The sequence below is a fragment of the Pseudomonas sp. GW821-FHT09C08 genome (assembly GCF_059418125.1).
In genome coordinates this window covers 576,461-807,146 of sequence record NZ_JBWKPG010000001.1, presented here as the reverse complement: position 1 = coordinate 807,146, position 230,686 = coordinate 576,461, and the positions used below count along the sequence as shown (strand labels likewise).

Sequence of the window (230,686 nt, the reverse complement as noted above, 5' to 3'; positions counted from 1 at the left end):
GGCGAAACCGCCATTTGCGTGCATGGTAGCAACGAAGCCTTCAACCTCCCGACCGGGCAGCCCTCCCACGAGAGCGACTGCAACCAAGATGATGAATGCCATGATTGCGACCACTTTCGACAACGCAAACCAGAACTCAAACTCGCCGTACTTAGCGACGCTGAAGAGATTTGAAATGGTCAGAAGTGCAGTGATCGCCAACGCGAACAACCAGGTATCAATAACCGGGAACCACGTGTTCAAAATGGCAGCTGCTGCAATTGCCTCCAAGGGGATAACGAGAACCCAGAACCACCAATACAACCAACCGATTGAAAATCCGGCCCATTGACCGATGGCCCTGTTCGCATAGGTGGAGAATGATCCGGTATCGGGAGAGGCTACTGCCATTTCGCCGAGCATTCGCATCACCAGCACAACAAGCGTACCGGCTGCGATATATGAAAGAAGCACCGCCGGGCCAGCAGCAGCAATTGCATGACCCGAGCCAACAAACAAACCCGCCCCGATGACACCCGCAATCGAGAGCATCGTGACGTGGCGCTGTTTTAAACCAGTGGAAAGGTTTGATCCTTCAGCAGTAGCTGAATGGACTGAATGAGAGGGTTGGGACATCTTGAAAAGCCTCGAGTTATTATTAGGCAGGCGTACATATCTGGATCTAACTACTCGGTTCGCACGACCGGCAGGCCCTTTCCCTGGGACTTACAGGGAATCATTGAACAGGAGGGGGACGAAAGAGACTACCTACTCGACAAACGAATTCGCGATCGTTTTTTGGGTCGGCTGATAGCACACAGCCGTAATAGAGAAGAAAAAGATAAGTAATATTAAACAGCTACTTTTTGCCCGATCCCTTTCTTGTGATTATCCAGTAAAGTCAGCAGGAACGAATCCAACAATGTAGTGCAGGCTCCACGACCACCGGCACTCAGTCCCACGATAGGAACAACCCCCCTATCGGTCAGCTCACACAAGACGCCTGCCAACTGCTGGCCTCTGAGCGCGTTGTGAAAAACTACTGCGTCTACTAGAACTTGAGCCGCCACCTCACCACCGTTGTTAAAACACTTCTCCCACTCAGCCATGAGCCTGGTCTGAGATACAACCATCGCAGCATAGCCCGCACGGTAGACTTGACCACCTGAGCATCCAGCCCCGGCAGACGGAGGTTCACCCACGGCGACGACAACGCGGTTGCCAGCAGCCTTTAAATCAATAGCCGTTCTGGCCAGCGCAACTAACTCAGACTGCACTACCCCGCCGTCGAGATCAAAGAGAGTATTTTCAGACTGCGATACCAAACGCAGCCCGCATGAAGTTTTCGTCACACGCCTAGACACATAGCCTCCCACGCTTTGGGACAGGCAATTAATAGCCGCGCCCCAACACGCAATATTTTCTAAGAGTTCTCGTCAGCGGCCAAAAGATACATTTGAGCGGCTACTTGAAGCTTGAATTTGTCATCAGGGTTATCGAGCGAAATATCCAACATCATCTCAATACGCTCTACCCTGTAGCGCAACGTACTAATATGGATATCCAGTGCCTTGGAGGTATTCAATAACTGGAAGCCTTCCTTGGCCAAGGTAAGAGCCGTTTCGATGAGCGTGTTGCCACGCTTGGGATTGCCCAGCGGTTCAATCATTTTCTCTACCAGCAAGCGTCGAGCATCCGCATCGCCCATCAGCGCCCTGGGAAATAGAACCTCATCAAAATCATGCAACTTACCTGGCTTGAGCAAAGGCAGAAGCGCAGATACATCCACTGCGCCATGAGCCATACCGGTCACTCCTTGGTGAGTCCGACTGACCGCCATTGCGCAGCCCTCGGTGCGCACCGCCCGCCATACCGCGTCCGGCGCAATTTCCGACGGCAACAAGAAGCTCACCTGGTTCAGAGACACGGACATGAGCGGCGCCACACCCAGGCTCTGCATTGCTTGCGAGATTCGATCCGCAGTTCTTGAACGCCGAGTGAAACCCTCGATAGAAAGCGGAATCGGCTCATTCAAGAGCACCAGGCAAACCCTGTAGTTTCTATTTTCACTCCAACCCGAAGCTTGAGCTCGCTCGATAGCGCTAGGCGTGGCCGAAAATTTTCCCTCCAACAAACCCGCTACAAATGCGTAACCCAAGCGAGTTTCTTGATCAGACAGCTCTCGCTGATAGGTCAGGTGCAGAGCTGCAATAACCGCAGCATGCTCCAAGGCGCGGGAGTCTAGTTCTTCAAACTCGCGCTCATCACTTCCCAGCCATACGATTCCAATGACCTCGTTCCTTAAACGGATGGCTCCACCCAACCTGGGCTTGGTCACCCACTCCGAAACCACTTTAGGGACATTGGACTCGAAAAAAGCAGTGAGAGGCTCCAGCTCGGTGAGTTTTTTAACCAGCAGTCGTTCGCAGGCTTCATCTGCGCTGGGGTCGGACGCCCCCAATATCGTCCCGTCCACGGAAACGACGGTAGCTGATTTGTCGAGTGCCGCTTTCAAAGCCTTAGCCAGCCCCTCCAGGTTTTTCCCCTCCAGCGCAGCTTCGGTCAATGTGCGATGGATGTGGTCAGAGCGGCGAATCGTCTCGGCCTGGATATTGATGATCCGTGCCAACACATCGTGCATGATGTCGCTGAACGGAATTTCCCAAGGCAATTCAAGCAGAGGCAGATTGCAGAGGTTGGCTTCTTCGATTGCCGCTTCAGTGAAGTGCTCCCGAAAATGCGGGACTGCCAGAACGACTCCTGCCAAGCCGATCTCACTGAGGCGACGCACCATGCTTCGGCTTTCATCGTCATCCACCGGCCAGTTGTAACCGGTGGTCAACAGCAGCTCGCCTGGTTTCAACCAATTGGTGATCTCAGGGTGATCGACGATATGAACCCACGTTATTTCGCGATCCATGGCATTTGTCCCTGCAACAACAGAGGCTTCGCGCAACACAGTGTTTTCAATCGCAGTATCGAGCTTCATGACCAACCTACTCCACTCCATAAGTACCTACACGCTGGCATCCACTGACTGCCAGGACACCATGAGAATGCCGTGCCTGGCGCGACTAGCCCAGAATTTTCGCGAGATACTCAGCCAAGTGCATGGCCTCTCGACCACTCACGTTTCGGATCTGACCCCGGCAGCTGAATCCATCGGCGACCACCGGAGTTTCCTGTGGGATCTTGTCGATATGGGGCTTGAATTCTTTTTCACCGATGATCTTGGCTATCGGAGCCGTTTTGCTGTGGTAGGCGTACGCTCCAGCAACACCACAGCAACCGGAATTGATCACCTGGCCTTTACCACCGAGCTTCTCCAGGACGCCTTGCTCGCCTTCCATGCCGCCACAAGACTTCTGATGGCAATGACCATGAATGCGGACATCTTCATCAATCAGGGGCAATTGCAAGCCACGACTCTTGATGAACTCACTAAGGGTCATGATCGACTCCTCGAGTTGCTTGGCACGCGGGTCTGCTGGGAACAAACTGGGCATTTCGTCTCGGAATACCGAAAGACAGCTTGGCTCCAGAACAATGACAGGCATGCGCTCCTCCAACACCGGCTCCAACTGAGTGAGGATCTGCTCCAGATTAGCCTTCGCCTGATCAATCATCCCCACGTCGTAGTAAGGCCGGCCACAGCACACATGACGCTTCATCAGCTTCACATTGAAGCCGAGCGTTTCCAGGACAGTCACACCCGCCTCCAACACCTTGGGCGTGAACCCATTGTTGAAGCTATCTACCCACAACAGCACTTCAGTGCCTGTGCGCTGGCCCTGGTTTTTCAGGATACGCTTGGCTGTGACACCACTGCGAAAGCTCTTCGCCGCGATCTTGGGAAATTTGGCGTGGCGCGCCAGGCCGAAATATGAACCTGCTGTGCGCACCAGCGGGTTACCCATCGCGTAATTGAGTACAGGTGAAAACTTGGTGGCATGGGGCAGCCATTCACCAATTCGGCCAATCATCGCATCCATGACCGGGCGACGCTTCTCGCTGTAGTAACGATTGAGGAATTCGGTTTTATATCGCGCGATGTTCACATTGGTAGGGCAGTCGGTCTTGCAGCCTTTACAGCTCAAGCACAAATCAAGCGAGTCTTTGACCTCTTCGTTCTGCCAGCCATCCTCAATCACTTCGCCCTTGAGTAACTCGAAGAACAGGCGCGCACGACCCCGCGTGGAGTATTTTTCGTCGCGTGTAGCCCTGAAACTCGGGCACATGGTTCCACCTTCCAGGGAGCGGCACTTACCCATTCCAATGCAGCGCTCGGATTCGCGAGCCAGGCCTTTGTCGCCGAGACGAGGGTCATATGTGAACTGGCTGGGGATTTCTCGACGCTTGTAATCTGGGCCCAAGCGAAGGTTGGCATCGACAGGCATTGCATGGATCAGCTTGCCTGGGTTCATTTTGTTGAGCGGATCCCAGATAGCCTTGAACTCGGCAAAGGCATTCATTATCTCGGCGGAGTACATGATGCGCAGGTACTCACCCTTTGCCTGGCCGTCGCCGTGCTCGCCGGACAAAGAGCCGCCGTAACGGACAACCAAGTGTGCAGCCTCGTCGAGGAACGCCCGCCAGTTGTCCAGGCCATCTTGAGACTTCAAATCGAAGGTGATCCGAGAGTGGATGCAACCATCGCCGAAGTGGCCATAGAGATTCGTTTTGTAGCCATAGTTGCTGACTAGGCTCTTGAACTCGCGCAGGTACTTCCCCAGGTGCTCTGGCTCGACCGCCGCATCTTCCCAACCCACGACAGGATCAGGTTCGTTGGGGTCCAACCCCAGGGAAGTGGCCGAAGCCCCGGTCTCACGAATTGTCCAAATCCGATTCATCAAGCCGGCATCCGTAACCAGCCGGACGCTTGGACGCCCTGGCAGCTCTGGCGCTATATCGACGGCTTTCTGAGCGAAAGCGATCGCATCTTCGGTTGAGAGCGCGCCGAACTCAATCATCAACCAGGCATTGCCGGCAGGCAGCTCCGCAATGTCAGCGAGCTTCATACCGCGCTCTTTGAGTCCCTCGATAATGCCGTCGTCCAGCCCCTCCATGGCGATAGGGTTGAGCGGTAGCAACTGAGGGACCGAATCGGCGGCGTAGTAGATCTCCTCGTAACCCAATACCAAAAGGACACGATGAGTTGGATTCTTCACCAGGAGGGTCTCGGCCTGGAGCACTGTCACGCAGGTACCCTCCACACCTACCAGTGCTCGAGCAATGTTGAAGCCATTCTCCGGTAACAACTGATCCAGGTTATAACCCGAGACTCGACGCTTCAGCTTGGGGAATCCTTGACGAATTTGCTCTTCGTTCTTATCTACCAACGCTTTCAAGGAACGAACGATTTCGGCGCGACGACCACCGGCGTTGATATGCTCCTGATACGCGGCCTCATCGGTCGGCCCGACCCAAAAACGCTCGCCGTCGTAGGTGAGAATTTCCAGCCGCTCCACGTTCTCTACCGTCTTGCCGGCCATTACCGAGTGAGCGCCGCAGGAGTTGTTCCCAATCATGCCGCCAAGGGTGCAACGGCTATGAGTCGCGGGATCAGGGCCGAAGGTCAAGCCCACCTTTGCAGCTTCGCCTTTGAGCTGATCGCAAATAACGCCTGGCTCAACCCTGGCCAGGCGTCGGCCCGGATCGATCTCGTGAATTGCATTGAGATATTTAGACGCATCAATGACCACCGCAGCGTTAACGGCTTGGCCACACATCGAAGTACCAGCACCACGCGGAAGAATCGGAATCCCGGAATCCCTGCACACTCGCACCGTGGCGATGATGTCGTCGATGCTTCTAGGAATCACGATACCGATTGGCAGTTGACGGTAGTTCGATGCCTCAGAGGCGTAGATCGCACGAGTCGCTGCGTCGAACCTCACCTCCGCCGAGGTCTCAGCCTCCAGTTTGGAGCGCAGACTCATGAGGACATTGAGGTCGAACGGGATAGGATTATTTTTTGTCATTTGGAAAAGCCTGGTCTCGATCAGCAGCACGGGAACACAACGTGAAGCCCTACGCGGAAGACCGGAGGTAGAGCGACGGAGGTTAGGTACTGTAAGCCGAGAAAGCGCGCAGCTCTACCGACTCAAAGAAGGATAAAAGCATTCTTTTATCCTGCTCAAAATAGGAATTAAGCAAAGACAAAAATTGAGATGAGATCGCCCAATACACCGCGAGAACGTCGGGTATCGCATAAGCGACCCCGGCGCTTCATCGATCAGCGACGACCAGGCTGCCAATAACCGAGCATTACACCGAGAAAACTGAACGCTGCCGCGATCATCACATAGAAAGCTGGAGCGGTAACCGAGCCGGTAACACTGATAAGCCAAGTGAGGATCAGCGAGGCAAACCCACCAAAAGTCATCACTGCAAGGTTGTAGGCCAAGGACAGGCCCGTCGACAGCACCTTGGTAGGAAAGGTCTCTGAAAGCGCAGCGAGTATCGGGCCAGTGTAAACCGCGATCAGGACACCAAACACCGCCTGGAAGATGCAGAGTGTGTAAAGCGAGGGCGAACTGGCGATCATATTGAACATCGGCCAAGCCACAAGAAGTATCACCGCCGAGGCTCCAGCCAGCAGGTACTTGCGACCAACCTTGTCAGAAATGTAACCCGTGATTGGAGAGCAGAACGCAATTACGCCACCGCCCACCATAGCGGCAATGAAGGATGCAGACTGAGGAAGCTTCAGCACCTTCACAGAGTAGGTTGGCATATAAAAAAGAATGACATAGATGCACACCGTCCAAAGTACGATCATGGCGAAGCTGGCGACCGCCTGCCGTGGATACTCGCGGAGGACGTCTCGCAGCGGCGTCTCGGTCAGCTCGCAAGACTCTTCAAACACCGGTGACTCATGCAGGTTGCGGCGAATGAAGAATCCGATAGGGCCAATCAGGATGCCGAACAGGAATGGAATTCGCCAACCCCAGCTCTCGACCTCCTCCGGGCTCAAGCCGAGTGTAATGCCGGTACCGAAACAAGCACCGAGCAGAACTGCAAAGCCAATACTCGTCTGGATCCAGCTTGAGTAATAAGCCTTCTTCCCTTCAGGTGCTTGTTCAGTCAGATAAGCCGTGGCGGCACCCATCTCCCCCCCCGCAGAGATACCCTGGAGCAGTCGCGCAAATACGATGATACATGGAGCGAGCATACCTGCCTGCTCATAGGTCGGCGCCAAACCAATCAGGGCCGTACCAGCCCCCATCAAGATGATGGTCAGAGACAGCGCCCCCTTTCGGCCATAGCGATCAGAGTAGATGCCGATCAGCACACCGCCCACTGGCCGCACCAAAAACCCGACACCAAAAGTTGCCGCCGAAAGCATCAGCGACGTCAAGTCATCTCCGGTGGGGAAAAATAACTTACCGATGATAATGGCAAAGAAGCCATACACCATGAAGTCAAACCACTCGAATCCATTCCCTAGAACAGTGGCGATGATAGCTTTGCGCCGCATTGCGCTCGTATCCACCGCACGACCAACATCCAAACTAATTGCACTCATTTTCAGATTCCCTCGAGCCTTCTGTGAAAGCCGCGCCTTTTGTCGTTGTTGTAGGGTTCGTCAATTGAGCGCCTGGGAACGTCGCGCTTCTACCACACAAAAATAGGAATTTGAGGCAAATAAATCCTATTTCGAGCACTTCAACCTATTCCGAGTCGGAATTTAACCGTCTCGCTTCGACTCCAGACACTAAGAAATGCAGGGGATTCATGGATAGGATGGGTGTAAGGGCAACCATCCAGCCATACATCCAAGCCGCGCCATCAGATGGCTGAGATAGGCCCTGTAGAGCCTGAGCAAAGGTCACAAAGACCACCCGATTCAGGCCGACTTTCTTACTGCCCATCTGCCTAGGGTGCTGTGGTAACCCCGCACCCCTGAGTGGCTCGACATCAGCGTCTAAAATGCTGTGAGCCCCTGCTCAACTCCAACAGGCCCGCCACACAGTCGTCGCTGGTCGGTAAATAAAACAATAGGAGGCTATGTGAAGACGAGCCCTGCTACGTCAATTGAGGTAGGCGAAGAAATGGTCGCCGGCTTCGCCAAGAAAGGCCTTGGCCAAGTCAAACCCGCCACCAGCAACGAGCGAGGCAATGGACCATACTCCCGCCTGGTGCTTCGAGGCATCACGGTCATTGATGGTACCGGTGCCCCACCTTGGGGGCCTGCCGATATCGTTATCGAAAATGGCCTCATCACTGAAATCGCAGCGGTTGGCGTCCCCGGGCTGCCGATAAACCCCGCCCGTCGCCCCGCAGAAGGCGTTCGCGAGATCGACTGCCATGGCAAGTTCGCTACGCCAGGTTTCATTGATTGTCACGCTCACGTCGGCACACCCTTTCACGCAGAAAGCGGTGAGATGCTTTCAGCCGATTACGTATACAAGCTCTGGCTGGCCCATGGCGTCACCTCGGTGCGAGAGGCCGGCTGCATGAACGGGCTCGCCTGGACATGTGAGCAGCAACGTGCGTCAGCTGATCACACCATCGGGGCGCCCAATCTCTACCCGTACGTCTACTTCCCTGCTGTGAACGATTACCTGAAGGTGATCTACAGCCCAGAGCAAGGACGTGAGTGGTTGCGCCAGGTGCGCGAGAAAGGCGCCTGTGGTGTGAAGTTCTTTGGCTCTCCACCCGCCATTATGGAAGCCGCTTTGGACGAGTGCCAAAACCTCGGTCTCAAAACCTGCTGTCACCATGCCCAGCTTTCAGTCGGCCGCATGAACGCGCTCAAGACAGCGAAGTGGGGACTGACCAGCACAGAGCATTCCTACGGCCTCCCCGAAGCGCTGATGGAAGGAAGTACCCTTCAGTTCATTGATGACGACTACAACTACAACGACGAGTACATCCGCTTCGCCGCCGCCGGCAGAACATTCCTGCAGGCAACAAAACCAGGTAGCCAGAAGTGGAATGAGGTGCTCGAAGCATTCCTTGAGGTAGGCCACACCTTTGTTCCGACGATGAATGTCTACGACAGTAACCGTGACGTAATGCGAGCTCGTCGCGCTGACTGGCATCAGGAGTACACCGACAGCACCTCCTGGAACTACTTCCAGCCTCAACGAGGTGGGCACGGCGCCTACTTCTTTCGCTGGTCAACCAAGAATGAACTGGAGTGGAAGGAAAGCTTCAGGATCTGGATGCAGTTCTTGAATGAGTACAAAAACCGAGGGGGTCGGGTGTGCCCAGGCAGCGATTCCGGATTCATGTTCCAGGTCTATGGCTTCGGCTTTGTACGTGAGCTTGAGCTTCTACAAGAGGCGGGATTCACGCCACAGGAGGTGCTGCGTGCTGCCACCCTGCAAGGGGCCGAACTATTGGGTATTGAGCACAAGACTGGCACCCTGGAGGTCGGAAAAGAGGCCGACATCCTCATTCATAACCAGAACCCCTTGTCGGACTTCAAGCTGCTTTACGGGACTGGCGCTGTACGACTCAACGATGACACCAACGTAGCCGAACGTAAGCGCTGCCTTGATTACACCCTCAAGGGCGGCGTCATTTTTGATACCGGGGAACTGCTCGCCGATGTCCGCGAGATGGTTGACGAAACCTGGAACGGCGAACATAAGCCAACCCTGTAGGAGGCGGATATGATTTCTCCTGCAAAGGGTATCGATTTCTTCATCTTGACCGGCCCGCTGGGCAGCGGCAAAACCACCCTGCTGGAACAGCTTCTCTACACCGTAGAAGACAGCAACGGCACAGCGGTAATCGTCAACGAAGCCGGTGCCGTCAACATCGACGGCGCGGTACTCGTCGATTCGACCAATGGGCTGGTCATCGAAACACTCAGCAATGGGTGCGTTTGCTGCAGCCTTAACAATGACTTGGTCACCACGGTGCAACATCTAATTGAATCCAGGGCACGGATGGATTTACCGCCATTTGAACGAATCATCCTGGAGTGCAGCGGGCTGTCCATGCCCGGAGAAGTGGTGCGCTCCCTGGCTGGCTTAGCCCACCTGCAGATGGCCGTTTCGATCATCTGCACCTACGACTGCACGAGACCGTCCTTACTAAGCACCCAGTTCGATGCAGCAGCCGCTCAACTTAGTGCAGCCCAAACTGTAGTGCTCACCAAGATCGATTCAGCGTCACAGCAGGAACTGTGCACTGCAATGGCAACAGCGGAGCGAATCAACCCGTTCGCAACCATTGTCGAAGAGATATCGCAAGCCAAGAGGAGCCATCGCGCTTTTCTGAACGCGACCCTACGCCCCCTTGATCACGCCCTCCCCCAACGCAAGCTCGTTCAAGCCACCGCTCACCCACGCATACACGTATACCAGGCTCAGCTAAATGAGCCAGACCCGGGCGATGCCATCGACTGGCTTGAAAACGTCACCGGCTGTCTCGGCGAAAAACTGCTCAGAAGCAAAGCACTGATCTGTACACCAGAGAGGGATTTTCTGATGCAGACAGTCGGCACAGCGTTTTCCGCGCCACGGCTACTTCGTACAAAGTCTGGAGGTCGATCCGTGGCCATCTTCATTACCCAGGACTGCGAGTTACATGAGCTGACAAGGATTGCGTCGAGCCTTTCTATAGAGTGGGAGCAGGAAGCCAACTGAGTGATGAAGATCAGGCCAATTCAACGCCCCTCCTACGCTTTGCCTGACTTCATTCCACTTGTCGCAAACGCTCGCTACCTCTAACTGCAATTGAATCACTGCGAGATTAAAGGGTCATCTGCTAGCAAGGCTGATTTCGCCGTGACTTTAGAGAGTCTAAGTCCGAGTTCAAGGCGGCTGGAATGGGCCATATAACGCTCTAAGTCAGCCATGCTTTAGCCGAGAATGGCCCCAGAACGAAAATGGCGTTAGCATTCCGCCTCACTCGGCTTAAACAGCCTGTTTTTTCAGATCAGGGTCGCAACGTGGAAAAGCTAAAACGCCTCCAAAGTGGAATCGAAGGGCTCGATGCTCTGCTCAAGGGAGGGCTGGTCGCAGGCGCTTCATACATAATCCAAGGGCGCCCGGGATCTGGAAAAACGATCCTCGCCAACCAACTTGGATTCCATCATGCGAGCAATGGAGGCCGGGTTCTGGTCGCCACGCTACTGGCCGAGTCACATGACCGCCTGTTTCAGTTTCTTTCTACACTGAGCTTTTTCGACTCGTCCAAAGTTGGCGCCGAAATTCAATTTGTCAGTGCTTTTGACACCCTGGAAAACGAAGGCCTGGATGAAGTAGTAAAGCTGCTTCGGCGCGAGATAAGTCGCCAAAAGGCCACCGTGATGGTAGTTGACGGCTTGCTCAATGCGCGCTCAAAAGCCGATTCGCACATCGACACCAAGAAATTCATTTCAGAGTTGCAAGGGCATGCGGCTTTCGCCGGTTGCACCGTCCTGTTTCTTACCAGTTCGCGACTCGATGACGGCAGCCCTGAGCACACGATGGTAGACGGCGTGATTGAGATGGGTGAAGAGCTATATGGCACTCGCTCGGTGCGCCGTATTCAACTGCGTAAAACTCGCGGCAGCGGGGCAATGACAGGCCTTCATGAATGTGAGATCACCGACAACGGATTGGTGGTTTACCCTCGACTCGAAAGTCTTTACAGCCACCCGTCCGCCCCAGACAGCGCCGACATGACGCGCATTGCCAGTGGCATTGACTCACTGGACGACATATTGGGCGGAGGCCTTTACAGTTCCAGTGTGACTCTGGTCATTGGCCCATCAGGAATTGGCAAAACCACGCTGGGCCTCAAATTCCTGGCCGAATCGACGGTGGAGGCTCCGGGGCTGCATTTTGGTTTCTACGAGAGCCCACAGCGGTTGCGGCTTAAAGGCCAATCACTGGGTATCGATATCAAAGGTATGGAAGACAGTGGCGCCCTGAGTATTGCCTGGCAGCCGACTACCGAAGGCCTGCTGGATGGCCTGGGGGCACGATTGCTGAGTATCGTTGAAGATAAGGGCATCAAGCGTCTGTTCATCGATAGCCTCAGCGGTATGACACGGGTCTCGACAAATCCCGCGCGCATTACTGACTTCTTCAGTGCGCTGATGAACGAGTTGCGATCCAGGGGCGTTACGGTATTTGCGTCCTGGGAAATGCGCGATCTTTTTGGCTCAGAGGTCAGTGCACCGAACTCTGACCTGTCCAGCATCGTCGACAATCTGATGCTGATGCGGTTCTCTGAGAATCACTCTGAACTAAGCAGGACGCTATCCATTCTTAAAGTAAGAGACAGCTCTTACGATCCCTCTCGATTTGAGGTCGTCATCCGTGATCATGATGTTTTCCTGAAAAAGGCTTTAAGACATGAACCCTCAGTCCCCACTGATTCATGCCCCGGTTCAACTTTTTAAGCTTTTGAGCAGGTTGTATTAACATGACCACCATCCTGGTCGTCGACGACGAGTATTTGATCGCTGATATTCTCTGCTTCGCGCTGGAGGATGAGGGGTTCATGGTGGTGACCGCCAGCAATGGTCAAAAAGGCCTCGAGGTGCTCAATAGAGAACAGCCAGCCTTGATCATTACCGACTTTATGATGCCGGTCATGGATGGCCTGGAATTCGCCACAGCTGTCCGAGCCCTCCCGTCCGCTGGCCATTTGCCGATTATCTTGATGAGCGGTGCTCAGGCACATATCGGCATGCAGAGATCAGATTTGTTTGATGCTGTATTGGCCAAGCCATTCAATATCGACTTGATCATCGCCGAGGTTCGAAAGCTCTTGGCGAACAGGCTGTGATGTTCTGGATGATCAATCACAGCTGACGAACCCAGCGCAGCCGTTAGAGGCCTCTACGACGCGGCTGCCGACGCGGCGAGCCAGCGAGATCAGCAGCGTGGATGCCTGCCTGAATCACCTCCCTCCCCCTCTCCTGCGGGGAAACCCTGGAGAGTCAGAGGGAAGGTTTCTGGAAAGCTATTGACGGCCTACTCCTGGCTTAGCGCCGCAGGAGACGGTCAAGCACCAGCAGTGCTACTGCACCGATTGCCAGTGCGGCAACAGGCTTCTCTTTAACGAACGTCGATACGCTGTCGAGTGCGTCGCCGTAAGTCTGGGTCAGCTGACCCGCCGCTTGGCGTCCGGCGCCTTCGGCTTCCAGCTTCGAATCACCGAACAGTTTTCCCACGGCGCTTTGTGCCTTGCCAGTCAGCTTTTCTGCAACACCTTCTACCTGTTCACTTTTCATGATTCATAAACCTTCGTGTCAGTGGAAACTCAAATTAAGCCAACTGCTCTGGCGACCAGAGGAATAGGCGTCTTATCGGGACAGAAAAGTTGACCGGTGGGGATGAGCGGGAGTTCCACTTTTTATGATGACCGCTGGTCGTTGATGCCTCAAAAAAAGAGGCGCTGCGAAAAGCACCTCTCTCTTTGGGCTTAGTCGTTAGACGCTGAATCAGACAACGCGAGGGTTTTGCCGAGGAAACTCCAAGCGAAAGCTCGTTCCTGATGAGCGGCTGTCTACGGTCACCCGGCCGCCATGTAACTGCATGATTGAATGCACGATGGCCAACCCCAGGCCCCCGGAATCATCCGGCTGATTGCGTGATGGGTCGCACCGGTAGAAGCGCTCAAAAAGTCGCGGTAGGTGCTCTGCTCCAATGGGCGGGCCCTGGTTGTGCACAGAGACTTCGACCCCACCCTCGCGCACCACGCTGCGGATAATCACCTCCGCCGCGGGAGAACCGTAGCGCAGGGCATTGGCCACCAGGTTAGCCAATGCTCGACGGATCAAGGCCGGATCGGCACGCAGCTCGCCATGGGCCTGATTAATCAGGGTGACGTCGCGTTCTTGCGCCACGCCTTCGAAATACTCACACAGTTGCTCGACCAGTTCATGCAGGTTGATGAGTTCGTCCTGCACGGATGCTTGCGGCTGCTCGGTCCGTGCGAGGAACAGCATACTGTCGATCATCCGCGCCAGACGCTCATATTCTTCCTGGTTCGACACCAGCAGGTTCTGATAGTCCTCGATGGAGCGGCTGTGCCTCAAGCTTTGCTGGGTATGCCCCATCAGGTTGCTCAGTGGCGTACGCATCTCGTGGGCGAGGTCTTCCGAGAACCGTGATAGCTGGGCGAACCCGTCTTCAAGACGTGCAAGCATTTGATTAAGCGCATGGCTGAGCACTTGCAGCTCACTCAGCTCGTTGAACTCGTCCAGCCGCAGATGCAGATGTTGCACATCAATCGCGGCGGCGCGCTGAGCCAGCCTGCGCACAGGCTGCAAGCCTCGCCGACTGACCCACCCGCCGAGCACAAAAGCCAGCAGCGCGCCGACTGACAGGGCGAGCCAGAGCTTGAGACGGTAAGCCGCCAGCATCTGCTCGCGCTCACTCAACAACTTGCCGGCAATCAGCGTCAAGCCGCGACCACCCTGCATGACATGCTGCCAGGCAAGCCGCACTGGCACCGAAGAGTCGCCGTCACCGAGCTGAGCCTGGGCCGCAGCCGGTAACGTGGGCAAGCGCATGCTGACGGGGTTGATTTCGATCAGTACCTGGCCGGTGTCATCGACAATCCACAGCAGGTTGTCGCGATTGCCCAGCATGTTTTCGTAGAGCTTGGGCCGATTTCTGAGTTGCTCGACGCTGACACTGTCGTTGATCAGTGCTTGCATGCGCTCCAGGCGCCCGAGCAGCGCCTGGTCATCGCGCCACGCGATCTCTCGCTGTAACGACTGATAAAGATAAAACCCGATGGAGCCCAGCAGCAACGCGCTGACCAACGCGAACATGATCGCCAAGCGCAAGCTCAGGGTACGCGGAAACAGTTTCAGGATTGCACCTCAAGCATGTAGCCGATGCCCCGCACGGTGTGTATCAACTTGAGCGGGTAAGGATCGTCAACCTTGGCGCGCAGTCGCCGAATGGCGACATCGACCACATTGGTATCGCTTTCAAAGTTCATCTGCCAGATCTGCGAAGCAATCGAGGAGCGAGATAGCACCTCGCCTTCCCGACTGACCAGCAGGTGCAACAAGGCAAACTCCTTGTTGGTCAGGGTCAGCCGTTCACCCTGGCGCGTGACCTTGCGGCGCAACAGGTCCAGGCTCAGGTCTGCAACCAGGAACTGCTCGACTTCACGGGGCGGTCCCCTGCGCAGCAGCGTACGTACGCGCGCCAACAACTCGGCATACGAAAAGGGTTTGACCAGGTAATCATCGGCGCCTGACTCGAGCCCTTTGACCCGATCCTCCACAGAATCCCTGGCGGTCAGGAAAAGCACCGGGGTTTGCCACTTGCGCCGAATGATCTGGAGCAGTTGCCAGCCGTCCAGGCGCGGCAGCATGACGTCCAGAATGATCAAGTCGAACTCACTTTCCTGCGCCAGATACTGGCCCTCCAGGCCATCCAGGGCGACTTCTACCACGTAGCCCGATTCAGTCAGGGCTTTGTGCAGGTAATCCGCGGTTTTCGCTTCATCTTCAACAACCAGGATACGCATCTTTTCCTCCAGAACTGGAGCATAGGCTAGCGCGCCTGAGCGTTTTGGCACATTACATCTTGGTAATCATCAGGCAATCATTCTGACGGCCCGCACGCGTCATCCTGCCTGACCACGACTCAGCCAGACCAAACAAAGGAAAAAGCATGCGGACAAGCCTATCGAACTTATTGCTGATGCCACTCGCAATGAGCTCTGCGCTCGCGGTTGCATCTGCGGATCAAGTTGTGCAGCGCAACGACGTATCACTGGCAATGGCCAATGATTTGCTGAATGCCGCGCTGGCAGCGTGTCATGCCGATGGTCGTACAGGTGTAGCGGCAATTGTCGACCGAGGAGGCAATTTGGTCGCCCTGCAGCGTGACGATAACGTTGGCCCACACAATACATTGGCGGCCCAACGCAAGGCCTATACCGCCCTATCGACCAAGACCCCGACACGGCTATTGGCAGAGCGTGCCCGCAGCACCCCCGATGCGGAAAACCTCAACACCCTGCATGAGCTATTGCTGCTAGGCGGCGGAGTGCCATTGCTGTTTGAAGGACAAGTCATTGGCGCCATAGGCGTGGCCGGCGCCGGTGGTGCAGCAACCGATGAAGGTTGCGCATTAGCCGCGATCAACAAAATTCTACCTACCGTCAAAAACTAAGGACATCCTCATGACTGGATTAAAATCGTTGTTCGCTGGCGTTGTATTGAGTGTCGCCTCTTCGCTGGCATTCGCGGCAGGGAACCCGCTCAGCGTGCATGTACTCAACCTGCAAGATGGTCTGCCGTCCCCTGGCGTCAATGTCACGCTGGAAAAACAGGATGGCAACAACTGGAGCCTGCTCAACAGCGCTGCAACCAACGATCAAGGACGTATTCCCGGCCTGTACCCGGAAGGTAAGGCCCTGGAGAAAGGCACCTACCGTGTCACCTTCAAAACCGGTGAGTGGTTCAAGGCTCACAAAGTCTCGAGTTTCTTCCCCGAAGTACCGGTCATTTTTGAAGTGGACGGTACCCTTGCGCACTACCACATCCCGCTACTGCTCAGTCCCTACGGTTTCTCGACCTACAGAGGCAATTGAGCGTCGACCCAGCGCAGAGACAAGGCCGCCCTCACCAGACGGGCGGCATTTGTGCCTGACACCGATTCGATCAAAAGAGTCGTTGGGAAAATGCAGCGGCATCTAAATGCCCGCGTACATCAGATGTTGAACGCTCTAGGGATATCAATAGGTGTAATAGAACTGGAAAGGACAGCAACGCCACTAAGCTGCACGCTGAATAAGTTTGGAGCCATGGTATGAGTTGTGTTCCTCCCGGCAATAGCGCTTCGATAGCGCCGCTGATGATTTGCAACACTAACGACCCGATTCATGCTGCTGTGGCCCGCGGCGATAGCAAGCAGGTGTTGCAAGCGCGCATCGAAGGCAGGCGCGCCGACGTGCTGGATAGCGAACGTCGCTCGCCTATCGATGTGCTGGAGAGCATGCGTGACCTGGACAAGCGCAGCCTCTCCCGCATGCGCATTGCCTTGTTGCAATCCTTAAACCCTACTGCACCTCTGGGCTACATCAAGCCCGAAGCCCTGCATGGTTCCCCCTGGGGCCTGGAAATACTGACCTCTGGCTCGCTCAAGGGCGGTGTCAATGATGCCAAGGGGGGCTCACAGTCGTTGAATGGTCGGGTATTTTTCTCTGATCGAACGCCTGAAAGTGCCACGGATGCCACGACCCGTAAAAATCTGCGCACCAAGGCCCGTACCTACTCACGAGGCCTCGGGATTGTGCCCTCTAACGCGTCATCCCGCGCCCAGCAACACCGTTTGACCCAGATCCTCACACACTCAACGGATCGAGGTTCGCCACTTTCGCTGACTTACAAGCCGGTGACGCTCGCTATAAAAGATCCCCAGGCTATTGATGCTGAGGGTAGCGCGTGGCTGCAGAACTTTCTGCATGATGCCTATATCGTTTCCGGTGCTGCCAGCAAGCTGCTCACCGCGCCCCCTGAGCAAAGCGTCAACGCGGTGAAACTTCCTCGCAGCATAACGTTTAAGTTCGAGAACGCCCCCGACTGTGTGCTCGAAGGTAAAGCGCTGGAGGTCCTTTATACGCAGTGGGCTTGCAAACTACGCGAGGCGTTGGAGCAGGGTAAAGCGCCTTATTTGAGCCTGCTCAATAAAGGCACGGTAATACCGGTAGTGTTTGGTTTTGAAAAACTCAGGAATCTTTCCTCCCACCCTATTCATGACCACTCGGGCAACGCCACCAAGCTCTATTCATACCAAAATCAGAATCACCCACTGTCGGGTGGTGCAAACGGCGGCAAACTTAAGGAAATAGAAGTGCGCAGCCTGGCAGATCTGGCCACTTTACTGCTCGGATGCGAAGTTAAAAGTACTCAACTACCAGAAGAGGTGCTGGTCCGAATCAAGGGTAAGAGGGAAGACAAAGCCGAGTACCTGACGCCTGCCCAGCTCAGCCAGTTTCGGCAGAGAGTCTTGGCTCAGGCTGCCCTCCATGCCCCCCAAGGCTCAAGCCTGGCTCTGGCGTCCATGAGTCACTTGCAGCAGATCAATGCGATCGTGCGTAGCGGAAATCTCCAAAATCATTGGGTATGAGAGCTAAAGGAGACATCCAGGGTGAAGACACGCGCCTTATGCCAGGCGGCTGGGTGACAACCACCCTCCTCCCTTGCCAATTCCCGGCTTTTTAACCATCCGTAGAACGCGTCAGTGCCTCCCAGTGACTTATATCGCGCAGGGATTGCTCAAGTTTTTCGCGCACGTATCCCAGCGCGTCACTGCCCAGCAGCAGGTGGGCCGGTGGATTGTCGCTGGCGATCAACTGCAGCATGGCGTGCGCAGCCTTCTGCGGGTCGCCCAGTTGGTGGCCGCTCTTGGCTTCGCGCGCCTGGCGCACCGGATCAAAGCTGGCGTCGTAGTCGGCAATGCTGCGTGGCGTACGCTGCATGGAGCGGCCGGCCCAATCGGTGCGAAACGAGCCCGGCGCGACGGCGGTCACGAAGATATTGAACGGCTTGAGCTCCTTGCTCAGCGTGTCGGAGATGCCTTCGAGCGCGAATTTGCTGCCGCAGTAGTAGGCGATCCCAGGCATGGTGATGGTGCCGCCCATGGACGTGATGTTGATGATGTGTCCGCGGCGACGCTGGCGGAAATACGGCACAAAGGCCTTGGTCACGGCAACTGCGCCGAACACGTTGACGTCGAACTGGCGGCGCATGTCTTCCAGCGACGACTCTTCGAAAATCCCCTCGTGGCCGTACCCTGCGTTGTTCACCAGGACGTCCACCGGGCCGTAGCGGGTCTCCATGTCGGCGACGACGCTGTCGATCCGCGCAAAGTCGGTGACATCCAGAATCACCCCGTGGGCACGTTCGGCAGACAACGCCTCGAATGCTTCAAGGGCTGCCTCATTACGCACGGTACCGATCACACGGTGACCGGCCGCTAATGCCTCGGTCGCGAGGGCCTTGCCAAAGCCGCTGCTGATACCGGTGATGAACAGGGTTTTGTGAGTGCTCATGGACATGCCTCTCGGTTGATGAGTACTGATGTTAGTCAAGTCACCGCTGCCGACCTATGCCGGATCATCTGTGAGGCTTGCCTATTCCTATCAGCCCTTCGAGGAATGGATTGGCATTGCTGGCGGGCTGCGGAGATGCGCTGCACGTCCCCGCTGGAATGACGGCGCCTGACCTGTAGCGCCCCGCGGCTTGGCTGAACAATCATTTGTTGCAGGCCTACCCCTTTCTGCCGGCAAAATAGGGTAGAAATATCCGGCCAACGATGGCCGGGACATGCCGCGCCGCCGGCCCCTTTCTCACAGCCAACAGGTACCTTATGCACACCTGCGTCACAATCATCGGGGCTGGCCTGGGCGGCCTCATCCTGGCGCGTGTCCTGCACGTCCACGGCATTGCCGCCACGGTCTATGAAGCCGAGCCGTCGGCAACCGCACGCGCGCAAGGCGGGATGCTCGACATCCACGACTACAACGGCCAACTGGCTTTGCAGGCGGCGGGCCTGACGGATGAATTCCGCGCCCTTGTCCTGGAAGGTCGCGAGGCGACTCGAGTGCTTGATTGGGACGGCACCGTTCTGTTGGACCAACCCGACGACGGCACTGGCGGGCGTCCCGAGGTCATGCGTGGCGAGCTACGCAAGATGCTTCTCGATTCACTGCCTGCCGGTACCGTGCGCTGGGGCCACAAGGTCAATAGCGTGCGTGCCCTGGGCGCGGGTCGCCATGAGGTGACCTTCGCCGACGGCACTCACGTTGTCACCGACCTGCTGGTGGGGGCCGACGGTGCCTGGTCTAAAGTCCGCCCGCTGCTCAGCACCGCCGTCCCCGAGTACATGGGCCGCTCGTTCATTGAAACCTACCTGTATGACAGCGACACCCGCCACCCCGCCACCGCCCAGGCGGTAGGGGGCGGTGCGATGTTCGCCCTGCAACCCGCAAAAGGCATCCAGGCGCACCGTGAGGCGGGCTCCACGCTGCACACCTATGTTGCCATCACCGCACCCCAGGAATGGTTTGCTGCCATCGATTTCACTCACACGCCAACAGCGGCAGCACGGATCGCGCAGGTATTCACAGGCTGGTCCCCTGCCCTCACGGCACTGATTACCCACAGTGACACCGAACTGGTATGGCGCCCGCTCTACACGCTGCCGGTTGAACACCACTGGAACCGAGTGCCGGGCGTGACGCTGGTGGGGGATGCCGCACACCTTGCAGCCCCGAATGGCGAAGGTGCCAACCTGGCCATGTACGATGGCGCCGAACTCGGCAAAGCCATCGCCTCACACCCCGATGACGTCGAAGCCGCGCTGCATGCGTACGAACAGGCGATGTTCCCGCGCAGCGCGCAAACGGCTGCAGAGTGCAATGAACTGCATGAGTTGCTGTTTGGTGACGACGCACCGCACAGCCTGGTGAGCATGTTCAACGGTGCAGGTACTTGAACACGGGACGCTTCAGTCCTATCAAACGCCTGCTGCTGGGCTCACGCTTGCACCGGTGAGTTCTTCAATCAACAGAACCATCGGCGCCGTGTACTCCACATCGGCCCGCGTCACGATTTCATAGGGCTCGCTGGTCGACTGAATGGTCAACGCCAGCTTGACCAACATGCCGTGGTCGAGTGCCATTTGCGCCACATCGTTCGGCATGACGGCGACCAGGTTCGGGTCCTTGAGCAACAGCGACAAGGTCGTGAATGTCGATGAGGTCTCGATGGCGTACAGCGGGAAGCTCAACCCCACTTGGCGAAACTCGCGTTCCAATGTCAGGCGCATGGGCATATTGACCGGGAAGACTACCCAGTGGCTGTCCATGAGGTCGGCGAGTTGCAGCGTCTGCGCGCTGGCCAGTCGATGCCCCGGGTTGGCCACCACGACCAGCGGTTCCTGTGCGCGGAAACGGGTTTGATAAGCCGTCGGGCGTGGGCTGACGCTGGTTCGACAGATCGCCACATCCAACCGCCCCTGATCCAGCAAGCTCAATAGCCGCGAGCTGGTGTCCTCGACAATCGCAATCGACAGCTCCGGCTGTTTATCGCGAAGGCGCGCCAGGCTCTCCACCAATGCCGGCACGGCTCCCATGATCGTGCCCACCGCCAGGCGTCCGCCGTGTCCCTTGAGAATGCCGACCATTTCCTCGCGAAGGTGCTCGAGGTCGGTGTGAATCAAACGCGCATAACGAATCACGCAGCGCCCAAGGTCGTTGGCTTCCAAACCTTTGCTCGTGCGTTCGAAGAGGCTTGAGCCGAAGATGGTTTCGATTTCCTGCAATGCCTTGGTGGCACCGGGTTGAGACAGCGCCATGATCTCCGACGCCTTGCGCACCGAGCCGTGCTCGTCGAGGGCAATCAAGAGGCGCAATTGCTTGAGCCTCAGGCGCGATACGATGGATGAGAAGGACGGAAGCATGGGTATACCTGAAAGTTATCGCTCGGGTCGTAACTCTCATTAGGCAGCAACAGCCTGGAAATTTAAAGTGGCCCCAACGATAACAACAAGCTGAGGCTCCTCCATGCGATTAATCCAATTTGAAGACTCCACCGGCCAGCGTGGAGTCGGCGTCGTCGAAGGCGACGCGATTCAAGTCGTCAACGGTGCATCCAGCACCCGCACGCTTGCCCTCGCCGCGATTGCCAATGGTCGCAGCCTGCTCAAGGAAGTCGAGGCCAGGGGCACCACCCTCGGTCCTGAAGGTTATACCCACGTGCTGGAAGCCCGCCGAGTCCTGCCGCCCCTCGACCATGAAGACCCCGCGCACTGCCTGATCAGCGGCACTGGCCTGACCCACCTGGGAAGCGCCTCCACCCGCGACCAGATGCACCAGCAAAAGGTCGATGACAAAGCCGCACTTACCGACACCGCCAGAATGTTCCAATGGGGCCTCGACGGCGGCCGTCCGGCGGCAGGTACGGTGGGCGCCCAGCCGGAGTGGTTCTACAAGGGCGACGGTTCCATTGTGGTACGCCCGAACCAGGCCTTCCAGTCGCCGGACTTCGCCGAAGATGCGGGTGAAGAACCAGAGCTGACCGGCCTCTACGTGATCGGCGAAGACGGCAAGCCCTACCGCCTGGGCTTCGCCTTGGGCAACGAGTTCTCCGACCATGTCATGGAGCGTCGCAATTACCTCTACCTGGCACACTCCAAGCTGCGTAACTGCTCCTATGGGCCAGAGCTGCGCGTGGGCGAGTTGCCCCGGCACCTGGCGGGGACCAGCCGGATCTGGCGCGACGGCACCGTGTTATGGGAGAAAGAGTTCCTGAGTGGCGAGGACAACATGTGCCACAGCCTGGAGAACCTTGAGTACCACCACTTCAAGTACGCCCAGTTCCTGCGTCCAGGTGACGTGCATGTGCACTTCTTCGGCACCGCCACCCTGTCGGTAGCCGATAACATCAAGACCCAGCCGGGCGACCGTTTCGAAGTCAGCATGCGTGAGTTCGGTGAACCGCTGTGCAACACCATCGAAGTGGTTGCATCCGCCTTCAGCACTGGAGAAGTACAGACGCTGTGACCGATGCGGCCCTTGATCGGGCCTCAAGCAAGGCTGCATTTCATAATAAACATAAGAGTGAGATGAAAATGACCACTGGCAATGCACAGGTCGTTACCGCTACGACAGCGAGTCCCGCCATCACCGCCCGCCCGACCACCGTACGTTGGAGGATTTTCCTGCTCCTGCTGCTGCTCTCGGCTATCAACTACATCGACCGGGCGTCACTGTCGGTTGCACTGCCGCTGATTTCAGCTGATTTCAACATGACGCCGGCGCTTGAAGGGTTGATGCTGAGTGCATTCTTCTGGTCGTACGCGCTGATGCAGATCCCCGGCGGCATGCTGCTCGACCGTTTCCAGACGCGCAATATCGTCGGCATTGCCACGGTCGGCTGGGGCCTGTTCCAGGCCTTGGCGGGCGGCGCGCACAACTGGATCACGTTGCTCATCACCCGTATCGGCCTGGGTGTCGCGGAGTCGCCGATCATGCCGGCCGGCGCCAAGCTCAACGGTGCCTGGCTGACGCCCAATGAACGCGGGCGCGGCGCCACCCTGGTTGATGGCGGCGCGCCGCTGGGCACTGCACTGGGCGCAATCCTGATCGCAGGGCTGATCACCTGGTTTGATTCCTGGCGGATCGCATTCGTCATCGCGGGCGTCGGCACCATGGTCGTGGGCATATGGGCGTGGTGGTACATCAGGAACCATCCCAGTGAGCACCCGAAAGTCAACGCTGCAGAGCTGGCCTACATCACCGATGCCAACGAAGCCGCGAAAAAAGCCACCGGTGGGCGCAAGGCGATCCTCAAGGACCTGCTCAAGAGTCGTTCGGTACTGGCCATGTTCGCGGGGTACGCGTGCTACAACAGTGTGTTCTACGGCCTGCTGACCTGGATGCCAAGCTACTTGCACAAAGCCCATAACCTCGACATCAAGGCCATGGGCGGCGCCACCTTCCTGATCTTCATCTGCGGCTTCATCGGCGAACTGTTTGGTGGCTGGGTGTCGGATAAATGGAAGGCTGCCGGCGGCCAACCCAACACGGTCATGCGCAGCATGTTCGCAGGCTCCGCCGCGATTGCCGCGATCTGTATCCTCGCCGTGGCCTACAGCAGTGATGCCGTCGTGGTTATCTCGCTGCTCTGTGTCGCGCTGTTTTTCATTCGCTGGTGCGGCATGTACTGGTGCCTGCCCGCCATTCTCGGCGGCCAGTCCAAAGCCGGCGTGTTGGGCGGCAGCATGAACTTCTGCGGCAATATGGTCGGGGTGATCGTGCCTATCCTGATCGGCCTGATCGTGCAATTCACCGGCTCGTACTTCCTGGCGCTGATCTTCTTCGTCGTCATGGCTTCAGGATTGATGCTGTTCTCCAGCCTGATTGATTATCGCGAGCGTGGGTTGGCCTGACCTGCCCGACTCCATAGCGCTCCCTGAAAAACCGAGGCAACCGTCATGCAACTCATAACTACAACAGGCAGCGAGACCGCTGCCAATGCCGTGATCAGACTCAATGTGCTCGACGATGTATTGATCGCGCGGCAACCGCTGATCAAGGGCCTGGAGCTCAAGGCCGAAGGCATCCAGGTACTTGAGCCGGTGCCCTCCGGCCACAAAGTCGCTGCGCGCCATATCGACGTGGGCCAACCCGTGCGCCGCTACGGGCAGATCATCGGCTTCGCGAGCCAGCCAATCGAAGCGGGACAGCATGTGCACGTTCACAACGTCGCAATGGGCGATTTCTCTCGGGACTATGCCTTCGGCGTCGATGCCAAAGGCAGTCCTGCGCCCACCGCAGAGACGTTCATGGGCATCGTGCGCGCCGATGGCCGTGTCGCGACCCGCAACTACATCGGCATTCTGACCTCGGTCAATTGCTCGGCGACGGTGGCGCGTGCGATTGCCGATTACTTCCGCCGCGACATTCATCCTGAAGCGCTGGTCGAGTACCCCAACGTCGATGGTGTCGTTGCACTCACCCACGGCGTTGGCTGCGCAGTCGACCCCGGTGGCGAGGCACTGGCCATGCTGCGCAGGACACTGGGCGGTTATGCCGTCCACCCCAACTTTGCCTCGGTGCTGCTGATTGGGCTGGGGTGCGAGACCAACCAGATCCCTGAGTTGCTCGCGGCCCAGGGCCTTGAAAGCAGCGATTCGTTGCGCACATTTACCATCCAGGGCACCGGTGGCACCTCCAAGACCATTGCCAGTGGCATTGCTCAAGTGAAGTCGCTGCTGGCCGAAGCCAACCAGGTCAAGCGTGAGCCGGTCAGCGCCAAACACCTGATTATCGGCCTGCAATGCGGTGGTTCGGACGGTTACTCGGGCATCACCGCCAACCCGGCACTGGGCAATGCCGTGGACCGCCTGGTGGCCGCCGGCGGCACCGCGATCCTGTCGGAAACCCCGGAGGTCTACGGCGCCGAGCACTTGCTGACCCGTCGCGCCGTCAGCCAGCAAGTGGGTGAAAAACTCATCGCGCGCATTCATTGGTGGGAAGCCTACTGCAAGCGCATGGATGCCGAGCTGAACAACAACCCGTCGGCGGGCAACAAGGCCGGTGGCCTGACCACCATCCTGGAAAAATCCCTCGGCGCCGTGGCCAAGGCCGGCTCGACCGATCTGGTCGACGTCTACGAATACGCTGAAACCGTCAGGGCCCACGGCCTGGTGTTCATGGACACCCCCGGCTATGACCCGATCTCCGCCACCGGCCAGGTCGCCGGCGGCGCCAATCTGATTGCCTTCACCACGGGGCGCGGATCTGCTTATGGGTGTGCACCCTCGCCGTCGATCAAGCTCGCCACCAACAGCCGTCTGTGGGAAACCCAGGAAGAAGACATGGACGTCAACTGCGGCGGGATTGCCGACGGCACCATGACCATTGAGGAGCGCGGCGAATACATCTTTCGCATGATGCTGCGCATCGCCTCAGGCGACAAAAGCAAAAGTGAACAGCATGGCTACGGCCAGAACGAATTCGTGCCCTGGCAGATCGGTGCGATCACTTAAGGCCCTGCATTCACTTCGACACACCGGCTCCCGTCGTCCCGCACGATGCGGGGCCGCTTTAGTTTGCCGGTGTCGAGCCTGGCATTTCTCTTCATCCTCCAATCAGGAACCCTGACATGACTCATATTCTCGGTCAGAACTACATCGGTGGTCAGCGACTTGGCGCGGGCAACGTGCAGCTGCACAGTTTGGATGCGACAACCGGCGAAGCCCTCCCGGGCCACTTCATCCAGGCCACACAAGACGAGGTCGACGCGGCGGCCAAGGCGGCCGGCGCCGCTTACCCGATTTACCGCAACCTGCCAGCCGCGCGCCGCGCCGAGTTCCTGGAGGCCATCGCTGACGAGCTGGATGCCCTCGGCGACGATTTCGTCAGCACCGTCTGCCGTGAGACCGCCTTGCCTGCCGGGCGTATCCAGGGTGAGCGTGGCCGCACCAGCGGGCAAATGCGCCTGTTCGCCAAGGTACTGCGGCGAGGCGACTTCTACGGTGCGCGCATTGACCGTGCCCTGCCGGACCGGGCGCCCCTGCCCCGCCCTGACTTGCGCCAGTTCCGGATCGCGGTGGGACCCGTCGCCGTGTTCGGCGCGAGCAACTTCCCCCTGGCGTTTTCCACTGCCGGTGGCGACACCGCTTCTGCCCTGGCAGCGGGCTGCCCGGTGGTGTTCAAGGCTCACAGCGGCCACATGGCGACCGCTGAATGGGTCGCGGACGCGATCATGCGGGCCGCGCAGCGCACCGGTATGCCCGCCGGCGTGTTCAACATGATCTATGGCGGGGGCGTCGGCGAGTGGCTGGTGAAACATCCCGCCATTCAAGCCGTGGGGTTCACCGGCTCGCTGAAGGGCGGCAATGCGCTGTGCAAGATGGCCGCGCAACGTCCGCAGCCGATTCCGGTGTTTGCCGAGATGTCGAGCATCAACCCGGTGATCATTCTGCCCCAGGCGCTGCAAGTGCGCGGCGAGACCATCGCCAAGGAGCTGGCTGGTTCGGTGACCTTGGGTTGCGGGCAATTCTGTACCAATCCCGGGCTGATCATTGGCCTGCGATCAGCGGATTTCAGCGCCTTCCTGCAACGCTTCACCGCGCAGATGCATGACCAGCCGGCCCAGACGATGCTCAACGCAGGCGCCTTGGCCAGCTATGCCAGCGGTCTGCAACACCTGCACGCGCATCCGGGCGTGGAGCACCTGGCGGGCAATCCTCAGCAAGGGAAACAGGCCCAGCCACAATTGTTTAAAGCCGATGTCAGCCTGCTGCTCACCGGTGACGAATTGCTCCAGGAAGAAGTGTTCGGCCCTGCCACCATCGTTATTGAAGTCGCCGACCAGGCGCAACTGGTCGCCGCACTCAATGGACTGCGCGGGCAACTGACCGCCACCGTGCTGGGCGAAGCCGATGAGTTGCTCGAATACAGCTGGTTGACCGGCTTGCTGCAGGAGAAAGTCGGACGGATCCTGTTGAACGGCTATCCAACCGGTGTTGAAGTCACCGACACCATGGTGCATGGCGGGCCTTACCCGGCGACATCCGACGCGCGCGGCACGTCGGTGGGAACCTTGGCGATTGATCGTTTCCTGCGCCCGGTCTGCTTCCAGAACTACCCCGACGCCCTCTTGCCCGAAGCGCTTCAAGATGCCAACCCGCTTGGCATTGCGCGCTTGGTCGACGGCGAACACACGCGTGCGGCCCTGGGCAACTAAAGCGAGCGGTGAATAAAAACGCTTCAACAGAGAACCCGACCGTTGTGTCGGGTTTTCTGTTTATGGCGGATTGTCAGTCCATCCCTTTAAGCCTATCGTGTTAAAAACTTATACAAGGGCGTAGGCTATGTACAACAAATCGCAGTGGTCGGCGATGTTCTGCAATGGATAAGACTCACCGACTGTGCCTGGTCCTGGGCGACCAGTTGTCTTTTGACCTGGCCTCCTTGAAGGCGTTGGATGCCGAACACGACACGGTGTTGCTGGTCGAGGTGATGGAGGAAGCCAGCCACGTGGCCCATCACCCGCAGAAAATCGCACTGATCTTCAGCGCGATGCGCCATTTCGCCCAGGCGCTGCAACAGCGGGGCATCCGCGTGCACTACGTTACCCTCGATGATCCGCACAACAGCGGCTCGGTGCCGGGCGAGTTGCAGCGCTGGCAGTCGCTGCTGCAGCCCGACTCGCTGCATCTGACCGAGTGCGGTGACTGGCGCCTGGAGCAGTCCCTCAAGACATGCGGCTTGGCCATCCAGTGGCATACCGATAGCCGCTTCCTCTGCACCCGGTCCGGATTCTCGTCCTGGGCCGCCGGCAAAAAGCAGCTGCGCATGGAGTTTTTCTACCGTGAGATGCGGCGCAAGAGCGGCCTGCTGGTCAATGGCGACGGCAGTCCGGTGGGCGGCGCCTGGAACTTTGATGCCGACAACCGCAAGGCGCTGCCCAAGCAGGTGAGAGCGCCCTTGCCGATGCGCTTTACCGCAGATGCCATCACCCAGGAGGTGCTGGCGCTGGTGGCGGAAAACTTCACCGAGCATTATGGCGACCTTGGCACCTTTGACTACCCGGTGACCCACGCCGACGCCCAGGCGCTGTGGGAGTATTTCCTCGACTGGGGGCTGGCGGCGTTCGGTGACTACCAGGATGCCATGGCCAGCGATGAACCCTTCCTGTTTCATGCCCGGATCAGCGCCGCGCTGAATATCGGCCTGCTGGATCTGCGCCAGGTGTGCCAGGACGTCGAGTCGGCGTATTGGGCGCAGAGGATTCCCCTCAACGCCGCCGAAGGTTTTATCCGCCAACTCATCGGTTGGCGCGAATATGTCCGCGGTGTCTACTGGCTGAAAATGCCGGACTACGCCAGCGGCAATCTGTTTGGCAACAGCAGGCCGCTTCCGGAGTTCTACTGGACGGGCGAGACCCAAATGAACTGCATGCGCCAGGCGATCGGCCAAAGCCTGAAGCATGCCTATGCCCACCATATCCAACGGCTGATGGTGACCGGCAACTTTGCGCTGCTGGCCGGCATCACGCCGAATCAGATTTGCGACTGGTACCTGGCGATTTACATGGACGCGTTCGACTGGGTCGAGTTGCCCAATACACTGGGCATGGTCATGCACGCAGACGGCGGCTACCTGGGCTCCAAGCCTTATTGCGCGAGTGGGCAATATATAAAACGCATGTCCGACTACTGCGGCAACTGCGCGTACAAGGTCAGTGAAAGCACCACTGACGACGCCTGCCCGTTCAATGCGCTTTACTGGCACTTCCTCATGCGTCACGGCGACCTCCTGCGCAGCAATCCGCGCATGGGCATGGTCTACAAAAATCTCGACCGCATGACTGAGCCCAAACAACAAGCGCTCTGGGACCGCGGCGAGACACTGCTCGCCAGGCTCGATGCTGGGGAGTCGTTGTGAAGAAGAGCGAACTCCCGGTGAAAAAATGCGTGGTCTGCGGATTGGATTTCGCCTGGCGCAAGAAATGGGCGCGCTGTTGGGATGAAGTGCGCTACTGCTCGCAGCGTTGCCGACGACACAAGCCGTCAGCACCGGGCAGCCCACCCGCCTGAACACCTGTTGGACCGCTAGCCGTCGCGTCCAAACCGAGGAATATCCAGCCCCAGGTTTTCACGCAATGTCGTGCCTTCGTACGCCGTGCGGTACACCCCTCGTTCCTGCAACAACGGAATGACGTCCTGGGTGAACCGATTGAATTGCCCTGGGTGCCCGATATAGAGGTTGAAACCATCCACGGCGCGCGCCTCGAACCACTCGGCCATTTTCCGCGCGACGGTGTCGGCGGTGCCCACGAAGGCACCCGGACGCAGTTGTCGACCAAACTCAACGGCCTGGCGCAAGGTAAAACCCTTATCGCGCGCCTGGTCGGCAATGCGTTTGGCTGCGGTAAAGAAGCTGCTGCGCGCAGCCTCCAGGCTTTCTTGCGGAAACGGCGCATCCAGGTCGTACTGGCTGAAATCATGCCAACCGAAGTTGCGCCCGAACTCCTTCAGGGCGAGTTCAAAACTATGGTCGACGTGATGGTAATGCTGCTCGATTTCACGTGCATGCGCGTCGGTGTCGCCGACATACACTTCTGCGCCGGGCATCACCAGCAGGTGCTGCGGGTCGCGGCCCAGCCGCGCCGCCCTGCCCTTTACATCCTGGTAAAACGCCTGGCCCTGCTCGATGCTGGCGGCGTGGGTGAAGATCACGTCGGCGGTAGCGGCACCGAGGGCGCGACCTTGCTCCGAATCACCGGCCTGGAAGATCACCGGCTGGCCCTGGGGTGAACGCTGTATGTTCAAGGGGCCGACCACGGAAAAATGCTCGCCCTTGTGGTTCAGGCTGTGCAGTTTGCTCGGGTCGAGGAACTGGCCGGTGGAGCGGTCGCGCACGAAGGCATCGTCTTCATAGGAGTTCCACAACCCCTGCACCACCTGCACGTGTTCAGCGGCGCGGCCGTAGCGGGTGTCGTAATCATAATGCTCGTCGCGGCTGTAATTGCCGGCCGTGCCGGCGTCGCCGCTGGTGACCACGTTCCAGCCGGCGCGGCCTTTGCTGATCAGGTCCAGCGATGCCAGGCGCCGCGCGACGTTATACGGCGAGTTGTAGGAGGTCGTCAGCGTGCCGACCAGGCCTAGATGCCGCGTGCTCACGGCCAGCGCCGATAACAGGGTCAACGGCTCCAGGCGATTGAGGTAATGGGAGGGCGACCCCGGTGTGATGAACTGGCTGTCGACGATAAACATCAAGTCGAACAGCGCCGCCTCTGCCTGGCGCGCGATGTCGATATACCAGTCGACGTTGACACTGGCATCGGCCGGCAGGTGTGGGTCAAGCCACAGGTTGTGGCGCCCGGGCCCACCGCAGCCCATGGTCAGGGCGCCCAGTTTCAGCTGTCTTTTGCTCATGTCCACGTATTCCAGCCCAAGTGACTAAGGGCGCATACAGTGAGCGACTCGCCCCGTCGTGTAAAATAACCACAATGCATAACCTAATTCATTAACAATGCCGAAAGCGCATTTAATGCGCCTGCCGTGCCTGTGCGGCCCCAATGCACTCACATTGCGCACCGCCCGGCACCACCTACACTCATCTGAATCCTGCGACGCCGTGCCCTTGATACCCGGCCGGTCCGTTGCACCTGCACGCAATGCTCGACAAAAAAAGCAGTTAACCAACTGATTAATAGAGTAACTATGAAAGAGCACCCGCGGCAGCGTGTATTCAGACCGCAACAGGTGGCACACCTTCTGGCGCCCTTGAGCCTGCTATGCCTCGCCCTCGCCGGCTGTACGGTCGGGCCGGATTTCGTGCGCCCGGATGCGCCGGCGAATGCCGACTACTCTCGCGAAAAGCTCAGCACCACTGCCCAGGCCGATATCGACACCGGGGGCGCGGCGCAGCGGTTGATCGCCGGGATGGATATTCCCGGTCAATGGTGGGCGCTCTTCCGTTCGCCAGCCCTCAATGCCCTGGTTGAAGAGGCCTTGCGTGCCAACCCGGACGTGAGCGCCGCGCAAGCCGCGCTGCGCCAGGCCAACGAGTTGGTGTATGCCGACCAGGCGTCTCTGTTTCCCTCGGTCAGTGGCAATGTGCAAAAAGCCCGCGAGAAAGTCTCCGGCGTCACTTCGGGGTTGCCGGAGTCGCCGATTCTCACCGTCAGTTCGGCCTCGTTGAGCGTGTCCTATGCGCCGGATGTGTTTGGCGGTACGCGCCGGCAAATCGAAGCCACCTCGGCGCAGGCCGAGTACCAGCGCTTCCAGCTGGAGGCGACGTACCTGACCTTGACCGCCAATGTGGTCAATACCGCGATCAGCCTGGCGTCGGTGCGAGACCAGATCGCCGTCACCGAGGAAATCATCCGCCTGCAGGGCGGCCAGCTCGACTTGCTGCAAGCCCAGCGGCGCCTGGGCGCCATCAGTGATGCCGACGTGCTCACGCAACAGACCGCGCTGGCACAGTCGCGCGCGACCTTGCCGCCGTTGCAAAAGCAATTGGCGCAGACGCGCAACCAGCTGATGGCCTACCTCGGTCGCTTCCCCAATCAGGATCAGGGTGAGCGTTTCAACCTGGCCTCCCTGCAACTGCCGCAGGCACTGCCGGTCAGCCTGCCTTCCGACATGGTCGCGCAGCGGCCGGATGTGCGCTCTGCACAGGCGCAATTGCACCAGGCCAGCGCTGACATTGGTGTGGCCGTGGCCAACCAACTGCCGCAGTTCAGCATCACCGGGTCATTGGGCTCCACGGTGGCGGGCGGCACCAAGCTGTTTTCGTCCGGCTCCGGCGTGTGGAGCCTGGCCGGCGCGATCACTCAGCCGCTGTTTGATGCCGGCGCGCTCGAACACCGCAAACGCGCGGCCGTGGCGGCCTATGACGAATCGGCGGCGCGCTATCGCGGCACCGTGCTGACCGCGTTCCAGGACGTGGCCAACGCGCTCCGGGCGCTGGAAGCCGACGCTGACGCACTCAACCAGCAGGTCGTGGCGGAACGCTCCGCGCAAGCCAGCCTGGATCTGGTGCAAGCCCAGTTCCGTCTCGGCGCCGTGGCGTACATCAACCTGCTCAACGCCCAGCAAACCTACCAGAACACTGCGTTGGCACGTGTCAGGGCACAGGCTGCGCGCTACAGCGACACCACGGCGCTGTTCCAGGCACTGGGTGGCGGCTGGTGGAACCGCACGGATGTGGACCCCGCGACAAAGGGCCGTCCGGATCGCTTCGGCCTGCCGTCGTGGCAGGAAATCATGCCGGCCACGAAAAAGCCTGCGCCCAGCGACTCGGCGCGGTTCGACTGAACTGAATCATTGAAACAGTGAGATTTTCCATGGCTGACGTCCAGACTGCCTCTCCCCTGCCTCCCGAGCCCAGCGCACCGGGCAGCCCACGCAAGCGCCGGTTATGGCGACCGATGCTGATCATGGTCGCGGTGGTGCTGGTGATCGTGGCGATCATTGCCGGGGTGAAATTCGTGCAGATTTCGGCACTGATCGCCCAGTCCAAGGCGCCGTTGCCCGCCGCCGTAGTGACGGCCATGCACGTGCCGTTCAGCGAGTGGCAACCGAGCGTCTCGGCCGTGGGGTCGATGAAGGCGGTTCGCGGCGTGGATGTGACCACCGAGGTCGGCGGTATCGTGCGCACCCTCGGTTTCAAACCTGGCCAAGAGGTGCCGGCCCAGGCCCTGTTGGTGCAACTGAATGCCGATTCCGACATCGCGCAACTGCATTCGCTTGAGGCTACGGCCGACCTGGCGGTGATCGTACTCAAGCGCGACAAAGCCCAACTGGCGGTCAACGCCGTGTCCCAGGCCCAGGTCGACACCGACACCGCCGACCTGAAGGCCAAGCAAGCGGCAGCCGAGCAACAGCGCGCGCTGGTGGCGAAGAAAACCATTCGCGCGCCGTTTGCCGGGCGGATCGGCATTACCAGCGTCAACCCGGGGCAATACCTCAACCCCGGCGACAAAATCGCCACGCTGCAGACGTTCGACCCGATCTACATCGACTTCACCGTGCCGCAAACCCAGCTCGAAGCCATCGCCATCGGCCAACCCGTCGCAGTGACCGCCGACGGCCTGTCCAACCAGACCTTCACCGGGCGCGTCAGCACCATCGATACCCAGTTCGACTCGACCACGCGCAACGTCACCGTCGAAGCGACCGTCGAGAACCCCAGGCAAAGCCTGGTGCCCGGCATGTTCGCCCGCGCCGTCGTGACCTCCGGGACGCCGCAGCGCTACCTCACCGTGCCGCAGACCGCGGTCACCTACAACCCTTACGGCACCACCGTATTCATCGCGACGTCGGCGAAGAACGACAAGGGCGAGGGCGTGCTGACGGCGCAGCAGACCTTTATCCAGACCGGGCCGACCCGTGGCGACCAGGTAGCGATCCTGTCCGGCGTGAAGGAAGGCGACCTGTTGATCACCAGCGGCCAGATGAAACTCAAGAATGGCTCGCCGGTGAAGGTCGATAACAGCGCGGCACCGCTCAATGACCCGGCCCCGACTCCCCAAGAACATTAAAGGTGTCCCATGAAGCTTACCGATACCTTTATCCAGCGACCGGTGTGGGCCGTGGTCGTGTCGCTGTTCATCCTGATCCTAGGGCTGCGCTCGATCTTCGAATTGCCGGTCAACCAATGGCCGCGCACCGAAAATACCGTGGTGACCATTACCACCTCCTACTACGGGGCGGACGCGTCCACGGTCGCAGGCTTTATTACCCAGCCGCTGGAGTCGGCGATTGCCCAGGCCCAGGGCATCGACTACCTGGCCTCTTCAAGCATCACCGGGATCTCGACCATCACCGCCACGCTGCGGCTGAACTACGACGCGAGCAAGGCGCTGACCGAGATCAACACCCAGGTCAACTCGGTCAAGAACCAACTGCCGGCCCAGGCCCAGGAGCCGGTGCTGACCATTGCCGTCGGGCAGACCACCGATGCGATGTACCTGGGCTTCTACAGTGACACCCTGCCGACCAACAACATCACTGACTACCTGGTGCGCGTGGTCAAGCCCAAGCTGGATTCGATCCAGGGCGTGCAGACCGCCGAAATCCTCGGCGGACGCCAGTTCGCCCTGCGCGCCTGGCTCGACCCGGACAAATTGGCGGCGCATAACGTCACCGCGCAGGACGTGTCGACGGCCCTGGCCAACAACAACTACCTGTCGGCCGTCGGCTCCACGCGCGGGCAGACCGTGACCGTGGACCTCACCGCCGGCACCGATCTGCACACGGTAGATGAGTTCAAACAGCTGGTGATCAAGCAGAAAGGCGATGCACTGGTGTACCTGGCGGACGTGGCGACGGTCACCCTCGGCGCCGAGAGCTATGACAGCAGCGTGGCATTTTCCGGCAAGCGCTCGGTGTTCATCGGCATCAAGGTGGCCCCTACCGCGAACATCCTTACGGTCGCCGACAGCGTGCGCCAGGCGTTCCCTGAGCTGCAATCGCAACTGCCCACCGGCGTGCGCGGCGACATCGTGTATGACTCCACCGCGTTCATCAACACCTCGATCTACGAGGTGGTGAAGACCCTGGTGGAGGCGATGATCATTGTCTCGGTGGTCATCTACCTGTTCCTCGGCTCTTTCCGGGCGGTGATTGTGCCCCTGGTGGCGATCCCGCTGTCGCTGGTCGGCACCTTCTTCGTCATGTACCTGCTCGGTTACTCGATCAACCTGCTGACCCTGCTCGCGCTGGTGTTGGCGATCGGGCTGGTGGTCGACGACGCAATCATCGTGGTGGAAAACGTCGACCGACATATCAAGGAAGAAGGCAAAGGTGTGCTGGAGGCCGCGTTGGTGGCGGCGCGCGAACTGGGCGGGCCGATCATTGCGATGACGGTGGTGCTGATTGCTGCGTACGTCCCCATCGGCTTGCGCAGCGGCCTGACGGGCGCGCTGTTCAAGGAGTTCTGTTTTTCGCTGGCGGGCGCGGTCACGGTGTCGGCCGTGGTGGCGTTGACGCTGTCGCCGATGATGACCTCCAAGCTGTTCAAGACCGGCCAGGAGGAAGGTCGCTTCGCGCGCCGCCTCGATCAGTATTTTGACTGGCTGCGCGGGCGTTATCATCGCGTGCTGTCCGGCGGGCTGGACATCTGGCCGGTGCTGGTGACGTTTGGCTTTGTGCTGTTCCTGCTGGTCGCCGCCAGTGGCATGACCGCCAAGAGCGAGCTGTCGCCGACCGAAGACCAGGGCCTGGTGTTCATGCAGATCAAAGGCCCGCCGACCGCCTCGCCGCAGCAGATGGAGCGGATTGCCGACCAGGCGTTCCAGATCGCCAGCAAGGAGTCCGAGTACGCGCAAATGTTCCAGCTCACCGGCCTGCCGGCGCTCAATCAAGGCCTAGGCGGCGTGCTGCTCAAGACCTGGGATGATCGGACCCGCTCCCAGGCCCAGCTGATTCTGGACCTGCAGCAAAAGTGGAACCAGGTGCCCGGCGCAACCATCGCCGCCTTTCCGTTGCCGTCGCTGCCGGGTGCCCAAGGGTTGCCGGTACAGTTCGTGATCACCACCACTGATTCGGTGGAAAACCTCAATGAGGTCGCGCAAGCGGTGATGGCCGAGGCGCAGAAGCAGCAGCTGTTCTGGTTCTCCGACATGGACCTGAAACTCGACAAGCCCCAGGCGCGACTGGTAGTCGACCGGGAAAAAATCGCTGCATTGGGCATGACCCAGGCCGATGTCGGCGCGGCGTTGTCGGCGGCCCTGGGCGGCAACTACGTCAACTACTTCTCCACTGCCGGGCGCTCGTACAAAGTCATTCCCCAGGTGCTGCAGGTCAACCGCCTCAACCCGGAGCAGATTCTCGACTACTACATTCGCACGCCCGCCGGTGCCATGATCCCCGCGCGCACTGTGGCGCACATCGAGACGTCGACACAGCCGGAGTCGATCAACCACTTTCAGCAACTCAATTCGGCCACGCTTTCCGGCGTGAGTGGCGTGGCCCAGGGCGAGCTGCTGGCCAAACTCAATACGATCCTCAACAACGTGGCGCCGTCCGGCTATACCTCCGATTTTTCCGGCGAGTCGCGGCAGTTCATGCAGGAGTCCGGTGGGTTCGTCGGGCTGCTGATGTTCTCGATCCTGATCGTCTACCTGGCGCTGGCCTTCCAGTTCGAAAGCTTTCGCGATCCGGTGGTGATCCTGTTCTCGGTGCCACCGGCACTGTTTGGGGCATTGGCGTTTATCACCATGGGTTACGCCTCGATCAATGTGTACACCCAGGTGGGCCTGGTGACGCTATTGGGGCTGATCACCAAGCACGGGATTCTGATTGTGCAGTTCGCCAACGAACTGCAGCGCGCAGGCCACAGCAAACGTGAGGCCATTGAAGAGGCGGCCGCCGTGCGCCTGCGGCCGATCCTGATGACCACGGCGGCCATGGTCCTGGGCGTGGTGCCGCTGGTCTGGGCCTCCGGCGCCGGGGCTGCGGGTCGACATGACATGGGGCTGGTGATCTTTGCCGGGCTGTCGATCGGCACGCTGTTGACGCTGTTCATGGTGCCGGCGATGTACCTGTTTATCGGTGCCACGCACCATCGAGAGGTCGAACAACCGGTGTATGAGAGTTGAGCCAGTGCACAGCCCGCTGTGCACTGGCGTGCTTACAGGATCGAGATCGGGTACTGAACGATCAGGCGGTTCTCGTTGAAGCTGTTGGTGTTACCAAAGCTTCGACGCTGCGTCGCATTGCGCCAGCGCAGGTTCAATGAGCGCAACGGCCCGCTCTGCAGCGTATAGCCCACTTCGGTTTCGCGCCCGCGTTCGCGACCATCACTCACGGCGCCGGCGTGCACATTGCTGCCCTTGATGAACCTGTTCATCAGCGTCAGCCCCGGCACCCCGACGGCCGCGAAGTTGTAGTCATGCCGTACCTGCCAGGAACGCTCGTTGGCCAGGTCGTAACTGGAGCCGTAGCTGTCGTTCGCCAGGGTCGCCCCACTGGTGCCGGCGACCCGCTGCAGGCCGGTTTCACCGGTGAGACGTTGCAGACCGACGTAGAACGTGTGGCCGCCGGTCTTCAGGGAAAACAGGCCCGACAGCGTGCGGTTGTCCTCGCTGCCGGCCAGCGCGGCGCCATCTTGAGTACCGATGAAATAGCCGATATTGGCACCAAGGCTGATGCTCTCGGTGATCGGCTGGGTGTGCAGCAGCTGGAAGTATTGCTGCTGGTAGACGTCTTCGAGTTGGCCGTACCAGGCCGCAACCACTGTGTGTTCATGGTTGAACGTATAGTCGCCGCCGATGAAATTGAACGCATCCGATTCGATGCTGTTCCTGCCGTGCAACACCGTGCCGACACTGTTCTGCGACAGCTTCTGCATGCTGGCGTCGTTACGCTGGCTGTTGCCGCGAAATTGACCGCCGTACAGGTTCACGTTGGGGATTTCCCGCGAGGTGATTTGCGCGCCTTCGAGGGTCTGCGGCAGCGAACGGCCATCGTCGGCACGCAGTATCGGCAGGACCGGCATCCACTCGCCGATTTTCAGCTCGGTCTTGGAAAACCGCGCCTTGCCGGCGACAGCCAAGCGGCCAAAGTCATCAGCCGGCCGGTTGCCGTCGTGGGTCGGCAACAACTGCGTGCCGTAAGTGCCCCGGCCGCCGTCGAGCTTGATCGCCAACATGCCCAGCGCATCCAGGCCAAAGCCGACGGTGCCCGAGGTAAAACCCGACTTCGCATCGAGGATAAAACTTTGTGTCCACTCCGCGGCCTGGCCATGCCCGGTAGACCCCGGCAGGGCTTTGGAGGCGCCGTTATCGACAAAGTCACGGCTCATGTAGAAGTTGCGCAGCACCAGGTTGGCCTTCGCATCCTCGATAAACCCATCGGCCTGCACCAGGCCCGAGAAGCCCAGTGCAATGACCACGACGTTGCTTTTCACACGCTGAAAATTGAGGCTCATTATTATGCTTCCCGTTGTTTTTTGAGCGCAGCGATCCCGTCCCCGACCACCGTCGCCGGGGCGGTTTACACAGAAAAGGTCAGGTGTTGGCAGTCAGCGCCGCCAGTGACGAGGGGCGTCGTGGACGCCGTGCCACCCAGGACAACAGGCAGGTCAGCAGCACCGAGCCGATGGCCGCGCCGACCCACAGTTGCGAGAGGGTGTTGAAGTCGTAGAGTTTGAGGCCGGTGGCCGACAGCGTGGTGCCACGCTGGATGATGACGCCGGTGAGCATCTCGCCGGCTGCCGCGCCGATGTAGCTGACAATCCCGATCATGCCCAATGCCGCGCCAGCCGCCGCCTTGCCGGCGATATCAACGGCCATCAGGCCGCCGAGGAAGCACAGCAATGCCCCCAGCGAACTGCCGAATATCACCATCGACAGCACGTCCATCCAGTAATGCCCGGCCGGGCCATACAGAAACAACGCCAGGCCCCCTGCGTTCATGACGCCGAAGACAACCGCTAGGCCATGGCGGCGGCCGGCGAAAAAGCGATCGGAGATCAGCCCGCTCAAGCCCGTACCGGCAATCCCGCAGATGCTCGCCACGGAAATCAGCGTGGACGCGGTCAGGGTGTCGTAGTGCTTGGCGTTTTCCAGGAAGAACACGCCCCAGGAGTTGACCGCATAGCGACCGACATACATCAGGCACGAAGCGAGTGCCAGCAGCCAGAGCGCCGGGCTCTTGAGCAATAACCATTGAATCGCCGCAACGCTGGTGACGGTGCCTTTGATTTCCAGTGCGGGCTTGGAATTGACCGGTGCAAAGCCTTCGCTTTCCGGCGAGTCGGCCATGAACGCAAACACCAGCACGATGCCGAGCAAGCCCATGGCGGTCGCCAGCCAGTAGCCATACTGCCAGCCCCACGTGACCACGACCGCCGCGACGGCGACATAGGTCAGCGCTTCGCCGAGGTTGTGCGCAATCGACCAGAAGCCGTAGTAGGTACCGCGCTCGCGGTCGCCGTACCACCGCGCCAGGGACACCACGCATGGCCCGACACCCATCGACTGCGCCCAGCCATTGATGCCCCAGGCCAGGGTCAGGATCACCGCGTTGGTGGTCAAGCCCATGCAGGCGTTCACCAGCGCACTCAGGGCCAGGCCAAGCATCATGAAGCGGCGCACATTGGCATGGTCGGCGAGAAAGCCGTTGACCAATTTACCGATGGCATAGGTGAAGAAGAGCGCCGAGCCGATCATCCCTAATTCGCTGGGGCTGAGGATGTCCTGGGACACCAGCGCGGGCTTGACCACGTTGAACGACAACCTGCAGACATAAAACAATGCATAACTGAGTGACATCGACAGCAAGGTTTGCAGGCGGATGCGCCTGAAGAGTTTGGGGTCGATTTCGGGCTCCAGCGCGCGCGCTGGTGCAGCCTTGAGCAAGCTCAATAGAGATTTCATAGCCGACAGTTCCTGTTTTTATTGTGCTGTACGTGCTTTAAAAGGTGCTGCTGCGATCAGGCATCCAGGGCATTCCCAAGCATCAAGGCGACTTGGGCGTAGACCTGCGGGTTGGCCACCAGCAACGGATTGCCCTCGGTCAGGCCGTGGTTGCGCAGAAAGTCATTGCTCACGCCGCCCGCCTCCTTCACCAGTACCAGCCCGGCGAGGCAGTCCCAGCTGTTGATATGGGTTTCGTAGTAACCGATCAGCCGGCCTGCGGCGACGTAGGCCACCATCAGCGCGCCCGAACCATTGCGAATGAAGGTACCGCCCTCCTCCAGCAACTGCGCGATAAAGGGAATGAAATGTTGCTTGCCGCGCCGATGGGAGGTGCCTACGCCCATCACGCCGTGAGCAATATCGGGCGCCGTGTGCACGCTCAGCCGCTGCTGATTGAGCCAGGCACCTTGGCCTGTGCAGGCATGGAACAACTCGTCGTGCACCGCGTCCGCCACTGCGCCCAACCACGGTTCGCCGTCGACCATCAGGCCGATGGACACGCACCAACTGTGCAGACCGTTGACGAAACAGCTGGTGCCATCGATGGGATCGACCACCCAGATGCACTGTGCATCCAGGGTCGCGCCGCCTGTCTCTTCCCCCAGGAACCCATCCTGCGGAAACCGCTCGGCCAAGCGCTGCTTGATGTAGGCCTCGGTGTCCTGGTCGACGATGCTGACCAAGTCCTGGAGCTGGTCGCCCTTGTGGCTGACGACCAGGCTGTCGCGCTGCCGGTAAGGCCCGAGTGCGCGCCGCGCGGCTTGCATGGCCAGCTCCTGCGCACAGGCATAACGCTGTTGCAGGTCTTCAGGACTCAGCGGTGTGCAGCGCTGTTGGCTATTTTGCATGGGCTACCCCTTGTTGGATGTGTGAATTTCAGCGCTTTGCACACGTGTGCAAGACAGGTGCAAAAAAATGGCGGACCTGCCGCCATTCACACTGAACCGCTGTATAAGGCACGAAAAAAATATTCGTTTCAACACATTTTTAAACTATTTATTCCAACGTGCTGCGCCGTTGAATCAACTGCACCGGCACCACGAAAGGCTGCTCCACGGCCGCGTTGAGCGTGGCGGCCACTGCGTGCCGGGCCAACGCCTCGGGGTCCTGGCGGACGGTGGTCAGGGCGTAGGCATCGTGGCCCGCCTGGGGAATATCGTCAAAACCGACCACCGCCACATCCCGGGCAACCTGCAGGCCCAGCTTGAATCGCAGGGCATCCATCACCCCCAGGGCCAGCAGATCGGTGGCGCAAAAAATCCCGTCGGGGCGCGTCGGCTGTGCAAACAGAGCCAGCGCGGCGTCCACGCCTGCGGCGTACCCCCCGACGGCCTCGTAATGTTCGGCCAAGGGCGCCAGGCCGGCCTCGGCGACGACTTGGCGAAACCCTTGCAAGCGTTGTCGTGAGCTGTAATTGCCCTCGCTCTGGCCGACGAAGGCCAGGCGGGTCGCGCCGCTGCGCAGCAATTCACGCGCCGCCAACCGGCCCCCTTCGACATGGTCGCTGACCACCAGGTTGGCACCCTGCAGGTGCGCATCGCAATTGATCATGGTCAGCGGCACTTGCCGATTCAGGTAGCGCTCCACCTGCTCGCTCGACGCTGCCGCCGAGGTGAGTATCACCCCGGCCACTTGATAGCTCAGCAACTCCTGCATCGAGCGTTCGAGTTGTTCCGGGTCATTGGCGTTCATCAGCAGCGGCATCAAGCCGTGCAGGCTCAGATGGTGAGTCAAGGGCCCCAGCAGGCTCGCGAGGAAAGGGTTTTCGAACCCGGCGGTGATGATGCCGACAAAATTGCTGCTGCCCTTGTTCATGGTCCTGGCAATCAGGTTGACCTGGTAACCCAGCGCCTCGGCAGACTTCATCACCCGTTCGCGCATGCGTGGCGACACGCTGGCGCCCGGCGTGAACGTACGGGAGACGGCAGAGCGTGAAACCCCGGCATGCAGGGCGACGGCTTCGGCGTTGATAATGTCCGGGCTAGGCATGTAGGCAAAGTCAGCCTGAAGGAGAAGGCAGCATTCTGGCAGCGCAAAAACCTGAAGTCGACGGCAACGGCGCAGTTGCTGGCAGGAAAAAACACAGGCTAACCTATGTGCTAGAGGCATAGCCCATTCTCAAACGTCATAATCCTACGTTTTCCTACATGGTAATCTCACATCCCTACCAATAGGCATTGATCGTTTGTCGACAATGGCCCCAACCAGGAAAGATCATGCCAAGAAAGTCACACTCAGCCCTGCGTCGTAATTTCCGTGAATTGCTTGCAACGCCTACGTGCGTTGAAACCGCGTCTGTGTTCGACCCGATGTCGGCGCGTATCGCCGCCGACCTGGGTTTTGAGGTGGGTATCCTGGGTGGCTCTGTCGCCTCGTTGCAGGTACTCGCCGCACCCGATTTTGCCTTGATCACGCTGAGTGAATTCGTCGAGCAGGCCACCCGCATCGGCCGCGTCGCCCAGTTGCCGTTTATTGCTGACGCCGACCACGGCTACGGCAATGCCCTGAACGTCATGCGTACCGTCGAAGAACTCGAACGTGCCGGTGTCGCCGCGCTCACCATCGAAGACACGTTGCTGCCCGCGCAATTCGGGCGCAAATCCACCGACCTGATCTCCATCGAGGAAGGCATCGGCAAAGTCAGGGCAGCCCTGGAAGCACGCGTCGATCCGGAATTGGCGATCATCGCCCGCACCAACGCCGGCGTCTTGCCCACCGAAGCCGTGATCGAGCGGACCCTGGCCTATCAAAAGGCCGGTGCGGACGGGATCTGCATGGTCGGTGTCAGCGACTTCGAACACCTGGAGAAAATCGCCGAAAACCTCACCGTGCCGTTGATGTTGGTGACTTACGGCAACCCCAAGCTCAATGACAGCCAACGCCTGGCTAGCCTGGGTGTACGCGTGGTCGTGGCGGGTCACGGCGCCTACTTTGCTGCAATCAAGGCCACCTACGACAGCCTGCGCGCGCAGCGCCAGTTGACCCACAGCACCTCCAACCTCAGTGCCACCGAACTGACGCACACCTACACGTTGCCGGAAAACTACGTGGCCTGGGCGCAAGAGTTCATGGACGTCAAAGAGTAATACCCGGGCGGAACGAGGGGGCCACCCCCTCCTCCACACCCCGCTTCAGCTGAAGAACCGGTTGCCCGGCCGTGGCAATCCCAGGTTCTCGCGCAAGGTTGCCCCTTCATACTCGCGCCGAAAAATCCCCCGCGCCTGCAACTCAGGCACGACGTGGTCGACAAAATCATCGAGCCCGCCCGGCAGCCACGGGAACATCACGTTGAAGCCGTCACTGCCCTCCTCCTCCAGCCATTGCTGCATCTCGTCAGCAATACTCTGGGCGGTGCCCACGAACGACAGGCCGGCATACCCGCCAAGGCGCTGGGCCAATTGACGCACGGTCAGTTGCTCGCGATCGGCCAGGGCCAGCACACGTTCGCGGGAGCTCTGGCTGCCGTTGGTTTCGGGAATTGCCGGCAGGTAGCCGTCCGGGTCGAATGTGGACGCGTCCGTACCCAGCGCAACCGACAGCGAGGCAATTGCGCTCTGCTCATGCACCAGGCTGTCGAGGTGCGCACGAATGCGGCGTGCGTCTTCAAGCGTGTCGCCCACCACCACAAAGGCGCCAGGCAGGATCTTGAGGTGGTCGGGGTTGCGCTGGATCAGGCGCATGCGCCGCTTGATATCGGCATAGAAGGCCTTGCCCTCCTCCAGGTTGCCCGGCGCGACGAAGATCACTTCGGCGGTTTCTGCCGCCAGTTGCCGCCCGGGCTCGGAGGAGCCGGCTTGCACGATCACCGGCCAGCCCTGTACCGGGCGGGCAATGTGCAGCGGGCCGCGCACGTTCAGGTAGCGCCCCTTGTGATCGAGGGTGTGCAGCTTGTCGGGGTCGAAGAACACGCCGCTGTCGGCATCGCGGATAAACGCATCGTCGGCCCAACTGTCCCACAGCCCGGTGACCACGTCGTAGAACTCGCGGGCACGGGCGTAACGCTGATCATGCGAATAGGCCTCGTCCAGACCGAAATTCAGCGCGGCATCCGGGTTGGCGGTGGTGACGATATTCCAACCGGCGCGGCCATTGCTCAGGTGGTCCAGGGAGGCAAAACGCCGGGCAATGTGGAAGGGTTCGTCATAGGTGGTGGACGCGGTGGCCACCAGCCCGATGTGCTCGGTCGCCTGGCTCAAGGCCGACAACAGCGTGAACGGCTCGAACGAGGTTGCGGTATGGCTGCGCTTGAGTGCCTCGGTGGGCATGTTCAGCAAGGCCAGGTGGTCGGCCATGAAGAAGGCGTCGAACCGACCGCGCTCAAGGGTTTGCGCAAAGCGCTTGAGGTGCGCGAAATTGAAATTGGCGTCACGAAAAGCGCCGGGATAGCGCCAGGCGCCGGTGTGGATACTGGCCGGACGCATGAACGCGCCCAGCTTGAGTTGGCGTTGTGCAGTCATGAAGCACTCCCAGGAAATAGTCCTCAAGCATCGTCCGGCTGGACTTTTGCTGTCCAATAATCAAACGTGCTGGCTTATTCCTTGAAGTACAACCGTGCCCTGTCGTGAGGTTTAGCCATGCAGACCGTTTTCCACTTTGCCTTCAATGTCACCGACCTGGACCGCGCCAGGGCCTTCTACGGCGGCGTGCTCGGTTGCGAGGAAGGCCGCAGCACCGAGACGTGGGTCGACTACGATTTTTTCGGGCACCAGCTGTCACTGCACTTGGGCACACCGTTCAAGACCGAAAACACCGGGCATGTCGGCAAGCACCTGGTGCCGATGCCGCACTTCGGCCTGGCCATGGCCCTGGAAGACTGGCAAGTCACCGCCGAGCGCCTGACCCACGCCGGCACCGACTTTGTATTGCAACCGCAAGTACGCTTTGCCGGTGAGCCCGGCGAGCAGTGGACGATGTTTTTCCTCGATCCGTTTGGCAACCCAATCGAGTTCAAGGGGTTCAGGTCGATGAGTGCGCTGTATACGCGCTGAATCCCAATTGAGCCACGCGGTGTTTAAATAGCCATTGGTTAAGTGCCGCGTTATATAAGTTATTCGACCGCGCATAAAAAATCCGCCGCAGAGTCTGCGGCGGCAACCAAAGGTTTTTGTCGAAGCAGAGCGGCTAAGACAGGGCCAACGCTACACCCCTGCTTGATTAAATAGTGTGAAGTTTAATTAATCGAGTTTAATCCAGCGCCTGGCTGCAGGCCGCGTGAACTGTGCTTAGAATCAACCTCGGCAAACTCGCCGAACACAATAAGAATCGTAACGCCTCACCTGAAAAACATCTGCCAATACGCTCTTATGCGCCATCCAGTCAGTGCGATGTTTCTGTGCGCGTTAATTATTCCGGGGAAGTCACAACATGATCAAACAGTGCAGCCTGTTAGCGCTGGCGGTGTGCGCCAGTATCAGCCAATTCGCGCAAGCCGACGCCGTCTCCGACCAGGCCGATTCCAAAGGGTTTATCGAGGGCAGCAGTGTCACCGGGCTGTTGCGCAACTATTACTTCGACCGCAACCGCGAAGGCGGCAGGGCCGACAACCGCGACTGGACCCAGGGCGCGATGCTCAACTACGCCTCGGGCTTTACCCAGGGCACCATCGGTTTCGGCGTGGATGCCTACGCCTACGGCGGGCTGAAACTCGACGCTACCCATGCGGACGCCGGCACCGGCAACCTGCCGACCGACCGGCATGGCGATCCCGAAGATGCCTACGGCTCCGTCGGTGCCGCGGTGAAGATCAAAATCTCCAAGACCCAACTCAAGTTCGGTGACATGCAGCCCACTGCACCGGTGTTCGCCACCGGCGGTACGCGCCTGCTGCCCCAGACCGCCACCGGCTTTGACCTGACCAGCAGCGAGATCGCCGGGCTGGACCTGGAAGCCGGGCACTTCACCAGTACCAACAGCGGCATGACCAGCGACCATGACCACGATATCTACGCCACCTACGCCAACGTGCCGGCCAACAGCGCGAGTTTTGTCGGCGGCAAATACGCCTTCACCCCGTCCCTGAGCGCGACGCTGTACGCCAGCGAACTGGAAGATATCTGGCGTCAGTACTACACCAACCTCAACTACGTCATCCCGCTGGGTCATGACCAGTCGCTGGCCCTGGACGGCAACCTGTATCGCACCCTCGACACCGGCAGCGCCAAGGCCGGCGCGATCAACAACACCACGTATTCGGTCGCGGCGGCGTATTCGTTCCTGCAGGCCCATACGCTGACGCTGTCGTTCCAGAAAGTGCACGGCGACACGCCCTTCGACTACATCGGCACCGGCAACAACGGCGCGGGTGAAGGCGGCGACTCGGTATACCTGGCCAACTCGGTGCAATGGGGCGACTTCAACGGCCCGGGCGAGCAGTCCTGGGGGATCCGCTATGACTTGAACATGGCCAGCTATGGTGTGCCGGGCCTGAGCTTCATGGGTCGTTACATCAATGGCTCGGACATCAACGGCACCCATACGCCGGTCAACAGCGCGTATGCCGGCGACTATGGTGCCGATGGCGCTCACCACGAGACTGACCTTGAGGCCAAATACGTGATTCAGAGCGGGCCGGCGAAAAACCTGTCGCTGCGCGTGCGCGATGCGATCGTGGCGTCGAACGCCGATCAGCGCGATGGCGATTTGAACGAGTTGCGACTGATCGTCGACTACCCGTTCACCCTGCTGTAATCACTCCCGGAATGACTCCAGCCGCTCGCGCATCCCCGCGCTGGCGGCTGGACCGGCCTGCAACGTGCAGGCCTCCAAGGGCACCACCTGCCCATCGGCATCAGCCATCATCGGCTGCACCAACCGCCCCGTCCCGCGCTCCACCACCTGCACACTGGCGCCTTCCTCGGCGTAATGCCGGTTGCCCCACGCCACCAGCGACATCAGCACCATACGAAAATCCTCGCCCCTGGCCGTCGGTACGTATTCGTAGCGCGGCGGCCGTTCGCTGTAGGCCTTGCGCTCAAGCATCCCGGCGTCCACCAGGGCGGTGAGGCGGCGCGTGAGCATGTTCGGCGCGATGCCGAGGCTGCGCGAAAACTCATCGAAACGGCGCAGGCCTTGCAGCGCGTCGCGCATGATCAGGATGCTCCACCACTCCCCTACCCGGTCGAGGCTGCGGGCGATAGGGCATTCGTCGCGGGTCAGGGACTTGCGTTGCATAGGGGTTCCTGTGAGTCGCTATAAAGTTGTGTGACGCCATGTTACTTTCATCATGATAGTGACGTCCATAGGGTCTGTACCCTCAACACAACCGGAGTCGATTGATCATGAGTAAACGTATCGTTGTGACGGGCATGGGCGCCCTGACGCCGCTGGGCGCCAGCGTGGAAGCGACCTGGCAGCGCCTGTTGAAAGGCCAGTCGGGCATCCGTCGCCTGCCTGAAGAATTGATTGGCGACCTGGCGGTCAGCATCGGCGGCCAAGTCCAGAGTGCGCAGCAGGATGCCGAGGCGGGTTTTGATCCTGATCGGCTGTTGGCCGCCAAGGAACAGCGCAAGATGGACCGCTTTATCCTGTTCGCCCTGGCGGCGGCCGACGAGGCGTTGAAGCAAGCCGGCTGGGCACCGAAAACCCCGGAAGAACAGGAACGCACCGCGACCATCATTGCTTCGGGCGTAGGCGGTTTCCCGGCGATTGCCGATGCGGTGCGCACCACTGACAGCAAGGGCCCACGGCGTCTGTCACCGTTCACTATTCCGTCGTTCCTGAGCAACATGGCCGCCGGGCATGTGTCGATCAACTACGGTTTGAAAGGCCCGCTGGGTGCACCGGTGACCGCCTGTGCGGCCGGCGTGCAGGCGATTGGCGACGCCGCGCGGATGATCCGTGCCGGTGAAGTCGATGTCGCCGTGTGCGGGGGCGCCGAAGCGGCGATCCACCGGGTCAGCCTCGCCGGGTTTGCAGCGGCGCGGGCGCTGTCCAGCGACTTCAACGACACCCCGGAGCGTGCCTCGCGACCCTTCGACCAGGCGCGCGACGGCTTCGTGATGGGCGAAGGCGCCGGCATCCTGGTCATCGAGGAACTCGAACACGCCCTGGCACGCGGCGCCCAGCCGATTGCCGAGCTGGTGGGCTACGGCACCAGTGCCGATGCCTACCACATGACGGCTGGCCCGGAAGACGGTGACGGCGCACGCCGGGCCATGACCCAGGCCTTGCGCCAGGCTGGAATCGAGGCGTCTGCGGTGCAGTACCTGAACGCCCACGCCACCTCGACGCCCGTGGGCGACAAAGGCGAGTTGGCCGCGATCAAGACGGTGTTCGGCGCCACGGGCAGCCCGGCGATCAGCTCGACCAAATCCGCCACTGGCCACTTGCTGGGCGCTGCGGGCGGCATCGAAGCCATCTTCACCGTCCTCGCCCTGCGCGATCAGATCGCCCCGGTGACACTCAACCTGGACCACCCTGACGCCCTCGCCGAGGGCCTGGACCTGCTGCGCGGTGAGGCACGGCCGATGGCCATTGAATACGCGCTGTCCAACGGCTTCGGCTTTGGCGGCGTGAATGCCAGCGTGCTGTTCCGCCGCTGGCACTGACCCGCCGGTTTGCCCCTGTTGTGATTTTCGGGGACCATGGGCGCCTTTCCTTGACTGCCAACCAGAGGCGCCCATGGCCAACCACGACCTGTCCTACACTCCCGATCCGGATGCCGACTCGATTTCCTCCGACGTCATCGGCTTCAACGGCATCCTGGTCTCCACCCAGATCCCGACCCGCGCCGACGGCAGCCTGGAACTGGGCGATATCACCGCGCAAAGCGAATGCACCCTGCAAGCCTTGAAAGTCGCCCTGGAAAAGGCCGGCAGCTCGATGGACCGGGTGATGCACCTGACCATTTATCTGACCGACATGGCCGACCGCGCCGCCTTCAATGAAGTCTACAAACGCTTTTTCGCCAAGCCCTGGCCCGTGCGCGCGGCTGTTGGCGTCGCCGCCCTGGCGGTCGACGGCATGCGTGTGGAAGTCACCGCGATGGCCGCTCAAGCCTGAAGTGATGCCGGTCAGGCATTTCACGGCTACAATGCGCGCCTCAACCGTGACAAGCCTGACTAAAAAAACTATGTCCTTGCCCAAGCATCACCTGGAATTGCTCAGCCCTGCCCGCGATGTCGCCATCGCGCGCGAGGCTATCCTGCATGGCGCCGACGCCATCTACATTGGTGGCCCGAGCTTCGGCGCCCGCCATAACGCCTGCAACGAGGTGAGCGATATCGCTCAACTGGTGGAGTTCGCCCGCCGTTACCACGCGCGCGTGTTCACCACCATCAACACCATCTTGCATGACAACGAACTCGAACCTGCGCGCAAGCTGATCCATCAGCTCTACGACGCCGGTGTCGACGCGTTGATCGTGCAGGACCTGGGCGTGATGGAGCTGGATATTCCGCCTATCGAGCTGCACGCCAGTACCCAGACTGACATCCGCACCCTGGGCCGCGCCAAGTTTCTCGACCAGGCCGGTTTCTCGCAGCTGGTATTGGCCCGTGAGCTGAACCTGCAGGAAATCCGCGCCATCGCCGACGAAACCGATGCCGCCATCGAGTTCTTCATCCACGGCGCCCTGTGCGTGGCGTTCTCCGGGCAGTGCAATATCTCCCACGCGCAGAATGGCCGCAGCGCCAACCGTGGCGATTGCTCCCAGGCCTGCCGCCTGCCGTACACCTTGAAAGATGACCAGGGCCGCGTCGTGGCCTTTGAAAAGCACCTGCTGTCGATGAAAGACAACAACCAGAGCGCCAACCTGCGCGCCCTGGTCGAGGCCGGCGTGCGCTCGTTCAAGATCGAAGGCCGCTACAAGGACATGGGCTATGTGAAGAACATCACCGCCTACTACCGCCAGCGCCTCGACGAGATTCTTGAAGACCGTCCGGACCTGGCCCGCGCCTCCAGCGGCCGTACCGCACACTTCTTCCTGCCCGATCCGGAAAAAACCTTCCACCGGGGCAGCACCGATTACTTTGTCAGCGACCGCAAGATCGACATCGGCGCCTTCGACACTCCAACCTTCACCGGCCTGCCGGTGGGTGTGGTGGAAAAAGCCGGCAAGCGCGACCTGCAGGTGGTGACCCATGAGCCGCTGTCCAACGGCGACGGCCTCAATGTGCTGGTCAAGCGTGAAGTGGTGGGTTTTCGCGCGAACATCGCCGAGCCCAAGGGCGAGTTCGAGGAAGACGGCGAGAAACGCTATCGCTACCGCGTCGAGCCGAACGAAATGCCGGCCGGCCTGCATCAACTGCGCCCCAACCATCCGCTGAACCGCAACCTGGACCACAACTGGCAGCAGGCCTTGCTCAAGACCTCGGCTGAACGCCGGATCGGCCTGTCATGGGTGGCGTGCCTGCGTGAAGAGCAGTTGCACGTCACCGCGACCAGCGAAGAAGGCATCAGCGCCAGCGTCACCCTGCCCGGCCCGTTCGGTGTGGCCAACAAGCCGGAACAGGCGCTCGACACCCTGCGCGATCTGCTCGGCCAACTCGGGACCACCGAATACCACGCGACCAACATCGCGCTGGATGCGCCGCAGGCGTTCTTCATCCCCAACTCGCAGCTCAAGGCGTTGCGCCGCGAAGTGATCGAGGCCCTGACCGCTGCTCGCGTCGCGGCGCACCCGCGTGGCGGGCGCAAGGCCGAAACCACGCCGCCGCCGGTGTACCCGGAAGCGCACCTGTCGTTCTTGGCCAACGTCTACAACCAGAAGGCCCGCGACTTCTATCATCGCCACGGCGTGAAGCTGATCGATGCCGCCTTCGAAGCCCATGAAGAAACCGGCGAAGTGCCGGTGATGATCACCAAGCACTGCCTGCGTTTCTCGTTCAACCTGTGCCCTAAACAGGCCAAAGGCGTGACGGGGGTGAAAACCAAGGTTGCGCCGATGCAACTGATCCATGGCGATGAAGTGCTGACCCTGAAGTTCGACTGCAAACCCTGCGAGATGCACGTGGTGGGCAAGATCAAGGGGCATATCCTCGGCCTGCCGCAACCGGGCAGTGGCGTGGCGCATTTCGACCCCGAAAACCTCATCTACCAGGGCACGCACTGACGCTGCGGGAGCGGGGCCACCACCAGCCCCGCTGCAACCCTGCCGCCGCCAGCAGAATCGCCGCCACACCCAACCATTGCAGCCAGCCGAGGCGATGCCCGAAGGCGATCCAGTCCACCAGGATCGCCGCAATCGGGTAGATGAACGACAACGCGCCGGTGATGGCCGTGGGCAATTTCTGGATCGCGCCGTACAGCAGCACATACATCAACCCGGTATGTACCACCCCGAGCGTGATCAAGGCCGACCAGGCGTTGGTCGATGCCGGCAGGCTGTTCCAGGGCACCAGCGGCGCCAGGAGTACCGCGCCGGTGGTGACCTGAATCAACGCCATCAAATGCGGCGGCACTTCTTTCAAGCGCTTGATAATCAGTGCGGCAATCGCATACAAAAAGGCCGCGCCCAAGGCCAGGGCGATCCCGGCGAGATAGTCGCCACCGCCCGACTTTTGCTCGCCATGGGCCGTGACAATCGCCAGCATCCCGAGGAACGCCACGCTCAACCAGGCCAGCTTCTGCACGGTGATTTTTTCACCCAGAAACAGCGCTGCCAACAGCACCAACATGAACGGCTGCACGTTGTACACCGCCGTGCTGATGGCGATCGACGCGTGGGAATAGGACTCGAACAACAGCAACCAGTTACCGACGATGGCCACGCCGCTGAGCATCGCCAGGCCGAGTTTCGTCCAGCTGAGCAGGTCGCGCCGCAGGTAGCCCAGCAGCGCGCACACCAACAACAGGGCCAGCCCGCCGATCACGCAGCGCCAGAACACCACTTCGATCACCGACACGCCCGACACCAGTACAAACCAGCCGATAGTGCCGGAGATCAGCATGGCGGCGACCATTTCCCACGAACCGCGACGGATAGATGTGTCCACGATGGAGGCTCCTCAAATGAGGCTCAATTATGGCAATCTGCTTGGCAGCCGCTCCAGCGACTAAAAAAGGCAAAACCTCGTATTCACCTTTACTAATTAGGCGCCCCCCATGATCGACACCATCGACCAGCAACTGATCGCCGCCTTGATGGACGACTCGCGGCTGTCCCTCAAGGCTTTGGCCGGCATCACCGGGTTGTCCTCGCCGAGTGTCGGCGAACGCCTGCGCCGCCTCGAGGAACGCGGCGTGCTCACCCACTACACCGTCGACATCGACCCCAGACACTTCGGCTACCTGCTGCAAGCCATCGTGCGCATCCGCCCGTTGCCGGGCAAATTGCAGGAGGTGGAACGCCAGATCCAGGCGATCCCCGAGTTCACCGAGTGCGACAAGGTCACCGGTGATGACTGCTTTATCGCACGCTTGCACGTGCGCACCATGGACCACCTCGACACCCTCCTCGACCGGCTGAACGCGTATGCCGAAACCAACACCGCGATCGTCAAGAAAACCCCGGTCAAGCGACGGCTGCCGCCGCTTGCGGATTAGTGACCAGGCGTCATCAACGCAGTGACAGGATCGCTATTCTGTCAACATTGGCCGATCTTTATGCTGGGCTCCACACATTGGAACCACAGGTATAAAGCTCATGTACGTCATTACCGGAATCACAGGCAAAGTCGGCGGCGCCCTGGCGCATCACCTCATCGAAGCGGGCCAACCGGTGCGCGCAGTCATGCGTGACGCGGACAAGGCGGCCTATTGGGCGGACCTGGGCTGCGAGATAGCATTGGCGCGAATGGAAGATGCCCAGGCCCTGACCGAGGCCTTCCGGGGCGCGACGGGGGTGTTCATCCTACCGCCTTCGGATTTCGACCCGCTGCCGGACTTCCCCGCTGCGCGCGCGGTGATTGCCGCCGTCAGCCAGGCACTCCAGGCAGCGGCGCCGAAGAAAGTGCTATGCCTGTCCACCATCGGCGCCCAGGCCCGCGAACTCAACCTGCTGACCCAGCGCACCCTGATGGAACAGGCGCTGAGCGCCCTCGATCTGCCGGTGACCTTCCTGCGCCCGGCCTGGTTCATGGAGAACGCGCTTTACGATGTGATCGCCGCCCGGGAAACCGGCGTCATCCATAGCTTCCTGCAACCCCTGGACAAGGCCGTGCCGATGATCGCCACCGCCGACATCGGCGCCCTGGCGGCGCAGTTGCTGCAGCAGGACTGGGCTGGCCGCCGCGTGGTCGAACTGGAAGGCCAATGGGTCAGCCCCAACGACATCGCCCGCAGCCTGACGCAAATCCTCGGCCGTGACGTATGCGCCGAAGTGGTCGAGCGTGACACCTGGGAAGCATTGCTGCGCGCCCAAGGCGCACAAAACCCAACACCGCGCATGCGCATGGTCGATGGGTTCAACGAAGGCTGGATCTGCTTCGAGCACGATCAGGTGCTCAAGGGCAGCACCTCACTGGACAGTGTGCTGCGCAAGTTGGCTGGCTGAATAGGTTTGTTGTGGTTACAACACTTTATGTGGCTAGCAGGTTTGTTGTGGTGAGCAAACGCTATGTGGCAACCAGGCCTTTTGTGGTGAGCAGGCTCTATGTAGCAAACAGGCTTGTTGTGAAGAGTGGGACCTATGTGGTGAGTAGGCCCTTTGTGGTGAGCAGGCTTGCCCTGCGTTGGGCTGCGCAGCAGCCCCAATACAGTCACCACATGTTTCCAGAAAGACTCAATCGTCTGGCCAAGGGGCCGCTTCGCGCCCCAACGCAGGGCAAGCCTGCTCACCACAAAGTTTTTGCTCACCACAGAGGGCGTGCTCACCACAAGGTTCTGCTCACCACAGAGGGCCTGTTCACCACAAGGTTCTGCTGACCACAAAAGGCCTGCTCACCACATGAAGCCGACTCCCCACAAAAGGCCTGCTCATCCCAACAACCCTGTCTGTCACATGAAGCCTGCTCGTCACCTGAAATCAACTTGCTACAACAAGACCATTTGCCACGATGAAACAGGCAGACACGGATCTCCCCAGGGGTAGTCCACCTCCGCTGCTAACGTGAAAGTCTCTCATCCCTGCAAGGAGCAACGGATTGTTTCGTCAGCCGAATTCTCACCTTTTACGCCGGGGCCGATACTCGGAAACCGGGCGTGCTTACCTGGTCACCGCCGTGGTCCATCCACGCTTCCCCTTGTTCAGTGACTTTCACCTGGGCCGATTGCTGGTCGCTGAATTCAAAAGAGCCCACGACAGCGGCATGGTCAACTCGTGGGCGTGGGTGATCATGCCGGATCATTTCCATTGGTTGTTCGACCTCAACGACGCGACGCTGGCGGATGTCATGCGCCAGACCAAGTCACGCAGCACATTGAACGTGAACCGGGCGCGGCGTAGCCGGGAAAGGTTCTGGCAGCGTGGCTACCACGACCGCGCGGTTCGGGTGGAGGAAGACCTTCGCAAGATGGCTCGCTACATCATTGCCAATCCACTGCGGGCGGGTCTGGTCGAGCGTATTGGGGATTACCCGTTGTGGGATGCGGCTTGGCTGTGACCCTGGCCCCTGGGCAAAGAAAGTGTGTTGGGGGTGAACAGCGTTGTTGGGGGGAGCAGGCTTTATGGGGTGAGCAGGCCTGTTGTGTGGTGAGCAGCCCTGTTATGGGGTGAGCAGGCTTTATTTGGTGAACAGCCCTTTTATGTGGTGAGCAGGTTTCCTGTGGTCAGCAGGATCTATGTGGTGAGCAGGCTTGCCCTGCGTTGGGCTGCGCAGCAGCCCCATAGGGTTATCCAGACACCCCGGGGCGCTTGGACCAGGGGCCGCTTCGCGCCCCAACGCAGGGCAAGCCTGCTCACCACAAGAAACCTGCAAGCAACAATGCCAGCTAACCACAAGAAGCCTGCAAGCAACAAAGCCTGCTAACCACATGAAACCTACTTCCCACATAAAGCCTGCTCACCCCATCAATCCCGCCCCCCCCCTCAGTCATGCAACCCCCTCGCCGCCGCAAGCAAGCCCTTAAACTTGGCATAGCGAGCCTGCAGCACCAGTTGCTGCGCCGGATCAGGTTGATACCGGGCCTTGATCGGCAGGCCCACCGCCAACTGGGCGCCCTGCCCGATGGCCATGAACCCCAGCTTCGCCGCACCAATACAGGCGCTCAGCTCGCTGCCGTGCAGGGTGTAGATTTCCCGCTGGAGGATATTTGACAGCAACTGCGCCCAGTACACGCTGCGGGCGCCGCCGCCCACCAGGGCGCAGGACGTCACGTCGGCGCCGGTCGACTGCACCGCGCGCAACGCGTCGAGCAGGCCGAAACCGACGCCTTCCATCACCGCATACCCGAGCATCGCCGGGGTGCAGTCATGGCCCAGGTTCATGAAACCACCGCGCAACAACGGATCGTTATGCGGGGTGCGCTCGCCGGCGAGGTACGGCAGAAACAACGGCGTATCCAGTGCAACCGGTTGGCCGATCGGCAACTGCGCCTGCACCTGGTCCAACAGTGTCTGTTCATCGGCCAGGCCCACCAGCCGCGTGACCCAGCGCAAACAACTGGCACCGGCGAGCATGGCGCCCATGGTGTACCAGCGGTTCGGCAGCGCGTGACAGAAGCTGTGCACCGCACTCGCCGGGTTGCCGGCGGCGTGGTCGGTGATCGCGACAATGGCCGCGCTGGTGCCGAGGGTGATGAAGCCATCCCCCGCATTGATCGCGCCGATACCGACGGCCGCCACCGGGTTGTCACCGCCACCGCCGGCAATCACCACGTCGGGCGCCAAGCCCAAGCCGGCTGCGACCAGACGACCACTCGGCGCGCCGCCTTCGATCAACCGCGGCATCTGCGCGGGCGTCAGGCCCGTGGCGCGCAGCATCGGCTCGAACCACTCACGCTTGGCCACCTCCAGCCACAGGGTGCCGGCGGCGTCTGACATCTCGCTGACGCGCTCGCCAGTCAGGCGCAAACGCAGGTAGTCCTTGGGCGACAGCACACAATCAATCGCCTGGAACACCTCGGGTTCGTGCCGTTGCAGCCACAGCAATTTGGGTGCGGTGAGCCCGGCCATGGGCAAGCTGCCGGTGGCGTCGGCAAACGCCACGCCGAGGTGTTCGGCCTCGGCCACGGCGCGCGAGTCATCCCAGAGGATCGCCGGGTACAACACGCGGTCGTCATCCCCCAGCAACACGGCGCCATGCATCTGCCCCGACAGGCCGATACACACCACGCGGGCATACGCTGGGTGGCGGCGCAATTGCTCCAGCACTTGCAGGCACGCCTGCCACCAGTCTTCAGGGGCTTGTTCGGACCAGCCACTGTGGCGCCGCGACACGCTCAAACGCACCCCGGCATGGGCCAGCACGGCGCCGCTTGCATCCATCAGGATGGCTTTGAGTTCCGAGGTGCCGAGGTCGATGCCGAGGGAAACAGGGGTGTTCATACGCGGGTATTCCAGTCAGAGACAGCCACATGAATTACGCAGTTGCAGGCTCGGCGCCAGGCGCACTGTTTCCGGTGGTGCCTGGGGCGAGGCCATGCGTTGCAGCAGCCGGTGCACCGCGCGCGCCCCGAGTTCCTGGACCGGCTGGGCGATCAGGGTCAGGCGCGGCACAAAAAAATCCGCCCAGTCAAAATCATCGAAGCCCACCAGGGCCATCTGCCCCGGCACCTCGACCTGCGCGTCACGCAGCGCGTGCATGGCGCCGAGGGTCATCAGGTTATTGCCGGCCATGATTGCGGTAGGCGGCACCGGCAAGGCCAGTAGTTGCGCGGTCGCCACGCGGGCCGGTTCACTGTTGGAGCCGCCGTTGACCAGCAGCTGCGGATCGAAATCCACACCCGCCGCCTGCAACGCCGCACGGTAGCCGGCGACGCGTTCATCGGTGGTCCCCAGGCCCGCCCGCCCGGCGATAAAGCCAATGCGCCGGTGCCCATGTTCGATCAAATGCGTGATCAGCGCCTGGGTGGACAACGTGTTCTCGACCCCGACCTGGTCAAACTGCGGGCTCATCATGCGGTCCACCAGCACGGTCGGCACCTCATTGGCCTGCAGGTAGTGGAGCGCCAACGAGCCGGTCGACGGGGCCAGCAAAATCCCGTCGACGCGCCGGTGATGCAGCGCCGTGACCACCCGCAGCTCCTGCTCCGGGTCATCATGGGTGTCGACGAACAGCATCATGTAGCCGTGCCGGGCGCACTCGGTTTCAATCGCGTGCACGGTCTCGCTGAAGTAATGGTTGGACAGCGCCGAAATCGCCACGCCAATCGTGCTGGTACTCGAACGGGCCAGCGAGCGCGCCAGGGTGTTGGGGATATACCCCAGCTCCTGGATCGCGCGCTGCACCGCCTGCACTGTCGCCGGGCTGACTTTGCGTGTGCCGTTCAATACGTGGGACACGGTCGACGACGACACCCCGGCCCTGCTTGCCACGTCATCCATGGTGACCACGACGCTGTTCCTCTCAATGAATCAATGTTTGCTCGACCAGCCGCTGTACGTGCCGACGTTGTCGCGGGTGATCAGTTTTGGCGTGAGCAGGGTAACCGCTTCGGCCGGGGCTTTGTCGTTGAGCAGGTCATTGCCGACATTCACCGCCGTCTGCGCCATGGCCCATGGGTCCTGGCTGGCGGAGGCCTGGATCTGCGAGTCGGTCTTCAGCGAATTCTCGATATCCGGCGCGCCGTCCACCGAGGTAATGATGATACCGCTGCGCTTGAGCTGCTTGGCCGCCAGGTCGCTGCCAATGGCTTGCGGGTCGTTGATCGCGAACAGGCCGTCGATTTTCGGGAAGCGCGTCAGGTAACCCTGCATCGCGTTCAGCCCGCCTTCGCGCGAACCTTTGCCGTCCTGGTCGTCGGACAGCACCTTGATGTCCGGGGCCTTGGCCAGCGCGGCCTTGCAGCCTTTGACGCGGTCGGTCACGGCAGTCACTTGCGGGCCGTTCTGGATAATCACGTTGCCCTTGCCCGCCAGCTTGTCCACCAGGTATTGGCAGGCCAGCTTGCCGGCTTCGACGTTGTCGGTCTGCACCGTGGCGTTGACGCCCTTGGCGTCCACATCCACCGCCACCACGACGATGCCGGCATCCCGCGCTTTCTTGATCGCCGAGGCCATGGCCGACGGGTCGACGGCATTGATCAGGATCAGGTCGACCTTGGACGAGATGAAGTTGTCAATCTGCGAGAACTGCTTGCTCAAGTCATAGTCGGCCGACACCGAAGTGACCTTCACATTCGGGTTCAGCTCCTTGGCCCGGGCGCTGGCGCCATCGGCCAGGGTCACGAAATACGGGTTGCCCAGCGAGCCCATGCTGATGCCCAGGGCCTTGAGTTCGCGGGCTTCGACGGCTTGGGACATCAGCGCAGCCAAGGCCATGACGGGAAAGATGCGTTTAAGGTTCATGCGGGTCTCTCTTGTGATTGTTATGGGGGTGAACTCAGGTCCGTGCACCGGACTGGCGATAGCGATCCAGCGCGACCGCGCCGATGATCACGATGCCCTTGATGATGTATTGCCAGATATCCGACACCCCCAGCAGCACCAGGCCGTTGGTGAGGACCGCAATGATCAGCGCGCCGATCAAGGTGCCGCCGATAGTGCCGACGCCACCGGTAAAGCTGGTGCCACCGAGGATCACCGCGGCAATCGCATCCAGCTCATAGGATTGTCCGAGTTGCAGGCCGTTGGCGGCGAACAGGCGCGAAGCACTCATCACCGCGCCCAGCCCGGCCAGCGCGCCGGACATGGCGTAGACGAACAGCAGCACCTTCCACACCTTGATCCCGGAAAGCCGTGCGGCTTCGGGGTTGCCGCCGACCGAATAGATCTGCACGCCCATCACCGTGCGGCGCAGGATGAACCACGACAGCGCCACCACCGCCACCGCAATGACCACCAGCCAGGGCACGCCGAGGATCGAGTCATTGCCGATAAACGCAAACGGCAGATCGGGGTTGAATACGGTCTTGTCGTCGGCCAACAACCGCGCCAGGCCGCGCATCGCGGTGAGCGCGCCGAGGGTGACGATAAACGGCGGCAGGCGCATGAAGGCGATCAAGCCACCGTTGACCAGGCCCAGCAACAGGCCAAAACCGATGCCCGCGGCGATCCCGAACATGCCGAACTGCGGCGACATCGACGCCTGCAGCGCCACCACGGCCGAGGCCGCGAGGATCGCGCCTACGGACAGGTCGATACCTGCGGTCAGAATCACAAACGTCATGCCCGCCGCCAACACCACGTTGACCGACGCCTGCTGGGTGATGATCGACAGGTTCTGCACGGTCAGGAAGTTCTCGCTGGCCAGGGCAAAGCCCACCAGCAGCAGGATCAGCACCGGCAGCATGCCCACCGTGCGCATCAGTTCGCGGGCGCGCTCGGCCTTGCCGGGTGTTGCAATCATCGAATCAGCCATGGGCAACCACCTGATCGCCACCGGTGGCGAGGTCAATAATACGTTCCTGGGAAATGACGTGGCCGGAGGCCCCGCCGACTTCGGCCACCAACTGGCCTTCGCGCATGATCAGCACACGGTCGCAGGTGCCGATGATTTCCGGCAGCTCGCTGGAAATCACCACGATGCCCACGCCCGCTTGCGCGAGTTGATTGATGATGCGGTAGATCTCGGACTTGGAGCCGATGTCCACGCCCCGGGTGGGCTCATCGAGAATCAGCACGTGCGGCTTGACCTCCAGCAGCCGCGCCAGCAAGACCTTCTGCTGGTTGCCGCCGGACAGCGCGCCGACATTGACCTTGCCCGATGCCACGCGAATCGACAGTGACTGGATCGCAGCCTTCGCGCGTTGCACGGCGTGGCCACGGTCCAGCACGCCACCGGCATGCGCGTCCGGCACGCAGGCGCAGACATTGATGTTGTCGGCCACGCTCATGTCCAGGAACAGCCCCTGGGCCTTGCGGTCTTCGGTGAGGTAGACCACGCCGGCGCGAATCGCGTCCGCCGGGTTGCGCAACTGGGTGACGGTCTTGCCGACTACTTCGAGGGTGCCGGAGGTGCGCGGGTCGGCGGCGAAGATCAGCCGCGCCAGCTCGGTGCGCCCTGCCCCGACCAGCCCGGCGATGCCCAGCACTTCGCCGGCGTGCAGGTCGAAGCTGCAATGGCGCACACGCTTGCCATCGGCCATGTCGCGTACGCGCATCACCACGTTGCCGGGGTTGTACGCCGCGTGCTCCTTCTTGTAGAAACCGGAGAGGTCGCGGCCGACCATCATCTTCACCAGGACCTCGGCCGACAGCGCGTCGCGGGTCAGTTCGCCGATGTATTGGCCGTCCCGCAGTACCGAGACGCGGTCCGACAGCTCGTAGATTTCAGCCATGCGGTGGCTGATATAGATGATTGCCAGGCCCTGGCTGCGCAGTTGCTTGATCAGCGCGAACAACCGGTCGGTCTCGCGGGATGACAGCGGCGTGGTCGGTTCGTCCATCACCAGGATCCTGGCGTGGGCGTGCAGCGCGCGGGCGATTTCCACCAACTGGCGCTCGGCAATCGACAGGCTGCTGACCGCGGTGGCCGGCGTGAACTCCGCGCCCAGGCGTTGCAGTACTTCGCTGCAACCGGCCTGCATGCCCTTGCGGTCGATGGTCCAGCCACGCCGCAATTCGCGGCCCAGGTAGATGTTCTCGGCCACGCTCAGGTTCGGGCACAGGCTCAGTTCCTGATAGATCACGGCGATGCCGAGGGCTTTGGCGGTGGCGGGCGTGAAGGTGGCGACGGGCTGGCCAGCGATGCGGATTTCGCCGCCGGGGTCGGCCTGGTAAGCGCCGGAAAGGATTTTCATCAACGTCGATTTGCCGGCGCCGTTCTCCCCCATCAAGGCGTGGATTTCGCCGGGGTAGACTTTCAGGCCGACATTCTTGAGCACGCGCAGACCGTTGAAGGTCTTGCTGATGCCCTGCATCTCAAGCAAGGGTTCAAGGCTCATGAATGAGCTCCTGCGTTTATTATTTTTGTAGTCGAGTGCTGCCGACTCTATGTCAGATACATTTGCTTACGCAAGCGCTTGCGTCGGCCATTTATCGGCAGGTGAAACGTTTAATCATGGCGATCTGCCAGAAACGCCCTTACTGCGTGCTATTGAGGGTGAAAGTTTCACGCGAGGTGGTCGTCGTGCCAGTCCGGGAAAGCCTGGCCTGATCGGCTCGATGGGAGGCTGGTTGATCGAGAGCGGCTAAGGGAGGGGTTTCGCTGAGGGAAAACGGGCGCTAGCCGGCTGCTGACAGTTGGTCGCGCAGGCAGTCGATCAAGCCTTGATGGGTGGCGCTCAGGCGTTCCACACCACTGACCAGCGCCAGTTCCGAAGGCGGCACTGGCGGTAATTCGGTGCAGATGCGGTGGGTCGTCAGCACCGCGCTCCTGGGCAGGATGCTCAGGCCCAAACCCGAGGTGACGGCGGCTTGGATCCCGGTCAGGCTGTGGCTACCGAACGCCACGCGCCAACTGCGCCGGGCCTTGTCCAGCGTACGAATGGCCCGCTGACGATAGATACAGCCCTGGGGGAACAATGCCAGGGGCAGCGTTTCGACCTGCAGGTCCTGGCCGTGTCCGCAGACCCACACCAAGGGCTCCGGCCAACTGGCGTGACACTCGCCGCTGCCGGCTTCGCGCTTGACCAGGGCGATGTCGATTTCTCCGTTCTCCAACTGGCGGCGCAGATCGGTGCTCATGCCGCTGACTGTTTCCAGCCGCGCTTCCGGGCGCGCGCGCACAAAACCGGAGAGCATCGAGGCCATGCGCGTGGCGTCGAAATCCTCCGGCACGCCCAGGCGCACCGGTACCAGGCGGGCCTCGGTGTTCAACGCATCGCGGGCTTCACGGGACAGGTTCAACAGGCGTCGCGCGTACTGGGTGAGTAATTCGCCGTGCTCGGTGGCACTGACCTGCTGGCCGGAGCGATCACGCACCAGCAAGACCTGGCCGACGCTGTCTTCGAGCTTGCGAATCTGTTGGCTGACCGTGGATTGGGTGCGATGCACACGCTCGGCGGCGCGCGTGAAGCTGCCCTCGTCCACCACGCAGACCAAGGTATGCAGCAATTCTAGATCCAACATGCTGGCGCCCCTCATATCGACAATCCAACTGAGCTGGAGAGGTTAATTTAATTTCCCACTGACCGCCAGGTTTCCTAAGCTGACCCGGTCACTCACTCTTTTCGACAGGTGCCCCATGCCACTTGAACATTCCCCGCGCCCGCTCTGGCTGACCTTTGACTGCTACGGCACGCTGATCCAGTGGGACGAAGGCCTGCGCGCCGCCATTGAGCGCATCCTTGCGGAAAAAGGCGCACATTCAGTCGACCCCGACACGCTGCTCAGCGTGTATGACCGCCACGAACACACCCTGGAACAAACCCCGCCGCATCGCAGCTTCCGCACCCTGGCGGGCTTGAGCCTGCAGCTGGCCTTCAAGGAACTGGGCCTGCCCGCCAATGACAGCGACAGCGCGGTGCTCACCGACAGCATCAGTGCCATGCCACCGTTCCCGGAAGTGCCGGGCACGCTCCAGCAGCTCAAGGCGCTGGGCTACAAGCTGTGTATCGTCTCCAACACGGACGACGATGTGATTGCCGGCAACGTCGCGCAACTGGGCGGCCACATCGACCGCGTCATCACCGCCCAACAGGCCGGCGCCTACAAGCCCAATCGGCGCTTGTTCGACTACGCGCATGAGCAGCTCGGCGTCGGCCTCGACCAAGTTGTGCATATCTGTGCCAGCCCGCACCTGGATCACGCCGCCGCCCGGGACATCGGCTTTCGTTGTGTCTGGATCGACCGTGGCACCGGTCGCCAGTTGCTGGCCGACTACACGCCGGACGCCATCCTGCCGACCCTCGACGGCGTGCCCGGGCTGTTCAAGTCCCTGGGGTGGTGAGCCATGGCACATACCTTTACGCCCTCCTCCCTGGGCCCGCGCGCCGGGCGCTTCAACCTCGACAGCGTGGCTGCCATCGACGCGCGGGTGGAGTTGGCCGCGTGCCTGCAACTGGCGGCGCTGCACGGTATGGAAGAAGGTATCTGCAATCACTTTTCAGCGACGGTTCCGGGGCATGACGAGCTGTTCTTCGTCAACCCGTTCGGCTACGCCTTCGAAGAGATCACCGCGTCCCATCTGCTGGTGTGCGATTTCGCCGGCAATGTGATCGATGGCGAGGGCGCGCCGGAAGCGACGGCCTTCTACATCCATGCGCAATTGCACCAGCAGCAGCCGCGCATCAAGGCCGCGTTCCACACGCACATGCCCAATGCCACTGCATTGTGCCTGTTGCAAGGCCCGCCGCTGTTGTGGCTGGGGCAGACCGCGCTGAAGTTCTATGGACGCACAGCGGTCGACGCGCACTACAACGGCCTGGCCCTGGACCACCGCGAGGGTCAACGCATCGCGGCGGCGCTGGGCGATGCCGATATCCTCTTCCTGAAAAACCACGGGGTGATGGTGGTCGCGCCGACGATCGCCGAAGCCTGGGATGACATCTACTACCTGGAGCGTGCCGCCGAAGTACAGCTCAAGGCCATGGCCAGTGGTCAACCGCTGAAGCCGATTGACCCCCAGGTGGCGCAGATGGCGTATGCGCAGATGCGCGAGGGCGATCCGGCGAGCGCGCGGGCGCACCTGGACAGTGCCATGCGCCGCCTGAAACGGCGCGGCTCGCACTTCGACCTCTGATCGCTTACGGGTCCAGCACGCCGCCGCTGTAGCTGTCGGACAAGCGCGTGCCGGTGAATTTGGCCACCACCGAGCCCTGGGCGACCAGGCGCTCACGGTGGCCGGTGACCATGCGTCCGCGCTGCGCCGCGTGCAGGGGCACTTCGGAGCCAGGGTCGCCGGGACGCCCGATGATCCGTGCGAAGCGCTCGCCCTCTTCGACCCAATCGCCGAGGTATTTTTCAAACACCAGCACACCGGTACGTGGCGCGAGGATCGTCTCCATGCAGCCCATGTCCACCACCTCGCCCCGCCATTCGCCGATGGTCGCGACCGCATCGATCACGCCGCTGATGCACAGCCAGTTCCATAAGGCGTCGGCGTCCTGGCGCGCCAAGGCATCGCTGACATCGGCCTGCCCGCGCAACTCGAGGGTGGCGGCCAACTGCGGCGCGGCGTGGTTGATGATGGTTTCTTCGAAAGAGCCGTCGCCACCGTCATCCCAGACGATCACCACGTCCACTTGCAACGCCGCCGCCAGCGCCAGGCCCTGTTCCGGCCAGAAGCTGCGGTGGATGTAGAGGTACGGCAAGGCTTCATCGTCGGTGTGCAGGTCCAGCACCAGGTCGGCGTCGGCGGCCAGTTGCACCAGGCTTTTCTGCCACTGCGCGAGGTTGCTGGCCGGGCGCTGCATGGCCAGCGAATGGTCGAAGGCGCGGTTGAAGTTCTGCCCGGTGGCCTCATGAAAACGCCCGAGTAATTTGCCTTGGCGAAACTGGCCGATGCCGAACGGGTTGGCCTGCGGCACCACTGTCACGCAGCCCCTGAGAAGGCCTTGGTCCTGACACGCCTGCAAGCGCGGCAACAACTGGTGCAGCACCAGCATCCCGGCGATTTCGTCGGCGTGCACGCCGGCCTGCAGATGCACCCGGGGGCCACTGCCGTCGCCTTCAAAGCGCCAGGCGCCGATGTGCAGCAGGTTGCCGGCATCACCGGGCACCTGCCACGAAAGGTCTTTTGCCATGCCTTGCCCTCCTCTGATCAATTAACCGCTAGAGATTGAACACATGTTCAACTAACCTGAGCCTTCTGGTCTTTCCTCAAGGGCATTGCCGTGACCACACCCCCTGCAAAACTGCGCCGTGCCGACCCTGACGAACGCCGCGACCTGCTGATTGCCGCCACCCTCACCTGCCTTGCCCGCGACGGCCACGCCGGAATTTCGGTGCGCCGGATTGCCGCCGAGGCCGGCGTGTCGGTGGGCTTGCTCAACCACCACTTCGGTAGCATTGACGCGCTGATCGCCGAGACCTACCACAAGCTGGCCAATGAGTTGACCAGCGCGCTGTGGGCACAGGTCGAGCGGGTCGAAGGCGCCGCCGCGCGCCTGGATGCGTTCCTCAGCGCGTCGTTTTCGCCGCGGGTCATGGACCCCGACCTGCTCGGCGTGTGGGTGGTGTTCTGGAGCCTGATCCGTCACTCGCCCCACGTGAACCAGTCCCACGAAAACAGCTACCGCGCCTACCTGGGACTGATCCAGCAACTGCTCGACGACCTGGCCCGCAGCGAGCAGCTGGTGATCCACGACAGCCACCTCGCCGCCATCGGCCTATCGGCGATGCTCGACGGACTCTGGCTCGAGGGGTGCCTCAACCCCGGCACCTTCAGCCCCGCCAACGGGCTGCACATCTGCCGCTGCTGGGTACAGGGGTTGCGTCACGGAGCATTCGGCGCCGACCACGTCCCGTGACACCGGGTGCCGTGCACTGAGCATGGCCAGGGTGCCGCTGACGGCGATCAACACTGCGCCGATGATTAGCGAGATATCCATCGACGTGCCCCAGATCAGGCTCGACAACAGGAACGCCCAGATCAGCCCGGTGTATTCGAACGGTGCGAGCAGCGTCGCGGTGGCGCGGCGGAAGCTGGCAAACAGCAGGAACTGGCCAATACCGCCGACCAGCCCCGCCGCCAACATGCCCAGCCACGACGGCAACGGCGCGGGCGTGTGGGTCCAGGGCAAGGTCACGGCCATGCATACCACAAACACCACATTGGTGATCAGCATCTGCTCCAGCACCGAGGTGGTCGGGTCGACCTGGCGCAGCTGGATATAGGTGAACGCCCAGCACAGCGCGGCCGCCAGGGTCAGCGCGATCGGCACCGGGTCGAGCATGTTGCTCGGACGACAGGCAATCACCACGCCGACAAAGCCGATCAGCAGCGAGATCCACTGGCCACGGCTGGCGCGCTCCTTGAGGATCAACGCCGCGAGCAACGTGACCATGATCGGCGCGGAGAAATACAACGTGGTCATTTCCGCCAGGGTCAGGTCCTTGGCGCCGGTGTAATACAGCAGCCAGGCGAGCAACGACAACAGCCCGCGGATGATCAGCAGCCGGCGGCTCACCGAAGTCCACGCCCGGCGCAACAAGCCCATGCGCCCGGCGACCACGCACGCCGCGACCACCACCAGGCTGCGCCAGAACAGAATGGTGAACACCGAATAATCGGCCACCAGCCATTTGATCACCGCGTCCTGCAGCGCCAGGAACGCATAGGCCAGTGAGCACAGGGCAATCCCCTGCAGCGAGCGATCCGGGCTCATCCGACTGACCTGCGCAGCGGCGTGCCACGGCGTTCGGCGATGGCATAGACGCCTTCGATGAGGAAGGTCAGGCACAGGTAAACCCCGGCCACCAACAGCAACGGCTGATAGATCTGCAAGGTCTGCGCACGCACCACGTTGGCCGCGCCGAGCAGGTCGACCACGGCGATGGTCGAGGCCAGCGCTGTGGACTTGAGCAGCATCACCGTTTCCCCGGCCAGGGTCGGCAGCAACAGGCGCATCGCGCGTGGCAGGCGCACCCGCAACAGGGCCTGGCGCGGGGTCATGCCGAAGGCCGAGGCGGCTTCCATCTCGCCCTTGGGCACCGCCAGCAGGCCGCCGCGAATCACCTCACCCACATAGGCCCCCACTGACAGCACCAGGGCGAACACGATGTACCAATAGCCGTCGCGCAAGAACGGCCAGAGAAAGCTGCCCCGGATCATCGGAAACTGCGCGAACAAGCTGCCCAGCCCGTAGTAGAAAATGTAGATCTGGATCAGCAGCGGCGTGCCGCGCAACACACTGGTGTAGGCCAATGCGGCACGTGCCAGCCATTTGCGCCGCGACAGGCGGGCCAACGCCACCCCCACCGCCAGGGCAAAGCCCAGCAGCGCGGAAATGACCAGCAGCGACAAGGTCGTCTGCAGGCCCTTGGCGATCAGTGCGGCGTAATAACTTATCCATTCAGGCATGGGCGGCTCACTCGACAACCGGCATCCAGCGACGAATACGTCGCTCCAGGCGCCCGGACAGGTAGTTGGAAGCCAGCGTCACCAGGTAATACAAGGCGGCGGCCGCGAGGTAGAACAACAGGTATTGCCGGGTCGAACCGGCTGCCTGCTTGGCGGTGTAGAGCAATTCGTTGGTGCCGACCACGCTGATCAAGGCGCTGTCCTTGATCAGGTTGATCCACAGGTTGGACATGCCGGCCAAGGCGTACGGCGCCATGATCGGCAAGGTCACCCGGCGAAACAGGCCAAACCCGCTCAAGCCAAAGGCCCGCGCCGCTTCGATCTGGCCATGGGGAATCGCCAGGATCGCCGCGCGAAAGATCTCCGACGCGTAGGCGCCCTGCACCAGCCCCAGCACCAGGATCGCCACCAGCGGACCGCTGATGTTCACCTGCGCAAACCCCAGCCACAGCATCAGCGCGTTCAGGCCCATGGACCCGGCGTAATACAGCAACAGGATCAGCAGCAGTTCCGGCACCGCACGAAACAGTGTGGTGTAGCCGCGCATCAGCAAGGCAATCGGCCGGGGTGCACTGAGCTTGGCGCAGGCCACCACCAGGCCGATCAACAGCCCTACCGCAAACGCGCCGGCGGAGATCTGCAGGGTCATCCACAAGCCCTTGAGCAGTGCATTGCCCCAGCCTTGATCGCTGAAGCTCAGGAGATCGAACATCGGCTTACTCCACGATTAACGAGGGTTGTGTGATTGCCCTGGGGTGATGTGTGCTTGTGGCATGGGGGCTTGTCCATTGGCTTTGGTTTTCTTGTGGATTGAGAGCTTATCCAGAGGCCTTGGTTTTTCCTGTGGAGTGAGGGCTTATCCAGTGGCATTGGTTTTTCCTGTGGAGTGAGGGCTTATCCAGTGGCATTGGTTTTCCTGTGGAGGGAGAACTGATCCAGTGGCCTTGGTTTTCCTGTGGTGAGGGGGCTTGTCCCCCGTTGGGCTGCGTAGCGGCCCCAAGAAAAGCGGGAGCGCTGCGCACTCCAACGGGGGGCAAGCCCCCTCACCACAACAGCCCCCTCACCACAAAAACCACAAAAGCCCCCTCACCACAAAAGCCCCCTCAACACCAAAACCACAACAGCCTCCTAGCCTCCCACTTCTCCAAACCTATTGCGCATACGGGCTCTCACACACCTTGCTGACATACGCCGGCGTGTCGGTGCGTTTGCACGGGCTGACCGACAGGCCAAAGTAATGCTGGGACAGGTCGTCATAGTCCTTGCTCACCAGCAGTTCGCCGATGGCCTTGTCCAGGCGCGCCTTGAGCTCGGTGTCTTCCTTGCGCAGCCCCGCGCCGACGCCCCGGCCGATGATCGGGTCGTACGGCACACTGGCGATATGCGCCAGGCCGCTGGCTTCCGGGGTCTTGACCATCATGGCGATGGCAGTGTCGTCGGCCATCATGTAGTCGATGCGCCCGGCGATCAGGTCGGCGTTGGCCGATTCCTGGGTGTCGTAGTACTTGAGGTCAGCGATATTTTCGTAGTACTTCTTCAGGTAATTGGCGCTGACCGTGGAGATCTGCACGCCAATCAACTTGCCCTTGAGGCCCGCCGGGGAAATCTCCACTTCACTGCCCTTGGGCCCCGCCACGCCCAGCAACGAGTCGTAGTAGGCGCGGCTGAAGGCGATCTGTTTTTCGCGCTCGTCAGTGACCGACATCGACGAGAAAATCACGTCGATCTTCTTCGCCAGCAGCGACGGGATAATCCCATCCCACGCCACTTCCTTGATCTGACACTCGGCTTTCATGCCCTCGCACAGCTTGTGGATCAGGTCCACTTCAAAGCCGGACCACTGGCCGTTGCCGCCTTTCACCGTGAACGGCGGATAAGGTTCGGCCGCAACGGCAAACACGATAGGTTTCTCGGCCGCCAGCGTAAAACCTGCGGCCAACATCAATACTGCTCCGCCCAACCAGCTTGCCATGGGTTTGAATGTCATGATTTGCCCCGTCTTTTTATGGAGTTAGCGAGTTTGATGCGCGTTGACGAACTGTCGGCAACGTTCACTGCGTGGATCGATGAACACCGAGTCCGGCGAGCCGGTTTCCTCGATCATGCCTTGGTGCAGAAAAGCCACTTTTGAAGACACATCCCGGGCGAAGGCCATCTCGTGGGTGACCAGGATCATGGTGCGGCCTTCTTCGGCCAGGGAGCGGATCACCCGCAGCACTTCACCCACCAGTTCCGGATCGAGGGCCGAGGTGGGTTCGTCGAACAGCATGACTTTGGGACGCATGGCCAGCGCGCGGGCGATTGCCACCCGCTGTTGCTGGCCACCGGAAAGGAACGCCGGGTACTCGTTGCGCTTGGCGGCCAGGCCGACGCGGTCGAGCAAGGCTTCGGCGCGCTCGATGGCTTCGGCGCGGCTTTCGCGCAGCACCTGGGTGGGCGCCTCGATAAGGTTTTCCAGCACCGTGCGGTGGGGCCACAGGTTGAAGTTCTGGAACACCATGCCCAGGGTCGAGCGGATGCGCACCAGTTGCCTGGCGTCCGCCACCAGCGGCGCGCCGGGGCGGCCGTAGTTCAACTTGATGCTTTCGCCATCCACGTGAATGCTGCCCTGGTCCGGCACCTCGAGCATATTGATGCAGCGCAGCAAGGTGCTTTTGCCCGAACCACTCGCGCCAATCAGCGAAATCACGTCGCCTTCGTGGGCCGTGAGGGAAATGCCCTTGAGCACTTCGATATTGCCGAAGCGCTTATGCAGGTCGATCACTTCGATCATCTTCTTCGCCTGTACCGGCGGCGCCACTTCGACAATGGGCGCCGGCGCGGTACGCGGCTCACCCGCGAGCCGCGTGACAAACGCGGCGATGCGCCGGCAGGCGTCGGCGAGGCGCTCTTCACTCAAGGTAAAGGACAACCGCACGAACCCCTGGGCCGGCTCGCCGAATGCCGCCGCGTCCAGCACCGACACACCCGCTTCACGCAACAGCCGCCAGGCAAAGTCCAGCGAGCCCAGGCCGGTGCCGCGCACATCCACCAGCACAAACATGCCCGCCTGTGGCGCCCGCACCTGGATCCCGGGGCAAGCGCTCAGGCCACTCACCACCAGGTCGCGACGGCGCCGGTAAATCTCGCGCATGCCCGCAGTGACCTCATCGTGGGCGAGCACCGCCGCCGTGGCGGCTTCCATCACAAACCCCGGCAGCCCGTAGAGCATGCTCAGCACCAGGGTTTCGGCGTGCACGATCAACGCGGGCGCGGCCACCAGCCAGCCAATGCGCCAGCCGGTCATGGCGTGGGACTTCGACAGACTGCCGATCACCACGCAGCGCTCGGCCATGCCCGGCAGTGCGGCCAGGCTGTGGTATTCGCCATCGAATACGAGGCTTTCGTAGACTTCATCCACCACCACCCACAGGTCATGGGCGATGGCCAACGCGGCGATGGCCTGCAGCTCCTCGGCATTGAGGACCACGCCGGTGGGGTTGTTCGGGTTGGAGAAGAAGATCGCGCGGGTGCGCGGCGTGATTGCGGCGGCAAGCAGCTGTGCGTCGAGGCGAAAGCCGGAGGCCGGCGAGCACGGCACGCGCACCAGCGTCGCGCCGCTGGCCTTGAGGGTGGCTTCGTAGGTGACATACATCGGGTCGAGCACCAGCACTTCATCGCCGGCCTGCAACAGGCACAGCGAAGCGACGAACAAGGCATTCTGCGCACCGGCCACGGTAATCACGTTTTCCGCGTTCAAGGGTCGCGCCAGGGTCTGGCTGTAGCGCGCGGCAATCGCCTCGCGCAGTGCCGGCCGGCCAGGGATTTCGGTGTAGTGAGTGTCGCCCTCGCGCAGGGCGTCGACGGCGGCGTCAGTGATGAAGGCTGGCGTGGCGAAATCCGGATCGCCCACGCTGAGGATGATGATGTCTTCGCCCTGGCTGGCGGCTTGGAAGGCGGCGTGGTGAATGTCCCAGGCCGCTACACCCTGGCCCGCAATTCGCTCAACAAAAGGGGAAAACCGCATGCCAGAGCCTCTCGTTCAAGAAGAAACAGCGCGAACCCGTCTGCGTGCAAACGGGTGGATGCGGTCAACATAGTTGAAACTGAACAGTCGTTCAATGGATAGATTCAGGGCGATGTCGTTTATCGTGCGAACAGGTCGCGAATGCCAATCCTGCACCGAGCAAGGCTCGGAGTCTGGCCGCCGACATCGCTGGCGCAGGGCTACAACGGCGCGCCGAGCGGGTCTTTTATCGTGCTGGCGAGGATACGGTCGATATTCGTCAGGTCTTCAGGGGTCAGTTGCCAGCCAAACGCTTCTTCGAAGCCGCGCAATTGCTCGGGACGCCGGGCTCCCCACAGCGCGATGGTCGGGCCTTGGTCGAGCACCCAACGCAAGGCCAGGGCCAGCACCGATTTGCCGTGGCGCTCGCGCGCATAGATACCCAGCGCGGCCACCGTTTCCAGGTATTGCTCGAAACGCGGCGCCTTGAATGTCGGGTCGAGCGTGCGCACAGCGTCCCCGGCGAAAGGGGGCTGCGCATGCAGGTTGCCGCTGAGCAAGCCGCGGCACAGCGGCCCGTAGGCCAGCACCACCAGGCCATGCTGCCTGGCATACGGCAGGATAGCGCTGTCGATGCTGCGTTCGAACCGGTTGTACGGCGGTTGCACGGTGGCCGCCGCAGTGTGCTGGCTGAAACTATCCCTGTGCGTGGAGGCATAGTTGCTCACCCCGACGGCAAGGATCTTGCCCTCGCGGCGCAGACGCTCCAACTCATCGGCGGTTTCTTCCTGGGCCACCGGCGAGTCGGGCCAGTGGATCTGGTACAGATCGATGTAGTCGGTGTCCAGGCGCACCAGCGAGTCTTCGAGCGCTTTGCGGATGCGCCGGGCCGTGGCGTTGCGCCTTGGCGGGCCGTCATCCCAATGCAGCCCGGCCTGGGTCGCGATCACGGCGCTGTGGCGCACGCCGCGCAGGGCCCTGCCGATCATCTGTTCGGATAAACCAAAGCCATACACCGGCGCGGTGTCGATCAGGTTGATTCCGAGTGCCAACGCATGCCGAAGGGTTCGGGTCGCCTGTTCGTTGTCGGCGCCGCCCCACAGGTGACCGCCCATCGACCAGGTGCCGAGGGCTATTCGCGAGACCGGTGTATCGATACCGGCGATGCGGATGGTCTCAACGTACATGAAATAAAACCCCTGACCGTCAACATGCTTAGAAAAGCAATTACTCTAGGTCATCCCAGGTTGAATAGGGCTCAACGCCGCATTCAACCAAAGCCCCACTAAAGAGACTTGAAATGGCTGCCTTCAACCGTTCCGAATTGGCCGATCTCAACGTGTTCATGGCAATCATCCGCCGCCGCAGCTTTCGCCATGCCGCGCATGAACTCGGCGTGACCACCTCCGCGCTGAGCCACACCATGCGCAACCTGGAAACCCGCCTGGGCGTGAAGCTGCTGTACCGCACCAGCCGCGCCGTGGAACCCACCGACGCCGGCACCCTGCTGGCGGAAAAACTCAGCGTGGGGTTTGCCACGATCCAGGACGGCCTCGACACCCTGGAGCTGTACCGCGAAGCCCCCATCGGCCGGCTGCGCCTCAACGTGCCACGCGATGCCGCGGTATTGCTGCTGGCGCCGATTCTCGGGGACTTCTGCGCCGCCTACCCGCAGCTGCGCCTGGACCTGATCGTGCAGGACCAGATGATCGACATCGTCGCCGAGGGCTACGACGCCGGCATCCGCTACGGCGCCACCGTGCCCCAGGACATGGTCGCCGTGCCGCTGACGGGCGCGTTGCGCTGGATCACCGTCGCCTCCCCCGCCTACCTCGCCCGGCGTGGCACGCCACAGCAACCCAAGGATCTGCTAGAGCACGCGTGCATCCGCATGTACCTGGGCGACAAGACGCCCTACAAATGGGAGTTGGGTAATGGCCCGCGCCAGCAGCGCATCGACGTGCCAGGCCATTTCAGCGCGGCGGATACCGAAACCATCGTGCATGCCGCCCTGCAAGGCGTCGGCATTGCCTACTGCCTGGCCAACCGCGTGCAACAGGAACTGGCGGACGGCCGCTTGGTGGACGTCATGCCGGACTGGGCCTGCGTGGGCGAGCCGCTGTGCATGTACTATCCGAGCCGCCGGCAATCGCAGCCAGGACTGCGCCAATTGATGGACATGATCCGCCTGAAAACCATCGGTTCGCAGTTGATGGAATCACATTGAACCTGCGCCGGACCGTCACTCTCAAACCTGGATAGACCACGGCCCGGTAACTGCTCGATGACTTTTATTCTATGGATGGCCGTCCTCGGCGCCGTATTGCTCACCCTCGCCCTCACCTCCTCTTACCTGCGCTGGATGCCGGTGACCGCCTCGGCCGTGTGCCTGCTGCTGGGCGTCGGCATCGGCCCGCTGGGGATGGACTTGTTGCACCTGGATATCCAGCACTCTGCACGCTGGATGGAGCACCTCACCGAGGTCGCGGTGCTGTTTTCGCTGTTTGTCAGCGGCCTCAAGCTGCGCCTGCCGCTGCGCCATCGCACCTGGCGGATTGCGTTCGGCATGGCCGGCCCGGTGATGCTGTTGAGCATCCTCGGCATCTGCCTGGCGTTGCACTACCTGTTTGAACTGTCGTGGGGGGTATCGCTGTTGGTGGGGGCCATCCTCGCGCCGACCGACCCGGTGCTGGCGGGCCTGGTGCAGGTCAATAACGCCCAGGACTACGACGCGCTGCGTTTCGGCCTGTCCGGCGAGGCCGGGCTCAACGACGGCACGGCGTTCCCGTTCGTGATTTTCGCCCTGGTGTTCATGCAGCACGGCGGCTTCGACGGTGACTGGCTGGGCGGCTGGGTGCTGAAGAACCTGCTGTGGGCGGTGCCGGCCGGGCTGTTGATCGGCTATTGGATGGGGCGCGGCATTGGCCGCGTGACGCTGTGGCTGCGCATCACCAACAGCGACAGCACGCTGTCGCCGAATGACTACCTGACCCTCGCCCTCATCGCCCTGGCCTATGTGGCGGCCGAGGCCGTTGGCGGTTACGGCTTCCTGTCGGTGTTCGCCGCCGGATTGGGGCTGCGCCAGGCCGAATTCCGCTCAACCGGCCATTCGCAGACGCCGTCGGAACACCTGGCATTGCCGGTAGTGGGGCATCTGGAAGTGGAGCCGGAACGCGCACTGCAAGGCGACACCAGCGGGCTGGAAGATAGCCAGATTGCCGCCGGCGTGATGATGGGCGACATGCTCTCGTTCGGCAGCCTGGTGGAGCGTTCGATGGAGGTGTTCCTGGTGACGGTGCTGGGGATTGTGCTGATCAGCCATTGGGATTGGCGCGCACTGCCGTTGGCGGCGTTGCTGTTCTGTGTGATTCGCCCGCTGAGCGTCTTCGCCATCCCGTGGGGCAGCCTGATCGATCGCCAGCAACGCGGCTTGATGGGCTGGTTTGGGATCCGTGGGATCGGCAGCATTTACTACCTGTTCTACGCGCTCAACCACGGCTTGATCGGGACCAGCAGCGCGGTGGCGGTGAACCTGACGCTGTCAGTGATCGCCTTGAGCATCGTCGTTCATGGCCTCAGTACCCAGCCGATGCTGGCGTGGTATGAACGACGTGCCAAGGGCAAGGCTCAGTCCTGATTTTCGGTGTTGCCGACATCCGCGGCTTCATCCAGGTCATTGAGCGGCACTTCTGCATCATCCATCAACGAACCCGGGTCTTCATTGCCGGGGTCGTTGAGTTCTTCTTCCAGTTCTTTGGACATGACCGTCTCCTCTAACCACCTTGGGTGTCGATATCGGCATCGGTTTCAGGCTTGACCTCGGGCTCAGGCTTGAAGTCTGGACTGTAGTCGTTTTCCTTGGCCTTGGGATCACTGGCAGGCTTCGGATCTTTGGGCGCATCGGCCGCCGTACCTGGCGCCGGCTCGCCGCCGTCGATCGCCGGGTCGTTGCGGTTGCTGGTTTGCGGATCGTTGTCTGTGCTCATGGGTCACCTCGTTTAAAAAACGCAGACTGCGTAAAGATAAGGTCCCGCGCGGGTAGCCGAAGTTCAACTTGCTTAAGAGCCAGGATTGTCCACCTGGATGTAAAACGCGTACGCCCCCAGCAACACCCAGAACACCATGAACAACCACGGGGCGCGCATCGAGAACAGCAGCGACTTGCGATAGCCCTTGTGGGACGACTCCATCTCGGAAAACAGCGGCGACTCGTCATAGGCCATGCCCATCACCGGTTCGCTGCGCAGCAATTCGCTCTGCTTGTAGTGCCAATGGTCGATGATTTCGTAAGCGGCGCGAATGCCTGGCCAGGCGTTGAGGGAACTGAGGATCCCCAGCGCGGCCAGGAATACCGGCACGACCACGGTGAACAACTTGCCCCATTCCGGATTGAGGTTGCCCATACCGGAGACGAACGCAATCACCAGGAACGACTGCGCGGTGAGGTATGCGTCGGTGCGGTTGGCGAGAATGGTGGTTTCGTACTGGATTTCGCGCCGGTAGAAGTCCAGGCGGTCCTTGGGCGAACCGAAGATCTTGGCGTTGTGTTCGCTGTGATCGGTCAGGTTCGATTCCGGGGTGTCGGGTGAGATGATTCTGGGCACGTCCGTGCTCCGTGCTGGTGTGAGACCTGTTAGAAGAATCGGCAGGGGGCGAAGTTCAAGTTTGTTCACGCACCAGCGTGGTGCGCGCCCTGCCCCTTTGTGGCATTCCATCCGAGCCAGGACACGCAAGCTTCCTGCCGTGAGCAGGCTTGCCATCGTCAGCGGCTACCCGCCAACGGATAAATACCCCGCGTACACCCAATCCGGCACAGGCATTGCTTTATCCATTCATCTGCCCGGATACAGGAGCATTCGTTACCCCCCGACCCAGAGCCGACCCCATAAGAAAGTAAGGACCAGGCCCAGTGGCACCGTCAGCCACGGGCTCATAAAAAAATGCGTTTTTTAAAGCGGCAGTGCCACCCCATGCGTCCCTCGGCACTGACAAGGTACTGGAATGGCTCGATCTTTCTTTGATGAAATGAATGACGCAAACGGCGTGTGCCGTGCGCATTATCAGGATTTCTCCCGCTGGCTGGCCAACACGCCACCGGAACTGCTGGCCCAGCGCCGTCGCGAAGCCGATTTGCTGTTCCACCGCGCGGGGATCACCTTCACCCTCTACGGCGACGAACAAGACACCGAGCGCCTGATCCCCTTCGACATCATCCCGCGCAGCATCCCCGCCAGTGAGTGGAGCGTGATCGAGCGCGGCTGTATCCAGCGCGTCAATGCGCTGAACATGTTCCTCGCCGACATTTACCACGACCAGCGCATCATCAAGGCCGGGATCATTCCGGCAGACCAGGTGCTGGGCAACGAGGGGTATCAGAAGGCCATGGTCGGCCTCGACCTGCACCGTGATATCTATTCGCACATCTCCGGCGTCGACCTGGTGCGCGACGGCGACGGCACGTACTACGTGCTCGAAGACAACTTGCGCACGCCCAGTGGCGTGAGCTACATGCTCGAAGACCGCAAGATGATGATGCGGCTGTTTCCCGAGGTGTTCGCCAAACAGCGCATCGCGCCGGTGGACCACTACCCCAACCTGTTGCTCAAGACCCTGAAAAGCTCCAGCCGCCTGGACAACCCCAATGTGGTGGTGCTGACGCCGGGCCGCTTCAACAGCGCGTTTTTCGAACATGCGTTCCTGGCCCGGGAAATGGGCGTGGAGCTGGTGGAAGGCGCCGACCTGTTCGTGCATGACCTCAAGGTGTTCATGCGCACCACTGACGGCCCCAAGGCCGTGGACGTGATCTACCGCCGTATCGACGACGCGTTCCTCGACCCGCAGGCGTTCAACCCCGAATCGATGCTCGGCGTGCCCGGCCTGGTGGCCGCCTATTGCGCCGGCAACGTGGTGCTGGCCAACGCCATCGGCACCGGCGTGGCGGACGACAAGTCGATCTACCCTTACGTGCCGGAAATGATCCGTTTCTACCTGGATGAAGAGCCGGTGCTGCAAAACGTGCCAACCTTCCAGTGCCGCAAGCCCGACGAGTTGTCCCACGTACTCGCGCACCTGCCGGAACTGGTGGTCAAGGAAACCCAAGGCTCCGGCGGCTACGGCATGCTGGTCGGCCCGGCGTCCAGCGCGGCTGAAATCGAGGATTTCCGCCAGCGCATCAAGGCGCGTCCACATGCTTATATCGCCCAACCGACCCTGAGCCTGTCCACCTGCCCGACCTTTGTCGAAAACGGCATCGCGCCGCGGCACATCGACCTGCGGCCCTTCGTGCTGTCCGGCAAGGAAACCCGCCTGGTGCCCGGCGGCCTCACGCGGGTGGCCCTGCGTGAAGGCTCGTTGATCGTCAACTCGTCGCAAGGCGGTGGAACCAAGGACACCTGGGTGGTGGAGGGCTGAGTATGTTGAGTAGAACCGCCGCAGATCTGTACTGGATGTCGCGTTACCTGGAGCGCGCCGAGAACCTCGCGCGCATGCTCGAAGTCAGTTACTCGTTGTCGTTGATGCCCCAGGCCGGGCGCAGCGATGGCCTGGATGAACTGGCGATGTCGTTGCTCAGCAGCGGCACCCTCGACAGTTACCTGGAGCGCCACACGCAGCTGGACGCCGAGCGCATGTTGCACTTCTTCGCGCTCGACGAAGAAAACCCCGCCAGCATCTACAACTGCCTGCGCGCTGCCAGGGGCAATGCCCATGCGGTACGCGGGCGCATCACCGCCGACATGTGGGAAAACCTCAACGCCACCTGGCTGGAAATGCGCAGCATCGCCGCCGGCGGCCTGGCGAGACATGGCATCAGCCACTTCTGTGATTGGGTCAAGCAGCGTTCGCACCTGTTCCGGGGCGCCACGTCCGGGACCATCATGCGCAATGACGCCTACCGGTTCATTCGCCTGGGCACCTTCGTCGAGCGCGCGGACAACACCCTGCGCCTGCTGGATGCGCGTTATGAAATGTTCGGCGAGGAATCAGAGGAAGTCAGCGACCTCTCGGCCCGTGGTTACTACCAGTGGAGCGCCCTGCTCCGCGCGCTGTCATCGTTCGAGGCGTATACCGAGCTGTACCCGAATGCCTTGAATGCGCGCTCGGTGTCGGAGTTGCTGCTGTTGCGCAGTGACGTGCCGCGCTCGCTGCATGCGTGTATCGAGGAATTGAGCCATATCCTCGCCGACCTGCCCGGCAGTTACGGGCGCACAGCGCAGCGCCTGGCGGCGGAGTTCGAAGCGCGGCTGCGGTACACCGGGATCGATGAGATTCTCGAAGATGGGCTGCACAGCCGGTTGACCGAGTTTATCGACACCGTGCGCGAATTGGCGCGGGCGATCCATAGCTCGTATCTGGAAGTGGTGTAGCTACCCAGCAGATCAACAGGTGGGAGCGGGCTTGCCCGCGAAAGCGGTATGCCCGTCACAGCAGTACTGACGGGTCCAGCGCATTCGCGGGCAAGCCCGCTCCCCCAGAGGATTACTGATTTTTGACCAGCACGGGCTCGGCGCGGTACTGCTCGGGGAACAGCTTTTTGAGCTGTGCGACTTTCGGCAGGTCATTGATCACGATGTAGGGATAGGACGGGTTCTCGGTGAGGAAGTCCTGGTGGTAGGACTCTGCGGGGTAAAACGCCTTGCCCATCTCGATTTTAGTCACGATGGGTTTATCGAACGACTTGGCAGCGTCCAACTGGGCGATGTAGGCCTGGGCAACTTTTTGCTGCTCGGCATTCTGCGCAAAGATCGCCGAGCGGTACTGGGTGCCGGAATCCGGGCCCTGGCGGTTGAGTTCGGTGGGGTTGTGGGCCACCGAGAAGTAGATCTGCAGCAGCTTGCCGTAGCTGACTTTGCCAGGGTCGTACGTCACTGATACCGATTCGGCGTGGCCGGTGTCGCCGCCGCTGACCGACTCGTATTGGGCTGTGTTCGCCGCGCCGCCGTCATAACCGGAGACGGCGTTTTTCACCCCTTGCACATGCTGGAACACCCCTTGTACGCCCCAGAAGCAACCACCGGCGAACACAGCGGTTTGCAGGTTGCCGGGTTCGGCGGGCAGGTCCAGCGCCGGTGGCGCGATGGCGACGGCGTCTTCGGTGGCGCCGAAGGAAAAGGCCGAGCTTTGGCCCACGAACGCGGCGAAAGCCAGGGCGGGCAGGATCTTGAGCAGTTTCATCACAGTCACTCCAGTGCAACTGAATCAACGGGGTCAACCGGTGGGAGCGGGCTTGCTCGCGAATACGCTGTGTCAGCTAACGCATTCGGCGACGGTTTCAGCGCCTTCGCGAGCAAGCCCGCTCCCACATTGACGGGGTTATCCAGTCAAAAAATCAGTTAGCCGAAGGTGAAGGCGTAGGCCGACACGTGCGGGTCGAGAAATTCGATGGTGAACGTGCGGTCCTTGACGGCGCCGGGTTGGCGCACCAGTTGGTACAGGCGTTGTTCGGTGACGGTGCCGCTGCCATCCGGGGCGACGTCGGTGCCGTGGGCATCGCCAGGTGCCTGGCCGTCGATGCTGACCTTGAAGCGCACCGGCTTGCCATCGGCGCCCGGGCCGAGCACCAGGTGCAGGTCGCGGGCATGGAAGCGGTAGACAATCCGCCCATTCGCCTGGTCGAGGGTGGCTTGCTGGCCGCCGACATTCCAGTGGCCTTCCAGGGTCCAGTTGTTCAGGGCCAGGTTGCCGGCCGCCGGGTAGTTCGCCACCTGGTTGGTGGCCAGGGTGCCGGTGGTGGCAAAGTTTTCGGCGCGCTGGAAGCCCAGGTAGGTTTCCGGCGACTGCACCTCGTTCATGTCCGGCGCCTGTTGCACGCCCTTGGCGTCGGCCTCGATCAGGCCACTGGCGACGTTCTGTGCGCCGGCCTCACGCAGCAACTGCTGGATCACCCGCTCCGACTCGGCATAGTCGCCTTCGCCGAAATGGTGATAGCGAATCTGGCCCTTGGCATCGGCGAAGTAATGCGCCGGCCAGTACTGGTTGTTGAAGGCGCGCCAGACCTTGTAGTTGTTGTCGATGGCCACCGGGTAGGTGATCCCCAGGTCCTTCATCGCCTGGGTGACATTGTTCACGTCGCGCTCAAAGGCAAACTCCGGCGCATGCACGCCAATCACCACCAGGCCCTGGTCGTGGTACTTCTCGGCCCAGGCTTTGACATACGGCAGGCTGCGCAGGCAGTTGATGCAGGAGTAGGTCCAGAAATCCACCAGCACCACCTTGCCCTTGAGCCCTTCGGCGGTCAGCGGTGGGCTGTTGAGCCACTGCACGGCGCCGTCCAGCGAAGGCAGCGCACCTTCGATCGGCAACGTGTCGCTGTGGTTGGCGGCGGCCATCATTGCGCCCCCAGCCATCATCGCCCCGCCCTTCTGCTCAGGCTTGGCGCTCAGCGTGTTCACCAGGCTTTGCTCCAGGCCACCGGTGGACGCGGTCGACAGCCGCGCCAGCACGCCGGTGTCGAGACCCAGTGCGATGGCCGCGACGCCGGCCAGCATCAAGGCACCCAAGCCACGGCGCAGCCATTCACCGGCACCGAGCGAGCGCTTCATGAAGCCGAAGACTTTACCGCCGACCAGCAGCGCCAAGGCCAGGGAGGTGGCAGCCCCGGCGGCGTAGGCCAGCAATAGCAAGGTAGTACCGATGCTGGCGCCCTGCAGCGCGGCGCCGGTCAGTACCAACCCGAGGATTGGCCCGGCGCAGGGTGCCCAGAGCAGGCCGGTGGCCACGCCGATCAGGAACGAGGCGCCCGGACGCGGCCTGGCATCGGCCCCGGCGGCTTCCGACAGGCGACTGCCGGCCGCCACCAACGGACGCGTCAGGCGCTCGGACAGTTGCGGCAACAGGAGCGTGAGTCCGAACAGGGCCACGCACAGCAACGCGAGCCAGCGCCCGTACTGATTGACTTGCACCACCCAGCCGCCGCCCACCGCCGCCAGCGAGGCGACCAGGGCGAACGTAACCGCCATCCCCGCTAACAGCGGCAAGCCACTGCGCAAAAACGGCTGCCCGGTGCGAGCGAAGACAAAAGGCAGAACAGGCAGGATGCACGGGCTGACGATTGTCAGCACGCCGCCCAGATACGCGAGAACCAGAAGCCACATGGGATCTTCCCTTAGACAGATAAGTAAACATCGGCTTAAGCCGCAGTGAACGTCATGGCGGCACCATTCATGCAATAGCGCAGACCGGTGGGTGGCGGGCCGTCATCGAACACGTGCCCCTGATGGCCACCACACCGGCGGCAGTGAATTTCCTTGCGCACCACGCCGTAGGAGGTGTCGGTGTGGCTGGCCACGGCGTTATCGAGCGGTTGCCAGAAACTCGGCCAGCCGGTGTGGCTGTTGAACTTGGTTGCCGAGGAGAAGAGTGGCAGCGCACACCCGGCACAGGCGAAGGTGCCCGCACGGTGCTCGTCGTTGAGGGCGCTGGTGTAGGGGCGTTCGGTGCCCTCCTCGCGCAGGACGTTGTATTGCTCGGCGGTCAGCAGGCTGCGCCATTCGGCGTCGGTGTGGTTGACCTCGAACGTCTCGGCGGCCTCGGCTGCGGTGACCAGGTTGATCTGTCTCAACAGGCCACCGGCCAGGACGGCGACACCCAGGCCGCCACCGGCCAGCAGAATTTGTCGACGTGAATACATGCTGTTCTCCTCGATCCATACCGTCCATTGGGCGACGATTACCCTGTGGTGCGCGGGCTTCTGTGGTAGCCAGGTTTCTGTGGTGGGCAGGTTTCTCTTGTAGGCAGGTCTCTGTGGTAAGCAGGCTTCTGTGGTGAGCGGGCTTGCCCCGCGTTGGGCTGCGCAGCGGCCCCAAAAAAAGCGGGAGCGCTACGCACTCCAACGCGGGGCAAGCCCGCTCGCCACAACCACAACCACTGCCAGAGTCACTGCCACAACCACAATCCCTTCCACTGCCAGCTCCCCTGCCACAGCCAAAACCAGAACCACCACAACCCACGCTCTTTCGATAGGCGGATGTTGGAGGATTTACGGTCGCGGAATCCTCACGCAGAGTTAAACAATTCGTGATAACTACACTGTTGCAAAAGCCGCACAATGCGCGAACGACAAGCGAAGGTTTCTCTTACATGGATCAGCCCAAACGTGTCCTGGTGGTCGAGGACGATGCGCATATTGCCGACCTGATCTGCCTGCACCTGCGCGATGAGCAGTTCGACGTGGTGCACAGCGCCGACGGCGACGAAGGCCTGCGCCTGCTTGAGCAAGGCGGTTGGGATGCATTGATACTCGACCTGATGCTGCCCGGCGTCGATGGCCTGGAAATCTGCCGGCGCGCTCGCGCCATGACGCGTTACACGCCGATCATCATCACCAGCGCGCGCTCCAGCGAACTGCACCGCATCCTCGGCCTGGAGCTGGGCGCGGATGACTACCTGGCCAAGCCGTTTTCGATGCCGGAGCTGGTCGCGCGGGTCAAGGCACTGTTGCGCCGGGTCGATGCAATGGCACGCAACCTGAAGATGGACGCCGGCAGCCTCGACCTCGGCCAGTTGTTTATCAACCCGCTGACCCGTGACGCGACGCTGCAAGGCCAGCGCCTGGACCTCACCCCACGGGAATTCGACCTGCTGTATTTCTTCGCGCGCCAGCCCGGCAAGGTGTTCTCGCGCATGGACCTGCTCAACGCCGTGTGGGGCTACAGCCACGAAGGTTATGAACACACGGTGAATACCCATATCAACCGCCTGCGCGCCAAGGTCGAGGCCGACCCGGCCAACCCCGCGCGCATCCTCACGGTGTGGGGCCGGGGCTACAAGTTCGCCGAGAGCCCGCCATGAAGCTGACCCTGACCCAGCGCCTGTCGGTGGTGTTCGCCGTGCTGCTGGTGATCTGCAGTGGCACCTCGGCCTGGCTGCAAGTGCGCTCCAACCGCATGCACGAGCTGGAAGTGGTGCAAGGCCTGTCCCGTGACCTGGCCGCACATATCGCCCGTGACACGCAGTTGATGGACGCCGATGGCCTCAAGCCCGACGCCGTGCGCAACCTCTTCAGCCAGTTGATGCTGGTCAACCCGAGTGTCGAGGTGTACCTGCTCGACATCGACGGCCGTGTGGTCGGCAATGCCGCACCCAGCGGCCACCTGCTGCGCGACCAGGTTGACCTGGCACCGATCCGGCGCTTCCTCAGCGGCGCCATGCTGCCGATCCTTGGCGATGACCCGCGCAGCGTCGATGGGCGCAAGGTGTTCAGCGCCGCGCCGCTCAAGGCCAACGGCCAGCAAACCGGCTTCCTGTACGTGGTGCTGCTCGGCGAAGCCCATGATGTGTACGACGCCAAGGACGCCACGGGCATGGCGCTGAAGATCGCGCTGTGGTCCATCGGCCTGGTGGCCCTGTTGTGCCTGCTGGCGGGGCTCATCGCCTTCGCATGGATCACCCGGCCGTTGCGCCAGCTCACCGACAAGGTCGGTCAGTTCGATATCAACGGCGCGCCGAAAACCCAGGCATCGGCCCCCCCGGTACTCGACAGTGGCGACGAAATCGCCGTGCTCGACCACGCTTTCGTGCAGATGGAAAACCGCCTGGGCGAACAGTGGCGGGCCATCACCCATCAGGACCAGGAACGCCGGGAAATGGTCGCCAACATCTCCCATGACCTGCGCACGCCGCTGGCGTCCCTGCATGGCTACCTTGAAACCCTGACCCTCAAGGATGCCAGCCTGAGCCCCGAAGAGCGCCGGCGCTACCTCGGCATTGCCCTGGACCAGAGTCGCAAGGTCGGTGGCCTGGCCCAGTCGCTGCTGGAGTTGGTACGCCTGGAACACGGCTTTGTGCAGCCAGTGATCGAAGGTTTCTCCCTGCCGGACCTGGTGCAGGACATCTTCCAGAAATTCGAACTCACCGCCGAGGCGCGCGCCATCACCCTGACTGCCACCCTGCCCCCGCAGGTGCCTACCGTGCTGGCGGACCTGGGCCTGATCGAACGCGTGCTCACCAACCTGCTGGACAATGCCTTGCGCCATACACCGGTGAATGGCGAAGTCGAGGTGATCCTGTCGCCAGCCGCCGATGGCGTGGCGGTGACCGTCAGCGACAGTGGCCCGGGGATCGACGCCGAACTGCGTGAAGGCTTGTTCCTGCGCGCCTTCACCATCGGTGGCGCGCGGCGCGACGGTGGCCTGGGCCTGCGCATCGTGCACCGCATCCTGCAATTGCACGGGCGCAGCATTCGTCTGGTCGACCGCCCAGGGCACGGCGCGACCTTTACGTTTTCCCTAGAAATCCGAGCATCAACGCGTTGACCCGCTGAGCTTGCTCGTTCTGGATCCAGTGACCGCAATTGGCCAGGACCTGCTGCTCAAGGTTCGGCACCGACGCCGGCATGCGCTTGAGGGTGTGGGCTTCAAACACGCCAACGGGGTCGCGGTCGCCGATCAGGAACAGCGTCGGTTGCAGCACCTGCCGGCCGGCCAGGAACTCGCTGCGTTGCCAGTTGCGCTCAAAGTTGCGATACCAGTTCAGCGGGCCACGAAAGCCATGCTCGGCGAAGGTCTGCACGTAGACGTCCAGGTCTTCTCGTGAACACCACGCCGGTAGCGGACCAGGGGGCTGCGCACCGTCGAACAAGCTTGAGTCGGCGGACCGTTTCTGCAAAAACAAGTCTTCATCCTGCATGAACAAACGCAGCGTACGTTCGATATCCGCGTCCAGTTCCTGCTCGGCGACGCCGGGTTGCTGGAAGTACACGATGTAATTGAAGCGGTCGGCGTACAGCTCACGCAGGATTTCGATCACCGGCCGCCGCGCACGCCCGGCAAACGGCACCGACAACGTGATCAAGTGCGTAATGCGCTCGGGTTCGAGCAGCGCCAGGTGCCAGGCCACCACGGCGCCCCAGTCATGGCCGACCATCACCACCTGTGCATGGCCGAAGTGATCCATGGCCTGCTGGATATCGGCGCACAGCGTCAGCGCGTCATAATCGGCAATCTCGGGCGGCGAACTCGATTGGCCGTAACCGCGCATTTGCGGGACAAACACCCGGAACCCAGCCGCCGCCAGCGCGGGGACTTGTTCGCGCCAGGAATGCCAGCACTCGGGAAAACCGTGGAGCAGCCAGATCGGCCGGCCCTGCTCCGGGCCGGCGATGTACACACTCAACTCAATCCCGTTGACCTGGATCCTGTCCTGCTCGATAGCGTTCATCACTGGCCTCCTTGTGTAGGTTTCGCTCGGCGCTTCAGCGCGACACAGACGCGCGGAGTGGCGCCCAGGCAGAGTGATAGAGCCACTGGATTTGCACCAGCATCATTTGCGCCAAATGCGCGGTCATCAACGCCGCCCCAACGGCGGGCAGGCAAATTCCCAAGCCCTGCGCTCCCGCGTGGCCAGCCGGTCAGGTTACCGTCGCCGGCGCCCACCAGCGCGGCAGCAACTGGCGCACACGCGCTTCGCCGAAGCGGTCATCGATCAGCATTACCACGCCGCGGTCATGCTGGCTGCGAATCACCCGGCCCGCGGCCTGCACGACTTTTTGAATGCCGGGGTACAGATAGGTGTAGTCGTAGCCGGCGCCGAAAATTGCGCCCATGCGCGTTTTCATGTGCTCATTGACCGGGTTCAATTGCGGCAAGCCCAGGGTGGCGATAAACGCGCCGATCAAGCGGGCGCCGGGCAAATCGATGCCCTCGCCGAATGCGCCGCCGAGCACGGCGAAGCCGATGCCCTGGCTGTGCTCGGTGAACTGGTCGAGAAACGCCTGGCGCTCGGCTTCGGCCATGCCGCGTGACTGCTGCCAGAGCGCAATGTGCGGGTGTCGCTCGGCCAGCCGCTGTGCGACCTGCTGCAGGTAATCGAAGCTTGAGAAAAACGCCAGGTAGTTGCCCGGTTGCTCTGCGAACTGCTGGGCGATCAGTTCGACGATGGGTTCCAGCGAGGCGTCGCGGTGCACAAACCGGGTCGAGATGGCATCGACGATGCGCACACGCAGCTGCTCGGCCTTGAACGGTGATTCGACGTCGATCCAGGCGGTGTCCGCCGGCAGGCCCAGCAAGTCGGCGTAGAAGTGGCGCGGGCTCAATGTCGCGGAAAACAGCACGCTGCTGCGCGCCGCCGTCAACCGGGGCCGGATGAATTCGGCGGGTACCACATTGCGCAGGCACAGGGTTGAACTGCTGCGCTTGCCACTGAACTGGCGTTTGCTGATATCGAAAATGAAGTGCTCGTTGAACAGCTCGGCGACCTTGGCAAATTGCAGCGCTTCGAAGTAGAAGGCTTGCAGGTCACCCGCCAGCGCCTCGGGATGGTCATTGAAATAGTCGCCCATGGCACTGGCGCACAGGCTCAGGGCCTGCAGGAGTTTTTCCGGGCGGGCGGCATAGGCCTGGTACGGCGCAAGTTGGTCCTTGTGCAGCGCATTCCATTCACGGTTCAGGCGCTGCAGCGGCTTTTTCAGGGGCTCGGGGGCGATGTCGCGCAGGGTCTTGAGGCTGTATTGGTCGAGGCTCGCGCTGTACATCGAACGGGCACGCTCCACCAGGTTGTGGGCTTCATCCACCAGCACCGCCGCTCGCCATTGGTTGAGTTGGGCGAGGCCGAACAGCATGGCGCCAAAGTCGAAATAGTAGTTGTAGTCGGCGACGACCAGGTCGGCCCAGCGCGCCATCTCCTGGCTCAGGTAGTACGGGCAAACCTCATGGGCCAGGGCCACCTCGCGCAAGTTGCGCTGGTTCAACAGGCGCACCTTGGATGCGGCAGTACGCGCGGCGGGCAGTCGATCATAGAAACCCTTGGCCAACGGGCAGGAATCACCATGGCAGGCTTTGTCCAGGTGTTCGCAGGCCTTGTCCCGCGCCACCAGCTCCAACACGCGCAATTGCAGGTCGGGACTGCTGTCGAACAGCACCTGGGAGGCGTCGAGCGCGAGTTTGCGCCCCGGAGTCTTGGCGGTCAGGAAAAACACCTTGTCCAGCTGCTGCGGCGCCAACGCCTTGAGCAGCGGGAAGACCGTGCCGATGGTCTTGCCGATCCCCGTGGGGGCCTGGGCCATCAGGCAGCGGCCGGTGCTGACCGCCTTGTATACCGATTCGGCAAGGGTGCGCTGGCCGGCGCGGAAGTCGGCATGTGGAAAGGCCAGGCTTTGCGCGGCCAGGTTGCGCGCGTCGCGGTGCTGCATTTCCTGCTCGGCCCAGCCGAGGAATAGTGCGCATTGCCGGTTGAAGAACGGCTCCAGCTCGGCGGCCTGGAAGCGCTGGTTGAGCAGGGTTTCGCCCTCGCCGACGATGTCGAAATACACCAGCGCCAGGTCGATCTCGGTGAGGCCGAGCTTCTGGCACATCAGCCAGCCATACACCTTGACCTGGGCCCAATGCAGTTGCCGATGGTTGGCGGGCTGGGCGTCGAGATCACCGCGATAGGTCTTGACCTCTTCCAGGCGATTGGCATCCGGGTCATAGCCGTCCGCCCTGCCCCGTACCCTGAGTTGCTGGTACTCGCCCTCCAGGGCCACTTCGTTCTGATAGTGCGCGCTGCGCCGCGAGGCCACGGTGCGATGGCCGAGAATGCCTTCCTGGGCGCTCGGCGATGGGGTAAACCGCAGGTCGAGGTCGCCCACCTTGGCGGTGAACTCACACAAGGCGCGCACGGCCACGGTATAGCTCAAGCGGCGTGCTCCGCCCAGCGCACATAGCAGACGGTGACCGGCATCTGGTATTCACCGCAGAACTCCAGCCAACGCAGCTGGTTGTCCTGCAGGCGGTCGCCGGGGCCCTTGACCTCGATCATGCGGTAGGTCTTTTGCGCCGGCCAGAACTGGATGAGGTCCGGCATCCCGGTGCGGTTGGCGCGGATATCCAGCAACAGCCGCTCGAACCAGTAGCGCAGGTGCTCGGCCGGTAAACAGGCCAATGCCTGTTCCAGCAACTCGTCACTGAGCAGGTTCCAGAACACGAAGGGTGACTGGATTCCCCATTTTTGACTAAAGCGCTGGCGGATGGTGGTCTTGTAGCCTTCATCCTGCAGTTGCGCAAAACAGGCAGCGAACAATGCCGCGCGGCGCGGGTGGAAGTCTTCGCTGTGCAGGTCGGCCGGGCCGCGCTGGAACGGGTGGAAAAACGAACCCGGCAGCGGCGCGAAGATCGCGTCCCAGCACAACAGGCCGAACAATGAATTGATCAGCCCGTTCTCGACGTAGTGCACCGGCGCATCGGGCTCGCTCAGGTACGCCTGCACGCAGTACTCCACCGACATCAACGGCTCGGGCAGCGCGAGGGCCAGGTCCAGGCGCGTGACAGGCCGTGGCTTGGCCTTGGGCAACGGCGGCGCGCCGAGCTTGCGCCGCAGGCGTGGCAATACGCGCAACAGGTGCTGCTGCTCGGCGGCGCTTTCCGGCGCCTGTTGCGCGGCACTCGCCAGGGCCATTGCCTGGGCGTAGTCCTCCTGGCGTTCCAATACGCGAATCAGCCGCGCGCGGGCGCCCGGATAGGCACAGCCCCGGTAGATCTGCTGCGCCAGGTCCAGTTCGGCGCTGCGCTCGCAATACTGGCCGATCTGGAACAGCAGCTTGGCCCGGCGTTTTTCCAGCCACGGGTTGTCGGTGTGCAGCGTCGCCACTTGCGCCAGCACCTGCGCCAATGCTTCGCCGGCCTCAAAGGCTTGCTGGCATTGGTGCAGGAACAGGAACCCGTGCACGTCGTCGCGGCTGCGCAAGCCCCGGGACTCGGCGCAGAACTCGACTTTTTCGTAGGTGTAGATGCCCAAGTCAGCCAGCACGAACTCGGACCAGTCCTGGTGCAGGTTGCCGAAGAACATCAGGCGCAGGCGGTCGCACAACTCCATGACGGTGAGGCTGTAGAGGCGGTCGGCAAGGTCGGGGCACCACTCGGCAAAACTGCGTGCCTCGCTGAACTGGGCGGCCAGGCCCTCCAGCCAATCGGCTTTTTTGCCCTTGGGCTGCTCGATCCAGGGTTTGAAGGCGCCCAGCAGTTCGCTTTTTTGCAGCAAGGCGAACAGCTCCTCGAAGGCCAGCAGGCACTGCGCATCCACCCAGCCGAGTTCCAGCAACGGCTCGGCGGCGGCATGCGGACAACCGACCTCCAGGTAATTGAGCTTGCCTGCGCGAAAATGCACACCTTTGCGCATCACCATGCGCACCAGCAACGCCTGGGAGGCTTGCGGCAACCTGTCAAATTGCTGAATGAAATGCTGTTCGTCAGTATCCAGCAGGTCGGCATAGCGTTGCTCCAGCCATTGCAGGACCTGGCGGAAGTTATGCAGGTAATAGAGCGGGTCTTCGAGGGGATTGGCCATGGCGCGCTTTGATCAAATACTGTTTATGCATACAGAGTGCCGTCGCAAAAGCCTGGTGGCAATCGCTAATAGATAAATGGCGCAGGCAACTTTTTGTATAAAAGTGATCAGATGGGTGAGTCGATGGCGTAACATTTGTGGCCCACGCCCCTGGCGTGGTTTTTTCAGGGTTAAAGGTAAGGGTTATGAACATGAAGAATTTGGGTCTGCCACTGGTTGCACTCACTTTTCTGCTAGTGGCCGGTTGCGCGACGCAAACCGTAGTGACGCTGCAAAACGGCACGCAGTATTTGACCAAGGACACCCCCAAGACCAAGACCGCCGACGGTTTCTACGAATTCACCGACATTGCCGGCAAGCACATCCGGGTCAAGGCCGATGATGTCGCCACGGTGCGCAAGGAAGACTGAGATGAAAAAGCCCCGCAATGCGGGGCTTTTTGTTGGGACCGATCAATACCGGTAGTACGGATGGTAGTAATACGGGCGATAGTAAGGATGGTAATAGTAGGAGTGGTAGTAAGGGCGGTAGCAACATGGGCCTGGATAGGCCGGGTACACCGCACACCCACTCAACCCCAACACCACGGCACACAGCAACAATCGAAGTCCGGACATGCTCAAACCCTCGTACGGCAACAGGCGATACACCTCGCAGGTAACCGTTAAACGCATGCACCGCCGATAATCCGTCGCGCCCTCCTCAACTGATCAGCACACCCTCGCTCCACAGGCTGCCCAGCCCGACCCCGACCAGGGTCACCGAGTCGGCGCCAAAACTGAGTACCGTATCGGCCCCCACGGCCTTCGCGTGGTCGCGCAGGTCCGTGCTGCCGTCGGCGCCCTGGAACACCAGCTTGTCGGTCGGCTGGTAGCCGATAATCCGATCCTGGCCAAAATGCCCGCTGAACAAAAAGGTGTTGTGCCCGCTGTTGTCGCGGATCGTGTCATTGCCCTTGCCGCCTTCGATGAAGTCCGCGCCCTTGCCGCCCTGGATCAGGTCATTGCCGTCGCTGCCGATGATGAAGGTATTGCCCTTGTGCGGCTCGGCATTGCGGTTGAGGTCCTGGACCCAGGTGTTGGCGCGCGCCGGGTCGGACAGGTTGGCGACGATAATCGTCGAGTCACGGGTCATCTGCTCGTAGAACCCCGATTCCAGCACACGCGTCATGCCGTCGCCGTAAGCGCTGGGCAAATGCGACACCCAGGTCGACAGGTTGGCGATGGAAAACGGCAGCACATTCCACAACGTCGAGGCGTAGTGGTCGTTGAAGCTGACGATGTTGTCGGTGGTCGACTCGTGGGGCTTGTCATGCACGCCGAGGGACGACAGGTTGAAGGCGGAGCCGTCCAGCGCACGGAACACCGGGTCGTTTTCGTAGCCGATATTCAGGACCTTATCGCCGGCGCTCTGGGTGGGCGAGGCGTAGGCCAGGTAGTTGGCGTCCTTGTAGAAACCCGCCCATTTGCTGGTGCTCAGGTCGGCCATGCTGTTGACCGCCAGGCCGCCCAGGCTGTGGCCGCTGACCAGCACATCCTTGCCACTCAGGCCATGGGCGCCGGCATAGTCGGCCACCGTCTTGAGCAAGCCGCCAAACGCTTCGCCGGCATAGTTTTTCGCATAGTCCTTGGGGCCCAGCGCGGCGAGCAGGTCGCTGACCAGATCGCCGATGGAATCGGTAATCAGGCTTTCCCGAGGGCCCGAGGTGCCACGAAAACCGATGCCGATCTCGAGCAGTTTGCCGGTGTCATCGTACTTGCCCAGCACTTCGGCCTGGGCCGTGGTGTAGCCGGCCTTCTCGCCAAAAAAAGTGCCCCGCGCATCCACCTTGCCGCCGTAGCCCAGGGCGCTGGCGCTGATTGGCGTCCAACCGGCTGTGTGCACCGCGTCCAGGGCGGCCTTTTCCGAGTCGGGGTTCCAGGGAATGCCGGGGATCACTCCCTGGGAGTCTGTGCTGCCGAGCAACGCCCCGACCAGTGTGGCCGGCAGGCCGAGCCCCAGGCCATGTTGCTGATAGCCGACCGCGAAGCCGTTATCCAGGTTGTGATAGGTATACAACGTGATTGCGGTGGCATCGGCGAACAAGGTTTTGCTGGCTTCGGTGCCGAGGTTCTTGTAGTCAAATACACCCATGGTCTTGTCTCTCTTGTTGTTGGAATTGGCCGAAGATTGTGTGGTTTTATTGGGGCTGCTGCGCAGCCCAACGCGGGGCAAGCCCGCTCGCCACAGGGGGTCGGCTTGCCTCAGGCGGTTTGTTTGCAACAGGGGGCTTGTCTGCAGCGGGAGGCTCGATCCTCTTGGGCCCGAAGGCTTCGTCTACCTTGGCCAGGTCGGTGTCGCGCAAGTTGCCGGCGTAGTAATGCAGCTTGGTCCAGGCCATCAAGTAGTCATAGCGCGCCTGGGCCAGGTCTCGGCGTGTGCTGTACAGCTGCTGCTCGGCATTCAACGCATCAAGATTGACCCGCTCACCGCCAAGGATGCTTTGCCGGGTCGACACCACCAACGCTTCGGCCGACGTCAGCGCCTTCTGGTACGCGCGCAACTTGCTCACCCCGGACAAGCACGCGCTGAATTGGCGACGCAGTTCGATCAAGGTCTCGCGCGTCTTGCCTTCCAGCTCGTACTCGGCCTGCTCCATGGCGCGGCTGGCCTGGCGAGTGGACGCCGAGACCCCGCCACCGGCATACAGCGGCAGGCTGACTTCGACGCCGATGGTGTTGGTGTCATAGCGCTGGTTGTAGGTGTTGCCGCTGTCCGACTCCTGCTGGCGCGAACTCGCATAGGCGGTGACTTTCGGCAGGTGCCCGGCGCGGTTGCGCTCCACTTCATAGCGCGCCACTTCCAGGGCCTGGCGCTGGGACGCCAGCGTGGGGTTATTGCTGATCGCCAGCTCGTGCCAGGTGTCGTAGTTGGCCGGGCTCAAGCTGAAGGCGGCGAAGCCAGGACTCAGCGGCGCCAGGTCGTCGATGTTGACGCTCTGTACTCCGATCAACGCCCCCAGCTCGCGCAGCGCGGCGTCCTGTTCGTCCAGCGCCTCGATCTCTTCGGCCGTGGCCAGCTCATAACGCGACTCGGCTTCGAGAATATCGGTGCGGGTGCCCTCGCCCTGCTCGAACAGATGCCGGTTCTGCTGGAACTGCTGTTCGAAGGCCTTCTTCTTGGCGCGGGCGATGTCGATCTGGTCCTGGGCAAACAGCGCCTGGGTGTAATAGGTCAGCACCCGCACCAGCAGCGCCTGGCTCTTGTCGCGAAAGCTTTCATCGGCGAACAACGCCTGGGCCACGCCTTTGCGGTAGTTGGCGTAGGCCTCGTAGTCGAACAGCGGCTGCTGCAGGCTGAAGGTCGAGCCGTAACTGTTGTAGTTGCGGTCGTCGTGATAATTGCCGCCGCGCCCGTCAGGCAAGGTGGCCTGGGAATTGTTGCGGCCCTTGTTGTAGTTGTAGGACAGCTTGGGCAGCAGCCCGGCGCGGCCGATGGTGCGGTTCTCCAGGCCGGCATCGCGCTCCTTGATGGCGCCGAGAAACACCGGATCGTTGCGCAGGGCCTGCTCGTAGACGTCGAACGGGCCCATGGCGGCGTGAGCGCTGGCGCAGCTGAATAACACGGCAATAAGCAGCGATCTCATGCTCATTCCTCGGTCAGCGCGGAGCCGGCGCGGTCCAGCAGCGGCTTGAACAGGTAATTGAGCAGCGAACGCTCGCCGGTGCGCACGAACATCTCGGCCGGCATGCCCGGCTTGATCACCAGGCCCTGCAGTTTTTGCTCGGCCGCGTCGCTGAGCGTAGTGCGCAGCACGTAATACGGCGCACCGGTTTTTTCATCGAGCATCTGGTCGGCAGAGATCAGGCTGACCTCCCCCGGCACGCGCGGTGTACGGCTCTGGTTGAAGGCGGTGAACAGGATGTCGACCGGCAGGTGCGTGCCGACCTTGTCCACCAGGTGTACCGGCAAATGCCCCTCGACTTCCAGGCGCGTGCCCTGGGGCACGATTTCCAACAGGGTTTCACCGGCGCGCACCACGGCGCCTTCGGTGTGCACGCCGAGGTTGACGGCAATACCATCGGCCGGCGCGTTGATTTCACTGTGTTGCAAGTCGAACCCGGCCGAGGTGAGTTGCTGTTCCAGCGTGAGGCTGCGCAGTTGAGCGTCGGCCAATTGGCTGCGCACTTCCTTTTGATATTCCTCGCTGTGCTGCTGCAGTTTCAGGCGCGATTCGAGAATGCCCTGCTCGACGCGGCCGCTTTCACCGGTGTTCTGCGCCAGGTCCTGCTGCACCTGGGACAGCTGGCGCTGGTACTCCATCAGGCGGTTGCGCGGGATGTAGCCGTTGTCGGCCAGCGGCTGCAGGTTGCTCAGTTGATCACGCAGGGATTGGGCCTGGGCGGTCAGGTCGCTGCGGGCCCGGCGCATGCCGCCGAGTTGCGCAGTGGCGCCGTCGATGTTCGCGCGGATCCCCGCCTGCTCACGGGCAAAGGCTTCGCGGCGGCTGCTGAACAGTTGGCGCTGGCCTTCCAGCACCAGGGCCAGGGCCGGATCGGGGTTGCTGCTCAGCTCCGCGGGAAAGTGGATGCTGGAACGGTTGTCGCGCTCGCTCTGCCAACGCGCCACGCTGGCCCAGGCTAGGCGGTACTGGGCTTGCAGCGACTGCACATCAGCCTGGTTCTGGGTCTGGTCGAGGCGAAACAGCGGCTGGCCTTGTTTAACCGTTTCGCCCTCGCGCACCAGAATCCGGCTGACCACGCCCGGGCTGAAGGTTTGCACCGCTTTGCGCTTGCCCGAGACCACGACGGTGCCTTGCACCGGAATGCCCTGGTCCAGCGGCGCCAGGCTGGCCCAGAGGAAAAATCCACCGGCGCCGACCACGGTCAGCAACCAGCCCATGCGCACGAAGAACCGGGCGTCACGTTGTTCAAAAGTGAGACTGCTCATGCGCCTGGGTTCCTTCCCGCTTGATACTGACGACTGAAACTCACACCGGGCCTTTCCTTCGGTGCTTCCGGCTGGCCGGACAATGCGCGCAACACCTCCTGGCTCGGGCCGAAGGCCTGCAGGCGGCCTTCGTTGAGCACCAGCAATTTGTCGGCCTGGGCCAATGCCGAAGAGCGATGGGTGACCAGTACCACGCTGCTGCCTTGGGCTTTCATCTGCACGATGGCGCTGGCCAGGGCCGCTTCGCCGACGGTGTCGAGGTTGGAGTTGGGCTCATCCAGCACGATCAGGCGCGGCCCGCCATACAGGGCGCGGGCCAGGGCCACACGCTGCTTCTGCCCACCAGAGAGGCCGCCGCCGTTGTCGCCGAGCAGCGTGTCGTAGCCGTGCGGCAGGCGCAGAATCAGCTCATGCACGCCGGCCTGTTGCGCAGCCTGCACGACCAAGGCCGGATCGGCCTGGCGAAAACGCGCGATGTTGTCGGCGATGCTGCCGCAGAACAATTCGATGTCCTGGGGCAGATAGCCAATGTGCGGGCCAAGGTCTTCGCGGTCCCAGCGATGGATGTCGGCGCCATCCAGGCGCACGGTGCCGCCCAGGGTTGGCCACACTCCCACCAGCACGCGGGCCAGGGTGGATTTTCCGGAACCGGAAGCGCCGAGCACGCCGAGGACTTCGCCGGCGCCCAGGGTGAAGCTGACCTGATGCAGGGTCGGCGTGCGCCGTCCGGGCGGCCCCGCGCTGACCTGCTCGAAACTCACCTGGCCCTGCGGCGCCGGGAGTTTCATCGGCTCGCTGTCGGGAGGGAATTCACGCAGCAGATCGTCCAGGCGCTGGTAGGCCAACTTGGCCGAACTCCACTGTTTCCACACCGCGATCAACTGGTCGATGGGGCTCAGTACGCGGCCCATCAGGATCGAGCCTGCGATCATCATCCCGGCAGTCATATCGCCCTTGATCACCAGCAATGCGCCCAGGCCCAGCACCAGTGACTGCAGGCACAGGCGCAGGGATTTGCTCAAGGACGTGATCACCGAACCAGTGTCGCTGGCGGTGTTCTGCAACCCCAGAAATTGCGAATGCACGGCAAACCAGCGGTTGCGCAGGGCACCGAGCATGCCCATGGCCTGGATGGTCTCGGCGTTGTGCAAATGGCTGGTGGCCAGTTGGCTCGATTGCTGGGAATAGGCGCCCGCCTCGCCCAAGGGCTTTTTAGTCAGGTATTCGTTGAGGCACGCCAGGCCGATCAGCAGCACCGCACCCGCCGTGGCCAGGACCCCGAGCCACACGTTGAAGAGGAAAATCACCAGCAGGTAGAGGGGAAACCACGGCGCATCGAAAAACGCGAACAGCGCCGGGCCGGTGATGAACTGGCGCAACAGGGTCAAGTCGCCCAGCGCCTGGCCGGCATGCCCCTGGCCGCGTTGCAGGTTGCGTTCAAAGGCGGCCTTGTACACGCGCAAGTTGAAACGGCGTTCCAACTGGCTGCCAATACGGATCACGATAAAACTGCGGATAACTTCCAGTGTGCCAATAAACGCAAAGAACCCCACGACCATCAGCGTCAACATGACCAGGGTGGTTTCATTCTGCGAGGACAGCACGCGGTCATACACTTGCAGCATGTAAATCGACGGCACCAGCATCAACAGGTTAATCAGCGCGGTAAAACAGCCGACACTGATCAGGATGCTCTTGTATTCACCCAGCGCCTTGAATAAAGGCGCCACGGCAATAGGCTTGGCCATAGTGCTTTATCTTCCTTGAACCAAACGACACGCAATAGTTTCCCGCACCCCCGATCAGGAGCGGCCAACTAATAAACTTGGGTTATAGCGTTATAACGGCAACTAAGGCACGCGGTGTAAGACCACCATGGCACCGGACGCCGTACGCCCCTGGTATTCGCCTTCTTTCTGGCGATTCAAATGGGTTATCCCGCTGCCTTCGGCGTTCATCAGCCAGATGCCGTCGGGGGTCGGCGACCAGGTCCGGGGCGTGTCCCCCAGCCATTGCGCCACGCACGCCACGTCGCCGCCCAGGGCGTTGGCCTGTTCCAGCAGATCGAGGGCGCAGACCTGATCCGCCTGGTGCAACTGCCAGTGCCCCGCCAGTTGGGCGCTGCTGGGTAATACAAGACTGCTCGCCATTGCGTGGGCTCCTGCCGACACGACTATCACCTGCACAGCGCAGGCGATCGATTGAAAAAAACCTTTCATCAAGCGGCTCCATCCTCAAAGCGCGGCGCCGAAGCGCCGCGCTCGTGCATCACGCCACGATGTCGCTGACGGCCGCCTGGCCCACGGTGGTTACGAGGAAATCCGCCACGCCGTGACCGGAGAAGTCGACCGCCAGGGTCCCCAGGTTGGTGCCTGCCGCGTAGGTCAGTACAGCATCGCCGGCATGCCCGGTGAAGGCATTGACGAAGGTCAGGCCCGCGCCTTTGGTGATGCCGCTGAGGTCGATCTTGTCCGAACCCGAGGTAAAGTCAAAGATCTTGTCAGCCGCACCCGGCTTGGAGTCGGAGCTGGCGCCGAACACAAAGGTGTCGTTGCCCGCGCCGCCCCACAGTTGGTCGGCACCGCCACCGCCGTAGATGATGTCGTTGCCGGCACCACCCTTGATCACGTTGGCCGCGTTATTGCCGATGATCAGGTCGTTGCCGGCACCGCCGAACGCGTTCTCGATGGTCACGCCCTTGGCGATGGACACGTTGCCCACCAGGCCGCCGACATCGGAAAACGACGCCTCATTGAGGTTGATCTTCTGGTTCTGGGTAAAACCGGAGAAGTCCAGGGTATCGTTGCCGCCCCCGTCCCACACCGAGAACACCAGCTTGTCGGCATTCGAGGTGGCGCTGTAGAAATCACGCCCGGTGTTGGAGTTGAAGCCGTAGGTGGTGTCGCCGGCGCGGGTGTTGTAGTTGGCACCGTAGAGCTTCTGGATCGCCGCAATGTCGTCCAGCAACGGGCCCGACGCATAGGCCTCGACCCCGCCTTTGCTGAAGTTCTGGTTGGTGTTGCTCTCGCTCCAGTAACTCATGACGCTGTAGCCGCGCGTGTCCTGTCCATAGGTCGCGTCGTTGTAGGTCGGGTTGCCATTCCCGGCGTTGTAGTCGCCAGGGTGAGCCAGGCCCAGGGTGTGGCCGATTTCGTGGGTCAGGGTCTGCCGGCCGTAGTTGTTCAGGTCCGGAGTCTTGTTGGGCGTGTAGCTGCTGTTGGTCAGGTACCACGAGGTGCCGTCGTAGCCCGCGCCGGTGCCGGGCAGGTAGGCGAAGGCCGCCGCGCCGTCCTGGCCGCCGCTGTAGTTGCCGAAGGTCATGTGGGTATCGCCGCCGGTGGCCTTCTCAGTGAAGGTCACGTTGGCCACGTCCGACCAGGATTGCATCGCCAGCACGGCCTGGGCTTTCTGCTGGGCGTTGAACTGGCTGAAACCCGAGATCCCGTGTTTGTTCAGGGTGCTCGAGGAGGCCGAGGTCAGGAAGGTGTAGGTCAGGTCGATCTTGCCGTTACCGTTCACGTCCCGGTATGCAGCGCCGTCGCGCAGCAGCTGGGTGGCTGCCTGATCGACGGAATAGGACGGTTTGCCATTGACCGTGAGGTTGCCGCCACGGTCATACAAATGGCTGAAGCTATCGATTTGCGAATACGCCGTGCTGACTTGCGCCGCCGACACAATAGCCTGCTCTTTTACTTTTGACATAAACGTACTTCCTTGTTTGCAAATGCATCAGTTTTGATCGATAGGAACCCCGCGGGCGAGATCGTCCTATCACTCGCCTCTTTTGAAGGCGTAAGAAAACTGACACAACTTGAAATCTTTCGTCCACATGTATTTCTTTGGCAAAACAGTGGCACGCCAGCAACTTTCAGAAGTTCAAGGCCGTATTTATTGGGCCGGCGAGTTTTTGTCGGACAAAAGACAGCGCCGGTTATTTAAATATTAAATAGCAGTAAAGCCGCCCAACTTGGGCGGCCTGCTTAATTAATGGATCCAATATATTGGCAGGGTGTCATTCACAACACTAAATCGCCATTACCTTAACGTATTAATCCTGTGTGTCCCTTATTACCGGGGCAGACGCCAGCCGGTCTTGCTGAGTGCTTCCAACAGTGTGTCGGCGCCCAGTCCAGGCACTTTCACGCCGGCGTCGGTCAGCATGTCCTCCCCGGCCAGGATCGCGTTGATGATGGCTTCCTCCACCGCCTCGGCGGCCGCGCTGAACAGCGGCGAAATATGATCGTTGTTGACCATCTGCAGTGCGCTGCTCAGCGGCAGGTCCTTGCGCGCGTAATCGGCGGGTGGCAAGTCGTGGTTGCCGGTGGCGAACGCCAGGAACAGGTCGCCGCTGGAGTCCTCGGTACCGCCGCCGGTGCGCGCGATGCCGATGGATGCGCGTTGCGCCAGGCGCTGGCACTGATGCGGCAGCAAGGGCGCGTCCGTGGCGATGATCACCACGATCGAGCCCATCCCCGGCGTGCCGCGCTCGGCAAACGGCGAGGGGATATCCAGCAGCTGGCGCCCCACCGGGTAGCCGTCGACACGCAATTCCTGGCGTTTACCATGGTTGGCCTGCACCAGCACGCCGACGGTCCAGCCACCCTGCTCCGCCGGCAAGCAGCGCGAGGCGCTGCCGATGCCGCCCTTGAATTCATGGCAGATCATCCCCGTACCACCGCCGACGGCACCCTCCTGCACCGGGCCACCGGCCGCGTTATCCAGCGCCTCGCGCACATGCGCAGGCTTTACGTGCTGGCCCCAGATGTCATTGAGCAGGCCATCGTAGGTTTCCATCACCACCGGCATGCACCAGTACACCGCCGGGTCAGCCAGGCGCTCGCGCTCCAGGGCGATCAAGGTGTCGCGCACAATGCCGATGCTGTGGGTGTTGGTGATGGCCAGCGGCGTGGTCAACAGGCCCGCCTCGCTGATCCACTCCAGGCCGGTGGCATCGCCATTGCCGTTGAGCACGTGGTAACCGGCGAAGCACGGTTGCTGGCGCGCCTCCCCGGCCCGTGGCTGCACCACGGTCACCCCGGTGCGCACCTGCTTGCCATCAATGCGCGTGTTGAGCGTACTGTGGCCGACCCGCACCCCGGGAACATCGGTGATGGCATTCAATTCGCCGGGGACACCCAGCCCCAAAGTGATGCCTAGTTGACGTGCACGCATAACCACTCCTTACAATTTCTGGAACGCCGGACTCAACCGGCCACTGATGCAATACAGAATCACCGACAAGGCCAGCAAGCCGATGATGATCATGATGTCGCGCACCGAGGCTGCCACCAGCAAGGTCACTAACAGGTATCCGGCGCCCAGCACGGCCACCAGCGCCGGCAGCGGCCAGAGCGGCATGCGATAAGGGTGCTCGCGGTCGCGCAGCAGTACGCGGCTCATCAGCGCGCTCAACGCCACCACCAGGTACACCAGCATGATCAGCAGCACGCTGAACGAGGTGAGATCGGCCAGGTTGGAGCTGAAGCTCAGCAGCGCCGACGGGATCGCCAGGAACAGCGTGGCCAGCCAAGGCGAATCCCAGCGCGGATGGATGCGGGTGAACAGCTTATTGATGGTAGGCGTCCACAGCGCATCCCGCCCGCTGCTGAACACCACGCGACCGATCTGGATCACGATGGCGACGATGGCGTTGAACACCGACAGGAAGATCCCCGCGCTGACCAGTCGCGACAGGGTTTCGTTGCCATGGCTGGTCAGCAGATAGCCGATCGGGTCCGGGCTGCTGATCATCGCGCTCAGCGACGGCGCGCCGATCAACAGCGCGGTAATCGGCACCAGTTCGATCACGACCACCAGCCCCAGGGACCACAACACCGCCTTGTGCACGCCCTTGCCGCCGCACTTCATGTCCTCGGCGAGCAACACCGCCGGGCCATAGCCGTTGTAGGAAAACAGACCAATGCCCACCGCGCCGATCACCAAGGCCCAGGGCGCCAGGTGCAACACGCCGTTTTCGACGATCTGCGGTTGGAACAGCACACTGGCGGGCTGCACCGGATTGCCAAAGCCGATCACCACGATCACCAGCAACGCCGCGACTTCCAACAGCAGGCACGTGCCGGTGATCCAGGCATTGAGCTTGATATTGAGGATGCCCAGCGCGTAACTGCACACCACAATCACCAAGGCGACGGTCTGTGCGTCGAAATGCGTGCCCAGCGCGTTGTTCAGGTAGGTCGCGGCGCCCGTGGCCAATACCGGCGGGATAAACAGCAACATCACCAGCACCGTCAGAAACGTCGCATAGCCGGCCATCCCCCCAAACACCCGCTTGGCATACACATATTCACCCCCCGCACTGTTGTGGGCGCGGCCCAGTTCGGCGTAGCAAAAGGCGAACATCAGCGCCAGCAGCCCGGCCATCACAAACGCCAGGAACACCCCGCTGCCGGCCTGTTGGATGGCAAAAGGCGCAATCACGAAGACGGAACTGGCGGGCGTCACCGCCGACACGGTGATGGCCACCACATCGAAGACACTCAGGGTCGGTTTCAGCACGCCGTCGGGCGTGGTTGAAGTGCTCATATCGTTATCCTCTGTCGTTGTTCTTGGTGTGAGGCAGAAACGAAAAGTCTGAATATCGCGGGATATGTTTCCCACTGGATAATGGCGAAGGTAAACGCTGGGTTTATGTCAGCCAATTCCCCTATTGGCGTACTCCCCTTGACGGCACCCGACAAAAGCCGAACCCTTGGCCGATCTTTTGCTGGCGGGAGCCTGTTACATGAGCCTGTTCCGTGAAGTCGGCATGCACGCAGGGCTGGGCCGCACCGTCGCGCACATCGGCACCGAGCGTTTCTGGAAACAGCTGGTGCTGTTGCTGCACCAGTGTTTGCCGTTCGATAACGCCCTGGCGATTTACTATCCCGTGGAGGGCGCCCCCCAGGCCCTGGAAGAATACGACGCCCAGCCCAGCAGCAAGCCGGCGTCGATGCTGGTGTACCTCAATGGCTTGTACCTGCTCGACCCGTTCTTCCAGGCTTGCCGCGAAGGCTACGCCAGCGGCGTGTACCGCCTGGAAGAAGTGGCGCCGGACCATTTTCGCCAGAGTGAATACTTCCTCAATTACTTCCACGACAACGTGCTGGAAGACGAGGTGCAATTCATCCTGCAACTGCCTGGGGCGGGCACGTTGTCGTTGTCGCTGGGGATGCAAAGGCGCTTCAGCGCCGATGAGACCGGGCTGATGACTACCTTGGCGGCGTGGGTGTTGCCATTGATGCAGCAGCACTGGCAGCAGAGCACCGAGCGCGCGCCGGCCATGGACAGCCAGATCCGCGATGCACTGAGCCAGTTCGGCTGCGGCGTGCTGTCGGACCGCGAACTGGAAATCGCCCGCCTGGTGCTGCGCGGGTTCTCTTCCAAGGCTATGGCGGAAAGGTTGAACATCTCGCCGGACACGGTGAAGGTGCACCGTCGGCATCTGTACGCGAAGCTGGATATTTCGTCACAGCCGGAGCTGTTTTCGTTGTTTATCCAGTCGTTGGGGCATGATCTGGAAAATCCCTGAGCCAGGGGCTCAGGGATGAATGGGCGGGGTGTTGTTTAAGGTGGGGTCGTTGTCGAGAGTGGCCCTATTGCAGAAGGTGGCCTTTCCTTTCTTTTGTGGTGAGCGGGCTTGTCCCGCGTTGGGCTGCGAAGCAGCCCCAAAACCAGCCTCAGAGGAGTACCTGATACACCGCATGCTCACTGAATGGGGCTGCTGCGCAGCCCAACGCGGGGCAAGCCCGCTCGCCACAGTAAAAAACCCGCTCGCCACAACAACCCGGTTCACCACAGCAAATGGGTTCACCACACTAAACAGGCTTGCCGCAGTAGCCACTCCACCCCCAATCTTCAGCGCCCGGTACGAATGGTGTTCCACACCCGCGTCCGAATCCGGTCGATGTTCAGCGGCATGGCTTCCAGCGCGAACAGCTTGCCCATCATCTCGGGGCTCGGGTAGACCTTGGTGTCGGCCTTGATCGCCGGGTCCACCAGGCTGTCGGCGGCCTGGTTGCCGTTGGCGTAGTGCACGTAGTTGGTGATGCTGGCCATCACTTCCGGGCGCAACAGGTAGTTCATGAACGCATAGCCGGCTTTTTCGTCGGGCGCATCGGCGGGCATGGCGACCATGTCGAACCAGATGGCGGCGCCTTCCTTGGGAATGTTGTAGCCGATGTTTACGCCGTTCTTGGCTTCCTTGGCGCGGCTTTCGGCTTGCAGGATGTCGCCGGAGAAACCGACGGCCACGCAGATATCGCCATTGGCCAGGTCAGCGGTGTATTTCGAGGAGTGGAAGTACGCCACGTAAGGCCGCACTTTCATCAGCAGGTCTTCGGCTTTCTTGTAGTCTTCGGCCTTTTTGCTGTGGTGCGGCAAGCCCAGGTAATTCAGCGCGGCGGGCAACAATTCCGGGCCGTTATCGAGGATCGCCACCCCACACTTCTGCAACTTGGCCATGTTCTCGGGCTTGAAGATCAAGTCCCAGGAATCCACTGGTGCGTTATCGCCCAGTACCGCCTTGACCTTGTCGATGTTGTAGCCGATGCCGGTACTGCCCCACAGGTACGGGAAGCCGTGGGCATTGCCCGGGTCGTTGTTTTCCAGGGCCTTGAGCAGCACCGGGTTGAGGTTCTTCCAGTTCGGCAACTGGCTCTTGTCGAGCTTCTTCAGCGCGCCGCCCTGGATCTGGCGGGCCATGAAGTGGTTGGACGGAAACACCACGTCGTAGCCGGATTTACCGGTCATCAACTTGCCATCCAGGGTCTCGTTGCTGTCGTAGACGTCGTAGGTAAAACCGATGCCGGTTTCTTTCTGGAAGTTCTTGGTGGTGTCCGGCGCGATGTAGTCCGACCAGTTGTAGATTTTCACCGTCTCGGCGGCCTGGCTGATAGAGGCCACCAACATCAAGGGCAACAGGGCAATGGCTTTCATGGTTCGATTTCCTGGCGGTTTTAGGGCTGTTTTTATGGCAGGCGATCAAGGATCAAAGCGTTACAGAATCAATACGTAGGTCTTGCGCACGGTTTCCTGGATATCCCAGATACCGGTGCTGTTGGCTGGCAACATCAGTGCGTCGCCGGCTTCTATGTGAATGGTTTCTCCGTCGTCCGGGGTGAAGGTGCAGCGGCCCTGGATAAAGTGGCAAAACTCCTGGGATTTGATCTGCCGACGCCAGCGGCCGGGGGTGCATGCCCAGATGCCGGTTTCGACGCCGTCGTTGCGCTCCACGCTCAGGGTCGAGGCCACGGCGATGGGCTCGCCCAACGGCACGGCCACCGGTGAGGCGTCGGGCAAGTGGGCATTCAGCGTGTCTTTGAATTGAGTGATGCTCATGGGTTTTCCCGTGTGAGTGAAACGACTTAGTGCATGAAACCTTCCATGAACTCGGCCATGCCGGTCGCCAGCTTGCGGCGCCACGGCGCGGTGTTGGGGTTGGCCAACACCTGGTCTTCATGGACAAAGCTGCGAATGATCGCGTTGTACCCCAGCCAGCGGCAGGGTTCCGGTTCCCAGGCCTTGAGCGCGTCCAGGCCGCGCTCGCGGATCACCCAGGGTTGCTGGACCAGCGGTGTGTCGCGGCCCAGGATCAAGTCGGCCAAGGTGCGGCCGCCCAGGTTCGTCGCACCGACGCCCTCCCCGCCATAGCCGCCGGACAGCGCGATGCCGGTCTTGTGATCGCAGAGCATGTGCGGGCGGAACCGACGCGACATGCCAAGGTTGCCGCCCCAGGAGTGTGTGATCCGCACGTTCTTGAGCTGTGGGAAGAGTTCGCCGAACAGGTAGCGACGCAGCTCGACCTCGCTGTCGGTCAAATCGAAGTTGTGCCGCAACTTGCCGGCGAACTGATAACCGCCACGGGCGCCGAACACCAGGCGGTTGTCCGCCGAACGCTGGCCATAAGTGACCTGGCGGCTGCTTTCACCAAATGCCTGGCCATGGTTCAGGCCGATTTGATCCCAGGTGCTGGCAGGCAGCGGCTCGGTGGCAACGATCAGGCTCTGTACCGGCAATTGGTACTGGCCCAGAGGCGGCAACGTCGTGGCATACCCCTCGACAGCCGGCACCACCCAGGCGGCGCGCACACTGGCCTTGGCGGTGCGCAGGCTGCCGGACTGCCAGTGGGTGACCGGGCTGTTTTCGTAGATCGCGACGCCCATGCCCTCCACTACCCGCGCAAGGCCGCGCACCAGCTTGGCCGGGTTGATTGTGGCGACATGCGGTGCATAAATACCGCCATAGGGCTTGGCGATGCGAATCTGCTCGGCCAATTGCTGCGGGCCGAGCCAGCGATAGTCGGCCTCCGTCAGGCCCTGGGCATGCAATTTATCCAGGTAGCGGCGCAGGCTGCCTTCCTGCTCGGGGTAGCGCGCGGCACAGTACAACGCGCCGCCCTTGCGGTAGTCGCAGTCGATGCCTTCATGGGCCAGCACCTGGGCCACTTCTTCGGGAATGGCGTGCAACAGGTCAAACGAGGCGCGCCGTTGTTCGGGCGCCAGGCCCGCCAGCAGGCGGTCTTCACCCAGCAGGTTGCCCATCAGCCAGCCGCCATTGCGGCCGGAGGCACCGAAGCCGGCGGTTTGCGCCTCGATGATCGCGATTTTCAGTTCAGGCGCCTGGCGTTTCAGGTAATAGGCGGTCCACAGGCCGGTGTAACCGGCGCCGATAATGGCGACATTGACGTCCAGGCCATGCTCAAGGGAAGGCCGCGCGGTCAGCGGGTCGTCCAGCTGGTCCATCCATAAACTGATATTGCGCCATGCCGGCATGCCAAGCTCCCCTACCTCGTTTCGATAGGCTGGATCCTAGAGCGCGACGTTATTGGCTGTCTTGCGCGCGTGCACGCAGGGAAATTTGTTTGACGTAGGCCTTGGGCGATTGGCCTGTGTGCTGGCGAAAGGCGCTGTAGAACGCCGACAGCGAATTGAAGCCGGCCGCAAACGCCAGGTCATCGACCTTGATCGGCGGCACCGCGCTGTCCAGGGCTGCGAGCAAATGCTGGAGCCGCGCCTGGTTGACGTAGCGGTAGAAGCTTTGCCCCAGCACTTGGTTCAACAGGTAGGAAATCTGATTGCGGCTGTAGCCACACTCCTTGGCAACCCGCTGCAGGTCCAACTCCGGGTCCAGGTAGGGTTGCTTGCGCTCGAAGTATTGCTGCAGGTCATTGGCCATGTGCCCCAATTGCTGGGGCGACAGGCCCAGGCGGCTGACCGTGGGTCGCGTCGCCTGCATCGGCTGTTCATGCACCAGCGACGCGTATTCATTAACCCGCCAGATCAACCCGTCCCGCACCGTGATGGCCTCGCTGGTACGAAACGACACCAGGCCCTGGCTGCCCCGCAGCGTGATGCGGTACTGGATAAACGCGGTGTCGCCATCGGCGCGAATGCGATCGGAGTGTTCAATCGCCTCGTCCGCTTCGCGGGGCATGCTGGCCTGCAGGTACTCACGCAACTCGGCATAGCCGACCACGCGGTTCTGGAAGAAGTCGTGGTACTGGATATCCGCGTGGTAATAGGACATCACCCCGTCCAGGTCCCGATGCCGCCAGCACAGGTGGTGGCGCAACACCAGTTCACGCGTGGCGTGGGAACACTGGCTGTCATCGTCGGGGCTGAGATCGGGCATGGAGAGCTCTGCGGCGGGTAAACCCTGGAGATTGCCGAATTTTGGCGGCGCGTTCAATGGACGGTGGCAACTTCTGACTAATGGCCTTTTGCCTAATTTCTTGTAAGCCGTGATCCATATCAAACGAATCGAAAACAACCGCCGAACGGGGCTAAAAAAGTCTCCTTGGGCTTGCGAACGAATGCTATTTTGAAGTTCTCCGACGCCACGACCAGTGAAGGTCATGGCTCCCTGCCGCGAGCTAAAGGAAGCGCTCAATGTACAAGGTGGGCAATATGAACAAAGTGACGTTCCCCAACGCCTGCCAGTTGATGCGCTGGCATTTTCACCCGATGGGCTTCGAGGCGAGCATGGACGCGCCCGGCAGTATGATCGCCCGCCTGTTCGACCGTGTCAGCGGCGAAACCTTGATCGCCATTGCGGGCATCCCGTGTGCCACGGTGATGAACGCCGCCGACGTGGAGCGCATCATCGAGGCGGTGGAGGATGAACTCGAGTCATTCGTGCCGCCGCTGTCGTTGCGGGCCTGACAGCTCATCCATCAAACAATGGGTCAACGATCTGGGTAGGCATCGCCGGCAAGCCGGCCCCTACACAAGGATTCGTTGGTCGTCGAAGAATGCTTTCCTGCCATCCACCCGCTCCGAGGCTTTCGGCACATTCACTGCCGGACCTTCCGGTTTCTCCACATACCAATAGCAGTGGCTCACCGCTCGGGTAATGCCGACATAAGCCAGGCGCAGTACTTCGTCCTTTTGCGCGGTGTCATAGGGCTCGCTGTCACCGTCCTTGCCCAGGCCCGCCATGCGATAGACCTGGTTCTTGTAGGGCGAGCTGGTCACGTGCTGGCAATCTCCAAGCAGGAATACCGCATCCGCCTGCAGGCCCTTGGCGCTGTGATAGGTCAGCTGTTTCAACCGGCGCGCCTGGACTGGCAAGCTAGAATCCACATTAACTACTGACTGAATATGCTCTTGAATCAATAGCTTATCGCTACTTTTTCGATACAACATCAATACTGAATCGCCCTGTTGATAGTGCTCCAGCAGCTTGCGACCCAAGGCAGCATCGTCACGTTCGAGTACGGTGACCGGCACCAACGCCTTGGGTGTGCCAGCCGCCTTGGCTTTCTTGCCAGGGATCGCCGGTGCAGCCCGCACAATGTGCTCGGCAGCATCAATGATGTGCTGATGGCTGCGGTAGTTCTCACCTAGCATCACCCGCGTGGTACTCGGCGACGGGAACTCCTGGTTGAATGCCATGAAGTACTTCGGCGAACTGCCGCGCCAGCCATAGATCGACTGCCAGTCATCGCCCACGCACAACAACGACGAGCGTTGCGCCCCACGCCCGACATGCATCGCCGGGCCGCGACTGCGGATCTCGCGCAGGCTGGCGCGGATCCACGAGACGATCTGCGGCGATACATCCTGGAACTCGTCGATCATCAGGTGCGACATCGGGCGCAACAGCGGATCACTGAGCAGCTTGAGGTTTTCCGGGGTATTTTCGCCGAACAGCGAAAACATCCGGTTGTAGGTCATGATCGGCGGCGATTGATCGAGCAGATGGTCTTCCAGGGCTTTCCAGAAAATGCTCAGGGCCTCGAAGAAGAAGCGATCGGGATCGTCCTTGGCAAAGCTCATGTTGCCGACGGCGGTCGGCACGTCGAGCCCCAGGTTCTCGATAAACCCCGCCGCCATGACAAAGCTGTCCAGCAACGGCGCCGAGGCCAGCTCACCCTTGACCTTGTAATCAAAGCCGGGCCCGGCACTGGCGTCACCGGCGAGGCTGCTCAAAAGACGCTTGGATGAGTCGTAACCATCCAACCATATCAATGGCTTATGACAGAAAGCTTGAAACAGGGTGCGCTTTACCGCCCACTCTGCACGCACCGACAGCTTTGCATTCGGCCGGCTGATCTGCGCGTTCTCCCGCGAGTCGAAGCCCAGCACTACCCAGGCATCCAGCTCCGGGATATAGCCATGGCAGTGAAACTGCGCACCATTGATTTCGAAGGTCTGGCGGCTGGGCTCAATGCCCTTGATCGGCCACGCGCCGGCACGGAACCACAGGTCCTCGATCACATCACAGAGCTCTTCATCACGCTTGGCGGCCAGTTCGGTCACCGCCATGCGCTTTTGCACATCCGGATGGTCGCGCTCCAATTCCTTGAGTTGCAGGCCTTGTCGGGCCAGCGGTGTCATCAGCTCGCGAAATCGCGCGTGGCGGCCACGCAACTGGTGATAGCAGGCATTCATCTGCTGGCGCTGGGCATCACCGATACGCAGGTCGAACGGGTTGCTGTCAGCCTCTTCGAAACCCGCGCTGAGGTTCTCGAACGCCTGCAGGCGCTCAAAGCCTGGCAGGCTGCGCACCATCGGCAGGATGCGCGAATGAAAGGTGCGCACCACGGCCTGGGCTTCTTTAAAACCAAGGGGTTGGCCCCAGAGGTTGAGGATTTCCATGAGCTTGTTGATGAAGTCTTTGCGCGACTCGCGGGTGAACGTCACGACGGTCATCGAGCTGAGTTCAAAGCCCAGGTAATGGGTGAGCAGCAGAATTCGCAACACCAGCGAGGTCGATTTGCCCGCACCGGCGCCGGCAATCACCGAGGTTGACGGCGTATCGCTGAAGATCATCTTCCATTGCGCCGTGCTCGGTTGGGCATGGGCCGGCAGGAGTCGGGCAACGTCGGCCTTGATACGCTTCTTGATATCAGCCGTGAGCGGCAGGCGCCAATCGTCGAACAGGCTGTCATCCACGCCCGGCGCACGGTGCTCGTCCGGGCGGAAGTCGCGGATCAGCAGGACTTGGCGGCCTTCTTCAAGGCCGTCCGCCTTGCCCTCGCGATAGCCGTACTCCACCCCTGCTTCATGGCCGCTGCGAAAACCGTCAGCCTGGCCGTGCAACCAGGAAAACCGGTGCTGGGCACGCAACCGGGTCAGGCCATGGCCAAACAGGCGAGCGGCGAGGCGTTTCAACAGGGGCATTTCTGCCAGGGGGCGCAGTTCAGGGGGCAGATCAGGCTTGTGTTGCGGCACGCGGACTCCTGCGATGAGCTGAGTTTCAACAAGGTCGCCATGGTCGCCGGAATTGCCGTTCAGTTCCACCGATTGCTTTGCCGTCATGCAGTTAGGCGATGAACTGAAAGTACAAACGCCGGCTACCAATCTAATCGACTGATAGGAATCAGGCATTTTTTACGCTTTTTATCGATTATGCCCTGCTGGATCATAGGCGCCATCAACAGGAGACGATCATGCTTGAACTTCGACCTTTTACCACCTTGGGCGGCGCCCACCACGGCTGGCTCGATGCCCATCATCATTTTTCATTTGCTGAATACCATGATCCCAAACGCATGCACTGGGGCAACCTGCGGGTGTGGAACGACGACATCATCGCCCCTGGCACCGGCTTCCCGCAGCACCCGCACCGGGACATGGAAATCATCACTTATGTGCGTGAAGGTGCCATCAGCCACGCCGACAACCTGGGCAACAAAGGCCGCACCGAGGCCGGTGACGTACAGGTGATGAGTGCCGGCACCGGGATCGCCCACAGCGAATACAACCTGGAAGCGACACCCACCAAGATCTTCCAGATCTGGATTATCCCGAACGAGGCCGGTTTGCCGCCGTCGTGGGGCGCCAAGCCGTTCCCCAAGGGTGATCGAGAAGGCTTTGTCACACTGGCCAGCGGCAAGGCCGGAGACAGCGAAAGCCTGCGCATTCGCGCCGATGCACGCCTGGTAGCGGCCAATCTGAAGGCTGGGGAAACTGCGCAATACCGCCTGGACCACGGGCGTCGGGCGTATCTGGTGCCGGCGACGGGCGTGATTGAAGTCAATGGCTTGCGTGCGCAAGCGCGAGACGGGGTTGCCGTGGAAGATGAGCAGATGTTGCACGTGACGGCAATTGAAGACAGCGAGATCGTGTTAGTCGACCTCGCTTGAGCCGTGGCTTGCCGGCGATGGCGGTCTTGCGAGCGCTATCACCGGCGAGCCGGCGCCTATAGCGGGTTATTCGCTGATGGCGCCGTCAACCAACACTTGTGCCTCTTCTACCAGCTGCTTGAGGTGATCTTCGCCGATAAAGCTCTCGGCGTAGATCTTGTAGATGTCCTCGGTGCCGGACGGACGCGCGGCGAACCAGCCGTTTTCGGTCATCACTTTCAAGCCGCCAATCGCCTGGTTGTTGCCCGGCGCATGGCTGAGGATCTGCTGGATGCTTTCGCCGGCCAGTTCGGTGGAGGTCACCTGCTCCGGCGACAGCTTGCCCAACAGGGCCTTTTGCGCCGGCGTCGCCTTGGCGTCGACGCGAATGGCGAAGGGTTCGCCCAGGGCATCCGTCAATCCACGGTAGATCTGGCTCGGGTCCTGGCCTTTGCGCGAGGTCATTTCTGCCGCCAGCAGCGCCGGGATCAAACCGTCCTTGTCGGTGCTCCACACTGTGCCGTCCTTGCGCAGGAACGAGGCACCGGCGCTTTCTTCACCGCCAAAGCCCAGCGAACCCTCGAACAGCCCATCGGCGAACCACTTGAAGCCCACCGGCACTTCGTACAGGCGTCGACCGATGCGGGCCGCCACGCGGTCAATCAGGCCGCTGCTGACCACGGTCTTGCCCACGGCCGCGTCGGCACGCCAGTCGGGACGGTTCTGGAACAGGTAGTCGATCGACACCGCGAGGTAGTTGTTGGGCGCCAACAGGCCGCCGGACGGGGTCACGATGCCGTGGCGGTCGTGGTCCGGGTCGCAGGCGAAGGCAACGTCGAAGCGCTCCTTGAGGCCGATCAGGCCTTGCATGGCGTAGCTGGAGGACGGGTCCATGCGGATCTGGCCATCCCAGTCGACGCTCATGAAGCGGAACGTCGAATCGACTTCGGTGTTCACCACGTCCAGGTTCAGGCGGTAATGCTCGGCAATCGCCGACCAGTAGCGCACCCCTGCTCCGCCCAGCGGGTCCACGCCCAGGCGCAGGCCGGCGCTGCGGATGGCGTCCATGTCGATCACATTGACCAGGTCAGCCACGTAGCTATTGAGGTAATCATGGCGATGGGTGGTGTCCGCCTTGAGGGCCTGCGCGTGGGTGATGCGCTTGACGCCAGCCAGCTTGTTCGCCAGCAGTTCGTTGGCCTTGGCTTCGATCCACTTGGTGACGTGGGTATCAGCCGGGCCACCATTGGGCGGGTTGTACTTGTAGCCGCCGCTTTGCGGCGGGTTGTGCGACGGCGTGATCACGATGCCGTCGGCCAGGCCGCTGGTACGGCCGCGGTTGTAGCAGATGATGGCGTGGGAAATCGCCGGCGTTGGTGTGTATTCATCACCTTCGGCCAGCATCACGTGCACGCCGTTGGCGGCCAGCACTTCCAGGGCACTGGCGCCGGCTGGCGTCGACAGTGCGTGAGTATCCAGGCCGACAAACAGCGGGCCGTTAATGCCCTGGGCTTCGCGATACAGGCAGATGGCCTGGCTGATGGCGAGCACGTGCCATTCGTTGAAGCTCAGGTCGAACGAGCAGCCCCGGTGCCCGGAGGTACCAAAGGCCACGCGCTGGGTGGAGATTGCTGCATCAGGCTGGCCGGTGTAATAGGCCGTGACCAGTCGCGGGATATCCACCAGCAACTGGGCTGGCGCCGGCTTGCCCGCAAAAGGACTGATTGTCATGCATGAACCTCGGAAAGAAGGAATCGGAAAAGTCGCAGTTTACTGAGTGTTCGACTGCTGCGCGACGGTATCGATCCTACAGCATCAAGAGAAAATTCACGTATTCACCCCATCTGTGCCTGCCGCAGCGCGTCGCTCAATGCAGCCAGGGCAATATCCAGGTTGGTTTGCCCTTCAAAGGTATGGCTGATGCGCAGGTGCTGGCGATGCAGGCCGCTGACACTGAACAGTTCACCCGGGGCCATCACCACGTGTTCAGTCAGCAGGCGCTGGAACACCTGGCGCATGTCGACCGGCCGGGTGCAGCCCAGCCAGAACGTCGCCCCGGCGGAGGGCGCGCGGTAAGTCACCTGGTCCCCCAGGTGCTGGTCCAGGCGCTGGCCCATTTCGGCGGCCTGCTCGCGCAATTGCTGGCGCAGTGCGCGCAAGTGCTGATCGATCCGGCCGCTCTGGTACAGGCGCGCAATGGCACGCTGGCGGATCGACGACAAGCGAAATGAACGCAGCAGAAACTGACGCTGCAATTCACTGCTCATGCGCCGGGACAGCAGATAGCCAAAGGGGGCCTCCGCGCCCAGGACCTTCTCGAACGAAGAAAACACGATCAACCGTTCGGGGTTCACCAACTCTCGCAGGGGCGCTTGCGACCCCTTGAAACCCAGCTCGCCGAAGGTGTCGTTCTCCAGCAGCCAGCAGCCGTATTGCTCGAGCAACTGCGCGACGCCCAGGCGTTCGCTGATCGACATCGCCACCCCCGAGGGCATGCTGACCGCCGAGGACAGCAACACCAGGTGCACAGGCTCATCACGTAACAGTTGATCGAGGGTCGCCATGTCCAGGTGTCCGTCGGGCGTCCAGGGCAGCTCGATGAGGTGCACCCCGGCATCCTGGAACAGACGCAGGATCAGCCAATCACACGGTGACTCCACAATCACCGTGGTGCCCCGCAGGCCCAGCACCTCGATCAGAATGTCCAACACCCCGCGCAGATCCGCACCGATATACACCTCGTCGGCGTGCCAGCAGCGCGTGGGCGATGTGGTGTAGCGCGCCGCCAACGCCGCGCGCAACTCCCACACGCCGCACGGCTGCGACCACGGCTGCAACGGATGCGGATAGTGACGCACCAACTCGCGCTCCAATCGCAACAAGCTGCTATCCAGGGATGCCAGCAACGCCGGCTCATCGCCGCTGAGCACCAGCATGCCGGGGCGACGGGCCGCCGCGTAGAGCCGATCGAGCAAATCGCCGCCGGCACAGGCCGACGGGCTCACCGACAGCGGCCAGGCGTAATAGCCCGATTTCGCCACCGAATAGACCCTGCCCTCCTTCTCCAACAGCGAATATGCGTATTGGATCGTCGAGATCGATACGTTCAGGCGCCCGGCCAGTTGGCGCAAGGACGGCAGTTTTACCCGGGCATCGGTACTGACCTGGTTGATCAGGCTGATCATGTAGCGATAGACCGCCTGATACGCGAAGTCAGCCTGCCGCTCGCCGCGCAGGCTCATTGACCGGACAATTGCAGGGCCTGCGCAGGGTTGCGGGCCGTTGCGCGGGCGCCGCGCGGTTTACTGCCCGTAATGACCATCGGCCGTTTCTGGTACAGATGCAGCAACAACGGCAGCGGCAAGCCACTGGTATCCACCACCCACTGCTGCAGCATGTCGGCGCAGGGCTTGCCTTGCAGCAGTTTGTGCAGCTCAGGCAGGGCCACCAACATGCCGGGATGGCACTGGCGCAAATAGCATTCGAGCCGTTCGCCATGATGGATAAACGGCGAAAACAACAGGCAATTCAGCTGGGTTTCATCCAGGCCGAAAAACTGGTTGGCCTGGGTGGCCGACAAGGTGCGGCCATCACCGGTGCAAGCCTCGGCGAACATCGCCTCGCTCAGGTGCAGGCGGCGCATGAACGGAGCCACCTGCTGGATAAAGCCTTCGACGCCCATTTCGTAGTCCAGCGCGCGCAGGCACTCGGCCTGCAACCCACGCAGGTGGGCCATCAGCAAGGGATGGGAAAAGGCCGGATGGCTGAAATGAAAGCCCAGGGCGTCAGGGGTGTGGGCCATGAACTCGGTGAGCAAGGACGACGACCGGGGGTCGACGCCATCGAGCAGGTCGGCAATGCCGATGTACGCCAAGTGGCGGTGGCCGGCGAGACTGGGCGTGACGCGCGGCGCATGTTCTTCGCCGTACAGGTCGTCGTAGTAAGCGGTGCTCCATTCTTCCATGCGCGCGAACAAGCCGTTGAGCGACTGCGGCCAGGCTTTGGGGGTGGCGACACCGGTGCCCAGCGCGGTTTTCTTCAGCCAGGCAAGCAAGTGGCTCTGTTTGCGTGGCGAATCGCCACTGACCAGCGCATGCACACCGCCGCGCCAGGTGCTGGCCCGCTGGTAGAAATCCCCCAAGGCCAGGTAGGTGTCATTGCTCAGCGCCGCGCGACAGTCTCCGGCGGTCATGTGCCCCACCATCACCCGATTGCGCTGGCTGATTTCGCGCCCGGCGGCATTGGCCGGGCGAAGGTGGTTGAAGGGGTGAACGTCGTGGTTTTCCACCATCAACAACTCCACGCGCGGGTCGTCGTGGAGAAACAGGCGGCTGTAGCCTCGATTGAGGGTGTCGAGCCTGCTCTCGGTCATGCCGGGGTAGCGCAGGGTCGCGACCCGCAAGTGAAAGGTACGCGGGGCCCGGCCGGCAATACTCAGTTGCGCAGCGCGCAGCAGCGCCAGGGTGTAGCTGCTGACCTCGCCGCCGCCGTGGGCAATCAGCACCTTGTAATCCCCCACCTGTTCCATGCCACCCGCCGCGACCACGATACGCTGGATCAACAATTGAAGTGCAGTACGTTCAGCGCGATTAAAGTGCCCGATCAAGCGTTGCAGAACTTGCTGGTAAACATACGTCATGGCTTGTTCGTGAATAGTGCTCATCATTCTACTACCTGAGTTGAAATATCAGTTTCAAGCAACTGCTGACAGTGTTTGCTTGAGCTATTGCGCAGATAAGAAGTTCGCCCGCCGTCAGGTGCACTGATGAATAGACACTAGCACCGCGCAACAAAACGACACGGATCTCCTCGGGCATGGCTCACGGCTGGAAAACGCACAGCCAGCCTTTATTGCTGGGCCGAAGCGCGCCGAGGCGGCCATCCTAGGACTATTCCGACGCCCTCCTACGCACCTTTATCCAACAACTTGAAGAAACATCCGACAAATTGATTCAAGCAACTTCCGGCTGTCCACACTGTGAACTTCCCCTGCAAGTAAGTGCTCGCCCTGCACCACGTCTCGGCTGCGCGATGAGTTCGAAGCCCTCGCGGATGACGCATCAAATAGTCAATCATTGCTCAGTCCTTGAGATGAAAGTGAAGGGCAATTATCAGCGCTGGAATAATGATTAATAGATACAGAAGCTGGCCGAAAACCAGTGCAGATAGGCAACGCCGCAGGCGTTAATGACGCGCACACAACAACGCCGCGCTGGAATTCAACGCGGCGTCAGGGGGAAAGCCAGGAATCAGGGGCTCAAATGCAGGGAGGTCAACTTGAAGCCTGCGCGGCTTCAGCCCTGTCAAATGGCGCATTTGCCCCATGCGCCAGTGGTCAGGAACACTCGTTTGCGAATATTCCTACGCCTTAAACAGCTTCAACCTGCAGTGCCACACGCTCGCGGCACGGGCATTCGTCCATGTAGCGGTGTGCTTCCACGAACTGATTGAATGGAAACACCGTGGTTTTCAGCGGTACCAGCACGCGGTCAGCAGTCAGCTGGTTGATATCCCGCAAGGCGCGCTGCAAGGCGACCTGGTCCTGGATGATGCCCAGCTCAGGCTTGCCGGTGAAGTTACCGATGCAGTGCACAAAGAACTGAATGTTCTTCTGGAACGCCGCGCAGGCCGGGAATGGCGTCTGGTTGCCACCTTGCAGGCCATAGAGCACCAGGCTGCCACGTGGCGCCAGCACATCACCGAGCAGCGACATCTGCGGGCCGCCCAAGCCATCGAACACCACGTCCACGCCGCGGTTGTCGGTGAACTTGTTGATCTGCATCAGCAGGTCCTGTTCTTCGGTGACGATAACTTTCTCCGCACCGAGGGACAGCAGGTATTCGCGCTCTTCGCTGTCCTTGGTCGCGGCAATCACCCGCACACCCAGGGCTTTACCCAGTTGCACAAAGGAAGGGCCAGCGCAGTGGCTGGCGTCCGTCACCAGGGCAAACTGCCCGGGCTTGACGCGTGCCAGGTCCACATACGCAAAGTAGGCGATCAGCAGCGGCGTGTAGTGCACGCTGGCTTCTATGGGGCTCAAGACATCCGGGTAGCGGGTCAGGGCCGAACGGGGCAGGACGATCTGTTCGCCATACACCGGGTAATCATTGGGGCTCTCGGCCGGAAAACTGGCGACTTTATCGCCGACGGCCAAGTCATCCACGCCATCGCCTACGGCAACCACGACACCGGCCATCTCATGACCAAGGCCGGACGGCAGGCGTGCATGGGAAGACGCCAGGTTCTGGCGCCACAGAATGTCATACCAGCTGATGCCAATCGCTTCGACACGCACCTGCACTTCGCCCGGTGCGGGCTGCGCGGCTGCATGCTCTTCGCATTTGAGCACCTCGGCCGGACCAAACTTGTGAAAACGGATCGTGCGGGACATCGCAAACCTCGTCAAAGTAACCTCTAATGCCATGAACTCTATCTGGGCTTTCCAGGTAAGACCACCGGTCGCCGTTAATAGTCGACATGTCTGTTATTGATTCCGCAACTGAGGAATTGACCTCAAGTATCGTAGGAAAACTCAATTATCCTGTGCAGAGTACCAGCCTTTCCCCGTAAGATTCATGCCGGTCATTGTTCCTATGTGGCCGCTCTCGTCAAGTTTGCTGACTCTTCCAGGACACAAGATGAACCGTAACGACCTGCGTCGTGTCGACCTTAACCTCTTGATCGTATTCGAAACCTTGATGCATGAGCGCAGTGTGACCCGCGCTGCCGAGAAATTGTTCCTTGGCCAGCCGGCGATCAGCGCGGCATTGTCGCGCCTGCGTGGGCTGTTCGATGACCCGCTGTTCGTACGCACCGGCCGCAGCATGGAGCCGTCGGCCCGCGCGGTCGAAATCTTCGCCCTGCTCTCCCCGGCCCTGGACTCGATTTCCACCGCCGTCAGCCGCGCCGCCGAGTTCGACCCGGCGACCAGCACCGCCGTTTTCCGTATCGGCCTGTCCGATGACGTCGAATTCGCCCTGCTGCCCCAACTGCTCAAGCGCCTGCGCGCCGAAGCCCCCGGCATCGTGCTGGTGGTGCGCCGCGTCAACTACATCCTGATGCCCGGCCTGCTCGCTTCCGGCGAAATCTCGATTGGCGTCAGCTACACCGCCGACCTGCCGGCCAACGCCAAGCGCAAAGTCCTGCGCCGCAGCCTGCCGAAACTGCTGCGCGCCGACAGCGTGCCGGGCTCCCTGAGCCTGGACGACTTCTGCGCCCGCCCCCACGCGCTGGTGTCGTTTGCCGGCGACTTGAGCGGGTTCATCGACGAAGAACTGGAAAAGCTCGACCGCAAGCGCCACGTAGTGCTCGCCGTGCCGCAGTTCAACGGCCTGGGCACCTTGCTCTCAGGCACCGACATCGTCGCCATCGTCCCCGACTACGCCGCCGAAGCCCTGACCGCCGCCGGCGGCCTGCGCGCCGAAGAGCCGCCGTTGCCGGTGCGCTCGTTTGAACTGCACATGGCATGGCGAGGGTCGCAGGATAATGATCCGGGGGAGCGGTGGTTGCGGTCGCGGATTCAGATGTTCTTTGGCGACCCTGAGAGTCTTTAGGGGTCGTCTGGCAGGCTGTTCGGCTGATCATTTCTGCCATTCGCCAAACCATGGAGCTCCATCCACTTCCAGTGCATTGCTACATCGGGGGCAAATCTGAGGGCATGCTTTGGATGGTTTGAAAAGGATGCCCCCAGCCTGTGGTCCCACAGCCCCTTCTCGGAAAAGTTATACGCTACCGCTCCCAAACCGCCGTCGAGCGCTATCCGACCACATCAGCTTATCGCCTACTATCTTCTGACCCCCTATGAAATTTTTTGGTGCAAGTCGTCGGAGGTTGCGTAGCTGTTTAAATATCCAATTGTTCGTAGGTCAGTCAGCGTCGATCAGGTGAAGTCGTCAGCCGCCTGGTCGTGGCCTTGCCCCGCCCGTGGGTTCCACTGAAAACCCGACCGGGCCAATACCCCGGGCTTGAGACGCTGATCCTCGTCATAATCTTCGTGCGGATGGAAAAACAGCGGTTTGGCTCTATCGATCGAGCGCAACACCTGCTCGTACCCGACCAGGTAAGCTTTGCGCTGTTGTTCAGACACATTTCCCGGCATCCAGGCAACGTAGGGTGGCAGCACGTCAAACCCCAGGTAGCGGAATATCCCGTTGTGGATCGGCCAGAGAAGGTGGGTCATACAGCCGTCGATCCCGTCGGGCTGATACAGGCTTTCGGCGGTGCCGGTGGTGACGCAGACCATGGCTTTGCGGCCTTTGAACTTGCCGTTGTCGTATTTCTCACCGGACGCGTACGCAAAGCCACGAGTCATGGTGCGGTCAACCCAGCCTTTCAGCACGGCTGGCATTGAGAACCACCAGATCGGAAACTGGAAAATCAACAGATCACACCAGAGCACCTTCGCCTGCTCCTGTTCCACATCAAAGGTCGGTTGGCCTTGGGAGAACATGTGTTCCTGTTCAGCGGGGAGGTTCAGAAATTCTGCGTTTACACGCGGCGTGGTGATATCCGCGCCATCCAGGGGCGCCTTCCATTCCAGCGCGTACAAATCACTCACTTGAACCTTATGCCCCTGGGCCGTCAGGGTTTCACTCGCCAGGTCTTTCAGTGCACCATTGAAAGACCGAGGTTCCGGATGGGCATATACAATCAGGACATTCATCTGCATTTCCTCAGGGCCAATGACGCCTTTGATTCTTATGCCTGACCTGGGGTATGACAAATCATCGTTTATCGCCTCATGAAAGAGAAAAACTGCGCCATGAAACCTGATATCCCCCTCAAGTCCCTCGCCTGCTTCGACGCAGTAATGCGCACCGGCAGTGCCGTCCTGGCTGCCGAGCAGATGTTTGTGACTCCAGGAGCCGTGACGCAGCAGATCCGTAAGCTTGAAGGTTGGCTGGGCGTGTCGTTGTTCACTCGCACCGTGCGCAAGCTGAATCCTACTCAGGAAGCGTTGGCCTACTGGCAACAGGTGCAACCCGCACTTCAGACGTTGGAGAACGCCAGCCTTGCGCTGCGTCATCGACACGCCCAGGAAGTGCGTCTCAGCCTGCCTCCTGCCTTTGCCAATTCATGGTTCGCTCGGCGTATGCCGACACTCACTCGCCAGCACACTCAACTCAAGCTGCACCTGAGTGCGAGCACGGATCTGGTTGACGTCAGCCACGATGGATTTGACCTTGCCGTACGCCATTGCGATGGGCAGGTTCGAGGGTTGGTGGCCGAGTTGTTGCTGGCGGATGAGGTCCGGGTGTATTGCAGCCCGCTGTATCGCGAGCGCCTGCAATTACACTCGCTCGCCGACCTTACGCGCACGACGCCGCTCTACACGACATCGCATGCGCATTGGCCCGCGTGGCTCGCACAGCTCGGCATGGTCGATGCACAAATGGCAACCGGCCTGCGTTTCGACCAGCCCGAACTCGCCATCGATGCGGCGCGGCGTGGTCAGGGGGTGGTGCTGACCAGTCCTTGGCTGGTCGAAGAGGCCCTGGAGCAAGGGCAACTGGAGCAGGTGTTCGAAGCAACCCTGTCCGTCAACAAGGGCTACTACCTGGTTCACAGTGCTAGCGCGCCCTTGCGTACACCCGTCGAGCAACTCCGACAGTGGTTATTGCAATCCGCGCTTATTGGCGCGCCTCACGTGCAGCCCTGACCAATCCATCCAACCAGTCCTGATGGCCATTGATCATTGGGTTTGGCCGAGCCAGGGCCAGTTCTACTGCCGGCTTACCCTTCTGGGTTTCCTGGGTAAGGATGCGCACGCGCCCCAGCGACAGATCCTCTATCAGCCACGCATGGTGCACATCCAGGCGGGTATCGCCCTCGCCCGCCCAACCGTGCCAGGCAATCCGCCCTGGTTGGCCATCAGTCGGCGGGACGAATTCATTGCACTGCGCCTCGACCGGGAATCCGAAGGTCTCAAAGTAGAAGCGCATCCCGTCTTGTAGCTCAGGACCCGGGCCGTCATGCAAGCGCACATTAGCCGAGTTGGCGTAATAGCTCGGCCATTGCGACGCGTGGCTCAACAACGGCCAGATATCGGTGGCGGCGAGGCCGGCGACGATGATTTCATTGGAGACAAAATTCTCGGTGAAGCCCGGCAGGTAGCCTTGCGGCCAGATGATCTCTTTCATGCTCAGCACTCAGTGGTAATGGACTGGTGCCATGGTCGGTGCTAGCGTGAAATAAAACCAATCGTCATCTTTTATGCAGAGCATCATGAATCCTGATATCAGGCACCTCGACCTAAACCTGCTCAAGGCCCTCGATGCCTTGTTGGATGAGCGTAGCGTCACCCGTGCCGCCGCGCGATTGTCACTGACCCAGCCCGCCGTCAGCGGCATGCTCACACGCTTGCGCGAAAGCTTTAACGACCCGTTGTTCGTGCGTGCGCAACGCGGCATGGTGCCGACGCTTCGGGCTGAACAATTGGCCGGGCCGATCAAGCAGATGCTCAGTGCTATTGGGCAGATGCTGCAACCCCATGCGTTTGAACCGCACACGGCAACGATGACGCTTTCACTGGCGTCCACCGACTACGCGTTACGGGCCGTGGTGGTGCCTTTCCTCAGCGCACTGCGTGTGCAAGCGCCGAATATTCGTATCGCCGTGCAACCCGTCGACCCTCAGCAACTGCCTGGCCAACTGGACCGTGGCGATATCGACCTGGCCCTCGTGACACCGGAAAGCACCCCGCCAGGCCTGCATTCTGCAGCGTTGTTCGATGAGCGTTATGTATGCGTGATGCGCGACGATCACCCTGAGTCGCGGCATGAGGCGCTGACCCTGGAGCGCTTTTGTGCGCTGGATCATGCGCTGGTCTCCCCCGCCGGTGGCGCTTTTGAAGGGGTGACCGATCACGCGCTCGCCCGCATCGGCAGGTCACGGCGCGTGACCGTCTCGGTGACCAGCTTCCTGGTGCTGCCGGAGATCTTGCGTGCCAGCAACCTGATCGCCGTGGTGCCCCGCCGTTTGGCATTGCATGCCGATGGGCTGCTCATGCGTGAACCGCCGTTGGACATTCCAGGTTTCGGCAAGACTGTGGCGTGGCATGAGCGCACTCACCATGACCCCGCTCACACATGGCTGCGCGGACTGTTGGTGGACACTTGCCAGGCACTCGGCTGAATGCCTTCAAGCGCCGCGTTGCACCTTGACCTTGCTGACGATATACGCACCGATAGGAATCGCCGATGTAGCTGCCGGCGACGGCGCGTTACACACGTTCACACTGAGCCTTGTGTTCACGAAAAGGAAGTCGTCGATCAACTTGCCGCTGTTGGAGACGGCCTGGGCGCGGACACCTGCCGGATAGGGTTTTAACTCATCCTGCTTGATAGAAGGGCAATATTTTTGCACCTGCTTGAGATAGCCGCGCTTGAAGATCGAGTTTCTCATCTCAATCAAACCAGGCTTAAAGTTGGCCTTGAGCACTTTCAACACACCGGGCGAGGTGAATATCTCGAACATGTCCACTAGGGAGAAATCGGTTTTCTTGTAGCCTTCCCTTTTCAGCGCCAATACGGCATTGGGGCCGACCGTTACCGTGCCATCGATCATGCGGGTCAGGTGCACGCCCAGAAACGGCATGGCAGGATCGGGAATGGGGTAGATCAAGTGATTGACGATTTGATTATGCTCATGGGGTAGCAAGTAGTACTCGCCCCGGAACGGGCAAATCTGGAACTCAGGCTCCAGGCCGAGCATCCGCACCACACGATCAGCCATCAGCCCGGAACAGGAAATCAGAAATCGACCCTGATAAACCCCGGTAGTGGTCGTGATCACCACCTCATTCTCGCGCTCATCGAGCGCGATGACCTCGCTGTTGTAACGGATAACACCGCCCTGGCGGGTGAACTCGTTAGCCATTTGCCGGGTGACTTCGGCGTAATTGACTATACCGCTTGAGGGCACATAAATGCCGCCAAGGCCGATAATGTTCGGCTCCCTTTCACGCAGCGCATCTGCAGTCAGCCATTCACGCTCCAGCCCGTTGGCCGCCGTGCGGTCCCACAGCGCCTGCATTCGCTGCATCTCGACGTCATTGGTGGCCACCAGCAGCTTGCCGCAGGTGTCGTAGCGAATGCCGTGCTCATCACAGAACGCTTTGGTCGCCCGGTTGCCCTCCAGGCAGAACTTCGCCTTGAGGCTGCCAGGGGGGTAGTAAACCCCGGCGTGAATCACACCGCTGTTATGCCCGGTCTGATGACGGGCCGCGCCCGATTCCTTTTCCAGCAGCAGAATCTGCGCATCCGGGTATTCGCCCGCCAACTGCATGGCGGTGGACATGCCGATGATGCCGCCACCGATAATCACAAAGTCGTACACCTGTATTCCCTCTCTTACATCCGTCATGGGCAAACGGGGGCGTCTGCACCCCCGCGCCGTGTCAGTTGGCGCTTTGCCCGTGCTGATGCGCCAGCTTGGGATAGCTGATGTAACCACGTTGCCGCATCAACTCACGACGCAGGCCCGGGTGCGCAGTGAAGCGATCGCGGCCGTGCAGCCAGAACAGGTTGTTGATCAGCAGGAATGAACCCACAGCGACCGGCACGGACAGCTTGGCATCGCTGTTTTCCAGTGACTCGCCGAGCGCGTATAACCAGGTGCCCTCTTCGAAATTCTCAGGCTGCACGAATTGGTCGATATAACGCATGGTCGGCCGGCCGACTTCATCGGTGTCGAAGATGGCATGGAACACATCCTCCTTGACGTTCTTGCTCGGCGGCGCCGTCCAGCGCAGGGGACGACGCGCCAGGGGATGCTTGTAGAACGTGTCCAGATCCGCCCAGTCATCCAGGTGCAGGATCAGCGAGTTACCGCCTTCCATGTTCTGTTCGTCGATCTTCATCATCAGCACGTAGTCGGTAATTTGATTCACGAAGGTGCCGTCGTTGTGCAACTCCATCACACGGTGCGGAGCACGCAAATAGCTGTCTGAGGTGTCGACGTTTTCCACCACAAACCGCGCATAGAACTGACCACTCATGGCATCGAAGTTAGAGCGCCCGAGCAAATGCGCCACGGCGGTGGAAAATTTGACCATGTCGTCGGCCTGGGACACGTTATCCAGGCCTTGGGGGACGATCAGCAGTCCCCCGGTTGCTCGGTCCATCACCGTGTTCACCAGCATTGGGCGCAGGGTACCGCCGCAGAGCTCATCAAGGATCTGGCCAAATTGGAATCGCAGGAAAGACTTGTACTCCAGCGCCTGCACCGGCAGTTGAGCCACAGCGCTCAAAAACGCACTGACCGTCGATTGCGCAAACGTTAATTCAAGCAGGCGTGGAGACTGGGCCGAAGGCTTGATTGAAAAGCCCTGGAAGGTTGCTGGTGGCTGCATGACCGCAACGTCGAGCGGGGCGAAGGCATTCATTGCTACATCCTCTTTTTTGCCGAGTAGAAAGGCGCACGACGACAGCGTCGTGCACCCGATGGAAATTACTGAATCAACACCTCAGAACAGCGCGACGGTGTAGCTCACCGTCATGCGGGTCTGGTCCTGATTGGCATCCGCCTCGGAGTGCAACACGCCCGAGCGCATGGCGAATCCGAGGCCCTTGAAGGTGCCGTCCTGGATCACGTAGTCGAGTGCCAGGTCGCGTTCCCATTCCTGTTGATCACGGCCGGCGGTGGTCTTGATGTTGTCGCCCTTGAGGTAGACTACCGAGGCGCGCAGGCCAGGGAGACCGGCGGCGGCAAAGTCGTAGGCATATTGGGCAAACCAGGTCTGTTCACCGGCGCGGTTGAAGCTGGTGATCATGCGATCGGTGAACAGGTAGAGGGACGTGCCGGTAGCACCTTTGTCCGGCAGCGATGCCTGGTTGAGTTGGACAAAGTTGCTGGCGTCCGAAATGCTTTGGTAGCCGCCCGTCAATGCGTGGCCACCGAGGCTGTAGGTGAAAATGGCGCTCCAGGTACGGTTATCGATCTCACCCGAGGCATCGTCGCTGTAGCCACTGGTGCGATAACCGGCACTACGCCCTGCCGCGCGGCCATTGGCACCACTGGAATCGGTGTCGAAGTAGCGCAGGTCGGTCTTCAACGACTGCCCTTCACCCAATCCCAGCACGTGCTGCAGGCCGTAAAATTGCTGCGTGTAATAGTCCTCAAGGGTGGCCACGTAGTACTGCAGCGTCAGGTCTTTGTTGACCTTGAAATCGCCGCCGGCAAATACGAAGGCAGTGCTCTGGCGTGTACCACCGGCGACGGCCAGTCCGGTGCTGTCTGTGGAGCCGCGCCCGGTTGCATGTTCCAAACGACCCGCCGTCAGGCTGAGGTTGTCGATTTCTGTGCTGGAGATCTGGGCGCCTTCAAAGGTCTGCGGCAGTAGGCGGCCGTCATTGGCTTGCAGGATCGGCAGCTTGGGCATCAGCGTGCCGTAGCGCAGTTCGGTTTGGCTCAGGCGCATCTTGGCGGTCAAGCCAAGGCGGCTCCATTCGTCAGTGGCGTGGTCTCCTCCGGATGGAATCATCGAACTGCCGCGATGCCGCCCTTGCCCGCTGTCCAGCGTCACGCCGAGCAAGCCCATGGCGTCGAGGCCAAATCCTAGAGGGCCATTGGTAAACCCCGAGGTGTAATTGAGCATGAAACCTTGGGCCCACTCCGCGGTTTTACTCTGACTGGCTGGCCCTGCCCGGTCGCGGTAATCGTTGTTGAAATAGTAATTGCGCAGGCCCAGCGTGGCTTTGCTGTCGCCGACAAAGTCCGCCGACGCGGGCTGACCGAAGAACAGCAGGCAAGCGCCGGCGCTCAAGCCCGTGAGGGCCAGGGATGTTTTCATGGGAAGTATGTCCAGTGAGATTATTGTTGTTATGGATGACATTTATCGAGGAACGGCCTGGGGGCCGCCCTTTAATACCCCGTCATGCAAGGGTCAAACGCGCTCGATCACCATCGCGACGCCCTGCCCAACTCCCACACATAGGCTGACCACGGCGTAGCGCTGCTGATTACGCTGCAAAGTGCGACAGGCACTGAGCACCAGCCGGGCGCCCGAGGCCCCTAATGGATGCCCGATAGCAATCGCGCCGCCCAAAGGATTGACGCGGCTGTCATCAAAGCTAAGTTCCAGCGCCTTGAGGCAGGACAACACCTGCGGCGCAAATGCCTCGTTGATCTCGATCAGATCCACCTGTGCCAGGCTGATACCGGCGCGCTGCAACGCCACGTTAATCGCCTGGTACGGGCCGATGCCCATGATGCGCGGCTCTACGCCTACCACTGCCGAAGACAGGATTCGGGCCATGGGCGCAACATCGTGGGCCTGGCCGATGGCTCGATTACCCAACAGCAAGACTGCGGCGCCATCGTTGATGCCCGACGCGTTGCCGGCAGTCACGACGCCGCCGGGGAACAGCGGGTTGAGCCGCGACAACGCAGCAAAATCGGACTGTGGCCGTGGATGTTCGTCAACGCTGATCAGCTGGGTTTGCCCCTTGCGCCCAGTGGGCACCTCCACCGGCAGGATCTCATCGGACAGCCAGCCCGACTTCAACGCGCGGGCATAACGTCCCTGCGACGCGGCAGCAAAGTGATCGGCCTCATAGCGGGTTATGCCATACATCAGGGCGACGTTGTCACCGGTCTGCGGCATGCTGTCGTTGCCATACCGCTGAACCAGTTTCGGATTGGAAAAACGTGCGCCGATGGTGCTGTCCGCCAGCTCCTGGGTGCGGCTGTATGCACCCTCGGCCTTGGAGATCACCAGCGGCGCCCGCGACATGCTTTCGACGCCTCCGGCCAGGTACAGCGTCCCCTCACCGCAGGTGATCGCCCGCGCCGCATCGATGACTGCGGACAATCCGCTGGCACACAAGCGGTTGACAGTCTGGCCTGGAACGGAGCACGGCAGCCCGGCGCTGAGCAATGCGTTGCGCGCCACGTTACGGCTGTCCTCGCCGGCCTGGTTGGTGCAGCCGAGGATCACATCCTCCACGACATGTTCCGGCAGACCTGAGGTCTGCATCAGGTGCGCCAGCAGGTTGCCGACCAGGTCATCCGGCCGCATGCCCGACAGGCTGCCGCCGTGACGGCCAAAGGGGGTGCGTAAACCGCTGTAGATATAGGCATCAAGCATGGCAAATTTCTCGCTCAATCAAAGTGGCTCGGCGGCTGCCGGCATTGAGTTTTCGGCGCTGCACAGGGCGATTCCCAGGCGTGCCCGGCGGCGTAGCCAGTTACTGGGGCGGTAACGCGGGTCGCCGGTGAGGGTATGCATACGCTCCAGAATCAGCAGCAGTCGCCCCGCGCCCAGGGTGTCCCCCCACGCTAGCGGCCCGTGGGGGTAGCCGAGGCCCAAGCGCACCGCCATGTCGATATCCTCGACGCTGGCGATGCCCTGTTGAGCGATGTCGCAACCCAGGTTGACGATTGCTGCCAGCGTGCGCTGCAGCACAAAACCGCAGCTGTCGCGCAGCATCACCACGTGGCCACCGTCGCGACTGAATAGCGCATGGGCGGCCTCCTGCATATCGACGCGGGTTGCCGGGTTGACCATCAGGCAGCGCAGCGCACCCAACTCCAGCACGGTATCGATCGCTACGCTGCGGGTGGGGTCGACACCATGGCGCAAAGCCGATTCGCTGGTGTCGTCACCCAAGGGCGCCAGCAGGCACAAGGCGTCGGGCGACGGACTCGCCCCTGTCTCGACTTGCGCGCCCAATTGCCCAAGCAGTGCCAGCACACGGGTCTTGCCCAGGTCATCGTCCGCAGCCACCCACACGGTGGGCAGTTGCGCGCACGTCGGTACGGGTTGGAGCGCCGAGGGGCTGACGCTGTTGCCATCGTATCGATAAAAGCCCTGGCCAGTCTTTCGCCCCAGGTGCCCACCGGCCTGCATCAAGCGCAGCAATGGATGGGGTCGGTAGCGCGGTTCCTCATAGAACTGGTGATACACCGATTCCATCACCGGTACGCTGACGTCCAGCCCCACCAGGTCCAGCAACTCGAACGGCCCCATTGGAAAACCCGCGCCGTCCCGTAGCAGCGCGTCGATCAGCGCCGGTGTGGCGATCCCTTCGCTGAGCATGCGCAACGCTTCGGTACCGTAGGCACGACCGGCATGGTTGACGATAAACCCCGGGGAGTCCTTGGAATCCGCCGAGTAACGGCCGACCTTGCGGACCAATGCGCGTAGACGCTCAAGCGCATCGGGCTGTGTAGCGATGCCCCCGATCACTTCGACCAGGCGCATCCGCGGCACCGGGTTGAAAAAGTGCAGGCCGGCCACCCGCCCTGGATACCTGCAGACTGAGGCAATCGCGGTAATGGACAACGACGAGGTGTTGCTCGCCAACAGTGTGGTTTCATCGAGCAGTTCGTCCAGTTGCCGGAACAGCTGCTGTTTGACCTCAAGATCTTCGACAATCGCTTCGATCACCAGCTCACAGTCATCCAGCGCTTCCAGGCGATCAACCACCTGCACCAACGCCAGCGCATCACGCGCCGCCTGCTGGCTGATACGGCCCTTGCTCTGCAACATGGCCAGCGTCGTCACCAATGCGCTTTGCGCGGTGCGCGCCGCCCCCGGGCGCACATCGAACAGTGAGATGTTCAAGCCGGCCAGCGCCATGACCTGGGCAATGCCCTGCCCCATGGCACCGACACCGACCACACCGATTCGCTGAATGGGTAATGCGTTCATAGGCCGAGGTACTCCGGTGTGCGCTTTTGCAAAAACGCCTGCATGCCTTCTTTCTGGTCGTAGGAGCCGAACAGCAGTTGAAAGGATTTACGCTCCAGGGTCAGAGCCTGCTCCAGCGGCAGATCCATGCCGGCAAGCACCACTTCTTTGATCTGCGCGACGGCGATGGGCGGCATAGCCGCGATGGCCACCGCCATTGCCAGGGCTGCGGTGAGGGTCTGCGCGTCGGGTACTACTTCGCTGACCATACCCATGCGCAGGCCTTCGCTGGCGGTGAACTGGTCGCCCGTGAACAGCAGGCGCAACGCCTGGAATTTGCCCACTGCACGTAACAAGCGTTGGGTGCCGCCCGCGCCGGGCATGATCCCGACCTTGACTTCGGGCTGGCCGAAACGGGCCGATTCCCCTGCGATAATCACATCGCAGTGCATCGCCAGCTCGCAGCCGCCGCCGAGAGCGAATCCGTTTACGACGGCAATCACCGGTTTGCGACATCCGGAAATCGCCTGCCAATGCCGCTCGGCATGTCGGGCATACAGCTCAAGCGCAGTGGCGTCGACCATTTCACCCAGGTCCGCACCGGCGGCGAACACCGTAGGGCTGCCAGTAAGAATGATGGCGCGTGTATCAGGACAGGCATCGAGACGTCGAAACTGTGCTGCCAGCTCTTCGCGCAATGCCATATTCAATGCATTGCGAGCCTTGGGGCGATTGAGGCGCAACAGTGCAACGCCCGGTGCGGGTTGTTCGTGCAGAACCAAGGGTTCGGGACAATCAGATGCGTGGCTCATAGGGGCTCCGTGGCCAGGTAAGTGGGCAGGCGTTAACCACGAACGATGCCGGTGGCATAGAGGCGCTCAATCTGCTGAGCGTCCAACCCGAGGTTCTCAAGCACTTTGCGTGTGTCTTGCCCCAAGGTCGGTGGCGGGCTGCGATAGGTCGCCGGGGTACGCGAGAGCTTCACCGGCGAGCCGATGCCACGGTAGTCGCCGATGTCCACCAGTAGGCCGCGATGCTGCGTGTGTGGGTGGGCCACCACGGTATCGATGGTTGCAATGGCCCCGCACGGCACGCCCACGCTGATCAACTGCTGAGCCAGCGCCGGACCATCATGGCGAGCCATATGCTGTTCCAGTGCAAGCTTGAGCGCCTCGCGATTGACCGAGCGAGCGCCGTTATTGACGAATCGAGGGTCTTCAAACATTTCGCCCGCGCCCAACTGCTCACATAACTTGGCAAACTGGCGATCATTGCCCACCGCCAGGAAAATCGGCTCGGTACCCGTGGCATAGCTGTCATAGGGCGCAATGTTGGGGTGGGCATTGCCGGTGCGGCGCGGCGTTTTACCGGCGGCAAGGTAGTTGGGCACATGGGGGTGCAACAGCGACACACCGCAGTCGTACAGGGTGATGTCGAGGGATTGCCCGAGGCCGCTGCAATGACGCTCATTAAGTGCCAACAGTACGCCAGCCAGTGCATTGAGCCCCGTCACCATGTCGACAATCGGAAGGCCGATGCGCAACGCGCCGCTGTCGGCTTCGCCATTGACGCTCATAAGGCCGGCCATGGCCTGGATCACGGCGTCGTAGCCTGGGAGGCCGCCGAGCGGGCCATCGCCGCCAAATCCGGAGATGGCACAGTGGATCAAGCTGGGGAAACGCTGGCTCAACACTTCGCTGTAATCGATACCCCAGCGTTTCAGGGTGCCAGGTTTGAAGTTTTCGATCAGCACATCGGCGCCTTCAAGCAGGCCCATCAGCAATTCAATCCCTTCGGGCCGGGAAAGGTCCACGGCGATCCCCTGCTTGTTACGGTTGACGCCACGGTAGTACGAGGCGTCGGCACCTTCAAAGGGTGGCCCCCACCCGCGCGTTTCGTCGCCGCTCAACGGTTCCAGCTTGATGACCTCGGCGCCATGGTCGGCGAGCGCCTGAGAGCAGTAAGGGCCGCCCAGCACACGGCTGAGGTCGATCACTTTCAGGCCGTCGAGGGCCCCTTTGGAATGGTTCATCAGTGCACCTGCGATCAATGGAAAAAGGATTCAAACCGGCAGCAGCTGCATGGCCTCGGCGTGAGAAAGCGGACTCTCGTCGGCCAGGCGTGACAGCAATTGCGCGTCGATCGAGGGTTCAGGGTTGAGCGGGTCGCGGGGCAGCAGCTTGTGTTGCAACAACAAATGGGCCAGGGCCAAACGGCGACTGTTATCCGATTGTTGGCTGGCTTCCCACGCCATGAAAATCGCCGTGGCGATGTGATACAGGGCACTACCGGCCTGGCGCACTTCGTCGTCACGTCGCTCGCCGGCGACGGTCGACATACGCGCCACCGTGCGATCCAACAGGCTTGCAAACAGACAATGGCTCTGCGCGGGCAAGCCAGCATCGGCCAGCAGTGTCGACAGGTGCTGCTGCAGCGGTTCAAGCGCTTGTTCACGGACGACGGCACGGCCGATATCCAGGGCCACGATATTGCTGGTGCCTTCCCAGATGGAGCCCAGGTGAGCATCACGCACCAGCCGCGCATCACTCCACTCTTCGATATAGCCAATCCCGCCACGTACTTCCATGGCGTCACCCGTCACACGGCGGGCATCGCGGCAGGCGCGGAATTTGATCAGTGGCGTGAGGATACGTACACACTTGCGCGCCGCTTCATCGCCCGCATCCGCCTTGGGCAGCAACGTGGCAATCTGCATAAACATCGAGCGCGCCTGCTCGGTAGGCAGCATCATTTTCAGCAATTGCCGTTGCATCAATGGCATCTCGATCAAATGCTTGCCAAACGCGCGACGGTGCCGAGCAATATACAAGGCCTCGTTCACGCCCCGCCGCATCAGGCCGGCGGCGCGCACGCCATTGGACAGACGTGACATATTGACCATGTCGGCCATCTGCTGAAAACCGCGCCCCACTTCACCGATCAGGTAGGCCGTGGCGCCTTCCAGGGTGATTTCACCGCTGGCCATCGAGCGTGTGCCGAGTTTGTCTTTCAGACGCTGAATCCGGTAGGCGTTGCGCGAACCGTCCGGACGCAGCTTTGGCAATAAAAACAGGCTCACACCGGACATCCCGTCCGGGGCGTCATCCGGGCGCGCCAGGACCATTGCCAGGTCGGCATCCGGGTTGGAGCAAAACCACTTTTCGCCGCTCAACAGCCATTCGCCGTCCTTAAGCGTGGCGCGGGTTTGAGTGCGCGACACATCCGAACCGGCAGCCTGCTCGGTCATGAACATGGCACCCTGGAACAGCGTGTCAAAGTCCTGAGAGACCAGGGACGGCAGGTAGCGCGCCACCAGTTCCGGCGCGCCGAATTTTCGCAAGGTACGCGTCAGGGAGTCGGTCATGCTCACGGGGCAGCACAGGCCGAACTCGGCCTGCACAAACAGAAACGTGAGGGCATATTTGACCAGTGGCAGCGTCCCGTCATCGCGGTGACTCATGGCTGCCAGGCCCAGCTCGGCATACGCTACGCGCTCCAGTTCGACAAAATCCGGGTGCTTCTGGATGCTCTGGATGTCTTCACCACGGCGGGTGCGCGGCAACAACTTGGGCGGATTCTTGTCGGCCGACAGAGCCAGTACATCCAGTTCGTTACCGGCCCGAGCCCCCAGCTGTTGCCAGGTCGGCAACCAGTGTTGATAGAGATCGGAGGGCAGGTAAACCTTTAGCAGCGCGGCAAGGCCGGCGTCACATTCGAACAGATTGAGGCCACGACTATCAGGAATATTCAAGGGGTCGTGGAGCGCTTTGGACACGGCATTCATGGTGACTCTCCTGGTTCTTGTGGAATCAGAGTAGGGTCAGCATCGATAAGTATCTAATACAAAATAAATCAACTACGATAATAAAAAATTATCATAAGCCGAGGGCGTGCCATGGATCTCAAACAGCTGCGTTATTTTGTTGCGGTGGCCGAAGAGCTTCACTTTGGACGCGCTGCCACACGGCTGTTCATCTCCCAACCGGCCCTGAGTTTTGACATCAAGAAGCTCGAAGGTCAGTTGGATATCCAGTTGCTGAACCGCAATAACAAGTCGGTGAGCCTGACCAATGCGGGCCAGGTCCTGCTCAATGAAGCGCGCTACCTGTTATTGCGTGCCGAGCAGGCCAAGCGCCTGACCCTGCGCTCCGCCCAAGGGTTTGCCGGTCGCTTGAGTGTGGGGTTCGTCAATTCTGTGTTGTACCGCGGTTTGCCCGAGGCGGTAAAAACCTTCGAACAGGACCACCCCGATACGGAGATCGTGCTGATGGAGATGAACAGCGCGGAACAGGCCCAGGCGTTGCAACGCGGGCAAATCGATATTGGGTTTGTGCACTGGAGCAAATTCCCCGACAGCATCGAGTGCGAACGGCTGTTGCGCGAACCCTTTGTCTGCTGCCTGCCAACGTCACATCGGCTCTCTGACCGCGACAGTATCGACTTGCAGGCGCTGGCAGATGAAGATTTCATTCTGTTCCCGCGCACGGTGTCGCCGCACTACCACGACCTGATCATCGCACGCTGTGTCGACGCAGGTTTCAGCCCGCGCATCCGCCACGAAACACGCCTCTGGCAGACGGTGGTAACCATGGTGGCTTACGGAATGGGCGTGGCGCTTGTACCACAAACCCTGGCCAAGACCCTGCGCGAAGGCGTGCGCTATTGCGCGATCAATGGGGACGGCGCACTTTCCGAAATTCACGCCATCCGCTTGGCCGCAACGCCGTCCGCCGCCGCGCAAAGTTTTCTGGAACGGTTCAAAACGTTGCAGCCTACGCTCCCCTCTACCAATGACCTCAACGATACGAAATCCCGTATCACGCAATAATTTTTAATCATTATTTTTATCACTGTTGGCTGTATAGGCTCTGAGCTATCGGCCTTGCGTGTGCCTTGGCGGGCCGATCCGCTCATAACCCTTCGCGCAGTGAAGAAGGGTTGTTTCCAATAAAAACAACAGGATCTCACTATGAATACCGCCCAGGATATTGCCGCTCACAAAAGAGCTCGCAAGGCAGGTGTTGCCTCGTTTATCGGCACGACAATCGAGTGGTATGACTTCTACGCGTACGGCATCGCGGCTGCACTGGTCTTCGGCAAAGTGTTCTTTCCCTCAGACCTCAACCCTGGCACTGCCACCCTCCTCTCATTCCTGACGCTCTGGGCCGGATTTATCGCTCGCCCGGTAGGCGGCATTATCTTCGGTCATCTGGGTGACAAGATTGGCCGCAAAACCACACTGGTGATCACCCTGGTGATGATGGGCATAGCTACCACCTGCATCGGTTTACTTCCGACCTACCTGCAAATCGGCATCTGGGCGCCGATCGCGCTGGTGGTACTGCGGGTAATTCAGGGGGTCGCCGTCGGCGGCGAATGGGGTGGCGCCATCCTCATCGCCAGTGAAAACGCGCCCAAAGGTAAAGGCATCCTGTACGCCGCCTTCGCCCAGCAAGGTTCGCCCGCCGGCAACCTGCTGGCGACGCTGGTGTTTTTCGGTTTGAGCGCCCTGCCGGTGACAGACTTCATGCTGTGGGGCTGGCGGATCCCATTCCTGCTATCAGCGGCGCTGGTCATCGTAGGCATGGTCATCCGTCTCAAGCTCGAAGAGTCCGACGACATGAAGCGTCTTATGGCGCAAAAGAAGACGGTCAAACTGCCAATCCTGGAGGTGCTGCGCAATCACTGGCAGATCGTGCTGCTGGGCGCCGGCGTGCTGCCGATCATCCATGTGACTTACTTTAAGAGCACCTTTGCGCTGTCCTGGGCCACCAAGGAACTGGGCTATGCACAAAGCACCTTTCTGAGCGTCATCATTATTTCCCTGATCGTCCAGTTCATCGCCCAACCCTTTGGCGCCATCCTGGTGTCGAAGATAGATATGCGCAAAGCCGTCGCCTTTATGGTGATTCCCGAACTGATTCTGATGCCGGCGATGTTCTTTGCCGTCGAAACAAAGATCTATTGGATTGCGGTAGTGGGCATGTGCCTGGCGACCATTCCGCACTCGATGTTCTACGGCGCCGTCGGTGGCATTCTCGCGCGAGCCTTTCCCACAAAAGTGCGCTACAGCGGTTTGTCGATCGCCTACCAGCTCTGTTCATTGTTGGTAGGCGGTGCCACCCCCGTCCTTGCCCAGGGGCTGCTCAACTCCACCGGCAGCATCATTGGGGTGGCCATCGCTTCGGCTTCCTATGCCCTGGTGTCGCTGGCGTGCATGCTGCTGCTGCTCAAACGTATCGGGCATAACGCCTCCGAGCTGTCCTGCGCGGAACAGGCAGACGCCGATGAGTTGGCCGGCGAGGCAGTTACAGCGTCGACGCAACCGTCACACGGGCAGCGGCCGATCCTGGATAACTCGCTTCATGACGAGCGTCGAGGTCAACCGTTGCACATTGGGCAAGGCTGACAGACTCTCATCGTAGAGCCGCTGAAAGGCCGGCAGGTCCTGGGTAATGACGTGAAGCAGGTAATCCGGCTCGCCGAACAATCGTTGGGCATCGATGACCTGAGGAATCTGCATCAGCGCAGCCTCGAACGCATGAACGGCGGCCTTGTCACCCTCACGCAGGGTCGCAAACACCATGGCAGAAAAGTTGAGGCCAAGGGCGCCGGGGTCCAGTTGCGCACGATAGCCCATTAATACCCCGGACTCTTCCAGCGCCCGCACGCGACGATGGCACGGTGAAAGGCTGAGGCCCACGCGCTCAGCCAATTCCGTTACCGATAGGCGACCATTTTTTTGCAGCTCTGAAATAATCTTGCGATCAATCTCATCCATCCGGAAGATTCTCCCAATTCAAAGCGCTTCGATGACTGTATTTGAAAGCACATTCTAACAATATTTCATTATTCTTCCTCGCGTTCATTATTGCGCGAGGCGCCACGATGCAAAGATGTATGAGTCACCAACGAAGGGGGGCAGCGGCATGACCTTGAGTATCTTCGTTGCCTTCTGGGCCGTATCTATTCTGTTCGTGATCACACCTGGTGCGGACTGGGCTTATGCGATTTCGGCAGGGCTGAAAGGCCGCGTGGTCCTGCCTGCCATCGGTGGGTTGCTGTCCGGGCATATCATCGCCACCCTAATCGTTGCTGGCGGTGTCGGCACACTGGTTGCCAGGCATCCACTGGCCTTGTCAGTGCTGACTGTCGCCGGCGCGGGCTACCTGCTGTGGCTGGGCGTGAATATGATTGCTCACCCTTCCACGCCCCACGCTGATCAGGTTCAGGTGTCCGATTCGTGGCAACGCTGGGCGATCAAGGGGCTGTGTGTGAGTGGTTTGAACCCCAAGGTATTCCTGCTGTTCCTGGCCCTGCTGCCGCAATTCACCGATAGCACGGCGACCTGGCCGGTACCTATGCAGATGATTGCGCTGGGGCTCGTTCATACGCTGAGCTGCGCAGTGGTTTATCTGTTGGTCGGCTATGGATCCCAGACAGTGCTGCGGGCACGGCCTGCTGCGGCACGGCGTGTCAGTCGCTTTTCCGGTGCAGCCATGATCCTTATCGCGATCGTATTGTTCATCGAGCAATTACTGGGTTAACCCCTATTTCAGTGAGGCGACAAGAATGACTGATCAGCCTGCACCCTATGGCAATGCCCAACCGGCTTCTCGTATCCGTATTCCGCACTTGAAGCAGATGAAGATGGAAGGCCGGAAGTGGGCGATGCTCACCGCCTACGACATGTACAGCGCAGCCATCTTCGAGGAGGCCGGCATCCCGGTACTATTGGTAGGTGATTCGGCCTCCAACAATGTCTATGGCAACGAATCTACGCTCTCGGTCACTGTGGACGAACTGATCCCGCTGGTGCGCGCAGTCAGTCGTTCAACGAAACGAGCGCTGGTAATTGCCGACCTGCCTTTCGGCTCCTACCAGGCCTCGGCGGAACAATGCTTTCACACTGCCGTGCGCTTTATGAAAGAGGCCGGCGCCCATGCGGTCAAACTGGAGGGCGGCATTGAAATGCTGCCTCAGGTCGAGAAGCTGACGACCTGCGGTATTCCGGTCATGGCGCACATTGGTTTCACGCCTCAGATGGAGCATCAGCTGGGTGGTTACCGGGTGCAGGGGCGCGGTGAAGACGCACAACGTCTGATCCATAGTGCAAAGGCCTTCGAGGCAGCCGGCGCCTTTGCGTTATTGGTCGAGATGGTGCCGGGCGAGGTAGGCCGTGAGATCACTGAAGCGGTATCGATTCCGACCGTTGGCATTGGCGCAGGTAACCAGTGCGATGCACAGGTGCTGGTCTGGCAGGACATGACGGGGCTGCGCAATGGCCGGCTGCCGCGCTTCGTCAAACAATATGCGGACCTCAGGTCTGTGCTCCATACCGCCGCCAGTGATTTTGCGCGAGAGGTGCAGGCCGGCGAGTTTCCGGGGCCTGAACATACGTTCTGACCCTCGGAACCCAGGCGTTTCAACGACTCAGTTTGAACGCCTGGCGCGCATTCTCCGCCAGGAACAGACGCCGGACATTATCGTCCAGACCCAAGGCTGCGAGTCCATCCAGACAATCCGCCGGCGTCAGCATCGGGTAGTTTGTGCCAAACAATACCTTCCCCTTTCCCGCCCCACGCATATACGCCACCAGCTCGTCAGGAAACCGCGACGCCTTGTAGGCCGATGTATCCACGTAGACATTCGGGTGCTTCATCATCAGGGAAATCATTTCGGCCACCCACGGAAAGCCGATATGTCCACCGACGATGCGTAGCTCAGGAAACTCGTGTGCTACGTTATCCAGATAAGGCATCGGGCGCCCGGGCTCAGACGGGCGCATCGGGCCTGCATGGCCCACTTGCAAACAGAAGGTGATATCCAGCTCGATGCACTCAGCGTATAGCGGGTAGTATCGGCGGTCATCAGGCGGCAGGCCCCATAGCCAGGGCAACACGCGCAAGGCCTTGAAGCCATATTGCCTGACGCAACGGCGCAGTTCCCTGACCGCCTCCATCGGCCGGCTCAGGTCCACCGACGCCACGCCAATGACTCGCTCAGGCTGCGCCATGACGGCCGCCGCCACTTCTTCGTTAGTGATCATCGGGCCAGCAGGTCCCCACCAGGCACTGGCGAAGACCTTCGATACTCCGTCCTTTCGGAAGGTCTCAAGCGCCTCGGCCGAGGTGATGTCAGGGGTATTTTCGGCTAAAGCCTTCCATGCTGTTGGCCAGCGCCGCAATGACTCAAACATCGAGTCCTGCAAAAAACGCTTGTTGGGAAACTGCATCCAGGCGTCGATTATTTCCACGGCGTTTTAACTCCTATTCACCCATGATTTCCCGGCGACGCTTATCCTGGGCCCGGCGATTACCCTCATCACTCATGCCGGTGGGCAGTTCCTGGTCGAGCAGCGTGGTACGCAGGTCAATCTGCTGCATGACTGAATCCTGCAAGGCCTTCTTGGACATGGCATACGCCACGTTGCAATCGGGGGTAATGCAGCGCGCATAGGCAAGCGCGGTGGCCAGCAGTTGCGATTCCTCCACCACCTCATGGAAGAACCCGAGCTTCTCGGCCTGCTCCAGAGAATAGAGCTCACCCTTGAGGGTGGTCAGCGCGCCGACCTGATCACCCAACGCGTACTTGATGATTTCCACATACGCGGCGGGCATCGGAATACCGATAGGCACTTCGTTGAGGCCGAACTTGGCCTCTTTGCGCGCAGCGATACGGAAGTCGCAATCCAGAGCCGTGATCAGACCGCCGGCAATGGCATGCCCGTTGATCGCTGCCACCGTGGGGCGCGGGTACTGGAAAATACGCAGGTTGGTCGCGCGGTATTCGGCGTACCACTGGCGGATTCGCTCTTTGTTCTGGCTGCCAAATACATCAAAGCTGTACTTGAAGTCGATACCGGCTGAAAAGGCATTGCCCTGCCCGGTTAGAATCACCGGCAACTCGCTGAACTCGGTTTCGAGCCGATCGAAGGCATCATGCAGGTCCTTGAAGAAGGTGTCGTTCTGCACATTGACCTTGTTAGTATTCATGCGCACAACCGCACACCCCTCCATCACTTCAATCTGCCATGCCATGTTTCACTCCTTATCGGTGGCGCCTCTGAATTGGCGCATCATTGAATGTCAGCAACGCTCTAGCACACAGCCAACGCAAGCTCTTCTTCCATGATTTCGCGCATCCTGAACTTCTGTACCTTGCCGGAGAGCGTCATCGGAAAGCCGTCTACGAAGCGTATGTAGCGTGGGATTTTGTAACGAGCGATCTGGCTGCTGCAGAACTCGCGTATTTCGTCTTCGTTGATCACCTGGCCTGGGCGCACGATGACCCAGACACACAGCTCCTCGCCGTACTTCTCATCCGGCACACCGATCACCTGCGCATCCTGAATGGCCGGGTGTTGATACAGGAACTCCTCGATTTCGCGCGGGGAAATATTTTCGCCGCCGCGTATCACCATATCCTTGATACGCCCGGTGATGCTGACGTAGCCCTCGGCATCCATCGTGGCCAGGTCGCCGCTGTGGATCCAGCCGTCGCTGTCGATGGTTTGAACGGTCTTTTCCGGGTCATTCCAGTAGCCTTGCATCAGCGAATAACCGCGAATACACAACTCCCCCACTACACCGGTCGGCACAGTATCTCCTGACTCAGGGTGGACCACCTTGGCTTCCAGATGGGGATGCACTTTGCCGATGGTCGACACACGTTTTTCCAGCGGTGTCTCACACGTGCTTTGATAGCTGGCGGGGCTGGTCTCGGTCATGCCGTAGGCAATAGTGACATCGCGCATATGCATGTCGCGCTGAACCCGGCGCATTACCTCAATCGGGCACGCCGTGCCGGCCATGATGCCGGTGCGCAAGGTGGACAGGTCGAATTCGTGAAACCGTGGGTGGTCCAGCTCGGTGATGAACATCGTCGGCACCCCATGCAGGGCGGTGCAGCGCTCATTCTGTACTGCCTCAAGGGTGCGCACCGGGTCAAACGTATCGTTTGGGTAGACAATGGTGCTGGCATGGCTCAATGCCGCCAGGTTGCCAACCACCATCCCAAAGCAGTGAAACAACGGCACGGGAATGCACAGACGGTCAGTGGCCGTGAGGCTCATGCCCTCGCCGAGGAAAAATCCATTATTGAGAATGCCGCGATGGGTCAGCGCTGCGCCCTTAGGCGAGCCCGTGGTGCCGCTGGTGAACTGGATGTTGATCGCATCAGTGTTCTTCAGCGTCGCCGCGACACGCGGGACGCGCTCGTCCAAGGCATCCCCCAGGCTCATCAGATCGCGAAAGCGCATAAAACCGGGCACTTGCTCCTCGCCCAGGTGGATCACCGTATGCAACGCGGGCAGCCTCGCAGCACTGAGCTGCCCAGGCGCGCAGGTGTTGATTTCCGGGGCAATCGTTCTGATCACTTGCAGGTAATCGGTGGTCTTGAATGCCGACAGGGTGATCAATGCCTTGCAGCCCGCCTTGTTCAACGCGTACTCAAGTTCCATGGTTTTGTAGGCTGGATTGAAGTTGACCAGGATGATCCCGACCTTGGCCGTCGCCAGTTGGGTTATCAACCATTCGGCGCTGTTGTTTGCCCAGATGGCCACACGATCGCCCGGCGCCAGTGACAACGCAATCAGGGCACTCGCCAGTTGGTTTACTTCAGCTTGAAGTTGAGAATAGCTAAGCCGGATATTCTGATGACACGAAACAAGCGCCTCATTATCGGGAAATCGCGCGACCACGTCGTCAAAGAAATCTCCCAGGGTTTTCTCTATCAACGGAATATGAACCGCGCCACGCGAATAACTTCTTTTTATTGTGTTCATCGTGTCTGTCTCAACATTGAAGTACTGCTGTGCCTGTATGCACAGTACGAGAGTCGACAGCGCTGGCACATTGGCAAAACTGACGTTTTTTATGCCAATCTTGCCAAGCCAGTAATTCCCTGCGGGTGTGCGCCAGGCTGCGACTATTTCGGGCCTACCAGAGTGGCAAGCTGTAGCTGACGATCAGGCGGTTCTCATCCAGATCACTCAGGAAGTTGCTGCGGGTGGTGGCGTTACGCAGCTTCAACGCCAGGTTTTTCAGTGGTCCGCTCTGAATGACATACCCCAGATCCGTGTTGCGCTCCCAGGTTCTGCCTTCGCTCAGCCCCGCCCCGCGGTCCACGTTGTCACCCGAGAGATAGCGGGTCATCAGGGTCAACCCGGGAATGCCCAACGCGGCGAAGTCATAGTCGTAGCGCACCTGCCATGAATGCTCATCGCGGTTGCCAAAGTCGTTGATCTGTACCTGGTTGAGCAAAGCATCGTCCGCGCCATTGACGTAGGCGAAACCGGTGCGACCGCTGAGGTGCTGGTAGCCGGCGCTGAAGCTGTGGCCAAGCATTTTGTAGGTAAACAAGGCGCCCAGAGCATCGTTGTCCACGTTACTTCCGCCATCGGCACCCGAGTGTGCAAATCGGATATCGGACTTAAGGCTTTGCCCACCCCCCAACGGCAATTGGTGCACCAGATTGATCAAGTGTTGTTTGTAGATGCCATCAAGACCACCGTAGTAATAACTAGTGAACAGTGTCGGGGTCCATTGATAACGACCTCCGCCAAACAGAAATTCATCACTGGTTTTGGCACTTCCCAGCACTATATTGCGCTTGCCGCCATTGAAGACCGTCATCACTTCATTGTCCGAAGAGTCGCGCTGATTGACCCGATCAAGACGGCCCAGGTCAAGGTTTAAACCCTCGATCTCGTTACTGGCCAACCAGGCCCCGCGAAAGGTCTGCGGCATAAGGCGTGAGTCATTGCGCATCAGAGGCGGCAACACCGGCTGGACTGTGCCGAGCTTCAAGGTGCTCTTGGAAATACGTACCTTGGCAGTAAAGCCAGACTCGCCATATTCATCCTTGGCACGCTTTGGCCCGACCGCATTGGTCTTGAGCAGGCCAGTGCCAACCCGATCAGGGCTGGAGTCCAGTTTCAGCCCCAGCATCCCGATGGCATCAATACCGAAACCTACCGGGCCCTCGCTGTAGCCGGACTCTAAGCGCAACATAAATCCTTGCGCCCATTCCTCTGCTTTATTTTGCGCCGAGCCGCCCTGTCGGAAGTCGCGATTCATATAGAAGTTACGCAGTTCCAAAGTGGATTTACTGTCCCCCAGAAAGTCTGCGTGAGCCGATCCGACAATACCCAGGACCGCGCCTGCGCAGAGTGCGGGCATAACTGTACCGAAGTTGAAATGCATGGTTAGTCTACCTTTCGCTATTTTTATTGTTATTGCTGTTTTTTATTATTTTCGACTGTGACGCACACTTTAGTGCCGCTGGAATGACTCCCAACGTCACCAAACTTATTCAAACTTCCTGTTCACATTAAGCTGGAGCTTGTGTTACTCCTTATTGGGCGGCCATGCGCAGTGCACCATCGAGGCGAATCACCTCGCCGTTGAGCATGGGGTTCTGCACGATCGACGCTACCAGTTGCGCGTACTCGCTACCGCGTCCAAGACGTGACGGGAACGGCACCGTTTTGCCTAGGGACTCCTGTACTGCTGGCGGTAGACCCAGCAGCATCGGCGTCTCAAAGATGCCGGGGGCGATGGTCACGACTCGAATGCCGACACGTGCCAGCTCGCGGGCAATCGGCAGTGTCATGCCAACCACGCCAGCCTTGGATGCCGCATAGGCCGCCTGACCGATTTGCCCATCAAAGGCGGCCACGGAAGCGGTCGTGATGATTACCCCGCGCTCGCCATCGCCATTGGGCACATTGTTGCTCATGGCGGCGACGGTCAATCGGATGGCGTTAAACGTACCCACCAGATTGATCGTGATTGCCCGTGCAAAGGTCTCCAAGTCATGCGGCCCCACTTTACTCTGCACCTTCTGCCCAGGCGCAACGCCGGCGCAGCAGATCAGTCCATCCACCCGACCGAAGCGGCTCAACGATTTATCAATAGCGACCTGCATGGAGTGTTCGTCGACCGTATCCGCATGCACAAACAACGCGGCCGTTCCGAGTTCATTCGCCAGCGCTTCACCTGCCGCTGTATTGAGATCAGCCAACACTACCTGGGCACCGGCCTCGACCAACCATTTGGCTGTGGCAGCGCCTAACCCTGAAGCACCACCCGTGATGAAAAAAACCGAACCTTCGATGTTCATGAAAGACCTCTTGGTGAATTAACGAGAAGCACCAAATTGAGTTTTGCGTCGCTGGCAGAACGCGGCGACGCCCTCTGCAAAGTCAGCGCTGGCGGAAACCGCCACGAACGTGGCTTTTTCGGCTGCCAAGGCCGTTTCCAGGGTTGCGTCCAGGCCGCTACGCAGCAAGCGTTTGATCCCCGCATGCGCCGCCGCGGGGCCGTCGGCCAAACGCTGGGCGATGGCCAGGCCAGCGGTGTGTAGTTCATCGCGAGGCACCACTTCAGTCACCAGGCCCGCGGCCTTCGCGTCCGCGGCGCTCAGTTTCGGGTTCAACAACGCGATGGCCATGGCCCGATGCAACCCAACCTGCCGTGGCAGATGCCAGGTAGCACCGCCGTCTGGCGTTGCGCCAATTGCGCTGTACGCCATCAGGAAGCTTGCATCGTCGGCCGCGACCAGAATGTCGCATGCCAAGGCCAGCGACAGGCCAAAGCCAGCGGCCGCGCCGTTGATCAAAGCCAGCACCGGACAGGGCAATTGCGTCAGCCCGGTTACCGCTTCGTTGACGGCACTGATCAGGGTTTCCAACTCATCGGCGCACGCCGCGTTGGAGACATTCAACAAAGCCTCGAAGCGGCGCACATCGCCCCCCACCATGAAGTGCGCGCCACTGCTGCGCAGCACCACAACGCTTGGCGGGTTCACCACCAACGAGCGCACCGCATCTCTCAACGCCAGCCCCATGCCCAGATCCACACTGTTGCCCGTCTCAGGACGATTCAACGTGATGAAACCAATGAGCCCTTGGCGTTCGACTTGAACGCCTGCATCTGTGTTTAAAGCAGCTGTCATATCGACCTCGCAGACCTTCACGCGTGAGCCGTCGAAGGTTTTGGGCGCAGGATTTCGTCGTAGTCGTCAAGCGACGGAAACTCGAGCGCGGCACGCTGATCCAGGGTCAACAGATGCTCGCGGTACTTCGCCAGGTAGTCCTCACGCGCCGCCTGGCTGATATAGGGCACATGGAAGGCCACGAATGGCGGCAGCACCGTAAGACCGACATAGCCCAGCACACCGCGCTGGATGGGCTGCAACAGGATTTCCAGCTCACCGTGCACAGCGCCGGGACCAAACATATGGTCCTGCCCGCCCAGGGAGAACGCGAGCATGGCTTTTTTATCCTTCAAGCCTCCGCGGTCATAAATGCGTGCACCGCCATAGCAGTACCCCGAAATGAACACGCGGTCGAACCAGCCCTTCATGATCGCCGGCATGCTGAACCAGTAGATCGGGAAGTTGAAGATGATCAGGTCGGCGCGCTTGATCTTCTCCAGTTCAGCGAGGATGTCCGGCGCGAGGGTGCCAGTGGTGTAACCGTTGCGCTGCTCCAGGGCGTAGACCAGGTGCTCGCTGTTGGCGCGCTGGCCAAAGTCGCTGGCGCTGGCGACAGGATTGAAGTTCATCGCGTATAAATCAGACACGTCCACCTCATGCCCCTGCCCGCTCAACACCTCCACAGCGAGGTTGAACATGGCCGTGTTGAATGACTGCGGTTCGTTGTGCGCGTGGACAATCAGTACGTTCATGAAAGCTCCGTCAATGGCTGATGAGCTCACTGTACGGAAGCGGATCGCGGTGCTAAATTGGCATTAATGACTATTTTTATGCGTAATTTGCCATTATGAAAATCACCCCGGTACGCGTCGCCATTCTTGCCCTCGATGGCTGTTATGCCTCCAGCCTCGCCGGCATCGCCGACGTGTTCCATGTCACCAATGCGCACCTCAGTCGCCAGCAACACAAGACCGGTAATGCCATTGCCCGGCCCTTTTCCTGGCAGTTCGTGTCGAACAAGGGTAAGCCCGTCACGGCATGCAATGGCTTGGCGTTGAACATTGCCACCCCACTGCCGCAAGAGAAGGTCGATATGATCTTTATTCCGGGGCTGTACTACGCCGGGCATGACGCTTTCGAACAGATGCTCGAATCCGCCGCTCCGCAGTTAGAGTGGCTCAAGGCGCAATGGCGCGAGGGCGCGGTGCTGGCCGCTAATTGCACGGGTACCTTCCTGCTTGCCGAAACAGGCTTATTGCAGGGCCGCCAGGCCACTACCACCTGGTGGCTGGAGCGGCTGTTTCGCGAGCGCCACCCCACGGTGAACCTGCAATTGCGCTCGATGGTGACTGAGGAAGACCGCCTGTGGTGTGCCGGCGCCAATGCATCGTATCTGCTGCAAGGGGTCAGGATGGTTGAGCATTTCTGTGGCGCGAATACCGCGACCCTGACCGCCAAAACGATGCTTATCGACACCAGCCAGACCACTCAACTGCCTTATCTGCCCCTGCAGATGGAAACGGTGCACAGCGACACCATGGTCGCCAAGGCACAGCACTGGCTGCTCAAGCACTTTGCCGAGGATATAAGCCTGCCTGAGCTTGCTTCTGCGCTGTCAGTCAGCGTGCGTACGCTGATCCGCCACTTCAACAGCGTGCTGGGGACAACGCCCCTCGCCTACCTGCAAAATCTGCGTATTGAGATCTCCATGACCCTGCTCGAGAGCGGCGATCTGAGCATCGAGGAGATTGCCAATCAAGTCGGTTATCAGAACGCCAGTTCCTTTACGCGATTGTTTCGCCAGCAAGTGGGATCGACGCCAGCCGCTTATCGCAGTCGGTTTGCGACAACGGGCGGCAATCGACAACGATAGTCTAACCACAAACGTGCAAGCCACGGCCCCCAGTGCAGACGTACTCTGCGGGAAATCACTGAGTAGCCGCTCCCGATGCAGACAAAAGACTGGGTCAGACACGCGCCGCAGACCTCCCCCATAGAGAGACTCGAAGCGTTTTTTGGCACCCATGCGTTCAACACGCACCAGCACGATACCTACGCGATCGGCATCACGCTGCACGGCGCGCACCGCTTCAATTACCGAGGTGAGGCCAAAGTTTGCGCCCCTGGTGAAGTGATGGTAGTGCACCCCGACGAACAGCATGATGGCCGCGCCGGTACCGACGGAGGCTTTCGCTATCAGGGCCTGTACTTGCCGCCCGCGCTGGTACAACAAATCCTCCAGGGCAAACCGTTGCCGTTCCTGAAAACCGCGGTATCCCAGGACCCACGTCTGACGACGACGGTATTCGAACTCTTGCACGCGCAAGACCTCGATCCCATGTCTGAAGAAGATGCACTGCTATCCTTCGTGACCACCCTCGCGGCCGTTACCGGCCAACCCCGCACACGCACGGCCCATCATTTCGAGGCCGCACGCAGGGCGCGGGACTATATTCATGACAACCTGGACGGCCCAATCACCCTTGACGAGCTCGCAGAGTGCGCGGGGCGCGACCGCTGGAGCCTGTCAAAGGATTTTCGGGTGTTCTACGGTACCAGCCCCCATCGCTACATCACCGCACGCCGGCTAAGCCGCGTAAAACTATTGGTACAAGCCGGGCAGACCTTGTCCAAAGCCGCGGTCGATGCGGGCTTCTTCGACCAGAGCCATATGTCCCGGCACTTCACGCGCAGTTTTGGGATTGCCCCTTCCCGTTGGCTTTTCCCAGAGCATGGCGCACCTGCAGAAACTGCTCCATACGACTAACCGCTTCTATGAGCCTTTCAATACTGGTCGTGTAGGAGAAGCGGATATAGCGCTCCGGCTGATTGGTCCCAAAATCCAGACCCGGCCCCGTTGCCACCCCAGCCTCTTCCAGCAGCGTCATGGCGAATGCAAAGCTGTCGGTGGTGAATGCTGAACAGTCGGCATAGATGTAAAACGCGCCTTCCGGCTTGGCCACCACACGAAAGCCTAACCTTGCCAACTCGGCAGAAAGGAAGTCGCGACGGCGCTGGAACTCCATGCGACGCGTCTCCAGCAAGTCGAGGGTTTCGGGTTTAAAGGCTGCCAGCGCCGCGTACTGGGCTGGTGCCGACGGCGACAGGAACAGGTTTTGCGCAAGCTTTTCGATGTGCCGTGTATAGCCTTCGGGTACCACCAGCCAGCCCAGGCGCCAGCCGGTCATCTGGAAGTATTTGGAGAAACTTTGAACGATCCAGACGCCCTCGCAGCACTGCAGTGCGGTGGTGGACTCCTGGTCGTAGGTGAGGCCCTGGTAGATCTCATCGAGAATAAAATGCCCGCCCTTGGCGCGGATAAACTCTGCGAACGTGCGGACCTGTTCGAGGCTGAGCATGGTGCCTGTAGGGTTGGCCGGTGAGGCAAACAGCGCGCCGGCGGTCGAATCATTCCAATGGGCTTCAAGGTCAGCCAGGGTGGGCTGGAAGTTATGCGCTTCGCCCACCGGAATCGAGGTAGGCACGCCCTCAAAGATGCGCACGAAATTGCGGTTGCACGGGTATCCAGGATCGGTCAGCAACCATTCCTTGCCCGGCTCGGCGAGGCAGGCCAATGCGAGTAACAGCCCACCCGAAGCACCCGCCGTCACCACGATGCGTGACACCGGGACCGTGACGCCGTAACGCCGCAAGTAGTAATCGGCGATCGCCTGGCGCAGCTCGGGAATCCCCAGCGCAGGGGTGTAGGTGGTCTTGCCGTTGGCCAGGGCCGCTTGGCCGGCAGCAATGATGGCGGGTGGGGTCGGGAAGTCGGGCTCGCCGACCTCCATGTGCACAATGTCGCGCCCTTCCGCCTCCAGCCGCTTGGCGCGGGTCAGGATATCAATCACATGAAACGGCGCCACATCGTCCATACGGGCGGCGATAACGGGCGGTTTGATCAGTGAGTTCATGGTTTTATCCTCCATTGATAATCGGTGCGACCTGGGTGAATCAAGCCACTTTTTTCAGCGCGATCACACGACCGCGCAACACATCCAGCAAAACGCTTTCGCGCTGCCTGGCCAACGCCATGGCTTTGGCGCGAACGTGCCCATAACCGCGGATCTGCTCGGGTAGCGAAACCAGCTCCAGCAGCGTGTCGTAATGCGCGCCACCGTCCTCCAGCAGCGGCAATACCTCAGCAATCACCGCCTCGTAGCGTTGGATCAGCGCGCGCTCCTGACGGCGCTCGACGGAGTAGCCGAACACATCCAGCGCAGTCCCCCGTAGCCCACGCAGCTTGGCGAGCAGGCGGAACACCGGCACGATCCAGGGGCCAAATTCGCTTTTCTTCGGCAGTCCGGTATCAGGCGCGCGTTTGGCAAACAGCGGTGGGGCCAGGTTGAACACCAGTTTGTAGTCGCCTTCAAACTGCTGGGAGATGCGGTCAAGGAAACCGCTTTCTACATGCAGGCGTGCGACTTCGTACTCATCCTTGATCGCCAGCAATTTGAAGTAGTACTTGGCAACGGCCTGGGTCAGTTCGCTACGTCCAGTGCCGAGCCGTTGTTCTGCGTTACGTACCTGTTCGACCAAGGCGCTGTAGCGTTGGGCGTAGGCACTGTTCTGATACTCGGTAAGGAACTGCTGACGGACAGCGATCACCTCATCCAGTGTCTTGACGGGCTCCGGTGAAATACGCACACCCTGGCCGGCAGCCTTGGACTCCAGCAATTGCTCGACGGCTTGTGGGTTGACCGCTGCCTGGCGCCCCCAACGGAAGGCTTCTGTGTTCATCTTTTTGGCTGCGCCATTGAGTTCGATGGCCGATTCGATCGAAGTCGCAGAGATAGGAATCAGCCCGCGCTGGTAAGCAAACCCGAGCATGAACATGTTGGCGGCGATGCTATCGCCCAACAGCGCTGTGGCGATGCGACCGCAATCTACGAACTCGGCATGATCCTGGCCCACCGCCTCGACGATATTGCGCCGCAGCGCTTGGGTGGGGTATTGCATATCGGCATTGCGAGTAAAGGCACCCGGCATGGTTTCCTGGGTGTTGGCCAAGACGTAGGTGCTGCCATGGCGCGTTGCTGCGAGGGTCTTGGTGTTGCCCGCCACAATCAGGTCGCAGCCCAGCACCAGGTCGGCGCCACCGGCGGCGATACGGATGGTCTTGATTGACTGCGGGTCGGGGCCGAAGCGCAGATGGCTCCACACCGATCCCCCCTTCTGGGCCAGGCCAGCCATATCGAGCAAGCCACAGCCGCGCCCTTCAAGGTGCGCAGCCATGCCCAAAATGGCGCCAATGGTGACGACCCCAGTGCCGCCCATGCCCGCGACTAAAATGCTGTAGACCCGATCATCGATACTCGGCCGCATCGGTTCCGGCAGCAACGGTACCGCCTGCCCCTGCACGGCCGCCTCCGGCTTGCTCAGGCTGCCGCCAACAACGGTGACAAAGCTTGGGCAGAAGCCGTTGACGCAGGAATAGTCTTTATTGCAGGAAGACTGATCAATCGCACGCTTGCGACCAAACTCGGTTTCCACCGGCTGCACTGACACGCAGTTGGACTTCACGCCGCAGTCACCACAGCCTTCACACACCAGGTCGTTGATCACGATGCGTTTGGCCGGGTCGGGGAAAGTACCGCGCTTGCGGCGCCGACGCTTTTCCGCTGCGCAGGTCTGGTCGTAGATCAGCACCGACGTGCCTTGCACCTCGCGGATCTCGCGCTGGACGCTGTCGAGTTCGTCACGGTGATGGAAGGTCACGCCGGCGGGCCAGGCGGTCTCCAGCGGGTATTTGTGGGGCTCATCGCTGACCACCACGATGCGCTTTACCCCTTCGGCACTGACTTGATGAGCGATGGCCGGCACGGTCAATGCGCCATCGTGTTTCTGCCCGCCGGTCATGGCCACGGCGTCGTTGAACAGAATCTTGAAGGTGATGTTGGTGCCGGCGGAAACGGCGGCGCGTATGCCCAGATACCCGGAGTGGAAATAGGTGCCATCGCCGATGTTCTGGAACATGTGCTTGCGCTTGGAAAACGGCGCCTCGCCGACCCACACCATGCCTTCGCCGCCCATGTGGGTGTAGCCCAGGGTGGAGCGGTCCATGGACTGCGCCATCCAGTGGCAGCCAATACCGGCGTAGCCTTTGCTGCCTTCCGGCAGCACCGTGGACGAGCTGTGCGGGCAGCCGCTGCAGAAGTAATAACTGCGTGCCAGCAACTCGGTGTCGCCCTTAACCACTTGGTAGGCACGCAGCTCTTCAATGCGCAGACGCAGGCTGGAGTTGCTACCCAGTTCGAGCAGGCGTTCACCCAGGGCGATAGCGATCTGGTTGGAGTCAAGGGCCATTTCCGACTGGAACAGCGTCTGGCCCGCCTCATCCAGTTTGCCGACAATGACCGGGGCGACGGCGCGGCCGTAGAACTGCTCCTTGAGCTGGAATTCGAGCAGGCTGCGCTTCTCCTCCACCACCAGGATTTTGTTCAGACCCTCGGCAAAACGTAGCGCGCCTTTGGGTTCCAGAGGCCAGACCATCCCGACCTTGTAAATGCGCAACCCCATGACAGCGGCGGCCTGTTCGCTGAGGTTCAGGTCGTCAAGTGCTTGCAGTACATCCAGGTAGCTCTTGCCGTGGGTGATCACGCCAAGCGTAGCGCCAGGGGCATCAATGACTACGCGGTCCAGCGCGTTGTCACGGGCAAAGGCGCGCACCGCATTCAGCTTGTAGCGGTGCAGCCGCGCTTCCTGTGCGTGTGGGGTGTCGGGTTGGCGGATATTGAGGCCATCCGGCGGCAGGGCAAAGTCCTGGGGGATATGGATCTTCACGCGGTTTATGTCCACGTCAATGGTCGCCGTGGCTTCGACGGTGTCCTTGACGCATTTGATGCCGACCCAGCAGCCGCTGTAACGCGACAACGCCCAACCGATCAGACCGAAGTCGAGGATTTCCTGGACGCCGGACGGACTGAGCACCGGAATCATGGCGTCGACCATGGCAAATTCGCTCTGGTGGCAAGTACTGGACGATTCGCAAGTATGGTCATCGCCCATCAGCACCAGCACCCCGCCCAACTGCGCGGTGCCCGCGAGGTTCGCATGCCGGAACGCATCACCTGTGCGGTCAACGCCGGGGCCCTTGCCGTACCACATGCCGAACACGCCGTCGTACTTGCCCTCACCGCTCAGATGAGCCTGTTGCGCCCCCCAGATGGTGGTGGCCGCCAGATCTTCGTTGATACCCGGCACAAACAGGGTGTGGTGCTGCTCAAGGTGCTTTTTCGCCTTGCCCAACTGATCATCCAGACCGCCCAACGGCGAGCCCCGATAGCCGGAGATGTAGCCGGCCGTGTGATGGCCCTGCTGCTGATCACGCTGACGCTGGGTCATCGACAATCGAACCAGGGCTTGGGTGCCGGTGATGAAAATACGCCCATGGGAAAGCGTGTATTTATCGTCAAGCTGGACGGTCTTCAGGGTCATCATTCAACTCCACCCCTTGGCTGGGGTATTTATTGTTTTTAGTTAAGAGCAGGCGCGACTTGACCTCACGCGGCTGCATGGGGCGGCCGCGCGTATTACGTCTGTCTTTGGGGCTAAGCGGTAAGAGGGCTGGCTAGCCCGGCGAACGCCACATCGTGTAGAGCACCAGCGTGGAGAACGCACCAATCGCCAGCCCTGCCGCGAGTGAAATCTTGAGCCCCATGACGCCACCGAAGAAGCCCCCCATCAGGAGCGCCAGCAGCAGGTAGACACTGTCGCTGCGTTTGCGATGAGGGCGAATGATCAAACTCAGAAAGGGGGTCATAACCTTGCTCCGTAGCGATGACAGCCTGGATCAGCAGTCATGTGGAGCTGACTTTATCGGCTGGCGCCGCAATTGGATTGTACGTTTGTAGGTCCGCACCTGGGCGTCGATACGCGCCAGGTGTACTGCCGGTCCAGCCGCGAAAAGCACGGTGAAACACCGCCGTGGAATCAAACCCCAAGCCCAGGGCAATCTGCGTGATGGACAGGTCTGTGTGGATCAACTGCTGCACGGCGATGTCTCGGCGTAGTGCGTCCTTGACCATCTGGTAACTGGTGCCCTCCTCCTTGAGCCGGCGCGTCAACGTACGGGTGGACAGCAGCAGCGCGGTCGCCGCGCCCTGGATGGTGTCAGCCTGCTTGAGATGGGCCAGCAGGTATTGCCGCACCTGTTGCGCCACCAGGCGCTCCTTGAGCGTGGTGAACAGCCAGTAGCGCGGGGCTTCGCGCAGGAACGGCAGCAACTCGGCCTTGCTGCGACGAAACTGCAGTGCACCCCACGCGGCGTCGAACGATAACGCCGTGCACGGCTGCTCGAAACGGATGGGGCCAGGGAACATATGCATGTATTCCGACGCATACACCGGCGTCGCGAAAGGAAACGCCACGCTGTGCAGCGGGATCTCCTGGCCGGCCAACCACGACGCTACGCCGTGCACAAGTTTCATCATCAGTTCGTGACCCCAGCGCTGGGCGTTGGCGCCTGGGTTACGTGCCTCCAGCGAGATAACAAGTTGGCCTTCGTGCTCGCTGTAGCTAAAACGATAGTCGTCCAGCAACAGGTTCCAGAACCGTGTGAAGCGGTACATCGCGTTGCCCAGCGAACGTGCATCAAGCAGGCTCGAACACAAATACTTGAGCGTGCCGCTGCGCATGCGCCTGGAAAACTGCCCCATCACTTCATCATCGGTGCCCAACGCAACCTGTTGGTACAAGCGCACAAACTGGTCGTAGGTGACCCGCGCGCCCGGCGCCTCCAGCAAGTGCCCGGCTATGCCTGCGGCGCCGATGAAAGCCCGGATATCGGCCTCGCTGCAGATGTTCAGAGCCCCTTGCAGCAGGCCTTGAACGAAGGTCATGGGTAAGGTGTTATCCACGGAATGGTCCACCTGCTGCACTCCTCTGCTGACGGCTGACATGGCGCGATATGCAAACTATTCGGCGGGTCGGGTTATTTCAAGGCACCGGGTACGCTGGCTAAGCTAGGCCAAAGTCCATATCCAACGCAACCTTACTCGAATGGCCACCTTAAGTAAGCCGCCACGGTCTGGCCGTTAATGCAAACCTACGGAGTCTGAACCATGCCTTTTGAAACCCTGCTGCTGGAAGTCCATGAGCGTGTGGGCCTGATCACGCTGAACCGCCCTAAATCACTCAATGCCATTAACACCCAAGTAATCACCGAGCTGAATCTGGCCCTGGATCAGTTGGAAAAAGACCCGAAAATCGGCTGCATGGTCATCACCGGCTCCCCCAAGGCCTTTGCCGCCGGTGCCGATATAAAGGAAATGGCCGAGTTCACCTACCCCCAGGTGTTTCTCGATGATTTCTTCTCGGCCGCTGACCGCATTGCCAGTCGCCGCAAGCCATTGATCGCCGCAGTGGCCGGCTATGCCCTGGGCGGTGGCTGCGAACTAGCCTTGATGTGTGACTTCATCTACGCGGCCGACAATGTACGCTTCGGCTTGCCGGAGATCACCCTGGGGGTGTTGCCGGGCGTGGGTGGTACACAGCGCCTGACCCGTGCGATTGGCAAAGCCAAGGCCATGGAAATGTGCCTGTCGGGGCGCCATATGGGCGCAGAAGAAGCCGAACGCGCCGGCGTGGTCGCGCGCGTTTTTCCGACTGAAACGCTGCTGGAGGAAACCCTCAAGGTCGCCAGCGCCATCGCCGAAAACTCCCTGCCAGCCACCATGTTGGTCAAGGAAAGTATCAACCGCGCCTTCGAGTCAAGCCTCAGTGAAGGCGTGCGTTTCGAGCGCCGGGTGTTCCATTCGTTGTTTGCCACTGCAGATCAGAAGGAAGGCATGGCCGCCTTCGTCGAAAAACGTGCGCCGCAGTTCAAACACTGCTGATAGGCCGAGGACTCAGCATGAGCAGCACAGAAATTGAACCCTCGATTCTGGCAACCGTACGTAATCGCATAGGCCACCTGACCCTAAACCGCCCGCAGAGCCTCAATGCGCTGACACTCACCATGGTGCGCCTGCTCCAGCAACACTTGCACGCGTGGGAGCAGGATCCGGACGTGGTGGCAGTGGTCTTGCGCGCGGCTGGCGAGAAGGCCTTTTGCGCCGGCGGCGATATCCGCATGTTGTACGAAAGCCAACAAGTAGCTGATGGCGTGCACCAGGTGTTCTTCGCCGAGGAATACGCGCTGGATGAGTACATTCATACCTATCCAAAGCCAGTGCTGGCGCTGATCGACGGCCTGGTACTAGGGGGTGGCATGGGACTGGTCCAAGGCGCGAGCCTGCGCGTGATCACCGAGCGCACCCGAATGGGCATGCCTGAAGTTGCGATCGGTTTTTTCCCCGATGTCGGCGGCAGTTATTTCTTGTCGCGCCTGCCGGGCGCTTTGGGCGACTACCTCGGCGTAACGGGTGTTCAGGTGCGCGCTGCCGACGCCCTGTATGCCGGGCTCGCAGACTGGTGCATCAGCAGCACGCAGATCGCGGAGTTGGATCACTGTCTGAACAACATGAGTTGGCCCCAGCAACCCGGACAAGCGTTGCGGTCGCTGATCGCCACACTGGGTGTCAATAAATTCCCTGGGTCGGAGCTTAAGGCAATGCAGCCCGCCATTGATCAGCACTTCTCGCACCCAGACGTGCAGTCGATTCACGCAGCACTCCAGGCAGAAACGACGCCGGAGTTTCAGGACTGGGCCGAAGAAACGGTCGATGTCCTGAATAGCCGGTCGCCTATGGCGATGGCCATCACCCTTGAGCTGCTGCGCCGTGGCCGCGAACTGTCTCTAAGCGATTGTTTTGCCCAGGAGCTGCAACTCAACCTTCGGTGGTTCGCGGCGGGAGACCTGATGGAAGGCGTTCGCGCACTGCTCATCGATAAGGACAAAACCCCTGTCTGGCGTCCGGCGACCCTGGCCCAGCTTGAGCCTGCACAGGTGCAGGACTTTTTCTGCGACTTCGCCCCCGGCGCTGCTCGCCGCTACCCAGGAGCACTGGCATGCACGATCTCGAACTGAGCGACGAACAACGCATGATCCGCGACATGGCCCGCGATTTCGCTCGTGGCGAGATTGCCCCCCAGGCCGAAGCCATGGAGAAAGCCGGCTGGATCACAGATGACCTGGTAGCCCAAATGGGCGAATTGGGTCTGCTCGGGATGGTCGTGCCCGAGGAATGGGGCGGCACCTACATCGACTACGTGGCCTATGCCCTGGCCGTGGAAGAAATATCCGCAGGCGATGGTGCAGTGGGGGCACTGATGAGCATCCACAACTCGGTGGGCTGCGGCCCGGTCCTGAACTACGGCAGCCAGGTCCAAAAGAATCAGTGGCTGGTGGATCTGGCCAGCGGCAAAACCATCGGCTGCTTTTGCCTGACCGAACCCCAGGCCGGCTCAGAGGCGCATAACCTGCGGACCCGCGCAGAACTGCATGAGGGGCACTGGGTGCTCAATGGCGCGAAGCAGTTTGTCAGTAACGGCAAGCGGGCCAAGCTGGCGATTGTGTTTGCGGTCACGGACCCTGCGCTGGGCAAGAAAGGCCTGTCGGCGTTTCTGGTACCCACTGACACCCCAGGTTTCAGCGTTGAGCGCAGTGAGAAAAAGATGGGCATTCGCGCCTCCGATACCTGCGCCGTCACCCTGAACGATTGCCGTATACCCGAAGCCAACCTGCTCGGCGCACGGGGCAAGGGCTTGTCGATTGCCCTGTCCAACCTGGAAGGCGGGCGCATCGGCATCGCCGCCCAAGCGCTGGGCATCGCCCGCGCGGCGTTTGAGGCGGCACTGGTGTATGCCCGCGACCGCGTGCAGTTTGGCAAGCCGATCAACGAGCACCAGAGCATTGCCAACTTGCTGGCCGACATGCACACACAACTCAATGCCGCACGCTTGTTGATCCAGCACGCTGCACGCCTGAAAAGCGCGGGCCTTCCCTGCCTGTCCGAAGCCTCCCAGGCCAAGCTGTTTGCCTCGGAGATGGCAGAGCGCGTGTGCTCCAAAGCCCTCCAGATTCATGGCGGTTATGGCTACTTGGAGGATTACCCGGTGGAGCGCTATTACCGCGATGCCCGTATTACTCAGATCTACGAAGGTTCCAGCGAAATCCAGCGGTTGCTGATTGCCCGCGAGCTGGCGAACTACTCGATCTGACTACCCCTCGAACCTTTACTTCTCAAAACGGGAGCCTTCCATGGCCCACAAAGATGTGTTCTTCGTTGGCACGGCGCGTACCGCCATCGGCAGTTTTGGCGCCAGCCTGAAAGATGTGCCACTTGTTGACCTGGCCACCGTCGCCGTCAAAGGCGCCTTGATCCATGCCGGGATCGGTGGCGAGCCTATCGGCCACGTTGTCATGGGCAATGTGGTGCCCACCGAGCCCCGGGATGCTTACCTCTCCAGAGTCGCGGCGATGGGTGCCGGGATACCCCAGGAAACCCCGGCCTTTAACGTCAATCGCCTGTGTGGCTCCGGGCTGCAAGCCATCCTGAGTGCAGCGCAGGGCATTCTGCTGGGGGATTATTCAGTGGCCGTAGCCGGTGGCGCGGAGTCCATGAGCCGTGGCCCCTACTTGCTGCCCGGCCTGCGCTGGGGCAGCCGTCTGGGTGATAGCCAGGCCGTGGATTACATGAATGGCATCCTGCATGACCCGTGGAAGCGCACGCACATGGGCGTGACCGCCGAAAATATTGCCGAGCGCTATGGCATTACCCGTGACATGCAGGACTGTCTGGCCCTGCAGAGCCAGGAACGCGCTGCTCGCGCGGTAAGCGAAGGCCGATTCAAGGAGCAGATCGTCCCGGTTGAGGTGCAAGTCAAGCGCCAGACGGTGCTGTTCGATACCGATGAAAACGTGCGCGCCAATCTCGACCTCGCACAACTGGGCCGAATGCATGCGGCGTTCCAGAAAGGCGGAACGGTCACCGCCGGCAATGCCTCAAGCCTCAACGACGGCGCGGCTGCTGTGGTGCTGGCAAACGCCAGCGCGATCCAGCAACACAACCTGCAGCCCCTCGCGCGCCTGGTCGCGTATGCCCATGCCGGTGTCGATCCGGACTACATGGGCATCGGCCCTGTTCCGGCGACCCGCCTGGCCCTCAAGCGCGCCGGCTTGAGCATCCAGGACATCGATGTGATTGAGTCGAATGAAGCCTTTGCGGCCCAGGCCTGTGCCGTGGCACAGCAACTGGAGTTTGACCCGGACAAGGTCAATGTCAATGGTTCGGGCATCTCCCTCGGGCACCCGGTGGGGGCGACCGGTGCAGTGATTGCGATCAAGGCGATCCATGAGCTGCAACGCAGTGGCGGGCGTTATGCCCTGGTCACCATGTGCATTGGCGGTGGTCAAGGAATTGCCGCCGTTCTCGAGCGGATGTAACCCGCCGGTCGGCTTTTGCCCCGCGAAAACCGTCAGGCCAGGTTAAACCCACAAACGTCCAAGCCAAACGGCGTTGCATCTGCTTATGCTCTGCCAGACAACAGCGGTATCGCCTCGGTGCGCCAACATGCAAAACGACCAACCGAAACAAGACTGGGTGAGACACGCAGCGCCGACCTCAAAAGTAGAGCGTTTTGAAGCCTACTTCGGTTCGCACGCGTTTGATCCGCACCGACACGATACCTACGCAATCGGGCGGACCCTGTCGGGCGTACACCGCTTTCACTATCGAGGTGAATCCAAACTGTGCCTGCCCGGCGAAACCATGATCATTCACCCGGATGAATCCCATGATGGTTGCGCCGGCTCCGACGCTGGTTTCCACTATCGCGGCGTGTATGTGCCGCCCTCGCTGGTTCAAGACATCATCAAGGGCAGCGCCCTGCCCTTTTTCGGCGCCGGTATCACTCAGAATCAGCAACTGGCGGTGGCCGCCGACGCACTGCTCAACACACTGGATGCCGACCTGGACTCCATGGCCGAGGATGACGCGCTCTACACATTTGTCATCACCCTCGCCAGCGTCGCCAGCAGTGACCTTGTCAGTACGTCCCATCACTTTGCGGCTGCTGCCATCGCGCGCGAATACATCGACGACAACCTCGACCAGGCAATCACCCTCGATGACCTCGCTCATTGCGCCGGGCGCGACCGCTGGAGCCTGTCGAGTGACTTCCGCGAGTTTTTCGGCACCAGCCCCCATCGCTATCTGACGCTGCGTCGCCTCGATCGCGTAAAGGCTCTCGTCCAAGCCGGGCAAGGCTTGTCGGATGCGTCGATCGAAGCCGGCTTCTTCGACCAGAGTCATATGACCCGGCACTTCAAGAAGGCCTTCGGTCTTTCCCCCACGCGCTGGTGCAGCCCGCGAAGAACCTGAGGCCCAGACGCCGCAATGAACTGGCGGGTTATGCAAGTTAATCGGCGCATCGGGTTATTTAAATGCCTGTGAGGCACTGGATAAGCTAACGCCACCTACACCGGACATGACGTCCTCATCACACCTGCAAGGCTGATTCCGGCACGCACTCCACGCGTTATGGAAACGCGGCGGGGCGTAGTGCAGCACCCGCGGTGCGCAAGCACGGCAACCCCATAACAAAAAACTCCAGCCAATAACAATCAAGGTATCAAGGAGCTCAACATGTCATTGCACCCTGCCTATCAGGCGTTGCGCAGCAGCCCGCGTTATCGCGAACTGGTCCGGCGTCGCACTCGCCTGACCTTCACCCTCAGTGCCATTGTGTTAGCGCTTTATTCGCTGTTTGTCGCGGCGGTGTCCTGGTTCCCCCATGTCCTGTTGCATGTGCCTGTGGGCGGTGGCATCACGGTGGGGATCTGGTCGGCACTCATCCTGATTGTCGGCTCCTGGCTCTTGACCGGGCTGTATGTGTTTCGCGCCAACCACGTGTTCGACAAGCTGAACCGGGCGCTGCTGTCGGAGGTGCAACCATGAAGGCCTCTCGCCTGTTATTCGCCACGGCGGTGCTGTGCCTGTGCAGCTTTGCGGTCCTGGCACAAACAAGCCAAGCCGTGGCGCGCCAGCCCAACATGACTGCCATTGCGATTTTCCTGGCCTTCGTCGTGACTACTGTCGGCATCACCTACTGGGCATCGGGCCGAACGCGCTCAGCGGCGGATTTCTATACCGCCGGCGGCGGCATCAGCGGGGTACAAAACGGTTTTGCGATTGCCGGCGACTACATGTCCGCCGCCGTGCTGCTGGGTGTTTCGAGCATGGTGTTTTCAACCGGTTTCGACGGCATGATTTACTCGGTCAGCGCGATTCTTGGCTGGCCCTTGATTATGTTTCTGATGGCCGAGCGTCTGCGCAACCTGGGGCGCTACACCCTGGCCGACATCATCGCCTATCGCCTCGACCCGGTGACCACTCGCTTGTTTTCGGCGTTCAGCTCGTTCGTCATCGTATGTTTCTACCTGATTGTGCAGATGGTCGGCGCCGGGCAATTGATCAACTTGCTATTCGGCCTCGACTACGAAGTTGCAGTGGTCTGCGTCGGTGTGCTGATGGTGGTGTACGTCACTTTCGGCGGCATGGTGGCGACCACCTGGGTGCAGATCATCAAGGCCGTGCTGTTGCTCAGTGGCGGCATCCTCCTGACCGGGCTGGCATTCCAGCACTTTGGCTTCAGCATGGAGCGCATGATTGACAGCGCCGTCGCGACACACCAGAGCGGACAGCTGATTCTCGGGCCGTTGAAGATCGCCACGGACCCGGTGTCGATGATTTCCCTGTCCCTGGGGCTGGTGTTCGGCATCGCCGGTTTGCCGCATATCATGATGCGTTTTTTCACCGTTCCGGACGCCAAGGCGGCGCGCAAATCGGTGTTGGTAGCCTATGGCTTGATCGGTCTGTTTTTTATCCTGGTGTGCATCCTCGGCACCGCTGCCATCAGCATCGTCGGCACCGACCCCAGCTACTTCGACCAAGGCGTGATCGGCGGGCCACTGGTGGGCGGCGTAAACATGGCAATCATGCATCTGGCGCAAGCCTTGGGCGGTGATTTGATGTTCGGCTTCCTCGCCGCCGTCGCCTTCGCGACGATCCTGGCCGTGGTGTCGGGCCTGGCGCTTGCCGGCGCGTCCGCCATCTCCCATGACCTCTACGCCAACGTGTTGTGCAAGGGCAAAGCCGACAGTGGCAAGGAAATGCGCGTCAGCCGTTGGGCCACCGTGATCCTGGGTGTGCTGGCAGTTGCGTTGGGGATTCTGTTCAAGGGGCAGAACGTGGCGTTCCTGGTGGCGCTGGCCTTTGGTATTGCGGCCTCGTCAAACTTTCCCATTCTGCTGCTGGCCATGTACTGGAAAGGCCTGACCAGCCGTGGCGCACTGTGGGGCGGGCTGAGCGGTTTGGTCAGTTCCCTGGCGCTGGTGCTGCTGTCGCCGGGGGTATGGGTCAAGGTACTGCATCACCCCGAGGCCTTGTTCCCGTACGACTACCCCGCCCTGTTCTCGATGCCGTTGGCCTTCGCCGTCGCGTGGGGCGTTTCCTGCCTGGATCGCAGCCCGAGCACAACTACCGAGCGGGATGCCTACGAGCAGCAAAGCGTGCGCGCCGAAACCGGCTGGGGGGCGGAGAAAGCCGCACAACACTGAAAACTCTTTCCGGGAGCGTGGCGCCATCGCGTCACGCTCCTTTTTTTTGCGTTATCGGGAGGCCCGACGATGCCTGTTTCTGAACGACGCTCGCATTTCACCCAGTACCGTCCTCAGGTGCTGGAACTGCTGGCCAGCAAAGGTTTCAGTCAGGTCGGCATGCGTGAACTTGCCTCCTCCCTGGGCCTGTCACCGGGTGCGCTTTATCACCATTACCCCAGTAAGCAGGAGCTGTTGTTCGACCTGATTGAAGAGTTGTATGAGGAGTTGCTTGCCGGCGTCGCCAGCGTGAGGCGCGCAGCGGTAAAAAAGCCGGAAAAACTCAACCTGTTGATCCAGGTACACCTGCGCCTGCATGCAGAAATGCCGTGGCACTTGCGCCTGGCGGAGCGGGACATTGGGTGCTTGACCGAAGAACAACAGCAGCGCTTGTACAGGCTGCGTGAAGACTACGAAGGCGGTCTTCATATGACCTTGGGCGCACCTGCCCAGATCGTTGATCCTCAAGCAGTACCGATTGCCAAAATGATCGCCAACTTGCTGCAGTGCGCGCCCGCCTGGCTGACGGGTTTAGCGCTGGATCAGCACCAACAGCATGAATTCCTGCAAGATTTCCTCACCACGGCAATAAACAAGTTGCTAACACATAAACGTACAACTCTCAGTCGTTTAGTTTAGAAAACACATAAGTGATTTTTTGAGTTCTGACATTTGTATCACGCCTTGCCCTGCGCATAATCCTCGCTGACATAAACATGTGACTGCATAACCGACACACTTTTCCGCAGTGTCGGAAGCGCTGCCAAAACAATAAAAACAGGTAGAGACAGTGAACATCACAGACACGCGAGTCCGCAGTATCCTGATCGCCGGCGTATTGTCGCTATCGTCTTACTCCGCCCAGGGCAATTCTTTCTATTCCTTTGGCGACAGCCTCACCGACAACGGCATTTCTGTGCGTGAATTTGGCGCAGCCATCGGCAACGCGCCTGGTCGCTACCCGGGCGCGGATGGGAAATTCACCAATGGCAGCACATGGGCCGAGGTCCTACCCGGCCTGTCCGGGCTGGCCTTCAGCGATACCAACGGTTATGCAATCGGCGGCGCAAAGAGCGGATATACCGGTTTTGACGACGCCTTGGTGGGGGCGCCCACCGGTTTTCTGACCCAAATAGAAAAGTTCAGTAGTGACGTGGTCAGTGGAAAAAAATCCTTGAGCAAAAATGACCTGATTGGCATCTGGATTGGCACCAACGATATTTTCGATGATGCGTCCCTCGCCGCATTGGATACCTACGTCAACAATATAGAAACCGGCATCCGAACACTTCAGGCACTGGGCGCACATAACTTTGTGCTGATCGGTTCTGATGACGTCTCGTTATTGACAGACCCTTCGCTCGCGGCAGACCCGGCCCTTGAAGCGCTTTCAATTAGTGCCAAGACCTTCAACCAGCAATTGCTGGCGCTTAATATTTCCAACGTTAACATCTACTATTTTGATGTACTGAATTTACTAAAAAACACGGTAAGTGACCCCGCGAAATATGGTTTCACTCATATCACCAGCCTGGATAATTGCGAGGCCAACCAATGCGACACACTGTCCCTTGCGCAACAGAACACCTATTTAATGAAGGACAGCATTCATTACACCGATCGCTTTGAAAGGCTGATTGCGAGTTATATCGCCAATATCATCAATGCTCGAAACACCCTCAGCGTGCAATCGACCATGGTCGGTTCAGCAGGCAACCACTTTCTTCAGCCGCTGATCAGTCGATATGACCTGCGGGGTATCGATATTGAGGCGCGTAATCAGGCTTCACCCTGGACAGTTTTTATCAACGGTGGCGTTGCTAATGGGGCCGACCATTCGCAGATGCCCGGGCCTGGGCTCGCCCCTGGAAAAGACACCTTCAAGAACAACGCCATCAGTATCGGAGTCGACTACCGACTCTCAAGTGTATGGACGCTCGGCGCGGCTTTTAACTACTCAGATATTGAATCGAGGCAAGCAAGCAAAGGTGGCAGCAACACCGCATTGCAGATGGGCCAGGCCGCGGTCATGGCGAGCTTTGCCGCACAACGGACATTTATCAACATGGGGTTGGCCTATGGCGCCGGCCAGTTCGATATCTCACGGGCCGGCATGTTCGACAACCTGGCTGCCTCACCCAATGCCAATGTGCTGAGTGCCGCAGTACGTGCAGGCCGGTGGTTTCACTTTGAGTCCGTTGAGTTGGCCCCGGTGGTCGGCTTGGATTACTGGCGCAGCAGGATCAGTGGCTACTCCGAGCAAGGTGATTCATTACTGCAAATGGGTGTGCGCGGCCAGCAATACGAACAACTGAATGCCAGCCTGGGTGGGCAGATAGGAAAGCGCATCAATAGCCACGGGGCATCCGTAGAGTCACTGCTGCGCCTGACCACAGAGCAAGTCCTGACCGACAGTGATCGAACGCTTGAAAGCTTTCAACGCAACGCGCCCAATTTCAACATCAAAACCCCCGTCAACGGGACGGACGAAAGACCATTCGGGCGCCTGAGCGCGCAAGTCGATATTCATCTTCCCTCAGGGTGGGGCATGAACTTGAATGCGATGAGTACCTTTGGCAACCGGCAGGATGATCGCTCGATAATGGCTAGCTTTAGCTACGATCTCTAACGCGGTAATGGACCGTGAGACTGGCGATCGCTGTGCATTAGCCCTACATTAGCGGCGATCAATATTGTGTCGAGCATAGCCTATCGGAGTTGCTGCTCTCGACCGAGAGCGGATTTGCTTGTTCTTGATGAGCCCTGCACTCCCCCACCATATCCAATGAGAAGTTACACTGAAAGACACCTTAATCCATCTTGGTCTCTATCAGAAAACGCCGCTCGCGATCGCTCTTTACCTTATGCTACTGGGGGCAAGATTGGGGGCATATTTTAAGATTTCCTGTCTGAAAATACTGTCCTAGAGCCCAATCAAAATGTTTTTTGGGGATCCTGAGAGTCTATAGAAGCCGTCTGGCAGGCCGTTTATCTGATCATTTCTGGCTTTTCATAGGCCATGGAGATCCATCCACTTCCAGAGGATTGCCAGACTTGGGGCATGCTTCGGATGATTTAAAAGGATGCCCCCAGCCTGAAGCCAAGCAGGCTATTGATGAGAATGGGGACACTGAGGGTGATAAGAATCCTCGATCCTACCCGGTATCAACGACCGAGCCGTAGTGAGCGCACCACCCACCACACTCGACAATTGCGTGCGAATGAAAAAAAGATGATGGCATAATGCCTTGGCAACCGGCAAAATCCACATGTTCCCAACGGATTTGAAGGACCGATTCCGATGACATGGCCAGTCACGCTGAAACTCGACAGCGCAGCCTACTCCCTCAGCGTAGTGCAACGCGTAGCTTATTCTCTGGCCGACATTGTCGCGATCCAGGTCGGTATTGAAGCCAATCAGATAAGCCTGACGGCCCACCCAGCTGAAGTAAGGCTAACGCTTTCCCCGGAACAGGCTCATTCGCTGATCCTCCAGCAGCTGAACGACTTCGCTCTACGCGATCATATCAACCGTGAAACTGCTGGGCTGCGCGAAGTACTGGCCCGAGCCGCGCTCGCTGGGTGTGGGATTTTTCAGTGACGCTGATTGCGACAGACGCCAAGCACTACCGCTTGCTGCCTTTTCGATTCATGCGCATGAACACGGGACATGACCGTGACATCCTGCTCACCTCCGATACTGGTGAGTACATGCACGTGAACGACGCGCAATTACGAGCCCTCAGTTACTTCGACGTTCAACCAAGTACGCCTTTTTACAAGGACCTGCTGGCCCGCCACTTCATCTACGAACCAGGCCGCCACGACCCGCTCCCGGAAATGGCCGCGCAGTACCGCAGCCGCAAGGACTTCCTCTTCCAGGGCCCTGCACTGCACTTGTTCGTGGTTACATTGCGCTGCAACCACACCTGCCAGTACTGCCAGGTGTCGCGAGCGCCTCTGGGAGGATCCGGCCACGACCTGTCGGAAGCAGATGCTCAGGCGGCGGTCGATCGCCTGTTCGAATCGAACGCTCCCGCCCTGACTGTGGAGTTTCAGGGTGGCGAACCGCTTCTGGCCTTCGATCGCGTCCGCCAGATTGTCGAATGGGTCGTTGAACGGAACGTGGTCGAACAACGGGATATCCAGTTCGTCATCACGACCACGCTGCACCACCTGACGGAGGAAATACTCGACTTCGCAGAGCAAAACCGCATCCAGTTTTCGACATCGCTCGATGGGCCGGCGCCCTTGCACAATGCCAACCGCCCTACCCCGTCACGAGACTCCTACGAACGCACTGTCAAAGGCATCCAGTGGGTCCGTGAGCGCCTTGGTCATGATGCAGTTTCCGCGCTGACCACGCTGACTTCAAGAAGCCTTGAACAACCTGAAGCGATCATCGATGAGTATGTTAGCCAAGGCTTCTCCAGCATTTCGCTTCGGCCTCTGAGTCCTTATGGGTTTGCCACCAAGAGTGCACATCGACTTGATTATCCTATTGAGCGATACCTGGCCTTCTACAAGAAGGCACTAGCCTATTTGCTGCATATCAACCAACAGGGCGTATACCTCTCAGAGAGTTATACGAGCCTGTTGCTGAAAAATATCCTGACCCCCTTCTCCTCCGGCTATGTAGATCTGCGCTCCCCTGCTGGCGCAGGCACTGCGGCGCTGGTTTACAACTATGACGGTTACGTCTATCCCTCGGACGAAGCCCGAATGTTGCTGGAGATGGGTGAAGACGGCTTGAAGCTCGGCACCGTGCAGCAACCCCTGTCTGAATTACTCGCATCGCCGGTTATGAATGCGTTGCTCGCCAGTGGTGTAGCAGAGGCGCTGCCGGGCTGCACCGACTGCGCACTTGTACCGTACTGTGGTGCAGACCCCATCGAACACTATGCCCGCCAAGCTGACCCGATCGGACACCGAGTGTTCAGCAGCTTCTGCAAGAAGAACATGGGGTTGCTGAAGCATCTTTTCGGCCTGCTTTGCGATGGCGACGACAACGTGCAGAGGGTGCTGCTGTCTTGGTTGAACAGGCGCTCTTACAACGATGTCCGGTTTCCGGGTTACAGGGGCTGATGGCGATGCTGCGCAAAGATACCCACTTCGAAATCCATCACCTGAATGAGCCGAAACTGCTCAAGGTCATCACTCTGGATGAGTTCATCGGACAAGGCCTGGCTGTTTGTGCCGGAAACGCTGAGCTCGGTGACCTGCTGCTTTGGCTGCCAAACGAAGAACGGCTACGGAGCCCGCATCTGCTCTCATTACCAGTGGGTGGATTCCTGATCCCGGAGCCATTGATCGGCGACTTCGACAGCGCGCGGCCACACCTGCACACCCCAAAAGACGCGGATGTCGTGCAGCCCGGCGATGTCATTGCCATCACACCAGGCAACGCGTTGGTGCGAGTGCTCTATAGACGAGGCTCAGACAGCAACCTGCTGTTCATGACCGATCGTTGCAACAGCCTCTGCCTGATGTGCTCGCAGCCGCCCAAAGATATCAATGACCGTTGGCACATCGAGGAGAACCTACGGCTGATCGACCTGATGGACCCGGGCGAGGAAAATCTGGGAATCAGCGGCGGAGAACCAACGCTTTATCGCGACGGTTTGCTCGAAATCCTGGCCAAGTGCAAAGCCGTTTTGCCGCAGAAATCCATTCATGTGCTCAGCAACGGGCGTCTGTTCCAAGACTCAAGCTGGATCGCAGCGCTCTCTACCATCGGCCACCCTCAGTTGAGCTGGGGCATCCCGCTTTATGCAGACAATGCCGAAGACCATGACCATGTGGTGCAGGCTCCAGGCGCTTTCAGCGAAACCCTGCAAGGTCTTTACAATCTGGCCCGCGCCAACCAGATCATCGAGATACGCGTGGTGCTCAATCGCCTGACCACGCCACGCTTGCCCGAACTCGCCCACTACGTATTCAGGAACCTGCCCTTCGTGCGGCATGTTGCGTTGATGGGTATCGAAAGTACCGGCCTGGCAAGGAAGAATTACGAAGAACTGTGGATTGACCCGTTGGACTATCAGGAGTCGTTGAGCCAAGCCGCGTATTTTCTATTCAACCGCGGAGTGCCGGTTTCGATCTACAACTTGCCCCTGTGTCTGATCCCGGCCCACCTCTCGCTTTTCGCCCGCCAGAGCATCTCGGACTGGAAGAACCTGTTCATCGATACCTGCCAGCAATGCGCTGCCGTCAAACATTGCTCTGGTTTCTTCAAATCCCACAACGACCGCTGGCAGAGCCGCGGCGTACAACCACTATCGACCGAGGCTTTTAACGCCTATGCAAGGAGTGCACAGTGAAATTGCTCGACCGCTGGAAAGTTCTGATCAGTGGGATCAGCTTGCTGCCGATGGCAGGTACTACCCTGGCACAGGCGGCCCATATGTCGCTCGCCGATGCGAACTGGCAACCCAACGACAAGCTACAGCCTCCGGTATTTGCCGATACGCTCAATGCGCCAGACACCGTCAACATCTATGCGGCACATCGATCGCACAGTTCTCACCGGTCCCACAGTTCGCACAGTTCTCACTACAGCGGCTCAGGTGGTTATAGCGCACCTCGCTACTACAGCCCACCCGCTACCAGCACCCGAAGCTACAGCGCGCCGAGTGCTTCGAGCAGCACCCCCAGCAGCAATAGCCTTTATCAGTCGCCTGGCACTACCAGCGGGACAAGTTCGAGTACTTCAAAGAGTCGTGCGACCAATGAGCAGAAAAGCAACCTGGTCACCCGTGTGCAGACCGCGCTGATGGTTCGCCAGTATTACCAAGGCTCCATTGATGGGGTAATGGGCAAAGCGACGCGTGGTGCGTTGATGGCCTTTCAGATGGACAGTGGGCTGACCGTCAATGGCCGGATGGATACGCCATCGCTGAATGCGTTGGGTATCAAGATTCCATAAGTCGCTTCAGGTTAAAGCTGGCGTCCGTTCAGCAACGAAGGAGTTATCCCATGCAGCACATCATTCAAGTCGACAACACTTTGTCGCCATGTTTTTAGAATTCGAATATCCCCAAAAGCACCAGAAGGTTCTAGCATGGGATCTGGCGCTTACTCAGCAATACGTACGGATACGGAAATGGCAAGGATTGATCTGAAAGTCCCCTTCTCAGAAAAAGATGAAGCGAAATCACTCGGTGCCAGGTGGGACCCGAGCCTGAAGACTTGGTACATCCCCGAGGGTGTCGAGATCGCCCCCTTGGCTCAATGGCTGCCCGTAACAGAGCACGCAGAGTGGGAGCACGGCCCCGAATTTAGTGTCAGAGCACCTTATTACTACGTCATAGAGTCAGTGTCAGACTGCTGGGGCTGCTCTAATTTGACCCGCGTGTTCGCGTTCAAGCTGCCCGAGCAACACGAAGAGTTCGATTACTACGAGGATGAGGACGAAGATTTCGCGCTCACAAGCAACCTCGGCGAATGGAAGTGCCATGGATATCGCGGAACGGTCTCCAACGTCGCCAGCCTCTCTCCCTTGGTCACGAAGCAGATCCATCACTTCACCAACAAATTCAAGCAGGCCTATAGCAAAACAGTGGGCAGCCGTTATCTGATGAATCACTGCGAAAACTGCGGAGCCAAGCTCGGCGATTTTTTCATGCACAGCGAACCTAGTGGAGCTTTCTTCCCAACCTCACCTCAAGAAGCTCAGCGGATGACTCTCATCAGAATCAACGAGCGGTTCGACGCCAACTGCAGCGTCGGCTTCGCATCCGAAGATTTTTTCGACTGGATGCAGGTTCGCGAACAACCCTAATTACCCTATCCAATACCGTGCTGCTCGAGGACCTCAGCTTTCCACGACATCGGACCGTACTGAGCTTTCCAAGCCTTCAGGCCGGAGTGATTGCCACCTTTTTCGATGACTTCACCGTTTTCAGGGGGAACGTGTCGCTTACCCTCAACCTATGGACTACTGAAAACCATCTGAATCCATCTGGTTTCTGTCGGAAATCTCCACTCAAGAACCTGATACACCTGGGGGCAAAACTGGGGGCATATCTGAAACTTATCTGCCTGAAAACACAGCGCTAGAGCCCAGTTAAAATGTTTTTTTTGGCGATCCCGATAGCTTGTAATGGAGGGTTTAGCGGAGCGCTGAACAACCACATATTGCCTGCCATTGGTAAAAAACCGGTCACCGAGATCAAGCTGGAGCACATCACCACGATGATTACCGAGCTGCGCCGGCAGCGCACAATGGCCATGGCCGGGCGCGTGCGCACCATCATCCGTGCCGTTCTGGGCTTTGCCGAAGGTCGTGGTTGGGTGGAGCGCAACGTGGCGCTCAGTAACATTGAGGAGTTGAAGACTCGCCACACCGTGACTAGCAACCCAGCGATCGAAAGGCCAGCCGACCTAGGCAGGTTTCTCCTGCGTCTGGATGACTGCAACGACGGCAGCGTTGCCGCCGCAATGCGCGTGCTGATTATGTTGCCGGTCCGCCCAGGCGAACTGGTGCAGATGCGCTGGGAAGACGTCGACTTGATGGGCGCCGATTGGCGTTATGTGGTCAGAAAGTCCAAGCATCTGTACAAGAGCAAACGCATCGTGCCGTTGCCTGAGCAAGCCTTGGTCCTGTTACTCGAACTACATAAAGCCCGCGTGGTGGATGAAGAAGGCAAAGGCTGGGTGTTCGTCTCGCCGGTCTATCCGGGACCTCCCATAAACCCGACCTCCATGCTCACGTCCTTTCAGCGTATCTGGCCAGAGTACGACATCACTGCCCACGCCTTTCGCGCCACCTACCGGACCTCTACCTCGACGAGCATTTGCATAGATTCGTCGTTTCACCCAATGCCAGGTGCGATGGAGGCAGTTTATGCGCGCAACTCCTAGTGCAGAGCCAGAAGGCGGCTCGACAATGGGCTGATTAGACCCATTGCGGCAAAATAACGGTGGACGCCCCAACCGCCCCGCGTAACGGCGTAGACCCTCAGTTATAAATATCGATAGAACCCAGCACGACAGCGGCTACAAACATCACCAGGCAGGTACCGATGCACCAGAAAATGGAGGCGCGCTGGTTGTCGCCGTAGTCCACATCCAGGAGGCCGCACAGCAGATAAGTAGAGGCTACCAGTGGGCTGAGAAGGTGCACCGGCTGACCGATCAGGCTCGCAATCGCCATCTCCTGAGCTTCGATGCCGTAATGGCTGGCGGTCTCGGCCAGGATCGGCAGAATGCCGAAGTAGAAGGCGTCGTTGGTCAGGACATAGGTGAATGGCATGCTGATGAAGGCGGTGAACACCGACATGAAATGCCCGGCGGAATCCGGGATGACCATGATCAGGCTTTCGGAGATAGCTTTGACCATGCCGGTACCGGACATGATGCCGACAAAAATACCTGCCGCAAAAATCAGCGAGGTGACGGCCATGACGTTGTCGGCGTGCTTGCCGATCACCGCTTTCTGCGCCTTGAGCGTGGGAAAGTTGACCATCAGGCCCAGGGCAAAGGCGATGGTGAACAGCACCGGCAGTGGCATCAGGTTAAGCATCATCAGCGCGATCAGGGTGATGGTCAGCGCGGCGTTGAACAGAAAGCGCCAGTCACCCAGGCGAAACTCTGTGAACTGATCCATGAGCTCATCGTTGTCGAGCGTCAGGATCCCGAGGCGGCGTCGTTCTTTCAAGCCGAGCCAGAATGCACTGAAGATCACCCAGCCAAGCCCCGCGATCATGATTGGGATCATCTCGATAAACAGGTCGGTAATGTCGACGTGCATAGCACTGGCCGCGCGGGAGAACGGGCCGGCCCACGGCAGGATGTTCATCACACCAATGGTCAGGATCAGCACTGTCGCCATGACTTGCAGACTTATACCCGTACGGCGGTAGAGCGGCAGCATCGCTGCTGTGGTGATGATGTACATCGTTGCACCATCCCCGTCGAGGCCCACGCAAATGCCCAGGATCGCGGTGCCCACCACGATTTTCAGCGGGTCGCCCTTGACCAGCTTCAGGATCAACTTGATCAGCGGGTTGAACAGACCTGCGTCCGTCATCATGCAGAAATACAGGATGGCGAAGGTGAGCATAATCCCCGTCGGGGCGAGCATTTTCATGCCGTCGAGCATCATCGGGCCCAGGGCGGTGGAAAACCCGGCGAGGCAGCCAAACAGGATGGGCACCAGCACGAGTGCAACCAGTGGTGACAGTCGCTTGCTCATGATCAGGTACATGAAGCAGGCGATCATTGTGTAGCTGAGGATCGTAAGCATGTGTCCCTCTTCTTATTGGTTTTGTTTGGGCAAAGCGCAGCCATTAGCGCGGTTCGAGGCGAATCGAATCCACGCGCCTTGGGCTTGCGTACCTGTAGTTACGTAGTGGCGTGCGAGAACATCGGCTTGCCAGGATGCTCCATGGCTATCTTGAGGATGTGGCCGGTTGAAGAGTCGGTGACGAACAGGTGCCGGTTGCCTTCACCGCCAAACGCCAGGTTGGTCAAGGTCCGTCCTTCGGTGCAGGACCGCAGGCGATAGAGAGGCACCGCATGGCGATCGAACACCCATACGCAGCCATTACCCGCATCGCAAACGAACAGGTTGCCCTGGTCATCCAGTGCAATGCCGTCCGCGCCGCTCACCCCGCCTGCCATGGCCGTGAACACTCCGACCTTGGACGTCGTGCCGTCCGATTGAATGGGCAGGCGCCAGATCGAATTGCCCCGGGTCATGGCCACAAGCAATGCTTGCTCGTGCAGGTCCATGACCAGGCCATTGGGGCTCGGTCCGTTATCCAACAGACAATCCAGACGTTGGCTTTCCAGGTCATAGCGAAACACACGGCCACTGGGGTCGTGCATGCCGGTCTGGCCCTGGTCGGTGAAGTAGAGACGCCCTTCAGGATCGAAAAACAGGTCATTGACGCCCTTGAAGCCCTCGCTGCGGCGGTGGGTAAGGAAAGGCTCAATGCGCTTGCTTAGCGGATCCAGGACCAGGATGCCGCGCTTGTAGTCGGCAATGAAAATTCTGCCATCACCATGAATTTTCAGGCCATTGGGCCAGCCGTCGTACTCCACGACCAACTCCCACTCCCCCTGCGGTGAAATGCGAAAGATGCGGCCGTAGGGGATATCGGTCACGTAAAGATTGCCGGCCCGGTCGAAGGAGGGTCCTTCCAGAAAACTGGCAACCTTCTGGCCCAGTTTGTTGGCACGAACCCAATCCGAGTCGCCGTTGCGCCAGAACTTCTCGGGCAGCCGGGTGAAGACCTCGGTGGTCCTCTCCTGAGGTGGGGGATACAGGCTCATGGCAGCACTCCGCGTATCAACTGGCATCGTGACAAGGAAGGCGAACCTAATTGCTTCAGGTAACGCCTTGCCGTCCAGATGCACAGAGGTTTTTGTTTTTATTTGTTCTATCTGACAGAACAACATTCCTTCTGGCGGAATAACTTTCCAAGCATTTTGATTGCCTGTCAAGCGCGAGATTTCGCTGGGGCGTTGCGCGCGCAGAGCAAAAATTATTCCGCGGGATAACCAGAAACCCTTTGAAAGCGCCAGATGCATGGGGGTGTGAGTGCATCAAGACAGCCGTTGACAGCAGGTATTTTTAAGGCCAATACTAGGAATAGAACAATATTCTGCCTGACAGAACACTCTTAACAATACGTGCTTTTCCTAACCGCCGCATTGCGTGAATGTTCAACAGGCTGTCCCGCAGATGAGGAGAACCTACTGTGAAAGACGCCACTGAAATCGACATCCTGGTAAGTGAAGTGGGGCCGCGCGATGGCCTGCAAAGCGTCAACGCCATCATGTCTACCGAGCTCAAACTGGAATGGATAACGGCACTGGCAACAGCAGGCCTACGCGAGATCGAAGTGGGTTCGTTTGTGCCTCCCAAGCTGCTGCCGCAAATGGCGGACTGTGCGCTCGTCGTGGCCCATGCGCTGACACTGCCGAACCTGCACGTGACCGCCCTGGTGCCTAATCTTCGTGGGGCTGAAGCGGCCTTTCACGCCGGTGTACACAAGATCACCCTGCCCATCTCTGTCAGTGAGCAGCACTCGATCTCCAACATCCGCAAGACTCACGCACAGGTGTTCGAAGAGGTGAAGGCCGTGGTTGCGTTGCGCAACGAACGCTTCCCCGGCATCCAGATAGAAGCAGGCGTCTCCACGGCTTTTGGCTGCACGCTTCAAGGCGCGGTCACGGATGACGAGACCCTCGCCATTGCCGTGAAAATGGCCGAACTCGGTGTAGATGAGGTCGGCCTGTCCGACACCGTCGGCTATGCCAACCCCACTCAAGTGCGCCGCCTATTCATCCGGCTACGCAACGAAATAGGCGCACTCAGCGGCAGTGCGCATTTTCACAATACCCGCGGGCAGGGCCTGGCCAATGTCGTGGCGGCACTGGAAGCTGGCGTCACTACGTTCGATGGTTCCCAAGGCGGTATTGGCGGCTGCCCCTACGCGCCTGGCGCCTCGGGAAATATCGTTACCGAAGACCTCGTTTACCTGCTCGAATCGATGGGCCTGCGCACCGGCGTTGACCTTGACCGCCTGGTTCATGCACGGGATTGGCTGGTTAAAGGGCTGCCAGGTGAACCGCTGTATGGCTTCATCCCCGATGCCGGCGTGGGCAAGAACTTCACCTATGCCAAGGAGCGCGTATGAACCAGCCAGAAGAAAAACAGCTGCCACTGGCCGGGATCCGCGTGATCGAGTTCGTCCACATGGTGATGGGCCCAACCTGCGGCCTGCTGCTCGCCGATCTTGGTGCCGAGGTGATCAAGGTTGAGCCCGTGCCAGAGGGCGACAACACCCGCCGCCTGATGGGCTCCGGCGCGGGCTACTGGATGACCTACAACCGCAACAAGAAGAGTTTTGCGGTGGATATCAAATCCGACGAAGGCAAGGAAGCGGTGCGAAAACTCATCGCCACCGCCGATGTGGTCATCGAGAACTTCCGCCTCGGAGCCATGGAAAAACTGGAACTGGGCTATGAACAGGTCAAAGCCATCAAGCCGGACATCATCTACAGCTCGATGAAAGGCTTCTTGCCGGGTCCCTACGAAAACCGTACCGCCCTCGACGAAGTCGTGCAGATGATGACCGGGTTGGCCTACATGACAGGCCCTGTCGGGCGCCCACTGCGTGCCGGTGCGTCGGTCAACGATGTGATGGGCGGCATGTTCAGCGCCGTCTCCATCCTGGCGGCCCTGCTCCAGCGCAAGGAAACCGGACGCGGTCAATTCGTCCAGACCGGGCTCTTCGAGAACTCGGCGTTCTTGGTAGCCCAGCACATGATGCAGAAAGTGGTCACGGGCGCCTCCGCCGCCCCCATGCCCAGCCGCATTTCTGCCTGGGCGATCTATGACGTGTTTGATACGGATCAAGAAAACGAACAGGTCTTTATCGGCGTGGTGAGCGATAGCCAATGGCAAGCGTTCTGCACCGCTTTCGACTTCCAGGAACTGGGCAACGACCCGGCTCTTGCGCGCAATAACCAGCGTGTGATTGCTCGCGAGCAGATTATGCCATCGGTACGTGAACGCGTTGCCGGCATGAGCAAGCAGGCGGTGATGAAGCTGTGTGAACAGGCCGGCCTGCCCTTCTCCCCGATTCAACGCCCGGATGACCTGTTCGACGATCACCACCTCAACGAATCCGGCGGCATGACAGAACTGGCGCTGCCCAACGGCGAGACCGTGAAAGTGCCGATGCTCCCTTTCGAGATGGACGGCCAGCGTTTTGGCGCACGCCTGAATGTTCCGCAAATGGGTAGCCACTCTCGGGAACTGTTGGAACAACTCGGTTATACCGCCGAGGCGATCGACGCCCTGGAGGCCACAGGCACGATCAAGAGCGCCTGACCGGCGCTACGGCGGGCCAACCTGGGCCCGTTGCGGCTGCCGATAAATCTGACGCGCCGAGGGAGGCTCGGCGTGAACCGCAGAACGGAGTGCCGGAACCGCACGAAATCCTGCCAGAACCGTCGGCGTATCCCGCCACGGTATCCATAACAACAATACCGAGGATACAGTCATGGCTAACGTCACGACCACGACTTCCCACTTGCCCCAGTCCCAGCCTGAAGTGCATTCGGGACTTCAACGCCGAGCGATGAAAAAAGCCGCCTGGCGCTTGATTCCACTGCTTGCACTGGCCTATTTCTTCAACTATCTGGACCGCACCAGTGTGGGTTATGCCGCGCTGCAGATGACCGATCAGCTCGGGCTTACTGCGGCCCAGTTCGGACTGGGCGCCGGCATTATGTTTGTCGGCTACTGCCTCTGCGAAGTGCCCAGCAACCTGGCGATGTACCGCTTCGGGGCCCGGGTGTGGATGGCACGCATCATGATTAGCTGGGGCCTGGCAGCAGCGGCCACAGCCTGGGTTATCGGCCCTTATAGTTTCTATGCCGTGCGCTTCATCCTGGGTGTGGCGGAAGCGGGCTTCTTTCCTGGCGTGATTTTCTTCCTGACCCTGTGGTTCCCCGCGCAATACCGTACACGGGTATTGGCGTGGTTCACCGTGGCTACCCCTATTTCCTTTCTGGTCGGCGGCCCGCTGTCAATCTGGTTGCTACAGATGCACGGCATCTGGGGCCTGGCTGGCTGGCAATGGATGTTCCTGATCGAGGGCATTCCGGCGTGTGTGCTGGGGTTGATCACATTGAAGGTCCTGGCAAACCGCCCCAGCGAAGCCAAATGGCTGACGCAGGAAGAACGTGACGCCCTGAACGACATGCTGGAAAAGGAAGCCGGCAAGGATCAGAAACGCCATGACTTCGGTGTTGTACTCAAGGATCCACGCGTGTGGATCCTCAGTTCGATCACCTTCAGCTTCACCATCGGCACGTACGGCATTGGCATCTGGCTTCCACAGATGCTCAAGGCGCATGGCGTGGAAATCAGCATGATCGGCTGGGTCGCGGCTATTCCGTACTTCTTCTCCACCCTAGGCCTGCTGTTCTGGGCCAAGTATGTCGACCGCACAGGCAGAGGCATCCTTAACCTGGTGATTGCGCTGGTGCTGGCGGGCCTGGCGTTGATGTTCGCACTGAACATGAACGCACTGGCCCCGGCGCTGATAGGCATCACCCTGGCCCTGGTCGGGACGATTTCTGCGAAAACCATCTTCTATACCTTGCCGGCCAAGTTCCTTTCGGGCCGGGCCGCCGCGGGAGGGATTGCGCTGATCAATACCTTTGGCGCGTTCGGAGGCTTCGTCGGCCCCTACCTGATGGGCTATCTGAAAGACGCCACGCAGTCGTTCACCGCGGGCCTGATGGTCATGGGTTGCGTGCTGTTGTTTGCCGCGCTGATGGCCGTGTCGCTGCGTTTCTTCATGCGTGACGCTTGAGCAGCGAATGCTAAGGGCCAGAATGATGTGCTGCCAGACAGACTAGTCGGCGAGTAGGCGCTGCGGGTAAGGTATCGTCAAATTGCTCACCCGTCGCAAGGGTGAGCTTACTCACGATGATGGATTTGCAGCCCAATCACTGGCCGAAATGACCATGAACAGTAACGAAAAACCTGAGAAAGATCCCGCTGACGGCGGCGTTGCCGCGGTCGACCGCGCCTTTGCCATACTCGGCGCCTTCGACACGCAGTGCAGCGTGTTGCCACTGGCAGAATTGGCGCGCCGCACCGGTCTCTACAAAAGTACCATCCTGCGCTTAATGATCTCCCTGGAAAGAGCCGGTTACATTCGTCGATTGCCGGACGGACAATTCGCTATCGGCCACGAACCCCTTCGGCTGGCACCGCTTTACCAAAGTTCATTTCGCCTGCGCGACATCATCTACCCAATACTCGAAACGCTCTCGCAAGAGAGCGGGGAAACTTCCTCGTTCTACGTCATCGAAAACGACAGTCGGGTGGTGCTTTTCCGCGTCGAACCCAAGCGTTCCGTGCGGGTTTCCATTCACGAGGGTGATCGTTTTCCACTTAACGCCGGGGCTTCGGGAAAGATTCTGCGGACTTTCGGCCCGTCTGTTGCTGATGCGCTTGCCAATGTTCGCGAGCAACTCTGGGCGAGTTCTTTTGGCGAACGCGATCCCGATACCGCAGCGGTGTCGGTACCTGTGTTCGGCATGAATAACGAACTCAAAGGCGCCCTGACCCTCTCGGGGCCCTCCGAGCGTTTCAACGAAGACGCCATTACGAGTGCGCGCAAGATGCTGTTGAAACTGGCAGCCCAAGCCACCGGTGCGCTGGGGGGGGACGCTCGGGAGTTACAGCAGGCCAGTGCAAAGATCGAGGGGTGAACCGTTCCACCGAGGCTGACGCGACCATTGAGCAGTCAGCGTATCGCAGCACCCTCCACAGGCCCGCCCGAGCGCAGGTTAGGTGCTGCTATCTGCACTGGCAGTTGGGCTCTGGGCAAGGCTGCCGGGCGTCACCCGCTCTGCTATGACTACCTTCCTCCTGCGCTGCAGCGTGAACCATGGCAGCTCAAATCTTGGCGGGGTCCGGTTACATCGTACAGATCTGCCCGGAGTGGCGACCAGCAGCGTATGCCAACCCTCAACGTCATATGACAGCGCCTGCCACACCAGCCACAGGTGACCGAGTTGAAACACCGCCCAGGTCAATCCTGGCGACCACGGCGGTCAGTCAGCGCGATTATCTGCGGCCCGGGACGGCGCAGTGACCAACCGAAGTTCATCCCCGCCGCCGCCAGCAGAATGGCGCTCGCGCCAATCACTTGCAGGCTGCTGAGCGGATGCGCGAAGGCCACCCAGTCGACCAGGATAGCGGCGATCGGGTAGATGAATGACAGAGCCCCGACCAGGGCCGTGGGGATTTTCTGGATGGCGCTGTAGAGCAGCGTCGACATCAGCCCGGTATGGACCACGCCGATAATGATCAGGTAAATCCAGGCATCCCCGACCGTGTCGCCCCTGCCAAAGTCCACGAATGGGGCCAGCACCAGCACGCCGACCACCATCTGGATCAGCACGATCAGGTGCGCGGGCACCTCCTTGAGGCGCTTGGTGATCGCTGCCGCCACCGCGTAGAAGAAGGCGGAAGACAGCGCCAGGCAAACGCCCAGCAGGTAGTCGGCGCCGCTGGCCTGCCCGCCGCCCTTGGCGAACACGATCAGCATCAGGCCGGCGAAGGCCACCAGCAGCCAGCCGAGCTTGGCAACACTGAGGCGTTCGGCGTAAAACAGCGCACCCAGACCGACCAGCATGAACGGCTGGACATGGTAAACCACCGTGGCAATGGCGATTGAGGCGTGTTGGTAGGCACTGAACAGCAGCACCCAATTGAGCATCAGCGCCACCCCGCCCAGGCACACCCAAATGAACTGCCGGGCAGTGATCAGCGGGCGACGCAGCACCCCCAGCATCAGGCACGCGGCCAACATCGCCAACGCGCCGAACACGCAACGCCAGAAGACCACGGCCTGCGGGCTCTGCCCCGACATGATGACGAACCAGCCCACCGTGCCGGAGATCAGCATGGCCGAAATCATTTCGAACGTCCCACGGGTTTGCGCCTTCATCACTCTTGGCTTCCTTGCTGTCGACATTGCCGTGACCCAGGCCGCCGTCCGCGGGAGAGTTCGACAAATAGAACTTTATAATGAACTAACGACCACTATAATGAACACGCTAACCCAGAGCGTCAATTCTCAATCGGATGATTTGAAGAACAAATGACTGACATAACGAACAGCCCCATGAGCCATAATCCCAGCCGAATCGATCTGCTGGCGCTTTCAATCAAGCGCGAACGCCTGGCCGCCGGGCTGTCCTTGACCGAATTGGCGAAGCGCGCCGGGGTGGCGAAATCGACCTTGTCTCAATTGGAGTCGGGAATCGGTAACCCCAGCATCGAAACCTTGTGGTCGTTGGCGATGGCGATGGGCTTGCAAGTCACTCGCTTCTTCGAGCAGCCCCGGCAAACCCTGCGGGTGATCCGCGCCAACGAGGGCATGACGACGTATGCCGAGACGGCCAATTATGCCGCGACACTGCTTGCCGACTGCCCGGCCGGAGTGCGGCGCGACCTCTACCGGTTGAAGGTACAGCCTGGCGAAGTCCGCCTGTCCCAGCCTCACCCGGCAGGCACCGTAGAGCACGTGGTGCTGTGCAGTGGCAGTGCCCGCATCGGCCCGGCGGACGGACCGGTGTTGCTGAACGCGGGCGACTACATAAGCTACCTGGCGAATGCGCCTCACGTGTTCGAAGCACTCGAGGCCGACACGACTGCGGTGATGGTGATCGAGCATCTCTGAGGTGGCGACCATGGACACGGCACGAACAACCGGCAACGCGCCGAAGTCACCGGCAACGTGCCAATGCTCAGTGAACACGCAGAGGCTGCTTTGCCAGACACGGATCCGTCAGCCGTCATAGGCCAGTTCGGCGGATCGGTTGATCTTTCGTTGCACTGATCCCTGCACCTGTGGGCTTTCAAGCGTGATCCCGAACCGGCCAGACAGCGCTTCCCGCCCCTTGGCTGTCAATCCAAGTGCGCGACTGTCGAGGTCTTGAATAACCCACTGGCGGCTCAGGAGCATCTGCAGGAAAGCCGCGCCGAGCGCCCCCGCCAGATGAGGGCGGCGCATGCTCCAGTCCAGGCATGAACACGCGAAACGACGTCGCTGGGCCCTGGCCTTTTCCACCTCGATACCCAACCCCGTCATGGCTGTTTCGCCGCTCGCCGTGAGCTGATACAGGACATCCCCGGCATCCGCCACGGTCAGCCAGCCTGACGCGATGAAGTGGTCGTGCAGCTGCACGGCCAATGATCCTGCCATGTGGTCATAACAGGTACGCGCAAACTGCAATCGGCTCGGGGTCGTGGAAACGTAGCGCGTGTCCGCGTTTTGGCTGATCACCATGAGGGCCTCGATCGCCTGGGCCACCTGCGCGTCCGCCAGGCTGTAGTAGCGATGCCGGCCCTGCGTGTGCAGCCTTACCAAGCCGGCGTCTTTGAGCCGTACCAGATGCGCACTCGCCGTGGATGCACTCACGTCGGCGATCACGGCCATTTCGGTACTGGTACGTGCGTGGCCATCCATCAGCGCACACAGCATTTTGGTCCTCGCAGGCTCGGCAATGGCGCCGGCTACCCGAGAAATCGCGCTGTCATTGCCTTGGGCATCCATATTTCGTTCCTGAGCGAATCGTCGGCATGAAAGGTGTTCAATAGTAGCTGTTCTTTGTGAACAGGACTCCAGGAATGACGCCTTTTGAAGCCGCGACCCATGCCGACCCCTACCCTTATTACGCTTACCTCAGGCGACAAGGTGGGCTGTACTTCGATACCGATCTTCGGTTATGGATTGCAAGCAGTGCCAACGCGGTCGACGCTCTCCTCGGGCACCCCGACTGTCGAGTGCGTCCGCCGGACGAGCCGGTTCCCGCGGCCATTGCGCAAGGCGCCGCGGGGATGATTTTCGCTCGCTTGATGCGCATGAACGAGGGCCCGCAGCACATGTGCCCGAGGATGGCCATCGAACCGGCGTTGGCCGCTGTCGAGACAGAACGCATCGCAGGCCTCGTGGCACGCCTGGTCGAGACCCTCCCCGTCGAGCACCTGGATGAATTGATGTTCACCGTACCGGTGTGCGTCATTGCAGCGCTGATAGGCTTCCCACCCAGCCAGCTACAGGACGTCGCAAGGCTGACGCGGGATTTTGTTGCCTGCCTGTCGCCCCTGAGCGACGACATTCAACTCGACAGCGCCCATGGCGCGGCGACTCGACTCAGGCAATTATTCAGCGCGCTGCTGAGTGACGCCAATGACAGTAGCCGCTTCTTGAACCACGTCCAAAGCGCTTGCGCAGCCACCGCCTGGAGAGACCGCGAGGCATTGATCGCCAACCTGATCGGCCTGTTGTCGCAGACCTGCGAAGCCAGCGCAGGCTTGATCGGCAACAGCCTCGTGGCGCTGCATCGTGAGCCTGGACTGCTTGAAGGCGGGCAGCAGGTTGCAGACCTGGTGGCAGAAGTGGCGCGCTACGACTCACCGGTGCAAAACACCCGGCGATTCGTCACCCAGCAATGCAATATCGAGGGCAACGTACTGGTGCCAGGCGATACCGTTCTCCTATTGCTCGCCTCAGCCAACCGAGATCCCGGCGCGAACCCGGAGCCCGATCGCTGCTTGCTCGAACGAACCCAGCGACGAACCTTCAGCTTTGGCGCGGGAAGACATCAATGTCCAGGCCAGCCGCTTGCCTTGGCGATCGCCGCCGAGGCGGTCTCGGCATGGCTGCGCCGACAGCCAGCCGCGTCCGTGGGTGCTTTTCGCTGGCGGTATCTGCCCTCCCTCAATGGTCGCATTCCCAGGTTCCATGGTGATCGGGACACCCAGCGATGATCGCAGGGTTTGCTCAGCCCGCCACATCAACGCTGTGCCCAATGCCCCGGTTGTTCCACCACCCCGACGTACTCGGCCAACAACGCCGGCAGGCTGGCCTGCAAAAACGTCACCCACGTGCGCACCTTGGCGTCCAGAAAGCGCCGCGAAGGGTACACTGCGAAGATAGTGCGCTCACGCAGCCGATATTCCGGCAGCAGGCGTAGCAGCGAGCCGTCCTGCAAGGCCGGGGCAGCGCTGAAAAACGGCAACAGGCTGATGCCCATGCCCTCTTGCGTCGCCTTGACCATGGCGTCGGCCACGTTGGTCCGGAAGGCGGTGCCGGGGGGAACGCTGAGGTCCCCCGCCTCGCCCTGGAAGCGCCACTCATCTTCCTGAAAATCCTGCAGGTGCAGGCGCCGGTGTTGCAGCAGTTGCTCGGGATGGTCGGGCACGCCATGGTTTGCCAGGTAACGGGGCGCCGCGCACGGCACGCTGAACAGCTGGCCGATGGTCTGGCTGACGAGGGCCGAATCCGGCAGCGCGTGGGCGATGGAGATCACCACATCATGCCCCTCCTCGAGCGGATCAGGGGTGTGCTGGGACAAGCTCAGCTCCATCGACACCTGCGGGTGAAGCTCGCTGTAGCGTGCGATCAGCGGGGTGATCAGCACGCCCAGCCCGCTCATGCAGTGCACGCGCAGGCGTCCGCGCGGGTTGAGGTGGGCGCCGCTGGCTTCGGCGCTGGCGTCCCGGATGTCGTCGAGGATGCCGCGACAGCGCAGCAGGAAACGCTCGCCCGACTCGGTCAGGCTCAGGCGTCGGGTGGTGCGCTGCAGCAGGCGCGTCTGCAGGTGCTGCTCCAGGTCGGCGATCAACCGTGAGACGTGCGCGCCGGAGAGGTTCAACACCTCTGCCGCCGCCGCGAAGCTGCCACTGTCGACCACCTGCACAAACACCCGCATGCCATTGAACACGTCCATCAGCGTCGGGCCTTGATTGCTACGTAATACGTACGGGTCATTTACCGGTTCCTGTGTTTAATACGGCGCTGCAGCCACTACACTGGAGCCTGTTGATAGAGGACGACACCATGAAAATTCGATTGCTCGGCGTGGCTTTGCTGCTCACCGCCACCGGCGCTTTCGCCGCCGGCGGCAATGACAGCCAGGGGCTGGATATCCAGCAGATTGTTTCCGTCACGGCGGTGCCTGGCAGTTGCCAGGTCGAGCCCGCGACCCTGGTGTATCTCGACAGCCAGGGCGTCAGCCACACGCTCAACTACAGCGTGATGGGCACCTGCCAGGGCGGCGTCTAGAGCAGCTTCCAGGTGTAACTGAGGATCAGCCGGTTCTCATCGATGTCGCTGCAGTAGTTGGAGCGCGCCATCACATTGCGGATGCGGATGCCCAGGCCGCTCAGCACGCCACTTTGCACGGCGTACCCGATGTCGAGGTCGCGCTCGCGGTCCTTGCCCTCGTAGCCGGCACCGGTCTTCACGTTGTCGCCGGTGATGTAGCGCACGGTGGTGGTCAGTCCCGGCAGGCCCAGCGCGGCAAAATCGTAGTCATAGCGCACTTGCCACGAGCGCTCGTCGGTGTAGGCGAACTCATAGGTGGGCACCTCGTTGCCCAGCGGGCTGATGTTGGCGAAGACGCGCGGGAAAGCGCTGTCGCCGTACATCGCTTGGTAACCCACATAGACCGTGTGCGCGCCGCGCTTGGCCGACAACAGCGAGAAAAACGCCTGGTTGTCGATCTTGCCGAGCAACCGGTCGCCGTCTTCGCGCGCAGTGTAATAGCCAAGATTGGCGCCCAGTACCCAGGTGCCAACCGGCTGGCTGTGCTTGAGGCCGATGAAATCCTGGGCGTAGATGTCCTTCAACTGCCCGTGCCAATAACTGACGCTGGTGCGCTTGCTGTTGAAGGCATAGTCGCCGCCCACGTAGTTGAAGGCATCACTCTCGGCCCCGCGCTGCGGTACATGGCCGAGCATGGCGATCATCTTTTCGTCACCCGCCTCGTTGCGCAGGCTTGTGGTGCTCAAGTGGCCGGCCTGCAACGCCAGGCCGTTGATCTCGCTGGAGCTGATGCCCACGCCCTGGTAACTCGGGGGCAGCAGGCGGATGTCGCTGAAGGCCAGCACTGGCAGGTTGGGCTGCAGCTCGCCGACCTTCAATTCGGTGTTGGACAGCCGCGCCTTGAAGGTCAGCCCCAGGCGGCTGTACTCGTCGGCGGCGCGGCCATCGTCCTTGACCGGCAGCAAGCCGCTATTGACCCGGTCCGGGCTGCTGTCGAGCTTGAGGCCCAGGGTGCCCAGCGCATCCAGGCCGAAGCCCACGGGGCCTGGGGTGTAGCCGGACTTGTAAGTGAGGATGAAGCCCTGGCCCCACTCCTCGGCCCGCGATTGCCGATTGGCCCCGACGATGTCGGAGAAGTCGCGGCTGAAGTAGTAGTTGCGGGCCTGCAAGGTGGCCGTCGAGTCCTTGAGAAAACCACCCTCGTCAGCCGTCGCCGCAAGGGGCACGCCCAACAGGGCGAGCCAGATACGTTGTGTGTGCATGTCGTTGCTCTTCGTTATTGTTGTTATCGACGGTTCGGCAGGTCACAGCGCCTGGGCGGTCGGCAAGACGACACGGGTGCGCCGCTCATTCAGGGCAAACACGGTCATCGCCAATGCGGCGATGGCACCGGGAATCGCAAAGGCCATGAAGTTCAGCTGCAGCGGCAGTTCAATCGCCATCAGTGCACCGCCCAGCAGCGGGCCGACGATGGCACCATTGCGGCCGATGCCGGACGCCCAGCCCAGGCCAGTCGCGCGGATAGACAAGCCATACAATTGCGCCGCCCCGGCATACAGCAGGATTTGCGTGCCGATGGTGGTCGCGCCCGCGATGAAGATCAGCAGGTAGAGCACCGGCATCGGGCTGTTGATGCCCAGCAGGCTGATCGAGAACACCCCGGCGATAAAGAAGCCGATGGTCACGGTCACCAGGTTAAGACGATCACCCAGGCGCCCGCCGATCAACGCGCCCGCCATGCCGCCCAGGTTCAGCGCCACCAGGAACGACAGGCTCGACCCGAGACTGTAGCCGGCGCCGGCCATCAGTTTGGGCAGCCATGAACTCAACGCATAGACCATCAGCAGGCAGCAGAAAAACGCGGTCCAGATCATTGCCGTGCGCACCGCCAGGCCGTGGCGGAACAACTCCACCACCGAGGCGCCCTTGCCCTTGATGTCCGCGATGACCAACTCGTCGTCGGCATTGATCGGCGTGCCCGGCGACAGCCGCGCGAGCAGTGCCCGTGCCTGGTCCGTGCGGCCTTGTCGAATCAGGAAACCAATCGATTCCGGCAGCCAGTACACCACCAACGGCAGCAACAGCAGCGGGATGACCGCGACAAAAAACATCGACGACCAGCCATAGGCCGGCAGCATGAAAATCCCCACGCTCGCCGCGAGCATTCCGCCCAGGGAGTAGCCGCTGAACATGAAGGCCATCAAGGTACTGCGGACTTTTTTCGGTGCATATTCGTTGATCAGCGCGGCGGCATTGGGCATCAACCCGCCACAACCGAGCCCGGCGATAAACCGGCAGATCCCGAACTCGGTCGGGCTGCTGGCGAAGCCGTTGATCACGGTGGCGATGCTGAACAACGCAAAGCAGAACACGATGCCTTTCTTGCGGCCGAAGCGGTCCGCCAGGGTGCCGAAGATCAACGCGCCGAACATCATGCCGAACAGCGCATAGCTGCCCAGGGCACCGGCCTGCAAGGGGGTGAGCCCCCACTCACGCATGATCGACGGCAGGACCACACCGTAGATAAACAAGTCATAGCCGTCAAAGATCAACAGTACCGCACACAGGCTCACGATCAGCCAGTGAAAGCGGTTGAACGGGGCATTATCAATTATCGAATGGACATCATGGGTACGCATGGCAGTGCTCTCTTTATTGTTGTTGTGAGTCAATGTCTGCAGGTGGAACACGCAGGTGAAAGCGGGCGGTCAGCCGAGGTCGCCACCCCCTACCGGCAGGGTTACGCCGGTGATGTAGGACGCCTCGTCGGAGGCCAGGAACAGAATCGCGCCAGCCTGTTCGTCGATGCTGCCGTAGCGCTTCATCGGGCTGCTGTCGAGGGTCTGGTCGACGATCTGCTGATACCACAGGCGTTCCTGCTCGCTCTGTGGCTGGCTGTTGCGCGGGATACGCCGTGGTGGCGCCTCGGTGCCGCCGGGCGCGGTGGCATTGACGCGGATGCCGCTGCCGGCGGTTTCCAGGGCCAGGCAGGCGGTCAGTGCATTCACCCCGCCCTTGGCCGCGCCGTACGGCACGCGATTGAGCCCACGGGTCGCCACCGAAGACACATTGACGATGGCGCCGCTGCCCTGCGCCAACATGTACGGCAGCACGCAATGGCAGCACCACAGCGTCGGGAACAATGAACGGCGCACTTCGGCTTCGATTTCGCTCTCGGCGTAGTGCTCGAACGGTTTGGCCCAGATGGTCCCGCCGACGTTGTTGACCAGAATGTCGAGGCGCCCGAACCGCGCCTTTGCGGCGGCCATCACCCGCGCGCATTCGGCGTGCTGTTCGAGGTCGGCGGTGAGCAGCAGCGCGCGCTCATGCTGCAACTCATGCACGAGTTCCGAGCGATCCACCGCCACCAGCCAGGCGCCCTCCTCCAGCAACCGCTCGGCAACGCGGCGGCCGATGCCCTGGGCCGCGCCGGTGACCAGCGCGACCTTGTCTATGAAACGTGAAGTCATGCGTATGTCCTCAGGCGGCATCGCAGCTGGCGCTGACGTTGGGGGTGAATTTTTCGTAGTGGAAGCTCGCAGGGTTCACGCCCTGCGTCTTGAAGTGCTGGCGCACGGCATCAACCATCGGCGGCGGCCCGCACAGGTACACGTCGACATCACCGTCGTTGAGTACTTCGCTGGCCATGTGCTGGGTGACATAGCCCTGGCGTGGATGCGCGGTCTGCGGGTCGGCCACGCAGGTGATGAAGTTGAAGCTCGGCAGCCGTGCGGCAAACGCCTGCAGTGCCTCTACCATGACGAGATCCTGGTCGCGTGTGACCCCGTAGATCAGTGTTATCGGGCGGGTTTCCTGGCGCTGCGCAAGCACTTCGAGCATCGACAGGAACGGCGCCAGGCCGGTGCCGCCGGCCAGCAACAACAACGGCCGCGCCACTTCGCGCAAGTAGAAACTGCCCAGCGGGCCGGTCATGGTCACGCTGTCGCCCGGTTGCGCGCGCTGCAGCCAGCCGCTCATCAAGCCGCCCGGCACGTGCTTGATCAGAAAACTCGCGCCGGTCTCACCGGGGCGGCTGCTGAACGAATACGCACGCGTCTGGCCGCTGTCGGGCACGCCGATGTTCACGTACTGGCCGGGCAGGAACACCGGCGCCTGATCCAGTTCGAAACGCACCTCCAGCGCCGCATCGGCGTGGCGGGTAATGCCGGTCAGCGTCGCGACAAATGCGGTGGTGCCGGTCTTGCAGGCGCTGGACGGCAGCGGCACGGCAATCACGCAATCGGACTGCGGCACCATCTGGCAGGTCAGCACCTGGCGCTGCTGCGCCTCGTCTTCGCTCAGGGCGTCGTCGATGTAGTCGTCGCCCAAGTCATAGGCGCCGGTTTCGCAGTGGCATTTACAGGTGCCGCACACGCCGTCCGAGCAGTCCATGGGCAGGTTGATGCGTTGGCGGAAGGCAGCATCCAGCACCTTCTCACCCGCCTTGCAGTCGATGAAACGCGTGACCCCATCTTCGAAGTTCAGGGCAATGGCATACGTCATGGCGGTGTCCTCAGATGTGGTAGATGTCGATGACCTGGTGGATGTAGTCGTTTTTCAACACGACCTTCTTGCGTGTGATCAACGGCTGCTCGGCGCGGGTATCGAGGTGGTAGAACGAGGTGCCGAAGTAACTGTCGGTGGTCTTGTAGCGATGGCTGAGGGTGTGCCAGTTGAAGCGCAGTTCGACCTGCGCGCCGTCGTCGGCCAGCACTTCGAGGTTGCTGAGCAGGTGCACGGTGCGCGGTTCCGGTGTACTGGCGCTGGAACGCTCGGTCTTGATCCGGAAGATGCGGTCTTCGAGGCCGTCACGGCTGGGGTAGTAGATCAGCGAGATCTCGCGTTGCGGGTCTTCGACGAGGGTGTCGTGGTCGTCCCAGGCCGGCATCCAGAACTCCGCCTTGGGTGAATAGCACGCCAGCCATTCATCCCACTGACGGTCATCGAGCAAGCGCGCTTCGCGGTAGAGAAAGTCGAGCAGGCGGTCACGGGACAGGCTCATCACACCGCCTCCCGGTCACTGGCAATCAGGCCTTGCTGCTCACGTTCGATCGCGCGCTGCAGGCTCGCGGCCCAATGCGCGTGCTGGCGCACGAACAGCCCTTCGTCTTCGGTTTTGACCCCGCTGAGTTGCGGGTGCATGCCCATGGCCCTGGCGTTTTCATCGGCGCCTTCGACCCATTGCTTGGCGCCACGGCTGAGGTCGTTCCACAAGGTGCTCGCGCCCTGGTAGCCGGTCTGGCAGGCGCGGAATTCCTCCAGGTCGTCCGGTGTGCCCATGCCGCTGACGTTGAAGAAATCTTCGTACTGGCGGATACGCGTGGCGCGCTCCTGGGCACTTTCGCCGATGGGCGCCATGCAATAAATCGTCACTTCGGTCTTGTCCACCGCGAGCGGCCGCACCACCCGGATCTGCGTCGAGAACTGGTCCATCAGGTACACATTCGGGTAGAGGCACAGGTTGCGGGTCTGGTCGACGATAAAGTCGGCACGCGCCTGGCCGAGGCGTTCGGCCAGCGCCTCGCGATGGGCATGCACCGGGCGCACGTCCGGGTTGAGCAGGCGTGTCCACAGCAGGATATGCCCGTGATCGAAGGCGTAGACGCCGCCGAGGCTTTTCGACCAGCCATTGGCGTCGACGGTGCGCGTGCCCTCGGCCTCGTAGTTGCGCCGGCCCATGGTCGCCGAGTAATTCCAGTGCACCGAGCTGACGTGGTAACCGTCGGCGCCGTTCTCGATCTGCAGCTTCCAGTTGCCGTCATAGACATACGTCGAGCTGCCGCGCAGTACCTCCAGGCCCAAGGGCGCCTGGTCGACCATCTGGTCGATGATCACGCGGGTTTCGCCGAGGTAGTCGCTCAGTTCAGGCACGTCCTCGCCGAGGCTGCCGAACAGAAAGCCGCGGTAGTTTTCAAACCGCGCCAGGCGCTTGAGGTCATGCGAGCCATCACAGTCAAAACTGTCGGGGTAGGCCCCGGTCTTGGCGTCCTTGACCTTGAGCAGCTTGCCCGCATTGCTGAATGTCCAGCCGTGGAACGGGCACGTGAACGAGCCCTTGTTGCCTTGCTTGCGCCGGCACAACATGGCGCCGCGATGCGCACAGGCGTTGACCAGGCCATGCAGGCTGCCGTGCTTGTCACGGGTGATGACCACCGGTTGGCGCCCGATCCAGGTGGTGAAATAGTCGTTGATCTCGGGCACCTGGCTCTCATGGGCCAGGTAGAGCCAACCGCCTTCGAAGATGTGCTTCATCTCCAGGGCGAACAGGTCAGGGTCGGTAAAAATGTCGCGGCGGCAGCGGAACACGCCGTTGGCGGGATCTTCCTGCACGGACTCGCGCAGTTGTCGGGCGAGTCGGTCGAGTGTACTGGTCATGGGGCAAGCCCTCCGTTGTTCTTGTATCAGGCGCCCTCACCGTACGTGTCCGACATGTCGTCCAATATCCCTTTTCTGCAGATCACTATCCGCCGAGTGCACGCGGCTCAGCGGTGGCGCTTCCAGGTCTGCGAGGGCAACTCGCCAAAGCGTTGGCGATAGGCCTCGGAGAACCGTCCCAGGTGCGTAAAACCGTGGTCCAGCGCCACCTCGGTCACGCTGCGCGCGCTGCTCAGCTGCAGGCGGGCATGCACCCGTTCAAGCTTGCGCCGCCGTACGTAGTCACGCGGGGACAGGCCGACCTGGCGCTCGAACAGGCTGTACAGCGAGCGCTCGCTGACCTTGGCCACTGCCATCAGTTGTTCGAGGCTGATGTCGTCGGTGAGGTGCTGTTCGACAAACTCACGCACCGCCTCGAAGCCGCCACCCTGTGCAGGCTGGGGGATCACCCGCAGTACATTGCTGCCCAGCAGGGCCAGCAACTTGGTCGCCACGATGCGCTCGTACAGGCTCTGCATATGCGGTTCGGCAGCGTTTTCCGCCTCGTGGCAGATCAGCCCCAGCAACGGCAGGAACCCGCCCATTTCGCTGAGTGCATGGCGCGCGGTCGCAAAGCGGATACCCGGCTGCGGCAGCGCCCATTGCTGCTCCAGGCAAGCGTTTTCGAGCAGGCGTACGGGTAATTTGATGATGAATTTTTCGCAGTCGGCGGAATACGTCAGGTCCACCGGATCATCCGGGTTGATCAGCAGGATCTCGCCAGGTCCGAACACATGCTCCACGCCTCGCGAATGCGAGCGGCAATGCCCGCTCAGCAGGATCTGCAAGTGGTAGATGGTTTCCAGCGCCACCGACGTGACCCGCACCGGCGCGCCGTAACTGATGCGGCACAGGTCCAGGCTGGAAAAAGTGCGGTGGCTGATGCTCGCCTGCGGCCGGCCCTTGGGGGGCAGGCGAATGCAGTGGCTGCCGACATGCTGGTTGACGTAGTCCGACACCGCATAGGCGTCGGCACCCTGGAAAATCTGGCTGCGCTCACTCAATAGCACGGTCATGGTTGCGCCTCTTTTATAGTTATTGGCCTCAGGCTGACGCCTGGTGTTGCGACCGTCCAATATGGATAAGGTCTGAATGAATACCCTGCAGGTATGGTCGACGGATAATACGCATAAGCCCGCGCACCGGCGCACGGGCGGCGAAACGTCTTGATACCTATTGGCCGACTCATGAGATCAGCTCATGAGACCTCGCGGTTTTGCACGACTAATCATCAGGAGCTGCTGCCTCTAAAGTGGGCACCCCCGCTTTGAGGAAATCCCATGAAGGAAGTCACCGTAGTCATAGGTGCCGGCTCGATCGGCCAGGCCATCGCGCGGCGCGTCAGTGCCGGCCAGCACGTCGTGCTTGCCGACCTGCGCCAGGACACCGCCGAGGCGGCAGCAAAGGTCTTGAGTGATGCCGGTTTCGAGGTGACCACCGCCCAGGTGGATGTCGCGTCGCGAGAGTCGGTCGTAGCGCTCGTCGCACTGGCTGCCGGCCTTGGCGAGATCACCAAGGTGATCCATGCCGCCGGTGTGTCACCGTCCCAGGCATCGCCGGCGACCATCCTGCGGGTCGACCTGTACGGCACGGCGCTGGTGCTGGAGCTGTTTGGCGAAGTGATTGCCAAGGGCGGTTCGGCCATCGTCATCGCCTCGCAGTCCGGGCACCGTCTGCCGGCGCTGAGTGCCGAGCAGAACAAGGCGTTGGCGCTGACCGCGACTGAAGCGTTGCTGGCCCTGCCGATGTTGCAGCCTGCGCAAGTGACCGACTCGCTGCACGCCTACCAGCTGTCCAAGCGTGGCAACGCGCTGCGCGTCGCAGCGCAGGCCGTGCGCTGGGGCAAGCGCGGTGCGCGCGTGAACACGATCAGCCCGGGCATTATCTTCACGCCGCTGGCCCGCGATGAGCTGAGCGGCCCACGCGGGGACGGTTACCGTCGCATGATCGAATCCAGCGCCGCCAAGCGCGGCGGAACACCCGATGAAGTCGCGGCCGTCGCGGCCTTGTTGATGGGCCCGGAAGGCACCTTCATCACGGGCAGCGACTTCCTCATGGACGGCGGGGTCACCGCGCACTACTGGTACGGCGATGACCAGTGATACCGCGCGGTCTAGCTGACCTTGCGCCCTTCCACCGGGTAACCCGGATCAGTAAAACCATGGGTCGAGGCATGGCCGGGCACGACCAGGCTGTCGACCAGCGCTTCGTCCTCCGGCCCCAGTTCCAGGCCCAGCGCCTCCAGGTAGCTGTCCCACTGCGCTTCGGTGCGCGGGCCGGCGATCGCCGCGCTGATCAAGCGGTTCTTCAAGACCCAGGCAATCGCGAACGCCACGGAAGTGGTACCCCGCGCCGCCGCACGCTCGGCAATGGCCTTGGCGATCTTCAACGACTCGGGGCGCCATTCGGTCTGCTGGATCCGTTTGTCACCGCGCCCGGCGCGGGTGTCCGCCGGTGGCGGCGCGTCCACCGCGTATTTGCCGCTGAGCACGCCACGGGCCAGTGGGCTGTAGGGCACGACGCCAATGCCGTAGTGGCCCGCCACCGGCAACTGCTCGACCTCGGCGACACGGTTGACGATGTTGTACAGCGGCTGGCTGACGGTCGGGCGCTGGATGCCCAGCGCGTCGGCAATGCGCACCATCTCGGCGATTTTCCAGCCGTGAAAATTCGACACCCCGTAATAGCGGATCTTGCCTTGGCGAATCAGGTCGTCGATGGCGCGCAGGCCCTCTTCCAGTGGCGCATCGCTCAAGGTGCGGTGGAAATACACGATGTCGATGTAGTCGCTGCCCAGGCGTTGCAGGCTGGCGTCGACCGCCTGCATGATCCACTTGCGCGACTGGCCCTGCTGGTTCGGGCCGGCCTCGGCCGACGCCGGATAACCGAACTTGGTTGCCACCACCCATTGGTCACGCTGGGCGGCAATGGCGCGGCCGACCACGGCTTCGGAGCGCCCGGCGTGATAGGCATCGGCGGAATCGATAAAGTTGACGCCAGCGGCGCCGGCTTTGTCGATGATGCGTTTGGCGCTGGCTTCATCAGCCTCGCCACCGAACATCATGGCCCCCAGGCACAGGGGCGACACTTTCAAGGCACTGCGGCCCAGGTAACGGTAATTCATGGCTCACCCTCAACGGCGTTGGAAACGTAGACGGATCCTAGGCCAATGCGCATTGATGATTAAGGCGCTAAAGAAGGATACGGCCATGAGCCTGCCTCATGAGTGATCAAGTGTTATAGCGCAGCGCCTCCACCACCAGGTTCAACGCCCGCGAAGATTGGCGTCGACTCGGGTAGTAGATGTGCAGGCCGGGAAAAGTCGGAAACCATTCTTCAAGCACCCAGCACAGGCGACCCGCCGCCACGTGCTCTTTGGCCAGGTCTTCGGGCAGGTACGCCACGCCGCAGCCGTCCAGCGCCGCCGCCAGCATCGGGTAGGTGCCGTTGAACGTCAGTTGGCCCTGCACCCGCACCTGCACTTCGCGGTCGCCGTTGGCCAACTCCCATGCATAGCAGCCGCCGTGGGTCGGCAGGCGCAGGTTGATGCAGTTGTGCGCGGCCAGCTCGTCCGGGGCCTGCGGCGCCGGGTGGGCTTGCAGGTAGGCCGGCGACGCGACCATGGCCATGCGCAGGTCGGGGCCGATACGCACGGCGATCATGTCCTGGGCCACCTGGTTGCCCAGGCGCACGCCAATGTCATAGCGCTCGGCGACGATATCGGTCAGGCCATAGTCGGTGATGATTTCGACCTTGATGTCGGGATAGCGCGGCATGAACGCTGACAGGCGCGGCCACAGCAGCGCATTCGCTGCGTAGTCGGTGGCCGAGATACGCACCGTGCCGCGCGGCGAATCGCGCAGTTCGAGGATTTCGGCCAGGTCCGACTCGATCTCGTCAAAGCGTGGCGCCAGCTTGTTGTACAGCTGCTCGCCGGCCTCGGTCGGCGCCACGCTGCGGGTCGTTCGCGTCAGCAGGCGCACGCCCAGTCGGGCTTCGAGCGCCCGCACGGTATGACTCAGGGCTGATTGCGAAACGCCCAGCTGAGCGGCCGCCCGGGTGAAGCTGCGTTCACGCGCGACCGCCACAAAAGCCAACAGGTCGCCGTAGCCTTCGCGTGCCATTGATGAACCTCATTCATAGGGTGATGAAGGTGCAGCGTATCGCAGATCAATCCGACCGCGCGATGAATTGATGAGCCGGACTCATAAACGCATGCCGGTTATGCGGCTTAATCAATGCAAGCCAGCTGCCGACCATGGGGCTCACCTGCTTAAGGAGCGCCCGATGAAACTGTTGACCGCCACCACCTTCGCCACCCTGCTCTACGCGGCTGTCGTAGATGCCGATCAAGCCCAGCCGCGTCCGGACCCAAAGCCCTCCTCTGCGGTGCTGGAAGTCACGCCGCAACTGTATGCCTACACCACCGAGCTGTTATTCGGTGAGGTGTGGAAACGTACCGAGCTGGCACCGCGTGATCGCAGCCTGATCACCGTGTCGGCGCTGATCGCCAACGGACAGGTGTCGGCACTCGCGGACCACCTCAAGCTGGGCCTCGACAATGGCCTCACGCCCAGCGAGATCAGCGCGCTGATCACCCACCTGGCGTTCTATTCAGGCTGGCCGAACGCGATGTCCGCTGCCGCAGTCGCCAAGCAGGTGTTCATTGAACGAAACATCCCGGACGAGCAGATCTCGCCGCCGGCAGGCGCCGCCCTGACGCTGGACCCCGACAGTGAAGCCAAGCGCCGCGCCGCTGTCGACGCCGGTGTCGGCGGTGTGGCCCCGCAGCTCGCGCGCTACACCAATGAAGTGTTGTTCGCGGACCTGTGGCGCCAAAGCACTCTCAGCGCCCGCGACCGCAGCCTGGTCACCGTCGCCGCGTTGATCGCCCAGGGCCAGGCGGCGCAACTGCCCTTCCACCTCAACCGCGCGCTGGACAACGGCCTGAGCCAGGCCCAGGCCGCCGAGGGGGTGACGCACCTGGCGTTCTACGTGGGCTGGCCGAAGGCGATGTCGGCGGTGCCGGTGCTCAAGGAGGTCTTCGCCGCCCGGGGGCAAGGTTGATGCACACGACATAATAAAAATAGATGATCTTATTAATTCATAAGATAACAATGTCTAATAATTAGCTTATTCCAAAAAAGACTTTCACTCAGGTTTTTTATAGGAATATCTTCGTATCACAGACCGACCCCATGCCTGGCGGAGGACGTACCCCGACCACCAGGAGCCTCCCGCAGGCTGAATGGATCCTTCTCGATATGCCAGATATTCAATTCCCTAAACCGCTGAAAAAACTCCATTGGTCATTGGTGACCAGCTCCCTGCTGCTGGCCACCGCGCCCTCCTTCGCCGACACCACCAAGGAGGATGCCAAGCTCGGCACCGTCACGGTGATCTCCACCGGCCTGCGCGGCCAGGAGCGCACCGTGGCCGACAGCCCGGCGCCGATTGATGTGATCAACAGCGACCAATTGCTCAAGACCGGCCGCGCCGAGTTGTCCGAGGCCATTGCCAAGCTGCTGCCGTCGTTCAACTTCGGCACCAATATCGCCGGCTACAACTCGGTGACGCGCCCCCTGAGCAACCGCAGCCTCGGCCCGGCCTACACGCTGGTGCTGGTCAACGGCAAACGCCGGCACAACGGTGCTACCGGCCAGCGCGGTTCGATCGACAACAGCGGTGCGAATGCGGTGGACATCGACCTGATCCCGGTCAGCGCGGTGGACCATATCGAAGTCCTCAAAGACAGCGCTGCCGCGCAATACGGCTCGGACGCGGTAGCTGGCGTGATCAATATCATCCTCAAGTCCACCAACAACGGTGGGCACCTGGAAACCAGTTACGGGCAGCTGTATTCGGGCCAGGGCGAAACTATCAAGGTCGCCGGCGACCAGGGCTTCAAGCTCGGTGATGGCGGGTTTTTCCACTTCTCGGCAGATGCGCGCAAACGCGGTGAAGCCTCATGGAACGACAAGGCCGACAACAGCGTGCGCGCATTTGCCGACCCGGCAAAAGAAGCGGCGTGGGATCGCGTGGCGATCAAGAACGGCGACCCCGATCTCAAGGCCTTCAACCTCGCCTACAACGCCGAGTTGCCACTCGAAGACCTGACCCTGTATTCGTTCTCCACCTACGGCGAGCGCGATGCCGAGGCTGCCAACTATTTCCGTCTGCCAACCGGCACGGCCGCCGTGCCCGAGGTGTTCCCCGACGGTTATTTCCCACTCAACAACATCAAGGACCGTGACTACCAGCTGCTGTTCGGCGGCAAGGGCCAGGTGGCCGACTGGAACTGGGACCTGAGCACCACCTACGGGCGCAACAACGTCCACCATTCCAGCGACCTCAATATCAACCCGTCGCTGGGCACCGCCTCGCCGACCAAATTCGACAACCTTGCCACCTTCCGCTTCGAGCAATGGGTCAACAACCTCGACTTCACGCGCCGCTACGACAGCCTGTTCAACCTGACGTCGCCGGTGCAAGTCTCGGCCGGCCTGGAACACCGCTGGGAGCATTTCAGTACCTTTGCCGGCGACCGCGAAGCCTACATCACCGGGACTTACCCGGCGGCCTCTGGCGCGCAGGCGGCGGTGACGATCCGTCCTGAAGATGAAGTCAGCCTGATCCGCAACAACTACGCCGGCTACCTGGACCTGGGTTTTGACCTGACCGAGCGCTGGTTCCTCGACCTCGCCGGTCGGGTCGAGCACTACGACGATGACTCGGGCAACACCTTCGGCCTGAAGCTCAACTCACGCTACGAACTGACCGACACCGTGGCGGTACGCGGCACGGTTGGCACCGGTTTCCGCGCGCCGTCGCTGACGCAGATCGGCTATACCGTGGCCGACAACCGCGTGGCGACCGATGTGAACGGCAACGTGGTGCCCGCCGTGACGCGCCTGACGCCGTCCGGCAGCAACCTGGCCAAGGCGCTGGGGGGCGATGATCTCAAGCCGGAAAAATCGCGCAACCTCGGCCTCGGCCTGACCTGGCAACCGGCGCCGCGCACCAGCATTACCGCCGACGCCTACCTGATCGACATCGATGACCGCATCGCACTGACCAGCAACATCTACGACCGTGGCAACGGCGCGATCAACGCGATCCTCGCCGCACAAGGTGTGCCCACCGGCACCTGGGTCAACTACTACACCAACGCGTTCGACACCCGCACCAAAGGCCTGGATGTGGTGGCTGACCACACCACGCCGCTGGATGCCTGGGGCGACGTGCGCTGGAGCCTGGGCTTCAACTGGAACAAGACCACCATCGAAGGCACCCCGGACACGCCGGCGGCGCTGGCCAATTCCGGCGTGACCCTGGTCGGCCGTGATCGCCAGGGCGACCTCACCGATGCCACGCCCAAGACCAAGTGGATCCTGGGCGCCAACTGGAAGGTCGATGACCTCGCGGTCAACCTGCAAACCGCCCGCTATGGCGCGGTCAAGACCCTGGCAGTCAACCCCACCGGCGACCGCAGCTTCGGCGCCAAATGGATCACCGACCTCGACGTCAGCTACACCTTCGTCGACAGCATCACCGTCAGCATCGGCGGCACCAATATCTTCGACGTGCGCCCGGACAAGCATGCCGTCTACAGCAACCTGGGCCTGGCGCCCTACGGCAACCCGCCGTTCTACCCCGGCGGCGGCTACTGGTACACCAAGCTCGCCTACGACTTCTGATCCACACCTTGCATGCACACGCATCGCCACATGAGGGCAACCCATTGAATACCTCCAACTTGATGAGCCGTCTGCTGGCCCCGTGCGCCCTGGCGCTGAGCCTCGCCGCCTGCTCGCCCGGGAATGACACCCAGGCGGGCAAAACCCTGAACATCGCGTTCTTCGGCGATAACACCACCCTGGTCAGCGTCGATCCATTCCAGGTCTACTGGCTGGAACACCGCGTGCTGCTGCGCAATGTCGCCGAGTCCCTCACCGACCAGGATCCGGAAACCGGCAAGATCATCCCCTGGCTGGCCAAAAGCTGGGAGATCAGTGACGACGCGCTGACCTACACCTTCCACCTGCGCAATGACGTGACCTTCAGCAACGGCGAGCGCTTCGATGCCAAGGCGGTGAAAACCGCATTCGACAGCGACAAGGCGCTGGCCACCGAGCTGCCGGCCACCTTCGGCGCCACCTACCTCGCCGGGTTCGATCACGCCGAAGTGGTCGATGACTTCACTGTCAAGCTGGTGCTCGCCAAGCCCAACGCAGGGTTCCTGCAAGCGACGTCCACCACTAACCTGGCGATCCTCGCGCCCGCCTCCTACGCGCTGACGGCCAAGGAGCGCTCCCTGGGCAAAATCATCGGCACCGGGCCGTTCGTGCTCGCCAGCTACACGCCGGAAGTCGGCGCGCACCTGACCAAACGCAAGGGCTACGCGTGGCCGTCGGCCAATATGAAAAACCCCGGCGAGGCGCACCTGGAGAGCGTGGACATCAGCTACATCCCCGAAGAGAGCGTGCGCAACGGCCTGTTCCTGCAGGGCAAGGCCGATATCCTGTGGCCGCGCAATCCGTTCTCGGAAGTCGACCTGAAGCTGTTCCAGTCCAAGGGCGCGACCATCCAGAGCCGTTCGCTGCCGGGCCCGGCGCTGAACCTGTACCCCAACACCCGTGGCGAGCGCATTCTGGCGGACCAGCACGTGCGCCTGGCCGTGCAGAAGTCCCTGGACCGCAAGAGCTACGCGAGCACGGTCTACAACGCCGAATTCCCGGTGGTCGACGGCATTTTCGATGTGACCACGCCCTACTTCAAAAGCCAGGGCAACAAGCTGGCGTACGACCCGCAGGGCGCCGAGCAACTGCTGGACCAGGCCGGCTGGGCCAAAGGCGCCGATGGCTACCGGCAGAAAAACGGCAAGCGCCTGACCCTGAGCTACAACATCAGCCCGGCCGAAACCGCCGGTGACGTGCTGATCCAGGATCAACTGCGCAAGGTCGGCATCGAGTTGAAACTCAGCGTGGTCACCCGCGCCGAATGGGTCGCCAACAACTCCGCAGGCAACTATGACCTGACGATCAACTACATGACCCGCGCCGACCCGATCATCCTGCAAACCATCCTCGACCCGCGCAGCGCCAACAGCTCGACCGTGGCCACCAACACCTATGAACCGGCGGTCCTGGAAAAGGCCAAGGGCCTGTTCGATGCCGGCATCACCGCGACCCAAGGCCCACAACGCGCCACGGCCTACGGTGACCTGCAGGACTTGCTGATTGATCAAAGCTCGGCGTTCCCGGTGTATGAGCGCGTGTGGCAAGCGGCGACCTCGGCCAAGGTGAAAAACTTCCGCTGGACCGCCGAGGGCTTCGCGCTGCTGGGTGATATCGAGGTCGGCACGCCATGAGCCGCTACCTGATCGGCCGCGTCGGCCAGGCCCTGCTGGTGCTGTGGGGGGCCTACAGCATCACCTATTTCATTTTGTACCTGCTGCCGGGTGACACCCTGTCGATCATGCTCAGTGCCTCGGGCATGGAAGCCGATTCGCTGTCGGTGGCGGACCTGGCCAAGGCGCGCGCCTACTACGGGCTCGACAAGGGCGTGTTCGAGCAATATTTCGACCTGCTGCTGGGCGCGGTGCGCGGCGATTTCGGCCAATCCCTTTCGCTCAACCGCCCGGTAGCCGAGTTGCTTGCCGAGCGCCTGCCGCAGACGCTGTCCCTGGCCGGCCTGGCGATTGTGCTGTCGCTGATCGGCGGGGTGGGCCTGGCCTACCTGACCGCCTACATCCGGTGGGCGCCGTTGAAAAAAGCCCTGGCGCGCCTGCCGTCCCTGGGTTTCTCGGTGCCGGTGTTCTGGATGGGCCTGCTGCTGATCCAGGTATTCGCGTTCGGCCTGGGCTGGTTCCCCGCCACCGGCAGCCGGGGGGTTGAAAGCCTGGTGCTGCCGGCGATCACCCTGGCGATTCCGAGTGCGGCGGTGTACGCCCAGGTGCTGCAGCGCAGTTTCCAAGGGGTGTGGCAACAGTCGTACATCGTCACCGCCTACGCCAAGGGCCTCACCCGTGGCCAGGTGCAGGCACGGCACGGATTCAAGAACGCCGCGCTGCCGATCCTCACCCTGATCGGCCTGCAGGTGGGCAACACGGTGTCCGGTGCGGTGCTGGTGGAAACCATCTTCGCGCGCTCAGGCATCGGCCGCCTGGCCCAGGAAGCCGTGCTGCGCCAGGACATTCCGGTGGTGCTGGCGATTGTCGCTGTCTCGGCGGCGGCGTTTGTCCTGGTCAACCTGTTGGTCGACCTGCTCTACCCCTGGCTTGACCCGCGAATCTCCCACACGCCAAAGGTGTCGTAGACCATGACCATCCTCGAGCAGAATCTTGGCCGAAAAACCCTCGCGGCCAGCCCCGTATGGCGTCGTCGCAGCCGCCTGCAGCGTGCACAAGCCAGCGTGTTGCCGTTGTTGCGCCGGCCGGGTTTCAGCCTGGCGGTGCTGATCGTGCTGTTCGCCCTGGTCGCGGCCGTCGCGCCGCACTGGCTGACCCACTTCGACCCTTACGCCACCGCGCCGGCGGTCAAGCTCAGCGCGCCGAACCCGACGCACTGGTTCGGCACCGATGAGCTGGGGCGTGACCTGTATACCCGCGTGGTCTACGGCTCCAGCCTGTCGGTGCTGGCGGCCTTCCTCGCGGTAGGGATCGCGTTGCTGGGCGGGCTGGGCCTGGGGATTGTCTCCGGCTTTGCCGGTGGTCGCATCGACGCAGTGATCATGCGCTTTGTCGACGTGCTGCTGGCCCTGCCGGGGCTGTTGCTGGCGTTGGCGATCGTCACCGCGATCGGCTTCGGCACGGTGCCGGTGGCCATCGCGGTAGGCGTGGGGATTATCCCCGGCTTCGCCCGTACGACCCGCGCCGAGGTGCTGCGGGTCAAGACCCTGCCCTACGTCGAAGCCGCACGCCTGGGCGGCGCCAGTTGGCGACGGACCTTGCTGCGGCACATCCTGCCCAACGCCTGGGGCCCGGTGGCAGTGTTGGCCACCCTGGATTTCGGCGCGGCCATCCTGGCCACCGCCGGCTTGAGCTTTCTCGGTTTCGGCGCCGCACCACCTGCGGCGGAATGGGGCACGCTGATCGCCAACGGCCGGCACTTCCTGATCACCGCACCGTGGGTCTCGCTGCTGCCCGGCCTGTTCCTGGTCGCAGTGGTGTTCAGCCTTAACCATATCGCCCGCACCTTCGAGGAGATCCAGCGATGAGCGCCCTTCACCCGTTAGTCGATGTGCGCCAACTGAGTGTCAGCTACCGACACGGCCAGGCGGCGGTCAATCGCCTGTCACTGAGCCTCGCCCAGGGCGAGACACTGGCGATTGTCGGCGAGTCCGGCTCGGGCAAGACCACCCTGGCCAATGCAATCCTCGGCCTGTTGCCGGACAACGCGCAGATCAGCGCCGGCGAACTGTGGATCGACGGCACCGATCTCACCCACGCCAACGAGCGCCAGAAACGCCAGCTGCGCGGGCGTACCATCGGCCTGGTGCCCCAGGATCCGATGGTCAGCCTCAACCCGACCCTGCGCGTCGGCCAGCAGATCGGCGAAGCGCTGGTGTTGGCCAAGGGCAAGCGCTACCCCGGGGTTGACGCCGACATCGTCGAGTTGCTGCAACAGGTCGGTATCGACAAGCCGGTGCTGCGCGCACGCCAGTATCCCCATGAGCTTTCCGGCGGCATGCGCCAGCGCGTGCTGATCGCCATCGCCCTGGCCGGCAACCCGCGGCTGATCATCGCCGACGAGCCGACCAGCGCCCTCGACGTCACCGTGCAGCGCAAAATCCTCGACCACTTGCAGCGCCTGGTCAGTGAGCGCGGGATTTCGCTGCTGATCATCACCCATGACCTGGGCGTGGCGCTTGACCGCGCCGACCGCATCCTGGTGATGCAGCAAGGCGAAGTGGTCGAGCAAGGCCCACCCCGGCAGATCCTCGTCGCCCCCCAGCACGACTACACCCGCGCGCTGATCGCCGCAGCGCCGGCGTTCGCCAGGCGCCGTGAGCCGCCTATCCACATTGATCCCACCCGGCAGCCGATCCTGCGCCTGCAAAACGTCGGCAAGACGTTCGTGCTGCCCAAGGTCAAAGGCGAAGACCCAGCGTTTGTAGCGCTGGAGGACCTGACCCTGCAGGTCTACCCCGGACAAACCCTGGCCATCGTCGGTGAGTCGGGCTCGGGCAAGAGCACCGCGCTGCGCATCGCCCTGGGGCTGGAGAAGCCCAGCCGTGGCCGGGTCTGGTTCGAGCAACAGGACGTGACCGACCTCAGTTGGCGCGACTTCCGCCCGCTGCGCCAGCGCCTGCAGCTGGTGCAACAAAACCCGTTCGCCGCGCTGGACCCGCGCTTCACCGTATTCGACAGCATCGTCGAGCCGCTGGTGTCGTTCGGTCTGCTCAAGGGCCCCGCCCTGGAACAGGCCGCGCGCGAGTTGATCAGCCGTGTGCACCTGCCAGTCAGTTACCTCGACCGCCTGCCCCGCGAGCTATCCGGCGGCCAGTGCCAGCGGGTGGCCATTGCGCGGTCGCTGGCGCTGAAACCCGACCTGTTGCTGCTGGATGAGCCGGTCAGCGCGCTGGATGTGTCGGTGCAGGCACATATCCTCGACCTGCTCGAAGAGCTGCAGCGGGAGATGGGCATTGCCTACGTGCTGGTGTCCCATGACCTGTCGGTGGTGGCCAACTTTGCCCATCAGGTGCTGGTGTTGCGCAATGGCCGGGTGATTGAACAAGGCTCGGTGGAGCAGATTTTCAACACGCCGGCCAGTGACTACACGCGTGAATTGATTGCCGCCATCCCGGGGCGGCAGGTCACGGCGACGGCGGCGTGATCAGCCGCCTGACCGCTCACGCAGCAAACTGACCCTGGGTGTAAGGTTGATCCGCACCCGCTGCCAGTCGACGAATTGAGCCGCCTTGCCGGCCCAGATCGACCTTGCCGTCGGCGGCGCATGCAGGCTCATCTGCGGCGGCATGCGATGGACCCGGCTGGCGCGGGTGAACCAGCAGAGTCTGGTGTAGCGCGGCAGTTCATGAAGTTTGGCCGCGTGCACAGCCACCGGGCAAATCAGCAACAGGTCGCCAAATGCAAACAGCTGGTACGCGTCCACCTGCACGCGTGCGTCGTCGCGCAGGTGTGTGTGCCATTGCAGTGAATCCAGATCGCCCAATTTGACCTGGTCCTCCAGGATGAATCGGGCGGCGTGGTTCTGGCGGATTTCCAACGTGCCCGCGACGATGTAAGTAATGCTCGACATCGGCCCGCGCGCGGACAGCAGGAACAGGACGAAGAACATCACCACCGATGCGGCCACTGTGGATACCCGGCGCAACAGGCTGCCCTTGACCACGAAAAACAACAGCGCCGGGATCAGGCTGAACACAAAGGAACCAATCGAGAACAGCGCGACAAACCTGACCGCCGCGGCATCGTCCTGGCCGACATAGCTGTCGAGGATCAACAGTGTCGGCAATGTCCCGGAGACCACGGTAAACAGCAGCATGATGGCAAGGGGGACGTACACCCACTTCCGATGACCACGGGGCGCCCCTTGCGCGATCAGCACCCGCACCCGCCTGATCCGATTCAGGCCGAACAGCGCCAGCAAGGTCATGCCCGAAACAATCAGCAGGGCCTGCCCGGCGCCGACGTCTTCATTCCAGTAAAACGCCAACGCCATGAAGGTGGAGAACCCGACCACCAACGGCACCAACAGGCACAACGCGATGCATCGGGTGCTGTCGCGGCGGCTATAAAGCAATGAAACCGACATGCCATACAACCATGCCGACACCATCAGCACCGCCAACTGCAGGGTCATCATGAACATCACGACGAGCACCCACACCAGCAGAGCCGACTTGGCATCCAGCGTGGACATGAAAATATCCGCGCGGCCAATCGCCTTGGTGTAGATGTAGAGGCTGAGCATGCCAAAGCCCGTGCCCAGAAAAATCACCGTCACCGTAAACGGTGTCCAGTGCTCAAGCAGGTGCTTGAACCCTCTGCGAAAAAATACCTGGAACGTTGACGCGGTCGCTGCGGACATCAGATCTCCTTGAAGTAAACCATCCCGGGGGGGCTGTTTTAATCCACAAAGCGCTGCACCGCAAACAGTCTCGACCTGGCCTCCTTGCCGTGGGCCGTCGGTAGCCGAAGCCTTCAAGGCCCAAACACGCGCGGTTTTACCCGCGCCAACCGTTAATAGGCTGACGCAGCCAGCATGCCGATAGTGCTGGTGGCCTCACCCGCCAGCCGTAACGGCTTGAGCGGCTGCCGGTTGGTAAGCGCGCCACTGGCGGGCACTCGCACGTATCTGCGCATCCAGCGCCTGGCAGTCGGACTCGCTGCCCGGCGGCTGCCCTGGAAGCAGATGCGGCAATACCAGCTCGATGGACACATCGCCGCTGAAACCGTTGGCCACCAATGCCTGGTACTGGGCGGCGAAGTCGATGTGCCCGGTGCCGATAGCGCCTCGTCCGGAATCCGAGATGTGATAGATCGCGGTGAGGTGCGCGCAGTCGCGCAGCGTCTGCACCGGATCGGGTTCATTGATGTTCATGTGGAAGCTGTCCAGCACCATGCGCAGGTTGGCACTGCCGACCGCGCGGATCAGCTCCCGGCATTGCTGCGCCGTATTGATCAACGGCAGTTCAAAATGGTTGCACGGCTCGTACAAGGTGGGCACGCCGCGGCGTTGGGCATAGGCGTCGATCACCTTGCAGCACGCCAGCAGTCGCGCGTACGCCGAGGCAGCATCCGGGCAATTACGTGTCCACAGCGACAGGCCTTGCAAGGTCACGGGCACGTTGCCCAGCTCGGCTGCGAAATCGATGACCTTCCGGTAGTAATCCACGGCGAGGTCCTGCGTGGCGTCGGCGCTGTGCTGCGGCCCGGCATTGATCGGGTCGACCGCAAGAATCGTGATGCCTGCCCGACGTGCCTGCTCGCGCAGGTCTACCGGGCAGGCGTCGCGGTGATCACCTGAGTACTGGATGCCGTCCAGCCCCAGCGCGAGCGCCTTGGCCAGCACCGCTTGCGGCTCGCTGAGCCCGAGTGTCCAGGTCACTACAGCCAGTTTCATAGACATCCCCTCAGCCTTTTGGATGAAACTCGATGGCCAGCCAGATCGCATCCGAATCCGACCAGTAGCGATGCCACGGATAGGTAGGACTGCCCTCGCTATCCACGTGGGTGAAGGGGTCGTGCGTGTAGCCCGGCGCCATGCTGATCTGCCGGTACAGCGTGCTTGCGTCGCGCTCGCGGAATAACTGGATGCGCCCTGCCCCGTGGATCTGGGTATGAATTTCCACAAAAGGGTGTTCATTGTGCAAGTAACAGTCGGTGTTGGTCGGCGCCCACCACAGGTTGAGGCGAATCGTGTACTCGCGTGCATCCACCACCGCCTCGCGCTGGTTGGCGAAGGCGAACGGGTCCAGGCGCACGGCACCAATCTCGTCGTAGCGCGAGATGTATAACGGCGTGGTGCGCGGAAACTTGGCAAAGCGGTTGCCAAACCAGTCCCACTCCCCCAGCACGATGCCGCCCAGGTCGACCTCGCTGCGCACGCGGAACACCGCCATGCGTGCGGCCTCGGCGACCACGGCGTTGAACAGCATGGTGGATTTCCACGCAGGCACCACACTCGGTACCGGGCCGCCGATGCTCATGGGGCGGTGATCGAGGTTGACCACCACGCCCGCCTCGACGGTAAAGTCTTTTACGTTCTCGACCAGGTAACACTCGACGAACTGGTCACTGAATTGCAGCGCTCGCTGTTGATTGAATGGTGTCACTTCGCAGGCCCTATCGGTTCTGGAATAAAGCCCCGCGCTCGTCCATGAGCGCAGGGAGTTGGCATCAGCGCATCAGAAACCGCGGTTCTTCACATACTCGTCGCGGTACTCGCCCAGGTAGTCAGGCACGGTGATGTCCCACCAGCCGGTGGGGTGCATGTTGCTCCAGGGGCGCTCGATTGAGCAGATCGCCTCGATCACGTAGGGTTGATTGGACGCGAGTGCGCGGTCCACCGCGGCGCCGATCTGCAGCGGGTCGGTCACCCGCTCGGCGGCGGCACCCAGCGACTTGGCGAAATCGGCAATGTTGGCCGACCAGGACGCGCCGTCCGGTGTGCGGAAATCGGTGATGATTTCGCGGTCCTCGCCGAACATGTTCAGTTGCAGGTTGCGGATCGCGCCCCAGCCACCGTTGTTGATGATCAGGAAAATCGCCGGTACGCCCATCATCACCGCCGTCGCCAGCTCCTGGCCGGTCTGCAGGAACGCGCCGTCCCCGCAAATGGCAACCACCGGCTGATTCGGCGCGCCCATCTTCGCGCCAATGGCGGCTGGCAGCGCAAACCCGATCCCGGAGAAACCACCCGGCGTGATGTGCTGCTTGGGGCCATACACCGGGAACTCGTTGAACACCTGGTTCTGCGGGTTGCTGGAGTCGGTCACGACAATGGTGTTGCGCGGCAGGATCTTGCGCGCTTCGAACAACACCTGGGACACCGTCATCGGCGACTGATTGCAGGTACGCAGCGGCGCCAGGTGTTCCTCCCACTTGGCCTTCAGGTGCTGCAGGCGCTGGAACATCGGCGAGGTGCTGTAGTCACGCGCCGCCCCGCTGTCACGCAATGCGGCCAGCAGCGCCTGCAGGATCGGCCCGGCATCGCCGACGATGCCGACTTCCACCGGGTAGTTCTTGCCCAGCTCGAAGCCATCGATATCGATCTGGATCAGTTGGGTCTTGTTCGGAATATCGAAGGTCACGCCGGGCCGGTAGGAGGACGTGATTCGATCACTGAAGCGGCAACCGACGGCGAGGATCACATCGGCCTCGCGGGTCATCGCATTGCCGGGGATCGAGCCGAGGTCGCCGCACGGCCAGGCATACAGCGGATGGTCCTCGGGGATCGAGCCTTTGCCCATGAACGAGGTGGTCACCGCGGCGCCCAGGTGTTCGGCGATGGCGACCAGGTCGTCACTGGCGTTCGCGGCGATCACGCCGCCACCTGCCATGATCACCGGACGTTCCGCCGACATCAGCAGGTGCACGGCACGCGCGATGTCGGCCGGGTCGCCGTGCAGGCGGCCGTGGCCACGGTGCGTCTGCGGCGCTGGCAACTCGATTTCCGCACATTCGGCCTGCAAGTCCTGCGGCAGGTTGATCAAGGTCGGACCACGGCGCCCTTCGAGCATCACGTTGAACGCTTGGGTCATCACCCCGGGCAACTGCGCCACCGTGCCCGGTTGCCACCAGCGCTTCACCACGGGTTCCGCCATGCGCGGGAAGTTATCGCCGTGGGGACGGTCGAGTTCCTGCAGCACGCCTTTGCCCAGCATGTAGGTGTGCACTCCGCCGCTGATCACCAGTTGCGGCAGCGAGTCGGCGAACGCGGTGGCGATCCCCGTCAGGGTATTGGTCGCCCCCGGACCAATGGAGGCGCAGACAGCCGCGATTTGCCCGCTGGAGCGGTAGAAGCCGTCAGCCATGTGTGACGCACCTTGCTCGTGCATGGCCGGCACCAGGGTGATCTCATCCTTGCGGTCGACAAAGGCGTCCAGCAGCGCGGTATTGCCATGCCCCGGGATCCCGAAGACATAGGGCACTTTCTCGCGGATAAGGTACTCGACCACGATTTGCCCACCGGTCATTTTTTTTGTTTTCGTATCAGTCATGCTGCGCTCCTGCTATGGCGTAAAGAGAGATTGTCGCGGCCTGTTGTTCATCAGGCCGCCGGATAGAGGTGATGCCGAATTCCGTCGCGAGAATATGTTCCGCAGCCCGCAGCGCCTGGGCGGCGATGGTCAAGGCCGGGTTGACCGCGGCGGACGACGGCATGAATGACGCATCGATCACGAACAGGTTGGCGTGGTCATGGCTGCGGCAATAGATGTCCAGGGCCGAGGTCGTCGGGTCGCGACCAAATCGCACGGTGCCGCACTGGTGAGAGGTGGAGTGCTTGAGCAACGGCTTGGTCAATACGATCGGGTAACCGCTGGCACGCAGCAGCGCCACCATCTTCTTGATGAACCGACGGTGGGGGCGCAGGTTGTTGCGGCGGATCGCCATCTGGATCTGGCCGTCCTTGATCAGGATACGGCTGTCGGGGTCCGGCAGGTCTTCCGAGAAGGCAATCCAGTCTATGCTGTGCTTGGCCATGGTGGCGCCGACCACCTTGGGCAAGAACGGCACATTGGCCGAGAGCATCCCGCCCTGGAGCTTGCCGAGCATCTGCGCATGGCCCAGTGGGAAGGGATAATCCGGCGCGCCGAAGTAGAACTCGTTCATCGACACGGTTTTCTGGAACACCGTGTCGTTGGGGCGCGGCGACAACCCCATCAATGCGGTCTGGTTGTGTGCCATGTAGTAACGGCCAACCACGTCCGAGCTGTTCGCGACGCCATTCGGCGCGGCTTCGCACGCCGACCGCAGCAGCAAGGCCGCACTGTTGACGGCGCCACAGGAGACCACGATGAGCCGGGCGGTCAGTACTTCAGTCTGGCCGTCACTTTCCACCACGACCCCGGTCACTTGCTTGCCGTCCTGGCTGAGCAGCAACCGCTTGACCAACGTGTTGGTGCGCAGGGTCACATTGCCCGTCGCCAGCGCAGGCTGCACCAGTGCGGTCTCTGCCTCCATTTTTGCCGAAATCCGGCAAGGAAAGCCGTCGCAGGTCTTGCACAGGGTGCAGTGGCCGTCAGCCGAATAATCGACCGCCAGCGGCATCGCCGAGGTGCGCGCGCCCGCCGCCCGCATGCCCTTGCACATGTGCTCGACGATAGGCGCCGACGCCACCGCAGGGTACGGATACGGCTTGCTGCGCCACGGCGCCGACGGATCGTCGCGGTCGTCACCGTGCACTTTGAAAATCTGCTCGGCCTGGGTGTAATACGGTTCGAACTCGGCGTAACTGACCGGCCACGCCGGCGACACGCCCTCCTCGTGCTGCAGCACCTCGAAATCCCGCTCGCGGTAGCGGATCATCGAGCCGCCATAGAACTTGGTACAGCCGCCGACGTTGTAGTAGATGCTCGGGCGAAACGGCTTGCCTTGGGCATCCAGCCAGGTGTCGTGGGCGGTGTATTTCTTGTCGAAGAACACCGAGGCCACACGCCAGTTGTCCGCTTCCTTCGGCACCCAGTCGCCACGCTCGAGCATCAGCACGTTCACCCCGTGTTCGGCCAGGCGGCGGGCGGTCATGGCGCCGCCGACACCGCTGCCGATCACGATGACTTCAGGAGTGGCTTGCATTTAAATCTTCGCCTCGCTGTTGTTGGCGGCTGCGGATGCAGCCGGATGGCCCACCGAGGCGCCGGGTTTGACCCGCATCAACAGCGGGCCGAAGATCGCGATCAGGCTCATGAGCACCAGCGGCATGTAGAACAGCGCGCCGATGCCGTAGGTGCTCACCAGGTACGAATAGACCGCCGGGCCACCGAGCATGCCGCCAAACCCGATGCCGTTGACGATGCCGACATTGCGGCCCGAGTTGGCCGGGTCCTTGCGCCCCGCCGCCGACAGCATGAGCGGCGCGATACAGGCGAGCCCGAGCCCCAGCAGGGCAAAGCCGGCCATGCCCATCACCGGGGCGTGGCTCAGGGTTGCCAGGAAGATGCCGACAATCGAGATGGCGCCGCAGCAGAACACCATCGCCGCCGCACCGATACGCTCGGCCAGCCAGTCACCGGTCATGCGCGCGATAAACCCGGCGCCGGTAAAGAAGCTGATGGCCAGGCCGGCGGTCGAGATGGTCATGCCGGTCTCGCGCACCAGGAACTCCTGGCCCCAGTCGCTGACCGAGCTTTCACTGATCATCCCGGCAATCAGCAGCGCGCCGAAAGCCACCATCAGCATCAGCACTCTCCAGTTACGCGCGGTGGGCGCGGCGGCGCTGTGGGTCGGTTTGTGGTTGACCGGCAGCAGCTCGTCCTTGCCGAGCATGAACTGGCTGGTCAGCAGGCTCAGCAGCGCCAGCGAAACGCCGGCCACCGTGAAGGGAATAATCGCGCTGTCGGAAGAAAAGCCGGCGAGGTAGCTGGCCAGGATTCCAAACAGAAAGCCGCCCAACGAAAAGTACGCATGAAACGCCGACATGATGGAGCGTTGATAGAACCGTTCGACCTGCACACCGTGCGCATTCAGGGCGGTATCGACCGACCCGCGCAAGGCGCCCAACAGGCATCCGAACATCAGCGCGAAGGTGTATTGCGAGGCGAACCCCAGGGCGATGAGCGAGAGTGGATAGGCCAGCAAGGTGGTGCGGATCACGGTCCGTGGGCCGAAACGGTCGACGAAATACCCGACGATGAATGCACCGAAGGTGCCGCCGATGGCAATCCCCAGGGCGACCATGCCGAAGTTCAGGTCGCCGAGGCTTCCCTCCATGCCTAAATGGTTTCGAAACGCGCTCACCCCGACCGACCAGGTGTAAAACAGCGCCCCCATGATCATGAAGCCCGCGAACGTGGCCATTCGCGCTTTCTTGATTCTGGGCGTAACCAGGGAGTTGTCGCGTTTGCTCGATAACATGGATCACCTGTCGAGGGGCTGAGGCCCCTTCGTTATTGGAATTAATGGCGGCTGGCCATCAGTATTTAGACAGTGATGTTGCAAGGTGCCCCACGTGGAAGGTCGCTCTTGATGGCTGACATGCACGCGCTCATGGACTGCCGGCGAGCAGGCCACGTGGACGTTTCGAGTATCGAGAGATCGTGCGCGCGGCTCAATTTCGCAGATGGCTGTGGTGTGACGCAGACCGACGCACATGTGCAGCAGCGACAGTCCGGCAAGTGCGTGCTGGACGCTCGGTTGCAGACTATCTAGCATGCTCGGCATGCAGCTCACGCCTGATCCGCTGCCCGAAAAAAAACTAAAAAAGCCGCTTGCGAGGAGATCCACGCCCCCATGTCAGTTGTAATCGCCCCCTCCCATGGAGAGCGCCATCAAGTGCGCAATGACCTGCAAGGCAACGTGCAGAGAAACCTCGCCACGCTGGTGGAGTCGTGCCGGTCAGTCGCTGACATGTGCCGCAAGATCGATGTGAACCGCCAGCAGTTCAACAAGTACCTGGCCGGCCAGCATGTGCCGTCGCAGAAGATCCTGCAGAAAATCGCGCGCTATTTCATGATGGAAGCCGAGGACCTGTTTCGTCCCCCGGCCGACTTCAAGCAGTTCTACGAAGGGTTTGAAAACGAGCTGCCGATCGGGCTGCGTGCCTCCGCGCAGTTCAATCATTTCCTACCACTGGCCAAGGCTTCGGCGCACGCGCTGGACGACTACCTGGGCGTGTATTACCGCTACCACAACTCGTCGATCTATAAAGGCCGGATCCTGCGCTCGGTGACGTGCCTCTACCGCGCAGACACAATGGTGCAGTACGTGACCGTCGAGCGCTTCCCATTGCAGGATGGCAGCGGCAAGACCGGCTACTCGTTCACCTATCACGGTTTCTGCCTGTTGCTGGGCGACCGATTGTTCATGGTGGATTTCGAGGGCAAGCAGCGCAACGAAATCACTTTCTCAATCCTCACGCCGCAGCACCGGCGGCCCATACGCTTTCTGCATGGGCTGGTCACCGGGGTGGCGTCATCGTCCTATCGCCAGCCCTTCTCCACCCGGCTGACGTTGAACTATGTGGAAAAAGGCCTGATTCGCAAACGGCACCTGCGCGCGGCAACAGTGCTGCTGCCCGCCGACCTGTCGCTGCCGGTGGAGGTGCGCGAGTACATGACGGGAGACAATGCGGCGATTGTCTGGGGTGGGCAGGACTAGAAGCAACGCCGCCCTGCTGCCCATTGCGGGCAGCAGGGCGTGACTCAAGCGGTGGTCCTGTAGCGACGGATGCGGATATCCGCCTGCTCCTTGTGGCCGGCAAACCCTTCCATCGCACAGAGTCGCGAGCAGTATTCGCCCACCAGCACCGAGGCCTCATCCGTCAGCACGCGCTGGTACGTACAGGTCTTGATGAACTTGCCCACCCACAACCCGCCGGTGTACCGCGCGGCTTTGGTGGTCGGCAGGGTGTGGTTGGTGCCGATGACTTTATCGCCATACGAGACGTTGGTGCGCTCCCCGAGGAACAGCGCGCCGTAGTTGGTCATGTGCTCGAGGAAATACAACGGATCACGGGTCATGACCTGGACATGCTCGGAGGCGATGCGATCGGCCTCCTCCACCAGTTCTTCAACACTGTCGCACAGGATGATTTCACCGTAGTCACGCCAGGCGATGGCAGCCACCCCGGCCGTCGGCAGGACCGCCAGTTGGCGCTCGATCTCGGCTGGAATCGCCTCGGCGAGTGCACGGCAGTTGGTCAGGAACACCGCCGGAGAGTTCACACCATGCTCTGCTTGGCCCAGCAGGTCGGCGACCACCAGTTCTGCATCGGAGGTTTCGTCAGCGATAACCAGGGTTTCGGTGGGGCCGGCAATCAGGTCGATACCGATCTTGCCGTACAACTGTCGCTTGGCTTCTGCCACATACACGTTACCGGGGCCGACGACCATGTCGACCGGCGCAAACGTGTCGGTGCCCAAGGCAAGCGCGGCAATGGCCTGCACCCCGCCGAGGCAGTAGATCTCGTCAGCGCCCGCCAGGTGCATCGCCGTGACGATGGCCGGATGCGGGCGGCCATCGAACGGCGGCGCCACGGCCACCACGCGCTTGACGCCGGCGACCTTGGCGGTCAACACGCTCATATGCGCCGACGCCAACAGCGGGTATTTGCCGCCGGGGATATAGCAGCCCACCGAGTTCACCGGAATGTTCTTGTGCCCCAGGATCACGCCCGGCAGGGTCTCGACCTCGACATCCACCAGCGCAGCCTTTTGCACCTGCGCAAAGCGGCGCACCTGCTCCTGGGCAAAGGTGATATCGCCGATCTCTTGCGCCGAGAGGCTGGCGACGCAGGCAGCAATTTCCTCATCGGTCAGACGAAAGCTGAGCGGGTCCCACTGATCGAACTGCCGGGAATACTCACGGACGGCGGCATCCCCCTGGCGACCGACGTTGGCAATGATGTCAGCCACCACATCACGAACCTGGCTCGCGATCTCGGCCTGTGCAGCCACCGGTTTGGCAGTCTTGAGGTATTGAATCATGTCTTGCTCCAGTTTAAGTACGCGTCGTCAGCCAAGCCTCGAAGCACGGGCGTGCTCGACAGATACCTGGCAACTGGAGTCGATTTTCCGGGCTGCACGGCCCTGTCCACAATTTCGCACTGACAGCCCAGGTGACGCACGATGACGCACGGCGCCCCCAAGTTGATTGCGGCAACAGGCGCGCCTGGGGATGACCGCTTCGCACAGTCCGGCAGGTAGCAATTGATAACATTCCGCTGTCGGAAAATTGGAATCAAACCTCACGGTGACTCACTCACGCTACGAGCCCAGTCGATAAAACCCGCGCTGGGTGACTCTGCCTGAACCAGACCGCGAGATAACACTGCATGAGCCTATCAGCGACCGTCACCCAGCCGACTGTCACGCCAGCACGCCCTCTTCCGCCAACAACCGCCATCCCCCCTCTCCCGACAGCCGGCACCGGCAACGCGGCACACACCGCCGATCAAGCCTCGGACACCCGCCCCGAAGCCAAGGGCGACAAAGACCTCGCGCTGTTATTTGCCACGGTCGCGCAGACCATCGCCAGGAACGGGCCTTTATTTTTAGCGCTTCCATGCGCACGCTGCACGGAACACCGAAATCTACCCCCCAGAAAATCCTGAGTTGCACCGCACGCAATAGTGTTTTGTCATCAAGCCCATTGATAGCCCCCTAACGAAACCCCCATGCTAGAGGGCTAATCTCGCGCTTATATCATTCCGAATGATAGTTACCTTTGCTTCATTCGATTCGTGACATAGCACAGCGCCGCGCATGATCCGCCCATCTCAAATACATTGGCGGATGCACCTCATGGAACAGTCACTCAAACATTTGCGCTTTCCCCTGGCGATTTTGGCCGTGGTGGTGATGAGCGCATGCGGCAAGACCCCGGAACAAGCGGCCGCCATGCCACCTGCAAAAGTCAGCGTGGCGAAGGTGCTGGAGCAACCGGTCAACGAGTGGGACGAATTCACCGGTCGCCTGGAAGCACCGGAAACCGTGCAGATTCGTCCACGTGTCTCGGGCCAGATCGATCAGGTGGCCTTCATCGAAGGCGCCCTGGTGAAGAAAGGCGACCTGCTGTTCCAGATCGACCCGCGCCCGTTCCAGGCTGAAGTGCGCCGCCTCGAAGCCCAGCTGGCACAAACCAAAGCCGCCGCCTCGCGCAGCGAAAATGAAGCCCAGCGCGGCGAACGCCTGCGCCAGAGCAATGCGATCTCCGCCGAACTGGCCGACTCGCGCACCACCGCCGCCCAGGAATCGCGCGCCGCCGTCGCCGGGATCCAGGCGCAGTTGGACCTGGCCAAGCTGAACCTGAGCTTTACCCGCGTGACCTCGCCGATCAGCGGCCGCGTCAGCCGTGCCGAAATCACCGCCGGCAACCTGGTGACCGCCGACGTCACCGCGCTCACCAGCGTGGTGTCCACCGACAAGGTCTATGCCTACTTCGACGCCGATGAGCGCGTATTCCTCAAGTACACCGAGCTGGCTCGCCAAGGCCGCCGTGGTGCTACCACTCCTGTCTACCTGGGCCTGTCCAACGAAACCGGCAACCCGCACCTGGGCCAGATGAACTTCGTCGACAACCAGGTCAACCCGGCCACCGGCACCATCCGGGGTCGCGCCGTGTTCGACAACAGCAAGGGCGAATACACCCCTGGCCTGTATGCGCGCCTGAAACTGGTCGGCAGCGGCACCTACTCCGCCGTGCTGATCAACGACGAGGCCGTGGGCACTGACCTGGGCAAGAAGTTCGTGCTGGTGATGGACGGCGACAAGCCGGCGTATCGCTCGGTGGAACTGGGGCCGAAGATCGAAGGTTTGCGCATCGTACGCAGCGGCCTGAACAAGGACGACACCATTATCGTCAAGGGCCTGCAGCGCGTGCGCCCTGGGTCGCCGGTCGCTCCGGAAACCATCCCGATGGCCAGCAAGGAAACCCTCGCGGCCTTGGCACAACAACGACAAGCGCTTGAAGCCAGCAACCTGGAGCAAGTGGCGCCGGAAAAAACCGCGCCCAAGCTCGCAGCCGTTGCGACTCCACGCGGTTAAGGGATACGACTCAAGATGAATTTTTCCAAGTTCTTCATTTCGCGGCCGATCTTCGCAGCGGTGCTCTCGCTGTTGATCCTGATCGCCGGCGCGATCTCGCTGTTCCAATTGCCGATCAGCGAATACCCCGAAGTCGTGCCGCCGACCGTGGTGGTGCGCGCCAACTTCCCGGGCGCCAACCCCAAAGTCATCGGTGAAACCGTGGCCGCTCCGCTCGAGCAAGCCATCACCGGCGTCGAGAACATGCTGTACATGTCCTCGCAGTCGACCGCCGACGGCAAGCTGACCCTGACCATCACCTTCGCCCTGGGCACCGACCTGGACAACGCGCAGGTGCAGGTACAGAACCGGGTGACGCGGACCCAGCCGAAACTGCCTGAGGAAGTGACGCGCATCGGTATCACCGTGGACAAGGCCTCTCCCGACCTGACCATGGTGGTGCACATCACCTCCCCGGACCAACGCTACAACATGCTCTACCTGTCCAACTACGCCATCCTCAATATCAAGGATGAGTTGGCACGCCTGGGCGGCGTGGGCGATGTGCAGTTGTTCGGCATGGGCGATTACTCCCTGCGTGTGTGGCTGGACCCGAACAAGACCGCTTCGCGCAACCTGACCGCTACCGATGTGGTGACGGCCATTCGTGAACAGAACCGCCAGGTGGCCGCCGGTGCATTGGGCGCGCAGCCTGCACCGAATGACACCAGCTTCCAACTCTCGGTCAACACCCAGGGCCGCCTGGTCACTGAGGAAGAGTTCGAGAATATCGTCATCCGTGCCGGTGCCAACGGCGAAATCACCCGCCTCAAAGACATTGCGCGAGTGGAGTTGGGCTCCAGCCAATACGCCCTGCGCTCGTTGATCGATAACCAGCCGGCCGTGGCGATTCCGATCTTCCAGCGCCCTGGCTCCAACGCCATCGACATCTCCAATGAAGTGCGGGCGAAGATGGCGGAGCTCAAGCAGAGCTTCCCGGAAGGCATGGATTACCGCATCGCCTATGACCCGACCGTCTTCGTGCGCGGCTCCATCGAGGCAGTGGTCCACACCTTGTTCGAAGCACTGATCCTGGTGGTGCTGGTGGTGATCCTGTTCCTGCAGACCTGGCGCGCCTCGATCATTCCATTGGTGGCGGTGCCGGTATCGTTGATCGGTACGTTTGCGGTGATGCACCTGTTCGGCTTCTCACTCAACGCGCTGTCACTGTTCGGCCTGGTATTGGCCATCGGTATCGTGGTGGACGACGCCATCGTGGTGGTGGAGAACGTCGAGCGGAACATCGAATTGGGACTCGAACCATTCCCGGCCACTGAAAAGGCCATGAGCGAAGTGACCGGCCCGATCATCGCCACCGCGTTGGTACTGTGTGCGGTGTTCGTTCCAGCGGCCTTCATCAGCGGCTTGACCGGACAGTTCTATAAGCAGTTCGCCTTGACCATTGCGATCTCGACGGTGATCTCGGCGTTCAACTCGCTGACCCTGTCGCCCGCACTGGCAGCCGTGTTGCTTAAAGGTCACGACGCACCGAAGGACCGCTTTTCCAAGTTCCTCGACAAGTTGCTCGGCGGCTGGTTGTTCAAACCGTTCAACCGCTTCTTCGACAAAGCAAGCCATGGTTACGTCGGCACCGTACGCCGGGTGATTCGCGGCAGCGGCATTGCGCTGTTCCTGTACGCCGGCCTGATGGTGCTGACCTGGTTGGGCTTCGCCCACACGCCGACCGGTTTCGTCCCGGCCCAGGACAAGCAATACCTGGTGGCCTTCGCGCAATTGCCGGACGCCGCGAGCCTGGACCGCACCGAAGACGTGATCAAGCGCATGTCTGACATCGCCATGAAACAGCCCGGCGTGGAAAGCGCTATCGCCTTCCCCGGCCTGTCGATCAACGGTTTCACCAACAGCCCGAACAACGGCATCGTGTTCGTGACCTTGAAGCCATTCGAGGAGCGTAAAGACCCGAGCCTGTCCGCAGGTGCGATTGCCGGTGCACTGAACGGCAAGTACAGCAGCATCGAGGAAGCCTACATGGCGATCTTCCCGCCGCCGCCGGTACAGGGCCTGGGGACGATTGGCGGCTTCCGCCTGCAGGTCGAAGACCGTGGCAACCTGGGTTATGACGAGCTGTACAAAGAAGTGCAGAACATCATCACCAAGAGCCGTGGCGTACCTGAGTTGTTCGGCCTGTTCACCAGCTACACGGTCAACGTGCCCCAGGTCGATGCTGCCATCGACCGTGAAAAGGCCAAGACCCACGGCGTGGCGATCAGCGACATCTTCGACACCCTGCAGATCTACCTGGGTTCGTTGTATGCCAACGACTTCAACCGCTTCGGCCGTACTTACCAGGTCAACGTGCAGGCTGAGCAGCAGTTCCGCCAGGATGAAGACCAGATCGGCCAGCTGAAAGTGCGTAACAACAAAGGCGAGATGATCCCGCTGGCGACCTTTATCAAGGTCAGCGACACCTCGGGCCCGGACCGCGTGATGCACTACAACGGCTTCATCACCGCAGAAATCAACGGCAACGCCGCACCGGGCTACAGCTCCGGCCAGGCCCAGGCGGCGATTGAGAAACTGTTGAAGGATGAACTGCCCAACGGCATGACCTACGAGTGGACCGACCTGACGTATCAGCAAATCCTCTCGGGCAACACCGCGCTGTTCGTGTTCCCGCTCTGCGTACTGCTGGCGTTCCTGGTACTGGCCGCCCAATACGAAAGCTGGAGCCTGCCATTGGCGGTGATCCTGATCGTGCCGATGACGCTGCTGTCGGCCATCACCGGGGTGATTATCTCGGGCGGCGACAACAACATCTTCACCCAGATCGGCCTGATCGTACTGGTGGGCCTGGCGTGTAAGAACGCGATTCTGATCGTCGAGTTTGCCAAGGATAAACAGGCCGAGGGTCTCGACCCACTGGCGGCGGTACTCGAAGCATGCCGTCTGCGTCTGCGGCCGATCCTGATGACGTCGTTCGCCTTCATCATGGGTGTAGTGCCCCTGGTGTTGTCCAGCGGTGCCGGTGCCGAGATGCGTCATGCCATGGGTGTGGCGGTGTTCTCCGGGATGATCGGGGTGACCTTCTTCGGTCTGTTGCTGACACCAGTGTTCTACGTACTGATCCGACGTTATGTGGAGCGCCAGGACGCGCGCAAAGCGGCCAAGGCCTTGAAGCTGGAGACACAGCAATGAGCGTGAAAATATTCCTGCCGAGCCTCCTGGTACTGGCGCTTGCCGCCTGTGCCGTGGGCCCGGACTACAAGACCCAGACCCCGGAGGCGGCCAATATCACCGCCGCCGTGGACGCCAAGAACTACGACCACGCCAAGTTCGAAGGCATCTGGTGGCAGCAATTCGAGGACCCGACCCTCAACCAGTTGGTGACACAGTCGCTGCAAGGTAACCGGGACCTGCGCGTCGCCTTTGCCCGCCTGCGTGCTGCCCGTGCGATCCGCGATGACGCCAGCAACGACGCCATGCCGGTGATTACCAGCCGCGCCAGCAGTGACCTGGGCAAAGGGCAGATCCCTGGCCAGACCACCAAGCGCGTCAACAGCGAGCGTTACGACCTGGGCCTGGACATGGCCTGGGAACTGGACCTGTTCGGTCGCATCCAGCGCAACCTGGAAGCCACCGACGCCGACCAGCAGGCTGCCGAAGCCGACCTGTACCAACTGCAAGTCACCATGATTGCCGAACTGGTGGACGCCTATGGTCAACTGCGCGGCGCACAATTGCGTGAACGCATTGCCCTGGACAACCTGAAGAACCAGCAGGATTCGCGCACCATCACCGTCAGCCTGCGCGATGCCGGGGTCGGCGACCAACTCGACGTCGAGCGTGCCGACGCACGTCTCGCGGCGGTGGAAGCCAGCGTGCCGCAACTGCAGGCCGAACAAGTGCGCGAGCGCAACCGCATCGCCACCCTCCTCGGCCAGCGCCCCGACAAGCTGACCGTCGACTTGAGCCCCAAAGACCTGCCGGCGATTGCCAAGGCGTTGCCGATCGGCGACCCGGGGCAACTGCTGCAACGGCGCCCGGACATCCTCAGCGCCGAACGCAAACTGGCCGCCGCCACCGCGCGTATCGGCGTGGCCAAGGCCGACCTGTTCCCACGGGTCAGCCTCAGCGGTTTCCTCGGCTTTACCGCCGGGCGGGGTTCGCAGATCGGCTCATCGGCCGCCAACGCCTGGGCCCTTGGCCCGAGCATCACCTGGGCCGCATTTGACCTGGGCAGCGTGCGCGCACGTTTGCGCGGTGCCGATGCACAGGCCGATGGCGCCCTGGCGACCTACGAGCAGCAAGTCCTGCTCGCACTGGAAGAGTCCGAAAACGCCTTCAGCGATTACGGCAAACGCCAGCAACGCCTGGTCTCGCTGATCCGTCAAAGCGAATCCAGCCGCGCCGCCGCCGACCTCGCGGCAATCCGCTACCGCGAAGGCACCGTGGACTTCCTGGTACTGCTCGACGCACAACGTGAACGCCTGGCCGCCGAAGACTCCCAGGCCCAGGCCGAAGTGGACCTGTATCGCGGGATTGTGGCGATCTACAAGGCGTTGGGCGGCGGCTGGCAGCCGGATACGGTGGTAGCAACCGCCAAGTAATTCAAGCGCTCCTTTGGTTGGTCGCATCCAGCCAATTTTTAGCCCCGTGGTCCATTCGGTCACGGGGCTTTTTTTTGTTTGGAGGGTCCTGGAATGTTGAACGCTTGAATCGTCCTGGGCTGACTGTTGAAACGTGGCGCACGAATTCCACCCTTCCAAGCGTCAGCGCAAAGCTGATGCCTTACGTAGCCTCATTCAAAATCAAACTCCGATAATGCCCCGGATTCGATCCGCTCCATTTACGAAACGCCTTATAAAACGAACTGGTATCGGCAAACCCCAGCCGCTCGGCAATCTGCGCGAAGCTGATCTGCGGTTCTGCCAGCCAGACAATCGCCAGCTCTTTGCGCACGCTGTCCTTGAGGCCTTGGTAGGTCTGCCCCTCTTCCGCCAGGCGCCGGCGCAGGGTTGATGCAGAGATACACAGGCTGGTAGCGAGGCCCTCGGTTTCCGGCCAGGTGTCGGGGGGCATTCGGCGCAGGTCGTGCTTGATGCGGTTGGCCAGGCTGTCGGGGTCGCGGTATTTGACCAGGATGTTGGCCGGCGCATGGGCCAGGAAGCGTTTGAGTTCCTCTGCGCTGCGCTTGATCGGCAGGTCCAGGCAGTCGGCGGAGAAAATCATGCGGGTGCGTGGCCGATCAAACCGTAAGTTATCGGAAAACATCACCTGGTAGTCATCGCAGAAATCCGGCCGGGGGCAGCGCAGTTCGATGGCCAGGATCGGTATCCGTCGCCCTGCCAGCCAACAGGCCACGCCATGTACGATCATCCAGTAGGTGAAGTAGGTAAACGCCCGCTTGGGCTCGACCTCAGGCTCCCACAGCACGATCTCGGCCAGGCTTTGCTGGCGCACCAACTGGGCGGGCAGTTGCTCGAACATCAAGGATAAAAACCCCAGGCCGGTTTCCAGGCTGGCGTCCAGGCTCGTTTGCGCCATGGCTGCGCGACACAGGAACGCCAGGCTGCCGGATTTGAGCTTGCGTGGGTCCATGCCGAAGAACTCATCGTCCAGGCGCCGCGCCAGCAGGCGCCACAAACGTGCGTAGGTGGTGGCCGACACCCGTGCAGCGGGCTGGTCGAGCAGTGCCGGGTCGATGCCGACTTTGTTCAGCACTTCAACGCTGGCCGCACCCGGCGCGCAGCTCTGCAACAAGGCTTCGCGCACGAGGTGGATGGAAATGGTGTCTTTTTCCGACATGGGAGGTTGGGCAATCCGATCGCGCACTAGATGGCCTGCATCATAAGGGCGGTTGCGCTTCGCCACCACCGTTCAGCCGCTGTTCAGCAAACGTCAATATTCCTTGTTTAGTAATGAGTATCATTATGTTACAACTTAGCCTCCTATCTAGTTATGATGCGGTGCCGAATGCTTGTTCCTTTTCTCATCATGCTGCGCGAAGGCATTGAAGCCGCGCTGATCGTCGGCATCATCGCCAGTTACCTGCAACAGACCGGCCGCGGCCAGTGGATGCCCGCCGTCTGGATCGGCGTCTTCCTCGCCGCCGCGCTCGCGTTGCTGGTGGGTGGTGGCCTGGAACTGGTCAGCGCCGAATTTCCGCAAAAACAGCAGGAATTGTTCGAAGGCATCGTCGGCCTGGTCGCCGTGGGCATCCTCAGCTCCATGGTGTTCTGGATGCGCAAGGTCGCGCGCTCGATCAAGCACGCCCTGCATGAATCTCTCGACCACGCGCTGGCCGGCTCCAGGCACCAGGTCACGGCGCTGATCCTGATGGTGTTTTTTGCCGTGGCCCGTGAAGGCCTGGAAACCGTGTTTTTCCTGCTGGCAGTGTTCCAGCAGAGCGAAGGCCCGGGCGCTCCGATTGGCGCCCTGCTCGGCCTGATCCTGGCGATTGTCGTCGGTTTCCTGATCTACTCCGGCAGCATGCGCCTGAACCTCGGCGCGTTCTTCCGCTGGACCGGCCTGTTCATCCTGGTAGTGGCTGCCGGCATCCTGGCCAACTCGGTGCAGGCCCTGCACGAAGCCGGCGTGTGGAACCACTGGCAGACCGTCTTGTTCGATTTCAGCGCCGTGCTGCCGATGGACAGCCCGCTGGGCTCGGTGCTGGCCGGGATGTTCGGCTATCAGGAAGCACCGACCATCAGCACGCTGGGCGCCTACCTGATTTACCTGGTGGTGGCCCTGGTGATGTTCTTCCTGCCTGCGGCACCGGCCAAGCCTGCCGCCACCTCCTCTTCCGTTTCCAGCCATTAAGGACCGTCTCTTGTCCAACCCAACTCCTCAACTGGCTTCGCCACCCCGCGCCTTGCGCTGGGCCGTGGCGGGCTCGGTGGTCGTGATGATCGCCGCCGGCGGCCTGTTCTATTACGCCTCGCAGCTGGCTGCCAGCAAGCGCCAGGCCAACCACAATGAAATCGCCGTGACCATTCATGGCCACGCCTGCGAGCCCAACGAGCTGACCGTACCGGCTGGCCGTGCGAGCTTTCGCATCATCAACCGCTCGGACCGGGCGGTGGAATGGGAAATACTCGACGGCGTGCTGGTGGTCGAAGAGCGCGAAAACATTGCGCCGGGCCTGAGCCAGGTGATCAACGCCAACCTGTTGCCCGGCGATTACGCGATTACCTGCGGCTTGCTGAGCAACCCGCGCGGCACCTTGCATGTGACGCCAACGGCGGAGTCCGATGCCCAGGCCAAGGCCAAGCCGTCGATGGTGGCGTTTATCGGCCCGCTGTCGGAGTTTCGCGTGTACCTGAGCAGCCAGGGCAGCGCGCTGGTCAAGGCCGTGACCGCCCTGCAGCAGGCAATCGACGCCGGTGACCTGGCCCAGGCGCAGGCCCTGTATGTGCCGGCCCGCGAGGCTTACCAGCGCCTGGCCCCTGCTTCGCAGCGCCTCGCCGAGTTGGACAACGCCATCAACGCGCGTGCCGATTACTTCGAAAAGCGCGAACAGGACCCGGCCTTCAGCGGCTTCCACCGCCTCGAATACAGCCTGTTCCAGCAACGCACCGTCGAGGGCCTGGCCCCGGTTGCGCAGCGCCTGCTGACCGACGTCACTACGCTCAAGCAGCAGTTGCTGGCCCAGTCGCTGCCGCCGGAGCAACTGGTGGGCATCGTGGTGCGCAACCTCAACAGCCTCGCCGACGTGCGCGCCCTCAGCGGTGAGGAAGAGCGCTACAGCCATATCGACTTGAATGGCTTTGCCGCCAACCTCGAAGCCGCGCACAAAGTGGTCGAGCTGATGCGTCCGCTATTGACCAAATCCGCCGCTGACTTGCTGCCGAAAGTCGACAGCGCCCTCGCCGCCTTCGATGCCGAGTTGCAAGGCTTCAAGGTCGACAAAAGCTACGCGACGTATGACAGCGTCACCGCCGATCAGCGCAAGCAGATCGCCGACAAGGCCAAGGCTCTGGCCGCTGCACTCGATGGAATTGACCCAGCCCTTGGCCTCTCCGGCCTGCAGTGAAGACGACCGTACCCATGAGTGATTCAGAACAATTTTCCGCACAGCGCCGCCGTGTCCTGCTGGGCATGGCCGCGACCGGCGCCGCGATTGCCGGCAGTACCCTGACCTGCCCGGCCATGGCGGCCGCCGCCGAGCAAGTCACCACCGCACCGCGCAGTGACAAGACCCAAGACCACCACGATTATTTCGGCAAGCACCAGAGCGGCATCGTCACCCCGCGCCCGGCCTGCGGGATGCTGGTGGCATTCGATGTATTGGCCAGCGACCGCGAGGACCTGGAGCGCCTGTTCCGCACCTTGAACGAGCGCATCAGCTTCCTGATGACCGGCGGCACTGTGCCGCAAGTCGATCCGAAGTTGCCGCCCACCGATTCCGGGATTCTCGGCCCGGTGGTCACCCCGGACAACCTGACCATCACCGTGTCCGTTGGCGAATCGCTGTTCGATGAGCGCTTTGGCCTCACCGCCGCCAAACCCAAGCGCCTGAGCCGCATGGTCGGTTTCCCCAACGATGCGCTGGAACCGGCGCAGTGCCATGGCGACCTGAGCCTGCAGTTCAGCTCGAACACCCCGGACACCAATATCCACGCCCTGCGCGACATCGTGAAGAACCTGCCCGACCTGCTGCTGGTGCGCTGGAAACAGGAAGGCAGCGTGCCGCCCCAGGCACCGAGCAAACCCGGAGAGCCCGCGCAGAGCGCGCGCAATTTCCTCGGTTTCCGTGACGGCTCGGCCAACCCGAACTCCAACGACGACACGGCGATGAACCAGATCGTCTGGGTGCAGCCCGGCAGCGACGAACCTGCCTGGGCGGTGAACGGCAGCTACCAGGCCGTGCGCATCATCCGCAACTTCGTCGAACGCTGGGACCGCACGCCGCTGCAGGAGCAGGAAAGCATCATCGGCCGCGTCAAGACCACGGGCGCGCCCATGGACGGCCATCAGGAAACCCAGGTGCCGGACTACAGCAAGGACCCCGAAGGCAAGTTGACCAAGCTCGATGCCCACATCCGCCTGGCCAACCCGCGCACCCCGCAGACTCAGGCCAACCTGATCCTGCGTCGGCCGTTCAACTACTCCAACGGCGTGAATAAAAACGGTCAGCTGGACATGGGGCTGCTGTTCATCTGCTACCAGGCTGACCTGGAGAAAGGTTTTATCAGTGTGCAAACCCGGCTCAACGGCGAGCCCCTGGAGGAGTACCTCAAGCCGGTCGGCGGCGGGTATTTCTTCACCTTGCCAGGCGTCACCGGGCCCAAGGATTTCATTGGGCGCACGCTGCTCGCTGCAACGCATCCTCAAACCACTGCCAACACCTAAAACAAACCCAGAGCGGAAACCGTCCCATGAAGAAGTCGACCCTCGCGTTGTCGTTGTTTATGACCCTCTCGCCGCTGGCAGCCTTCGCCGCCACGGCGCCGTTGGACCTGGTAGGCCCGGTTTCGGACTACAAGATCTACGTCACCGAAGAAATCGGCGAGCTGGTGACCCAGACCCAGGCGTTCACCGACGCCATCAACAAGGGCGACCTGGCCACCGCCAAGAAGCTCTACGCGCCGACCCGTGTGCACTACGAGTCCATCGAGCCGATCGCCGAGCTGTTCAGTGACCTGGATGCCTCGATCGACTCCCGTGTCGATGACCACGAGAAAGGCGTGACGGCCGAAGACTTCACCGGTTTCCACCGCATCGAGTACGTGCTGTTCTCGCAGAACACCACCAAGGGCCTGGAGACGCTGACCGCCAAGCTCAACACCGACGTCAATGACCTCAAGACCCGCGTCGATGGCCTGACCTTCCCACCGGAAAAAGTCGTCGGCGGCGCCGCAGCGCTGCTGGAAGAAGTCGCCGCGACCAAGATCTCCGGCGAAGAAGACCGCTACAGCCACACCGACCTCTACGACTTCCAGGGCAACATCGACGGCGCGAAGAAAATCGTCGACCTGTTCCGTGGCCAGATCGAGAAGCAGGACAAGGCGTTCCTGGCCAAGGTCGACAAGAACTTCGCCACCGTGGACAAGATCCTGGCCAAGTACAAGACCAAGGACGGCGGCTTTGAAACCTACGACAAGGTCAAGGAAAACGATCGCAAGGCGCTGGTTGGCCCGGTCAACACCCTGGCCGAAGACCTGTCGACCCTGCGCGGCAAGCTGGGCCTGAACTGATCAGGCGCACCTGACCTCCCGCGCCGGGCGCGGGAGGTCGGCGGCTCAACGGGCCGGCTGGAACCCGTTCAGTGGTGTGCCGAAAGGTTTGCCACTGCGCGGGTCAATCGCATACCAGCGGCCGTTGTAAGGTACCGCGTGCACGTCCACCGCCTCATGGCGCCCAGCCCTTCCCGCTGTCGGCATGCCGCCAGATGCCTCAGTACTGCTCGCCTGCCCGGCAGCGATGAGTAAATAGGCGCGCAGCTTCTCCTCGGCCGTGACCATATGCGGCATCACCTTGCCCCACTTCAACGCGCCCCCGGCCAGCAATACCGGCAACTTCACCACCCCCTTGATCGCGGCATTGATCAACTGCGGGTAACCATCCAACGGATTCAGCGCCGCACTGCTGAACAAAGCGGACTGCCGGACGAAGTCGAACGCACGGTCGCTGAAGCTTGCTGCAGACTTTAACGGCGCCAACGTTACAGCAGCAGGCTTGAACCGCGTGCCCAGCCGGCTCGGCACCAGGGCCTTGGCCGAGCGGATCAGCCCACGCGCTTGCCCGCCCGCACCAATGGCCACGCCGACAACATCCAGCGCGAGGTTAGCCAGGCCGGCACCTATGTTGCCTTGCTTGAATTCCTGATACGCGCCCACGAAGGGTACGAACCCCAACAGAAATGCATGCTCGCGGGCCCGCTCTTCACGGCGTCGCTCCAGTGGCAGCGGCTCGCTTGCGCGTTGCAACATCGACTCGGTGGATTGGTAAAAATTGTCCTGGGCGATCCTGTCGGCAATGCTTTGCGTCTTTCGTGAGGCATAAGTTTCCGGCACGTAGGATTGCGCCGTATGGTTGGCGGGCAATTCGCGCGCAGGAAACTGAGGTCCCAACCGCTCCACGATGACCGTCGAGGGCTTCACATTGGGTTCCGTCGGAGCGCCGCCGGCATAGGCCTCGAGATCGAGAGACATCCGCGTACCGCGCACCACCGGCAAATACACAAAGCCACGCGGAGATGGATAGCGCTCATGACGAATGACGCCATCCAGCTCGATGGTCTTGGGCAAATCCGTGCGCTTGATGATCTTGCCCTGGGCGAACAGCTCGAAATACACCACCTCGGGTCCATGCTCCACACGCATCAAGGTGCCTTGTCGCGCCCTGCGCGCGAGTCTCAGCGCTGCGGTTTCGCTGTGTTCGGTCACACCGGTTTCGGCACGCAAGGTGAACAGCTCGATCTTGCCCAGTTCCAGCAACCTTCGATCATCCAGCGGCAATTCGGCCAGCATCAGCTTGAGCTTGATGGCATAGGCCTGCTGAAGCTGATCCTGATGCTGGCCGATTGAAGTCTTCAACGCCCCGTCGAGTTCAGGCAGGCGACGAATAAGCGTGTCGAGCCGGGTGCGCGCCGCTTCGGGAATCTGCGGTGTGCTGGCGGGCTGGTAAGGTGTCTTGGCCGCAGGCGGCGATGCGGGCATGTCTTCGCCGAGCACCCATTTGCCCGGCGTGAGGTCGCCCGTCATGTAGGTTTCGACCAACGAGCGGGTGCGCGGCTCCGAGATCGGCAGGTTGCGCCGGTCCTCGGCGCTGGCCAGTTGCACACTGAGGTTTTCCAGCTCGGCCGGGGTGGTGCCAGGAAACACACGCAGCAGCTCCTTGACGGCCAGGGCCCTGCGCGTCGGCAGCGGCGCGCTCGCACGCGTGAAGGCGCTGGCGGCCTCTTCCCGCTGTTTGAAAAATGCCCGCGCGGCGTCCTCGATATCCGCCTGCGAGTATTCACCGTCACTGCGCTGCCTGACGCTGCCGTTCAACACCCCCCAGTCCGCGAGGATCTTCAGCGCATTGAGTTGCATCAGCGTGGCCTGCCCGTCGCTGGTGGGCGCCAGCGTGGTCAGGGCACTGACCTGTTGCTCGTTCATCCTTCTCGACGTCCCTGGCGCGTGGTGATCCGCCAGTGCGCAGCCCAGGCGCAATTCCATCCAGGCCGGGGTGCCGAGGTGCACCGATTCCGGCACATCGTGCACCAGCATTTCCGGCGCTGCCTGGGCCAGGCAGAGCTGGGTCGCCACGACCGCCAGTTTGGGGTCCAGGCCTTTATGCTGCAGATGACGCTCGATATCACGGCGCACGGCGCTGAAACTGCGGCCCATGTTCGAGGGCTGGTAGATCGAATAACCGCCGACCTCGCCAGGCTTGCCGGGCATAACGGGGTCGACCTGCAGCTTGATCGCGGCAATCACCAACTGTTGGCGCAACACCTTGGGCAACGCCACGGCACCGCCTGGGCCGACCGGCCACTGCAGCGCGCTGGCCAGCTGTTCGGCGAATGCCAAGGCGTCCGGGCTGTCGAGCAGCCTGTCCAGGTGGCCCTGCGGATCCGCCTGCAGCGCTTGCAGCGTGACATTCGACAGTGCGCGAAACTGCGCGCCGCCCAGGCGGGTACGGGCCATCGCACTCACATTTTGCCGGTCCTGCTCGGTCAGGGCGCCGGGCGTCCATGGCTGCGTGAGCAAGGCGCCGTAGTCCCCCAGGGGTGGCGGCGTCGGCAAAGAAGTGCGTAGCCAGGCAATCACATTGCGGGTTTCTTCCACGTTGCGCGGCGAGCCCAGCCCCTTCAGATCCAGCAGTTGGCGAATATCCTGACGGGGCGTCGAATACACGCTATTGCCCAACGGCGCGCTGAGTGCCGTCAGCGCCTTGAGTTCCTCGCCCAGTGCGCGCTCTGCGTCGATGTGGTGGGTCAGGTCCAACCAGCCGCCGACCGGGCTCAGGCATTCCAGGCGGCCCTCGGACACTCGAAACAGCGCGTCCGGCCAGGCGACACCTTCGCGCTCAAGCAGGCGGGTCATGTCTGCACGCGCGACAAACTGCTGTAAGCGCTGCATGGCAGCCTCGCTGTTCCGCGGTAAAGCCGAGGCCGGTGCGACTTCGCTGGCATGGCTCGACCAGTCCGTGCGCGCTGCCGGCGGCAGATGCTCAAGCTCGGCTTCAAGGCGATCGGCCAGGTCATCGCGCTCCTCCAGTTCGCCGATCACCTGCCATGTCTGCTCAAGGGCACTGGCGTTGACGTGGCTGACCAATGGGTGCGGCAGCCATAGCGCGTCGTCTTGCCCGATAAAAGGCAGCCCCTGGTCGGTAGGGTCGAGCAGTTCGCGAAGCGCCCGCAAGGTGCGCGAAACCTCGTTCCAACCGGAGTTGTCGGTCAGGCTGAAGCGGACTGCGCTGCGCACGCCCTCATGGTCGGCATAGCCCTCGACATGGTCACGGTGGAACGTCAGGGTTGCCGTTTCAAGGCGCTGCTCGACCATCCATTGCTGCAACAGTGGGCGATTGAGCAACTGCTGGTACACGCGCAGCGCAGGGCCCGGGCGGCTGTCCGGCGGCACCTCGACCAAGGTGTGGCCGCTGATTTCAGCGGCAGCGATGCGCTCAGCCAGTTGGGCGTCGGCAGCGGCGCCACGGCCGCGATCCTGGGCGGGTAATCGCGTCCACTTGTCATCGGGTATGGGCGGCTGCGCGACAGCGGCGCGCCGCCGGCGGGGGCTGGAGGGTTGAGCCCAGGCGGGCTCAGATTCAGCAGTCACTACGCTCGGAGGCAGCGCAGCGTGAGGAATGGGAAAAGGATTGCTCAGCGACATCAGCATAGGACAGGGCTCTCTCGGATACGGCCATAAGGACCAGGTCCGCCCATCCGTGAACGGTGAGAGCCACTGTAGAGACGCTACGCGCTAGCTGACTGTAAGCGCTATCCGATGCCCTTTACCCGTGCATTGCTGATGATTTCAGCGCGGACCTACAGGATTCGGTACAACAACCGCTCGATCCGCACGCGGCTGACGCGACGCAAAAACTTGCCCACGGCTTCCGGGTAATCCACCAGTGTCTGCAGATCCTGATAACGCTCGATCCGCGTGGTGTGCTGGAAAATCTGCGCCAGTTCGGTCCGCCGTGGGCCGAGCCACTGGCCTTGCGGGTCGTCGAGCAGCAAGGCGTTTTCCAGGTCGAGACGGAAGGCCCGTGGGTTGAGGTTGTTGCCGGTGAGCAAGGTGTAGCGCTGGTCGATCCACATGCCCTTGAGGTGGTAGGTGTTATCGCCGTCTCGCCACAGGTGCAGGTTCAATTGGCCGCTGTCGATCATCGGCTGATGGCGCTTGGCGAAACGGCGCAGGCTGATTTCATATAGGTAAGGCAGGGCCGAGATCACTTTGAATGGCTCGCTCGGCGGAATGTAGAAATCGTTGGCGGTCTTGTCGCCCACGATAATGTCGACCTTGACCCCACGCGCCAACGCACGGTTGATTTCCCGGGTGACCGGCAAAGGCAGGTTGAAGTACGGCGTGCAGATGGTCAGTTGATGCTGGGCGCTGGCGATCAGCTCGAGAATCACCCGGTTCAGTGGGTTGTTCTTGCCCACCCCCAACAGCGGGCTGACAGACAGGTGGCCATTGGGCAATTGCCCCGCCGTGGTGTCGTAGGCCGCGTGTTTGAGGCGGCTGCGCAGGTCGCCGATGTCGTTGCGCAGGCTGCGCGTCGTCGGCGGGTTCGGCAGGTCCAGGCGATGCACGGCCTTGGACGCTACCAAGCCATGCTCCACCAGATGTTGCATGGAGTCGGCCAGCGGTTGGCTGTGGATCAGGTGGTAACGGTCGAAGCGGTACTTGTCGAACTTGTGCAGGTACACGTTGTTGAGGCTGGCGCCGCTGTACAGCACGCTGTCGTCGATCACAAAGCCCTTGAGGTGCAACACGCCGAACAGTTCGCGGGTTTGCACCGGCACGCCGTACACCGGTACTTCGCTGCTGTGGCTTTGCGTCATGGCGTGGTACCAGGCGCTGTTGCCCGGTTGTTTGCCGGCGCCGATCAGCCCGCGCTGCGCGCGCAGCCAGTCAACCACCACCACGATGTCCAATTCCGGCCGCGCCGCCTTGGCGGCGTGCAGGGCGTCGTAGATTTCCTGCCCCGCTTCGTCCTGCTGCAAATACAGCGCGACGATGTAGATACGCCGGGTGGCCCGGGGGATCTGTTCCAGCAGGCAGCGGCGGAAGGCGTCCGCGCCGGACAGCACGTCGATAGCGTCGGGAGAGAGAGGAAAACCGCGCAGTTTGGGCAACAGGGAGCGTTTGAAGAACGACGGCATAAGGCTCGCAATGGGTCGAATCCGAAGAGGCCCCGAGCTTACACCATGGGGGTGCTCAGGTCTCGTCGTCGCCGATGGAAAAAATTTAATTGACCAAGAAGAACGATCGTTCTACTGTTCGTCACATGAACGACTCACTGCGCAATGATACCCGCGACATTATCCTCGACGTCACCGAGAAGTTGATCTATCGCCATGGCATCGCCGCCACGGGCATGGACTTGCTGGTGAAAACCGCCGGGGTCTCGCGCAAGAGTATTTACCGTTACTTCGCCAATAAAGATGAACTTGTCATTGCCGCCCTGCACCGCCGCGATGAGCGCTGGATGCACTGGTTGCGCACTGAAGTGGAACGTACCGAGGGCAGCGGCGAACGCCTGCTGGCCGTGTTCAGCGCGCTTGAAACCTGGTTCGGCTCGGCGGACTTTCGCGGTTGCGCCTTTATCAATACCAGTGGCGAAACCGGCGACCCGCAAGACCCGGTCCGCCTGCTGGCCAAAGCGCACAAACAGAAACTGTTCGAGTACGTACTTGAACTGTGTGAAGCACATGGCACCCCCGACCCCGAACGGCAGGCCGCGCACTTGCTGATCCTGATCGATGGCGCCATTACCGTGGCATTGGTCATGGGCGATTCAACGGCTGCCGATAACGCGCGCTGCATGGCGCGAACGTTACTCGGGCTTTAATCCCCCAGGTGCGCCACTTTCGATCAATCCGTCCAAGGAGCTGCCCCCATGTCTTCTGCCGCAGAATCACGCCCACCGTTGCCACCGTTCACCCATGCCTCGGCCATCGAAAAGGTGCGCCTGGCTGAAGACGGCTGGAACTCCCGGGACCCGCAACGCGTGTCGCTGGCCTACACGCCGGACACCCAGTGGCGTAACCGCGCCGAGTTCGTGCACAACCGCGAGGAAGCCCAGGCTTTTCTCACGCGCAAATGGGCCAAGGAGCTGGAGTATCGGCTGATCAAGGAACTGTGGGCCTTTACTGATAACCGCATCGCCGTGCGCTATGCCTATGAATGGCATGACGACTCGGGCAACTGGTTCCGCTCCTACGGCAACGAGAACTGGGAGTTCGACGAAAACGGCCTGATGGCCAACCGTTTTGCCTGCATCAATGACCTGCCGATCAAGGCAAGCGAGCGCAAGTTCCACTGGCCGCTGGGCCGGCGCCCGGATGAGCATCCGGGCTTGTCGGAGCTTGGATTGTAGGCTCGACGCTGCCCACCTGTGGGAGCGGGCTTGCTCGCGAAGGCGATGGTTCAGCCAACATCTTTAACGACTGACGCAGCGCTTTCGCAAGCAAACCCGCTCCCACATTGGTATATGCAGTGTCCGTCAGTCCTGGTTCAGCCCCACCCGATACAACACGCCGTTATCTTCATCCGTGAGCACATACAGGTAGCCATCCGGCCCCTGCCGCACGTCGCGAATCCGCGCCTTCAAGTCGCCGAGCAACCGCTCTTCGTGGACCACCTTGTCGCCGTCGAACTGCAGCCGGATCAACTCCTGGCTGACCAGTGCGCCAATAAACACGTTGTGCTGCCATGGCTTGAAGCGATCGGCATCATAGAACGCCATGCCGCTGATGCCCGGTGATTTTTCCCAGACGTGATGCGGCGGCACGGTGCCTTCCACGGTCTTGCCCTGGGCCTCGGGGATCGGTGTCAGCGAGTAATTGATGCCGTGGGTTGCCAGCGGCCAGCCGTAGTTCTTGCCGCGCTCGATGATATTGATTTCATCCCCGCCGCGCGGCCCGTGCTCGTTTTCCCAGATCGTGCCGCTCCACGGGTTGAGCGCCAGGCCCTGAGGGTTGCGCTGGCCGTAGGACCAGATTTCAGGGCGTACCCCGGCTTGGCCGACAAAGGGGTTGTCGTCCGGCACGCGGCCGTCCGGGTAGATGCGCACGACCTTGCCCTGCAGTTTGTCGAGGTCTTGGGCGGTCGGTCGATCGTTGTTTTCACCCAGGGTCACGAACAGGTAGCCATCGCGGTCAAACGCCAGGCGCGAACCGAAATGGTTGCCGGTGGAGAGCTTCGGCTCCTGGCGCAGGATCACCTTGAAATCGGTCAAGCCGCTGAGGTCTGGCGCCAGGCGGCCACGGCCGACGGCGGTGCCGGCTTTACCGTCCTTGCCGCCGCCTTCAGCGTACGAAAGATAGACCAGTCGATCCTGCTTGAAGTCCGGCGACAGCACCACATCGAGCAAGCCGCCCTGCCCCTTGGCCCACACCTGCGGCACGCCCGTCAAGGGTGGCGACAGCTTGCCGTCCGGGCTGACAAAGCGCAGGTGGCCTGGCCGCTCGGTAACCAGGAAGCCTTGCTTATCCGGCAGAAACGCCACGGCCCACGGATGGTCGAGGCCCTTGGCGATAGGGGTGGCGGTGATGCTGCCTTGTTCGCTGGGAAACTGCTGGGCATCGGCCGCATACACGGCGGTCAGTGGCAGCAAAGTGGTTGCGCACAGCGCGGCTAACAGGGTTTTACGTACAAACATAAGCTGAGTCCTTACCGGCGATTGCCGTTGGCATCATAGGTGGGGGCTTTGGTTTCGGTGGCCGGACGGCTCGGCGCGGCGTTGCGCTGGGGATAGCGATTGCCGATGCCACCGTTTTCCAGGGTCGGGGTGCGCTGGGTCGGGCCGGTCTGGATACCCCGGGTCAACGGCGCAGTGGGCTGGGTGCCCTGCATGCTGTTGGGGTTGGCCCGGTGAATCGGGCTGTTATTGGAGTCGCTTGAGCCCGGCAGGCTTTGCGCCTGGGCCAACGGCAGCAGTGCCAGGCCCAACGCCAGCACTGCGAGGTGACGCACACAGCTGTTCATGACAAAGCCTCTCTGGGGCGAGGGTTACGTGCTTTCGATAACACGCTACGCCTTGGGTTCGGCTTTCGACACTAAATACTTTCTCATCAGGTGTAACACGATCTGTCCGCGTATCTGGCGGGGGAAACTTTTCCCGCGACCTTCGAGTCACCAGAACACAGCCCCTGCTTAAGGAATCGTACGTATGCCACGCTCTATCTGGAAAGGTGCCATCAGCTTCGGCTTGGTACACATCCCGGTGTCACTGGTCTCGGCCACCTCCTCCCAAGGTGTGGATTTCGACTGGCTGGACAAGCGCAGCATGGACCCGGTCGGCTACAAGCGCATCAACAAGACCACCGGCAAGGAAGTCACCAAGGAGAATATCGTCAAAGGGGTGGCCTTCGAGAAAGGCCGCTATGTGGTGCTCAGCGAGGACGAGATCCGCTCGGCCCACCCCAAGTCGACCCAGACCATCGAAATCATCGCCTTCGTCGACAGCGACCAGATCCCCCTGCAGAACATCGATACGCCCTACTTCCTGGCCCCGGACAAACGCGGCGGCAAGGTCTACGCCCTGCTGCGCGAAACCCTGAAGAAAACCCGCAAGGTCGCCCTGGCCAATGTGGTGCTGCACACCAAGCAGCACCTGGCCGCGCTGATGCCCCTGGAGTCGGCGCTGGTCCTGGTGATGCTGCGTTGGCCCGCCGAAGTGCGCAGCCTGGATGAACTCGAACTCGGCAGCGACGTGACCAAGCCCAACCTGGCCAAAGGCGAGCTGGACATGGCCAAGCGCCTGGTGGAAGACATGAGCGCCGACTGGCAGCCCGAGGAATACCGCGACAGTTTCCAGGAAAAAATCATGGCACTGGTGGCGAAGAAGGCCAAGGCCGGCAAGATCGAAGATGTGGAATCCCAGGAAGGCAGCGAGGAGCGCAAGTCTGCCGACGTGATCGACCTGACGGAATTGCTCAAGCGCAGCCTGGCCGGCAAACCGGCGGCGAAAAAGCCGGCCGCGAAAAAATCCACCAAAAAGGCTTCTTGAGCCTGCCATACGCTGGAGCACGCCATGGCAAAGCCTTTGAGCGAATACAACCGCAAGCGCGATTTTGAAATCACCGCCGAACCGTCAGGCAGCACGCCGACCGGCAAACGCAAGGCCTCGGCGCTGAGTTTCGTGATCCAGAAACATGCCGCGCGCAACCTGCACTATGACTTTCGCCTGGAACTGGACGGTGTGCTGCTGAGTTGGGCGGTCCCCAAGGGCCCGAGCCTGGACCCGAGCCAGAAACGCC

General features: G+C 61.1%; 192 protein-coding genes and 4 pseudogenes (2 of these 196 cut by a window edge). 89 read left to right on the top strand and 107 right to left on the bottom strand.

What is annotated here, in order from left to right:
- The 5 genes from gabP to AC07OJ_RS03230 form a co-directional block, all read right to left on the bottom strand.
- On the bottom strand, positions 1–615 hold the beginning of the coding sequence (gene gabP / locus AC07OJ_RS03250) for a GABA permease (protein WP_201144461.1). The gene continues 816 nt to the left of window position 1, outside the view; 615 of the gene's 1,431 nt are visible here — the first part of the coding sequence; it begins with the start codon at positions 613–615; the stop codon falls past the left edge of the window.
- 215 nt (positions 616–830) lie between these two features.
- Positions 831–1,331, bottom strand: a complete 501-nt coding sequence (locus tag AC07OJ_RS03245) for an amino acid kinase family protein (RefSeq protein ID WP_201144459.1) — start codon at positions 1,329–1,331, stop codon at positions 831–833.
- 71 nt (positions 1,332–1,402) lie between these two features.
- The gene (locus AC07OJ_RS03240; RefSeq protein WP_495093923.1) at positions 1,403–2,968 is read right to left on the bottom strand and encodes a PucR family transcriptional regulator; all 1,566 of its coding nucleotides are present in this window, start codon (positions 2,966–2,968) and stop codon (positions 1,403–1,405) included.
- A gap of 85 nt (positions 2,969–3,053) precedes the next feature.
- Positions 3,054–5,960 carry an FAD-binding and (Fe-S)-binding domain-containing protein gene (locus AC07OJ_RS03235; RefSeq protein ID WP_495094264.1) on the bottom strand — a complete coding sequence of 969 codons (2,907 nt, stop codon included), beginning with the start codon at positions 5,958–5,960 and terminating at the stop codon, positions 3,054–3,056.
- Between the two features lie 254 nt (positions 5,961–6,214).
- Positions 6,215–7,507, bottom strand: coding sequence for an MFS transporter (locus AC07OJ_RS03230; protein ID WP_495093922.1), 1,293 nt, complete (start codon positions 7,505–7,507; stop codon positions 6,215–6,217).
- Between the two features lie 484 nt (positions 7,508–7,991).
- On the opposite strand from AC07OJ_RS03230, the gene AC07OJ_RS03225 reads away from it, so the two are divergent.
- From AC07OJ_RS03225 to AC07OJ_RS03210, 4 genes are all read left to right on the top strand, one after another.
- Positions 7,992–9,593, top strand: coding sequence for an amidohydrolase family protein (locus AC07OJ_RS03225; RefSeq protein WP_495093921.1), 1,602 nt, complete (start codon positions 7,992–7,994; stop codon positions 9,591–9,593).
- Between the two features lie 9 nt (positions 9,594–9,602).
- Positions 9,603–10,583: a CobW family GTP-binding protein gene (locus AC07OJ_RS03220; protein WP_495093920.1), complete on the top strand. Its 981-nt coding sequence runs from the start codon at positions 9,603–9,605 to the stop codon at positions 10,581–10,583.
- Positions 10,584–10,888: 305 nt separating this feature from the next.
- Complete coding sequence (locus AC07OJ_RS03215; protein WP_495094263.1) at positions 10,889–12,328, top strand: ATPase domain-containing protein; 1,440 nt, start codon at positions 10,889–10,891, stop codon at positions 12,326–12,328.
- A 23-nt stretch (positions 12,329–12,351) separates the two neighbouring features.
- A complete protein-coding gene (locus tag AC07OJ_RS03210) occupies positions 12,352–12,717 on the top strand; it encodes a response regulator (RefSeq protein ID WP_495093919.1) in 366 nt (121 codons plus the stop codon).
- Between the two features lie 199 nt (positions 12,718–12,916).
- Here the strand turns inward: AC07OJ_RS03210 and AC07OJ_RS03205 are convergent, their stop codons facing one another.
- The 3 genes from AC07OJ_RS03205 to AC07OJ_RS03195 form a co-directional block, all read right to left on the bottom strand.
- Positions 12,917–13,165, bottom strand: coding sequence for a CsbD family protein (locus AC07OJ_RS03205; RefSeq protein WP_065905276.1), 249 nt, complete (start codon positions 13,163–13,165; stop codon positions 12,917–12,919).
- A 210-nt stretch (positions 13,166–13,375) separates the two neighbouring features.
- Positions 13,376–14,755, bottom strand: coding sequence for a heavy metal sensor histidine kinase (locus tag AC07OJ_RS03200; RefSeq protein ID WP_495094262.1), 1,380 nt, complete (start codon positions 14,753–14,755; stop codon positions 13,376–13,378).
- Positions 14,752–15,423 carry a heavy metal response regulator transcription factor gene (locus tag AC07OJ_RS03195; protein ID WP_495093918.1) on the bottom strand — a complete coding sequence of 224 codons (672 nt, stop codon included), beginning with the start codon at positions 15,421–15,423 and terminating at the stop codon, positions 14,752–14,754. Before AC07OJ_RS03195 ends, AC07OJ_RS03200 begins: the two co-directional genes overlap by 4 nt.
- A 146-nt stretch (positions 15,424–15,569) precedes the next feature.
- Between AC07OJ_RS03195 and AC07OJ_RS03190 the strand changes: the two genes are divergently transcribed.
- The 3 genes from AC07OJ_RS03190 to AC07OJ_RS03180 all read left to right on the top strand — a co-directional run bounded on the left by AC07OJ_RS03190 (position 15,570) and on the right by AC07OJ_RS03180 (position 18,032).
- Positions 15,570–16,073 (top strand): GlcG/HbpS family heme-binding protein, encoded by a 504-nt coding sequence (locus tag AC07OJ_RS03190; protein ID WP_262133898.1) that lies wholly within the window; start codon positions 15,570–15,572, stop codon positions 16,071–16,073.
- Positions 16,074–16,083: 10 nt separating this feature from the next.
- Complete coding sequence (uraH, locus tag AC07OJ_RS03185) at positions 16,084–16,494, top strand: hydroxyisourate hydrolase (protein ID WP_495093917.1); 411 nt, start codon at positions 16,084–16,086, stop codon at positions 16,492–16,494.
- A 218-nt stretch (positions 16,495–16,712) separates the two neighbouring features.
- Positions 16,713–18,032 carry an ankyrin repeat domain-containing protein gene (locus tag AC07OJ_RS03180; protein WP_495093916.1) on the top strand — a complete coding sequence of 440 codons (1,320 nt, stop codon included), beginning with the start codon at positions 16,713–16,715 and terminating at the stop codon, positions 18,030–18,032.
- Between the two features lie 91 nt (positions 18,033–18,123).
- On the opposite strand, the gene AC07OJ_RS03175 is transcribed toward AC07OJ_RS03180, so the two are convergent.
- Complete coding sequence (locus AC07OJ_RS03175; protein ID WP_495093915.1) at positions 18,124–18,957, bottom strand: oxidoreductase; 834 nt, start codon at positions 18,955–18,957, stop codon at positions 18,124–18,126.
- Between the two features lie 317 nt (positions 18,958–19,274).
- On the opposite strand from AC07OJ_RS03175, the gene AC07OJ_RS03170 reads away from it, so the two are divergent.
- Positions 19,275–20,402: an FAD-dependent oxidoreductase gene (locus tag AC07OJ_RS03170; RefSeq protein ID WP_495093914.1), complete on the top strand. Its 1,128-nt coding sequence runs from the start codon at positions 19,275–19,277 to the stop codon at positions 20,400–20,402.
- A gap of 21 nt (positions 20,403–20,423) precedes the next feature.
- On the opposite strand, the gene AC07OJ_RS03165 is transcribed toward AC07OJ_RS03170, so the two are convergent.
- The gene (locus AC07OJ_RS03165; RefSeq protein WP_106803864.1) at positions 20,424–21,368 is read right to left on the bottom strand and encodes a LysR family transcriptional regulator; all 945 of its coding nucleotides are present in this window, start codon (positions 21,366–21,368) and stop codon (positions 20,424–20,426) included.
- Between the two features lie 103 nt (positions 21,369–21,471).
- Between AC07OJ_RS03165 and araD1 the strand changes: the two genes are divergently transcribed.
- From araD1 to AC07OJ_RS03135, 6 genes are all read left to right on the top strand, one after another.
- A complete protein-coding gene (gene araD1 / locus AC07OJ_RS03160) occupies positions 21,472–22,470 on the top strand; it encodes an AraD1 family protein (RefSeq protein WP_495093913.1) in 999 nt (332 codons plus the stop codon).
- 68 nt (positions 22,471–22,538) lie between these two features.
- Positions 22,539–23,858 carry an MFS transporter gene (locus AC07OJ_RS03155; RefSeq protein ID WP_065905300.1) on the top strand — a complete coding sequence of 440 codons (1,320 nt, stop codon included), beginning with the start codon at positions 22,539–22,541 and terminating at the stop codon, positions 23,856–23,858.
- 45 nt (positions 23,859–23,903) lie between these two features.
- Positions 23,904–25,460, top strand: a complete 1,557-nt coding sequence (locus tag AC07OJ_RS03150) for a UxaA family hydrolase (RefSeq protein ID WP_120448595.1) — start codon at positions 23,904–23,906, stop codon at positions 25,458–25,460.
- Between the two features lie 116 nt (positions 25,461–25,576).
- Positions 25,577–27,163, top strand: coding sequence for an aldehyde dehydrogenase (NADP(+)) (locus tag AC07OJ_RS03145; RefSeq protein WP_495093912.1), 1,587 nt, complete (start codon positions 25,577–25,579; stop codon positions 27,161–27,163).
- A 164-nt stretch (positions 27,164–27,327) separates the two neighbouring features.
- Positions 27,328–28,866 (top strand): cryptochrome/photolyase family protein, encoded by a 1,539-nt coding sequence (locus AC07OJ_RS03140; protein WP_495093911.1) that lies wholly within the window; start codon positions 27,328–27,330, stop codon positions 28,864–28,866.
- Positions 28,863–29,018, top strand: coding sequence for a DUF2256 domain-containing protein (locus AC07OJ_RS03135; protein ID WP_083221410.1), 156 nt, complete (start codon positions 28,863–28,865; stop codon positions 29,016–29,018). The genes AC07OJ_RS03140 and AC07OJ_RS03135 overlap by 4 nt, the downstream gene beginning before the upstream one ends.
- Positions 29,019–29,033: 15 nt before the next feature.
- Here AC07OJ_RS03135 and AC07OJ_RS03130 read toward each other — a convergent pair whose 3' ends face one another.
- Positions 29,034–30,359, bottom strand: a complete 1,326-nt coding sequence (locus AC07OJ_RS03130) for an LLM class flavin-dependent oxidoreductase (RefSeq protein ID WP_495093910.1) — start codon at positions 30,357–30,359, stop codon at positions 29,034–29,036.
- Positions 30,360–30,689: 330 nt separating this feature from the next.
- Between AC07OJ_RS03130 and AC07OJ_RS03125 the strand changes: the two genes are divergently transcribed.
- From AC07OJ_RS03125 to AC07OJ_RS03115, 3 genes are read left to right on the top strand one after another with little or no spacing between them, the layout of a single operon-like run.
- Entirely contained in the window at positions 30,690–32,246 is a 1,557-nt protein-coding gene (locus tag AC07OJ_RS03125; protein WP_495005243.1) for an efflux transporter outer membrane subunit, read from the top strand.
- A 29-nt stretch (positions 32,247–32,275) separates the two neighbouring features.
- Positions 32,276–33,472, top strand: a complete 1,197-nt coding sequence (locus AC07OJ_RS03120) for an efflux RND transporter periplasmic adaptor subunit (RefSeq protein ID WP_495093909.1) — start codon at positions 32,276–32,278, stop codon at positions 33,470–33,472.
- 9 nt (positions 33,473–33,481) lie between these two features.
- Positions 33,482–36,532, top strand: a complete 3,051-nt coding sequence (locus AC07OJ_RS03115) for an efflux RND transporter permease subunit (RefSeq protein WP_065905245.1) — start codon at positions 33,482–33,484, stop codon at positions 36,530–36,532.
- Positions 36,533–36,564: 32 nt separating this feature from the next.
- Here AC07OJ_RS03115 and AC07OJ_RS03110 read toward each other — a convergent pair whose 3' ends face one another.
- The 4 genes from AC07OJ_RS03110 to AC07OJ_RS03095 all read right to left on the bottom strand — a co-directional run bounded on the left by AC07OJ_RS03110 (position 36,565) and on the right by AC07OJ_RS03095 (position 41,344).
- On the bottom strand, positions 36,565–37,863 hold the full coding sequence (locus AC07OJ_RS03110) for an OprD family porin (RefSeq protein ID WP_065905243.1): 1,299 nt from the start codon (positions 37,861–37,863) through the stop codon (positions 36,565–36,567).
- Positions 37,864–37,942: 79 nt separating this feature from the next.
- Complete coding sequence (locus AC07OJ_RS03105; RefSeq protein ID WP_495093908.1) at positions 37,943–39,313, bottom strand: MFS transporter; 1,371 nt, start codon at positions 39,311–39,313, stop codon at positions 37,943–37,945.
- Between the two features lie 56 nt (positions 39,314–39,369).
- On the bottom strand, positions 39,370–40,203 hold the full coding sequence (locus AC07OJ_RS03100; protein WP_495093907.1) for an inositol monophosphatase family protein: 834 nt from the start codon (positions 40,201–40,203) through the stop codon (positions 39,370–39,372).
- Between the two features lie 148 nt (positions 40,204–40,351).
- The gene (locus AC07OJ_RS03095) at positions 40,352–41,344 is read right to left on the bottom strand and encodes a LacI family DNA-binding transcriptional regulator (RefSeq protein WP_495093906.1); all 993 of its coding nucleotides are present in this window, start codon (positions 41,342–41,344) and stop codon (positions 40,352–40,354) included.
- A gap of 227 nt (positions 41,345–41,571) precedes the next feature.
- Here AC07OJ_RS03095 and AC07OJ_RS03090 point away from each other — a divergent pair, with 227 nt between their 5' ends.
- Entirely contained in the window at positions 41,572–42,441 is an 870-nt protein-coding gene (locus AC07OJ_RS03090) for an isocitrate lyase/PEP mutase family protein (protein ID WP_065905235.1), read from the top strand.
- A gap of 45 nt (positions 42,442–42,486) precedes the next feature.
- On the opposite strand, the gene AC07OJ_RS03085 is transcribed toward AC07OJ_RS03090, so the two are convergent.
- Positions 42,487–43,812 (bottom strand): LLM class flavin-dependent oxidoreductase, encoded by a 1,326-nt coding sequence (locus tag AC07OJ_RS03085; RefSeq protein ID WP_495093905.1) that lies wholly within the window; start codon positions 43,810–43,812, stop codon positions 42,487–42,489.
- Positions 43,813–43,929: 117 nt separating this feature from the next.
- On the opposite strand from AC07OJ_RS03085, the gene AC07OJ_RS03080 reads away from it, so the two are divergent.
- On the top strand, positions 43,930–44,343 hold the full coding sequence (locus AC07OJ_RS03080; protein ID WP_495093904.1) for a VOC family protein: 414 nt from the start codon (positions 43,930–43,932) through the stop codon (positions 44,341–44,343).
- Positions 44,344–44,719: 376 nt separating this feature from the next.
- A complete protein-coding gene (locus AC07OJ_RS03075; RefSeq protein ID WP_065905229.1) occupies positions 44,720–46,042 on the top strand; it encodes an OprD family porin in 1,323 nt (440 codons plus the stop codon).
- On the opposite strand, the gene AC07OJ_RS03070 is transcribed toward AC07OJ_RS03075, so the two are convergent.
- Positions 46,043–46,525, bottom strand: a complete 483-nt coding sequence (locus AC07OJ_RS03070) for a winged helix-turn-helix transcriptional regulator (RefSeq protein ID WP_495093903.1) — start codon at positions 46,523–46,525, stop codon at positions 46,043–46,045.
- 107 nt (positions 46,526–46,632) lie between these two features.
- Between AC07OJ_RS03070 and fabF the strand changes: the two genes are divergently transcribed.
- The 3 genes from fabF to AC07OJ_RS03055 all read left to right on the top strand — a co-directional run bounded on the left by fabF (position 46,633) and on the right by AC07OJ_RS03055 (position 50,405).
- The gene (gene fabF, locus AC07OJ_RS03065; protein ID WP_495093902.1) at positions 46,633–47,901 is read left to right on the top strand and encodes a beta-ketoacyl-ACP synthase II; all 1,269 of its coding nucleotides are present in this window, start codon (positions 46,633–46,635) and stop codon (positions 47,899–47,901) included.
- 73 nt (positions 47,902–47,974) lie between these two features.
- Positions 47,975–48,355: a RidA family protein gene (locus tag AC07OJ_RS03060; RefSeq protein WP_065905223.1), complete on the top strand. Its 381-nt coding sequence runs from the start codon at positions 47,975–47,977 to the stop codon at positions 48,353–48,355.
- 70 nt (positions 48,356–48,425) lie between these two features.
- The gene (locus tag AC07OJ_RS03055) at positions 48,426–50,405 is read left to right on the top strand and encodes a peptidase U32 family protein (RefSeq protein ID WP_282396584.1); all 1,980 of its coding nucleotides are present in this window, start codon (positions 48,426–48,428) and stop codon (positions 50,403–50,405) included.
- Here AC07OJ_RS03055 and AC07OJ_RS03050 read toward each other — a convergent pair.
- The gene (locus AC07OJ_RS03050; RefSeq protein WP_495093901.1) at positions 50,383–51,288 is read right to left on the bottom strand and encodes a DMT family transporter; all 906 of its coding nucleotides are present in this window, start codon (positions 51,286–51,288) and stop codon (positions 50,383–50,385) included. The two genes, AC07OJ_RS03055 and AC07OJ_RS03050, sit on opposite strands and share 23 nt — an antisense overlap.
- A gap of 109 nt (positions 51,289–51,397) precedes the next feature.
- Here AC07OJ_RS03050 and AC07OJ_RS03045 point away from each other — a divergent pair, with 109 nt between their 5' ends.
- From AC07OJ_RS03045 to AC07OJ_RS03035, 3 genes are all read left to right on the top strand, one after another.
- Entirely contained in the window at positions 51,398–51,838 is a 441-nt protein-coding gene (locus AC07OJ_RS03045; RefSeq protein WP_065905217.1) for an Lrp/AsnC family transcriptional regulator, read from the top strand.
- Positions 51,839–51,938: 100 nt separating this feature from the next.
- Positions 51,939–52,787, top strand: a complete 849-nt coding sequence (locus tag AC07OJ_RS03040; protein WP_495093900.1) for an NmrA family NAD(P)-binding protein — start codon at positions 51,939–51,941, stop codon at positions 52,785–52,787.
- Positions 52,788–53,376: 589 nt separating this feature from the next.
- Positions 53,377–53,835 carry an REP-associated tyrosine transposase gene (locus AC07OJ_RS03035; protein ID WP_495093899.1) on the top strand — a complete coding sequence of 153 codons (459 nt, stop codon included), beginning with the start codon at positions 53,377–53,379 and terminating at the stop codon, positions 53,833–53,835.
- A 425-nt stretch (positions 53,836–54,260) separates the two neighbouring features.
- On the opposite strand, the gene xylB is transcribed toward AC07OJ_RS03035, so the two are convergent.
- The 6 genes from xylB to AC07OJ_RS03005 form a co-directional block, all read right to left on the bottom strand.
- The gene (gene xylB, locus AC07OJ_RS03030; protein WP_495093898.1) at positions 54,261–55,718 is read right to left on the bottom strand and encodes a xylulokinase; all 1,458 of its coding nucleotides are present in this window, start codon (positions 55,716–55,718) and stop codon (positions 54,261–54,263) included.
- A gap of 15 nt (positions 55,719–55,733) precedes the next feature.
- The gene (locus tag AC07OJ_RS03025; RefSeq protein WP_065905206.1) at positions 55,734–56,726 is read right to left on the bottom strand and encodes a LacI family DNA-binding transcriptional regulator; all 993 of its coding nucleotides are present in this window, start codon (positions 56,724–56,726) and stop codon (positions 55,734–55,736) included.
- 21 nt (positions 56,727–56,747) lie between these two features.
- Positions 56,748–57,680: an ABC transporter substrate-binding protein gene (locus tag AC07OJ_RS03020; RefSeq protein WP_495093897.1), complete on the bottom strand. Its 933-nt coding sequence runs from the start codon at positions 57,678–57,680 to the stop codon at positions 56,748–56,750.
- 34 nt (positions 57,681–57,714) lie between these two features.
- Entirely contained in the window at positions 57,715–58,692 is a 978-nt protein-coding gene (locus AC07OJ_RS03015; RefSeq protein ID WP_065905202.1) for an ABC transporter permease subunit, read from the bottom strand.
- Positions 58,685–60,217, bottom strand: coding sequence for a sugar ABC transporter ATP-binding protein (locus tag AC07OJ_RS03010; protein ID WP_495093896.1), 1,533 nt, complete (start codon positions 60,215–60,217; stop codon positions 58,685–58,687). Before AC07OJ_RS03010 ends, AC07OJ_RS03015 begins: the two co-directional genes overlap by 8 nt.
- Positions 60,218–60,497: 280 nt before the next feature.
- Positions 60,498–61,343 (bottom strand): LysR family transcriptional regulator, encoded by an 846-nt coding sequence (locus tag AC07OJ_RS03005; RefSeq protein ID WP_495093895.1) that lies wholly within the window; start codon positions 61,341–61,343, stop codon positions 60,498–60,500.
- Positions 61,344–61,458: 115 nt separating this feature from the next.
- Between AC07OJ_RS03005 and AC07OJ_RS03000 the strand changes: the two genes are divergently transcribed.
- On the top strand, positions 61,459–62,163 hold the full coding sequence (locus AC07OJ_RS03000; RefSeq protein WP_495093894.1) for a haloacid dehalogenase type II: 705 nt from the start codon (positions 61,459–61,461) through the stop codon (positions 62,161–62,163).
- A 3-nt stretch (positions 62,164–62,166) separates the two neighbouring features.
- Positions 62,167–62,955 carry an aldolase gene (locus AC07OJ_RS02995; protein WP_495093893.1) on the top strand — a complete coding sequence of 263 codons (789 nt, stop codon included), beginning with the start codon at positions 62,167–62,169 and terminating at the stop codon, positions 62,953–62,955.
- Positions 62,956–62,959: 4 nt separating this feature from the next.
- Here AC07OJ_RS02995 and AC07OJ_RS02990 read toward each other — a convergent pair whose 3' ends face one another.
- Positions 62,960–63,958: a M14 family metallopeptidase gene (locus AC07OJ_RS02990; RefSeq protein ID WP_495093892.1), complete on the bottom strand. Its 999-nt coding sequence runs from the start codon at positions 63,956–63,958 to the stop codon at positions 62,960–62,962.
- Positions 63,959–64,048: 90 nt separating this feature from the next.
- Between AC07OJ_RS02990 and AC07OJ_RS02985 the strand changes: the two are divergent.
- A pseudogene (locus tag AC07OJ_RS02985) lies at positions 64,049–64,588 on the top strand (TetR/AcrR family transcriptional regulator); the annotation flags it as partial.
- Here the strand turns inward: AC07OJ_RS02985 and AC07OJ_RS02980 are convergent.
- The 6 genes from AC07OJ_RS02980 to AC07OJ_RS02955 form a co-directional block, all read right to left on the bottom strand.
- Positions 64,544–65,542, bottom strand: coding sequence for a DMT family transporter (locus AC07OJ_RS02980; protein ID WP_495093891.1), 999 nt, complete (start codon positions 65,540–65,542; stop codon positions 64,544–64,546). The pseudogene AC07OJ_RS02985 and the gene AC07OJ_RS02980 sit on opposite strands and share 45 nt — an antisense overlap.
- Positions 65,539–66,237 (bottom strand): ABC transporter permease, encoded by a 699-nt coding sequence (locus AC07OJ_RS02975; RefSeq protein WP_201144395.1) that lies wholly within the window; start codon positions 66,235–66,237, stop codon positions 65,539–65,541. Before AC07OJ_RS02975 ends, AC07OJ_RS02980 begins: the two co-directional genes overlap by 4 nt.
- A 7-nt stretch (positions 66,238–66,244) precedes the next feature.
- Positions 66,245–66,949, bottom strand: a complete 705-nt coding sequence (locus AC07OJ_RS02970) for an ABC transporter permease (RefSeq protein WP_065905185.1) — start codon at positions 66,947–66,949, stop codon at positions 66,245–66,247.
- A 438-nt stretch (positions 66,950–67,387) separates the two neighbouring features.
- Positions 67,388–68,209, bottom strand: a complete 822-nt coding sequence (locus AC07OJ_RS02965) for a transporter substrate-binding domain-containing protein (RefSeq protein ID WP_371920701.1) — start codon at positions 68,207–68,209, stop codon at positions 67,388–67,390.
- Positions 68,210–68,248: 39 nt separating this feature from the next.
- Positions 68,249–70,243, bottom strand: a complete 1,995-nt coding sequence (locus AC07OJ_RS02960) for an aminotransferase class I/II-fold pyridoxal phosphate-dependent enzyme (RefSeq protein ID WP_120448567.1) — start codon at positions 70,241–70,243, stop codon at positions 68,249–68,251.
- Between the two features lie 200 nt (positions 70,244–70,443).
- Positions 70,444–71,409, bottom strand: coding sequence for an aldo/keto reductase (locus AC07OJ_RS02955; protein ID WP_495093890.1), 966 nt, complete (start codon positions 71,407–71,409; stop codon positions 70,444–70,446).
- Positions 71,410–71,522: 113 nt separating this feature from the next.
- Between AC07OJ_RS02955 and AC07OJ_RS02950 the strand changes: the two genes are divergently transcribed.
- Entirely contained in the window at positions 71,523–72,449 is a 927-nt protein-coding gene (locus AC07OJ_RS02950; protein ID WP_120448565.1) for a LysR family transcriptional regulator, read from the top strand.
- Between the two features lie 57 nt (positions 72,450–72,506).
- A complete protein-coding gene (locus AC07OJ_RS02945; RefSeq protein WP_495093889.1) occupies positions 72,507–73,859 on the top strand; it encodes a cation:proton antiporter in 1,353 nt (450 codons plus the stop codon).
- Here the strand turns inward: AC07OJ_RS02945 and AC07OJ_RS02940 are convergent.
- From AC07OJ_RS02940 to AC07OJ_RS02930, 3 genes are all read right to left on the bottom strand, one after another.
- The gene (locus tag AC07OJ_RS02940; RefSeq protein ID WP_256595100.1) at positions 73,850–73,984 is read right to left on the bottom strand and encodes a hypothetical protein; all 135 of its coding nucleotides are present in this window, start codon (positions 73,982–73,984) and stop codon (positions 73,850–73,852) included. The two genes, AC07OJ_RS02945 and AC07OJ_RS02940, sit on opposite strands and share 10 nt — an antisense overlap.
- Before the next feature lie 11 nt (positions 73,985–73,995).
- The gene (locus AC07OJ_RS02935) at positions 73,996–74,208 is read right to left on the bottom strand and encodes a hypothetical protein (RefSeq protein WP_065905176.1); all 213 of its coding nucleotides are present in this window, start codon (positions 74,206–74,208) and stop codon (positions 73,996–73,998) included.
- A gap of 72 nt (positions 74,209–74,280) precedes the next feature.
- Complete coding sequence (locus AC07OJ_RS02930) at positions 74,281–74,826, bottom strand: hypothetical protein (RefSeq protein ID WP_065905174.1); 546 nt, start codon at positions 74,824–74,826, stop codon at positions 74,281–74,283.
- A gap of 397 nt (positions 74,827–75,223) precedes the next feature.
- Between AC07OJ_RS02930 and AC07OJ_RS02925 the strand changes: the two genes are divergently transcribed.
- Positions 75,224–76,633, top strand: a complete 1,410-nt coding sequence (locus tag AC07OJ_RS02925; RefSeq protein WP_120448563.1) for a circularly permuted type 2 ATP-grasp protein — start codon at positions 75,224–75,226, stop codon at positions 76,631–76,633.
- Between the two features lie 2 nt (positions 76,634–76,635).
- Positions 76,636–77,586 carry an alpha-E domain-containing protein gene (locus tag AC07OJ_RS02920; RefSeq protein ID WP_120448562.1) on the top strand — a complete coding sequence of 317 codons (951 nt, stop codon included), beginning with the start codon at positions 76,636–76,638 and terminating at the stop codon, positions 77,584–77,586.
- Between the two features lie 112 nt (positions 77,587–77,698).
- Here the strand turns inward: AC07OJ_RS02920 and msrA are convergent, their stop codons facing one another.
- From msrA to msrB, 3 genes are all read right to left on the bottom strand, one after another.
- On the bottom strand, positions 77,699–78,394 hold the full coding sequence (gene msrA / locus AC07OJ_RS02915; RefSeq protein ID WP_282398086.1) for a peptide-methionine (S)-S-oxide reductase MsrA: 696 nt from the start codon (positions 78,392–78,394) through the stop codon (positions 77,699–77,701).
- A 158-nt stretch (positions 78,395–78,552) separates the two neighbouring features.
- Positions 78,553–80,313, bottom strand: coding sequence for a cytochrome c biogenesis protein DipZ (locus AC07OJ_RS02910; RefSeq protein ID WP_495093888.1), 1,761 nt, complete (start codon positions 80,311–80,313; stop codon positions 78,553–78,555).
- A gap of 35 nt (positions 80,314–80,348) precedes the next feature.
- Positions 80,349–80,849, bottom strand: coding sequence for a peptide-methionine (R)-S-oxide reductase MsrB (gene msrB, locus AC07OJ_RS02905; protein WP_106803899.1), 501 nt, complete (start codon positions 80,847–80,849; stop codon positions 80,349–80,351).
- A 449-nt stretch (positions 80,850–81,298) separates the two neighbouring features.
- On the opposite strand from msrB, the gene AC07OJ_RS02900 reads away from it, so the two are divergent.
- Both AC07OJ_RS02900 and AC07OJ_RS02895 read left to right on the top strand, forming a co-directional pair.
- Positions 81,299–82,009 (top strand): response regulator transcription factor, encoded by a 711-nt coding sequence (locus AC07OJ_RS02900; protein WP_201144383.1) that lies wholly within the window; start codon positions 81,299–81,301, stop codon positions 82,007–82,009.
- Complete coding sequence (locus tag AC07OJ_RS02895; protein ID WP_495093887.1) at positions 82,006–83,472, top strand: sensor histidine kinase; 1,467 nt, start codon at positions 82,006–82,008, stop codon at positions 83,470–83,472. Before AC07OJ_RS02900 ends, AC07OJ_RS02895 begins: the two co-directional genes overlap by 4 nt.
- Here AC07OJ_RS02895 and AC07OJ_RS02890 read toward each other — a convergent pair.
- The 3 genes from AC07OJ_RS02890 to AC07OJ_RS02880 form a co-directional block, all read right to left on the bottom strand.
- Positions 83,435–84,376, bottom strand: coding sequence for an alpha/beta fold hydrolase (locus AC07OJ_RS02890; RefSeq protein ID WP_495093886.1), 942 nt, complete (start codon positions 84,374–84,376; stop codon positions 83,435–83,437). The genes AC07OJ_RS02895 and AC07OJ_RS02890 overlap by 38 nt on opposite strands.
- Before the next feature lie 190 nt (positions 84,377–84,566).
- A complete protein-coding gene (locus tag AC07OJ_RS02885; protein WP_495093885.1) occupies positions 84,567–86,831 on the bottom strand; it encodes an ATP-dependent DNA helicase in 2,265 nt (754 codons plus the stop codon).
- Positions 86,828–88,477 (bottom strand): VRR-NUC domain-containing protein, encoded by a 1,650-nt coding sequence (locus AC07OJ_RS02880; protein ID WP_495093884.1) that lies wholly within the window; start codon positions 88,475–88,477, stop codon positions 86,828–86,830. The genes AC07OJ_RS02885 and AC07OJ_RS02880 overlap by 4 nt, the downstream gene beginning before the upstream one ends.
- Before the next feature lie 185 nt (positions 88,478–88,662).
- Here AC07OJ_RS02880 and AC07OJ_RS02875 point away from each other — a divergent pair, with 185 nt between their 5' ends.
- On the top strand, positions 88,663–88,887 hold the full coding sequence (locus AC07OJ_RS02875) for a YgdI/YgdR family lipoprotein (RefSeq protein WP_065905126.1): 225 nt from the start codon (positions 88,663–88,665) through the stop codon (positions 88,885–88,887).
- 42 nt (positions 88,888–88,929) lie between these two features.
- Here AC07OJ_RS02875 and AC07OJ_RS02870 read toward each other — a convergent pair whose 3' ends face one another.
- The 9 genes and pseudogenes from AC07OJ_RS02870 to AC07OJ_RS02830 all read right to left on the bottom strand — a co-directional run bounded on the left by AC07OJ_RS02870 (position 88,930) and on the right by AC07OJ_RS02830 (position 99,952).
- Positions 88,930–89,151 (bottom strand): hypothetical protein, encoded by a 222-nt coding sequence (locus AC07OJ_RS02870; protein ID WP_495093883.1) that lies wholly within the window; start codon positions 89,149–89,151, stop codon positions 88,930–88,932.
- A gap of 28 nt (positions 89,152–89,179) precedes the next feature.
- Positions 89,180–90,610, bottom strand: a complete 1,431-nt coding sequence (locus AC07OJ_RS02865) for a polyurethane esterase (protein ID WP_495093882.1) — start codon at positions 90,608–90,610, stop codon at positions 89,180–89,182.
- Between the two features lie 166 nt (positions 90,611–90,776).
- Positions 90,777–92,102, bottom strand: a pseudogene (locus AC07OJ_RS02860) (TolC family outer membrane protein); the annotation flags it as partial.
- Between the two features lie 2 nt (positions 92,103–92,104).
- The gene (locus AC07OJ_RS02855) at positions 92,105–93,406 is read right to left on the bottom strand and encodes an HlyD family type I secretion periplasmic adaptor subunit (RefSeq protein WP_120448556.1); all 1,302 of its coding nucleotides are present in this window, start codon (positions 93,404–93,406) and stop codon (positions 92,105–92,107) included.
- Positions 93,403–95,154: a type I secretion system permease/ATPase gene (locus AC07OJ_RS02850; RefSeq protein WP_495093881.1), complete on the bottom strand. Its 1,752-nt coding sequence runs from the start codon at positions 95,152–95,154 to the stop codon at positions 93,403–93,405. Before AC07OJ_RS02850 ends, AC07OJ_RS02855 begins: the two co-directional genes overlap by 4 nt.
- A gap of 102 nt (positions 95,155–95,256) precedes the next feature.
- Positions 95,257–95,625, bottom strand: coding sequence for a protease inhibitor Inh/omp19 family protein (locus AC07OJ_RS02845; RefSeq protein WP_120448554.1), 369 nt, complete (start codon positions 95,623–95,625; stop codon positions 95,257–95,259).
- 49 nt (positions 95,626–95,674) lie between these two features.
- Positions 95,675–97,108 (bottom strand): serralysin family metalloprotease, encoded by a 1,434-nt coding sequence (locus AC07OJ_RS02840; protein ID WP_495005278.1) that lies wholly within the window; start codon positions 97,106–97,108, stop codon positions 95,675–95,677.
- Between the two features lie 366 nt (positions 97,109–97,474).
- Positions 97,475–98,578: a DmpA family aminopeptidase gene (locus tag AC07OJ_RS02835; protein WP_065905114.1), complete on the bottom strand. Its 1,104-nt coding sequence runs from the start codon at positions 98,576–98,578 to the stop codon at positions 97,475–97,477.
- A 9-nt stretch (positions 98,579–98,587) separates the two neighbouring features.
- Positions 98,588–99,952 (bottom strand): APC family permease, encoded by a 1,365-nt coding sequence (locus tag AC07OJ_RS02830; RefSeq protein WP_495093880.1) that lies wholly within the window; start codon positions 99,950–99,952, stop codon positions 98,588–98,590.
- A gap of 199 nt (positions 99,953–100,151) precedes the next feature.
- Here AC07OJ_RS02830 and AC07OJ_RS02825 point away from each other — a divergent pair, with 199 nt between their 5' ends.
- The gene (locus tag AC07OJ_RS02825) at positions 100,152–100,937 is read left to right on the top strand and encodes a helix-turn-helix transcriptional regulator (RefSeq protein ID WP_201144369.1); all 786 of its coding nucleotides are present in this window, start codon (positions 100,152–100,154) and stop codon (positions 100,935–100,937) included.
- Between the two features lie 326 nt (positions 100,938–101,263).
- On the opposite strand, the gene AC07OJ_RS02820 is transcribed toward AC07OJ_RS02825, so the two are convergent.
- The 4 genes from AC07OJ_RS02820 to AC07OJ_RS02805 are packed head-to-tail and all read right to left on the bottom strand — an operon-like array spanning position 101,264 to position 105,037.
- A complete protein-coding gene (locus tag AC07OJ_RS02820; RefSeq protein ID WP_065905109.1) occupies positions 101,264–102,343 on the bottom strand; it encodes a polyamine ABC transporter substrate-binding protein in 1,080 nt (359 codons plus the stop codon).
- Positions 102,344–102,403: 60 nt separating this feature from the next.
- Complete coding sequence (locus tag AC07OJ_RS02815; protein WP_120448550.1) at positions 102,404–102,745, bottom strand: cupin domain-containing protein; 342 nt, start codon at positions 102,743–102,745, stop codon at positions 102,404–102,406.
- A gap of 26 nt (positions 102,746–102,771) precedes the next feature.
- On the bottom strand, positions 102,772–104,178 hold the full coding sequence (locus AC07OJ_RS02810) for an NAD(P)/FAD-dependent oxidoreductase (RefSeq protein WP_495093879.1): 1,407 nt from the start codon (positions 104,176–104,178) through the stop codon (positions 102,772–102,774).
- A gap of 49 nt (positions 104,179–104,227) precedes the next feature.
- Entirely contained in the window at positions 104,228–105,037 is an 810-nt protein-coding gene (locus tag AC07OJ_RS02805) for a helix-turn-helix transcriptional regulator (RefSeq protein WP_495093878.1), read from the bottom strand.
- A gap of 257 nt (positions 105,038–105,294) precedes the next feature.
- Here AC07OJ_RS02805 and AC07OJ_RS02800 point away from each other — a divergent pair, with 257 nt between their 5' ends.
- Complete coding sequence (locus AC07OJ_RS02800; protein ID WP_065905103.1) at positions 105,295–105,567, top strand: DUF1652 domain-containing protein; 273 nt, start codon at positions 105,295–105,297, stop codon at positions 105,565–105,567.
- Positions 105,568–105,627: 60 nt separating this feature from the next.
- Here the strand turns inward: AC07OJ_RS02800 and AC07OJ_RS02795 are convergent, their stop codons facing one another.
- Positions 105,628–108,081 (bottom strand): UvrD-helicase domain-containing protein, encoded by a 2,454-nt coding sequence (locus AC07OJ_RS02795; RefSeq protein ID WP_495093877.1) that lies wholly within the window; start codon positions 108,079–108,081, stop codon positions 105,628–105,630.
- Between the two features lie 218 nt (positions 108,082–108,299).
- Here AC07OJ_RS02795 and AC07OJ_RS02790 point away from each other — a divergent pair, with 218 nt between their 5' ends.
- Positions 108,300–108,995: a pirin family protein gene (locus tag AC07OJ_RS02790; RefSeq protein WP_106803916.1), complete on the top strand. Its 696-nt coding sequence runs from the start codon at positions 108,300–108,302 to the stop codon at positions 108,993–108,995.
- A gap of 66 nt (positions 108,996–109,061) precedes the next feature.
- On the opposite strand, the gene pgm is transcribed toward AC07OJ_RS02790, so the two are convergent.
- The 4 genes from pgm to AC07OJ_RS02770 form a co-directional block, all read right to left on the bottom strand.
- A complete protein-coding gene (gene pgm, locus AC07OJ_RS02785) occupies positions 109,062–110,705 on the bottom strand; it encodes a phosphoglucomutase (alpha-D-glucose-1,6-bisphosphate-dependent) (RefSeq protein ID WP_120448547.1) in 1,644 nt (547 codons plus the stop codon).
- A gap of 104 nt (positions 110,706–110,809) precedes the next feature.
- Positions 110,810–112,216: an aminotransferase-like domain-containing protein gene (locus AC07OJ_RS02780; RefSeq protein WP_495093876.1), complete on the bottom strand. Its 1,407-nt coding sequence runs from the start codon at positions 112,214–112,216 to the stop codon at positions 110,810–110,812.
- The gene (locus AC07OJ_RS02775) at positions 112,213–113,637 is read right to left on the bottom strand and encodes a hypothetical protein (RefSeq protein ID WP_495093875.1); all 1,425 of its coding nucleotides are present in this window, start codon (positions 113,635–113,637) and stop codon (positions 112,213–112,215) included. Before AC07OJ_RS02775 ends, AC07OJ_RS02780 begins: the two co-directional genes overlap by 4 nt.
- 705 nt (positions 113,638–114,342) lie before the next feature.
- Positions 114,343–115,365, bottom strand: coding sequence for a zinc-dependent alcohol dehydrogenase family protein (locus AC07OJ_RS02770; protein WP_016975808.1), 1,023 nt, complete (start codon positions 115,363–115,365; stop codon positions 114,343–114,345).
- Positions 115,366–115,612: 247 nt separating this feature from the next.
- Here AC07OJ_RS02770 and AC07OJ_RS02765 point away from each other — a divergent pair, with 247 nt between their 5' ends.
- Entirely contained in the window at positions 115,613–116,527 is a 915-nt protein-coding gene (locus tag AC07OJ_RS02765) for a LysR family transcriptional regulator (RefSeq protein WP_120448544.1), read from the top strand.
- 326 nt (positions 116,528–116,853) lie between these two features.
- On the opposite strand, the gene AC07OJ_RS02760 is transcribed toward AC07OJ_RS02765, so the two are convergent.
- Complete coding sequence (locus tag AC07OJ_RS02760; RefSeq protein WP_495093874.1) at positions 116,854–117,636, bottom strand: NAD(P)H-dependent oxidoreductase; 783 nt, start codon at positions 117,634–117,636, stop codon at positions 116,854–116,856.
- A 99-nt stretch (positions 117,637–117,735) separates the two neighbouring features.
- On the opposite strand from AC07OJ_RS02760, the gene AC07OJ_RS02755 reads away from it, so the two are divergent.
- Positions 117,736–118,632, top strand: a complete 897-nt coding sequence (locus AC07OJ_RS02755; protein WP_495093873.1) for a LysR substrate-binding domain-containing protein — start codon at positions 117,736–117,738, stop codon at positions 118,630–118,632.
- Here AC07OJ_RS02755 and AC07OJ_RS02750 read toward each other — a convergent pair.
- A complete protein-coding gene (locus AC07OJ_RS02750) occupies positions 118,604–119,113 on the bottom strand; it encodes an SRPBCC family protein (protein ID WP_495093872.1) in 510 nt (169 codons plus the stop codon). The two genes, AC07OJ_RS02755 and AC07OJ_RS02750, sit on opposite strands and share 29 nt — an antisense overlap.
- Before the next feature lie 85 nt (positions 119,114–119,198).
- On the opposite strand from AC07OJ_RS02750, the gene AC07OJ_RS02745 reads away from it, so the two are divergent.
- The gene (locus tag AC07OJ_RS02745) at positions 119,199–120,107 is read left to right on the top strand and encodes a LysR family transcriptional regulator (protein ID WP_495093871.1); all 909 of its coding nucleotides are present in this window, start codon (positions 119,199–119,201) and stop codon (positions 120,105–120,107) included.
- A 6-nt stretch (positions 120,108–120,113) separates the two neighbouring features.
- On the opposite strand, the gene lhgO is transcribed toward AC07OJ_RS02745, so the two are convergent.
- From lhgO to AC07OJ_RS02705, 8 genes are all read right to left on the bottom strand, one after another.
- Positions 120,114–121,310 carry an L-2-hydroxyglutarate oxidase gene (gene lhgO, locus AC07OJ_RS02740; protein ID WP_177009990.1) on the bottom strand — a complete coding sequence of 399 codons (1,197 nt, stop codon included), beginning with the start codon at positions 121,308–121,310 and terminating at the stop codon, positions 120,114–120,116.
- A 61-nt stretch (positions 121,311–121,371) separates the two neighbouring features.
- Entirely contained in the window at positions 121,372–122,358 is a 987-nt protein-coding gene (glaH, locus tag AC07OJ_RS02735; protein WP_495093870.1) for a glutarate dioxygenase GlaH, read from the bottom strand.
- A gap of 81 nt (positions 122,359–122,439) precedes the next feature.
- Positions 122,440–123,765 carry an OprD family porin gene (locus AC07OJ_RS02730; RefSeq protein ID WP_495093869.1) on the bottom strand — a complete coding sequence of 442 codons (1,326 nt, stop codon included), beginning with the start codon at positions 123,763–123,765 and terminating at the stop codon, positions 122,440–122,442.
- Positions 123,766–123,858: 93 nt separating this feature from the next.
- Complete coding sequence (locus AC07OJ_RS02725) at positions 123,859–125,061, bottom strand: 3-oxoadipyl-CoA thiolase (RefSeq protein ID WP_495093868.1); 1,203 nt, start codon at positions 125,059–125,061, stop codon at positions 123,859–123,861.
- Positions 125,062–125,079: 18 nt separating this feature from the next.
- On the bottom strand, positions 125,080–126,627 hold the full coding sequence (locus AC07OJ_RS02720) for a 3-hydroxyacyl-CoA dehydrogenase (protein ID WP_495093867.1): 1,548 nt from the start codon (positions 126,625–126,627) through the stop codon (positions 125,080–125,082).
- Positions 126,624–127,418 (bottom strand): enoyl-CoA hydratase, encoded by a 795-nt coding sequence (locus AC07OJ_RS02715; protein ID WP_495093866.1) that lies wholly within the window; start codon positions 127,416–127,418, stop codon positions 126,624–126,626. The genes AC07OJ_RS02720 and AC07OJ_RS02715 overlap by 4 nt, the downstream gene beginning before the upstream one ends.
- Positions 127,419–127,450: 32 nt before the next feature.
- Entirely contained in the window at positions 127,451–128,638 is a 1,188-nt protein-coding gene (locus AC07OJ_RS02710; protein WP_495093865.1) for a CaiB/BaiF CoA transferase family protein, read from the bottom strand.
- 30 nt (positions 128,639–128,668) lie between these two features.
- Positions 128,669–130,390 carry an acyl-CoA dehydrogenase family protein gene (locus AC07OJ_RS02705; protein WP_495093864.1) on the bottom strand — a complete coding sequence of 574 codons (1,722 nt, stop codon included), beginning with the start codon at positions 130,388–130,390 and terminating at the stop codon, positions 128,669–128,671.
- 111 nt (positions 130,391–130,501) lie between these two features.
- Here AC07OJ_RS02705 and AC07OJ_RS02700 point away from each other — a divergent pair, with 111 nt between their 5' ends.
- Both AC07OJ_RS02700 and AC07OJ_RS02695 read left to right on the top strand, forming a co-directional pair.
- Positions 130,502–131,434: a LysR family transcriptional regulator gene (locus tag AC07OJ_RS02700; RefSeq protein WP_177009982.1), complete on the top strand. Its 933-nt coding sequence runs from the start codon at positions 130,502–130,504 to the stop codon at positions 131,432–131,434.
- Positions 131,435–131,575: 141 nt separating this feature from the next.
- Positions 131,576–133,015 carry an MFS transporter gene (locus tag AC07OJ_RS02695; RefSeq protein ID WP_495093863.1) on the top strand — a complete coding sequence of 480 codons (1,440 nt, stop codon included), beginning with the start codon at positions 131,576–131,578 and terminating at the stop codon, positions 133,013–133,015.
- Here the strand turns inward: AC07OJ_RS02695 and AC07OJ_RS02690 are convergent.
- A complete protein-coding gene (locus tag AC07OJ_RS02690) occupies positions 132,935–133,387 on the bottom strand; it encodes an Lrp/AsnC family transcriptional regulator (RefSeq protein ID WP_177009980.1) in 453 nt (150 codons plus the stop codon). The two genes, AC07OJ_RS02695 and AC07OJ_RS02690, sit on opposite strands and share 81 nt — an antisense overlap.
- Positions 133,388–133,535: 148 nt before the next feature.
- On the opposite strand from AC07OJ_RS02690, the gene AC07OJ_RS02685 reads away from it, so the two are divergent.
- Positions 133,536–134,153 carry a LysE family translocator gene (locus AC07OJ_RS02685; RefSeq protein WP_177009979.1) on the top strand — a complete coding sequence of 206 codons (618 nt, stop codon included), beginning with the start codon at positions 133,536–133,538 and terminating at the stop codon, positions 134,151–134,153.
- 25 nt (positions 134,154–134,178) lie between these two features.
- On the top strand, positions 134,179–135,012 hold the full coding sequence (gene panB / locus AC07OJ_RS02680; protein WP_177009978.1) for a 3-methyl-2-oxobutanoate hydroxymethyltransferase: 834 nt from the start codon (positions 134,179–134,181) through the stop codon (positions 135,010–135,012).
- A 19-nt stretch (positions 135,013–135,031) separates the two neighbouring features.
- On the opposite strand, the gene AC07OJ_RS02675 is transcribed toward panB, so the two are convergent.
- The 7 genes from AC07OJ_RS02675 to AC07OJ_RS02645 form a co-directional block, all read right to left on the bottom strand.
- Positions 135,032–135,862, bottom strand: a complete 831-nt coding sequence (locus tag AC07OJ_RS02675; RefSeq protein ID WP_495093862.1) for an amidohydrolase family protein — start codon at positions 135,860–135,862, stop codon at positions 135,032–135,034.
- 13 nt (positions 135,863–135,875) lie between these two features.
- Positions 135,876–136,646 (bottom strand): enoyl-CoA hydratase/isomerase family protein, encoded by a 771-nt coding sequence (locus AC07OJ_RS02670; protein WP_495093861.1) that lies wholly within the window; start codon positions 136,644–136,646, stop codon positions 135,876–135,878.
- A gap of 59 nt (positions 136,647–136,705) precedes the next feature.
- Positions 136,706–138,391, bottom strand: a complete 1,686-nt coding sequence (locus tag AC07OJ_RS02665) for an AMP-binding protein (protein ID WP_495093860.1) — start codon at positions 138,389–138,391, stop codon at positions 136,706–136,708.
- Between the two features lie 154 nt (positions 138,392–138,545).
- Positions 138,546–139,787 carry an OprD family porin gene (locus tag AC07OJ_RS02660; RefSeq protein ID WP_495094261.1) on the bottom strand — a complete coding sequence of 414 codons (1,242 nt, stop codon included), beginning with the start codon at positions 139,785–139,787 and terminating at the stop codon, positions 138,546–138,548.
- Positions 139,788–139,962: 175 nt separating this feature from the next.
- Positions 139,963–140,730, bottom strand: coding sequence for an SDR family NAD(P)-dependent oxidoreductase (locus AC07OJ_RS02655; RefSeq protein WP_106803943.1), 768 nt, complete (start codon positions 140,728–140,730; stop codon positions 139,963–139,965).
- A gap of 18 nt (positions 140,731–140,748) precedes the next feature.
- Positions 140,749–141,585: an enoyl-CoA hydratase/isomerase family protein gene (locus tag AC07OJ_RS02650; RefSeq protein ID WP_495093859.1), complete on the bottom strand. Its 837-nt coding sequence runs from the start codon at positions 141,583–141,585 to the stop codon at positions 140,749–140,751.
- Complete coding sequence (locus AC07OJ_RS02645; RefSeq protein ID WP_106803944.1) at positions 141,582–142,298, bottom strand: NAD(P)H-dependent oxidoreductase; 717 nt, start codon at positions 142,296–142,298, stop codon at positions 141,582–141,584. The genes AC07OJ_RS02650 and AC07OJ_RS02645 overlap by 4 nt, the downstream gene beginning before the upstream one ends.
- A 95-nt stretch (positions 142,299–142,393) precedes the next feature.
- On the opposite strand from AC07OJ_RS02645, the gene AC07OJ_RS02640 reads away from it, so the two are divergent.
- The gene (locus AC07OJ_RS02640; protein WP_106803945.1) at positions 142,394–143,419 is read left to right on the top strand and encodes a GlxA family transcriptional regulator; all 1,026 of its coding nucleotides are present in this window, start codon (positions 142,394–142,396) and stop codon (positions 143,417–143,419) included.
- A gap of 75 nt (positions 143,420–143,494) precedes the next feature.
- A complete protein-coding gene (locus AC07OJ_RS02635) occupies positions 143,495–144,313 on the top strand; it encodes an AraC family transcriptional regulator (RefSeq protein ID WP_495093858.1) in 819 nt (272 codons plus the stop codon).
- Here AC07OJ_RS02635 and AC07OJ_RS02630 read toward each other — a convergent pair.
- The 4 genes from AC07OJ_RS02630 to AC07OJ_RS02615 all read right to left on the bottom strand — a co-directional run bounded on the left by AC07OJ_RS02630 (position 144,231) and on the right by AC07OJ_RS02615 (position 150,386).
- Positions 144,231–145,460, bottom strand: coding sequence for a pyridoxal phosphate-dependent aminotransferase (locus AC07OJ_RS02630; RefSeq protein WP_495093857.1), 1,230 nt, complete (start codon positions 145,458–145,460; stop codon positions 144,231–144,233). The two genes, AC07OJ_RS02635 and AC07OJ_RS02630, sit on opposite strands and share 83 nt — an antisense overlap.
- Positions 145,461–145,500: 40 nt before the next feature.
- Positions 145,501–148,983, bottom strand: coding sequence for an indolepyruvate ferredoxin oxidoreductase family protein (locus AC07OJ_RS02625; RefSeq protein WP_495093856.1), 3,483 nt, complete (start codon positions 148,981–148,983; stop codon positions 145,501–145,503).
- 133 nt (positions 148,984–149,116) lie between these two features.
- Complete coding sequence (locus tag AC07OJ_RS02620; RefSeq protein ID WP_106803948.1) at positions 149,117–149,308, bottom strand: hypothetical protein; 192 nt, start codon at positions 149,306–149,308, stop codon at positions 149,117–149,119.
- Between the two features lie 37 nt (positions 149,309–149,345).
- Positions 149,346–150,386 (bottom strand): AraC family transcriptional regulator, encoded by a 1,041-nt coding sequence (locus tag AC07OJ_RS02615; RefSeq protein WP_256344154.1) that lies wholly within the window; start codon positions 150,384–150,386, stop codon positions 149,346–149,348.
- A gap of 222 nt (positions 150,387–150,608) precedes the next feature.
- Between AC07OJ_RS02615 and AC07OJ_RS02610 the strand changes: the two genes are divergently transcribed.
- The 14 genes from AC07OJ_RS02610 (at position 150,609) to AC07OJ_RS02545 (ending at position 165,866) form a co-directional block, all read left to right on the top strand.
- Positions 150,609–151,382, top strand: a complete 774-nt coding sequence (locus AC07OJ_RS02610) for an enoyl-CoA hydratase (protein WP_106803950.1) — start codon at positions 150,609–150,611, stop codon at positions 151,380–151,382.
- A 17-nt stretch (positions 151,383–151,399) separates the two neighbouring features.
- Entirely contained in the window at positions 151,400–152,515 is a 1,116-nt protein-coding gene (locus AC07OJ_RS02605; protein WP_106803951.1) for an enoyl-CoA hydratase/isomerase family protein, read from the top strand.
- Positions 152,497–153,648 (top strand): acyl-CoA dehydrogenase family protein, encoded by a 1,152-nt coding sequence (locus AC07OJ_RS02600; protein WP_177009971.1) that lies wholly within the window; start codon positions 152,497–152,499, stop codon positions 153,646–153,648. The genes AC07OJ_RS02605 and AC07OJ_RS02600 overlap by 19 nt, the downstream gene beginning before the upstream one ends.
- A 40-nt stretch (positions 153,649–153,688) precedes the next feature.
- Complete coding sequence (locus AC07OJ_RS02595; protein WP_177009970.1) at positions 153,689–154,873, top strand: acetyl-CoA C-acyltransferase family protein; 1,185 nt, start codon at positions 153,689–153,691, stop codon at positions 154,871–154,873.
- Between the two features lie 127 nt (positions 154,874–155,000).
- Positions 155,001–155,810: an AraC family transcriptional regulator gene (locus AC07OJ_RS02590; RefSeq protein WP_177009969.1), complete on the top strand. Its 810-nt coding sequence runs from the start codon at positions 155,001–155,003 to the stop codon at positions 155,808–155,810.
- Positions 155,811–156,074: 264 nt separating this feature from the next.
- Entirely contained in the window at positions 156,075–156,386 is a 312-nt protein-coding gene (locus AC07OJ_RS02585) for a DUF485 domain-containing protein (RefSeq protein WP_495093855.1), read from the top strand.
- Complete coding sequence (gene actP / locus AC07OJ_RS02580; RefSeq protein WP_495093854.1) at positions 156,383–158,047, top strand: cation/acetate symporter ActP; 1,665 nt, start codon at positions 156,383–156,385, stop codon at positions 158,045–158,047. The genes AC07OJ_RS02585 and actP overlap by 4 nt, the downstream gene beginning before the upstream one ends.
- Positions 158,048–158,116: 69 nt before the next feature.
- Positions 158,117–158,725, top strand: coding sequence for a TetR/AcrR family transcriptional regulator (locus AC07OJ_RS02575; RefSeq protein ID WP_106803956.1), 609 nt, complete (start codon positions 158,117–158,119; stop codon positions 158,723–158,725).
- A gap of 151 nt (positions 158,726–158,876) precedes the next feature.
- Positions 158,877–160,715 (top strand): autotransporter domain-containing protein, encoded by a 1,839-nt coding sequence (locus AC07OJ_RS02570; RefSeq protein ID WP_495093853.1) that lies wholly within the window; start codon positions 158,877–158,879, stop codon positions 160,713–160,715.
- A gap of 672 nt (positions 160,716–161,387) precedes the next feature.
- Positions 161,388–161,687: a His-Xaa-Ser system protein HxsD gene (gene hxsD / locus AC07OJ_RS02565; protein WP_495093852.1), complete on the top strand. Its 300-nt coding sequence runs from the start codon at positions 161,388–161,390 to the stop codon at positions 161,685–161,687.
- Positions 161,684–163,171: a His-Xaa-Ser system radical SAM maturase HxsB gene (gene hxsB / locus AC07OJ_RS02560; RefSeq protein ID WP_495093851.1), complete on the top strand. Its 1,488-nt coding sequence runs from the start codon at positions 161,684–161,686 to the stop codon at positions 163,169–163,171. The genes hxsD and hxsB overlap by 4 nt, the downstream gene beginning before the upstream one ends.
- The gene (hxsC, locus tag AC07OJ_RS02555; RefSeq protein ID WP_065905091.1) at positions 163,171–164,406 is read left to right on the top strand and encodes a His-Xaa-Ser system radical SAM maturase HxsC; all 1,236 of its coding nucleotides are present in this window, start codon (positions 163,171–163,173) and stop codon (positions 164,404–164,406) included. The genes hxsB and hxsC overlap by 1 nt, the downstream gene beginning before the upstream one ends.
- Entirely contained in the window at positions 164,403–165,011 is a 609-nt protein-coding gene (hxsA, locus tag AC07OJ_RS02550; protein ID WP_065905090.1) for a His-Xaa-Ser repeat protein HxsA, read from the top strand. Before hxsC ends, hxsA begins: the two co-directional genes overlap by 4 nt.
- A 177-nt stretch (positions 165,012–165,188) precedes the next feature.
- Positions 165,189–165,866 (top strand): DUF5710 domain-containing protein, encoded by a 678-nt coding sequence (locus AC07OJ_RS02545; RefSeq protein WP_495093850.1) that lies wholly within the window; start codon positions 165,189–165,191, stop codon positions 165,864–165,866.
- A gap of 5 nt (positions 165,867–165,871) precedes the next feature.
- Here the strand turns inward: AC07OJ_RS02545 and AC07OJ_RS02540 are convergent.
- Positions 165,872–165,994: pseudogene (locus AC07OJ_RS02540) on the bottom strand (hypothetical protein); the annotation flags it as partial.
- Between the two features lie 198 nt (positions 165,995–166,192).
- Between AC07OJ_RS02540 and AC07OJ_RS02535 the strand changes: the two are divergent.
- Positions 166,193–166,986 (top strand): annotated as a pseudogene (locus AC07OJ_RS02535) (tyrosine-type recombinase/integrase); the annotation flags it as partial.
- 59 nt (positions 166,987–167,045) lie between these two features.
- Here AC07OJ_RS02535 and AC07OJ_RS02530 read toward each other — a convergent pair.
- The gene (locus tag AC07OJ_RS02530; RefSeq protein WP_495093849.1) at positions 167,046–168,332 is read right to left on the bottom strand and encodes a CitMHS family transporter; all 1,287 of its coding nucleotides are present in this window, start codon (positions 168,330–168,332) and stop codon (positions 167,046–167,048) included.
- A gap of 98 nt (positions 168,333–168,430) precedes the next feature.
- Positions 168,431–169,363, bottom strand: coding sequence for an SMP-30/gluconolactonase/LRE family protein (locus AC07OJ_RS02525; RefSeq protein WP_495093848.1), 933 nt, complete (start codon positions 169,361–169,363; stop codon positions 168,431–168,433).
- A 428-nt stretch (positions 169,364–169,791) separates the two neighbouring features.
- On the opposite strand from AC07OJ_RS02525, the gene AC07OJ_RS02520 reads away from it, so the two are divergent.
- The 4 genes from AC07OJ_RS02520 (at position 169,792) to AC07OJ_RS02505 (ending at position 174,331) form a co-directional block, all read left to right on the top strand.
- Positions 169,792–170,733 carry a hydroxymethylglutaryl-CoA lyase gene (locus AC07OJ_RS02520; protein ID WP_495093847.1) on the top strand — a complete coding sequence of 314 codons (942 nt, stop codon included), beginning with the start codon at positions 169,792–169,794 and terminating at the stop codon, positions 170,731–170,733.
- Positions 170,730–171,932 (top strand): CaiB/BaiF CoA transferase family protein, encoded by a 1,203-nt coding sequence (locus tag AC07OJ_RS02515; RefSeq protein WP_495093846.1) that lies wholly within the window; start codon positions 170,730–170,732, stop codon positions 171,930–171,932. Before AC07OJ_RS02520 ends, AC07OJ_RS02515 begins: the two co-directional genes overlap by 4 nt.
- A gap of 172 nt (positions 171,933–172,104) precedes the next feature.
- Complete coding sequence (locus tag AC07OJ_RS02510; RefSeq protein ID WP_106803974.1) at positions 172,105–173,424, top strand: MFS transporter; 1,320 nt, start codon at positions 172,105–172,107, stop codon at positions 173,422–173,424.
- A gap of 82 nt (positions 173,425–173,506) precedes the next feature.
- Positions 173,507–174,331 carry an IclR family transcriptional regulator gene (locus AC07OJ_RS02505; protein ID WP_315414504.1) on the top strand — a complete coding sequence of 275 codons (825 nt, stop codon included), beginning with the start codon at positions 173,507–173,509 and terminating at the stop codon, positions 174,329–174,331.
- Between the two features lie 323 nt (positions 174,332–174,654).
- Here AC07OJ_RS02505 and AC07OJ_RS02500 read toward each other — a convergent pair whose 3' ends face one another.
- Positions 174,655–175,575: a DMT family transporter gene (locus AC07OJ_RS02500; RefSeq protein ID WP_495093845.1), complete on the bottom strand. Its 921-nt coding sequence runs from the start codon at positions 175,573–175,575 to the stop codon at positions 174,655–174,657.
- Between the two features lie 153 nt (positions 175,576–175,728).
- On the opposite strand from AC07OJ_RS02500, the gene AC07OJ_RS02495 reads away from it, so the two are divergent.
- Entirely contained in the window at positions 175,729–176,310 is a 582-nt protein-coding gene (locus AC07OJ_RS02495) for a helix-turn-helix domain-containing protein (protein WP_495093844.1), read from the top strand.
- 108 nt (positions 176,311–176,418) lie between these two features.
- On the opposite strand, the gene AC07OJ_RS02490 is transcribed toward AC07OJ_RS02495, so the two are convergent.
- Positions 176,419–177,186, bottom strand: a complete 768-nt coding sequence (locus AC07OJ_RS02490) for an ArsR/SmtB family transcription factor (protein ID WP_495093843.1) — start codon at positions 177,184–177,186, stop codon at positions 176,419–176,421.
- 74 nt (positions 177,187–177,260) lie between these two features.
- Here AC07OJ_RS02490 and AC07OJ_RS02485 point away from each other — a divergent pair, with 74 nt between their 5' ends.
- Positions 177,261–178,403 carry a cytochrome P450 gene (locus AC07OJ_RS02485; RefSeq protein WP_495093842.1) on the top strand — a complete coding sequence of 381 codons (1,143 nt, stop codon included), beginning with the start codon at positions 177,261–177,263 and terminating at the stop codon, positions 178,401–178,403.
- Positions 178,404–178,429: 26 nt separating this feature from the next.
- Here AC07OJ_RS02485 and AC07OJ_RS02480 read toward each other — a convergent pair whose 3' ends face one another.
- Positions 178,430–179,365: a LysR family transcriptional regulator gene (locus AC07OJ_RS02480; RefSeq protein WP_495093841.1), complete on the bottom strand. Its 936-nt coding sequence runs from the start codon at positions 179,363–179,365 to the stop codon at positions 178,430–178,432.
- A gap of 110 nt (positions 179,366–179,475) precedes the next feature.
- On the opposite strand from AC07OJ_RS02480, the gene AC07OJ_RS02475 reads away from it, so the two are divergent.
- The gene (locus AC07OJ_RS02475) at positions 179,476–179,700 is read left to right on the top strand and encodes a DUF2790 domain-containing protein (RefSeq protein ID WP_120448529.1); all 225 of its coding nucleotides are present in this window, start codon (positions 179,476–179,478) and stop codon (positions 179,698–179,700) included.
- Here AC07OJ_RS02475 and AC07OJ_RS02470 read toward each other — a convergent pair.
- The 7 genes from AC07OJ_RS02470 to AC07OJ_RS02440 all read right to left on the bottom strand — a co-directional run bounded on the left by AC07OJ_RS02470 (position 179,697) and on the right by AC07OJ_RS02440 (position 187,112).
- Complete coding sequence (locus AC07OJ_RS02470; protein ID WP_495093840.1) at positions 179,697–180,944, bottom strand: OprD family porin; 1,248 nt, start codon at positions 180,942–180,944, stop codon at positions 179,697–179,699. The genes AC07OJ_RS02475 and AC07OJ_RS02470 overlap by 4 nt on opposite strands.
- Positions 180,945–180,986: 42 nt before the next feature.
- Positions 180,987–182,321, bottom strand: a complete 1,335-nt coding sequence (locus AC07OJ_RS02465) for an MFS transporter (RefSeq protein ID WP_065905069.1) — start codon at positions 182,319–182,321, stop codon at positions 180,987–180,989.
- 69 nt (positions 182,322–182,390) lie between these two features.
- Positions 182,391–183,152, bottom strand: coding sequence for a 1,6-dihydroxycyclohexa-2,4-diene-1-carboxylate dehydrogenase (locus AC07OJ_RS02460; protein ID WP_495093839.1), 762 nt, complete (start codon positions 183,150–183,152; stop codon positions 182,391–182,393).
- 10 nt (positions 183,153–183,162) lie between these two features.
- Positions 183,163–184,185: a benzoate 1,2-dioxygenase electron transfer component BenC gene (gene benC, locus AC07OJ_RS02455; protein WP_495093838.1), complete on the bottom strand. Its 1,023-nt coding sequence runs from the start codon at positions 184,183–184,185 to the stop codon at positions 183,163–183,165.
- A 10-nt stretch (positions 184,186–184,195) separates the two neighbouring features.
- On the bottom strand, positions 184,196–184,684 hold the full coding sequence (benB, locus tag AC07OJ_RS02450) for a benzoate 1,2-dioxygenase small subunit (protein ID WP_065905066.1): 489 nt from the start codon (positions 184,682–184,684) through the stop codon (positions 184,196–184,198).
- A complete protein-coding gene (locus AC07OJ_RS02445; protein WP_065905065.1) occupies positions 184,684–186,057 on the bottom strand; it encodes a Rieske 2Fe-2S domain-containing protein in 1,374 nt (457 codons plus the stop codon). The genes benB and AC07OJ_RS02445 overlap by 1 nt, the downstream gene beginning before the upstream one ends.
- Before the next feature lie 107 nt (positions 186,058–186,164).
- On the bottom strand, positions 186,165–187,112 hold the full coding sequence (locus tag AC07OJ_RS02440) for an AraC family transcriptional regulator (protein WP_065905064.1): 948 nt from the start codon (positions 187,110–187,112) through the stop codon (positions 186,165–186,167).
- A 264-nt stretch (positions 187,113–187,376) separates the two neighbouring features.
- Between AC07OJ_RS02440 and AC07OJ_RS02435 the strand changes: the two genes are divergently transcribed.
- Positions 187,377–188,198 carry an SDR family oxidoreductase gene (locus AC07OJ_RS02435; protein WP_495093837.1) on the top strand — a complete coding sequence of 274 codons (822 nt, stop codon included), beginning with the start codon at positions 187,377–187,379 and terminating at the stop codon, positions 188,196–188,198.
- An 11-nt stretch (positions 188,199–188,209) separates the two neighbouring features.
- On the opposite strand, the gene AC07OJ_RS02430 is transcribed toward AC07OJ_RS02435, so the two are convergent.
- Both AC07OJ_RS02430 and AC07OJ_RS02425 read right to left on the bottom strand, forming a co-directional pair.
- Positions 188,210–189,220: an aldo/keto reductase gene (locus AC07OJ_RS02430; RefSeq protein WP_495093836.1), complete on the bottom strand. Its 1,011-nt coding sequence runs from the start codon at positions 189,218–189,220 to the stop codon at positions 188,210–188,212.
- A 106-nt stretch (positions 189,221–189,326) separates the two neighbouring features.
- Positions 189,327–190,220 carry a LysR family transcriptional regulator gene (locus AC07OJ_RS02425; protein WP_495093835.1) on the bottom strand — a complete coding sequence of 298 codons (894 nt, stop codon included), beginning with the start codon at positions 190,218–190,220 and terminating at the stop codon, positions 189,327–189,329.
- 163 nt (positions 190,221–190,383) lie between these two features.
- Here AC07OJ_RS02425 and AC07OJ_RS02420 point away from each other — a divergent pair, with 163 nt between their 5' ends.
- The 6 genes from AC07OJ_RS02420 (at position 190,384) to AC07OJ_RS02395 (ending at position 198,932) form a co-directional block, all read left to right on the top strand.
- On the top strand, positions 190,384–191,163 hold the full coding sequence (locus AC07OJ_RS02420) for a carboxymuconolactone decarboxylase family protein (protein WP_495093834.1): 780 nt from the start codon (positions 190,384–190,386) through the stop codon (positions 191,161–191,163).
- Between the two features lie 197 nt (positions 191,164–191,360).
- A complete protein-coding gene (locus tag AC07OJ_RS02415) occupies positions 191,361–193,793 on the top strand; it encodes a TonB-dependent receptor plug domain-containing protein (RefSeq protein WP_282395866.1) in 2,433 nt (810 codons plus the stop codon).
- Positions 193,794–193,855: 62 nt separating this feature from the next.
- On the top strand, positions 193,856–195,466 hold the full coding sequence (locus AC07OJ_RS02410) for an ABC transporter substrate-binding protein (RefSeq protein WP_495094260.1): 1,611 nt from the start codon (positions 193,856–193,858) through the stop codon (positions 195,464–195,466).
- Positions 195,463–196,413, top strand: coding sequence for an ABC transporter permease (locus AC07OJ_RS02405; RefSeq protein ID WP_495093833.1), 951 nt, complete (start codon positions 195,463–195,465; stop codon positions 196,411–196,413). The genes AC07OJ_RS02410 and AC07OJ_RS02405 overlap by 4 nt, the downstream gene beginning before the upstream one ends.
- 3 nt (positions 196,414–196,416) lie before the next feature.
- Entirely contained in the window at positions 196,417–197,313 is an 897-nt protein-coding gene (locus AC07OJ_RS02400) for an ABC transporter permease (RefSeq protein WP_065905050.1), read from the top strand.
- On the top strand, positions 197,310–198,932 hold the full coding sequence (locus AC07OJ_RS02395) for a dipeptide ABC transporter ATP-binding protein (protein WP_495093832.1): 1,623 nt from the start codon (positions 197,310–197,312) through the stop codon (positions 198,930–198,932). Before AC07OJ_RS02400 ends, AC07OJ_RS02395 begins: the two co-directional genes overlap by 4 nt.
- Here AC07OJ_RS02395 and AC07OJ_RS02390 read toward each other — a convergent pair whose 3' ends face one another.
- The 6 genes from AC07OJ_RS02390 to AC07OJ_RS02365 all read right to left on the bottom strand — a co-directional run bounded on the left by AC07OJ_RS02390 (position 198,933) and on the right by AC07OJ_RS02365 (position 206,581).
- Positions 198,933–200,150, bottom strand: coding sequence for a hypothetical protein (locus AC07OJ_RS02390; protein ID WP_201144321.1), 1,218 nt, complete (start codon positions 200,148–200,150; stop codon positions 198,933–198,935).
- Positions 200,151–200,345: 195 nt separating this feature from the next.
- A complete protein-coding gene (locus tag AC07OJ_RS02385; RefSeq protein ID WP_495093831.1) occupies positions 200,346–201,185 on the bottom strand; it encodes a sugar phosphate isomerase/epimerase family protein in 840 nt (279 codons plus the stop codon).
- A gap of 10 nt (positions 201,186–201,195) precedes the next feature.
- Positions 201,196–201,897 carry a hypothetical protein gene (locus AC07OJ_RS02380; RefSeq protein ID WP_495093830.1) on the bottom strand — a complete coding sequence of 234 codons (702 nt, stop codon included), beginning with the start codon at positions 201,895–201,897 and terminating at the stop codon, positions 201,196–201,198.
- 72 nt (positions 201,898–201,969) lie between these two features.
- A complete protein-coding gene (locus tag AC07OJ_RS02375) occupies positions 201,970–203,784 on the bottom strand; it encodes a thiamine pyrophosphate-binding protein (protein ID WP_162946080.1) in 1,815 nt (604 codons plus the stop codon).
- Positions 203,777–205,360, bottom strand: a complete 1,584-nt coding sequence (locus tag AC07OJ_RS02370) for a GMC family oxidoreductase (protein WP_495093829.1) — start codon at positions 205,358–205,360, stop codon at positions 203,777–203,779. Before AC07OJ_RS02370 ends, AC07OJ_RS02375 begins: the two co-directional genes overlap by 8 nt.
- Positions 205,361–206,581, bottom strand: coding sequence for an MFS transporter (locus tag AC07OJ_RS02365; RefSeq protein ID WP_495093828.1), 1,221 nt, complete (start codon positions 206,579–206,581; stop codon positions 205,361–205,363).
- A 432-nt stretch (positions 206,582–207,013) separates the two neighbouring features.
- Between AC07OJ_RS02365 and AC07OJ_RS02360 the strand changes: the two genes are divergently transcribed.
- A complete protein-coding gene (locus AC07OJ_RS02360; protein WP_065905153.1) occupies positions 207,014–207,880 on the top strand; it encodes a helix-turn-helix transcriptional regulator in 867 nt (288 codons plus the stop codon).
- A gap of 44 nt (positions 207,881–207,924) precedes the next feature.
- On the opposite strand, the gene hisD is transcribed toward AC07OJ_RS02360, so the two are convergent.
- Positions 207,925–209,208, bottom strand: coding sequence for a histidinol dehydrogenase (gene hisD, locus AC07OJ_RS02355; RefSeq protein ID WP_495093827.1), 1,284 nt, complete (start codon positions 209,206–209,208; stop codon positions 207,925–207,927).
- A gap of 816 nt (positions 209,209–210,024) precedes the next feature.
- Here hisD and mexE point away from each other — a divergent pair.
- Genes mexE through AC07OJ_RS02340 form a run of 3 tightly spaced genes read left to right on the top strand, consistent with a single transcriptional unit; the run spans position 210,025 to position 215,873 of the window.
- Complete coding sequence (mexE, locus tag AC07OJ_RS02350; protein ID WP_495093826.1) at positions 210,025–211,266, top strand: multidrug efflux RND transporter periplasmic adaptor subunit MexE; 1,242 nt, start codon at positions 210,025–210,027, stop codon at positions 211,264–211,266.
- A gap of 15 nt (positions 211,267–211,281) precedes the next feature.
- Positions 211,282–214,461: an efflux RND transporter permease subunit gene (locus tag AC07OJ_RS02345; protein WP_120448513.1), complete on the top strand. Its 3,180-nt coding sequence runs from the start codon at positions 211,282–211,284 to the stop codon at positions 214,459–214,461.
- Positions 214,458–215,873, top strand: a complete 1,416-nt coding sequence (locus AC07OJ_RS02340) for an efflux transporter outer membrane subunit (RefSeq protein ID WP_120448512.1) — start codon at positions 214,458–214,460, stop codon at positions 215,871–215,873. Before AC07OJ_RS02345 ends, AC07OJ_RS02340 begins: the two co-directional genes overlap by 4 nt.
- A 181-nt stretch (positions 215,874–216,054) precedes the next feature.
- Here the strand turns inward: AC07OJ_RS02340 and AC07OJ_RS02335 are convergent, their stop codons facing one another.
- Complete coding sequence (locus AC07OJ_RS02335; RefSeq protein ID WP_495093825.1) at positions 216,055–217,071, bottom strand: AraC family transcriptional regulator; 1,017 nt, start codon at positions 217,069–217,071, stop codon at positions 216,055–216,057.
- Positions 217,072–217,239: 168 nt separating this feature from the next.
- Here AC07OJ_RS02335 and efeU point away from each other — a divergent pair, with 168 nt between their 5' ends.
- Genes efeU through efeO (AC07OJ_RS02315) form a run of 4 tightly spaced genes read left to right on the top strand, consistent with a single transcriptional unit; the run spans position 217,240 to position 221,462 of the window.
- Positions 217,240–218,085 (top strand): iron uptake transporter permease EfeU, encoded by an 846-nt coding sequence (efeU, locus tag AC07OJ_RS02330; RefSeq protein WP_120448511.1) that lies wholly within the window; start codon positions 217,240–217,242, stop codon positions 218,083–218,085.
- Positions 218,086–218,095: 10 nt separating this feature from the next.
- Positions 218,096–219,298, top strand: a complete 1,203-nt coding sequence (gene efeO / locus AC07OJ_RS02325) for an iron uptake system protein EfeO (RefSeq protein WP_495093824.1) — start codon at positions 218,096–218,098, stop codon at positions 219,296–219,298.
- A gap of 14 nt (positions 219,299–219,312) precedes the next feature.
- Positions 219,313–220,617, top strand: a complete 1,305-nt coding sequence (efeB, locus tag AC07OJ_RS02320; RefSeq protein WP_106804003.1) for an iron uptake transporter deferrochelatase/peroxidase subunit — start codon at positions 219,313–219,315, stop codon at positions 220,615–220,617.
- A gap of 26 nt (positions 220,618–220,643) precedes the next feature.
- Complete coding sequence (gene efeO / locus AC07OJ_RS02315; protein WP_106804004.1) at positions 220,644–221,462, top strand: iron uptake system protein EfeO; 819 nt, start codon at positions 220,644–220,646, stop codon at positions 221,460–221,462.
- Between the two features lie 45 nt (positions 221,463–221,507).
- Here the strand turns inward: efeO (AC07OJ_RS02315) and AC07OJ_RS02310 are convergent, their stop codons facing one another.
- Together AC07OJ_RS02310 and pssA are read right to left on the bottom strand one after the other, a co-directional pair.
- The gene (locus AC07OJ_RS02310; RefSeq protein WP_495093823.1) at positions 221,508–225,032 is read right to left on the bottom strand and encodes a hypothetical protein; all 3,525 of its coding nucleotides are present in this window, start codon (positions 225,030–225,032) and stop codon (positions 221,508–221,510) included.
- A gap of 209 nt (positions 225,033–225,241) precedes the next feature.
- Complete coding sequence (gene pssA, locus AC07OJ_RS02305) at positions 225,242–226,585, bottom strand: CDP-diacylglycerol--serine O-phosphatidyltransferase (protein WP_495093822.1); 1,344 nt, start codon at positions 226,583–226,585, stop codon at positions 225,242–225,244.
- Positions 226,586–226,710: 125 nt separating this feature from the next.
- Here pssA and AC07OJ_RS02300 point away from each other — a divergent pair, with 125 nt between their 5' ends.
- Positions 226,711–227,274 carry a TetR/AcrR family transcriptional regulator gene (locus tag AC07OJ_RS02300; protein ID WP_065905015.1) on the top strand — a complete coding sequence of 188 codons (564 nt, stop codon included), beginning with the start codon at positions 226,711–226,713 and terminating at the stop codon, positions 227,272–227,274.
- Between the two features lie 48 nt (positions 227,275–227,322).
- Complete coding sequence (locus AC07OJ_RS02295) at positions 227,323–227,802, top strand: nuclear transport factor 2 family protein (protein WP_106804008.1); 480 nt, start codon at positions 227,323–227,325, stop codon at positions 227,800–227,802.
- 126 nt (positions 227,803–227,928) lie between these two features.
- Here AC07OJ_RS02295 and AC07OJ_RS02290 read toward each other — a convergent pair whose 3' ends face one another.
- Both AC07OJ_RS02290 and AC07OJ_RS02285 read right to left on the bottom strand, forming a co-directional pair.
- Positions 227,929–229,086: a PQQ-dependent sugar dehydrogenase gene (locus AC07OJ_RS02290; RefSeq protein ID WP_495093821.1), complete on the bottom strand. Its 1,158-nt coding sequence runs from the start codon at positions 229,084–229,086 to the stop codon at positions 227,929–227,931.
- Positions 229,087–229,097: 11 nt separating this feature from the next.
- Complete coding sequence (locus AC07OJ_RS02285; protein ID WP_065905009.1) at positions 229,098–229,412, bottom strand: hypothetical protein; 315 nt, start codon at positions 229,410–229,412, stop codon at positions 229,098–229,100.
- 184 nt (positions 229,413–229,596) lie between these two features.
- On the opposite strand from AC07OJ_RS02285, the gene ku reads away from it, so the two are divergent.
- Together ku and ligD are read left to right on the top strand one after the other, a co-directional pair.
- The gene (gene ku, locus AC07OJ_RS02280) at positions 229,597–230,436 is read left to right on the top strand and encodes a non-homologous end joining protein Ku (protein ID WP_065905007.1); all 840 of its coding nucleotides are present in this window, start codon (positions 229,597–229,599) and stop codon (positions 230,434–230,436) included.
- Between the two features lie 24 nt (positions 230,437–230,460).
- Positions 230,461–230,686, top strand: partial view of a DNA ligase D gene (ligD, locus tag AC07OJ_RS02275; RefSeq protein ID WP_495093820.1) — the 5' end (the start) only. The gene runs 2,279 nt beyond the window's last position; 226 of the gene's 2,505 nt are visible here — the first part of the coding sequence; its start codon is at positions 230,461–230,463; its stop codon lies beyond the right edge, outside the window.

What these genes read in the sequence shown, in the direction of transcription:
- AC07OJ_RS03240 (WP_495093923.1), bottom strand. Translation starts at nt 2,968, where the DNA reads ATGAAGCTCGATACTGCGATTGAAAACACTGTGTTGCGCGAAGCCTCT.
- AC07OJ_RS03235 (WP_495094264.1), bottom strand. Translation starts at nt 5,960, where the DNA reads ATGACAAAAAATAATCCTATCCCGTTCGACCTCAATGTCCTCATGAGT.
- AC07OJ_RS03230 (WP_495093922.1), bottom strand. Translation starts at nt 7,507, where the DNA reads ATGAGTGCAATTAGTTTGGATGTTGGTCGTGCGGTGGATACGAGCGCA.
- AC07OJ_RS03220 (WP_495093920.1), top strand. Translation starts at nt 9,603, where the DNA reads ATGATTTCTCCTGCAAAGGGTATCGATTTCTTCATCTTGACCGGCCCG.
- AC07OJ_RS03210 (WP_495093919.1), top strand. Translation starts at nt 12,352, where the DNA reads ATGACCACCATCCTGGTCGTCGACGACGAGTATTTGATCGCTGATATT.
- AC07OJ_RS03205 (WP_065905276.1), bottom strand. Translation starts at nt 13,165, where the DNA reads ATGAAAAGTGAACAGGTAGAAGGTGTTGCAGAAAAGCTGACTGGCAAG.
- AC07OJ_RS03195 (WP_495093918.1), bottom strand. Translation starts at nt 15,423, where the DNA reads ATGCGTATCCTGGTTGTTGAAGATGAAGCGAAAACCGCGGATTACCTG.
- AC07OJ_RS03190 (WP_262133898.1), top strand. Translation starts at nt 15,570, where the DNA reads ATGCGGACAAGCCTATCGAACTTATTGCTGATGCCACTCGCAATGAGC.
- uraH (WP_495093917.1), top strand. Translation starts at nt 16,084, where the DNA reads ATGACTGGATTAAAATCGTTGTTCGCTGGCGTTGTATTGAGTGTCGCC.
- AC07OJ_RS03180 (WP_495093916.1), top strand. Translation starts at nt 16,713, where the DNA reads ATGAGTTGTGTTCCTCCCGGCAATAGCGCTTCGATAGCGCCGCTGATG.
- AC07OJ_RS03175 (WP_495093915.1), bottom strand. Translation starts at nt 18,957, where the DNA reads ATGAGCACTCACAAAACCCTGTTCATCACCGGTATCAGCAGCGGCTTT.
- AC07OJ_RS03170 (WP_495093914.1), top strand. Translation starts at nt 19,275, where the DNA reads ATGCACACCTGCGTCACAATCATCGGGGCTGGCCTGGGCGGCCTCATC.
- AC07OJ_RS03165 (WP_106803864.1), bottom strand. Translation starts at nt 21,368, where the DNA reads ATGCTTCCGTCCTTCTCATCCATCGTATCGCGCCTGAGGCTCAAGCAA.
- araD1 (WP_495093913.1), top strand. Translation starts at nt 21,472, where the DNA reads ATGCGATTAATCCAATTTGAAGACTCCACCGGCCAGCGTGGAGTCGGC.
- AC07OJ_RS03155 (WP_065905300.1), top strand. Translation starts at nt 22,539, where the DNA reads ATGACCACTGGCAATGCACAGGTCGTTACCGCTACGACAGCGAGTCCC.
- AC07OJ_RS03150 (WP_120448595.1), top strand. Translation starts at nt 23,904, where the DNA reads ATGCAACTCATAACTACAACAGGCAGCGAGACCGCTGCCAATGCCGTG.
- AC07OJ_RS03145 (WP_495093912.1), top strand. Translation starts at nt 25,577, where the DNA reads ATGACTCATATTCTCGGTCAGAACTACATCGGTGGTCAGCGACTTGGC.
- AC07OJ_RS03140 (WP_495093911.1), top strand. Translation starts at nt 27,328, where the DNA reads ATGGATAAGACTCACCGACTGTGCCTGGTCCTGGGCGACCAGTTGTCT.
- AC07OJ_RS03130 (WP_495093910.1), bottom strand. Translation starts at nt 30,359, where the DNA reads ATGAGCAAAAGACAGCTGAAACTGGGCGCCCTGACCATGGGCTGCGGT.
- AC07OJ_RS03120 (WP_495093909.1), top strand. Translation starts at nt 32,276, where the DNA reads ATGGCTGACGTCCAGACTGCCTCTCCCCTGCCTCCCGAGCCCAGCGCA.
- AC07OJ_RS03115 (WP_065905245.1), top strand. Translation starts at nt 33,482, where the DNA reads ATGAAGCTTACCGATACCTTTATCCAGCGACCGGTGTGGGCCGTGGTC.
- AC07OJ_RS03110 (WP_065905243.1), bottom strand. Translation starts at nt 37,863, where the DNA reads ATGAGCCTCAATTTTCAGCGTGTGAAAAGCAACGTCGTGGTCATTGCA.
- AC07OJ_RS03105 (WP_495093908.1), bottom strand. Translation starts at nt 39,313, where the DNA reads ATGAAATCTCTATTGAGCTTGCTCAAGGCTGCACCAGCGCGCGCGCTG.
- AC07OJ_RS03100 (WP_495093907.1), bottom strand. Translation starts at nt 40,203, where the DNA reads ATGCAAAATAGCCAACAGCGCTGCACACCGCTGAGTCCTGAAGACCTG.
- AC07OJ_RS03095 (WP_495093906.1), bottom strand. Translation starts at nt 41,344, where the DNA reads ATGCCTAGCCCGGACATTATCAACGCCGAAGCCGTCGCCCTGCATGCC.
- AC07OJ_RS03090 (WP_065905235.1), top strand. Translation starts at nt 41,572, where the DNA reads ATGCCAAGAAAGTCACACTCAGCCCTGCGTCGTAATTTCCGTGAATTG.
- AC07OJ_RS03085 (WP_495093905.1), bottom strand. Translation starts at nt 43,812, where the DNA reads ATGACTGCACAACGCCAACTCAAGCTGGGCGCGTTCATGCGTCCGGCC.
- AC07OJ_RS03080 (WP_495093904.1), top strand. Translation starts at nt 43,930, where the DNA reads ATGCAGACCGTTTTCCACTTTGCCTTCAATGTCACCGACCTGGACCGC.
- AC07OJ_RS03075 (WP_065905229.1), top strand. Translation starts at nt 44,720, where the DNA reads ATGATCAAACAGTGCAGCCTGTTAGCGCTGGCGGTGTGCGCCAGTATC.
- AC07OJ_RS03070 (WP_495093903.1), bottom strand. Translation starts at nt 46,525, where the DNA reads ATGCAACGCAAGTCCCTGACCCGCGACGAATGCCCTATCGCCCGCAGC.
- fabF (WP_495093902.1), top strand. Translation starts at nt 46,633, where the DNA reads ATGAGTAAACGTATCGTTGTGACGGGCATGGGCGCCCTGACGCCGCTG.
- AC07OJ_RS03060 (WP_065905223.1), top strand. Translation starts at nt 47,975, where the DNA reads ATGGCCAACCACGACCTGTCCTACACTCCCGATCCGGATGCCGACTCG.
- AC07OJ_RS03055 (WP_282396584.1), top strand. Translation starts at nt 48,426, where the DNA reads ATGTCCTTGCCCAAGCATCACCTGGAATTGCTCAGCCCTGCCCGCGAT.
- AC07OJ_RS03045 (WP_065905217.1), top strand. Translation starts at nt 51,398, where the DNA reads ATGATCGACACCATCGACCAGCAACTGATCGCCGCCTTGATGGACGAC.
- AC07OJ_RS03040 (WP_495093900.1), top strand. Translation starts at nt 51,939, where the DNA reads ATGTACGTCATTACCGGAATCACAGGCAAAGTCGGCGGCGCCCTGGCG.
- xylB (WP_495093898.1), bottom strand. Translation starts at nt 55,718, where the DNA reads ATGAACACCCCTGTTTCCCTCGGCATCGACCTCGGCACCTCGGAACTC.
- AC07OJ_RS03020 (WP_495093897.1), bottom strand. Translation starts at nt 57,680, where the DNA reads ATGAACCTTAAACGCATCTTTCCCGTCATGGCCTTGGCTGCGCTGATG.
- AC07OJ_RS03015 (WP_065905202.1), bottom strand. Translation starts at nt 58,692, where the DNA reads ATGGCTGATTCGATGATTGCAACACCCGGCAAGGCCGAGCGCGCCCGC.
- AC07OJ_RS03010 (WP_495093896.1), bottom strand. Translation starts at nt 60,217, where the DNA reads ATGAGCCTTGAACCCTTGCTTGAGATGCAGGGCATCAGCAAGACCTTC.
- AC07OJ_RS03005 (WP_495093895.1), bottom strand. Translation starts at nt 61,343, where the DNA reads ATGTTGGATCTAGAATTGCTGCATACCTTGGTCTGCGTGGTGGACGAG.
- AC07OJ_RS03000 (WP_495093894.1), top strand. Translation starts at nt 61,459, where the DNA reads ATGCCACTTGAACATTCCCCGCGCCCGCTCTGGCTGACCTTTGACTGC.
- AC07OJ_RS02995 (WP_495093893.1), top strand. Translation starts at nt 62,167, where the DNA reads ATGGCACATACCTTTACGCCCTCCTCCCTGGGCCCGCGCGCCGGGCGC.
- AC07OJ_RS02990 (WP_495093892.1), bottom strand. Translation starts at nt 63,958, where the DNA reads ATGGCAAAAGACCTTTCGTGGCAGGTGCCCGGTGATGCCGGCAACCTG.
- AC07OJ_RS02980 (WP_495093891.1), bottom strand. Translation starts at nt 65,542, where the DNA reads ATGAGCCCGGATCGCTCGCTGCAGGGGATTGCCCTGTGCTCACTGGCC.
- AC07OJ_RS02975 (WP_201144395.1), bottom strand. Translation starts at nt 66,237, where the DNA reads ATGCCTGAATGGATAAGTTATTACGCCGCACTGATCGCCAAGGGCCTG.
- AC07OJ_RS02970 (WP_065905185.1), bottom strand. Translation starts at nt 66,949, where the DNA reads ATGTTCGATCTCCTGAGCTTCAGCGATCAAGGCTGGGGCAATGCACTG.
- AC07OJ_RS02965 (WP_371920701.1), bottom strand. Translation starts at nt 68,209, where the DNA reads ATGGCAAGCTGGTTGGGCGGAGCAGTATTGATGTTGGCCGCAGGTTTT.
- AC07OJ_RS02960 (WP_120448567.1), bottom strand. Translation starts at nt 70,243, where the DNA reads ATGCGGTTTTCCCCTTTTGTTGAGCGAATTGCGGGCCAGGGTGTAGCG.
- AC07OJ_RS02955 (WP_495093890.1), bottom strand. Translation starts at nt 71,409, where the DNA reads ATGTACGTTGAGACCATCCGCATCGCCGGTATCGATACACCGGTCTCG.
- AC07OJ_RS02950 (WP_120448565.1), top strand. Translation starts at nt 71,523, where the DNA reads ATGGCTGCCTTCAACCGTTCCGAATTGGCCGATCTCAACGTGTTCATG.
- AC07OJ_RS02945 (WP_495093889.1), top strand. Translation starts at nt 72,507, where the DNA reads ATGACTTTTATTCTATGGATGGCCGTCCTCGGCGCCGTATTGCTCACC.
- AC07OJ_RS02940 (WP_256595100.1), bottom strand. Translation starts at nt 73,984, where the DNA reads ATGTCCAAAGAACTGGAAGAAGAACTCAACGACCCCGGCAATGAAGAC.
- AC07OJ_RS02935 (WP_065905176.1), bottom strand. Translation starts at nt 74,208, where the DNA reads ATGAGCACAGACAACGATCCGCAAACCAGCAACCGCAACGACCCGGCG.
- AC07OJ_RS02925 (WP_120448563.1), top strand. Translation starts at nt 75,224, where the DNA reads ATGGCTCGATCTTTCTTTGATGAAATGAATGACGCAAACGGCGTGTGC.
- AC07OJ_RS02920 (WP_120448562.1), top strand. Translation starts at nt 76,636, where the DNA reads ATGTTGAGTAGAACCGCCGCAGATCTGTACTGGATGTCGCGTTACCTG.
- msrA (WP_282398086.1), bottom strand. Translation starts at nt 78,394, where the DNA reads ATGAAACTGCTCAAGATCCTGCCCGCCCTGGCTTTCGCCGCGTTCGTG.
- AC07OJ_RS02910 (WP_495093888.1), bottom strand. Translation starts at nt 80,313, where the DNA reads ATGTGGCTTCTGGTTCTCGCGTATCTGGGCGGCGTGCTGACAATCGTC.
- msrB (WP_106803899.1), bottom strand. Translation starts at nt 80,849, where the DNA reads ATGTATTCACGTCGACAAATTCTGCTGGCCGGTGGCGGCCTGGGTGTC.
- AC07OJ_RS02900 (WP_201144383.1), top strand. Translation starts at nt 81,299, where the DNA reads ATGGATCAGCCCAAACGTGTCCTGGTGGTCGAGGACGATGCGCATATT.
- AC07OJ_RS02895 (WP_495093887.1), top strand. Translation starts at nt 82,006, where the DNA reads ATGAAGCTGACCCTGACCCAGCGCCTGTCGGTGGTGTTCGCCGTGCTG.
- AC07OJ_RS02890 (WP_495093886.1), bottom strand. Translation starts at nt 84,376, where the DNA reads ATGAACGCTATCGAGCAGGACAGGATCCAGGTCAACGGGATTGAGTTG.
- AC07OJ_RS02880 (WP_495093884.1), bottom strand. Translation starts at nt 88,477, where the DNA reads ATGGCCAATCCCCTCGAAGACCCGCTCTATTACCTGCATAACTTCCGC.
- AC07OJ_RS02875 (WP_065905126.1), top strand. Translation starts at nt 88,663, where the DNA reads ATGAACATGAAGAATTTGGGTCTGCCACTGGTTGCACTCACTTTTCTG.
- AC07OJ_RS02870 (WP_495093883.1), bottom strand. Translation starts at nt 89,151, where the DNA reads ATGCGTTTAACGGTTACCTGCGAGGTGTATCGCCTGTTGCCGTACGAG.
- AC07OJ_RS02865 (WP_495093882.1), bottom strand. Translation starts at nt 90,610, where the DNA reads ATGGGTGTATTTGACTACAAGAACCTCGGCACCGAAGCCAGCAAAACC.
- AC07OJ_RS02855 (WP_120448556.1), bottom strand. Translation starts at nt 93,406, where the DNA reads ATGAGCAGTCTCACTTTTGAACAACGTGACGCCCGGTTCTTCGTGCGC.
- AC07OJ_RS02850 (WP_495093881.1), bottom strand. Translation starts at nt 95,154, where the DNA reads ATGGCCAAGCCTATTGCCGTGGCGCCTTTATTCAAGGCGCTGGGTGAA.
- AC07OJ_RS02845 (WP_120448554.1), bottom strand. Translation starts at nt 95,625, where the DNA reads ATGAAAGGTTTTTTTCAATCGATCGCCTGCGCTGTGCAGGTGATAGTC.
- AC07OJ_RS02840 (WP_495005278.1), bottom strand. Translation starts at nt 97,108, where the DNA reads ATGTCAAAAGTAAAAGAGCAGGCTATTGTGTCGGCGGCGCAAGTCAGC.
- AC07OJ_RS02835 (WP_065905114.1), bottom strand. Translation starts at nt 98,578, where the DNA reads ATGCGTGCACGTCAACTAGGCATCACTTTGGGGCTGGGTGTCCCCGGC.
- AC07OJ_RS02830 (WP_495093880.1), bottom strand. Translation starts at nt 99,952, where the DNA reads ATGAGCACTTCAACCACGCCCGACGGCGTGCTGAAACCGACCCTGAGT.
- AC07OJ_RS02825 (WP_201144369.1), top strand. Translation starts at nt 100,152, where the DNA reads ATGAGCCTGTTCCGTGAAGTCGGCATGCACGCAGGGCTGGGCCGCACC.
- AC07OJ_RS02820 (WP_065905109.1), bottom strand. Translation starts at nt 102,343, where the DNA reads ATGAAAGCCATTGCCCTGTTGCCCTTGATGTTGGTGGCCTCTATCAGC.
- AC07OJ_RS02815 (WP_120448550.1), bottom strand. Translation starts at nt 102,745, where the DNA reads ATGAGCATCACTCAATTCAAAGACACGCTGAATGCCCACTTGCCCGAC.
- AC07OJ_RS02810 (WP_495093879.1), bottom strand. Translation starts at nt 104,178, where the DNA reads ATGCCGGCATGGCGCAATATCAGTTTATGGATGGACCAGCTGGACGAC.
- AC07OJ_RS02805 (WP_495093878.1), bottom strand. Translation starts at nt 105,037, where the DNA reads ATGCCCGATCTCAGCCCCGACGATGACAGCCAGTGTTCCCACGCCACG.
- AC07OJ_RS02800 (WP_065905103.1), top strand. Translation starts at nt 105,295, where the DNA reads ATGTACAAGGTGGGCAATATGAACAAAGTGACGTTCCCCAACGCCTGC.
- AC07OJ_RS02790 (WP_106803916.1), top strand. Translation starts at nt 108,300, where the DNA reads ATGCTTGAACTTCGACCTTTTACCACCTTGGGCGGCGCCCACCACGGC.
- pgm (WP_120448547.1), bottom strand. Translation starts at nt 110,705, where the DNA reads ATGACAATCAGTCCTTTTGCGGGCAAGCCGGCGCCAGCCCAGTTGCTG.
- AC07OJ_RS02780 (WP_495093876.1), bottom strand. Translation starts at nt 112,216, where the DNA reads ATGAGCCTGCGCGGCGAGCGGCAGGCTGACTTCGCGTATCAGGCGGTC.
- AC07OJ_RS02775 (WP_495093875.1), bottom strand. Translation starts at nt 113,637, where the DNA reads ATGAGCACTATTCACGAACAAGCCATGACGTATGTTTACCAGCAAGTT.
- AC07OJ_RS02770 (WP_016975808.1), bottom strand. Translation starts at nt 115,365, where the DNA reads ATGTCCCGCACGATCCGTTTTCACAAGTTTGGTCCGGCCGAGGTGCTC.
- AC07OJ_RS02765 (WP_120448544.1), top strand. Translation starts at nt 115,613, where the DNA reads ATGAACCGTAACGACCTGCGTCGTGTCGACCTTAACCTCTTGATCGTA.
- AC07OJ_RS02760 (WP_495093874.1), bottom strand. Translation starts at nt 117,636, where the DNA reads ATGAATGTCCTGATTGTATATGCCCATCCGGAACCTCGGTCTTTCAAT.
- AC07OJ_RS02755 (WP_495093873.1), top strand. Translation starts at nt 117,736, where the DNA reads ATGAAACCTGATATCCCCCTCAAGTCCCTCGCCTGCTTCGACGCAGTA.
- AC07OJ_RS02750 (WP_495093872.1), bottom strand. Translation starts at nt 119,113, where the DNA reads ATGAAAGAGATCATCTGGCCGCAAGGCTACCTGCCGGGCTTCACCGAG.
- AC07OJ_RS02745 (WP_495093871.1), top strand. Translation starts at nt 119,199, where the DNA reads ATGAATCCTGATATCAGGCACCTCGACCTAAACCTGCTCAAGGCCCTC.
- glaH (WP_495093870.1), bottom strand. Translation starts at nt 122,358, where the DNA reads ATGAATGCCTTCGCCCCGCTCGACGTTGCGGTCATGCAGCCACCAGCA.
- AC07OJ_RS02730 (WP_495093869.1), bottom strand. Translation starts at nt 123,765, where the DNA reads ATGAAAACATCCCTGGCCCTCACGGGCTTGAGCGCCGGCGCTTGCCTG.
- AC07OJ_RS02725 (WP_495093868.1), bottom strand. Translation starts at nt 125,061, where the DNA reads ATGCTTGATGCCTATATCTACAGCGGTTTACGCACCCCCTTTGGCCGT.
- AC07OJ_RS02720 (WP_495093867.1), bottom strand. Translation starts at nt 126,627, where the DNA reads ATGAACGCATTACCCATTCAGCGAATCGGTGTGGTCGGTGTCGGTGCC.
- AC07OJ_RS02715 (WP_495093866.1), bottom strand. Translation starts at nt 127,418, where the DNA reads ATGAGCCACGCATCTGATTGTCCCGAACCCTTGGTTCTGCACGAACAA.
- AC07OJ_RS02710 (WP_495093865.1), bottom strand. Translation starts at nt 128,638, where the DNA reads ATGAACCATTCCAAAGGGGCCCTCGACGGCCTGAAAGTGATCGACCTC.
- AC07OJ_RS02705 (WP_495093864.1), bottom strand. Translation starts at nt 130,390, where the DNA reads ATGAATGCCGTGTCCAAAGCGCTCCACGACCCCTTGAATATTCCTGAT.
- AC07OJ_RS02700 (WP_177009982.1), top strand. Translation starts at nt 130,502, where the DNA reads ATGGATCTCAAACAGCTGCGTTATTTTGTTGCGGTGGCCGAAGAGCTT.
- AC07OJ_RS02695 (WP_495093863.1), top strand. Translation starts at nt 131,576, where the DNA reads ATGAATACCGCCCAGGATATTGCCGCTCACAAAAGAGCTCGCAAGGCA.
- AC07OJ_RS02690 (WP_177009980.1), bottom strand. Translation starts at nt 133,387, where the DNA reads ATGGATGAGATTGATCGCAAGATTATTTCAGAGCTGCAAAAAAATGGT.
- AC07OJ_RS02685 (WP_177009979.1), top strand. Translation starts at nt 133,536, where the DNA reads ATGACCTTGAGTATCTTCGTTGCCTTCTGGGCCGTATCTATTCTGTTC.
- panB (WP_177009978.1), top strand. Translation starts at nt 134,179, where the DNA reads ATGACTGATCAGCCTGCACCCTATGGCAATGCCCAACCGGCTTCTCGT.
- AC07OJ_RS02670 (WP_495093861.1), bottom strand. Translation starts at nt 136,646, where the DNA reads ATGGCATGGCAGATTGAAGTGATGGAGGGGTGTGCGGTTGTGCGCATG.
- AC07OJ_RS02665 (WP_495093860.1), bottom strand. Translation starts at nt 138,391, where the DNA reads ATGAACACAATAAAAAGAAGTTATTCGCGTGGCGCGGTTCATATTCCG.
- AC07OJ_RS02660 (WP_495094261.1), bottom strand. Translation starts at nt 139,787, where the DNA reads ATGCCCGCACTCTGCGCAGGCGCGGTCCTGGGTATTGTCGGATCGGCT.
- AC07OJ_RS02655 (WP_106803943.1), bottom strand. Translation starts at nt 140,730, where the DNA reads ATGAACATCGAAGGTTCGGTTTTTTTCATCACGGGTGGTGCTTCAGGG.
- AC07OJ_RS02645 (WP_106803944.1), bottom strand. Translation starts at nt 142,298, where the DNA reads ATGAACGTACTGATTGTCCACGCGCACAACGAACCGCAGTCATTCAAC.
- AC07OJ_RS02640 (WP_106803945.1), top strand. Translation starts at nt 142,394, where the DNA reads ATGAAAATCACCCCGGTACGCGTCGCCATTCTTGCCCTCGATGGCTGT.
- AC07OJ_RS02635 (WP_495093858.1), top strand. Translation starts at nt 143,495, where the DNA reads ATGCAGACAAAAGACTGGGTCAGACACGCGCCGCAGACCTCCCCCATA.
- AC07OJ_RS02630 (WP_495093857.1), bottom strand. Translation starts at nt 145,460, where the DNA reads ATGAACTCACTGATCAAACCGCCCGTTATCGCCGCCCGTATGGACGAT.
- AC07OJ_RS02625 (WP_495093856.1), bottom strand. Translation starts at nt 148,983, where the DNA reads ATGACCCTGAAGACCGTCCAGCTTGACGATAAATACACGCTTTCCCAT.
- AC07OJ_RS02620 (WP_106803948.1), bottom strand. Translation starts at nt 149,308, where the DNA reads ATGACCCCCTTTCTGAGTTTGATCATTCGCCCTCATCGCAAACGCAGC.
- AC07OJ_RS02615 (WP_256344154.1), bottom strand. Translation starts at nt 150,386, where the DNA reads ATGACCTTCGTTCAAGGCCTGCTGCAAGGGGCTCTGAACATCTGCAGC.
- AC07OJ_RS02610 (WP_106803950.1), top strand. Translation starts at nt 150,609, where the DNA reads ATGCCTTTTGAAACCCTGCTGCTGGAAGTCCATGAGCGTGTGGGCCTG.
- AC07OJ_RS02605 (WP_106803951.1), top strand. Translation starts at nt 151,400, where the DNA reads ATGAGCAGCACAGAAATTGAACCCTCGATTCTGGCAACCGTACGTAAT.
- AC07OJ_RS02600 (WP_177009971.1), top strand. Translation starts at nt 152,497, where the DNA reads ATGCACGATCTCGAACTGAGCGACGAACAACGCATGATCCGCGACATG.
- AC07OJ_RS02595 (WP_177009970.1), top strand. Translation starts at nt 153,689, where the DNA reads ATGGCCCACAAAGATGTGTTCTTCGTTGGCACGGCGCGTACCGCCATC.
- AC07OJ_RS02590 (WP_177009969.1), top strand. Translation starts at nt 155,001, where the DNA reads ATGCAAAACGACCAACCGAAACAAGACTGGGTGAGACACGCAGCGCCG.
- AC07OJ_RS02585 (WP_495093855.1), top strand. Translation starts at nt 156,075, where the DNA reads ATGTCATTGCACCCTGCCTATCAGGCGTTGCGCAGCAGCCCGCGTTAT.
- actP (WP_495093854.1), top strand. Translation starts at nt 156,383, where the DNA reads ATGAAGGCCTCTCGCCTGTTATTCGCCACGGCGGTGCTGTGCCTGTGC.
- AC07OJ_RS02575 (WP_106803956.1), top strand. Translation starts at nt 158,117, where the DNA reads ATGCCTGTTTCTGAACGACGCTCGCATTTCACCCAGTACCGTCCTCAG.
- hxsD (WP_495093852.1), top strand. Translation starts at nt 161,388, where the DNA reads ATGACATGGCCAGTCACGCTGAAACTCGACAGCGCAGCCTACTCCCTC.
- hxsC (WP_065905091.1), top strand. Translation starts at nt 163,171, where the DNA reads ATGGCGATGCTGCGCAAAGATACCCACTTCGAAATCCATCACCTGAAT.
- AC07OJ_RS02545 (WP_495093850.1), top strand. Translation starts at nt 165,189, where the DNA reads ATGGCAAGGATTGATCTGAAAGTCCCCTTCTCAGAAAAAGATGAAGCG.
- AC07OJ_RS02530 (WP_495093849.1), bottom strand. Translation starts at nt 168,332, where the DNA reads ATGCTTACGATCCTCAGCTACACAATGATCGCCTGCTTCATGTACCTG.
- AC07OJ_RS02525 (WP_495093848.1), bottom strand. Translation starts at nt 169,363, where the DNA reads ATGAGCCTGTATCCCCCACCTCAGGAGAGGACCACCGAGGTCTTCACC.
- AC07OJ_RS02515 (WP_495093846.1), top strand. Translation starts at nt 170,730, where the DNA reads ATGAACCAGCCAGAAGAAAAACAGCTGCCACTGGCCGGGATCCGCGTG.
- AC07OJ_RS02510 (WP_106803974.1), top strand. Translation starts at nt 172,105, where the DNA reads ATGGCTAACGTCACGACCACGACTTCCCACTTGCCCCAGTCCCAGCCT.
- AC07OJ_RS02500 (WP_495093845.1), bottom strand. Translation starts at nt 175,575, where the DNA reads ATGAAGGCGCAAACCCGTGGGACGTTCGAAATGATTTCGGCCATGCTG.
- AC07OJ_RS02495 (WP_495093844.1), top strand. Translation starts at nt 175,729, where the DNA reads ATGACTGACATAACGAACAGCCCCATGAGCCATAATCCCAGCCGAATC.
- AC07OJ_RS02490 (WP_495093843.1), bottom strand. Translation starts at nt 177,186, where the DNA reads ATGGATGCCCAAGGCAATGACAGCGCGATTTCTCGGGTAGCCGGCGCC.
- AC07OJ_RS02485 (WP_495093842.1), top strand. Translation starts at nt 177,261, where the DNA reads ATGACGCCTTTTGAAGCCGCGACCCATGCCGACCCCTACCCTTATTAC.
- AC07OJ_RS02480 (WP_495093841.1), bottom strand. Translation starts at nt 179,365, where the DNA reads ATGGACGTGTTCAATGGCATGCGGGTGTTTGTGCAGGTGGTCGACAGT.
- AC07OJ_RS02475 (WP_120448529.1), top strand. Translation starts at nt 179,476, where the DNA reads ATGAAAATTCGATTGCTCGGCGTGGCTTTGCTGCTCACCGCCACCGGC.
- AC07OJ_RS02470 (WP_495093840.1), bottom strand. Translation starts at nt 180,944, where the DNA reads ATGCACACACAACGTATCTGGCTCGCCCTGTTGGGCGTGCCCCTTGCG.
- AC07OJ_RS02465 (WP_065905069.1), bottom strand. Translation starts at nt 182,321, where the DNA reads ATGCGTACCCATGATGTCCATTCGATAATTGATAATGCCCCGTTCAAC.
- AC07OJ_RS02460 (WP_495093839.1), bottom strand. Translation starts at nt 183,152, where the DNA reads ATGACTTCACGTTTCATAGACAAGGTCGCGCTGGTCACCGGCGCGGCC.
- benC (WP_495093838.1), bottom strand. Translation starts at nt 184,185, where the DNA reads ATGACGTATGCCATTGCCCTGAACTTCGAAGATGGGGTCACGCGTTTC.
- benB (WP_065905066.1), bottom strand. Translation starts at nt 184,684, where the DNA reads ATGAGCCTGTCCCGTGACCGCCTGCTCGACTTTCTCTACCGCGAAGCG.
- AC07OJ_RS02445 (WP_065905065.1), bottom strand. Translation starts at nt 186,057, where the DNA reads ATGACCAGTACACTCGACCGACTCGCCCGACAACTGCGCGAGTCCGTG.
- AC07OJ_RS02440 (WP_065905064.1), bottom strand. Translation starts at nt 187,112, where the DNA reads ATGACCGTGCTATTGAGTGAGCGCAGCCAGATTTTCCAGGGTGCCGAC.
- AC07OJ_RS02435 (WP_495093837.1), top strand. Translation starts at nt 187,377, where the DNA reads ATGAAGGAAGTCACCGTAGTCATAGGTGCCGGCTCGATCGGCCAGGCC.
- AC07OJ_RS02430 (WP_495093836.1), bottom strand. Translation starts at nt 189,220, where the DNA reads ATGAATTACCGTTACCTGGGCCGCAGTGCCTTGAAAGTGTCGCCCCTG.
- AC07OJ_RS02425 (WP_495093835.1), bottom strand. Translation starts at nt 190,220, where the DNA reads ATGGCACGCGAAGGCTACGGCGACCTGTTGGCTTTTGTGGCGGTCGCG.
- AC07OJ_RS02420 (WP_495093834.1), top strand. Translation starts at nt 190,384, where the DNA reads ATGAAACTGTTGACCGCCACCACCTTCGCCACCCTGCTCTACGCGGCT.
- AC07OJ_RS02415 (WP_282395866.1), top strand. Translation starts at nt 191,361, where the DNA reads ATGCCAGATATTCAATTCCCTAAACCGCTGAAAAAACTCCATTGGTCA.
- AC07OJ_RS02410 (WP_495094260.1), top strand. Translation starts at nt 193,856, where the DNA reads ATGAGCCGTCTGCTGGCCCCGTGCGCCCTGGCGCTGAGCCTCGCCGCC.
- AC07OJ_RS02405 (WP_495093833.1), top strand. Translation starts at nt 195,463, where the DNA reads ATGAGCCGCTACCTGATCGGCCGCGTCGGCCAGGCCCTGCTGGTGCTG.
- AC07OJ_RS02400 (WP_065905050.1), top strand. Translation starts at nt 196,417, where the DNA reads ATGACCATCCTCGAGCAGAATCTTGGCCGAAAAACCCTCGCGGCCAGC.
- AC07OJ_RS02395 (WP_495093832.1), top strand. Translation starts at nt 197,310, where the DNA reads ATGAGCGCCCTTCACCCGTTAGTCGATGTGCGCCAACTGAGTGTCAGC.
- AC07OJ_RS02390 (WP_201144321.1), bottom strand. Translation starts at nt 200,150, where the DNA reads ATGTCCGCAGCGACCGCGTCAACGTTCCAGGTATTTTTTCGCAGAGGG.
- AC07OJ_RS02385 (WP_495093831.1), bottom strand. Translation starts at nt 201,185, where the DNA reads ATGAAACTGGCTGTAGTGACCTGGACACTCGGGCTCAGCGAGCCGCAA.
- AC07OJ_RS02375 (WP_162946080.1), bottom strand. Translation starts at nt 203,784, where the DNA reads ATGACTGATACGAAAACAAAAAAAATGACCGGTGGGCAAATCGTGGTC.
- AC07OJ_RS02370 (WP_495093829.1), bottom strand. Translation starts at nt 205,360, where the DNA reads ATGCAAGCCACTCCTGAAGTCATCGTGATCGGCAGCGGTGTCGGCGGC.
- AC07OJ_RS02365 (WP_495093828.1), bottom strand. Translation starts at nt 206,581, where the DNA reads ATGGCCACGTTCGCGGGCTTCATGATCATGGGGGCGCTGTTTTACACC.
- AC07OJ_RS02360 (WP_065905153.1), top strand. Translation starts at nt 207,014, where the DNA reads ATGTCAGTTGTAATCGCCCCCTCCCATGGAGAGCGCCATCAAGTGCGC.
- hisD (WP_495093827.1), bottom strand. Translation starts at nt 209,208, where the DNA reads ATGATTCAATACCTCAAGACTGCCAAACCGGTGGCTGCACAGGCCGAG.
- mexE (WP_495093826.1), top strand. Translation starts at nt 210,025, where the DNA reads ATGGAACAGTCACTCAAACATTTGCGCTTTCCCCTGGCGATTTTGGCC.
- AC07OJ_RS02345 (WP_120448513.1), top strand. Translation starts at nt 211,282, where the DNA reads ATGAATTTTTCCAAGTTCTTCATTTCGCGGCCGATCTTCGCAGCGGTG.
- AC07OJ_RS02340 (WP_120448512.1), top strand. Translation starts at nt 214,458, where the DNA reads ATGAGCGTGAAAATATTCCTGCCGAGCCTCCTGGTACTGGCGCTTGCC.
- AC07OJ_RS02335 (WP_495093825.1), bottom strand. Translation starts at nt 217,071, where the DNA reads ATGTCGGAAAAAGACACCATTTCCATCCACCTCGTGCGCGAAGCCTTG.
- efeU (WP_120448511.1), top strand. Translation starts at nt 217,240, where the DNA reads ATGCTTGTTCCTTTTCTCATCATGCTGCGCGAAGGCATTGAAGCCGCG.
- efeB (WP_106804003.1), top strand. Translation starts at nt 219,313, where the DNA reads ATGAGTGATTCAGAACAATTTTCCGCACAGCGCCGCCGTGTCCTGCTG.
- efeO (WP_106804004.1), top strand. Translation starts at nt 220,644, where the DNA reads ATGAAGAAGTCGACCCTCGCGTTGTCGTTGTTTATGACCCTCTCGCCG.
- pssA (WP_495093822.1), bottom strand. Translation starts at nt 226,585, where the DNA reads ATGCCGTCGTTCTTCAAACGCTCCCTGTTGCCCAAACTGCGCGGTTTT.
- AC07OJ_RS02300 (WP_065905015.1), top strand. Translation starts at nt 226,711, where the DNA reads ATGAACGACTCACTGCGCAATGATACCCGCGACATTATCCTCGACGTC.
- AC07OJ_RS02295 (WP_106804008.1), top strand. Translation starts at nt 227,323, where the DNA reads ATGTCTTCTGCCGCAGAATCACGCCCACCGTTGCCACCGTTCACCCAT.
- AC07OJ_RS02290 (WP_495093821.1), bottom strand. Translation starts at nt 229,086, where the DNA reads ATGTTTGTACGTAAAACCCTGTTAGCCGCGCTGTGCGCAACCACTTTG.
- AC07OJ_RS02285 (WP_065905009.1), bottom strand. Translation starts at nt 229,412, where the DNA reads ATGAACAGCTGTGTGCGTCACCTCGCAGTGCTGGCGTTGGGCCTGGCA.
- ku (WP_065905007.1), top strand. Translation starts at nt 229,597, where the DNA reads ATGCCACGCTCTATCTGGAAAGGTGCCATCAGCTTCGGCTTGGTACAC.